Annotated in this window: 209 protein-coding genes, 1 other RNA gene and 1 pseudogene (1 of these 211 cut by a window edge); 131 read left to right on the top strand and 80 right to left on the bottom strand. The window is 71.5% G+C overall.

Annotated features, from left to right (window positions below):
* The 5 genes in view from AB0I15_RS19630 to AB0I15_RS19610 are tightly spaced (at most 16 nt apart) and all read right to left on the bottom strand, a layout consistent with a single transcriptional unit that may run on beyond the window.
* Positions 1–837 carry the 5' portion of a DUF58 domain-containing protein gene (locus AB0I15_RS19630; RefSeq protein ID WP_358097011.1) on the bottom strand. It extends 537 nt beyond the left edge of the window, so the window shows 837 of its 1,374 coding nt (coding positions 1–837); it begins with the start codon at positions 835–837; its stop codon lies beyond the left edge, outside the window.
* A 16-nt stretch (positions 838–853) separates the two neighbouring features.
* Positions 854–1,810 (bottom strand): MoxR family ATPase, encoded by a 957-nt coding sequence (locus tag AB0I15_RS19625; RefSeq protein ID WP_358097008.1) that lies wholly within the window; start codon positions 1,808–1,810, stop codon positions 854–856.
* A gap of 13 nt (positions 1,811–1,823) precedes the next feature.
* Positions 1,824–2,999 (bottom strand): DUF4350 domain-containing protein, encoded by a 1,176-nt coding sequence (locus AB0I15_RS19620; protein ID WP_358097005.1) that lies wholly within the window; start codon positions 2,997–2,999, stop codon positions 1,824–1,826.
* Positions 2,996–3,646, bottom strand: a complete 651-nt coding sequence (locus AB0I15_RS19615) for a DUF4129 domain-containing protein (RefSeq protein ID WP_358097002.1) — start codon at positions 3,644–3,646, stop codon at positions 2,996–2,998. Before AB0I15_RS19615 ends, AB0I15_RS19620 begins: the two co-directional genes overlap by 4 nt.
* Positions 3,643–4,920 (bottom strand): glycerophosphoryl diester phosphodiesterase membrane domain-containing protein, encoded by a 1,278-nt coding sequence (locus AB0I15_RS19610; RefSeq protein ID WP_358096999.1) that lies wholly within the window; start codon positions 4,918–4,920, stop codon positions 3,643–3,645. Before AB0I15_RS19610 ends, AB0I15_RS19615 begins: the two co-directional genes overlap by 4 nt.
* Positions 4,921–5,187: 267 nt before the next feature.
* Between AB0I15_RS19610 and mtrA the strand changes: the two genes are divergently transcribed.
* From mtrA to AB0I15_RS19580, 6 genes are all read left to right on the top strand, one after another.
* Positions 5,188–5,865, top strand: a complete 678-nt coding sequence (mtrA, locus tag AB0I15_RS19605) for an MtrAB system response regulator MtrA (protein ID WP_043620615.1) — start codon at positions 5,188–5,190, stop codon at positions 5,863–5,865.
* 75 nt (positions 5,866–5,940) lie between these two features.
* Complete coding sequence (gene mtrB, locus AB0I15_RS19600; RefSeq protein ID WP_358096996.1) at positions 5,941–7,629, top strand: MtrAB system histidine kinase MtrB; 1,689 nt, start codon at positions 5,941–5,943, stop codon at positions 7,627–7,629.
* Positions 7,616–9,346 carry an LpqB family beta-propeller domain-containing protein gene (locus tag AB0I15_RS19595; protein WP_358096993.1) on the top strand — a complete coding sequence of 577 codons (1,731 nt, stop codon included), beginning with the start codon at positions 7,616–7,618 and terminating at the stop codon, positions 9,344–9,346. The genes mtrB and AB0I15_RS19595 overlap by 14 nt, the downstream gene beginning before the upstream one ends.
* A 321-nt stretch (positions 9,347–9,667) precedes the next feature.
* A complete protein-coding gene (locus AB0I15_RS19590) occupies positions 9,668–10,408 on the top strand; it encodes a ComF family protein (RefSeq protein ID WP_358096990.1) in 741 nt (246 codons plus the stop codon).
* 626 nt (positions 10,409–11,034) lie between these two features.
* Positions 11,035–11,703: a ribosome-associated translation inhibitor RaiA gene (raiA, locus tag AB0I15_RS19585; RefSeq protein ID WP_358096987.1), complete on the top strand. Its 669-nt coding sequence runs from the start codon at positions 11,035–11,037 to the stop codon at positions 11,701–11,703.
* Positions 11,704–11,925: 222 nt separating this feature from the next.
* Positions 11,926–12,573 (top strand): response regulator transcription factor, encoded by a 648-nt coding sequence (locus AB0I15_RS19580; RefSeq protein WP_358097070.1) that lies wholly within the window; start codon positions 11,926–11,928, stop codon positions 12,571–12,573.
* A 552-nt stretch (positions 12,574–13,125) separates the two neighbouring features.
* On the opposite strand, the gene AB0I15_RS19575 is transcribed toward AB0I15_RS19580, so the two are convergent.
* Together AB0I15_RS19575 and AB0I15_RS19570 are read right to left on the bottom strand one after the other, a co-directional pair.
* Positions 13,126–14,322: a crosslink repair DNA glycosylase YcaQ family protein gene (locus AB0I15_RS19575; protein WP_358096984.1), complete on the bottom strand. Its 1,197-nt coding sequence runs from the start codon at positions 14,320–14,322 to the stop codon at positions 13,126–13,128.
* A 749-nt stretch (positions 14,323–15,071) separates the two neighbouring features.
* Positions 15,072–15,332 carry an HGxxPAAW family protein gene (locus AB0I15_RS19570; RefSeq protein WP_358096981.1) on the bottom strand — a complete coding sequence of 87 codons (261 nt, stop codon included), beginning with the start codon at positions 15,330–15,332 and terminating at the stop codon, positions 15,072–15,074.
* Between the two features lie 222 nt (positions 15,333–15,554).
* Between AB0I15_RS19570 and secA the strand changes: the two genes are divergently transcribed.
* On the top strand, positions 15,555–18,344 hold the full coding sequence (secA, locus tag AB0I15_RS19565; RefSeq protein WP_358096978.1) for a preprotein translocase subunit SecA: 2,790 nt from the start codon (positions 15,555–15,557) through the stop codon (positions 18,342–18,344).
* Between the two features lie 69 nt (positions 18,345–18,413).
* Here secA and AB0I15_RS19560 read toward each other — a convergent pair whose 3' ends face one another.
* The 4 genes from AB0I15_RS19560 to AB0I15_RS19545 form a co-directional block, all read right to left on the bottom strand.
* Complete coding sequence (locus AB0I15_RS19560; protein WP_358096975.1) at positions 18,414–18,854, bottom strand: Rv3235 family protein; 441 nt, start codon at positions 18,852–18,854, stop codon at positions 18,414–18,416.
* A gap of 195 nt (positions 18,855–19,049) precedes the next feature.
* On the bottom strand, positions 19,050–20,360 hold the full coding sequence (locus AB0I15_RS19555) for a PTS transporter subunit EIIC (RefSeq protein ID WP_358096972.1): 1,311 nt from the start codon (positions 20,358–20,360) through the stop codon (positions 19,050–19,052).
* A 59-nt stretch (positions 20,361–20,419) separates the two neighbouring features.
* Positions 20,420–21,781, bottom strand: coding sequence for a PTS transporter subunit EIIC (locus tag AB0I15_RS19550; protein WP_358096969.1), 1,362 nt, complete (start codon positions 21,779–21,781; stop codon positions 20,420–20,422).
* 75 nt (positions 21,782–21,856) lie between these two features.
* Positions 21,857–22,597 (bottom strand): GntR family transcriptional regulator, encoded by a 741-nt coding sequence (locus AB0I15_RS19545; protein ID WP_358096966.1) that lies wholly within the window; start codon positions 22,595–22,597, stop codon positions 21,857–21,859.
* 126 nt (positions 22,598–22,723) lie between these two features.
* Between AB0I15_RS19545 and AB0I15_RS19540 the strand changes: the two genes are divergently transcribed.
* From AB0I15_RS19540 to nagZ, 6 genes are all read left to right on the top strand, one after another.
* On the top strand, positions 22,724–23,758 hold the full coding sequence (locus AB0I15_RS19540; protein ID WP_358096963.1) for an SIS domain-containing protein: 1,035 nt from the start codon (positions 22,724–22,726) through the stop codon (positions 23,756–23,758).
* Positions 23,759–23,796: 38 nt separating this feature from the next.
* Positions 23,797–24,033: a PTS glucose/sucrose transporter subunit IIB gene (locus AB0I15_RS19535; protein ID WP_352349299.1), complete on the top strand. Its 237-nt coding sequence runs from the start codon at positions 23,797–23,799 to the stop codon at positions 24,031–24,033.
* Between the two features lie 11 nt (positions 24,034–24,044).
* Entirely contained in the window at positions 24,045–24,491 is a 447-nt protein-coding gene (locus AB0I15_RS19530; RefSeq protein WP_358096960.1) for a PTS glucose transporter subunit IIA, read from the top strand.
* Positions 24,492–24,627: 136 nt separating this feature from the next.
* Entirely contained in the window at positions 24,628–24,888 is a 261-nt protein-coding gene (locus AB0I15_RS19525) for an HPr family phosphocarrier protein (protein WP_358096957.1), read from the top strand.
* Entirely contained in the window at positions 24,885–26,552 is a 1,668-nt protein-coding gene (gene ptsP / locus AB0I15_RS19520; protein ID WP_358096954.1) for a phosphoenolpyruvate--protein phosphotransferase, read from the top strand. The genes AB0I15_RS19525 and ptsP overlap by 4 nt, the downstream gene beginning before the upstream one ends.
* Positions 26,553–26,601: 49 nt before the next feature.
* Positions 26,602–27,885 carry a beta-N-acetylhexosaminidase gene (gene nagZ / locus AB0I15_RS19515; RefSeq protein WP_358096950.1) on the top strand — a complete coding sequence of 428 codons (1,284 nt, stop codon included), beginning with the start codon at positions 26,602–26,604 and terminating at the stop codon, positions 27,883–27,885.
* Here the strand turns inward: nagZ and atpB are convergent.
* A complete protein-coding gene (gene atpB, locus AB0I15_RS19510; protein ID WP_358096947.1) occupies positions 27,882–28,676 on the bottom strand; it encodes a F0F1 ATP synthase subunit A in 795 nt (264 codons plus the stop codon). The two genes, nagZ and atpB, sit on opposite strands and share 4 nt — an antisense overlap.
* A 139-nt stretch (positions 28,677–28,815) precedes the next feature.
* On the opposite strand from atpB, the gene AB0I15_RS19505 reads away from it, so the two are divergent.
* The 5 genes from AB0I15_RS19505 to AB0I15_RS19485 all read left to right on the top strand — a co-directional run bounded on the left by AB0I15_RS19505 (position 28,816) and on the right by AB0I15_RS19485 (position 32,103).
* Positions 28,816–29,463, top strand: coding sequence for an HAD family phosphatase (locus AB0I15_RS19505; protein ID WP_358096944.1), 648 nt, complete (start codon positions 28,816–28,818; stop codon positions 29,461–29,463).
* A 65-nt stretch (positions 29,464–29,528) separates the two neighbouring features.
* Positions 29,529–30,038 carry a hypothetical protein gene (locus AB0I15_RS19500; protein WP_358096941.1) on the top strand — a complete coding sequence of 170 codons (510 nt, stop codon included), beginning with the start codon at positions 29,529–29,531 and terminating at the stop codon, positions 30,036–30,038.
* A gap of 99 nt (positions 30,039–30,137) precedes the next feature.
* Positions 30,138–30,584, top strand: coding sequence for a DUF2690 domain-containing protein (locus AB0I15_RS19495; RefSeq protein ID WP_358096938.1), 447 nt, complete (start codon positions 30,138–30,140; stop codon positions 30,582–30,584).
* Positions 30,585–30,669: 85 nt separating this feature from the next.
* Positions 30,670–31,296 (top strand): HAD family hydrolase, encoded by a 627-nt coding sequence (locus AB0I15_RS19490; protein WP_358096935.1) that lies wholly within the window; start codon positions 30,670–30,672, stop codon positions 31,294–31,296.
* Positions 31,297–31,395: 99 nt separating this feature from the next.
* Entirely contained in the window at positions 31,396–32,103 is a 708-nt protein-coding gene (locus AB0I15_RS19485; protein WP_358096933.1) for a haloacid dehalogenase-like hydrolase, read from the top strand.
* A gap of 14 nt (positions 32,104–32,117) precedes the next feature.
* Here the strand turns inward: AB0I15_RS19485 and AB0I15_RS19480 are convergent, their stop codons facing one another.
* Complete coding sequence (locus AB0I15_RS19480) at positions 32,118–33,734, bottom strand: penicillin-binding transpeptidase domain-containing protein (RefSeq protein WP_358096930.1); 1,617 nt, start codon at positions 33,732–33,734, stop codon at positions 32,118–32,120.
* An 87-nt stretch (positions 33,735–33,821) separates the two neighbouring features.
* Between AB0I15_RS19480 and AB0I15_RS19475 the strand changes: the two genes are divergently transcribed.
* The 3 genes from AB0I15_RS19475 to AB0I15_RS19465 are packed head-to-tail and all read left to right on the top strand — an operon-like array spanning position 33,822 to position 37,610.
* On the top strand, positions 33,822–34,739 hold the full coding sequence (locus AB0I15_RS19475) for a LysR substrate-binding domain-containing protein (protein ID WP_358096927.1): 918 nt from the start codon (positions 33,822–33,824) through the stop codon (positions 34,737–34,739).
* The gene (locus AB0I15_RS19470; protein WP_358096924.1) at positions 34,736–35,593 is read left to right on the top strand and encodes a serine hydrolase; all 858 of its coding nucleotides are present in this window, start codon (positions 34,736–34,738) and stop codon (positions 35,591–35,593) included. Before AB0I15_RS19475 ends, AB0I15_RS19470 begins: the two co-directional genes overlap by 4 nt.
* A gap of 58 nt (positions 35,594–35,651) precedes the next feature.
* Positions 35,652–37,610 (top strand): acetoacetate--CoA ligase, encoded by a 1,959-nt coding sequence (locus tag AB0I15_RS19465; RefSeq protein ID WP_358096921.1) that lies wholly within the window; start codon positions 35,652–35,654, stop codon positions 37,608–37,610.
* Between the two features lie 5 nt (positions 37,611–37,615).
* Here the strand turns inward: AB0I15_RS19465 and AB0I15_RS19460 are convergent, their stop codons facing one another.
* A complete protein-coding gene (locus tag AB0I15_RS19460; RefSeq protein WP_358096918.1) occupies positions 37,616–38,488 on the bottom strand; it encodes an NADP-dependent oxidoreductase in 873 nt (290 codons plus the stop codon).
* 99 nt (positions 38,489–38,587) lie between these two features.
* Between AB0I15_RS19460 and AB0I15_RS19455 the strand changes: the two genes are divergently transcribed.
* The 5 genes from AB0I15_RS19455 to rhaS all read left to right on the top strand — a co-directional run bounded on the left by AB0I15_RS19455 (position 38,588) and on the right by rhaS (position 44,448).
* Positions 38,588–39,559, top strand: a complete 972-nt coding sequence (locus tag AB0I15_RS19455; RefSeq protein ID WP_358096915.1) for an AraC family transcriptional regulator — start codon at positions 38,588–38,590, stop codon at positions 39,557–39,559.
* A gap of 129 nt (positions 39,560–39,688) precedes the next feature.
* On the top strand, positions 39,689–41,185 hold the full coding sequence (locus AB0I15_RS19450) for a sugar ABC transporter ATP-binding protein (protein ID WP_358096912.1): 1,497 nt from the start codon (positions 39,689–39,691) through the stop codon (positions 41,183–41,185).
* Positions 41,186–41,291: 106 nt separating this feature from the next.
* Positions 41,292–42,335 (top strand): ABC transporter permease, encoded by a 1,044-nt coding sequence (locus AB0I15_RS19445; RefSeq protein WP_358096909.1) that lies wholly within the window; start codon positions 41,292–41,294, stop codon positions 42,333–42,335.
* Between the two features lie 62 nt (positions 42,336–42,397).
* Complete coding sequence (locus tag AB0I15_RS19440) at positions 42,398–43,372, top strand: ABC transporter permease (protein ID WP_358096906.1); 975 nt, start codon at positions 42,398–42,400, stop codon at positions 43,370–43,372.
* Positions 43,369–44,448 (top strand): rhamnose ABC transporter substrate-binding protein, encoded by a 1,080-nt coding sequence (gene rhaS / locus AB0I15_RS19435; protein WP_358096903.1) that lies wholly within the window; start codon positions 43,369–43,371, stop codon positions 44,446–44,448. Before AB0I15_RS19440 ends, rhaS begins: the two co-directional genes overlap by 4 nt.
* A gap of 18 nt (positions 44,449–44,466) precedes the next feature.
* On the opposite strand, the gene AB0I15_RS19430 is transcribed toward rhaS, so the two are convergent.
* Together AB0I15_RS19430 and AB0I15_RS19425 are read right to left on the bottom strand one after the other, a co-directional pair.
* A complete protein-coding gene (locus AB0I15_RS19430; RefSeq protein ID WP_358096901.1) occupies positions 44,467–45,132 on the bottom strand; it encodes a response regulator transcription factor in 666 nt (221 codons plus the stop codon).
* Positions 45,132–46,433, bottom strand: a complete 1,302-nt coding sequence (locus tag AB0I15_RS19425; RefSeq protein ID WP_358096899.1) for a sensor histidine kinase — start codon at positions 46,431–46,433, stop codon at positions 45,132–45,134. The genes AB0I15_RS19430 and AB0I15_RS19425 overlap by 1 nt, the downstream gene beginning before the upstream one ends.
* A gap of 112 nt (positions 46,434–46,545) precedes the next feature.
* On the opposite strand from AB0I15_RS19425, the gene AB0I15_RS19420 reads away from it, so the two are divergent.
* The 4 genes from AB0I15_RS19420 (at position 46,546) to AB0I15_RS19405 (ending at position 50,505) form a co-directional block, all read left to right on the top strand.
* Complete coding sequence (locus AB0I15_RS19420) at positions 46,546–47,463, top strand: ATP-binding cassette domain-containing protein (protein ID WP_358096895.1); 918 nt, start codon at positions 46,546–46,548, stop codon at positions 47,461–47,463.
* Entirely contained in the window at positions 47,460–48,971 is a 1,512-nt protein-coding gene (locus tag AB0I15_RS19415; protein ID WP_358096892.1) for a hypothetical protein, read from the top strand. The genes AB0I15_RS19420 and AB0I15_RS19415 overlap by 4 nt, the downstream gene beginning before the upstream one ends.
* The gene (locus tag AB0I15_RS19410) at positions 48,968–49,690 is read left to right on the top strand and encodes an ABC transporter permease (RefSeq protein ID WP_358096889.1); all 723 of its coding nucleotides are present in this window, start codon (positions 48,968–48,970) and stop codon (positions 49,688–49,690) included. The genes AB0I15_RS19415 and AB0I15_RS19410 overlap by 4 nt, the downstream gene beginning before the upstream one ends.
* Positions 49,691–49,815: 125 nt before the next feature.
* On the top strand, positions 49,816–50,505 hold the full coding sequence (locus AB0I15_RS19405; RefSeq protein ID WP_358096886.1) for a L,D-transpeptidase family protein: 690 nt from the start codon (positions 49,816–49,818) through the stop codon (positions 50,503–50,505).
* On the opposite strand, the gene AB0I15_RS19400 is transcribed toward AB0I15_RS19405, so the two are convergent.
* The 5 genes from AB0I15_RS19400 to AB0I15_RS19380 all read right to left on the bottom strand — a co-directional run bounded on the left by AB0I15_RS19400 (position 50,502) and on the right by AB0I15_RS19380 (position 56,629).
* Positions 50,502–51,893, bottom strand: a complete 1,392-nt coding sequence (locus AB0I15_RS19400; protein WP_358096884.1) for an FAD-binding oxidoreductase — start codon at positions 51,891–51,893, stop codon at positions 50,502–50,504. The genes AB0I15_RS19405 and AB0I15_RS19400 overlap by 4 nt on opposite strands.
* 84 nt (positions 51,894–51,977) lie before the next feature.
* Positions 51,978–53,606, bottom strand: a complete 1,629-nt coding sequence (locus AB0I15_RS19395) for an NADH-ubiquinone oxidoreductase-F iron-sulfur binding region domain-containing protein (RefSeq protein ID WP_358096881.1) — start codon at positions 53,604–53,606, stop codon at positions 51,978–51,980.
* A 28-nt stretch (positions 53,607–53,634) separates the two neighbouring features.
* Positions 53,635–54,462, bottom strand: coding sequence for a ferric reductase-like transmembrane domain-containing protein (locus AB0I15_RS19390; protein WP_358096879.1), 828 nt, complete (start codon positions 54,460–54,462; stop codon positions 53,635–53,637).
* Between the two features lie 65 nt (positions 54,463–54,527).
* Entirely contained in the window at positions 54,528–55,988 is a 1,461-nt protein-coding gene (locus AB0I15_RS19385; protein ID WP_358096877.1) for a DUF1996 domain-containing protein, read from the bottom strand.
* Entirely contained in the window at positions 55,985–56,629 is a 645-nt protein-coding gene (locus AB0I15_RS19380) for a DUF4142 domain-containing protein (RefSeq protein WP_358096875.1), read from the bottom strand. Before AB0I15_RS19380 ends, AB0I15_RS19385 begins: the two co-directional genes overlap by 4 nt.
* A gap of 118 nt (positions 56,630–56,747) precedes the next feature.
* Between AB0I15_RS19380 and AB0I15_RS19375 the strand changes: the two genes are divergently transcribed.
* From AB0I15_RS19375 to AB0I15_RS19360, 4 genes are all read left to right on the top strand, one after another.
* A complete protein-coding gene (locus AB0I15_RS19375) occupies positions 56,748–57,293 on the top strand; it encodes a sigma-70 family RNA polymerase sigma factor (RefSeq protein ID WP_358096872.1) in 546 nt (181 codons plus the stop codon).
* Positions 57,293–57,490: a zf-HC2 domain-containing protein gene (locus AB0I15_RS19370; RefSeq protein ID WP_358096869.1), complete on the top strand. Its 198-nt coding sequence runs from the start codon at positions 57,293–57,295 to the stop codon at positions 57,488–57,490. The genes AB0I15_RS19375 and AB0I15_RS19370 overlap by 1 nt, the downstream gene beginning before the upstream one ends.
* 84 nt (positions 57,491–57,574) lie before the next feature.
* Entirely contained in the window at positions 57,575–58,384 is an 810-nt protein-coding gene (locus AB0I15_RS19365) for a tryptophan 2,3-dioxygenase family protein (protein WP_358096866.1), read from the top strand.
* A 38-nt stretch (positions 58,385–58,422) separates the two neighbouring features.
* Entirely contained in the window at positions 58,423–63,297 is a 4,875-nt protein-coding gene (locus AB0I15_RS19360) for an NAD-glutamate dehydrogenase (protein WP_358096863.1), read from the top strand.
* A 20-nt stretch (positions 63,298–63,317) separates the two neighbouring features.
* On the opposite strand, the gene AB0I15_RS19355 is transcribed toward AB0I15_RS19360, so the two are convergent.
* Genes AB0I15_RS19355 through AB0I15_RS19345 form a run of 3 tightly spaced genes read right to left on the bottom strand, consistent with a single transcriptional unit; the run spans position 63,318 to position 65,092 of the window.
* Positions 63,318–63,800, bottom strand: coding sequence for a Clp protease N-terminal domain-containing protein (locus AB0I15_RS19355; protein ID WP_358096860.1), 483 nt, complete (start codon positions 63,798–63,800; stop codon positions 63,318–63,320).
* Entirely contained in the window at positions 63,797–64,030 is a 234-nt protein-coding gene (locus AB0I15_RS19350) for a hypothetical protein (protein WP_358096857.1), read from the bottom strand. Before AB0I15_RS19350 ends, AB0I15_RS19355 begins: the two co-directional genes overlap by 4 nt.
* A gap of 45 nt (positions 64,031–64,075) precedes the next feature.
* Complete coding sequence (locus tag AB0I15_RS19345) at positions 64,076–65,092, bottom strand: hypothetical protein (protein WP_358096855.1); 1,017 nt, start codon at positions 65,090–65,092, stop codon at positions 64,076–64,078.
* Between the two features lie 47 nt (positions 65,093–65,139).
* On the opposite strand from AB0I15_RS19345, the gene prfB reads away from it, so the two are divergent.
* Complete coding sequence (gene prfB, locus AB0I15_RS19340; protein ID WP_358096852.1) at positions 65,140–66,255, top strand: peptide chain release factor 2; 1,116 nt, start codon at positions 65,140–65,142, stop codon at positions 66,253–66,255.
* Here the strand turns inward: prfB and AB0I15_RS19335 are convergent.
* Complete coding sequence (locus AB0I15_RS19335; protein ID WP_358096850.1) at positions 66,241–66,432, bottom strand: hypothetical protein; 192 nt, start codon at positions 66,430–66,432, stop codon at positions 66,241–66,243. The genes prfB and AB0I15_RS19335 overlap by 15 nt on opposite strands.
* Positions 66,433–66,634: 202 nt before the next feature.
* On the opposite strand from AB0I15_RS19335, the gene ftsE reads away from it, so the two are divergent.
* The 7 genes from ftsE to AB0I15_RS19300 all read left to right on the top strand — a co-directional run bounded on the left by ftsE (position 66,635) and on the right by AB0I15_RS19300 (position 72,342).
* On the top strand, positions 66,635–67,324 hold the full coding sequence (ftsE, locus tag AB0I15_RS19330; protein WP_358096847.1) for a cell division ATP-binding protein FtsE: 690 nt from the start codon (positions 66,635–66,637) through the stop codon (positions 67,322–67,324).
* Between the two features lie 20 nt (positions 67,325–67,344).
* On the top strand, positions 67,345–68,256 hold the full coding sequence (ftsX, locus tag AB0I15_RS19325) for a permease-like cell division protein FtsX (RefSeq protein WP_358096845.1): 912 nt from the start codon (positions 67,345–67,347) through the stop codon (positions 68,254–68,256).
* Between the two features lie 23 nt (positions 68,257–68,279).
* Entirely contained in the window at positions 68,280–68,747 is a 468-nt protein-coding gene (gene smpB, locus AB0I15_RS19320) for an SsrA-binding protein SmpB (RefSeq protein ID WP_358096842.1), read from the top strand.
* A 20-nt stretch (positions 68,748–68,767) separates the two neighbouring features.
* Entirely contained in the window at positions 68,768–70,621 is a 1,854-nt protein-coding gene (locus AB0I15_RS19315; protein ID WP_358096839.1) for a penicillin-binding transpeptidase domain-containing protein, read from the top strand.
* 321 nt (positions 70,622–70,942) lie between these two features.
* Positions 70,943–71,326: a transfer-messenger RNA gene (ssrA, locus tag AB0I15_RS19310) on the top strand.
* Between the two features lie 339 nt (positions 71,327–71,665).
* Positions 71,666–71,917, top strand: coding sequence for a hypothetical protein (locus tag AB0I15_RS19305; protein WP_358096836.1), 252 nt, complete (start codon positions 71,666–71,668; stop codon positions 71,915–71,917).
* Positions 71,914–72,342 (top strand): type II toxin-antitoxin system VapC family toxin, encoded by a 429-nt coding sequence (locus AB0I15_RS19300; protein WP_358096833.1) that lies wholly within the window; start codon positions 71,914–71,916, stop codon positions 72,340–72,342. Before AB0I15_RS19305 ends, AB0I15_RS19300 begins: the two co-directional genes overlap by 4 nt.
* 333 nt (positions 72,343–72,675) lie before the next feature.
* On the opposite strand, the gene AB0I15_RS19295 is transcribed toward AB0I15_RS19300, so the two are convergent.
* The gene (locus tag AB0I15_RS19295; protein ID WP_358096831.1) at positions 72,676–72,993 is read right to left on the bottom strand and encodes a nucleoside triphosphate pyrophosphohydrolase; all 318 of its coding nucleotides are present in this window, start codon (positions 72,991–72,993) and stop codon (positions 72,676–72,678) included.
* Between the two features lie 211 nt (positions 72,994–73,204).
* Here AB0I15_RS19295 and AB0I15_RS19290 point away from each other — a divergent pair, with 211 nt between their 5' ends.
* The 5 genes from AB0I15_RS19290 (at position 73,205) to AB0I15_RS19270 (ending at position 78,272) form a co-directional block, all read left to right on the top strand.
* Positions 73,205–74,068: a hypothetical protein gene (locus tag AB0I15_RS19290; protein ID WP_358096828.1), complete on the top strand. Its 864-nt coding sequence runs from the start codon at positions 73,205–73,207 to the stop codon at positions 74,066–74,068.
* A complete protein-coding gene (locus AB0I15_RS19285) occupies positions 74,065–74,664 on the top strand; it encodes a hypothetical protein (RefSeq protein WP_358096825.1) in 600 nt (199 codons plus the stop codon). Before AB0I15_RS19290 ends, AB0I15_RS19285 begins: the two co-directional genes overlap by 4 nt.
* A 75-nt stretch (positions 74,665–74,739) precedes the next feature.
* Positions 74,740–75,576 carry a phosphatidylinositol-specific phospholipase C/glycerophosphodiester phosphodiesterase family protein gene (locus AB0I15_RS19280; protein ID WP_358096821.1) on the top strand — a complete coding sequence of 279 codons (837 nt, stop codon included), beginning with the start codon at positions 74,740–74,742 and terminating at the stop codon, positions 75,574–75,576.
* 150 nt (positions 75,577–75,726) lie between these two features.
* On the top strand, positions 75,727–77,112 hold the full coding sequence (locus AB0I15_RS19275; protein ID WP_358096818.1) for a hypothetical protein: 1,386 nt from the start codon (positions 75,727–75,729) through the stop codon (positions 77,110–77,112).
* Entirely contained in the window at positions 77,109–78,272 is a 1,164-nt protein-coding gene (locus tag AB0I15_RS19270) for a hypothetical protein (RefSeq protein WP_358096815.1), read from the top strand. The genes AB0I15_RS19275 and AB0I15_RS19270 overlap by 4 nt, the downstream gene beginning before the upstream one ends.
* Here the strand turns inward: AB0I15_RS19270 and AB0I15_RS19265 are convergent.
* Positions 78,217–78,621, bottom strand: a complete 405-nt coding sequence (locus tag AB0I15_RS19265) for a hypothetical protein (protein WP_358096812.1) — start codon at positions 78,619–78,621, stop codon at positions 78,217–78,219. The two genes, AB0I15_RS19270 and AB0I15_RS19265, sit on opposite strands and share 56 nt — an antisense overlap.
* 101 nt (positions 78,622–78,722) lie before the next feature.
* Between AB0I15_RS19265 and AB0I15_RS19260 the strand changes: the two genes are divergently transcribed.
* The 5 genes from AB0I15_RS19260 (at position 78,723) to AB0I15_RS19240 (ending at position 85,529) form a co-directional block, all read left to right on the top strand.
* Positions 78,723–79,703 (top strand): GlxA family transcriptional regulator, encoded by a 981-nt coding sequence (locus AB0I15_RS19260; RefSeq protein WP_358096809.1) that lies wholly within the window; start codon positions 78,723–78,725, stop codon positions 79,701–79,703.
* A 10-nt stretch (positions 79,704–79,713) separates the two neighbouring features.
* Positions 79,714–81,321, top strand: coding sequence for a protein kinase (locus tag AB0I15_RS19255; protein ID WP_358096806.1), 1,608 nt, complete (start codon positions 79,714–79,716; stop codon positions 81,319–81,321).
* A gap of 10 nt (positions 81,322–81,331) precedes the next feature.
* Positions 81,332–84,319, top strand: a complete 2,988-nt coding sequence (locus AB0I15_RS19250) for a BTAD domain-containing putative transcriptional regulator (RefSeq protein WP_358096803.1) — start codon at positions 81,332–81,334, stop codon at positions 84,317–84,319.
* A 72-nt stretch (positions 84,320–84,391) separates the two neighbouring features.
* Positions 84,392–85,003: a hypothetical protein gene (locus AB0I15_RS19245; protein WP_358096800.1), complete on the top strand. Its 612-nt coding sequence runs from the start codon at positions 84,392–84,394 to the stop codon at positions 85,001–85,003.
* Complete coding sequence (locus AB0I15_RS19240; RefSeq protein ID WP_358096797.1) at positions 84,987–85,529, top strand: OmpA family protein; 543 nt, start codon at positions 84,987–84,989, stop codon at positions 85,527–85,529. Before AB0I15_RS19245 ends, AB0I15_RS19240 begins: the two co-directional genes overlap by 17 nt.
* Position 85,530: 1 nt before the next feature.
* Here AB0I15_RS19240 and AB0I15_RS19235 read toward each other — a convergent pair whose 3' ends face one another.
* Entirely contained in the window at positions 85,531–86,601 is a 1,071-nt protein-coding gene (locus tag AB0I15_RS19235) for a trypsin-like peptidase domain-containing protein (protein ID WP_358096794.1), read from the bottom strand.
* An 18-nt stretch (positions 86,602–86,619) separates the two neighbouring features.
* Positions 86,620–88,050 (bottom strand): AMP-binding protein, encoded by a 1,431-nt coding sequence (locus tag AB0I15_RS19230; RefSeq protein ID WP_358096791.1) that lies wholly within the window; start codon positions 88,048–88,050, stop codon positions 86,620–86,622.
* 107 nt (positions 88,051–88,157) lie between these two features.
* Here AB0I15_RS19230 and AB0I15_RS19225 point away from each other — a divergent pair, with 107 nt between their 5' ends.
* Positions 88,158–89,513: a hypothetical protein gene (locus tag AB0I15_RS19225; protein ID WP_358096788.1), complete on the top strand. Its 1,356-nt coding sequence runs from the start codon at positions 88,158–88,160 to the stop codon at positions 89,511–89,513.
* Positions 89,514–89,577: 64 nt separating this feature from the next.
* Positions 89,578–91,755 carry an acyl-CoA dehydrogenase gene (locus tag AB0I15_RS19220; RefSeq protein ID WP_358096785.1) on the top strand — a complete coding sequence of 726 codons (2,178 nt, stop codon included), beginning with the start codon at positions 89,578–89,580 and terminating at the stop codon, positions 91,753–91,755.
* A 12-nt stretch (positions 91,756–91,767) separates the two neighbouring features.
* On the opposite strand, the gene AB0I15_RS19215 is transcribed toward AB0I15_RS19220, so the two are convergent.
* Positions 91,768–93,609 carry a hypothetical protein gene (locus AB0I15_RS19215; protein ID WP_358096784.1) on the bottom strand — a complete coding sequence of 614 codons (1,842 nt, stop codon included), beginning with the start codon at positions 93,607–93,609 and terminating at the stop codon, positions 91,768–91,770.
* An 81-nt stretch (positions 93,610–93,690) separates the two neighbouring features.
* On the opposite strand from AB0I15_RS19215, the gene AB0I15_RS19210 reads away from it, so the two are divergent.
* The 5 genes from AB0I15_RS19210 to AB0I15_RS19190 all read left to right on the top strand — a co-directional run bounded on the left by AB0I15_RS19210 (position 93,691) and on the right by AB0I15_RS19190 (position 101,545).
* Entirely contained in the window at positions 93,691–95,271 is a 1,581-nt protein-coding gene (locus tag AB0I15_RS19210) for a hypothetical protein (protein WP_358096781.1), read from the top strand.
* An 88-nt stretch (positions 95,272–95,359) separates the two neighbouring features.
* On the top strand, positions 95,360–95,494 hold the full coding sequence (locus AB0I15_RS19205) for a hypothetical protein (protein WP_358096779.1): 135 nt from the start codon (positions 95,360–95,362) through the stop codon (positions 95,492–95,494).
* An 11-nt stretch (positions 95,495–95,505) separates the two neighbouring features.
* Positions 95,506–96,309 carry a glycosyltransferase gene (locus tag AB0I15_RS19200; protein ID WP_358096776.1) on the top strand — a complete coding sequence of 268 codons (804 nt, stop codon included), beginning with the start codon at positions 95,506–95,508 and terminating at the stop codon, positions 96,307–96,309.
* The gene (locus AB0I15_RS19195; RefSeq protein ID WP_358096773.1) at positions 96,306–97,400 is read left to right on the top strand and encodes a glycosyltransferase family 4 protein; all 1,095 of its coding nucleotides are present in this window, start codon (positions 96,306–96,308) and stop codon (positions 97,398–97,400) included. The genes AB0I15_RS19200 and AB0I15_RS19195 overlap by 4 nt, the downstream gene beginning before the upstream one ends.
* On the top strand, positions 97,397–101,545 hold the full coding sequence (locus tag AB0I15_RS19190; RefSeq protein ID WP_358096770.1) for an alpha-(1->3)-arabinofuranosyltransferase family protein: 4,149 nt from the start codon (positions 97,397–97,399) through the stop codon (positions 101,543–101,545). The genes AB0I15_RS19195 and AB0I15_RS19190 overlap by 4 nt, the downstream gene beginning before the upstream one ends.
* Here the strand turns inward: AB0I15_RS19190 and AB0I15_RS19185 are convergent.
* Positions 101,472–102,617, bottom strand: coding sequence for an acyltransferase (locus AB0I15_RS19185; protein WP_358096767.1), 1,146 nt, complete (start codon positions 102,615–102,617; stop codon positions 101,472–101,474). The genes AB0I15_RS19190 and AB0I15_RS19185 overlap by 74 nt on opposite strands.
* A gap of 158 nt (positions 102,618–102,775) precedes the next feature.
* On the opposite strand from AB0I15_RS19185, the gene AB0I15_RS19180 reads away from it, so the two are divergent.
* Together AB0I15_RS19180 and AB0I15_RS19175 are read left to right on the top strand one after the other, a co-directional pair.
* Positions 102,776–103,699 (top strand): DUF3068 domain-containing protein, encoded by a 924-nt coding sequence (locus tag AB0I15_RS19180; RefSeq protein WP_358096764.1) that lies wholly within the window; start codon positions 102,776–102,778, stop codon positions 103,697–103,699.
* Between the two features lie 162 nt (positions 103,700–103,861).
* The gene (locus AB0I15_RS19175; RefSeq protein WP_358096761.1) at positions 103,862–104,968 is read left to right on the top strand and encodes a nitronate monooxygenase family protein; all 1,107 of its coding nucleotides are present in this window, start codon (positions 103,862–103,864) and stop codon (positions 104,966–104,968) included.
* Here AB0I15_RS19175 and AB0I15_RS19170 read toward each other — a convergent pair.
* A complete protein-coding gene (locus AB0I15_RS19170; protein WP_358096759.1) occupies positions 104,955–105,875 on the bottom strand; it encodes a LysR family transcriptional regulator in 921 nt (306 codons plus the stop codon). The genes AB0I15_RS19175 and AB0I15_RS19170 overlap by 14 nt on opposite strands.
* Before the next feature lie 101 nt (positions 105,876–105,976).
* Here AB0I15_RS19170 and AB0I15_RS19165 point away from each other — a divergent pair, with 101 nt between their 5' ends.
* Positions 105,977–106,336 carry a cupin domain-containing protein gene (locus tag AB0I15_RS19165; RefSeq protein ID WP_358096756.1) on the top strand — a complete coding sequence of 120 codons (360 nt, stop codon included), beginning with the start codon at positions 105,977–105,979 and terminating at the stop codon, positions 106,334–106,336.
* On the opposite strand, the gene AB0I15_RS19160 is transcribed toward AB0I15_RS19165, so the two are convergent.
* On the bottom strand, positions 106,333–107,142 hold the full coding sequence (locus tag AB0I15_RS19160; protein WP_358096753.1) for a crotonase/enoyl-CoA hydratase family protein: 810 nt from the start codon (positions 107,140–107,142) through the stop codon (positions 106,333–106,335). The genes AB0I15_RS19165 and AB0I15_RS19160 overlap by 4 nt on opposite strands.
* A 210-nt stretch (positions 107,143–107,352) precedes the next feature.
* Here AB0I15_RS19160 and AB0I15_RS19155 point away from each other — a divergent pair, with 210 nt between their 5' ends.
* Genes AB0I15_RS19155 through AB0I15_RS19135 form a run of 5 tightly spaced genes read left to right on the top strand, consistent with a single transcriptional unit; the run spans position 107,353 to position 113,554 of the window.
* A complete protein-coding gene (locus AB0I15_RS19155; RefSeq protein ID WP_358096750.1) occupies positions 107,353–108,906 on the top strand; it encodes an acyl-CoA synthetase in 1,554 nt (517 codons plus the stop codon).
* Positions 108,896–109,795, top strand: a complete 900-nt coding sequence (locus AB0I15_RS19150) for an OB-fold domain-containing protein (protein ID WP_358096747.1) — start codon at positions 108,896–108,898, stop codon at positions 109,793–109,795. Before AB0I15_RS19155 ends, AB0I15_RS19150 begins: the two co-directional genes overlap by 11 nt.
* Positions 109,792–110,811 carry a thiolase domain-containing protein gene (locus tag AB0I15_RS19145; RefSeq protein ID WP_358096744.1) on the top strand — a complete coding sequence of 340 codons (1,020 nt, stop codon included), beginning with the start codon at positions 109,792–109,794 and terminating at the stop codon, positions 110,809–110,811. The genes AB0I15_RS19150 and AB0I15_RS19145 overlap by 4 nt, the downstream gene beginning before the upstream one ends.
* A gap of 2 nt (positions 110,812–110,813) precedes the next feature.
* Positions 110,814–111,962, top strand: coding sequence for a thiolase domain-containing protein (locus AB0I15_RS19140; RefSeq protein WP_358097067.1), 1,149 nt, complete (start codon positions 110,814–110,816; stop codon positions 111,960–111,962).
* A complete protein-coding gene (locus AB0I15_RS19135) occupies positions 111,962–113,554 on the top strand; it encodes an acyl-CoA synthetase (protein ID WP_358096741.1) in 1,593 nt (530 codons plus the stop codon). Before AB0I15_RS19140 ends, AB0I15_RS19135 begins: the two co-directional genes overlap by 1 nt.
* Here the strand turns inward: AB0I15_RS19135 and AB0I15_RS19130 are convergent.
* The 3 genes from AB0I15_RS19130 to AB0I15_RS19120 form a co-directional block, all read right to left on the bottom strand.
* A complete protein-coding gene (locus AB0I15_RS19130; protein ID WP_358096738.1) occupies positions 113,551–119,799 on the bottom strand; it encodes a hypothetical protein in 6,249 nt (2,082 codons plus the stop codon). The genes AB0I15_RS19135 and AB0I15_RS19130 overlap by 4 nt on opposite strands.
* 91 nt (positions 119,800–119,890) lie before the next feature.
* Positions 119,891–120,517 carry a LysE family translocator gene (locus AB0I15_RS19125; RefSeq protein ID WP_358096735.1) on the bottom strand — a complete coding sequence of 209 codons (627 nt, stop codon included), beginning with the start codon at positions 120,515–120,517 and terminating at the stop codon, positions 119,891–119,893.
* Between the two features lie 21 nt (positions 120,518–120,538).
* Positions 120,539–121,399 carry a LysR family transcriptional regulator gene (locus tag AB0I15_RS19120; RefSeq protein ID WP_358096732.1) on the bottom strand — a complete coding sequence of 287 codons (861 nt, stop codon included), beginning with the start codon at positions 121,397–121,399 and terminating at the stop codon, positions 120,539–120,541.
* A 110-nt stretch (positions 121,400–121,509) separates the two neighbouring features.
* On the opposite strand from AB0I15_RS19120, the gene AB0I15_RS19115 reads away from it, so the two are divergent.
* Positions 121,510–122,040, top strand: a complete 531-nt coding sequence (locus tag AB0I15_RS19115) for a cysteine dioxygenase family protein (RefSeq protein ID WP_358096729.1) — start codon at positions 121,510–121,512, stop codon at positions 122,038–122,040.
* Here AB0I15_RS19115 and AB0I15_RS19110 read toward each other — a convergent pair.
* On the bottom strand, positions 122,019–122,666 hold the full coding sequence (locus tag AB0I15_RS19110; RefSeq protein ID WP_358096726.1) for an alpha/beta hydrolase: 648 nt from the start codon (positions 122,664–122,666) through the stop codon (positions 122,019–122,021). The genes AB0I15_RS19115 and AB0I15_RS19110 overlap by 22 nt on opposite strands.
* A 108-nt stretch (positions 122,667–122,774) precedes the next feature.
* Here AB0I15_RS19110 and AB0I15_RS19105 point away from each other — a divergent pair, with 108 nt between their 5' ends.
* Positions 122,775–123,275, top strand: a complete 501-nt coding sequence (locus tag AB0I15_RS19105; protein ID WP_358096723.1) for a pyridoxamine 5'-phosphate oxidase family protein — start codon at positions 122,775–122,777, stop codon at positions 123,273–123,275.
* A 68-nt stretch (positions 123,276–123,343) separates the two neighbouring features.
* Here the strand turns inward: AB0I15_RS19105 and AB0I15_RS19100 are convergent, their stop codons facing one another.
* Entirely contained in the window at positions 123,344–123,757 is a 414-nt protein-coding gene (locus AB0I15_RS19100) for an ester cyclase (protein WP_358096721.1), read from the bottom strand.
* A gap of 91 nt (positions 123,758–123,848) precedes the next feature.
* On the opposite strand from AB0I15_RS19100, the gene AB0I15_RS19095 reads away from it, so the two are divergent.
* Positions 123,849–124,376 (top strand): helix-turn-helix domain-containing protein, encoded by a 528-nt coding sequence (locus AB0I15_RS19095; protein WP_358096718.1) that lies wholly within the window; start codon positions 123,849–123,851, stop codon positions 124,374–124,376.
* A gap of 28 nt (positions 124,377–124,404) precedes the next feature.
* Here the strand turns inward: AB0I15_RS19095 and AB0I15_RS19090 are convergent, their stop codons facing one another.
* Together AB0I15_RS19090 and AB0I15_RS19085 are read right to left on the bottom strand one after the other, a co-directional pair.
* Positions 124,405–125,394: a CU044_5270 family protein gene (locus AB0I15_RS19090; protein WP_358096715.1), complete on the bottom strand. Its 990-nt coding sequence runs from the start codon at positions 125,392–125,394 to the stop codon at positions 124,405–124,407.
* Between the two features lie 23 nt (positions 125,395–125,417).
* Positions 125,418–126,032 carry an RNA polymerase sigma factor gene (locus AB0I15_RS19085; RefSeq protein WP_358096712.1) on the bottom strand — a complete coding sequence of 205 codons (615 nt, stop codon included), beginning with the start codon at positions 126,030–126,032 and terminating at the stop codon, positions 125,418–125,420.
* A gap of 121 nt (positions 126,033–126,153) precedes the next feature.
* On the opposite strand from AB0I15_RS19085, the gene AB0I15_RS19080 reads away from it, so the two are divergent.
* Positions 126,154–126,513: a hypothetical protein gene (locus AB0I15_RS19080; RefSeq protein WP_358096709.1), complete on the top strand. Its 360-nt coding sequence runs from the start codon at positions 126,154–126,156 to the stop codon at positions 126,511–126,513.
* Positions 126,514–126,621: 108 nt separating this feature from the next.
* Positions 126,622–127,455 carry an ISAs1 family transposase gene (locus tag AB0I15_RS19075; RefSeq protein WP_358096706.1) on the top strand — a complete coding sequence of 278 codons (834 nt, stop codon included), beginning with the start codon at positions 126,622–126,624 and terminating at the stop codon, positions 127,453–127,455.
* Here AB0I15_RS19075 and AB0I15_RS19070 read toward each other — a convergent pair.
* The 6 genes from AB0I15_RS19070 to AB0I15_RS19045 form a co-directional block, all read right to left on the bottom strand.
* On the bottom strand, positions 127,357–127,839 hold the full coding sequence (locus AB0I15_RS19070) for an RICIN domain-containing protein (protein WP_358096703.1): 483 nt from the start codon (positions 127,837–127,839) through the stop codon (positions 127,357–127,359). The two genes, AB0I15_RS19075 and AB0I15_RS19070, sit on opposite strands and share 99 nt — an antisense overlap.
* A 284-nt stretch (positions 127,840–128,123) precedes the next feature.
* Positions 128,124–128,633: a hypothetical protein gene (locus AB0I15_RS19065; RefSeq protein ID WP_358096700.1), complete on the bottom strand. Its 510-nt coding sequence runs from the start codon at positions 128,631–128,633 to the stop codon at positions 128,124–128,126.
* Positions 128,634–128,638: 5 nt separating this feature from the next.
* Complete coding sequence (locus tag AB0I15_RS19060) at positions 128,639–129,271, bottom strand: DoxX family protein (protein WP_358096697.1); 633 nt, start codon at positions 129,269–129,271, stop codon at positions 128,639–128,641.
* 202 nt (positions 129,272–129,473) lie between these two features.
* A complete protein-coding gene (locus tag AB0I15_RS19055) occupies positions 129,474–131,048 on the bottom strand; it encodes a multicopper oxidase family protein (RefSeq protein ID WP_358096694.1) in 1,575 nt (524 codons plus the stop codon).
* Positions 131,045–131,404 carry a hypothetical protein gene (locus AB0I15_RS19050; protein WP_358097065.1) on the bottom strand — a complete coding sequence of 120 codons (360 nt, stop codon included), beginning with the start codon at positions 131,402–131,404 and terminating at the stop codon, positions 131,045–131,047. Before AB0I15_RS19050 ends, AB0I15_RS19055 begins: the two co-directional genes overlap by 4 nt.
* A gap of 138 nt (positions 131,405–131,542) precedes the next feature.
* Positions 131,543–132,706 (bottom strand): FAD-dependent oxidoreductase, encoded by a 1,164-nt coding sequence (locus AB0I15_RS19045; protein WP_358096692.1) that lies wholly within the window; start codon positions 132,704–132,706, stop codon positions 131,543–131,545.
* A gap of 261 nt (positions 132,707–132,967) precedes the next feature.
* Here AB0I15_RS19045 and sigJ point away from each other — a divergent pair, with 261 nt between their 5' ends.
* The 4 genes and pseudogenes from sigJ (at position 132,968) to AB0I15_RS19025 (ending at position 135,867) form a co-directional block, all read left to right on the top strand.
* The gene (sigJ, locus tag AB0I15_RS19040) at positions 132,968–133,912 is read left to right on the top strand and encodes an RNA polymerase sigma factor SigJ (RefSeq protein ID WP_358096689.1); all 945 of its coding nucleotides are present in this window, start codon (positions 132,968–132,970) and stop codon (positions 133,910–133,912) included.
* 225 nt (positions 133,913–134,137) lie between these two features.
* On the top strand, positions 134,138–135,346 hold the full coding sequence (locus AB0I15_RS19035) for a cytochrome P450 (RefSeq protein WP_358096686.1): 1,209 nt from the start codon (positions 134,138–134,140) through the stop codon (positions 135,344–135,346).
* A 219-nt stretch (positions 135,347–135,565) separates the two neighbouring features.
* A pseudogene (locus AB0I15_RS19030) lies at positions 135,566–135,697 on the top strand (hypothetical protein); the annotation flags it as partial.
* The gene (locus AB0I15_RS19025; RefSeq protein ID WP_358097075.1) at positions 135,697–135,867 is read left to right on the top strand and encodes a hypothetical protein; all 171 of its coding nucleotides are present in this window, start codon (positions 135,697–135,699) and stop codon (positions 135,865–135,867) included. The pseudogene AB0I15_RS19030 and the gene AB0I15_RS19025, both read left to right, overlap by 1 nt.
* Positions 135,868–136,053: 186 nt before the next feature.
* Here the strand turns inward: AB0I15_RS19025 and AB0I15_RS19020 are convergent, their stop codons facing one another.
* Together AB0I15_RS19020 and AB0I15_RS19015 are read right to left on the bottom strand one after the other, a co-directional pair.
* Complete coding sequence (locus tag AB0I15_RS19020; protein ID WP_358096683.1) at positions 136,054–136,554, bottom strand: hypothetical protein; 501 nt, start codon at positions 136,552–136,554, stop codon at positions 136,054–136,056.
* Positions 136,555–136,737: 183 nt separating this feature from the next.
* Positions 136,738–138,093 carry a dipeptidase gene (locus AB0I15_RS19015; protein WP_358096680.1) on the bottom strand — a complete coding sequence of 452 codons (1,356 nt, stop codon included), beginning with the start codon at positions 138,091–138,093 and terminating at the stop codon, positions 136,738–136,740.
* A 269-nt stretch (positions 138,094–138,362) separates the two neighbouring features.
* Between AB0I15_RS19015 and AB0I15_RS19010 the strand changes: the two genes are divergently transcribed.
* The 3 genes from AB0I15_RS19010 (at position 138,363) to AB0I15_RS19000 (ending at position 141,464) form a co-directional block, all read left to right on the top strand.
* Positions 138,363–139,745, top strand: a complete 1,383-nt coding sequence (locus tag AB0I15_RS19010) for an aspartate aminotransferase family protein (protein ID WP_358096677.1) — start codon at positions 138,363–138,365, stop codon at positions 139,743–139,745.
* Positions 139,746–139,878: 133 nt separating this feature from the next.
* Positions 139,879–140,988, top strand: a complete 1,110-nt coding sequence (ald, locus tag AB0I15_RS19005; protein WP_358096675.1) for an alanine dehydrogenase — start codon at positions 139,879–139,881, stop codon at positions 140,986–140,988.
* Between the two features lie 107 nt (positions 140,989–141,095).
* Entirely contained in the window at positions 141,096–141,464 is a 369-nt protein-coding gene (locus AB0I15_RS19000; RefSeq protein ID WP_358096672.1) for a VOC family protein, read from the top strand.
* Between the two features lie 13 nt (positions 141,465–141,477).
* Here AB0I15_RS19000 and AB0I15_RS18995 read toward each other — a convergent pair whose 3' ends face one another.
* The 8 genes from AB0I15_RS18995 to AB0I15_RS18960 all read right to left on the bottom strand — a co-directional run bounded on the left by AB0I15_RS18995 (position 141,478) and on the right by AB0I15_RS18960 (position 146,329).
* Positions 141,478–142,863 carry a tetratricopeptide repeat protein gene (locus AB0I15_RS18995; protein ID WP_358096669.1) on the bottom strand — a complete coding sequence of 462 codons (1,386 nt, stop codon included), beginning with the start codon at positions 142,861–142,863 and terminating at the stop codon, positions 141,478–141,480.
* A gap of 55 nt (positions 142,864–142,918) precedes the next feature.
* Positions 142,919–143,788: a sulfite exporter TauE/SafE family protein gene (locus AB0I15_RS18990; protein ID WP_358097062.1), complete on the bottom strand. Its 870-nt coding sequence runs from the start codon at positions 143,786–143,788 to the stop codon at positions 142,919–142,921.
* Positions 143,789–143,805: 17 nt separating this feature from the next.
* Positions 143,806–144,006, bottom strand: a complete 201-nt coding sequence (locus tag AB0I15_RS18985) for a hypothetical protein (RefSeq protein ID WP_358096667.1) — start codon at positions 144,004–144,006, stop codon at positions 143,806–143,808.
* Between the two features lie 93 nt (positions 144,007–144,099).
* Positions 144,100–144,408, bottom strand: a complete 309-nt coding sequence (locus AB0I15_RS18980) for an SHOCT domain-containing protein (RefSeq protein WP_358096664.1) — start codon at positions 144,406–144,408, stop codon at positions 144,100–144,102.
* A 132-nt stretch (positions 144,409–144,540) separates the two neighbouring features.
* Entirely contained in the window at positions 144,541–144,912 is a 372-nt protein-coding gene (locus AB0I15_RS18975; RefSeq protein ID WP_358096661.1) for a VOC family protein, read from the bottom strand.
* The gene (locus AB0I15_RS18970) at positions 144,896–145,660 is read right to left on the bottom strand and encodes a class I SAM-dependent methyltransferase (protein ID WP_358096658.1); all 765 of its coding nucleotides are present in this window, start codon (positions 145,658–145,660) and stop codon (positions 144,896–144,898) included. Before AB0I15_RS18970 ends, AB0I15_RS18975 begins: the two co-directional genes overlap by 17 nt.
* 47 nt (positions 145,661–145,707) lie before the next feature.
* Positions 145,708–146,163: a Clp protease N-terminal domain-containing protein gene (locus tag AB0I15_RS18965; protein ID WP_358096656.1), complete on the bottom strand. Its 456-nt coding sequence runs from the start codon at positions 146,161–146,163 to the stop codon at positions 145,708–145,710.
* Between the two features lie 10 nt (positions 146,164–146,173).
* Complete coding sequence (locus AB0I15_RS18960; protein ID WP_206058409.1) at positions 146,174–146,329, bottom strand: helix-turn-helix domain-containing protein; 156 nt, start codon at positions 146,327–146,329, stop codon at positions 146,174–146,176.
* Between the two features lie 99 nt (positions 146,330–146,428).
* Between AB0I15_RS18960 and AB0I15_RS18955 the strand changes: the two genes are divergently transcribed.
* Positions 146,429–147,940: an FAD-dependent monooxygenase gene (locus AB0I15_RS18955; RefSeq protein WP_358096653.1), complete on the top strand. Its 1,512-nt coding sequence runs from the start codon at positions 146,429–146,431 to the stop codon at positions 147,938–147,940.
* Here the strand turns inward: AB0I15_RS18955 and AB0I15_RS18950 are convergent.
* Together AB0I15_RS18950 and AB0I15_RS18945 are read right to left on the bottom strand one after the other, a co-directional pair.
* Entirely contained in the window at positions 147,921–148,568 is a 648-nt protein-coding gene (locus tag AB0I15_RS18950) for a response regulator transcription factor (protein WP_358096650.1), read from the bottom strand. The two genes, AB0I15_RS18955 and AB0I15_RS18950, sit on opposite strands and share 20 nt — an antisense overlap.
* Positions 148,565–149,671 carry a histidine kinase gene (locus AB0I15_RS18945; RefSeq protein ID WP_358096647.1) on the bottom strand — a complete coding sequence of 369 codons (1,107 nt, stop codon included), beginning with the start codon at positions 149,669–149,671 and terminating at the stop codon, positions 148,565–148,567. Before AB0I15_RS18945 ends, AB0I15_RS18950 begins: the two co-directional genes overlap by 4 nt.
* A gap of 95 nt (positions 149,672–149,766) precedes the next feature.
* Between AB0I15_RS18945 and ggt the strand changes: the two genes are divergently transcribed.
* Positions 149,767–151,494 (top strand): gamma-glutamyltransferase, encoded by a 1,728-nt coding sequence (gene ggt / locus AB0I15_RS18940; RefSeq protein ID WP_358096644.1) that lies wholly within the window; start codon positions 149,767–149,769, stop codon positions 151,492–151,494.
* Here the strand turns inward: ggt and AB0I15_RS18935 are convergent.
* Together AB0I15_RS18935 and AB0I15_RS18930 are read right to left on the bottom strand one after the other, a co-directional pair.
* The gene (locus AB0I15_RS18935) at positions 151,484–152,938 is read right to left on the bottom strand and encodes an NAD(P)/FAD-dependent oxidoreductase (protein WP_358096642.1); all 1,455 of its coding nucleotides are present in this window, start codon (positions 152,936–152,938) and stop codon (positions 151,484–151,486) included. The genes ggt and AB0I15_RS18935 overlap by 11 nt on opposite strands.
* A gap of 96 nt (positions 152,939–153,034) precedes the next feature.
* Positions 153,035–153,208, bottom strand: coding sequence for a hypothetical protein (locus tag AB0I15_RS18930; RefSeq protein ID WP_358096639.1), 174 nt, complete (start codon positions 153,206–153,208; stop codon positions 153,035–153,037).
* A 105-nt stretch (positions 153,209–153,313) separates the two neighbouring features.
* Between AB0I15_RS18930 and AB0I15_RS18925 the strand changes: the two genes are divergently transcribed.
* Both AB0I15_RS18925 and AB0I15_RS18920 read left to right on the top strand, forming a co-directional pair.
* Positions 153,314–154,099, top strand: coding sequence for an SURF1 family protein (locus AB0I15_RS18925; protein WP_358096636.1), 786 nt, complete (start codon positions 153,314–153,316; stop codon positions 154,097–154,099).
* 2 nt (positions 154,100–154,101) lie between these two features.
* Positions 154,102–154,413 (top strand): DUF3817 domain-containing protein, encoded by a 312-nt coding sequence (locus tag AB0I15_RS18920; protein ID WP_358096633.1) that lies wholly within the window; start codon positions 154,102–154,104, stop codon positions 154,411–154,413.
* A gap of 20 nt (positions 154,414–154,433) precedes the next feature.
* Here AB0I15_RS18920 and AB0I15_RS18915 read toward each other — a convergent pair whose 3' ends face one another.
* The 3 genes from AB0I15_RS18915 to AB0I15_RS18905 all read right to left on the bottom strand — a co-directional run bounded on the left by AB0I15_RS18915 (position 154,434) and on the right by AB0I15_RS18905 (position 156,678).
* The gene (locus AB0I15_RS18915) at positions 154,434–154,625 is read right to left on the bottom strand and encodes a hypothetical protein (RefSeq protein ID WP_358096630.1); all 192 of its coding nucleotides are present in this window, start codon (positions 154,623–154,625) and stop codon (positions 154,434–154,436) included.
* Between the two features lie 123 nt (positions 154,626–154,748).
* The gene (locus AB0I15_RS18910; RefSeq protein WP_358096627.1) at positions 154,749–155,807 is read right to left on the bottom strand and encodes a protein kinase; all 1,059 of its coding nucleotides are present in this window, start codon (positions 155,805–155,807) and stop codon (positions 154,749–154,751) included.
* A 16-nt stretch (positions 155,808–155,823) separates the two neighbouring features.
* Entirely contained in the window at positions 155,824–156,678 is an 855-nt protein-coding gene (locus tag AB0I15_RS18905; RefSeq protein ID WP_358096624.1) for an arylamine N-acetyltransferase, read from the bottom strand.
* Positions 156,679–156,774: 96 nt separating this feature from the next.
* On the opposite strand from AB0I15_RS18905, the gene AB0I15_RS18900 reads away from it, so the two are divergent.
* Genes AB0I15_RS18900 through AB0I15_RS18875 form a run of 6 tightly spaced genes read left to right on the top strand, consistent with a single transcriptional unit; the run spans position 156,775 to position 165,021 of the window.
* On the top strand, positions 156,775–157,434 hold the full coding sequence (locus tag AB0I15_RS18900) for a response regulator transcription factor (RefSeq protein WP_358097059.1): 660 nt from the start codon (positions 156,775–156,777) through the stop codon (positions 157,432–157,434).
* Positions 157,431–160,721, top strand: coding sequence for a DUF4153 domain-containing protein (locus AB0I15_RS18895; RefSeq protein WP_358096621.1), 3,291 nt, complete (start codon positions 157,431–157,433; stop codon positions 160,719–160,721). Before AB0I15_RS18900 ends, AB0I15_RS18895 begins: the two co-directional genes overlap by 4 nt.
* 8 nt (positions 160,722–160,729) lie before the next feature.
* The gene (locus AB0I15_RS18890) at positions 160,730–162,301 is read left to right on the top strand and encodes an amidohydrolase family protein (protein ID WP_358096618.1); all 1,572 of its coding nucleotides are present in this window, start codon (positions 160,730–160,732) and stop codon (positions 162,299–162,301) included.
* Between the two features lie 47 nt (positions 162,302–162,348).
* Positions 162,349–163,425 (top strand): alanine racemase, encoded by a 1,077-nt coding sequence (locus AB0I15_RS18885; protein WP_358096615.1) that lies wholly within the window; start codon positions 162,349–162,351, stop codon positions 163,423–163,425.
* Between the two features lie 9 nt (positions 163,426–163,434).
* A complete protein-coding gene (locus AB0I15_RS18880) occupies positions 163,435–163,815 on the top strand; it encodes a Rid family detoxifying hydrolase (RefSeq protein ID WP_358096613.1) in 381 nt (126 codons plus the stop codon).
* Positions 163,816–163,824: 9 nt separating this feature from the next.
* The gene (locus AB0I15_RS18875) at positions 163,825–165,021 is read left to right on the top strand and encodes a hypothetical protein (RefSeq protein ID WP_358096610.1); all 1,197 of its coding nucleotides are present in this window, start codon (positions 163,825–163,827) and stop codon (positions 165,019–165,021) included.
* Positions 165,022–165,043: 22 nt separating this feature from the next.
* Here the strand turns inward: AB0I15_RS18875 and AB0I15_RS18870 are convergent, their stop codons facing one another.
* From AB0I15_RS18870 to AB0I15_RS18860, 3 genes are all read right to left on the bottom strand, one after another.
* Entirely contained in the window at positions 165,044–165,766 is a 723-nt protein-coding gene (locus tag AB0I15_RS18870; RefSeq protein ID WP_358096607.1) for a polysaccharide deacetylase family protein, read from the bottom strand.
* Between the two features lie 225 nt (positions 165,767–165,991).
* Entirely contained in the window at positions 165,992–166,531 is a 540-nt protein-coding gene (locus AB0I15_RS18865; RefSeq protein WP_358096604.1) for a TetR/AcrR family transcriptional regulator, read from the bottom strand.
* Between the two features lie 5 nt (positions 166,532–166,536).
* Complete coding sequence (locus AB0I15_RS18860; protein ID WP_358096601.1) at positions 166,537–167,151, bottom strand: LysE family translocator; 615 nt, start codon at positions 167,149–167,151, stop codon at positions 166,537–166,539.
* 102 nt (positions 167,152–167,253) lie between these two features.
* Between AB0I15_RS18860 and AB0I15_RS18855 the strand changes: the two genes are divergently transcribed.
* Positions 167,254–170,031, top strand: coding sequence for an AAA family ATPase (locus AB0I15_RS18855; protein ID WP_358096599.1), 2,778 nt, complete (start codon positions 167,254–167,256; stop codon positions 170,029–170,031).
* A gap of 31 nt (positions 170,032–170,062) precedes the next feature.
* Here AB0I15_RS18855 and AB0I15_RS18850 read toward each other — a convergent pair whose 3' ends face one another.
* Positions 170,063–170,785, bottom strand: coding sequence for a hypothetical protein (locus AB0I15_RS18850; protein ID WP_358096596.1), 723 nt, complete (start codon positions 170,783–170,785; stop codon positions 170,063–170,065).
* Positions 170,786–171,390: 605 nt separating this feature from the next.
* Entirely contained in the window at positions 171,391–172,014 is a 624-nt protein-coding gene (locus AB0I15_RS18845) for a hypothetical protein (RefSeq protein ID WP_358096593.1), read from the bottom strand.
* Positions 172,015–172,409: 395 nt separating this feature from the next.
* Between AB0I15_RS18845 and AB0I15_RS18840 the strand changes: the two genes are divergently transcribed.
* The 3 genes from AB0I15_RS18840 (at position 172,410) to AB0I15_RS18830 (ending at position 176,236) form a co-directional block, all read left to right on the top strand.
* Positions 172,410–173,552 (top strand): DUF418 domain-containing protein, encoded by a 1,143-nt coding sequence (locus AB0I15_RS18840; protein ID WP_358096590.1) that lies wholly within the window; start codon positions 172,410–172,412, stop codon positions 173,550–173,552.
* Positions 173,553–173,705: 153 nt separating this feature from the next.
* On the top strand, positions 173,706–175,856 hold the full coding sequence (locus AB0I15_RS18835; RefSeq protein WP_358096587.1) for a hypothetical protein: 2,151 nt from the start codon (positions 173,706–173,708) through the stop codon (positions 175,854–175,856).
* A gap of 38 nt (positions 175,857–175,894) precedes the next feature.
* Positions 175,895–176,236 (top strand): hypothetical protein, encoded by a 342-nt coding sequence (locus AB0I15_RS18830; protein WP_358096584.1) that lies wholly within the window; start codon positions 175,895–175,897, stop codon positions 176,234–176,236.
* A gap of 15 nt (positions 176,237–176,251) precedes the next feature.
* Here AB0I15_RS18830 and AB0I15_RS18825 read toward each other — a convergent pair whose 3' ends face one another.
* Positions 176,252–177,088: an SAM-dependent methyltransferase gene (locus tag AB0I15_RS18825; RefSeq protein ID WP_358096581.1), complete on the bottom strand. Its 837-nt coding sequence runs from the start codon at positions 177,086–177,088 to the stop codon at positions 176,252–176,254.
* A gap of 82 nt (positions 177,089–177,170) precedes the next feature.
* Here AB0I15_RS18825 and AB0I15_RS18820 point away from each other — a divergent pair, with 82 nt between their 5' ends.
* The 15 genes from AB0I15_RS18820 to AB0I15_RS18750 all read left to right on the top strand — a co-directional run bounded on the left by AB0I15_RS18820 (position 177,171) and on the right by AB0I15_RS18750 (position 194,664).
* Positions 177,171–177,857, top strand: coding sequence for a PAS domain-containing protein (locus AB0I15_RS18820; RefSeq protein WP_358096578.1), 687 nt, complete (start codon positions 177,171–177,173; stop codon positions 177,855–177,857).
* Positions 177,854–178,819, top strand: a complete 966-nt coding sequence (locus tag AB0I15_RS18815) for a threo-3-hydroxy-L-aspartate ammonia-lyase (RefSeq protein ID WP_358096575.1) — start codon at positions 177,854–177,856, stop codon at positions 178,817–178,819. Before AB0I15_RS18820 ends, AB0I15_RS18815 begins: the two co-directional genes overlap by 4 nt.
* Positions 178,820–178,915: 96 nt before the next feature.
* Positions 178,916–179,263 (top strand): hypothetical protein, encoded by a 348-nt coding sequence (locus AB0I15_RS18810; RefSeq protein WP_358096572.1) that lies wholly within the window; start codon positions 178,916–178,918, stop codon positions 179,261–179,263.
* Positions 179,264–179,380: 117 nt separating this feature from the next.
* Positions 179,381–183,142, top strand: a complete 3,762-nt coding sequence (locus tag AB0I15_RS18805) for a S8 family serine peptidase (protein WP_358096570.1) — start codon at positions 179,381–179,383, stop codon at positions 183,140–183,142.
* A 202-nt stretch (positions 183,143–183,344) separates the two neighbouring features.
* Positions 183,345–183,842 carry a hypothetical protein gene (locus AB0I15_RS18800; RefSeq protein ID WP_358096568.1) on the top strand — a complete coding sequence of 166 codons (498 nt, stop codon included), beginning with the start codon at positions 183,345–183,347 and terminating at the stop codon, positions 183,840–183,842.
* A gap of 176 nt (positions 183,843–184,018) precedes the next feature.
* The gene (locus AB0I15_RS18795; RefSeq protein WP_358096565.1) at positions 184,019–184,609 is read left to right on the top strand and encodes an RNA polymerase sigma factor; all 591 of its coding nucleotides are present in this window, start codon (positions 184,019–184,021) and stop codon (positions 184,607–184,609) included.
* Positions 184,602–185,576 carry a CU044_5270 family protein gene (locus AB0I15_RS18790; protein WP_358096563.1) on the top strand — a complete coding sequence of 325 codons (975 nt, stop codon included), beginning with the start codon at positions 184,602–184,604 and terminating at the stop codon, positions 185,574–185,576. The genes AB0I15_RS18795 and AB0I15_RS18790 overlap by 8 nt, the downstream gene beginning before the upstream one ends.
* A gap of 277 nt (positions 185,577–185,853) precedes the next feature.
* On the top strand, positions 185,854–186,618 hold the full coding sequence (locus tag AB0I15_RS18785) for a GntR family transcriptional regulator (RefSeq protein WP_358096560.1): 765 nt from the start codon (positions 185,854–185,856) through the stop codon (positions 186,616–186,618).
* Positions 186,609–186,836 (top strand): 4Fe-4S dicluster domain-containing protein, encoded by a 228-nt coding sequence (locus tag AB0I15_RS18780; RefSeq protein ID WP_185071124.1) that lies wholly within the window; start codon positions 186,609–186,611, stop codon positions 186,834–186,836. Before AB0I15_RS18785 ends, AB0I15_RS18780 begins: the two co-directional genes overlap by 10 nt.
* A gap of 11 nt (positions 186,837–186,847) precedes the next feature.
* The gene (locus tag AB0I15_RS18775; RefSeq protein WP_358096557.1) at positions 186,848–188,248 is read left to right on the top strand and encodes an ABC transporter substrate-binding protein; all 1,401 of its coding nucleotides are present in this window, start codon (positions 186,848–186,850) and stop codon (positions 188,246–188,248) included.
* A complete protein-coding gene (locus tag AB0I15_RS18770; protein WP_358096554.1) occupies positions 188,245–189,099 on the top strand; it encodes an ABC transporter permease in 855 nt (284 codons plus the stop codon). The genes AB0I15_RS18775 and AB0I15_RS18770 overlap by 4 nt, the downstream gene beginning before the upstream one ends.
* Entirely contained in the window at positions 189,096–189,809 is a 714-nt protein-coding gene (locus AB0I15_RS18765; protein WP_358096552.1) for an ABC transporter ATP-binding protein, read from the top strand. Before AB0I15_RS18770 ends, AB0I15_RS18765 begins: the two co-directional genes overlap by 4 nt.
* The gene (locus AB0I15_RS18760; protein ID WP_358096549.1) at positions 189,810–192,473 is read left to right on the top strand and encodes a fumarate reductase/succinate dehydrogenase flavoprotein subunit; all 2,664 of its coding nucleotides are present in this window, start codon (positions 189,810–189,812) and stop codon (positions 192,471–192,473) included. It abuts the gene before it with no gap.
* Between the two features lie 82 nt (positions 192,474–192,555).
* Positions 192,556–193,164 carry a PadR family transcriptional regulator gene (locus AB0I15_RS18755; RefSeq protein ID WP_358096546.1) on the top strand — a complete coding sequence of 203 codons (609 nt, stop codon included), beginning with the start codon at positions 192,556–192,558 and terminating at the stop codon, positions 193,162–193,164.
* Positions 193,165–194,664, top strand: coding sequence for an FAD-dependent monooxygenase (locus AB0I15_RS18750; protein ID WP_358096544.1), 1,500 nt, complete (start codon positions 193,165–193,167; stop codon positions 194,662–194,664). It abuts the gene before it with no gap.
* 33 nt (positions 194,665–194,697) lie between these two features.
* Here the strand turns inward: AB0I15_RS18750 and AB0I15_RS18745 are convergent, their stop codons facing one another.
* Positions 194,698–197,001: a LuxR C-terminal-related transcriptional regulator gene (locus tag AB0I15_RS18745; protein ID WP_358096541.1), complete on the bottom strand. Its 2,304-nt coding sequence runs from the start codon at positions 196,999–197,001 to the stop codon at positions 194,698–194,700.
* 101 nt (positions 197,002–197,102) lie between these two features.
* Here AB0I15_RS18745 and AB0I15_RS18740 point away from each other — a divergent pair, with 101 nt between their 5' ends.
* Entirely contained in the window at positions 197,103–198,107 is a 1,005-nt protein-coding gene (locus tag AB0I15_RS18740; protein WP_358096539.1) for an NAD(P)-dependent alcohol dehydrogenase, read from the top strand.
* A gap of 41 nt (positions 198,108–198,148) precedes the next feature.
* Here AB0I15_RS18740 and AB0I15_RS18735 read toward each other — a convergent pair whose 3' ends face one another.
* Entirely contained in the window at positions 198,149–199,063 is a 915-nt protein-coding gene (locus AB0I15_RS18735; RefSeq protein ID WP_358096537.1) for a LysR family transcriptional regulator, read from the bottom strand.
* 61 nt (positions 199,064–199,124) lie between these two features.
* On the opposite strand from AB0I15_RS18735, the gene AB0I15_RS18730 reads away from it, so the two are divergent.
* Entirely contained in the window at positions 199,125–199,484 is a 360-nt protein-coding gene (locus AB0I15_RS18730; RefSeq protein WP_358096534.1) for a DoxX family protein, read from the top strand.
* Here the strand turns inward: AB0I15_RS18730 and AB0I15_RS18725 are convergent.
* Positions 199,471–200,442 (bottom strand): helix-turn-helix domain-containing protein, encoded by a 972-nt coding sequence (locus tag AB0I15_RS18725; RefSeq protein WP_358096531.1) that lies wholly within the window; start codon positions 200,440–200,442, stop codon positions 199,471–199,473. The genes AB0I15_RS18730 and AB0I15_RS18725 overlap by 14 nt on opposite strands.
* A 71-nt stretch (positions 200,443–200,513) precedes the next feature.
* On the opposite strand from AB0I15_RS18725, the gene AB0I15_RS18720 reads away from it, so the two are divergent.
* From AB0I15_RS18720 to AB0I15_RS18700, 5 genes are all read left to right on the top strand, one after another.
* A complete protein-coding gene (locus AB0I15_RS18720; protein ID WP_358096529.1) occupies positions 200,514–200,822 on the top strand; it encodes a cupin domain-containing protein in 309 nt (102 codons plus the stop codon).
* Between the two features lie 24 nt (positions 200,823–200,846).
* Entirely contained in the window at positions 200,847–201,014 is a 168-nt protein-coding gene (locus AB0I15_RS18715) for a hypothetical protein (protein ID WP_358096526.1), read from the top strand.
* Positions 200,966–201,811, top strand: coding sequence for a hypothetical protein (locus AB0I15_RS18710; RefSeq protein ID WP_358096523.1), 846 nt, complete (start codon positions 200,966–200,968; stop codon positions 201,809–201,811). Before AB0I15_RS18715 ends, AB0I15_RS18710 begins: the two co-directional genes overlap by 49 nt.
* 51 nt (positions 201,812–201,862) lie before the next feature.
* The gene (locus AB0I15_RS18705; protein WP_358096520.1) at positions 201,863–202,381 is read left to right on the top strand and encodes a hypothetical protein; all 519 of its coding nucleotides are present in this window, start codon (positions 201,863–201,865) and stop codon (positions 202,379–202,381) included.
* Positions 202,382–202,563: 182 nt separating this feature from the next.
* The gene (locus AB0I15_RS18700; RefSeq protein WP_358096517.1) at positions 202,564–203,076 is read left to right on the top strand and encodes an N-acetyltransferase; all 513 of its coding nucleotides are present in this window, start codon (positions 202,564–202,566) and stop codon (positions 203,074–203,076) included.
* 49 nt (positions 203,077–203,125) lie between these two features.
* On the opposite strand, the gene AB0I15_RS18695 is transcribed toward AB0I15_RS18700, so the two are convergent.
* Complete coding sequence (locus tag AB0I15_RS18695; protein ID WP_358096514.1) at positions 203,126–204,073, bottom strand: hypothetical protein; 948 nt, start codon at positions 204,071–204,073, stop codon at positions 203,126–203,128.
* Between the two features lie 324 nt (positions 204,074–204,397).
* Between AB0I15_RS18695 and AB0I15_RS18690 the strand changes: the two genes are divergently transcribed.
* Entirely contained in the window at positions 204,398–205,003 is a 606-nt protein-coding gene (locus tag AB0I15_RS18690) for a TetR family transcriptional regulator (RefSeq protein WP_358096511.1), read from the top strand.
* 64 nt (positions 205,004–205,067) lie between these two features.
* Here the strand turns inward: AB0I15_RS18690 and AB0I15_RS18685 are convergent, their stop codons facing one another.
* From AB0I15_RS18685 to AB0I15_RS18675, 3 genes are all read right to left on the bottom strand, one after another.
* Positions 205,068–205,901 (bottom strand): hypothetical protein, encoded by an 834-nt coding sequence (locus AB0I15_RS18685; protein WP_358096509.1) that lies wholly within the window; start codon positions 205,899–205,901, stop codon positions 205,068–205,070.
* 160 nt (positions 205,902–206,061) lie between these two features.
* Entirely contained in the window at positions 206,062–207,264 is a 1,203-nt protein-coding gene (locus AB0I15_RS18680; RefSeq protein ID WP_358096506.1) for a serine hydrolase domain-containing protein, read from the bottom strand.
* A 60-nt stretch (positions 207,265–207,324) separates the two neighbouring features.
* Positions 207,325–207,702 (bottom strand): hypothetical protein, encoded by a 378-nt coding sequence (locus AB0I15_RS18675; protein ID WP_358096503.1) that lies wholly within the window; start codon positions 207,700–207,702, stop codon positions 207,325–207,327.
* Positions 207,703–207,958: 256 nt separating this feature from the next.
* Between AB0I15_RS18675 and AB0I15_RS18670 the strand changes: the two genes are divergently transcribed.
* The 5 genes from AB0I15_RS18670 (at position 207,959) to AB0I15_RS18650 (ending at position 213,114) form a co-directional block, all read left to right on the top strand.
* Positions 207,959–209,542 (top strand): FAD-dependent oxidoreductase, encoded by a 1,584-nt coding sequence (locus AB0I15_RS18670; protein ID WP_358096500.1) that lies wholly within the window; start codon positions 207,959–207,961, stop codon positions 209,540–209,542.
* Between the two features lie 14 nt (positions 209,543–209,556).
* Complete coding sequence (locus tag AB0I15_RS18665; RefSeq protein ID WP_358096497.1) at positions 209,557–210,777, top strand: cytochrome P450; 1,221 nt, start codon at positions 209,557–209,559, stop codon at positions 210,775–210,777.
* A 109-nt stretch (positions 210,778–210,886) separates the two neighbouring features.
* Entirely contained in the window at positions 210,887–211,285 is a 399-nt protein-coding gene (locus AB0I15_RS18660; protein WP_358096495.1) for a hypothetical protein, read from the top strand.
* A gap of 30 nt (positions 211,286–211,315) precedes the next feature.
* A complete protein-coding gene (locus AB0I15_RS18655) occupies positions 211,316–212,452 on the top strand; it encodes a sensor histidine kinase (protein ID WP_358096492.1) in 1,137 nt (378 codons plus the stop codon).
* Complete coding sequence (locus AB0I15_RS18650) at positions 212,449–213,114, top strand: response regulator transcription factor (RefSeq protein ID WP_358096489.1); 666 nt, start codon at positions 212,449–212,451, stop codon at positions 213,112–213,114. Before AB0I15_RS18655 ends, AB0I15_RS18650 begins: the two co-directional genes overlap by 4 nt.
* Positions 213,115–213,130: 16 nt before the next feature.
* Here the strand turns inward: AB0I15_RS18650 and AB0I15_RS18645 are convergent, their stop codons facing one another.
* The 4 genes from AB0I15_RS18645 to AB0I15_RS18630 form a co-directional block, all read right to left on the bottom strand.
* Positions 213,131–213,523 carry a TraR/DksA C4-type zinc finger protein gene (locus AB0I15_RS18645; protein ID WP_358096486.1) on the bottom strand — a complete coding sequence of 131 codons (393 nt, stop codon included), beginning with the start codon at positions 213,521–213,523 and terminating at the stop codon, positions 213,131–213,133.
* 5 nt (positions 213,524–213,528) lie between these two features.
* Positions 213,529–215,970, bottom strand: a complete 2,442-nt coding sequence (locus tag AB0I15_RS18640) for a tetratricopeptide repeat protein (protein ID WP_358096484.1) — start codon at positions 215,968–215,970, stop codon at positions 213,529–213,531.
* A gap of 110 nt (positions 215,971–216,080) precedes the next feature.
* Complete coding sequence (locus AB0I15_RS18635) at positions 216,081–218,633, bottom strand: LuxR C-terminal-related transcriptional regulator (protein WP_358096481.1); 2,553 nt, start codon at positions 218,631–218,633, stop codon at positions 216,081–216,083.
* A 188-nt stretch (positions 218,634–218,821) separates the two neighbouring features.
* Positions 218,822–219,184, bottom strand: a complete 363-nt coding sequence (locus AB0I15_RS18630; protein ID WP_358096478.1) for a hypothetical protein — start codon at positions 219,182–219,184, stop codon at positions 218,822–218,824.
* Positions 219,185–219,437: 253 nt separating this feature from the next.
* On the opposite strand from AB0I15_RS18630, the gene AB0I15_RS18625 reads away from it, so the two are divergent.
* The 10 genes from AB0I15_RS18625 to AB0I15_RS18580 all read left to right on the top strand — a co-directional run bounded on the left by AB0I15_RS18625 (position 219,438) and on the right by AB0I15_RS18580 (position 227,694).
* Positions 219,438–220,637: a hypothetical protein gene (locus AB0I15_RS18625; RefSeq protein ID WP_358096475.1), complete on the top strand. Its 1,200-nt coding sequence runs from the start codon at positions 219,438–219,440 to the stop codon at positions 220,635–220,637.
* A gap of 63 nt (positions 220,638–220,700) precedes the next feature.
* On the top strand, positions 220,701–221,279 hold the full coding sequence (locus AB0I15_RS18620) for a TetR family transcriptional regulator (protein WP_358096472.1): 579 nt from the start codon (positions 220,701–220,703) through the stop codon (positions 221,277–221,279).
* Positions 221,280–221,936: 657 nt separating this feature from the next.
* Positions 221,937–222,308, top strand: coding sequence for a group 1 truncated hemoglobin (locus AB0I15_RS18615; protein ID WP_358096469.1), 372 nt, complete (start codon positions 221,937–221,939; stop codon positions 222,306–222,308).
* Positions 222,309–223,430 carry a globin domain-containing protein gene (locus AB0I15_RS18610; protein WP_358096466.1) on the top strand — a complete coding sequence of 374 codons (1,122 nt, stop codon included), beginning with the start codon at positions 222,309–222,311 and terminating at the stop codon, positions 223,428–223,430.
* On the top strand, positions 223,427–224,086 hold the full coding sequence (locus AB0I15_RS18605; protein WP_358096463.1) for a DivIVA domain-containing protein: 660 nt from the start codon (positions 223,427–223,429) through the stop codon (positions 224,084–224,086). Before AB0I15_RS18610 ends, AB0I15_RS18605 begins: the two co-directional genes overlap by 4 nt.
* A 113-nt stretch (positions 224,087–224,199) precedes the next feature.
* On the top strand, positions 224,200–224,577 hold the full coding sequence (locus AB0I15_RS18600) for a hypothetical protein (protein ID WP_358096460.1): 378 nt from the start codon (positions 224,200–224,202) through the stop codon (positions 224,575–224,577).
* A 114-nt stretch (positions 224,578–224,691) separates the two neighbouring features.
* Positions 224,692–224,823 (top strand): hypothetical protein, encoded by a 132-nt coding sequence (locus AB0I15_RS18595; RefSeq protein ID WP_358096457.1) that lies wholly within the window; start codon positions 224,692–224,694, stop codon positions 224,821–224,823.
* Positions 224,820–226,265 carry an MFS transporter gene (locus AB0I15_RS18590; RefSeq protein ID WP_358096455.1) on the top strand — a complete coding sequence of 482 codons (1,446 nt, stop codon included), beginning with the start codon at positions 224,820–224,822 and terminating at the stop codon, positions 226,263–226,265. The genes AB0I15_RS18595 and AB0I15_RS18590 overlap by 4 nt, the downstream gene beginning before the upstream one ends.
* A complete protein-coding gene (locus AB0I15_RS18585; protein WP_358096452.1) occupies positions 226,262–227,479 on the top strand; it encodes a cytochrome P450 in 1,218 nt (405 codons plus the stop codon). The genes AB0I15_RS18590 and AB0I15_RS18585 overlap by 4 nt, the downstream gene beginning before the upstream one ends.
* A gap of 20 nt (positions 227,480–227,499) precedes the next feature.
* Positions 227,500–227,694, top strand: coding sequence for a ferredoxin (locus AB0I15_RS18580; RefSeq protein WP_358096449.1), 195 nt, complete (start codon positions 227,500–227,502; stop codon positions 227,692–227,694).
* The last annotated feature ends 94 nt before the right edge of the window (positions 227,695–227,788 follow it).

Below are 227,788 nucleotides of genomic sequence, written 5' to 3'. Positions count from 1 at the left end.
CATCGACCAGTCGAGCCGGGGCCAGCCGGGCGCGGGACGGGAGTCGGGCCGTACGAGCAGGCCGCCGCCGTTCGCCGCGGCCCCCGCCATGGGGATCGGCGCGTCGCCCACCCGGCCCGCCGACGTGCGGCCGGTGTCGAGCACGATCAGCACACGGCGGTCGCGCTCAGGGCGCCACGTGCGGACGACCACGTCGTGGCGGCGCGCCGTGGCCCGCCAGTCGATGGAGCGCACGTCGTCGCCCACCACGTATTCGCGCAGGGAGTCGAACTCGGTGCCCTGACCGCGCACGAGCGCCGGATGCCGGCCGTCGAGCTCGCGCAGCCTGGCCAGCCTGGAGGGCAGGTGCTTGCGCGACAGGAACGGCGGCAGCACGCGTACGGTCCACGGGGCCTGGTGGCTGCCCTGGCGGGCGGCCAGGCCGAGCGGGCCGACCGAGCGCACCGTGACCGCCACCGACGAGCGGTCGCCGCGCCTGGTCGGGGTGAGCGTCACGGCGATCCGGCGGCGCTCGCCCTTGGGCACGTCGAGGTCGGCGACCCGCGGGGCGGCCCCCGCGGAGGGCGGCCAGGCGTCCCGCAGCAGGCCGCGTACGCGTCTGCCGCCCGGGTTCTCGACCACCAGCTCGACCGTGGCCCGCTGGCCGAGGCGGATCAGCGTGTCACCGGAGCGGTGGAACCTGAGCGGGCGTACGGCGCCGGCGAACACCAGGTCCACCACGATCGCGGCGGCCAGCAGCAGGCAGACCCCGGCCAGCGCGGGCCCGGGCTGCGGCGCGAACAGCACCACCACGATCCCGAGCGCCGCGACGAGCCCGGCGCGTCCCGTCAGAGCCATGAGCGCGTCTCCGTCGTCAACGCGGGACCGGGACCGAGGCCAGGATGCCGTCGAGCAGGCCGTCGGCGGTCGCCCCCTCCAGCTCGGCCTCGGGCCTGAGCTGGATCCGGTGCCGCAGGGCCGGCCTGGCCAGCGCCTTGACGTCGTCGGGCGTGACGTAGGGGCGCCCGGACAGCCACGCCCACGCCCGCGCGGCGGCCAGCAGCGCCGTGGCGCCGCGCGGCGAGACGCCGAGCTGCAGCGACGGGGAGTTCCGGGTGGCGCGGGCCACGTCCACGATGTAGCCGAGCACCTCGGGCGCGACGTGCACCAGCGCGACCGCCGCCCGGCCGGCCGCCAGGTCGTCGGCCGAGGCGACGGCCTTGACCTCCGACAGGTCACGCGGGTCGAAGCCCCGCGCGTGCCGCTCCAGCACCGAGATCTCCTGGTCGCGCGGCGGCAGCGGCACGGTCAGCTTGACCAGGAACCGGTCGAGCTGGGCCTCGGGCAACTGGTAGGTGCCCTCGTACTCGACGGGGTTCTGTGTCGCGCACACCACGAACGGGTCGGGCAGCGGCCGGGCCGAGCCCTCCACGCTGACCTGCCGCTCCTCCATCGCCTCCAGCAGCGCCGCCTGCGTCTTCGGCGGCGTGCGGTTGATCTCGTCGGCGAGCAGCAGGTTCGTGAAGACGGGCCCCTCGCGGAACTCGAACTCCGCGGTCTTCGTGTCGTAGATCAGCGACCCTGTCACGTCACCGGGCATCAGGTCAGGGGTGAACTGCACCCGCTTGAAGTCGACGGACAGCGCGGCCGCCAGCGTGCGCACCATCAGCGTCTTGGCCACGCCCGGCACACCCTCCAGCAGCACGTGCCCCCTGCACAGCAGCGCGATGACCAGCCCCGTCACCACCGCGTCCTGCCCCACGACGGCCTTGGACACCTCGGCCCGCAGCGCGCCCAGCGCCTCTCTGGCCGAGTCGCCCGAGCCCGTCACGCGGAAAGTATCCTCAGAGTTCACTGACCTGCCTTTCGATGGTGTCCAAGTATCCGGCCAGCCCGACGAGCCCGGCGTCGTCGGCCGGCGGCGGCCCGTAGAGCGCGGCCCCTACCTGGTGCGGATCCTGCCCCGTACGCGCGGCGAGCGCCGCGACGATCTCGTGCCGCCCGGCGCCCGAGCCGAGCCCCAGCCGGGGCGTGAGCCGGTCGATCGTGCCGGCGCGCAGCGAGTCGGCCGCCCGCTCCCTCGCGCGTCTGGCCCGGTAGAGCCGGCCGCGGCCCTCCACCGTCTCGGCCGCCCGCACGATGACGGGCAGCCTCTCCGTCACCACGGGCCCGAGGCGCCGGCCCCGCCAGAACGCGGTGATCCCGATCGCGATGATCGCCATGTAGAGGGCCCAGCGGATGCTGCCGGGCATGAGGTCGTACATGGATCGCTCCTCGTCGCCGGGCAGCTCCAGGAGGGGCGGGTTCTCCGGGCGGACGACCCAGGTGACGGCCTTGCCGGTGCCGATCAGGTTGAGGGCCAGCGCCGCGTTGCCGTCTTCGGCCAGGCGCCGGTTGGTCATGAAGTCGCCGTCGCCGACCACCGTGGTCACGCCGCCGGAGTGGGCGTAGCTGACCAGGGCGTGCCCGTCGCCGGCCGGATAGCAGCCGGTCGAGCCGGCCGTGCCGCGCAGGACGGCGCCCCCCATGTACGCGCTGCCGGCCGCCACGGCGGCGGGCAGGCGGCACGCGGGCTCACGGGAGCGCAGACGCGCCTGCTCCGGCTCGGTGCTCACGCCCGGCGCCAGGACGCCCAGGGACAGGTCGCCGACGATCAGGCGGTCGCCGGGGATCTCCGACAGGCTGATGTCGTCGATGAACGTGGTGTCCGTGATCAGGAGCAGCCTGTCGCCCGCGGCGGACTTGGCGGCGGCCGCCTCGGCGGAGTCGACCCGGTCGACGGTGACGCCCCGGTCGCGCAGCAGCTCGGCCAGCGCCTTGGAGCCCGCGAAAGAGGTGTCGTCGGGGTCGAGCGGGCGGGACGGGCCCGGCTGGGGGCCGAGAACGACACCGAGCACGCCGGCCAGGACGACGAGGGCGCCGAGCAGCACGATGACGCGGCTGGACCGCCAGGCGGAGCGGGCGGTGGGGGAGGTGGAGTAGGACTCGCCCTGACCGGCCGGGCGCGTGACGACGCTCATCCCACCCCTCCGGCCCGAGGCGGCCCTGCCAGGGCGGGGGTGGCGAGCGGGGCCGGGCGGGCCTGGCGGAGGCGGTCGTCCAGCGTGCTCATCGTCTCGTAGGCATCCCGGGTGCCCGGCACGTCACCGTAGGTCACGTCGTCGAACGAGCGGGCCGCCGCGGCGAGCTCCTCGGCGAAGGCGGGCAGTGACACCGCCGCCTCCGTCGCCAGCTCGTGGGCCGTGCGGCCGGGCATGCCGTCGACCAGGGCCCGCTCCTCCAGGTCGCGGGCGATGGCCCGGAGCCGTTCCTGGACGGCCTCCGTCCAGCGGCCCTGCGCCGCCAGCCCTTCGGCCGCCTGCCGGTGCTCGGCGGCGGTCCGCGACCGTTCCCCGAACAGCCCGCCCACCGCGAGCGCCTTCTTGCGGGCCGTCCTGCGGAGCTGCCAGGCGATCAGCGAGATCATCCCGAGCAGGATCAGCACGATCACCACGGACGCGATCACCCCGCCGGCCGTGCCGCCGCCGGTTGCCGCGTCGATGAGGTCGCCGAGGAACTGCATGATCCGCCGGTAGATCTGGTCGACCAGCGACTCCTTGGCGTATTCCGGCTTGAGGAGCTCGCCCGCGGCCTTGCGCGCGGCCTCCTCCCTGTCGATCGGGGTCACGGCCTGGCCGAGTTGGACGGGTGCCAGAGCTCGTCGGCCGAGGCGTGCACCCAGCCCTGGCGCTGCTGCTCGATGGCCGCCGTCTGGAGCACGAGGTCGAACGCCTCGCTGCGCATGCGGCGGTCGGCGTACAGGAGGCCGGCGACCCCGGCCTCGAACGGATAGGTGAACATCGCCCCGATCGTGGCGCCGATCGCGATCAGCACGGCCGAGACGATGGCCGTGGCCATCGAGCCCGCGCCGAACAGGCTGAACATCGTGCCCGCCAGCGTGAACGGCACCGTCACCACGCCGGCCACCAGCCCGACGAGCAGGGAGGTGAGCAGCAGGATGCCGAACACCCGCCAGAAGTCGCCGCTCACCAGGTGCCACGAGCGGCGCATGGCGTCCAGCGGGCCGCGGCCCTCCAGCACGACGGCGGCCGAGGCGAAGGCGAAGCGGGTGCGGAAGAACAGGGCGTAGGCGATGTAGAAGACGATGAACAGGATGAACAGCAGGGCCAGCCAGCCGAGGTCGCCCGCTGAGGAGGAGGCGCTCATGGAGAAGGCCACCACGAGCAGCCCGAAGACGAGCATCGGCACCAGCATGATGACGGCCATCAGCCCCACCACGCCGAACAGCGCCGGGATCCGGCCCTTGACCAGTTGCCAGGCCTCGCCCGCGCTGAGGTTGCCGCCGAACACGGCGCGGCCGAGTATGCGGGTGATCACCCCGGTCAGCAGCGTGACCACGACGAACTGCACCGCGTACGAGAGCAGCATGCCGCCGTATTGGGCCGCCACCCCGTAGATGCTGGTGAGCTCGGCCTCGGCGTTGCCGAGGCTGTCGGGGTCGGAGAGCGCGCCGCCCATGGTGTTGAGCACGAACGCCTGCCCGACGGCCAGCGGCACGGCGGCGAGCAGGGCGGCCACCGCCGAGAGCCCGAGCACGGCCTTGGGGTTGGACCTGATCAGCTTGATCGTGCCGTCGAGGATGTCGCCGAGCCCGAGCGGGCGCAGCGGGATGATGCCCGGCCTGATCACCGGCGCGGGCGGCGTGAAGCCGTAGCCGGGCGGCTGTTGCGGATATGCGGGATAAGGTGTTTGGGGCCCGGGTGCGTAAGGCGCCTGCTGTTGCGGCGGCGCGTACGGCTGTCCGGGCGGCTGCCCGGTGGGCACCTGCTCGTGCCCGCCAGGCGCGGTCCACGGGGAGGCCGGCGGGGCGCTGTAGGGCGGGGGCTGTTCGGCCGACCAGCCTGATGGCGTCTCGGGCGTGGGACCGTGACCGTCTGACATATCCCAATCCTGGCACGCTGGGCGAGGCATTGGTGTCGCGGAGCGGATTCACCACCTCATCTAGCCCGTATTCTCGGGCGAATCGGGGCAAGGTTCGCGTCCGGGGATGGCCGAAAGTCGCTCTGTTACCGCAGACTGAGATTGGCGGTCGCGGCGGACCTAAAATTCGCCTTTTGTAGGGCTCGAGTCCCACTCATGGGCCCACCAAGGGTAACCTTCAGCGATCGTGCGGGTATGTCCCACAATGCGTAGAACGAATGAGGGGCCATGAAAGGTCGCGTGCTGGTCGTCGACGACGACGCCGCTCTCGCCGAGATGCTGGGGATCGTGTTGCGAGGGGAGGGCTTCGAGCCTTCATTTGTCTCCGACGGCGACAAGGCCCTCGACGCGTTCCGGGATACACGCCCGGATCTGGTGCTGCTCGACCTGATGCTGCCGGGGGCCGACGGCATCGACGTCGCACGCAGGATCAGGGCCGAGTCGGGGGTCCCGATCGTCATGCTCACCGCCAAGAGCGACACGATCGACGTCGTGCTGGGGCTCGAGTCAGGCGCCGACGACTACATCGTCAAGCCGTTCAAGCCGAAGGAGCTGGTCGCCAGGGTGCGGGCGCGGCTGCGCCGCACCGATGAGCCGACCCCCGAGATCCTGCAGATCGGCGACATCACCATCGACGTGGCCGGCCACTCGGTCAAGCGCGGCGAGGAGACCATCAACCTCACTCCGCTGGAGTTCGACCTGCTGGTGGCGCTGGCGCGCAAGCCGCGCCAGGTCTTCACCCGTGAGGTCCTGCTCGAGCAGGTGTGGGGCTACCGGCACGCGGCCGACACGCGGCTGGTCAACGTCCATGTGCAGCGGCTCCGCGCCAAGATCGAGAAGGACCCCGAGCACCCCGAGATCGTGGTGACGGTCCGTGGCGTGGGCTACAAAGCCGGCCCCGCCTAATCCTGACCCCACCCCGCCATGCCCCCGACGAAGAAGAGATCCCGCCGACGGACGCTCCGCCAGATTCTCGGCGGCGTGCGCCGGCGGGTGCGTCGTGCGGCAGGCAGGACCCGCAGCGTCTGGCGGCGCTCGCTCCAGCTCCAGGTGGTCACCAGCACGCTGGTGATCTCGGTGATCGTGGTCGTGGTGCTCGGCACGTTCCTGTTCGGCCAGATCAACAAGTCGGTCGTCGACAGCAGCCAGCTCTCCTCCAGCAGCGAGGCGTTCGCCGACCGCCTGCAGATCGCCGACGCGCTGACTCCCGTGGCCGACGACGAGGCCAAGGCCACCGAGAGCGGCAAGAAGGGCTCGGCCAACCCGCTCGACGACGTCATGGACACCATCACCGGCTCGGGTGAGGGCGGCTCCGAGAAGCGTTACGACGTGCTGGTGCTCAACCTGACGACCCCCGGCGAGTCGCGGGCATCGGGCAGCGTGGTGCCCTCCGACGTGCCGATGGGGCTGCGGCTGGGCGTGCTGCGCAACATCAGGGAATACAAGTACGACAAGGTCATCGGCTTCACGCAGGAGATCAGGTTCGCGGGCGAGAGCCAGCCCCGGCTCACGTACGTGGTCGGCGGCATCGTCAACGTGCCCGTCAACGGCCAGAACTACGAGGTCTACCACTTCTTCCCGTTCACCGAGGAAGAGGAACTGCTGGTCAACGTCCGGCTCGCCATCGTCGTGGTGGGCCTCGGGCTCGTGCTGCTGCTGGCCGCCATCGCGTACCTGGTCACCCGCCAGGTCGTCACCCCCGTACGCCTGGCGCGGCAGGCCGCCGAGCGCCTGGCCGCCGGCAAACTGGACGAACGCCTCAAGGCGCGCGGCGAGGACGACCTGGCCAGGCTGGCGAACTCGTTCAACGAGATGGCCGCCAACCTGGCGCTGAAGATCCACCAGCTCGAGGAGCTCTCGCAGGTCCAGCGGCAGTTCGTCTCGGACGTCTCCCACGAGCTGCGCACCCCCCTGACGACCGTGCGCATGGCCGCCGACCTGCTGTACGACGCCCGCGAAGACTTCGACCCCATGGCCGCCCGCTCGGCCGAGCTCATGCAGGCCCAGCTAGAGCGGTTCGAGTCGATGCTGGCCGACCTGCTGGAGATCAGCCGCTACGACGCCGGCGCCGCCACGCTCGACCTCGAGCCGGTGGACGTGCGCGACGTGGTGCTGCGGGCGATCGGCGACTCCGAGGCGCTGGCCGAGCGGCACGCCACCCGTTTCGAGCTCAGGCTGCCCAACGAGCCGTGCATGGCCGAGATCGACAACCGCAGGGTCGAGCGGATCCTGCGCAACCTGCTGTTCAACGCGATCGAGCACGGCGAGGGCCGGGACATCGTGGTCACCGTCGGCGCCGACAGGGACGCGGTGGCCGTGGCCGTCCGCGACCACGGGATCGGGCTGCGGTCCGGGGAGGACACGATGGTGTTCGACCGGTTCTGGCGGGCCGACCCGTCGCGGGCCAGGACCATCGGCGGGACGGGGCTCGGGCTGGCCATCTCGCGCGAGGACGCCGTGCTGCACGGCGGCTGGCTGCAGGCGTGGGGGCAGCCGGGCGAGGGCTCGCAGTTCAGGCTGACGCTGCCCAGGACGGCCGGGATCGGCCTGAAGGGCTCGCCGCTGTCGCTCGTGCCGCCCGAGATCGAGATGCGCCGTACGTGGCGTACGTCCATGACGCCCGTGCTGCTGCCCGCGTCGGGAGACGGGGCCGGCCATGACGAGGACTAGACGATTCGCCGCCGTGGCGGCGCTCGTGGCGGCGGTGGTCTGGACCGGCTCCGGCTGCACCGTGATCCCCGTGAGCGGCCCGTTCACCGTCGACGAGGCCGGGGCGGGCGACCCGCTCAGCAAGCCGTTCCAGCGCATGATCGCCATCGAGCCCCAGCCGAACTGGACCCCCGAGGAGACGATCAGGGGCCTGCAGGCCGCCATGGCCGCCTACCCCGACGACCCGTCCACGCTGCCGAAATACCTGACCCCCGAAGCGCAGTCCAAGTGGAACGCCTCGGGCCCGGTGACGGTGATCGAGGACCTGTACGACGTGGTGCAGGTTCCGCCGCGCGACGGCCTGGAGACGGTGACCAAGGTCATGGTCAGAGGGCGCTGGGTGGCGGGCATCCACGAGGACGGCTCGTACCTGCCCACCGGCGGGCCGTGGGACAAGTCGTACGAGCTGCTCAAGGATCCGAGGGGCGGCTACCGGGTCAACTCCCTGCCGCCCGGGCTGCTGCTCACCGCCGCCGACGTGGCGCGGGCGTACCGGGCGACGAACCTCTACTACCCCAGCCGCAACAGCCAGGACAGGCTCGTCGTCGACCGCGTACGCCTGCGGCTGAAGCCCACCCAGCGCTACGCGCAGACCATCCTCGAGCGCCTGATCCAGCCGCCGAGCGAGGCCCTGCAGGGCGCCGTGCTGTCCAGCTTCCCGCCCGGCACCAAGATCGAGTCGGTCACCTCGGGCGAGGAGCGCGTGGTGATCAACCTCTCCGGCCCCCTCGACACCCTCGACCTGGGCGTCGAGCAGGCCCTCACGGCCCAGATCAGGACCAGCCTCAACCGGAACGACGTCGCCAAGGGGCGCACGATCGAGATCCAGGTGGACGGCGAGCCGTACGCCGTCGACCGGCCCAACTCCGAGCTGAACTGGCTGGCCAACGACGCCGAGCGCCCTTTCTACATCAACCGGGGCGCGCTCCACTCCCTGGGCAAGGACGGCCCGGCGGGCCCCGTGCCCGGCGCGGCGGGGGAGCAGCACGAGGAGTTCAGGGACTTCGCGCTGTCCAACGAGAGCACCGCCCTCATCGCGGCCAGGGCGGACAGCGGCGTCTGGGTGGCCGGGCTCACCGCGCAGGGGCGCTGGCAGGAGGTCATCCAGGGCACGGACCTGACGCCGCCCACGTGGCACCGCGACGGATCCCTGTGGACCTACGACCGCAAGAACGCGGTCCTGCTGCGGTACGACCCCACCAGCGGGCGGGGGGCCGAACGCGTCGCGGCACCGAAGCTGGTCGGGCTGGACGTCACGAAGCTGCGGATCGCCCGGGACGGGGTGCGGGTGGTGGTGACCACCGGCAAGAACACCGTGCAGATCGGCGCGCTCACCGGTGAGGGGGCGGGCATGATGCTGGGGAACCTGCGGCTGCTGACCACCACCGAGCAGAGCGACGAGATCATCGACATCGCCTGGGAGGGCGACGAGCACCTGCTCGTGCTCGTCAAGAGCAAGGCGGGGCCCATACTCAACGAGATCAACGTGGCGGACGGCGAGACGGTCGGGGTGCCGCTGAAGGACCGGCTGAAGTCGGTGGCGGCGCTGGAGGACCGGGTCCTGGTGGAGGCGACGACCGACAAGGGCACCAAGATCCTTGAGCTCAGCCCGGACCGCCAGACCTGGACCCCCAAGGTGGAGACCAACGGGGGCACCCCACTGTTCCCCCTGGGCTGACCGGCGTTCTGGGCTGATTGGTCTCCTGGGACGGCCCGTGCCGTGCAGGGTGGGCCTCCCGGGAGGTGGCTCGCGCTTCTTGGGCTGACCGGTTTCCGGGGGGCCTTGGGTGGTGGGCTTCCGGGAGTGGTCGGCGCCTTGGGCAGTCGGGTCTCTGGGAGATGGCTCGTGTCTGGAGTGGTGGTCTCCACGAGATGGTTCGCGCCTGGAGCGGTGGGCCGCCAGAGGTGGTCGGCGGTCTTGAGATGGACGATCGGGTGTGGGTGATCGGCCGGTCCGGGGTCGGTTGTGGGGTTTGGGTCGCGGGGCTTGGTGGGGCGGATGGTCCGGTGGGCTTGGTGGTCGCTGGAATTGTCGGTGGCGGCGGGCATCGTTGGGCGCGTGCTGAGCGCCGTACTGGATCTCGTTCTTCCGCCCTCGTGCGCGGGCTGTGGCGCCAAGGGGGCGATGTGCTGTCCGGGGTGCCGGGCCGCGCTGCTGGGCCCACCGGCCAGACGCCTGCCCGCGCCCGCGCCTTCCGGCCTGCCCGATTGCTGGTCGGCGGCGCTTTACGAAGGCGTCGTGCGCAGGATGATCGTGGCGTACAAGGAACGGGGCGCCGTGGCTCTCGCGGGGGTGCTGGCGGAGGCGGTGGCGCGCGCCGCGGCGGCGGCCCTCGGGCGTGCGGGCGGGTGGGCGGCGGAGGGGTTCGCGGTGGTGCCGGTGCCGAGCGCCCGCAGGAGTGTGCGCGACCGGGGCCACGATCCGGTGGGGCGGTTGGCGGTGCTGACGGCCCGGCGGCTGCGGGAGTCCGGGTGGCGGGCCGAGGCGTGGCCGGCGCTGGGGCAGATTCGGCGAGTGGCCGACCAGGCGGGCCTGAGCTGCGCTGAGAGGAGCTCCAACCTGGTGGGGTCACTCCAGGTCACAACAGCCGCCAACGGGCCTCCAGCGGCCTTTGCGCTGCTCCTGGACGACATTCTGACGACCGGCGCCACCCTCGCGGAGGCCGCCAGAGCGGTGCGTTCGGCAGGGCTGAGGGTGCCGCTGGCGGTGACCGTGGGCGCGACACGCCGAAGATCTTGAAAATGGTCCGGTGACGTTGAGTAAAGAAAGATCCAAATAGTCAACCTGGCCGGGGCGTCACATCTCAGTAGCCCTGGGTGGGCGGTGTGGCAGCTCAGCGGACGGGAGGCCCGTACTCATAAGGGCTGCCGACCGGTTAAAAGGGGCACCGGAATGCGCTTTCCGAGCGGGACAAAATCACTGATAGTGATCCAATGGCCGAGGCTCCGGCTGACATTCGTGCTGGATGCGGATAGCGTTCTGACATGGCACCCGTTCGGGTCCGTGGTTGCGCAGGGTCGGGGTTCCCGGCTCTGCTAGCCGATGCCAGCCGCAGGCAAAACGGTCCACGTAAGGCGACTCTTTGTCGACCGATCACGGTGCGGCTTAGGGGTAAGTCCTGCCTTCCCGGGGGTCCAGATGTCCCCCGTCCGAGGAGAAGGGCAGTAGTGGCAACAGTGCTGCGAGACCCTCAGCAGGCGAATGTGGGGTCGAAGACCAGGTCGGCCGGGCGGGTGCCGCCCGAGTTCCCGGTGATCTCGAGTCGGAAGAGGGTAACGGTGACAGAAAGGCAGACAGAAGACCCCGCCCGGCATGCACGTCGTCGGGCGCTCTTGCTCAGTCGTTAGACGAAGGGGGGCTGTTGCATGGACATCATCGTCAAGGGCCGGCACACAGGAGTGAGTGAACGGTTCCGAGACCACGTGACGACCAAGCTGGCCAGGATCGAACGTCTGGACAACAAACTCATCCGAGTCGATGTGGAGGTGTCGAAGGAACGTAATCCGCGCCTCGCCGATCAGCGAGAGCGCGTCGAACTCACCATTCACTCGCGAGGACCGGCCATCCGCGCCGAAGCCTCGGCCGACGACCGATTCGCAGCCTTCGACGTAGCCCTCGACAAGCTGGAAGGACGCCTCAGAAGGCTGTCCGACCGGCGCAAGGTTCACCACGGCAACCACTGCCCACCCTCGGTGGCGGAGCTCACCGCCACTGTTCCCGATGTCGCAGACCTGGCCCCGCGGTCCGCGCCGGCCGTCCCCGAACAGGCCGAGCCCGACGAGGACGAAATGCGGCAGAAGAGCGACCAGCTCTACGACGACATCGTGCCGATCGAGATGGACGGCGACGGGCCACTCGTCGTCCGGGAGAAGTTCCATCGAGCGGAACCCATGACCATCGACCAGGCCCTGCTCGAGATGGAGCTGGTCGGACACGACTTCTACCTGTTCCGTGACAAGGAGAGCGGCCAGCCGTGTGTCGTCTACAACAGACGCGGTTATAACTATGGCGTATTGCGGCTCGTAGAGCCCTGATCGCGCGCTAAAAGATCTTCTCGACCACCCGGAACCGCGGTTCACGTGCCATCATGGCGGTTCAACGGCTCTGGCCCCCCGACGAGGAGGAGACGTGAGCGAGCTCAGTCAGGTTCAGTTGAGCGAGCGCTGTGAGGGTAAGACTGTCGCGAGGCGGATCAGGGAGGCCTCGTGACCGAGTCTGGCGAGACCCGTGCGCCGGTGAGCGAGCCGATCCGCGTCATGATCGTGGACGATCATGAGCTGATCAGGCGGAGCCTGGCGTTGGCGCTGGCAGCTGAGCCCGACATCGAGGTGGTCGGTGAGGCGAGCGACGGGCAAGAGGCGGTCGAAATGGCCGATCGCCTCATGCCTGACGTCGCCCTCATGGACGTCCGCATGCCGCGGCAGGACGGGATCGAGGCGGCGAAGGGTATCAAGGCCTCCGTCCCGAGCACCCGCATCATCATGCTGACGGTGAGCGACGAGGAAGAGGATCTCTTCGAGGCCATCAAGGCCGGAGCCACCGGCTACCTGCTGAAGGATGTCCAGATCAACGACGTTCCCGCCGCGGTGCGGGGCGTGCACGAAGGCCAGTCGTTAATCAACCCGGCGATGGCGGCCAAGCTCATCAGCGAGTTCCAGAACATGAGCCGCAAGGAGTCCGAGCGGCCGCCCCAACTCCCCGTCCCCCGGCTGACCGAGCGGGAGATGGAGGTGCTGAGGCTGGTGGCCAAGGGCATGAACAACCGCGAGATCGCCAAGCAGTTGTTCATCTCCGAGAACACCGTGAAGAACCACGTACGCAACATCCTCGACAAACTGCAGTTGCATTCGAGGATGGAGGCCGTGGTCTACGCGGTGCGGGAGCGCATGCTCGAGATCACCTGAGTGAGTGGACGGGCGCACGAGTGCGGCCGATCCAGGACCTGGATCGGCCCTCTGCCCCGTCACTGCGGACCGTTGCCCCGTTGCTCGTGCCGACCCCATCTCCTGCTCCCTCGCAGGTGCCGCCGCGGTGCGGCCCGTGCCGATGCTTCGCCGCTCCCTTGCGGGTGCCGATTCGTCAGCCTTCCACGCTGCACGCCCGTTCCCTTCGGGCGCCGACATGCTCCGGGCAAGGTGCCTCTGCGTCCGTTGCGGCGGGTCGATGCACTCCGGTGCGCCTTTCAACGGTTGCCGAGACAGGCGGATGCCCCGAGTCGCCCATCAACGGCCGTTGGGCGGGTCGACACCAACGGCCGTTGGGTCAGCCGATGCACTTTGAGGTAGGCGGATGCTTCCCAAGTCGCCCTTCTGCTCCGTCAGGGCCTGGTGGCGGGCGTCAGTGACGTACCCCCGCTTCTTGGAAGGTCCATGTGTGCGCGGGCTTCCGTCAGGACGTGGTGGCCGGCTTCGGCGAGCTGCCGCCCACGTTCCTTGAAGGGGGCCCATGCGGGACGCTCAATGTTGTGCCGGCGTGTTGAGCATGGGGACGAGCTCCTGGGGGTCGGCGCGTTCGACGCGTACGGAGTCACAGCCCACCCACTCGGCCGCCGACCACAGGGCCTCGCGCAGTGACTCGCCCCATCGGGCGGGCGACAGGCCGGGCTCCAGATGGACCTGCCTGGCCACCAGCGTGCGGCCCTCGCGGGCCGGGTCGACGCGGCCGATGAGGCGGCCTCCGGCCAGCACCGGCATCGTGAAGTAGCCGTGCACCCGCTTGGGCTTGGGCACGTAGAGCTCCAGCGTGTACGCGAAGCCGAACACCCGCTCCGTGCGGCCCCGATGCCAGATGAGCGAGTCGAACGGCGACACCAGCGTCGTACGGTGCCGCCCGCGCGGCTCCGAGGCGAGGGCCACGGGGTCGGCCCAGGCGTTGCCCATGCCCTTCTTGCCCGGCCAGCCGGGGACGGTCACCGGCACCAGCCCGGCCGCGCCACTGAGCAGCACCTCGTCGAGGATCGCCGCGTAGTGGCCCTTGAGGCGCAGGAAGTCGATGAGGTCGGTCCGGTTGGCGATCCCCAGCGAGCGGCCCGCGATGGCGGCCAGGCGGGTGACGCACTCCTCGTCGGACGGCTCCTCGGCCAGCAGGTCGGCGGGCACCACCCGCTCGGCCAGGTCGTAGACGCGGCGCCAGCCGACGCGGCGGCTGCAGACCAGCTCGCCGATGTCGAGCAGCCACTCCAAGCCGATCTTGGAGTCGGACCAGTCCCACCACGGGCCGCCGTTCTTGGCGCCGCCCACGTCGGAGGTCGTCAGCGGGCCGGACTCCCGCACCTGGTCGAGCAGCTTCTCCACACCGTCGGGGACCTCGTGCCAGCGGTAGCGCCTGTTGCGGAACGCGCGGCGCCGGAACGAATAGAGCGGCCAGTGCTCGATGGGCAGGATGCAGGCGGCGTGACACCAGTATTCGAAGCTCTGGGCCGGGTCGTGCCAGTAGGCCCGCTCGATCTTGGGCCGGCCGACCGCGCCCAGGCGGGCGTAGGCGACCAGTTCGTGGGAGCGGGCCAGGACCGAGATGGTGTCGAGTTGCACGGCGCCGAGCCTGCGCAACATGGCGTGCACCCCGCCCTTGCGCGCGTCGGCGCCGATGAAGCCCTGCGAGCGCAGGATGATCCGGCGTGCCTCGTCGGCGGTCAGGTCGGTCGCGACGGTCATGTCTGCGATCCGGGATGGCGATGCATGCGAGCAATCTAGCGGCGGCCACCGACAAAACCGACAAGCCCGTTCACGGACCACCTCCCCATGGAGCCGGGGCCCTGCTGGCGATGGGAAGGACCGGGCCCGCTCAACGGCCCAGGGCGGGCACGCTTCCCGGCGGTGATGAGGCCGAGGGGCTCACGAACCGGCAGGGGCGGGCCCACGGGATCGGAGGAACCGGAACGATCGGGACCGATGCGGGCGAACCACGGAAAGGGAGAAGCCGGAGCGCTCACCGGGCTGGCCTGGCCGGGCTCACACCTTCGGCTCATGCGGGTCGGGCTCATGTGGGTCGGGCTGGGCGGGCTCGGCGGGTTGGGCTCACCTGGGTTGGCCGGGTCGGACTCACCTGGGTTGGGCTGGTCGGGCTCATTGGGGTGGAGAGGCTGGAGCGTCCACACGCCGGTGTGGGCGAATTCGGGGGCCGGAGCGCTCGTGGAGCCGGTCTGGCTGGGTGCACGGAAAGGGTGGTCGCTGATCATGAGCCGGTGTGGCTGGACTCACGGGAAAGGGGAGTCGAGGTGTTCAGCGACATGGGTCGACGCGGGGGGACTCGCCGAAAGGGGATGGTGATGGGGGGCTTGGTGGGTGGGGTTAAACGTACATATGGTTTGAACTGGGAGTGTCTGGGAGGCTGCGCAGAGTATGGGGGTTCGTGAAACGGCGGGCGGCCCGGGTTGGTCGGGCGCCCGCCGGCGAAGCCTGCCTCAGCGGTGATCTTCGGCGTGCATGCCCACCCGGGGCGCGTCGATCACGACATCGGTGAAGATGTCGAAGACGAGGGCGAGGACGCCGCCGACGACGAACACCCCGGCGCCGATCCAGACCAGCGTCCAGTTGGCCGCCGTGAGCCCGAAGCCGGCGACGATGGTTCCCACCAGCATCACCGTCACCGCGAGCCACGAAGACGCGCGTCCGCCGTGGCTGCCGAGATTCTCCGTCTGCTCCGACTTCTTCCCCTCAACCATGGTTAATCCTTCCTTTGCCGGATATCCGCATATTGGCGCGACCGGCTCCTGACCGGCATACCCTCTGCCTTGCCCCCATTCTCCCAGACAAGTCCCGCGCCCTCGTCGTCACGGTGGCTGTGTCTGGTTGCGGAACCGCCTACGATGGCAACGGGGAAGTTTGTCTCGGCCTCTCCACCTGGCGGCGCCGCCGGGGTAGACCTGCGAGGAGCTTTACATAAAGTGGCAGCCATTCTCGACAAGATCCTACGTGCCGGCGAAGGCAAGATTCTGCGCAAGCTCAAGCGGATCGCAGACCAGGTCAACTCCATTGAGGACGACTTCAAGAGCCTGTCCGACGCGGAGTTGCGAGCGCTGACGGACGAATTCAGGCAGCGCTATAGCGACGGCGAAAGCCTCGATGATCTGCTTCCCGAAGCTTTCGCCACCGTGCGCGAGGCGTCACGCCGCGTGCTCGGCCAGCGTCCCTATGACGTGCAGATCATGGGCGGCGCGAACCTCCACATGGGCAACATCTCGGAGATGCGCACCGGTGAGGGCAAGACGCTGACCTGTACGCTGCCGGCGTACCTCAACGCCATCTCCGGCAAGGGCGTGCACGTCATCACGGTCAACGACTATCTGGCCAAGCGTGACGCCGAGACCATGGGTCGCATCCACCGCTTCCTCGGCCTCGAGGTCGGCTGCATCATCTCCGGCCAGCAGCCCGACGAGCGCCGAAAGCAGTACGAAGCCGACATCACGTACGGCACGAACAACGAGTTCGGCTTCGACTACCTGCGCGACAACATGGCCTGGTCGCTCGAGGAGTGCGTGCAGCGGGGACACAACTACGCCATCGTCGACGAGGTCGACTCGATCCTGATCGACGAGGCCCGCACGCCGCTGATCATCTCCGGCCCCGGCGAGCAGTCGGGCAAGTGGTACACCGAGTTCGCCAAGATCGTGCCCCGCCTGCGCAGGGGCGTCGAGGCGAAGAACCCGGGCGAGGAGAGCACCGGCGACTACATCGTCGACGAGAAGAAGCGCACGGTCGGCATCCTGGAGGCCGGCGTCGAGAAGGTCGAAGACTGGCTCGGCATCGACAACCTCTACAAGCCGGAGCACACCCACCTCGTCGGCTTCCTGAACAACGCGCTCAAGGCCAAAGAGCTGTTCAAGAAGGACAAGGACTACATCGTCGCCGACGGCGAGGTCCTGATCGTCGACGAGTTCACCGGCCGCATCCTGCACGGCCGGCGCTACAACGAGGGCATGCACCAGGCCATCGAGGCCAAGGAGAGCGTGAAGATCAAGGACGAGAACCAGACTCTCGCCACGGTCACCCTGCAGAACTACTTCCGCCTCTACGGCAAGCTCGCCGGCATGACCGGCACGGCCGCCACCGAGGCCAACGAGTTCCACCAGACCTACAAGCTGGGCGTCGTCCCGATCCCGACCAACCGGCCCATGATCCGCAAGGACCAGGCCGACGTGGTCTACAAGACCGAGGACGCCAAGTTCAACGCGGTGGTCGAGGACATCAAGGAGCGCTACGAGGCCGGCCAGCCGGTGCTCGTCGGCACCACCTCGGTGGCGAAGTCGGAGCGGTTGTCCAAGGCGCTCAAGCGGCGCGGCGTACAGCACGAGGTGCTCAACGCGAAGAACCACGCGCGTGAGGCGTCGATCATCGCCGAGGCCGGCCGCAAGGGCGCCGTCACCGTCGCCACCAACATGGCCGGTCGAGGCACCGACATCATGCTCGGCGGCAACTCCGAGTTCCGCGCCGACCTCGAGCTGCGCCAGCGCGGGCTCGACCCGGTCGAGACGCCCGAGGAATACGAGAAGGCCTACCCCGAGGCGTTGGAGAAGGCCAGGGCGGCGGTCCAGGCCGAGCACGACGAGGTCACCTCGCTCGGCGGCCTCTACGTCCTGGGCACCGAGCGGCACGAGTCGCGCCGCATCGACAACCAGCTCCGCGGTCGTTCCGGCCGTCAGGGCGACCCCGGCGAGTCGCGGTTCTACCTGTCGCTCGGCGACGACCTCATGCGCCTGTTCAACTCGGCCAGGGTCGAGATGATCATGACGAGGCTCAACATCCCCGACGACCAGCCGATCGAGTCCGGCATCGTCTCCAAGGCCATCGCCTCCGCCCAGCACCAGGTCGAGCAGCAGAACTTCGAGATCCGCAAGGACGTTCTGAAGTACGACGAGGTCATGGACCGCCAGCGCAAGGTCATCTACGCCGAGCGCCACCGCGTGCTGGAGGGCGCCGACCTGCACGAGCAGGTGCGCGGCTTCGTCGGCGAGGTGATCGAGGGCTATGTCCAGGGCGCCACCTCCGAGGGCTTCGCCGAGGAGTGGGACCTCGACAAGCTGTGGAAGGCGTTCGCGGAGCTCTACCCGACCTCGGTCCGCATCGAGGACCTCGCCGAGGAGGCCGGCGGCCGCGAGGAGCTGTCCGCCGAGCTCATCAGCGAGAAGGTCAAGGCCGACGCTCTGGCCGCCTACGACAGGCGCGAGGAGGAGTTCGGCCCCGAGGCCATGCGCGACCTGGAGCGCCGGGTGATCCTGTCCGTGCTCGACCGCAAGTGGCGTGAGCACCTCTACGAGATGGACTACCTGCGCGAGGGCATCGGCATGCGGGCCTACGCGCAGAAGGACCCGAAGATCGAATACGCCCGCGAGGGCTTCGAGATGTTCGCCGCGATGCTCGAGGGCATCAAGGAGGACTCGGTCGGCTTCCTGTTCAACCTCGAGGTGGAGGTTCAGGAGAACCCCATCGTCGAGGAGGAGGACGCGGTCATCGCGGAGACCCGCTCGATCATCGCGCGCGGGCTGCGCGGGCCTCAGCGGCCGGCGGAGCTGGAGTACACCGCGCCCGGTGAGCAGGGCGAGGTCGAGCACACCAAGGTCCGCACGACGCAGGCCGAGCGGGCGGCGTACGGGAACGTGGAGCGCAACGCGCCTTGCCCCTGTGGGTCGGGCAAGAAGTACAAGCGCTGCCACGGCGACCCGAAGCACGCGGTCTGACCTGGTTTTTCCCGGCCCCCACTTTCCCGCTGAATCGCGGGAGAGTGGGGGCTTTTCCTTACCCGTTCGTCATGCGGTCTCAAAGTCGGTGCACAACCATTGGACGCCGCGCCGTTCCAGGCGTACGGCCAGGACGTGATTGCGGTCGCCGCAGTGGACGAGGACGCACATTTCGATGGCGCCGTCCCTGGGCTCTTTCATGTGGACCGCTCCGGCGAACGGCGGTCGGTCGGCCTTGATCATCCGGCCCGCTCGCACCAGGTCCCGGTAGGCGCGGTCGGTGAGCCTGTCGGCGACGGTCTCCGGCGGGCGGCGGCCGGTGAGCACCTCGGCCAGAGCCTGCCCCAGGTGGCGGAGCCGGCGCTCGTCGGGTGTGGCGCCGGGCGGGCCCCAGACCATGGGGTTGAGCGCGAGGGCGCCGTCGGTCCGCGGGGTTCGGGGTGGAGGCCGGTCGTCATCGTAGGACGGCTCGGGGGTGGGGGTGATGCTGATGCGGGGGGCTGCTGACATGCCGGTCCTCCAATTCCTGAGCGGGAGAAAGAATCGATATAAGGAGTTTTCGGTTCGGCTCAGGAATACGAAAGTCACCAACTTCCATGATCGCCGCCCGGGTATGTCGGCTTTTGCGGCGCGAGAATGGCGGAAGCTGGATCCCCTCGGCGGTGGGCGCCGGCGGGTTTCGGGCGCCAGGCGCAGGCCGGTGGGCTACCCCAAAGTGTTCTGGTCAGGCGGTTGCTGGTTTTGGCGCGTGTCCTTTTCCAGGGGTTCGCGGCCGGGGGTGGGCAGGTCGAGGGCGCGGATCAGGAGGGTGAAGACGGCGTAGTAGAGCAGCAGGTAGGCCAGGCCGAAGGCGAGGATGAGGCCGAGGCCGTGGGTGTTGGACTTGCCGGCGTTCAGGAGCAGGTCGATGGCGCCGCCGGAGAAGGTGAAGCCGAGACGCGCGCCCAACTCGGCCATGAGGGCCATCGACAGGCCCGTCAGGAGGGCGTGGACGGCGAAGAGGGCGGGCGCCACGAAGATGAAGGCGAACTCCAGGGGCTCCGTGATGCCGGTGATGAAGGAGGTCAGGCCGGCCGACAGGAGGATGCCGCCCACCGGACGGCGGCGGGAGGGCGGGGCGGCTCGCCACATCGCGATGGCGGCGCCCAGGAGGCCGAACATCATGACGGGGAAGAAGCCGGTCATGAAGATGCCCGCGCCCTGCTCGCCGGCGAAATAGCAGTTCAGGTCGCCGGAGGCGTCCCTGGTCGCGCCGTGCACGCCAGCCCGGCACTCCGGGAGGGTGAACCAGACGATGGTGTTGAGGAAGTGGTGCAGGCCGACGGGGATGAGCAGGCGGTTGGCGACGCCGTAGATGCCCGTGCCCAGCGTGCCATGGGCCGAGAGCCAGTCGCCCACCTCCACCAGCCAGTCGGCGATCGGGTGCCACACCAGGCCGAAGACGACGCCCAGGGCGAGGGCGGCGACGGCGGTGAGGATGGGGACCGAGCGGCGACCGCCGAAGAAGGCCAGCCAGGCGGGGGGCTTGAGACGGTGGAAACGCTGCCAGAGCAGGGCCGCCGTGATGCCGACGAGGATGCCCCCGAGCACGCCCGTGGGGTTCTGGGCGCCGGTGTTCAGGGCCGGGGTGCCGTTCTCCAGGGTCAGGGCCACCTTGGCGTAGACCGCGCCCTCGCCGGCCGCGAAGAACAGGGTCTTGGTGACCAGGTCGAAGACCAGGTAGCCGACCAGGGCGGCCAGGGCGGTGCTGCCGTCGGACTTGCGGGCGAAGCCGATGGCCACGCCGACGGCGAACAGGAGTGGCAGGTTGTCGAAGAGGGCGCCGCCCGCCGCCGCCATCACCTTGGCCACCGGCAGGAGCCAGGGCAGGGTGCCGCCCAGTCCGTCCTGGCCGAGCAGGTCGTCCTGGCCGAAGCGGAACAGCAGGCCGGCGGCCGGGAGGACGGCGATGGGCAGCATGAGTGAGCGGCCGATGCGCTGCAGGACGGCGAAGACGGACGACCAGGTCGGGAGCATGGCCTGCCGGTCACCCCTCCCCGCACGAGCGTCCGTTCGCGTCGCGGGGGAATGGTGGGTTACTTCCCCTTGGGGGTCGTCGAGGAAACGCCGCCCGGGGGCGGGGCGGATTCGCCCGAGTCGACGTCCGGTTCGGGTTCGCGGCCGGGGGTGAGGATGTTGAGCCTGCGGATCAGGAACGTGAAGACGGCGTAGTAGACCACGCCGTAGATCACGCCCAGGATGAGGATCCCGGGTAAGTTCTCGGTGTTCGACTTGCTGGCGTTCAGGAGCATGTCGAGCAGGCCGGCCGAGAAGCCGAAGCCGAGCTGGCCGCCGATCAGCATGGTCAGCGCCATCGCCAGGCCCGTCAGGATCGCGTGGACCACCAGCAGCAGGGGCGCCACGAAGATGAAGGCGAACTCGATCGGCTCCGTGATCCCCGTGACGAACGACGCCAGCGCCGCCGACAGCATGATGCCGCCCACCGTGGCCCGCCGGTGTACGGGGGCCGCGCGCCACATGGCCAGGGCGGCGGCCGGCAGGGCGAACATCATGATGGGGAAGAAGCCGGCCATGAACTGGCCCGCGTGCGGGGCGCCGCCGAAGTAGCAGTTCCAGTCGCCGCCGAGCACCCGGCCGCCGACGTCGCACTGCGGGACGACGTACCAGACCACCGAGTTGACGAAGTGGTGCAGGCCGAGGGGGATGAGCAGGCGGTTGATCAGGCCGTAGATGCCGGTGCCGATCGGGCCGATGGCGGCCAGGGCCTCGCCGGCGTGGCGGATCCACTCGCCGATCACCGGCCAGAGCCAGCCGAAGACCACGCCGATGAGCAGCGCCACGATCGAGGTGATGATCGGCACGAACCGGCGCCCGCCGAAGAACGCCAGCCACGACGGCAGCTTGATGCGGTGGAACCGCTGCCACAGCATCGCCGCGACCAGGCCGATGACGATGCCGCCGAGGACCTTGGTGGGGTTCTGGAGGCCGTAGTTGATGCTCTCCTTGACGCCCTGCTCCTGGACCTCCTTGATGAGGACCAGGTCCCTGATGTCCGAGCCGAAGAACATCACCTTCGTCACCCGGTCGAAGACGAGGTAGCCGACCACGGCGGCCAGCGCGGTGCTGCCGTCGGACTTGCGGGCGAAGCCGATGGCCACGCCCACCGCGAACAGCAGCGGCAGGTTCTCGAACAGCGCCGCCCCGGCGGCCTCCAGCACCTCGGCCACCTGGTTCATCCAGGCGAACCCCGCCACGTCGGCCAGCCCGCCCGGCTCCGCGCCGTTGGAGCCGAGCATGTCGGGCTGGCCGAAGCGCTGCAGCAGGGCGGAGGCGGGCAGGGCGGCGATGGGCAGCATGAGGGAGCGGCCCAGCCGCTGGAGCACGGTCATCACGCGGGCGAACGGCGAAGGCCGGGCCGCGGCGGTGGTCTCGTTCACCGGACGTTCCTCCGAGGCGTGTGGGAGCCGGGCCTCTTCAGGGTGAAAACGGGGGAGCCGGGGCCGGGTGAGCCCTCAGCCCCGCCTGAGGGGCATTTCGAGCATCGTACGGAGCTGGTAGCGATCGGCGCGGTAGGTGGACACGCCCAGCTCCGCGCAGACGCCGCCGGAGAACGAGCGGCGCTGCAGCAGCAGCACCGCGCCGCCGCGCGGCAGCTTCAGCAGGTCGGCGTCGCTCGGGTCGGCGATGCCGCCGTCGATGGTGAGCTCGCCGGCGTCCATGACGAGGCCGTAGCGGCTCTCCAGCAGCTCGTACAGCGATCTGTCGGACAAGTCGTGGTCGGCCAGGCCGGGGGCGAGCTTGACCGGGATGTGCGCCCGTTCGATGGACAGCGGCTCCCCGTCGGCCGTCCGCAGGCGCTCGATGAAGTGCACTTCCTCACCCGGCTGGATCCCCAGCTCCTTGGCCAGGTGGGCGCTGGCGCGCACGATCCGGCGGTCGAGGTCGCGCGAGCCGGGGATCAGGCCGCGCGCCCGCATGTCGTCGGTGAACGACGTGAGCTGCAGGGCCAGCTCGATCTTGGGCCGGGCGACGAACGTCCCCTTGCCCGGTACGCGGTGCAGCCGGCCCTCGGACACCAGGTGGTCCACGGCCTGCCGCACGGTCATCCTGGACAGCCCGAAGCGCTGGCAGAGCTCACGCTCGGACGGGATCGCGGCCCCGATGCTCAGCTCGTCGCTGTCGATGAGGTCCAGCAGGATCTCGCGAAGCTGGAAGTACTTGGGCACCGGGCTGTCCGGATCGATGTGCGCCACGGATCCTCCCCTCGATCGTGACCTGGGCAATGAGCTATGGTTCGTACTGGTCTAGTCCGGACTAGACCACATGACGCGAAAGACGGTCAAGTCCGCTCCCCGAGAAGCCTGAGGTAGTAACCCGAGATGACCACGAAGATGCGCAGCGAGATCGCCGAGCAGCCGGTCGCGCTGCGGGCCACGCTGGACGCCCTGCTGCCCAAAGTCAGTGAGATAGAAGCCATGGGCGAGCGGGCTCGCCAACTCCTGTTCATCGCGCGTGGCACCTCCGACAACGCAGCAGTGTACGGGCGTTACCTGGTCGAATCGCACGCAGGCCGCCTGTCGGCGCTGGCGGCGCCCTCGATCGCGACGACGTACAAGCGCAGGCTCGACCTGGACGGGGTGCTGGCGGTCGCCATCTCCCAGTCGGGGCGGACCGAGGAGATCGTCGAGACCCTGGCCTGGGCGAAGGACTGCGGGGCCAGCACGGTCGGGATCACCAACGGGGGCGAGGACAGCCCGCTGGCCCAGGCCGCCGACGTGGCCCTGTGCACGGTGGCCGGGGAGGAGAAGGCCGTCCCGGCGACGAAGACGTACACGACGCAGCTCGCGGCGCTGGCGGTGCTGGCGCTGGGGCTCGGCGCGGACGTGGACGCGGACGACCTGCGGCGGGTGCCCGACGCGGTGGAGAAGCTCATCGCGGAGCCCGGCGACCTGGAGGCCGTCGTCGAGGGCCTGCTGGACAAGCCCGGCGTGGTCGTGTCCGGGCGCGGGCTGGCGTTCTCGACCGCGCTGGAGACGGCGCTGAAGCTCAAGGAGGCCTGCTACCTGCACGCCATGGGCCTGTCGTACGCCGACCTGCTGCACGGCCCGATCGCCGTGGTCGACGCCGACACCCCGGCCCTGCTGGTGGCCGCCGAGAACAGCCCCACCCTCCAGGGGACGGTCGCGCTGGCCGAGCGGGTGGTGGCGGCGGGCGCGGCGGCGTACACGATCGGCGGGGGCACCGCGCTCGCGCAGGCGGGCACGGCCGCGCTGAACGGGCCCGACCTGCCCGAATGGGTGGCTCCGATGGGGCTGATCGTGCCCGGCCAACTGCTCACCGAGGCGCTGGCCCGCCGGCTCGGAATCGACCCCGACGCGCCGCGTGGCTTGAACAAGGTCACCCAGACCGACTGATCTAGCCTGGTCGAAGTGCTAGTCCTAGGGAGGACCTGATGGCGGCGGATGTCAACGCGATCATCGCCGGGCTGGGCGGCGCCGACAACATCATCGAGATCGAGCCCTGCATCACCCGGCTGCGCACGGAGGTGCACGACGCGTCCAAGGTCGATCAGGCCGCACTGAAGGCGGCCGGCGCGCACGGCGTGATGGCGGCGGGCAACGTCGTCCAGGTCGTCGTCGGGCCGGAGGCGGACACGATCGCCAGCGACATCGAGGACATCATCGGCTAAAGGGCGAGACCATGACGACTGTTCTCGCCCCGGTAGAGGGGGCGGCTGTGGGGCTGGCGGCCGTGCCCGATCCGGTGTTCTCCGCGGGCATGGTCGGGCCGGGGACGGCGATCGATCCGCTGAGGGGGCCTGGCAAGGCCGTGGCCCCCATCGCAGGAAAAATAATGAAACTGCACCCGCATGCGTACGTCATCGTGGGGGACGACGGCAAGGGCGTACTGGTGCACCTGGGCATCGACACGGTCCAGCTCAAGGGGAGGGGATTCCGGCTACTGGCGGCGGAGGGCGACAGGGTGAGCGCCGGCCAGCCGGTGGTGGCCTGGGACCCGGCGGCCATCGAGGCGGGCGGCCGTTCGCCGGTCTGCCCGGTCGTCGCGCTCGACGCCCTCGCCGAGTCCGTCACGGCGGTCGCGGAGGGGGCGGTGCACGTGGGGGACGCGCTCTTCCGATGGGAATAGCGGCCGGCCCCGGCGGGCTTGAGCGCGCGAATGAGCCGTCAGAATAGGCAAGCCGCCCGGATATGCCCGTTATGGGCGGGCGCCACTGTACGAGGGTCCGGCTGGTCTGGACCGGCACATGAGGAGGAGCAGCAAGATGGGTGAGCGCAAGGTCACCGTGGCCGCGGCGGTAGGGCTGCACGCCCGGCCCGCGGCGACGTTCGTTCAGCGGGCCAAGCAGGCCCCGATGGACATCACGGTGGCGAAGTCCCACGGTGAGGGCCCGGTCAACGGCAAGAGCATTCTCGCGATCATGGCACTCGACGTCCGTCAGGGCGAGACCGTCGTGATCAGCGCGGACGGCGAGGGCTCGGAGGAGATCCTCGACGAACTGGCCGAGATCGCCAGTAAGCCATGAACCTGAGGGGGGTGGGGGTCAGCCCGGGGATCGGGCACGGGCCCTCGTACGTCATGTCCGCCTCTGTGCCCGAACCCCCCGAGGGCGCCACGTACACCGGTGAGGCGGAACAGGAGAAGGAGCGCGCGATGGCCGCGCTCACCCGGGTCGCGGGCGAGCTGGAGGCCCGCGGCAACCAGGCGGGCGGCGAGGCCGCGGAGATACTCAAGGCCCAGGCGCTGATGGCCGAGGATCCCGGCCTGGTCGTGAAGGTGAGATCGCTGATCGACCGCGGCCTGGCCGCGCCCCGGGCGGTCTTCGAGGCTTTCACGAGATATCGGGAGATGCTCGCCGGGTCCGGCGGATTCCTGGGCGAGCGGGCCGCGGACGTGGCCGACATCAGGGACCGCGTGGTCGCGCTGCTCTACGGGCACTCGATGCCGGTGGTGCCGGCCGCGCCGGCGGAGCCGTACGTGCTGGTGGCCAGGGATCTCGCCCCCGCCGACACCGCGCTGCTGTCCAGGGAGCAGGTGGCCGCGTTCGTCACCGAGGAGGGCGGCCCCACCAGTCACACCGCGATCATCGCCAGGGCCATGGGGGTGCCCGCCGTCGTGGCCTGCCCGGGCGCGACCGGCATCCCGCCCGGCGTGCGGGTGATGGTGGACGGGAGCACCGGTGAGGTACGCCTGGAGCCCGCCGACGCCGACGTGGCCGACGCGGCGGCCGCCGCCACGGCCAGGCAGGCCGCGCTGGCCTCGTGGCAGGGCCCCGGCGCGACCGCCGACGGGCACGAGGTGCCGCTGCTGGCCAACGTGGGCGGGCCGGGCGAGCTGGCCGACGCGGTCGGCGCGGGGGCCGAGGGCATCGGGCTCTACCGCACCGAGTTCCTCTTTCTCGGCCGGTCCGAGGCGCCGGCGGAGGAGGAGCAGCGCGAGGCGTACCGGGCGGCGCTGGAGGCGTTCCCCGGCGGCACGGTGGTCGTGCGGACCCTCGACGTGGGCGCGGACAAGCCGCTGGCGTTCCTGCCCGTGCCCGCCGAGCCGAACCCGGCGCTGGGAGAGCGCGGGCTGCGCAGGTCCAGGAAGTTCCCCGAGGTGATGGAGGCGCAGCTCGGCGCGCTGGCGGCGGTGGCCTCCGAGCGGCTCCAGGTCATGGCGCCGATGGTGGCCACGGCGGAGGAGGCCGCGTGGTTCGCCCGGACGTGCCGGGCCAAGGGCCTGGGGGAGGCCGGGGTGATGATCGAGATCCCGTCCGCCGCGCTGCGGGCCGCCGACCTGCTCGCCGCCGTGGACTTCGTCTCGATCGGGACCAACGACCTGAGCCAGTACGCCTTCGCCGCCGACCGCGGGCTCAGCGCCATGAGCGCGCTGCACGATCCGTGGCAGCCGGCGCTGCTCGGCCTGGTCGCCATGGCGACGGGTGCCGCGCGGCAGGCCGGCAAGCCGTGCGGGATCTGCGGCGAGGCGGCCGCCGATCCGGCGCTGGCCTGCGTCTTCGTGGGGCTCGGGGCGAGCACGCTGTCGATGGCGCCGTCCGCGCTGGCCGCCGTACGGGCCGGGCTGGGCGCGCACACGCTGGAGCAGTGCCGGCAGGCGGCGCGCGCGGCGCGGGAGCAGGACACGGCGGCCGACGCGCGCGCGGCGGCTCGCGAGCACCTGCCCGAGTTGGACAGGCTGGGCCTGTAATCGCGGCGGGGGATCCGAGGGGGGTCGTCGGGTGGATACCTTTGGAGTCATGCTTCGACGGATCGGTACGGTAGGGCTCCTGGTGATCGCGATCACCGCGTGCGGCGGTGGCGGCGGCTCGGCGCAGACGGCGCCCACCGGGGGCAAGGCCGCCCCGCCCGCCCACACCCCTCCCCAGAGCCCGCCTCAGGCCCAGGTGAGCCCGGTCGCGCGGGCGCTGTCGAAGATGAGCGTCGAGGAGAAGGTCGGCCAGCTCTTCATGCCCGTCCTGTACGGCACCGCCGCCGACACGGTCTCGGGCGAGAACCAGGCCAGATACGCCGCCCAGACCCCGGCCAAGGTGGTCGCCAAATACCACCTGGGCGGCGTGATCCTCTTCCCGCACAACGTCAAGGGCGTCGGCCAGGTCGTCGGCCTCACCAACGGCCTGCAGCGCTCCTCCAGGAAGATCCCGCTGCTCATCGGCACCGACCAGGAGAACGGCCTGGTGTCGCGGATGTCCGCGCTCATGACCGACTTCCCCGGGGCCGCCGAGATCGGCGCGACCAAGGACCTCGACCTGTCGCGGGCCGTGGCCAAGGCGACCGGCGACGAGTTGCGCGCGCTCGGCGTCAACCTCGACTTCGCCCCGGTCGCCGACGTCAACGTCAACCCGCGCAACCCCGTCATCGGGCGGCGGGCGTTCGGCGACGACCCGAAGCGGGTGGCCAAGATGGTCGGCGCGGCGGTCAAGGGGTTCGGCGACGCGAAGATCGCCGCCACCGCCAAGCACTTCCCCGGGCACGGTGACACCTCGGTCGACAGCCACACCGGGCTGCCGGTGATCAAGCACACGAAGGCGGAGTGGGAGCGGATCGACGCGCCGCCGTTCAGGGCCGCGATCGAGGCCGGGGTCGACGCGGTGATGAGCGCCCACATCGTCTTCCCCAAGCTCGACCCGTCGGGCGACCCGGCCACGCTGTCCAAGGCCATCCTGACCGGGCTGCTCAGGGAGAAGCTCGGCTTCAAGGGCGTGATCTCCACCGACGCGCTCAACATGGAGGGGGTGCGCAAGAAGTACGACGACGGGGAGATCGCGGTGCGCGCGGTGCTGGCCGGGGCCGACCTGCTGCTCATGCCCAACGACCTGCCGAAGGCTTACCGGGCGGTGCTGGCGGCGGTGAAGTCGGGCCGGATCTCCAAGGAGCGCCTCGACCAGTCGGTCACCAGGCTGCTCACGCTCAAGCAGACCAGGGGAGTGCTGACCGAGGCCCCCGTCGTCTCCGCGCAGGAGGCGGCCGGCGTGCTGCGCTCCCCCGAGCACCGCAAGCTGGCCGCCCGCGTCCCGTCCTAGTGCGCGCCGCGCAGCCCGCTGGCGATGAACATCCCGGCCAGCATGGCGAACAGGAACGCCTGCAAGAACTGGATGAACATCTCGAACGCCGTCATCACGATCGTCATCAGCACGCCCAGCACGCCGAGGCCGGCGCCGAGCGGGGTGAGCCGCTCGAACAGGAACCAGAAGCCGACCGAGCTGAAGAAGGCGACGATGATGTGGCCCGCGAACATGTTCGCGAACAGGCGGATGACGTGGGTGAACAGCGAGGTGAGGAACACCTCGGCGAGGATCATCGGGGCGTAGAGCCCGTACGCCCAGCCGGGCAGGCCGGGCAGGTGCACGATGCCGTGCAGGTAGCCGCGTACGCCGTGGTGCCTGACGCCCAGGTAGAGCTTGATGCCGTACACGCTGAGCGCCAGCACCGCCGGGAAGGCGATGTGGGCGGCGACCGGGAACTGGACGAACGGGATGATGCCCATCAGGTTCCAGATGAGCACGGTCAGGAAGATCGTGAGGAGCAGGCCCATCCAGCGGTCGGCGTCCTTGCCGAGGTTGGGCTTGGCGATCTGGTCGCGTACGAAGACGTAGGCGTACTCGCCGATGCTCTGCCAGCCCCGGGGGATGATCTTGGGCTTGGCGAACGCGGCCCAGCACAGGGCGATGGCGATGACCGAGCTCAGCAGGGCGATCAGAACGGGTTTGGTAAACCATCCGGGGCCGCCGGGGATGATGGGGGCGAACTGGAAGAGTTCGAGGCCCGGGGCGGTCCATTGGTCAGGGGAGGTGATCAGGATCGTCGTCCGCACGGCGGTCCCTTCAAGATAGCGGTTTACGCTGGGAAGACACCCTAACCGGATATTTCGGACGACCTTTTATGGGGTTATATCCATATATAAAAGTGTGGGCCGCGGTAAAGCTATTTCCGTGACGCTCTACTCTAGAACGATGGTTACGGGTGTGCTCATCGACTGGGGCGGTGTGCTGACGAGCAGCCTCACCGACTCCATCGCGCGGTGGATCATGGCTGACCGCATCGACGGCGACCACTACCGCGAGGTCATGCGCCGGATGATCGACCACGCCTACGGGAACGGCGACGGCGAGAGCATCGTGCACGCGCTCGAGCGCGGCGAGCTCGACGGCCCCTCCTTCGAACGCGACCTCGCCGCCCGGCTGCTGACCGTGGACGGGGAGCCGCCGGTGGCCGAAGGGCTGCTGGACCGCATGTTCGCGGGGTTCGAGCGGGTCGAGGCGATGTACGACATGCTCCGCGACGTACGGGCCAACGGCGTCAGGACCTGCCTGCTGTCCAACTCCTGGTCCAACACCTACCCCCGGGACGACTGGGACGAGATCTTCGACGCGGTCGTGATCTCCGGCGAGGTCGGCATGCGCAAGCCCGAGGAGCGCATCTTCCGCCACGCGCTCGTCCAGATCGGGCTCGCCGGCGAGGAGTGCGTGTTCATCGACGACATCGAGGCCAACATCGTCGCGGCCCGGGCGCTCGGCATCGCCGGGATCCACCACCGCGACGCGCCCACGACCATCGTGGAGCTCGAGTCCGTGCTGCGGCTCACGCTGCGCCGGGCCTGAAACCGGCCTGCCTGACCAGGCGCTACGAGTAGGGTGTGGCAGGTTCTCCCTTGGAAAGGTACGTCATGCGCGTCTATCTGCCGTGCACTCTTCCGGCCCTGGCCTCGGCGGTCGAGGCGGGCGGGCTGGGCCCGGCTCCGTTGACCGGCTACGCGGTGACCCCCGCGCTGACCGAGTGGTACGCCTCGGGCGACACCGAGGAGCTCGAATACGTCGCGCTCACCGAGGCGGCCCGCGCCTCGCTGCGCCTGCTGGCCGCCGACCGAGCCGACGGCGGCGCGGCCGCGCCCCGGCGGGTGGTGATCGCCGCCGAGGTGCCTGACGGAGTGGTCATCGTCGGCGCCGACCTCGAGCAGCGCGCGCATGTACACCTGTCCGAGCCGATCCCGCTGACCAAGGTGGCCGCGGTGCACATCGACGACCACGGGGCGGTCGCCGACATCGAGGCCGCGATCGACGCGCTGCCCGCCTCCGACCAGGGCGACGACGACGCCCGGTTCGCGGTGGACGGGGCCGAGGCCCACGAGCTCATGTGGTACGCAACCCAGGAGATACCCGACGTGCTCAGGTCATAACGGAGACGTTACATCGGTCACAGTTCCTTGACCGCGTAGCGGTTGATCTCGCTAGGGTCCCGACGCAGCACCATTCTCTGACTGAAGGAGTCGGTTCACGTGAAGCGTCGAGTTGTAGCGGTCGTCCTCGGGGCGGCGACCCTCCTCGCAGGCTCTCCCGCGAACGCCCAGGCCGCGCTCAAGCCGTACGACCACAAGGACCCGTACAAGTCGGGCTGTGGCAACTCCGCCCGCACCGTGCGGACGGCCACGATCAACAGCAAGGCCAACGGCCAGGTCGGCACGATCAAGCTGATGTGGTCCGGCAAGTGCAAGACGAACTGGATCGAGGTCAGCACCGCCACCTCCGCGCGCGGCACCATCAGCGTGTACGCCGCGGACGGCCGGTACGACCGGTTCAGCTTCAAGCCGGGCAACAAGGGCCGGCACTGGGGCAACATGATCTGGGCCAACAACATGTGCGCCTGGGGCGGTGTCTCGGTGCAGTGGAACGGCGGCAAGGGCGGCCAGAACGGCGCCGGCACCACCAGCAAGGCCTGCAAGTAGCCTGCGCGAAGGGGTCGTGGCCGGATGGGCCGCGGCCCCGAGTCGTTCACCGCGATGTCACACCTACCGATTAGGCTGGTATGACATGACTAAGCACATTATCTGGGATTGGAACGGCACCCTCTTCCACGACGTCGATGCCGTGGTCGGAGCCACCAACGAGGTCTTCAGGCCGTACGCGCTGCCCGAGCTGACCGCCGACGGACTCCGCGCGGTCTACACCCGCCCCATCTGGCTCGCCTACGAGCGCCTGCTGGGGCGCCCGCTGAACGAGGGCGAGTGGCAACTGCTCGACGACGGCTTCCACGAGCACTACTTCCGGCTGAGCGACGCCTGCGGGCTCGCCGCCGACGCGCTGCTCACGCTCACGAGCTGGACCGGCACGCAGTCGCTCTGCTCGATGGCGCCGCACTCGCACCTGGTGCCCAAGGTCGACTCGTTCGGCATCACGACGCACTTCACCCGGATCGACGGGCTGATCGGGTTGACCGGCGGGGAGAAGGCGGCGCACATGGCCGCGCACATCGAGGCCGTGGGCGTCGACGCCGGTGAGGTCCTGGTGATCGGCGACAGCGTGGACGACGGGCTCGCCGCCAAGCACGTGGGGGCCAGGGCCGTGCTCTACACCGGCGGGATGACGTCGCGGGCCGAGCTGGAGGCGACCGGGCTGCCGGTGGTCGACACGCTGGCCCAGGCGCTCGACCACGCCTGAAACGACCACGCCTGAAATTCGTCGAGGCGGGAGCCGCGGGCCCGGTGGCGGCCGTACTCTTGCAGGGATCCCCCTCAGGAGGCTGCCATCAACCGCCTTGTGCTGTGGAACGTCGACCTGACTCTGGTCGACGTCGCCATCGTGAGCAGAGACGCCTACGCCGAGGCGTTCCGCGTCGTGACCGGGCGCCCGCTGGTCAAGCTCGTGCCCCCGCTGGGCCGCCCCGACTCGGAGATCGTCTTCGAGACGCTGGCCGTCAACGGCATCGTGGCCGAGGACGACCACCTGCCCCGCTTCCTGTCGGCGCTCGCCATGGCCTTCGCCGACCGGCGCGGGCGGCTGGCCAAGGAGGGGCGCATGATGGCCGGGGCCAAGGACGCGCTGAAGTCGGTGTCCCGGCTCGACGGCGTGGTCCAGACGGTGCTGACCGGCACGATCAAGAGCAACGCCGTGCACAAGCTGAAGGCGTTCGGGCTGGACAGGCACATCGACTTCGAGCTCGGGGGATACGGCGAGGAGGTCTATCCCAAGGCGACGCTGCTGCAGGTCGCGCAGTCGCGGGCCAAGCAGCGCCTGGGCACGCCGTTCACCGCGGCCAACACGGTGGTGATCGGAGACTCCACGCGCGACGTGCAGGCGGCCAGGATCGGCGGGGCGGCGATGATCGGGGTCGCCTCCGGGCGGTCGATGGCGGGCGAGCTGCGCGAGGCCGGGGCCGACATCGTGCTGCCCGACCTGTCCAACGCCTCCGAGGTGGTGGCCGCGGTCGCGGGACTGACCTCCCCGATGGACCGGAAGGCCGGGTAGCGCGCTCCCAGAGGTCAGGGGGCGTTCTGGAGGAAGCGGGCGGCGATCGGGGCCGCCACGGCCGAGCCGGCGCCGCCGCCCTCGACGATCACCGCGAACGCCAGGTCGCCCTTGTAGCCGATGAACCACGAGTGCGCGGGCGGCTCCTCGCCCGAGCCGTACTCGGCCGTCCCGGTCTTGCCCGCCGTGCCGGGCGGGAAGCGTACGGCGTGGGCGGTGCCGTCGGTGACGACGGCGGGCATGAGCTTGCGCAGGGCCTTGACCACGCCCTCCTCCAGCGGCCGTGGGTTGTCCGGTTGCGCGTCCGGGATGTGCTCCTCCTTGACGAGCCTGGGCGGGATCCACGCGCCCGAGGCGATGGCGGCGGCGACCGAGGCCATGTTGAGCGGGCTGGCCAGCACCCGGCCCTGTCCGATCGCGGCGGAGGCCAGGTCGGTGTCGTCCTTGGGGTCGGGGTACTCGGCGCGTACGGCGGGGACGCCCGGCGTGATCGGGGTGCCGAAGCCGAAGCTCTTGGCGACCTCGCCGAGCCGCCCGGCGTTCAGCTTCGCCACGCTCATCTCCCCGAACGTGGTGTTGCACGAGTGCGCGAACGCGTCACGGAACGGCAGCGTGCCGAAGTCCTCGAAGCCGGCGTTGTGGAACGGGAAGCCGCCGATGTTCTTCTCGGCCGGGCACGTGACCTGCTGCGCGGGCTCGACCCCGTCAGCGACCAGCGCCGAGGCCGTCACGACCTTGAACGTCGAACCGGGCGGGTACTTGCCCATCAGCGCCCGGTTGAACCCGCCGGGCGCGTTGACCACCGCCAGGATCTCCCCGGTCGAGGCCCGCAGCGCCACCAGGGAGACCGGCTTGTCCACGTCCTTGAGCGCCGCGGCCCCCGCCCGGTGCACCTTCAGGTCGATCGTGGTCTGGATCGGCCGGGTCGTCCCCGCCTTCACCACGGTCTGGACGGCCCGGTCGCCCTCGAAGAGGACGATGCCGGAGTCGGCCGACGCCTTGAACCGGTCGGGCAAGGCCTGCTTCATGCCCTCGACGAGCTGCTGGACGGAGCCGGGCGCCGCCGGGGTGTTGAGCTGGGTGCCGTCGGCGGCCACGACCCGTACGGCGTCGCCGGGCCGCGTGATCACCCGCAGCGAGCGGCCGTCCTTGAGCAGGGGGTGCAGGGAGGCGGGCGTCCAGGCCACCTTCCACGTACGGTCACGCTCGACCAGTTTGAGCCGGCCGCCGTAGTCCCAGGTGCGCTGCCCCAGCACCCTGGCCTGGAAGCCGATGAAGCCGTCGCGGTCCGGGCCGGTGTCGGCGAAGACCCCGCTCGGGAGGGGCCGGTGGAAGGTGGCCTCGGTGGCCTTCAGGTCGGTGAGGAAGCGGCGGTGCCGGCTCTCGAAGTCGGCGGGCGGGTCGGCCGCCAGCGCCCGCATCGCCGCGTAGTCCTTCCTGGACCAGGCGCTGAGGTACTGGTCGACCGTCTGCTCCGGCGCGCCCTCCGTGCGCAGCGCCCAGATGACGCCCCCTGCCGCGACGGCCGGGACCAGCAGTCCGGCCAGGATCCACGGCCATCTCCTGCGGCGGCGGCGCGGCGGCCGGTCCGGCTGCAGGTAAGCGTAACTTGTCCCCGTTTGTGGTGCCATGACGGAGAGGACACCAGAGGCGTGGCGGGGGTGTCCAATATTGATATGACGGCCGTCAGGATATAAATCTGGATATATTTGCTGGTCATGGACCTGGTCCGGCATCTCCGCTACTTCGTCGTGGTGGCCGAGGAACTCCACTTCGGCAACGCGGCGATCCGGCTCGGCATGGCCCAGCCGCCGCTCAGCCAGCGCATCAAACGCCTGGAGGAGGAGCTCGGCGTCCGGCTCTTCGACCGCTCCGCCCGGCAGGTCCGGCTCACCGAGGAGGGCCGGCTGCTCCTGGGCGAGGCCCGCGACATCGTGGCCCGGGTGGACCGGCTGCACGAGCTGGCCCGGCAGGGCCAGGGCACGGTGCTCAAGGTGGGCGTGCCACCCGACCTGGCCGCGACCGTGCTCGCCGCCCTGGTCGCCGGCTTTCGCGAGAGCCACCCCGAGGTACGCCTCGCGCCCGCCGAGATCTGGACCGCCGACCAGGTGACGGCCCTGGCCGAGGGCTCGATCGACGTGGGCCTCGTCCGGCATCCGGTCACCGCCCCCGGCCTCGAGTACGGCCGGATCCTGCTGCAGCCGCAGGGCGTGCTGCTGGCCGCCGGAGACCCGCTCACGGGCGTCGGCGAGGTGCACCTGGCCGACCTGGCGGGACGCGAGCTGCTCATGCCGCCCAAGGAGGGCGAGCCCGGCTGGCACGCGGAGACGCTGTCGGAGTGCCGCCGCCACGGCTTCGTCCCCGTACAGGTGCACCAGGGCGCCGGGATGGGGCTGGTGATGGCGGGGGCGGCGGTGGCGTTCGGGCCCAGGGCGGAGGTGCCGGGGCTGGCCTGGCGGCCACTGCTAGGCTCGCCGATCACGAGCCGGGTCTCCACCGCCTGGCGCGTGGCCACGACACCGGTCAATGACTTCGCGGACGTGGCCGTACGGACGTTGAAGGAGAGCGGCGGGATGACGGACGAAGGCGCCGTGCCCGCGCGGCGGATCAGCCGCAGGCCGGGGATGCTGGCATGAGCGCGCCCGACTTCGAGAGCCTGTTCCGGATGGCCGGCGTCACCGGCCGGCTGCACGCCGTCGACATCGACACCGGGCACGAGGTGGGCCTCGCCGCCGACGAGCCGCTGGTCACGGCGTCGATGTTCAAGGTGCCGCTGCTGGTGGCGCTCTGCCGGCAGGCCGACGCCGGGCTGGTCGACCTGTCCGCCCGGGTCACCGTGACGGCCGCCGACCGGGTGACCGGGCCGACGGGGCTGTCCGCGATGCTCGACGACGTGACGATCTCGCTGCGCGACCTGGCGTACTCGATGATCGCGGTGAGCGACAACACCTCCGCCGACAAACTGCTGGCCGGGGTCGGGTACGACGCGATCAACACCATGCTGGACTCGTTCGGGCTGCGCGAGACGCGCGTCGTGCAGAGCGCGCGGGAGATGCTCCACAGCATGCGTGTGGACACCGGGCACGGGTGGCCGTTCGTGGATCCCGACGACATAGCGCGGCTGAGCGCGCTGGATCCCGCGCGGGCCAACCGCAGCACCTCACGCGAGATGACCACGCTGTTCGGGCTGATCTGGCGCGACGAGGCGGCCTCCGGCGAGTCGTGCGCCTGGATGCGGGCCGTGCTCAACGGGCAGGTGTGGCCACACCGGCTGGCCTCCGGTTTCCCGTACGACGACGTCGCCGTCAGCGGCAAGACCGGCACGCTGCCGACCCTGCGCTGCGAGTCAGGCGTCGTCGAATACCCCGACGGCGCCCGCTACGCCGTGTCCGTCTCCACCCGTTCCTTCAGCACCGCGCTCAACCAGCCGCGCGCCGACGCCGTGATCGGCACCGCCGCGCGTATGGCGGTGGACCACCTACGGAGGTAGCAAGTTATGGGGAAAGGCGGGTATGACTTTCCGCCGGACGGGCGACAGGATGGGGCACATGGTTGCTGAGGGCGAGCTTCTCTGGGAGCCGGGCGACGAGGTCGTGGAGTCGGCGCGGTTGACCCGCTACCTGCGATGGCTGGGCCGGCCCGGCGGCTACGACGACGCGTGGCGCTGGTCCGTTGACCGGCCCACGGAGTTCTGGACGTCGATCTGGGACTATTTCGAGGTCATCGGGGACCGGGGCGACGGGCCCGTGCTCTCCGGGACGATGCCCGGCGTCACCTGGTTCGCCGGCAGTTCGCTCAACTACGCCGAGAACGCCCTGCGGCGCACCGAGGGCACCGCCCTGGTGTTCGTCTCCGAGGACGGCGGCCGGCAGGAGCTGACCTGGGCCGAGCTGCGCGACGAGGTCGCCCGCGTGCGCACGGGGCTGGTCCGGCTCGGCGTGGGGCGCGGCGACCGGGTGGCCGCCTACCTGCCGAACATCCCGCAGGCGGTGATCGCCTGCCTGGCCACCGCCTCGCTGGGGGCGATCTGGTCGGCCGGCTCGCCCGACTTCGGGGTGGCGAGCATCGTCGACCGGTTCAAGCAGATCGAGCCCAAGGTGCTCATCGCCGTCGACGGCTACCTCTACAACGGCAAGAGCTTCGACCGTTCGGCCGCGGTCAACGAGATCGCCGCCGAGCTGCCCTCGCTCCGCGCGACCGTGTGGATCCCCTACCTGGCGGCGGCCGCGGAGGGCCGCGCGCCGCAGCAGGCCGAGCCGGCCCCCGGGCACGCGCGGGAGCTGCCGCACGGCGAGGTGATCGGCTGGGAGGGCCTGCGGGCCGAGGAGGGGCCGCTGGAGTTCGAGCGGGTGCCGTTCGACCACCCGCTGTGGATCCTCTACTCCAGCGGCACGACCGGGCTGCCCAAGCCGATCGTGCACGGCCACGGCGGCGTGGTGCTCGAACACCTGAAGTCGCTCGCCTTCCACCAGGACCTGGGGGAGGGCGAGGTGTTCTTCTGGTACACCACCACGGGCTGGATGATGTGGAACTACCTCATCGGCTCCCTCCTGGTGGGGGCCACGCCCGTGCTGTACGACGGCTCGGCCACCTATCCTTCGGCCGCCGCGCTGTGGCGGATCGCGGCCTCGGAAGGGGTGACCTACTTCGGGGTCGGGGCGCCGTACATCATGGCCTCGCTCAAGGCCGGCATCCACCCCGAGGGCCTCGACCGGCTGCGCGGGGTGGGCTCGACCGGGTCGCCGCTGCCGCCCGAGGGGTTCGCCTGGGTGGCGTCCGAGCTGCCCGGGATCCCGATCGGGTCCTTCTCCGGCGGCACCGACGTGTGCACGGGGTTCGTCGGGGCCACCATGGTGCACCCGATCAGGGCCGGGGTCATCCCGTGCCGGTCGCTGGGGGCGAGGGTGGAGTCGTACGACCCGGCCGGCAAGTCCGTCGTCGGCGAGGTGGGGGAGCTGGTGCTGACCCAGCCGATGCCCTCGATGCCGGTGATGTTCTGGAACGACCCCGGGGGCGAGCGCTACACCGAGAGCTACTTCGACGTCTATCCCGGCGTGTGGCGGCACGGCGACTGGATCAAGATCAACGACGACGGGAGCTGCGTCATCTACGGACGCTCCGACTCGACCCTCAACCGGGGCGGCGTGCGGATGGGCACCAGCGAGTTCTACCGGGTCGTCGAGCGGTTCGAGGAGATCGCCGACAGCCTCGTGATCGACACGGGGCAGCTCGGGCAGGAAGGGCGGCTGCTCCTGTACGTCACCCTCGCCGAGGGCGCCGAGCTGGGCGAGCCGCTGCGGCGCGCGCTCTGCGACGCCCTGCGCAAGGAGCTGTCCCCCCGGCACGTGCCCAACGAGATCCGCGCCGTGCCCGGCATCCCGCGCACGCTGTCAGGCAAGAAGCTCGAGGTGCCCGTGCGCAAGATCCTGCTCGGCACCCCCGTCGACCAGGCCGCCAACCCGGACGCCATGGCCAACCCCGAGGTCCTGCGCCACTTCACCCCCTAGCCGCCTCACACGGTGAGGAGGATCTTGCCGCGCGTGCCGCCGGCCTCGGCCCGGCGGTGCAGCCCCGCCAGCTCCGACAGCGGGTAGGTCTCGGCTTCGACGATCAGCTCGCCCTTGTCGATCAGGGCGGCGATCGCGGCGAGCTGTTCCGGGTCGTTGCGGGTGATGAAGTGGGTGCCGCCCTCGATCGGCGTGGCGACGGTGATCACGGTGCGCGCGAGCCCGGCCAGGGCCGCCGCGTCCGCCTCGGCGACCGCGGCCAGGTTGAGCAGCACGTCCATGCCGCCCGGCAGCGGGGCGGAGGTGTAGTCGACCACCTCGTCCGCGCCCAGCCGGGCCACGGCCGCCGCGCTGCGCGGGCTCGCCGTGGCCGTCACGGTGGCGCCCGCGAGCTTGGCGAGCTGCACGGCGAACAGGCCGATGCCGCCGCCCGCGCCGTTGATCAGCACCCGCTGCCCGGGGGTGATCCGGGCGTGCTCGTGGACCGCCTGCCAGGCGGTGAGCCCGGCGACCGGGATGGCGGCCGCGTGGGCCAGGGGGATGCTCTCGGGCGCCCGGCACAGGGTGTCGGCTGGGGCCGTCACGTACTCGGCGGCGGCGCCGTTCACCTGGCCGAACACGCGGTCGCCCGTGCCGAGGGCGGTGACGCCCGCGCCGGTGCCGAGCACGGTGCCCGCGACGTCCCAGCCGAGGGTGTGCGGCAGGGTCACGTCGAGCACTCCGCGCAGGAGGCCGGCGCGCAGGCCGACCTCCGACGGGTTGAAGGACGTGGCCGCCACCTCGATCAGGACCTCTCCGGGGGCGGGGCTCGGGACCGGGATCCGGTCGTGCCTGATCACCGAGGCGTCGCCGTACCCGTGGATTCTGGCTGCTCTCATGGTCTGCATGGGAAAACCCTAGGAGCGAAAGGCTGAGACGGCCAATACGTGAGGGTCGCGTCTTTCATGCTTCAGCGTCTTGGGGTCTAGACTGCCGCCATGGACGTGCTCAGCGACGTGATCGCGATCATGCGTACCGGCCGGCCCCGCTCCGCCCGCGTCGAGTGGCATGCGCCCTGGGGGCAGCGCTTCCCCTCGGCGCCCGGGTCGGCCGGGTTCCAGGTCGTGCTGCGGGGGTCGGGCTGGCTGCTCCCGCCCGGCGGTGAGCCGGTCGCGCTGTCGGCCGGTGACGTGCTGTTCTTCCCGCACGGGCACGGCTACGCGATCGCCGACTCCCCGTTCACGCCGGTGGCCGAGCCGGCCTGCGATCCGCTGGAGGAGACAGACCTGTTCGCCTCCGCCTTCATCGAGGGCCCCGGCGCGGCCACGGTCCTGCTGTGCGGCGGCTACCGCATCGACGCGAGCCGCGCCCATCCGATCCTGCGCGACCTGCCCGACCTGATCCACCTGCCGGCCGAGCTGGGCCGGCACACCGAGCTGCGCGTCGCGGTCGACCTGCTGGGCGCGGAGGTGCACCGGCCCCGCCTGGGCGCCGACACGGTCGTGTCGTCCCTGCTCGACCTGCTGCTGCTCTACATCCTGCGGGCCTGGTTCGACTCCGAGCCCGGCCACTGCGAGGTCACCGGCTGGGCCGCGGCCCTGGCCGACCCGCAGATCAGCGCCGTGCTCGACGCCGTGCACCGCGACCCCGCCCGGCCGTGGACGGTCAAGGAGATGGGCGAGCGAGCGGGGCTGTCGCGGGCCGCGTTCGCCCGGCGGTTCACGGCGCTGGTGGGGCAGCCGCCGCTCGGCTACCTGACGTGGTGGCGGCTGGCCACCGCCGCCCGCCTGCTGCGGGAGTCGGAAGACGGGCTGGGCGCGATCGCCGCCCGGGTGGGATACACCTCGGAGTTCTCCTTCGCCAACGCCTTCAAGCGCGAGCACGGCCTGGCGCCCGGCCGATACCGCCGCGAGGTCTGCCCGCCCGTGGCCCGCTCTTCCTTTCCCGGGAGTGAGGCGCTTAAAACGTAACAATTCTGACAGAGGCAGAGGCTTCAGCAGCACTACGGAAATCTCGCTGTGACCGACCATTGACGCGGCACCGCTGGCTGATCTACGGTCCTCCCACCGCTTAAAACGATTTTGCCGGGAGTGCGGCACATGGATCAGACTCCCGTTCTATCCCTCTCACAGGTCAGCAAGGCGTTCGGCGCGGTCCGCGCCGTGCGCGAGGTCTCCCTTGATCTCTTCCCCGGCGAGGTGCACGCGCTCGCCGGAGAGAACGGCGCCGGAAAGTCGACGCTCGTGAAGATCCTTTCGGGTGTGCACCGGCCGGACTCCGGCCGGATCCTGCTGGACGGCGAGCCGGTCGAGTTCGCCGGGCCGGCCGACGCGCAGCGGGCCGGGGTCGCGGTGATCTACCAGGAGCCGACCCTGTTCCCCGACCTGTCGGTCATGGAGAACATCTTCATGGGCCGCCAGCCCCGCTCCCGCTTCGGCATCGACCGGCGCGCCATGCGCGCGAGCGCCGCCGAGCTGTTCACCCGGCTCGGCGTGCGGCTCGACCCCGACCAGCCCGCGCGCGGCCTGTCGATCGCCGACCAGCAGCTCGTGGAGATCGCCAAGGCGCTCTCGCGGCAGGCGCGGGTGCTCGTCATGGACGAGCCCACCGCCGCGCTGTCCGGCAAGGAGGTCGCCCGGCTGTTCGGCGTGGCCAGGGCGCTGCGCGAGCAGGGGTGCGCGCTGCTGTTCATCTCCCACCGGCTGGAGGAGATGTTCGAGCTGTGCCGGCGGGTGACCACCCTGCGCGACGGCGCCTTCGTGGCCACCGACCTGATCTCCGGCATCACCCCCGACGACCTCGTACGCCGGATGGTCGGCAGGGAGCTGGAGGCCCTGTTCCCCAAGCAGGAGACCGACACCGGCGAGGTGGCGCTGCGGGTGAGCCGGCTCACCCGCGAAGGTGTCTTCACCGACGTCTCCTTCGAGGTCCGCCGGGGCGAGATCGTCGCGCTGGCCGGGCTGGTCGGGGCCGGGCGCAGCGAGGTCGCGAGGGCCGTGTTCGGCATCGACCGATGGGACGCCGGCGGCGTCGAGGTGGACGGCGAACGGCTGCGGCCCGCCAGCCCCACGGCGGCCATGGCGGCCGGGCTGGCCCTGGTCCCCGAGGACCGGCGGCAACAGGGGCTGGTCATGGACCTGTCCATCGAGCGCAACATCGGGCTCGCCGGGCTGGCCGAGGTCCGCAGGGGGCCGCTGATCTCCCGGCCGGCCGAGCGGGAGCGGGCCAGGGACTGGGCGGTGCGGCTGCGGCTGAAGTTCGCCCGCCTGACAGACCCGGTCAACGTGCTGTCCGGCGGCAACCAGCAGAAGGTCGTGCTGGCCAAGTGGCTGGCCCGCAGACCGTCGGTGCTCATCGTGGACGAGCCGACCCGGGGGATCGATGTCGGGACCAAGGCCGAGGTGCACCGGCTGCTGTCGGAGCTGGCCGGGAACGGGGTGGCGGTGCTGATGATCTCCTCCGAGCTGCCCGAGGTGCTCGGCATGGCCGACCGGGTGCTGGTCATGCACGAAGGACGGCTGGTCGCCGAGCTCGGCCGTGCGGAGGCGACCGAGGAGAACGTGATGGCCGCCGCCACCGGAAGGAGCGCGGCATGAGCGCGCCTCCTGTGACAGGCGGCACGAGCGCGTACGCCGGAGCGGTCACCATGGCAAGCGGCTTGAGCGCGTACGCCGGGGCGGTCACCGTGACGAGGGGGTCCGCGTGACGGCCACCGCGGCCCGGCCCGAGGAGGGCGTGCGGCGCAACGGCGGGCGGCGGCTGGTGGACCGGGTCGCCCGGGTGCGCGAGCTCGGCATCGTGGTCGCGCTCGGCGTCCTGTTCGGCGTCACGGGCGCGGTCAACCCGAGCTTCCTCAGCTACGGCAGCCTGCGCGACATCCTGCTCAACTCCGCCATCGTGGCCCTGCTCGCCGTCGGCCAGACGCTCGTCGTCATCACCAGGAACGTGGACCTGTCGGTCAGCTCCGTGGTGGGCCTGTCGGCGTTCGGGGGCGCGCTCATCCTGGCCGATCATCCGGGCGTGCCCATCCCCGTCGTGATCGCCGGCTGCGTGCTCCTGGGCGCCGTCTGCGGGGCGGTGAACGGCCTGCTCGTCGGCGCGGCCAAGGTGCCCGCGCTGGTCGCCACCCTCGGCACCCTGTACGCCTTCCGCGGCATCGACTACGCCTGGGCCGGCGGCCGGCAGGTCAACGCGGCCGACATGCCCGAGGGCTTCCTGTCCCTGGGCACCCGCTCGGTCCTCGGCGTGCCCCTGCTCGCGCTCGTCGCCCTGGCCGTGCTGCTGGTCGTCGGCTGGATGCTGCGCAACCTGCGCTCCGGCCGCGAGCTGTACGCCATCGGCTCCAATCCCGAGGCCGCCGTCCTGGCCGGGATCGACGTCCGGCGCCGGATCGTCGCGGCCTTCGTCGCGAGCGGCGCGCTGGCCGGGCTGGCCGGCGTGATGTGGGCGGCCAGGTTCGGCACCGTGGACGCGACCGTGGCGACGGGCAAGGAGCTCGACGTGATCGCCGCCGTCGTGGTCGGCGGCGTGGCCATCTTCGGCGGCAGCGGCACCGTCTACGGGGCGGCGCTCGGGGCGCTGCTGCTGGCCGGCATCACCAGCGCGCTGGCCGTGCTGCGGGTGGACGCGCTCGCCCAGACCGCGATCAACGGCGCCCTGCTGATCGCCGCCATCGTTCTCGACCGCGTGCTCGCGCTGCGGGTGGCCGCGGCCCTGCGCCGCAGGAGGTTCCACGATGCGCACTGACCCGCCCCGCGCGGGAGGTCTCCTGGCCCGCACCGACCCGGCCCGTCGCAGGAGGTTCCCCGATGCGCGTTGACCTGGTCCGCCGGTGGGAGGGGCTGATCCTCGTCCTGCTGGTCGCCGTCACCCTGTGGGCCTCGCTCGGCGTGGACGGCTTCGCCAACGGCTCCAACGTCTCCTTCCTGCTCCTCGACACCACCGAGATCGCCCTGATGGCCCTGACCATGACGCTGGTCGTCGTGGCGGCCGAGATCGACCTGTCCGTGGCCTCCACGCTGGGCCTGTCCTGCGCGGTGCTCGGCTGGTTGTGGAACGCCGGGCTGGCCATCGAGCTGATCATGCCGATCTGCCTGCTCGTCGGGGCGGCGTGCGGCGCCCTGAACGGCCTGCTCGTCACCCGGCTCGGCCTGCCCTCGCTGGCGGTCACGATCGGCACGTTCGCGCTGTTCCGCGGCCTGGCGTACGTGATGCTCGGCGACCAGGCGGTGGCCGACCTGCCGCCCGCCTACACCGGCCTGGCCACGGCCTCGATCGGCCCCCTGCCCCTGGCCACCGTGCTGGTCGCGGTGCTGGCGGCCATCGCCGCCGTGGTGCTGCACGCGACCGGGCTCGGCCGGGCGATCTTCGCGCTCGGCTCCAACGAGGAGGCCGCCTACTTCTCGGGCGTGCGGGTCAAGCGGATCAAGTTCTGGCTGTTCGTGGCCTCCGGGGTGATGGCCTCGCTGGCCTCCCTCGTGTACACGTTCCGCTACGCCAGCGCCCGCGCGGACAACGGCATGGGGCTGGAGCTGGCCGTGGTGGCCGCCGTCCTGCTCGGCGGCGTGTCGATCTTCGGCGGGCGCGGCACGCTGCCCGGGGTCCTGATGGCGGTGCTGCTGCTCGGCGTCGTACGCAACGCGCTGATCCTCGCCGACGTGGCCAACGAGGTCCTGAACTTCGTGACGGGCCTGCTGCTCGTCGCATCCGTGCTGGCGCCGAACCTGGGGGCGGTCTGGCGGCGGCGCACATCACCACAAGTGGAAGGGAAGTCCGCTTCATGAAAACGCGTACCCCTTGGCGGCGAACGGCGCTGCTCGCCGGCCTCGTCCTTCTGACGGCCGCCTGCGGCGGCACCACGAAGAGCGACGTCGCCCAGCAGTCCTCAGCCCCGGCCACCGCGGCGTCGTCGGCCGCGGCCGACCCCAACGCGCCACTCAAACAGGGACTCAAGATCGCGTTCCTGCCCAAGCAGGTCAACAACCCGTACTTCACGATCGCCGACGGCGGCGGCATCACGGCCGCCAAGGAGTTCGGCGGCGAGGGCAAGGAGGTCGGGCCGTCCGACGCGAGCGCGTCCTCGCAGGTGTCCTACATCAACACGCTGATGCAGCAGAAGCAGGACGCCATCGTCATCTCGGCCAACGACCCCAACGCCGTGGTGCCCGCGCTCAAGCAGGCCATGGCCGCCGGGATCAAGGTCGTCAGCTACGACTCCGACACCGCCGCCGACGGCCGCCACATCTTCGTCAACCAGGCCGGCGCCGAGGACCTGGGCCGTACGGAGGTGCAGCTCCTGGCCGAGCAGATCGGCCACAAGGGCAAGATCGCGGTCCTGTCCGCCACCCCGAACGCCACCAACCAGAACACCTGGATCGAGTTCATGAAGGACGAGCTCGAAAAGCCCGAGTACAAGGACATGGAGCTGGTCAAGGTCGCCTACGGCAACGACGACGACCAGAAGTCCTTCACCGAGACCCAGGGCCTGCTGCGCTCCTATCCGGACCTGGCCGGCATCATCTCGCCCACCACCGTCGGCATCGCCGCCGCGGCCCGCTACCTGTCGGACTCGCCGTCCAAGGGCAAGGTCAAGCTGACCGGCCTGGGCACCCCCAACCAGCTCAGGAAGTTCGTCAAGGACGGCACCATCGAGGCGTTCGAGCTGTGGAACCCGGCCGACCTGGGCTACCTGGCCTCCTACGCCGCCGCCGCGCTGGCCTCGGGGCAGATCACCGGCGCCGAAGGGGAGAAGTTCAAGGCCGGCAAGCTCGGCGAGTACACCGTCGGCGCCAAGGGCGAGGTGCTGCTCGGCAAGCCCACCGTGTTCAACAAGGACAACATCGACGACTTCGACTTCTGACGACGGCGAGCGGCCTGGTCACGCCCGTTCACCGGGCACGACCAGGCCCGTCTCGTAGGCGGTCACGACGGCCTGGGTCCTGTCGCGCAGGCCCAGCTTGTTCAGCACCCGGCTCACGTGGGTCTTGACCGTCTCCTCGGTGACCACCAGCCGGGTCGCGATCTCCGGGTTGGACAGGCCCTCGGCGACGAGCCGCAGGACCTGGGTCTCGCGCGGGGTGAGCCGGGCCAGCGACGCGGCGGCCGGGCCCTTCCTGGGACCGATCCTGGCGAACTCGCCGATGAGGCGGCGGGTGACGGCCGGGGCCAGCAGCGCCTCCCCGGCGGCGATCACGCGTACGGCGTCGAAGAGGCGCTCGGCGGTGACGTCCTTGAGCAGGAAGCCGCTGGCCCCGGCGCGCAGGGCGTCGTAGACGTACTCGTCGAGGTCGAACGTGGTCAGGATGAGCACCCTCGGCCCCTCGGGACCGGCCAGCAGCCGGGTGGCCTCGATGCCGCTCATGCCCGGCATGCGCACGTCCATGAGCACGACGTCAGGGGAGAGCTCCCGGCAGCTCCGCACGGCCTCGGCCCCGTCGGCGGCGGTGCCGGCCACCTCGAAGTCCGGCTGCGTGTCGAGCAGTTCGGCGAACCCCGTGCGCACCACCAGATGGTCGTCGGCGATGACCACGCGGATCCGGCTCATCAGCCGTCCTCGCCGCCGCCCGGCAGCCGGGCCTCCACCAGGAAGCCGCCGCCGGGCGCGGGCCCGGTGCTCAGCTCACCGCCGACCGCCGCCGCCCGCTCCCGCATGCCGGTCAGCCCGTGCCCGCCGTCCTCCTGCCCGCCGTCCGCCTCCTCGCGCTCGCCGGCCGGCCCCGGGCCGTTGTCACGGACGAGCAGGCGCAGGTCGCCGCCGGTGTAGTCGAGCTCCACGTCCACGGCGGCGCCCGGCGCGTGCCGCCGCGCGTTGGTGAGCGCCTCCTGGACGATCCGGTACGCCGCCAGCCCCACCCCCGGATCCAGCTCGACCGGCGTGCCCCGCAGGATCAGCCGCGTGCCGCTGCCCGACGCCTCCCGCGACTCGTCGAGCAGCTCGTTGAGCTCGTCGAGGCTCAGGCTGGGCTGGGGCCGCCAGGTCGCCTCCTGTTCGGCGTCCTCGCGCAGCACGCCGAGCAGCCGCCGCATCTCGGTCAGCGCCGACCTGGCGGTGTCACCGATCGCCGACAGCCGCTCGGCCCCGGCCTCCGGCATGCCCGGGACGGCCAGCCGGGCCGCCTCCGCCTGCACGGCCACCATCGAGATGTGGTGGGCGACGATGTCGTGCAGCTCACGGGCGATGCGGGCGCGCTCGCCGCGCGCGGTGTGCTCCAGCAGGTTGCCGGCGATGACCTCCCGGGCGGCCGTGTCGGCCCGCGCCTGGCCGCGGGCACGGCGGGCGACCCCGGCCAGCGCCGCAGCGGGGAGCAGGCAGGCCAGCAGCAGGGAGAACAGCCGCAGCGGGCCGTCGGGCCCGCCGCCCGCCGCGAGCACCACGGCCAGCAGCGGGAACGGCACGGTGGCGAGCACCGCCGGCGCCGGATCCCCGTGGCGCCCGTGCCGGTAGCCCGCGAGGAGCTGCGCGATCAGCCCGGCGACGGTCAGCGTGTGGAAGGCCGTGATCGACAGCAGGCTCGCCCCGGAGATCAGGAGCGCGGCCATGGCCACCCGGTTCCACAGCAGGGCGAGCGGCAGCGTGGTGGCCAGCGCCAGCAGGGGAAAGATGATCACATAGCGCGGCGCCTCCGCGGCCAGCCCGGTCGCCGGGGCGTTCGTCGCGCCGTTCACCGCGCCGTTCGCCGCGTCGTTCATCGGGGCCGGCGACGTGTCGCCGAACAGCACCGGGACGATCCCGGCCTGGGCGAGCGACTCGGCCAGCCCCAGTAAGGCCAGCAGGGCGACGATCGCGATCGGCAGCCATGGCTTCACACCCGTCCACAGGCTCCGTCGGCCGTCCACACGCTCCACGACGAGCATTGTTCCGTGCCGCCCGGCCTTCCGCATCCCTCACGTGAGGGACGGCGGAGATCGCTCGCCCGCGTGACGATCGCGCGGCCGCCGCTGCCTAGGCTCGCTGGGCATGGATGCGACCATTGAAGTCAGCGGGCTGCGCAAGCGGTTCGGGCGGACGCTCGCGCTGGACGGGATGACGTTCAGGGTGCTGCCCGGGAGGGTGACCGGCTTCGTCGGGCCGAACGGGGCGGGCAAGTCCACGACGATGCGGGTGGTGCTCGGGCTGGACGCTCCCGACGAGGGCCGCGCGCTGGTGGGCGGGCGGCCGTACCGGAGCCTGCGCGACCCGCTGCGGCACGTCGGCGCGCTGCTCGACGCCGGAGCGCTGCAGCCGAGCCGCAGCGGGCGCGACCACCTGCTGTGGCTGGCCCACTCCCAGGGGCTGGGCGCCGGGCGGGTGGACGAGGTGCTCGGCCTGGTCGGGCTGGCCCCGGCGGCGCGGCGGCGGGCGGGCGGCTACTCCCTGGGCATGCGCCAGCGGCTCGGGATCGCCGCGGCGCTGCTCGGCGACCCGCCCGTGCTCATGCTCGACGAGCCGTTCAACGGGCTCGACCCGGAGGGCATCGTGTGGATCCGCGGCTTCCTGCGGGAGCTGGCCGCCGAAGGCCGGGCCGTGCTGGTCTCCAGCCATCTGATGAGCGAGCTCGAAGACGGCGCCGGCCATCTCGTGGTGGTGGGCCGCGGCCGGGTCGTCATGGACGTCGGGGTGGCCGAGCTGATCGCCGGGGCCTCACATGACCGGGTGACGGTGCGTACCTCGGCGCGGTCGCAGGCCATGGCGGCGCTCGCCGGCGCCGGGGCCACGGTGGCCGCCGGCGACCGGGAGGCGCTCGTCGTCTCCGGGCTGCCCGCCGACCGGATCGTGGCGGTGCTCGGTGCGCGGGCGGTGCCGTTCTCCGAGGTGAGCGCGCATCGGGCGACGCTGGAGGAGGCGTACCTGGATCTCACCAGGGACGCCGCCGAATTCCGCGGGGCGGCGCGATGACCCGGCTGCTGCGGGCGGAGTGGACCAAGCTCAGGACAGTACGCGGCTGGATGGCGGGCCTGGTGCTGGCCGCGTTGCTCATCGTGGGGTTCGGCGCCCTCTTCGCGGCCGCCGGCCACTCCTCGTGCAGCCGGGGCCCGGTCGAGGTGCCCTGCCCCGTACCGCCCCTCGGCCCCGACGGCCTGGCGGTGGAGGACCGCTTCTATTTCGTCCACCAGCCCCTGGACGGCGACGGGACGATCACCGCGCGGGTGGCCTCCATGAGCGGCCAGATCCGCCTGCCCGACGCCACCCCGGGCGTCAGGAACGTGGTCTCCGGCCTCGTGCCGTGGGCCAAGGCCGGTGTGATGATCAAGGAGAGCACCGAGCCGGGCAGCCCGTACGCGGCCGTGCTGCTCACCGGCGCCCACGGCGTACGGATGCAGTACGACTACACCGAGGACCTGGCGGGCGCCGGCCCCTCAGGCGCGCCCCGCTGGCTGCGGCTGACCCGCGCCGGTGAGACGATCACCGGCGAGGAGTCGCCCGACGGCGCGCGCTGGACCAGGGTCGGCACGGCCCGCCTGCCCGGCCTCCCGGCCCGGGTGCGCGTCGGCCTGTTCGCCGCCTCCCCGGGCGACATCCGGGTGACCCCGAACACCCTCGGCGGCTCCGCCGCGTCGTCCCGCTTCGCCGAGGCCACCGCGCTCATGGACGGGGTGAGCGTGCGGGGCGCGGCGACCGGCGGCGCCTGGAGCCGCGACGACGTCGGCGCGGAGGTGAACCCCGACGGCAGCGTGCACCATCCGGGCGGGCTCGTCCGCAACGGTGAGGAGTTCGCCGTCACCGGAACGGGCGACATCGCCCCGAACACGACGCAGAGCACCATCGAGCGCTCACTGATCGGCTCGCTGGTCGCGCTCATCGTGGTCATCGTGGTCGCGGTGCTGTTCGTGAGCACCGAGTACCGGCGGGGGCTGATCCACACGACGCTGCTGGCCGGCCCGCGGCGCGGCCGGGTGCCGGTGGCCAAGGCGGCGGTGGTGGGCGGGGTCACGTTCGTCCTCGGGCTGGCCGCCACCGCCGTCACGCCCGCGCTCGCGCGCCGGATCGGGCGTGGCAACGGCGTCTACACGCTGCCGGTGAGCACGTTCACGGAGCTGCGGGTGGTCGTGGGCGTCGCGGCGCTGCTCGCCGTGGCCGCCGTCTTCGCCCTGGCTCTGGGGACGCTCTTCCGGCGCGGCTCGATGGCGGTCGTCACGGCGATCGTCACGCTCGTCGTCCCGTACGCCCTGGCGATCGCGTCCATCGTGCCCGACGAGGCCGCGCGGTGGCTGCTGCGGCTCACCCCGGCCGCCGGTTTCGCGATCCAGCAGAGCCTCCCGGAGTACGCGCACGTCACCGGCCTTTACGCGCCGGCCGCCGGGTACTTCCCGCTGCCGCCGTGGGCCGGCTTCGCCGTGCTGTGCGCCTACGCGGCGCTGGCGCTGGGGCTGGCCGCGTACCGGATCGAGCGGAGGGACGCGTGAGACGGGAGCTCCGTGCCGAGTGGACGAAGCTGCGCACCGCGCCGGCCGCCTGGTGGCTGCTGCCCGGCGTCGTGGCGCTGACCGTGGCCGGGAGCGCCGCCGCCGTGGGGTTCACGACGTGCGCGCCGGCGGGATGCGGCCACGACCCGGCCCGGGTCGGCCTCTTCGGGGTCCAGCTCGGGCAGGGGCTGGTCGCGCTGCTGGCCGTGGTGGCGGTCTGCGGCGAGTACGGCACGGGGATGATCCGGACCACCCTGACCGCGATGCCCCGCCGGGCCGTCACGCTGGCCGCCAAGGCGGGGGTTCTCACGGGGGTGACGCTGGTCGCGGGGACCCTGGGCGTGCTCGGGTCGGCGGTGGCGGGGTTCCTGTCCGGTGGGTCCGCCCTTCCGCCGCGCGCCGTTGTCGGGTCCGTGCTCTATCTCGCGCTGATCGCCCTGCTCGGCCTGGGCGTGGCGACGGTCGTACGGGACTCGGCGGCGGCCACCGGGGTCGTGCTCGGCTTGCTCTACCTCTTCCCGATCGCCATCCTCATGATCAGGGACGAGGACCTGCGGCTCCTGCTGTGGAAGATCTCGCCGGTGAACGCCGGGCTGGCCGTCCAGGCCACCACGGACGTCCTGCCCCTCGGCCCGTGGGCCGGGCTCGGCGTCCTGGCGGCGTGGGCCGCGGGGGCGCTGCTGTGCGGCGGGCTGCTGCTGCGCCTGCGCGACGCCTGACGAACTCGGTCCGGTCACTGCCTATTTTTCGGCATTTTGAGTGATTTGCTAATGGGGCTGCGGCTTTGCTTGACAAAAACTCTTTATGAGATGGAATTCACGGCGTTCTGGGTACGCGTTGATTCATGAGGAGAATGCTTTCCGGAATTGCCGCCTGCGCGATCGGGCTGCCGTTTCTGTTCACGTCGTCGGCCGCCGGGGCGGACGCTTTGGTGCTGCGGCCCGGCGACCGCGGCGAGGACGTCAAGACGCTGCAGCGGCGGCTGCACGCCGGCCACTACTACTTCGGCAGGATCCACGGGGTCTACGACGAGCAGACCAAGTTCGCGGTCTGGGCCTTCCAGAAGAACCGGCGGCTGATGCCGCAGGGCGAGGTCGGGCCCAGGATGTGGGCGGCCCTGGAACGGCCGGCGCGCAAGCGGCCACTGGTGCCGGGCGGCGGCTCGAGCCGGGTCGAGATCAACCTGCGCGACCAGCTCCTCACCGTCTTCCGCCACGGCCGACCCGTGCTGATCTCGCACATCTCGTCCGGCGCCGAGGTCAGCTACTGCGAGAACGGCCACTGCGGCAACGCCATCACGCCGGTGGGGGACTTCCGCGTCACCACGCGCTCGCCCGGCTGGACGACCGGGCGGCTGGGCTCGATGTTCAACTCGCTCTACTTCGTGGGCGGCATCGCCATGCACGGCTCCACGAAGGTGCCCCTGCGTCCGGCCTCCCACGGCTGCGTACGTGTCCCGCTGACGACGTCGCAGCGCCTGTACGAGCTGGTGAAGGTCGGCGAGCCCGTGTACGTCCGGGGCAAGGTCGTCTAGAAGCCCTGCGGCAGCCGGAACAGCCGGTCGGGGTCGTAGGTCGCCTTCACCTCGGCCAGCCGTGCCGCGTTGGCGCCGTAGTAGGCGTTGCGCCAATTCCGTAAATCTTGATCAATGTAATTCACATAGGCGTGATCGCCGAAATATCGGGACATGTCGGAATGGATTCCGCGCAACCATCCCCGGCCCATGCCCTCGTTGTAATACTGCACGCTATAAAGCGCCGCCCGATGCGCGAACGCCGTGGCCGTCGGCGCGATCCGGCCGATCGCGCCTCCCATGGCGTCCAGCAACACCGAATGCCGCCCGCCGCGCTCCATCCCGTCCACCAGAGCCCGCACCCCGTCCGCCGGCAGCGCCCGGTAGGCCAGGTGCGACTTGGCCGAGAACGCCGTCCGCGGGATCCGCCGGCACTCGGCCACCGACATCGACGAGCAGCCGCCCATGATCTTCATGGCCTCCAGGTGCGACACCGTGCGCACCGAACGGGACGACGGCCGGCCCACCTCGGCGACGAGCGGGGCCAGCAGCCGGCCCAGCGCCGCCTTGCGGCCCGCGTAGGCCCCGACGATCTCCACGCCCAGCCCGCCCGCCGAGCGGGTCAGGTGCAGCGACGACCACAGCTCGTCCGGCGCCGACGGCCCCCACGACTGCCACGCCCGCACCGCCGCCCGTGCCTTGGACCACGGCCAGCGCAGGAAGAAGACGGTGAGGTCGCGGGCCTCGTGGGTCCGGAAGGTGAAGGACACCGCCACGCCGAAGTTGCCGCCGCCACCGCCCCTGCAGGCCCAGTAGAGCCCGGCGTGGTGCCGGGCGTCGCAGGTCAGCAGGCGGCCGTCGGCGGTGACGACGCGTACGGACTCCAGGACGTCGCAGGTGAGGCCGTGCCGCCTGGACACCACGCCGAGCCCGCCGCCCAGCGTGAGGCCCGCGATGCCGACGGTGGGACAGGTGCCGGCGGGAACGCTCACGCCGTGGCGCGAGAGCCGGTCGTAGACGTCGATCAGCTTGGCGCCCGCGCCGACCGTGGCCCGGCCGCGGGCGTAGGAGATCGCGTTCATCCTGGACACGTCGATCACCAGCCCGGTGCCGGTGGACCAGCCCGCGTAGGAATGGCCTCCTGAACGGGAGGTCACCGGCACGCCGTTGGAGCGCGCGAACGCCAGGGACGCCGAGACGTCCGCCGCACTCGCGCAGTAGGCGACCGCGGCGGGCCTGATCCGGTCGTAGGCCGGGTTGTACAGGCGGCGGGCGGCGCCGTATCCGGCGTCGCCCGGCAACACGAGTGTGCCCGCGAGCCGTCCCCGCAGCCTGGCCCAGACGGGCGGAGGCGCGGAGAGTGCCAGCGGGGCGAGTGCGGCGGCGTGCAGAAAATCACGGCGGTCCAAAGCGCCTCCCCGAAGATCGTGGACAACCATCGATGAGACGCGTGGGAGATCCGCCGGGTTGGTCACATCTCCATCACTTCCGGATCACCCGGCCGTCCCTCCGACTTTCGAGATCCGGGGGACGCCCAGGCGCGCGAGGCGCGGCGTGCTCTCCCCGGACTTCTTGAGCGTCCCGTCCTTGACCAGCCGCAGCGGCGAGGCCGCCGGCTTCGGGCCCGGCCCGTGGCCGTCCCCGGTGGTCTGGGCCAGCCTCAGGGCCAGCGCCGGGCACATGTCGACGGCCCGCCGCGCCTCCTTGGCCATGAAGGCCGGGATCTTCCTGAACGAGGGGAACCCGTAGTCGTCCAGGTCCACGAACTCCGGCAGCAGGTGCGCGCACAGCCCGTGGCCCACGCAGCGGGACCAGTCGACCTCCAGCCGGTATTCGGCCTCGGCCTCGTGCTCGGGCATCGGCAGCACGCCGCGTACCGGGCGGCCGCAGGAGCCGTGCTCCAGGTGGGTCGCGATCTCGGTCTCGAACGCGTCCATCGCCGACAGCACGAACTTGGCCGTGCCGTCGGGGTGGAAGCAGGCGCCGCGGCGCTCGACGACGCGTACGGAGCGGCGTACCGCGTCCACCGAACCCGTGCCCTCGACCAGGGCGTTGACGGCCCTGGCCATGTCCGGCAGGCCCAGCCGGCACGGGCCGCACTGGCCCGCCGACTCGGCCGCCAGATAGGACGCGACCCGGGCGGCCTCGCCCAGCGGGCACGTGGTCTCGCCGAGCGGGACGATGATGCCGGCCCCCAGCGTGGCCCCGGCCGCCTTCATGCCCTCGCGGGAGATGACGGCCGTCTGGGCGGCCTCGGCGGACAGCCACGCGCCGTGGTAACCGCCGATGAGCACCCCCTCGCCGACATCCGCCTCGCACAGGGCGAGGACGTCGGCGAGCAGGGCGCCCGTGGGTGTCTCGATGACGGCGCCGTGGGCCGCGCCGCCGCTGACGGTGAGCAGGATCGTGCCCGGCTCCTTGCTGGTGCCCACCTCGGCGTACTTCTCGGGGCCGTACTCGGCCAGCAGTGCGAACTGCGCGTACGTCTCGGTGTTGGACAGCAGGGTCGGCAGCCCGTCCACGCCGCTCGTCGCGGCGCGCTTCTTCCTGCCGGGAGGAATGCCCTCCTCCCCGTTCACGGCCTTGACGAGCGCGCCGCCCTCGCCGGAGATGAACCGCTCCTTGATCCCGACCACCCTGATCGGGATGCGGCTCTCCGCACCGCCCGCGATGTTGGCGGCGCGGCGCTCGGCCACGGCGGCGTTGACGGACGCCTCGGCGACCTCGCCACCGGCGGTGGCGAGGACGACCTCGCGGGCGCCGAGCGCCTCGGCGGCCAGCACCGCGCCGTCGAGCACCAGGTGGGGGTTCCGGGTGAGCATCATGGCGTCCTTGGAACTGGCCGGCTCACCCTCCGCCCCGTTGATGAGGACGACGCAGTCGCCGCCCTTCGCCGCGTCGGCGACGGCCCGCAGCTTGCGCGCGAACGGGAACGCCGCGCCGCCGCGGCCGCGCATGTCGACCTCGTTGGCGTAGGCCATCAGCTCGCCCAGTTCCCGCGGCTCAAGGACGCCGTGGAGGGTGCGGTGGGCGGGCAGGTCGAGGCGCCGGCAATGGTCCAGCCCGGCGGTCAGCCGGGCTGGACCCATGCGCAGCACCCGTGGCACTCGAGCCGGAATCACGGTCGCTCCTGGGTAGCTGCGATCAGGCTCATCCGGCCTCCCGATATCTGCGCCGAGCCTCCGCGAGGCTCACGGGTGCGTTGCCTTGGGCCGCCGCCACCCCGGCGGGAACCGGAGCCTTCTGCGGCCGTTCCACTGGTACGCCCGCGGCGGCGGCGGAGGTCACCGCGGGTCCTACGACCACTTCGGGTACGACGGGCGGCCGGCGCAGCGAGGCCAGCACGCGGACGATCAGCGCGCCGCCGACCGCCGCCATGCTGGCCACGTACGACCAGGCCACCCAACCGGCCGGCGGACGGCCGGCCGTCAATCCGTGCATGATGCCGACGGGCCAGGCCAGGTAGGCGGCGGAGTGGAGCACCCGCCAGATCCATGGCCTGTTCCGTACGGCGAACCGCCCCCGGAGCATTCCTGTCACCACGGCCACGATCATCAGATCGAAGGCCAGCGTGCCGAGCGCCACATAGAGCCCGGCCACCGGCACGACGGCCGCCCCCAGCGGCACGTGCCCCAAGCTGATCATCAGGGTGATGTGCGTGATCAGGTAGCCCAGCCCGATGAGCGCGGTGGCTCGGTGGGCGAGCTGGGCCCTGACCCGGTTGGCCGGTGACAGGAAGACGCGTTCGGTGGTGATCAGGCCGAGCGCGACGGTCGCGGTCAGCAGCACCAGGGCGAACACGCCCGCGTAGAACTCGAGGAAGCCGACCCCTTGGCCGAGCATCGCGATGCCACGCTCCGTCCTGGTCAGCGCGAACGCCGACAACAGAATGGCCATGATCGCGGCGCTCGCCCCCAGCCGGAAACTGCGGGAATCCAGCTTGGTGGGGGCGTGCCGGGGGTGTCGTCTGTGGAGCATCAATTCCCTCCAAGGTCGGGTGAGGGTGCGACTCGGAAGGCTGGGCGCCTGTGAGGGCGTTCAGGTCAGCAACGGCGGCCCCGGTTGATGCAGGAGACGACGGTCTGCATCAGCCGGTCTGGCATGACGTTGGCGAAGTCGGCATGGTCGGTCACAGGGTTGTGCTTCTGCTCCGGGAAGGCGTCCAGGGCGAATGAGGGTCCCTGCGGCACGGTGTACGACAGGGTCATGCGGAGTTGCGGAACTGCCCTGGTGCCCTGGGGGCAGGCACCGTTCTGATCAGGGAAGACGATGTGGGTCCGGTGGTTCGCGCTATCGGTGTTCTGACCGTCCCAGCAGCTGGGGAAGTCCAGAATACGGAGGACTTGGCTGCCGCGCGGGCAAAGCGGGTATTTGTCCGGAGTTACACGGTTCTGGAAGCCCGAGCAGCTCCAGGCGGCGCGGGCGTTGGCGGTGCCGTTCGTGGCCGCCTTGGCGTCACCGGTGATCACCCTGAGGAACCTCGGCATGGCGACGACCCTGGAGGAGGCGTTGCCGCGGAACTGGAGCGTCACGTTGCGGGCGCGCAGCACCTGGCCGACGTTGCCGTCGGGGTCGGCGGAGTTGGCGTCCGACTTGCGGTCTCTGAGCACCGGCCAGAAGTACGTGGACTTGTCGCCCTGCCGGCAGGTCGTCCCCGCGGCGTCCAGGCTCTCGTCGGTGGAGAACGCGTCCGTCGACAGGTTGCCCACGTAGTCGTGCAGGTGGTGGGCCCCGTTGCTCACGCCGGGGGCGACGATGAAGTTGTCCGGGTTGTTGTGACCGTTACGGTTCGTGCCGCACTGGGAGACGAACGAGCCGCGCGAGCCGTTCCTGCCGAAGCGCGGGTTCAGCAGACCGCCGTTGCCCTGCACCTGGCGGATGTCGACGAAGTCCTCGGGGAACGGGCCCAGGTCGGCGCACTCTTCCTCGGCGCCGCCGGTCGCGGTCGGGGAGGGCGAGGGGCTCGGGCTCTGCGTCGGGCTCTGGCTCGGCCGGGGGCGGTTGTTCCCGCGCCGCGAGAACGTCGAGGCGCTCTCCTCCGGCTGGGCGGCGTCGGCGTCAGGGTCCTGGCCCTGGCCTTGGTCCTGGCCCTGGTTCTGCCCTTGGTCCTGGTTCTGACCCTGGTCCTGCTGCTGTCCCTGGTCCTGGTCCTGCTGCTGCCCCTGCTGGTCCTGGTTCTGGTCCTGCTGTCCCTGCTGGTCCTGTTGCTGACCCTGGTCCTGGTTCTGGCCCTGGTCCTGGTCCTGGTCCTGCTGCTGGCCTTGGTCCTGCTGCTGTCCCTGGTCCTGGTTCTGGCCCTGGTCGTCCTGGCCTTGCCCCTGGTCCTGGTCCTGCTGGCCCTGCCGGTTGTTCTGCTGTGCCTGAGGTGACTGCGTGGCCTCCGCCGGGTCGCAGTGGTCGGCGATGGCCGGGGTTGCGACTCCGATGACGGCCGCGGACACCAGTCCGCCTGCCGCTATGGCCAAAGCGGACATGGCCGCGGCCATGCGTCTGGATCTCCTCATGTGTGTCTCCTAGTATCGACCGCCATTGCGACGGGTGGAGCGGGTGCTGGCGTCGGGGGTTCGGGCAGATCGTTGTGGTTCACCAGACCGGTGGACTCCAGGTACGACATGTGGCGCATGACGTAGTTGATGCCTTCGGAGGCGAACTTCCTGATCTCTGAGTTGCGCGTCCCGGACCGGACGCCCGCCACGACGGTGAAGACCTTTCCGTGCGCGGCACGCAACAGGTTCGCGAAGTCCTTGTCGAAGGCCGGCCCGCTCTCCGCGGCCAGCTGCGCCATCCAGCGTTGCTGGTCGGCGTTGGGTTCGTCGGGCAGGGCGACGCCGAGCTTCTTGGCGACCTGACGGGTGATCAGGTCGAGCTCCATGTGCTCCTTGTTGATGAGCCTGCCGACTTCCTTGACTCGCTGGGACTCTGCGCGCGTCTGGGCGTACTCGCCGACGGGCATCTCCCAGAGGCCCGCCTGACGTACCTTGACGAGCAGGTCACGGTCGGCGGCCGTGAGAGGCCCCGATGACGTCTGCGTCCATTGGGCCGCCGCGGGATCGATGGACGGCGGCATGACCAGCGCGATCGTCGCTGCCGCGGCGACGACGAAGCCGCCGAGCATGAACATCTCGCCGCGCAAAAGCCTGTGCATGGTCGGAGGTACGTGGGTACCCCCGGCAAGGTTCAGGCTATGGCCGGAGATAGTTAGAAATGACTGGAGTTATCGGAGTGGCTACCGCTTGGATAACGAAGGTGTAAAGATGTGCCCCGTGCTAGGTCACCTCGACGGCAGGTTCGAGAGTGCGGATGCCGAGGCGGAGCATCGCATTGCGGTGCTTTACCAGGAGTTCGGCGGCCCTCTGCTGCGACACGTCCGCAAATCCACAGGTAACGACCTTCAGTGGGCCGAAGACGTGGTGCAGGAGACGCTCGTCCGGGCCTGGCGGAACTCGGCAAGACTGCAATGGGAACCGAGCCTCATATGGGCGTGGCTGCTTACAGTGGCCCGTCGCATAGTCATTGACGGACGTCGGCGGAAGAGTGTCCGACCTCAGGAGGTCGAGCCACCCGAAGTCGACATGATGGCGGTGCCGGACGGCTCGGAGCGGGCGTTATCGGCGATGGTCGTCGCTGACGCCCTCCGAAGCCTGTCCGAAGAACACCGCGAAGTGATTGAGCAGACTTACCTCCGAGACCGTACGATAAGTGAGGCGGCGGCGATTCTGGGGATCCCGCCGGGCACGGTGAAGTCCCGGCTCTACTACGGGATCCGGGCTCTCCGCGAACTGCTGCGGGACAAGGGGGTAGCCGGCTGATGCATGACGGGGTGGCCGCCTATGTCCTCGGTGTCCTCGACGAAGAGGAGCACGAGGCGTTCGAACGCCACCTCGATACGTGCGAGCAATGCCAGGCGGAGCTCATCGAGCTTGCCGAGCTGCCGGATCAGCTCGACGAGCTCAAGAACGCCCCCTCCACCTCAGGCGACGATCCCCCGATGTCGATGTCACGTTGACGTCTATGCCCTTTTCGGGTGGTATCGGTACGGCGAGGCGTTGCGCCCGGTCCCGCGTGACCGGGCGGTCAGGGGGAGGTGTTCATGGGCGGCATCGACGGTGATGCGCCCGGGCCCCCGCGTCGGCGGTTCGGCGAGGAAGGTGGCCGGCTGTCGTACGGCGGCTACCTTCGCCTGCCCGAGCTCCTCGCTCAGCAGCAGCCGCAGTCGCAGGCTCCCGACGAGCTGCTCTTCATCACCATTCACCAGGTCTACGAGCTGTGGTTCAAACTGCTGCTCCACGAGCTGGAGGCGGCCCGTGACGCCATGTTCGCGGGTGAGCTGTGGCTGGCCAGGCACCTGTTCAAGCGGGTGCACGCGGTCGAGCGGGTGCTGGTCGAGCAGATCGAGGTCCTGGAGACGATGACGCCCCAGGACTTCCTGGAGTTCCGCGCCAAGCTGGCGCCCGCCAGCGGCTTCCAGTCGGTGCAGTTCCGCGAGCTGGAGTTCCTGTCGGGCCGCAAGGACCCGGCCTATCTCGGCAAGTTCCGGAACATCAGCGAGGAGGAGCTCGCCAGGCTGCGCCGCAGGCTGGCGGAGCCCACCCTGTGGGATGCTTATCTCGCCGCCCTCTCCCGGCGTGACCTCGCGGTCTCCGACGACGAAGAGACCATGGACTCGCTGCTGGCCGTGGCAAGGGATCGCGGGTCTCACGACGACCTGTGGCAACTCGCCGAGGACCTGCTGACGCACGACGAACTCGCCGCGCTGTGGCGTATGCGCCATGTCCAGATGGTCGAACGCCAGATCGGCACCAAGTCGGGCACAGGAGGCTCGACGGGCGCCCCTTACCTGCACAGCAGGACGGGCATGCATTACTTCCCGCTGCTGTGGGATCTAAGAGCCAGGCTATGAACGGTCCTGGCGAACCCTCACAAAGGAGTGAGAGCGAAATGCCGCTCGACGAGGCCAAGGATGAGCTGCTCCAGCGAGCCGCCGAGAGTTGCGCGGTGAGCAGCGAACATGTGAGCACCGAGGAGGCTCTGTCCTTTCTTCGGTTCTACTACCGGCATGTCGCACCGGAGGACCTGCTCGCCCGCAACCCCGTTGACGTGTACGGCCCCGCGATGTCCCAGAGACGGCTCGCGGAACTCCGCCCCCAGGGCAGGGCGGTGGTCCGGGCCTACACCCCCACGCTCGACGAGAACGGCTGGGACCCGGGGCACTCGGTCGTCGAGGTGGTCACCGACGACATGCCCTTCCTGGTCGACTCGGTCACGATGGAGCTCGACAGGCACGACCTGGGCATCCACCTGGTGGTCCACCCCCAGATGCGGGTCCGCCGCGACATGACGGGCCGGATGCTCGGCCGGGGCCAGGAAGACGTCACCGGCCAGATGCTGCTCGAGTCCTGGATGCACATCGAGGTCGACCGGCAGGGCGACCCCGAGGCGCTCAAGGAGCTCGAGGCCGACCTGGAGCGGGTGCTCAACGACGTGCGCCACGCGGTCGAGGACTTCAGGAAGATGCGGGCGCTGGCCGTACAGACCGCGGAAGACCTGAGCATGAACCCGCCGCCGCTGGAGCCCGCGGAGGTCGAGGACAGCATCGACCTCATGCGCTGGCTCGCCGACGGGCACTTCACCTTCCTCGGCTACCGCGAATACCGGCTCGAGGAGAGCGACGAGGGCGAGACGCTGCGCGCGCTGCCCGGGGCGGCGCTGGGCATCCTGCGCGACGACAAGGTCGGCTCCGAGAGCTTCGCGGCGCTGCCCGCCGAGGTGCGGGCCAAGGCGCGCGAGAAGCATCTCATGATCATCACGAAGGCCAACTCCAGGGCCACCGTGCACCGGGCCACCTACCTCGACTACATCGGGGTCAAGCTGTTCTCGCCCGAGGGCGAGGTGGTCGGGGAGCGGCGCTTCCTCGGCCTGTTCACGCACGTGGCCTACAACGAGTCGATCTCCAGGATCCCCGTGCTGCGGCGCAAGCTGGGCGGCGTGCTCGACCAGGCCGGCCTGGCGCCCGACAGCCACGACGGCAAGGACCTGATCGAGATCCTCGAGACGTTCCCGCGTGACGAGCTGTTCCAGACCTCGGTCGAGCAGCTCCTGCCGATCGCGCTGGGCGTGCTGCGGCTGCGCGAGCGCAAGCAGGTCAAGCTCTTCCTGCGGCGCGACGACTACGGCCGTTACATCTCCTGCCTGATCTACCTGCCGCGCGACCGCTACACCACCAAGGTGCGGCTGAAGATGCAGGAGGTGCTGATCAAGGCCCTGGGCGGCGCGTCGCTCGACTACAGCGCCATGATCGGCGAGTCGGTCCTGGCGCGGCTGCACGTGGTCGTGCGGGGTGCGCGGGGCAAGCAGCTCCCGCCGCCGAGCGTGGACGTGGAGGAGCTGGAGGCCCGCCTGGCGGCCATCACCCGCTCCTGGGAGGACGACCTGGCCGCCGCGCTGGGGGAGATGACCTCCGAGGTCGAGGCGCCCGCGCTCATCCGCCGGTACGCCTCCGCGTTCCCGGAAGGTTACAAAGCGGACTTCCCGCCCAAGGTGGCCGTGGTCGACCTGCGTCGGCTGGAGCGGCTCGTCGAGGACGGCGACGGCGAGCGGGTCGAGATCAACCTCTACGAGCCGTACGACGCGACCGAGGGGGAGCGGCGGCTCAAGATCTACAAGGTGGGTTCGCCCATCTCGCTCTCCCACGCGCTGCCGCTCATCCAGCGGCTCGGCGTGGAGGTCGTGGACGAGCGGCCCTACGAGATCGACCGCGACAACGACCCCGCCACCAAGAACGCCTGGATCTACGACTTCGGGCTGCGCTACACGCCGTCGGAAGAGGTCGACAGGAACGACTTCAAGCGGCTCTTCCAGGAGGGGCTCACCGCCCTGTGGAAGGGCCGGGTGCAGGCCGACGACTTCAACGCGCTCATCCTGACCGGCGGGCTGACCTGGGAGCAGGTCGAGATCCTGCGGGCGTACGCCAAATACCTGCGCCAGGCCGGCAGCACGTTCTCGCAGCTCTACATGGAGCGGGTGCTCAGGGGCAACGTGCGCCTGGCGCGCCTGCTCGTCCGCCTGTTCGAGGCCAAGCTGGATCCGCGGCGGGGCGAGGACGTGCGGGTGGACCTGGTGGAGGCGCTCAACGAGGAGATCCTCGGGGCGCTGGACGAGGTGGCCTCGCTGGACGAGGACCGCATTCTGCGGGCGTACCTGGAGATGATTCAGGCGACATTGCGCACCAACTACTTCCAAACGGTGGATGGAGAGCGCAAACCGTACATTTCGCTCAAATTCGATCCGCAGGCCATCAGTGTGCTGCCGTTGCCGCGGCCGAAGTTCGAGATATTCGTGTACTCGCCCCGGGTCGAAGGTGTGCATCTGAGGTTCGGGAAAGTCGCGCGGGGTGGTTTGCGGTGGTCTGACCGAATGGAAGACTTCCGTACGGAGATTCTTGGTCTGGTTAAGGCACAGATGGTGAAAAATACCGTTATTGTGCCGACCGGGTCTAAGGGCGGATTTGTCGTGAAGCATCCGCCAAAGTCCGGTACGCGGGAAGACATGCTCGCCGAGGGCGTGGCCTGCTACCGGATGTTCATCTCCGGCCTGCTCGACGTCACCGACAACCTCGTGGACGGCAAGGTCGTGCCCCCGCCCGACGTGGTCCGTCACGACGGCGACGACACCTACCTCGTGGTCGCCGCCGACAAGGGCACCGCCACCTTCTCCGACATCGCCAACAGCGTGGCCAAGGAGTACGGCTTCTGGCTCGGCGACGCCTTCGCCTCCGGCGGCTCGATCGGCTACGACCACAAGGCCATGGGCATCACCGCCCGCGGCGCCTGGGAGTCGGTGAAATACCACTTCCGGACCACGGGCCTCGACGTCCAGAGCACCGACTTCACCGTGGCCGGGATCGGCGACATGTCGGGCGACGTGTTCGGCAACGGCATGCTGCTGTCGCAGCACATCCGGCTGGTGGCCGCGTTCGACCACCGCCACATCTTCGTGGACCCCTCACCCGACCCGGCCCGCTCGTTCGCCGAGCGGCAGCGGCTGTTCGAGCTGCCGCGCAGCTCGTGGGAGGACTACGACACCTCGCTGATCTCGCCCGGCGGCGGCGTCTTCCCGCGCACGGCCAAGTCCATCCAGATCCCCCCGCAGGTGCGCGAGGCCCTGGGCATCGCCCAGGGCGTCACCTCCATGGCGCCCAACGACCTGATCAGCGCCATCCTGCGGGCCCCGGTGGACCTGCTCTGGAACGGCGGCATCGGCACCTACGTCAAGGCCGCCACCGAGTCGCACATCGACGTGGGCGACAAGGCCAACGACGGGCTCCGGGTCAACGCCTCCGAGCTGCGCTGCAAGGTCATCGGCGAGGGCGGCAATCTGGGCTTCACGCAGCTCGCCCGCATCGAGTTCGCGCTCAACGGCGGGCTGGTCAACACCGACTTCATCGACAACTCGGCCGGGGTGGACACCTCCGACCACGAGGTGAACATCAAGATCCTGCTCGACCAGGTGGTGCGCGACGGCGAGCTGACCGACAAGCAGCGCAACCAGGTCTTCACCTCGATGACCGACGAGGTCGCCGACCTCGTGCTGCGCGACAACTACGCCCAGAACGTGGTCCTGGCCGCCGCCCGCGCCCAGGCGGTCGAGATGCTCCACATCCACGCCCGCTACCTGCGCAAGCTCGAACGCGAGGGGCTGGTCAACCGGGAGCTGGAGGCTCTGCCGTCCGACAAGACGCTGGCCGAGCGCCGCCAGGCCAGGCTGGGGCTGACCGCGCCGGAGTTCTCGGTGCTGCTGGCCTACACCAAGCTGGTGGTCGACGCCGAGATCCTCGGGTCCGACCTGCCCGACGACCCCTACCTGGCGTCGTGGCTGGTGTCGTACTTCCCGTCGGCCCTGCGGGAGCGGTTCCGCACGTACATGGACGAGCACCCGCTGCGACGGGAGATCATCACCACCTGCGTGGTGAACGAGCTGGTCAACTCGGCGGGCACCACGTTCATGTACCGCTTCGGGGAGGAGACCGGGGCCTCGACGCCCGACATCGTGCGGGCGTACCTGGTGGCGCGTGAGGTGTTCGACCTGCCCAGCTTCTACCGGGCCGTGGAGGCCCTGGACAACAAGGTGGACACGGCGACCCAGATCGCGATGCTGCTGGAGGCCAGGAAGCTGGCCGAGCGCGGCGCCCGGTGGCTGCTGGTCAACCGGCGTCCGCCGCTCGACCTGGCCGGGTCCGTGAACTTCTTCATGAAGGGGGTCAACGGGCTGGTCGGCCACGCCCACAAGCTGCTGACCGGGCCCGACCTGACCGCGTACGAGGAGCGCCGGGACGCCTTCGAGGCCAGAGGAGTGCCGCTGGAGCTGGCCGAGCGGGCCGCGGCCATGGTGCCCGCCTACTCCACGCTGGACCTGGTGGAGGTCGCCTCGCTGACGGAGCGGCCGGTCAACGAGGTGGCGGAGGTCTACTTCGACCTGGCCGACCGGCTGCAGCTCGCCCGGCTGCGGGAGCGCATCATCGCGCTGCCCAGGGACAACCGGTGGAACTCGATGGCCCGCTCGGCCCTGCGCGACGACCTCTACGCCGCCCACGCCTCGCTGACCCGCGACGTGCTGGCCCACAGCACGCCGGGGCTGTCACCGGAGGAGCGGCTGGCCAGGTGGTCGAAGGCCAACTCGGCGGCCGTGTCGCGGGCCAGGCAGACGCTGTCGGAGATCTGGGAGAGCGACAACTTCGACCTGGCCACCCTGTCGGTGGCGCTGCGCGCCATCCGTACCCTGGTGGCCGCCAGCAACCTTCCGCACACGGAGGCCTGACCGCACACCGAGGCGCGCCGTCACCAGCTTTCGGTGACGGCCGCCTGCCGTGCCTGCCGCATCAGCTCCTCGCGCTCCACCCCGGCCAGGGTGAGGGCGCGGGGGACGGTGCCCACCTCCGCCTCCAGGACGCCGAGCAGCAGGTGGGCGGGGCGCAGGTCCTTCTTGCGCTCCGCGTTCGCCAGGCCGCGTTCCAGGGCCAGCCGGGAGGATGCCCCGACGCCCGGGTGGCGGCCGGGGTCGGCGCTCGGCCGCGGGAGGTCGAAGGCCGACAGCGACACCCCGGCCGCGCTCAGGCTGTGCTCGAACTCCCGGTCCAGCGCCTCGCGGATCGCCCGGCGGTCGAGGCCGGACGCGGTCAGGACGGTGTGGGCGGCGGTGCCGGCCTGGGCCGCGATCGCCAGCAGCAGATGGCAGGCCTCGACGGCCGCGGAGCCGTCCGCCCGCGCCTCGGCCTCGCCCTGCTCCATGACGGCCTGGAGGTAGTGATCGATCGCGCTCAATGCCGTCTCCTCAGCGTGACACCGGCCGCGATGAGCCGCTTGGCGTGCTTCTTGTGGACGGCCTGCCGCGTGACCCCGAGGGCCTCGGCGACCTGAGGCCAGCTCCAGCCGGCCCGCATCGCCTGCTCGACCGCGGAGTCCTCCAGCCGGTCGGCCAGGCGGCGCAGCGCGGCCACGGCCGCCAGCGCGTCGGCGGGCTCCTGCGGGGCGGGGATGTCTTCAGCCGGCATGACGGCACCGTACGTGACCGGTTCCACGCCAGTCAACTTAGGTTGCTAATCGCCGATCGCTCGCGTGAGTGCGCTGTCGTGGGCGATCACCGCGGCGGGCGCGGGGGCGCTGAGCGGGGGGACGGCGGTGGCGTACTGGTGGATCTCCGTGAGCTTGAGGCTGCGCGGCACCGAGGCGTCGGTGAGCGCCCAGGACGCCTCCTTGGGCACGGGAATGATGTACGACTCGTCTGTCATGTTCTTCGTCGTGGTGTTGCGTGACAGCGAGTATTGGATCAGTGCCCCGCCGTCGGCCGTGCGCAGCCCGTAGACCGGGTAGTTGTCGGCGCTGAAGATCGAGTCGTAGCTGAGCCCGTCGACCTTCGACTGCGCCCGCAGGGTGGCGATCTGCTCGGCCACCTCCGTCGTGTAGGGCCCGTCGGCGACCAGCCCCGCCGTCACCCCGGCCGTGCCCGTCTCGGCCACGCTGGCGTGCACGGGCCCCATGTACTGCGGGCTGATCGTGACGGTCTTGTCGTCGGGCGGCACCGGCGCGGCGTAGCCGTCGGCGTCGAGCTTGATCTCCGGCAGCCGCTGCCCCGGCAGGAGCTCGGCCGCCGAGCTGAGCCGCCAGGCGTCGGACTTGGCGAACGTCAGCAGCGTCGGCCGCCCGTCACGCGTCGCCAGCGCGCTGAACCAGGGGGCCTTCTCGCTCTGCGGGAACCTGGGGACATAGAGCGTGGGCGCCCCCCACCGGTAGCGGTGCGGCGCGAAGCCGGTGGACAGATAGGCCGCCACGGTGAGCTGCGCCTGCCCGCCCGTCATGAGGTCGGACGCCAGCACCAGGCGGCCGTCCAGCTCGTTTTCCACCCGCAGCCTGTTGTCGGTGAGGGTGATCCGCGTGAACGCCTCGGCCGCCTCGGCCCGCGTGACGGCGAGCTCGGCGGGCGGGGGCGACGGGGTCGCCGTGGGCGCGGCGGCGGACCTGGTGGACGCCGGCTGGACGTCGCCGGTGCAGGCGGTCACCGCGGCCAGCAGGCCGGCGGCGAGCGCCAGCACCTTCCGCCGACCGTAAGCACGCACCTCGCCATGTTATTCGGGCCCGCGACGGTCGCGTACCCTTGGGAGACGTGGCAGGCATCGATCCGGCAGAAGAGATCAACGAGCTCGCGGGCACGCTCCGCAGCATCCAGGACGTGCTCGACCTCGACGCGATGCGCAAGCAGATCGCTGAGCTGGAGCAGCAGGTTGCCGCGCCCGATCTATGGGACGACCCCGAGCAGGCTCAGAAGGTCACCAGCAAGCTCTCCCATCTCCAGGGCGAGCTCAACCGCGTCGAGGGCGTCGCGCGTCGCCTCGACGACCTGACCGTCCTCTACGAGCTGGCGGCCGAGGAGGGCGACGACGACACGCGCGCCGAGGCCGACAAGGAGCTCGAGACGCTCAAGACCGACATCGGCGCCCTTGAGGTCCGCACCCTGCTCTCGGGCGAATACGACGCCCGCGAGGCGCTCGTCACCATCAACTCCCAGGCCGGCGGCGTCGACGCGGCCGACTGGGCGGAGATGCTGCTGCGGATGTATCTGCGATGGGCCGAGCGCAAGGGCTACGGGACCGAGGTCTACGACACCTCCTACGCGGAGGAGGCCGGCATCAAGTCGGCCACGTTCACGATCAAGGCCCCCTACGCCTACGGCACGCTCAGGGGCGAGCACGGCACCCACCGGCTGGTCCGCATCAGCCCCTTCGACAACCAGGGGCGCAGGCAGACCTCGTTCGCCGGGGTCGACATCGTGCCGGTCGTCGAGCAGACCGACCACATCGACATCGTCGAAGACGACCTGCGCATCGACGTCTACCGCTCGTCGGGCCCCGGCGGCCAGGGCGTCAACACCACCGACTCGGCGGTGCGCATCACGCACCTCCCGACCGGCATCGTGGTGTCCTGCCAGAACGAGCGCTCCCAGCTCCAGAACCGCGCCTCGGCGATGAACGTGCTGCAGGCCAAGCTGCTCGAGCGTAAGCGGCAGGAGGAGGCGGAGAAGATGTCGGAGCTGCGCGGAGCCACGACCACGTCGTGGGGCACGCAGATCCGCAACTACGTGCTGCACCCCTACCAGATCGTGAAGGACCTGCGCACGGGCACGGAGGCGGGCAACCCCTCAGCGGTGCTCGACGGCGACCTCGACGAGTTCATCGAGTCGGAGATCCGCTGGATGCGGCGGCAGGAGTCAGAGACCGCTTAGGTGCTCGACCGCCAGGGTCAGCACCAGCAGGGCGACGAGGAGCAGGGCGAGGAGAGCGGGTGACAACCCGGCGAAGCCGTGGTTGTGCATCCGCTCTCTGTTGGCGCGGCACAGGGGGCAGCGTCCCTCGATCACGGGGTGGGCGCACTGCGCGCATACGAGGTGTTCACAACTCATGACAGCCCCAAGTCTAGCCGCACAATCGTTTTGTTTCCGTTATGGACGTTCCATGCCAGTCTTCCCCCTAGACTGTCGTCTGGCCAATCGGAACGTCGATCATCAGTAAAGCCGACGCCCCCGATCGGTCGGCGGCGGGAAGTGGGCATGTGCCACCCTCGCTTCCGTCCTGACCCCTAGACTGGCATGCCGTGATGCTCTCGTGATCCATTTCGATAATGTCACCAAGGTCTACGTGAACCAGAACCGGCCCGCCCTCGACCACGTATCTGTAGACGTGGACAAGGGCGAGTTCGTGTTCCTCGTCGGTCCTTCGGGATCAGGCAAGTCGACGTTTCTGCGTCTGGTCCTCAAGGAGGAGCGGCCCAACTCCGGTGCGATCCATGTCGCCGGCAAGGATTTGGCCCGCCTCTCCAACTTCAAGGTGCCGCACCTGCGCCGCCGCATCGGCTGCGTGTTCCAGGACTTCAGGCTGCTCCCGAACAAGAACGTCTACGAGAACGTGGCGTTCGCGCTCGAGGTCATCGGTAAGCCCCGGCGGTTCATCCGCAAGGTGGTGCCCGAGGTCATCGAGCTGGTCGGCCTGGAAGGCAAGGCCCACCGCATGCCCGACGAGCTGTCCGGCGGCGAGCAGCAGCGCGTCGCCATGGCCCGCGCGTTCGTCAACCGGCCCATGATCCTGCTGGCCGACGAGCCCACGGGCAACATCGACCCCGCGACGAGCATCGGCATCATGAAGGTGCTCGACCGCATCAACAGGACTGGCACCACGGTCGTCATGGCCACGCATGACGCGGCCATCGTGGACTCCATGCGCAAACGCGTCGTGGAGCTGGAGGACGGCAAGATCGTCCGTGACCAGTCGCGTGGCGTGTACGGCCAGGCGTACTGACAGGGAGCTGCAAACACACCATGCGGGCGAATTTCATCTTCTCCGAGGTCTGGATCGGCCTCCGTCGCAACCTGACCATGACGATCGCGGTCATCATCACCGTGGCGGTCGGCATGGCGATGCTGGGCGTCGGCTTGATGATCAACGCCCAGGTCGGCATGATGAAGGGCTACTGGGACGACAAGATCGAGGTCTCGGTATTCCTGTGCAGCAAGGGAACGGCCATGCCGGCGTGCAATGGCAAGGCCATCACGCCCGTGCAGAGAAAGGCTCTCGAAGACCACATCCGGGGCACCCAGGGTGTGAAGGAAGTGTTCTTCGAGGACCAGGCGACGGCGTACGCGAACTTCAAGGAGGCGTACTCCGCCAACAAGGCTCTCGTCGACGTCGCCAAGGTCGAGGACATGCCGCCGTCGTTCCGGGTCAAGCTGGTCGACCCGAACAACTATCAGCCCGTCATCCAGGCGGTGAGCGGCCAGCCCGGCGTGGCCCAGGTCATGGACCACAAGCAGCTCATCGGCAAGTTCTTCGGCATGCTCGACAAGCTGTCCTTCGCGGCCCTGGCGGTCGCGATCACCCTGGTGCTGGCGGCGGCCCTGCTGATCGGCAACACGGTCCGGCTCTCGGCGTTCAACCGGCGCCGAGAAACCGGCATCATGCGGCTGGTCGGCGCGTCCAACCTCTACATCCAGCTCCCCTTCGTCATGGAGGGCACCATCGCGGGCCTGATCGGCGGCGTTTTCGCCGCGGTCATCCTGATCGTGACGAAGGTGTTCCTGTTCGAGGAGCTCGTGGCCTACTTCGCCGGAAACGGAACCGCCCAGCTCGGGTGGAACGACGTGGCCCAGACCATCACGATCACCATGGGCATCGGCGTGGTCATCTGTGTGCTGGCGTCGTTCCTGACGCTCCGCCGTTACCTCAGGGTGTAATGGATCGCCGGTAAAGTCGAAGCATGCCACGTGAGACCGGGCGGAAGGTCATCGCCCAGAACAAACGTGCTCGGCACGATTACCACGTCGAGGACACCTTCGAGGCGGGTCTCGTGCTGCAGGGCACAGAGGTGAAGTCGCTACGCGAGGGCCGCGCCTCGCTCGTCGACGGCTATGCCAGCATCGACGGCAACGAAGCGTGGCTGCTCAACGTCCACATCCCCGAATACTCCCAGGGGACCTGGACGAACCACGCCGCGCGGCGCAAGCGCAAGCTGCTGCTGCACCGTAAGGAGATCGAGAAGCTCGCCGCCAAGACGAAGGAGGGCGGGCTCACGATCGTGCCGCTGTCGCTCTACTTCAAGGACGGCAGGGCCAAGGTCGAGATCGGCATCGCCCGAGGCAAGAAAGACTGGGACAAGCGGCAGGCGCTGGCGGAGCAGCAGGCCAAACGGGAGATGGCCCGGGCCATGCGAACCCGCAACCGATGAGAGCGACGGCACCGTAACCGATGAGACGCGCCCGCCGCACTCTTGCCGCGACCGTCACCCTGGCGGTCGCGAGCATGACCCTGACCGGCTGCTTCGAGGAGTCGTCACCGCATGACGCGGTGCGCGACTTCCTCGTGGGCTGGCAGACCGAGGACTACGAGCTGGCCGCCGAGCGGACCGACGGCGACGTGGCGACGGTGCGCAAGGCGCTGGCCGACACGAAGCTGGAGCTCGACGCGGCCTCGTTCCGCTTCAAGATCACGAGCGTGAACGTGGGCGACGAGGAGTCCAAGGCAGGCTTCCACGCCGAGGTGGACCTCGGGGAGAACAACCCCCTGTGGGAGTACGAAGGGGCGCTGCCCCTGCATCTGGTGAACGGGATGTGGAAGGTGCGCTGGTCGCCCTCCGTGCTCCATCCCCAGCTCAAGGAGGGCCAGCGGTTCGCGGTCGAGACCGACCCCAAGCCGCGCCAGCCCGTGGTCGACAGGAGCGGCGACTCGCTGCAGAGCAACACCGTCCTCTACGTCGCCGGCGTCGTCCCCGCCAAGGTGGGCGACCGGGCGGAGGCGGTCGTCGCCAAGCTCTCCGAGGTCACCGGCTATGCCCAGGACCGCCTGCTGAGCCGGGTCAGGTCGTCTCCGCCCGACAACTTCGTACCGCTGGTGACGTTCGGGCGCTCGCGCTACCAGTCGATGCTCCCCAAGCTTGAGGCCATCGACGGCATCGACATCGAGCAGCAGAACCAGCCGGTGAACCCCGACGCGCCCCGGCAGATCGTGGGCAGCGTCAGCGCGCTCACGCCCGAGACCGAGCAGGAGCTCGGCGGCCCGCAGCGGGCCGGTGACTCGGTCGGCAAGAGCGGCCTGCAGCGGGCCTACCAGAACTACCTCACCGGCACCACGCACACCGCGGTCATCACCCTCGACCTGAAGACGGGCGAGCAGGTGGCCAAGCTCAAGGAATGGCCCGGCCGGCAGAACGTCTCGGTGAAGACCACGATCGACCGGGCCGCCCAGACGTCGGCCGAGCAGGCGGTGGCCGACACCTCGACCAGCGCCCTGGTGGCCGTGCAACGCGACACCGGCGAGATCCTCGCGGTCAGCACCAAGGGCGACCTGCACCAGGAGCGCGACGCGCTGGCCGGCAAGTTCCCGGCCGGGACGGCGTTCTCGATCGTGGCCGCCGACGCGCTGCTCAAGGCGGGGGTGAGCCCCAAACAGCGGCTGGCCTGCCCGCAGGAGCGCACGGTGGGCGGGGCCAAGTTCGTGCACGCCGGCCAGACCACGGGCATCACGACGTCGGCGACCTTCCAGGAGAACTTCGCCAAGGGCTGCGTGACCGCGCTGGCCTCGCTGGCCCGCCGGGTCACGGCCGCCGACCTCGGCGGCAGCGCCAAGGCGTTCGGTGTGGGGCAGCCGTGGCGGCTGCCGCTGAAGTCGTTCAGCGGGGCGCTGCCGCAGCTCTCCAGCGACGCCGAGAAGGCCAAGGCCATCGCGGGCCAGAACGTCCAGATGAGCCCGCTCGGCATGGCCCTGGTCGCGGCCGCGGTCGCGTCCGGCACCTGGCGCCCGCCCGTGCTGGTGACCGAGCCCAAGTCGCCCGACCCGGCGGCCGAGCCCGTACCGTCCGTCCAGCCGGCCCCGGTGCCCGTCGACCCGAAGGTCCGTACGGCGCTGACGGCCATGATGCGGGCCGGCGCGGCGGGAACCCCTGCCCAGGGCGGCAGGGGCAAGGTCTACGGCGTCACGGCCACGGCCGGCGACCAGCAGACCTGGTTCGTCGGCTGGCAGGGCGACGTGGCCATCGCGGTGCTGGCCAAGAACTACGACGCCGGAGCGGTGGCGGGCAGCTTCTTCGCGGGCCTCGGAAACTGACGCGAGAACCGCCTCGGAAACCGACTGTGAAAAGTTTGTCGCGCTGAGCAACCATTGCGGTGCCCGATTGCGTCTTACAGAGTGATTGGGCCCGCTCGGGGGGTTGCGGTCCCAATCGCCGTGATGAGACAGGACTTCATCTCGGGGGAAGTCCTGCCGTCCGGACCGGCTCGACCCTGCCGGTCGGCCCCCGGGAGCGCGAGCCTTATGCGCCACGCTCCCGGGGGTTTCGGCGTGAGGGAATCAAGTTGGCGTTGAGGGTGTTATCCCATGTACATTCAGGTTGTGCACCGCCTCCTGGAGGCGGTTGACAACTGCACAGGGGGTGACTGGCTTCGACTTTGGCCTTGCAAGCCAGGTGAAGCGGGCCGAGGACTGCGGACATAACCTCGTTAATCCTGTGACCGCAAACAACAAGTGCCAATTCCAAGAGCACTGTGGCGGCCAGGGACTCCCTGGCCCTCGCTGCCTAAGCAGCGAAACCACTGTCAGCCCGGGAGTGCCTTCGGCCCGGGGTCTGGCATCGCTAGAAGGCTCAACCGTTCGACCCGGCCACGGGGAAGATCGGGAAACTAAACAGTGGCTGAGCCCGTCGGCGACTTGCCTGCGTGATCGCCGGGGCTGAGAAAAACACAGCAGGCTGCGCCCGGAGAAGCCCTGACTTGGGGTTGAAGGACGCGGGTTCGATTCCCGCCACCTCCACTGTTCGTTGTGATGCGGCGGCACCCGTTACGGGTGCCGCCGTTTTCGCTTCAAAGGACTTCATAGGGACGCTTCGCGCTCGGGGGCTCAGGCGTTGCTTCCAGTCGAGCCGAGGGCTCGACCCCTGGAGGGCCTCCGCTTCGCTCCGGGCGCTTGTCTTTGGGGCCCGGGCTTCGCCCGCGCGTTCCCTGTTGACCGCTTGAACCAATGAATTCGTCGACCGGGGCATTGATCACTCTGACATCTCGCTGAAGATCATTATGATCACCCCGTGGTACATCGTGGTACAGGGGGTACGATCAAGCCATGGATGCTCAGAGGTCTCGGCCGACTGAGGTGAGCGTGCGCCAGTTCGTCAACGACTCCGGTAGTGTCACGCGCGGCTTGCGCGAGGGGAAGCGCTACATCTTGACGCTCAATGGTGAGCCGCTTGCCGAGGTCAAGCCGATCAAGCGTCGTCGGTTCGTTCCTACGACGGAGGCGCAGGCTGTCTTCGCCACTGCCCCGGCTGTCGACTGGGACGAGGTACGTGTTGATCTGGACACGGTAATTGATGATGACCTGCGTGATCCGTTCGAGGGGACCGGTCTGTGAGCCGGCACGAGCGAGGCGTCCTGGACACGAACATCGTGGCCGCCTTCAAGCTCTTCGATTCCGCTGAGCTGCCCGTGGAGTCGGCGATCACCGCCGTTACGTTGGGTGAACTGTCGCGTGGGCCGTACGCGACCGATGATCCGATCAAGCGGGCGGGGAGGGTCGCGGTCCTCCAGCATGCCGAGGCGGCGTTCGGCGATCCGTTGCCGTACGACGCCGAGGCGGCCCGGATGTTCGGGCAGCTTTGTGCCGTCGTGTACGCGCAAGGCCGACAGCCCCGGAGCCGGACCGCCGACTTGATGATCGCCGCGACAGCCGCCAGCAACGAATTGCCGTTGTTCACGGCGAACCCCAAGGATTTCGACGGCTTGGAACGGCTGGTGGATGTGGTCGCGGTGATGCGACCTCACGGCGCGACAGGCTAGCGCAAGAGAAGTCAGTGTTGCCCGGGAGGACGATGGCGAGTGGCTGTTCGACAGTTTCGCGAGAAGCCGTTCTTCGGGCCCGATTCGGTCAAGATGGGGTGCCGCCGTTTTCGCTTTCTGCGAGGGCCGGCGGCGGACCAGCGCGCTGTCGGCGATCCGCACCTGGTGGTGGCCCTCGTAGCGGCCTCTCTTCGCTCCAAGGCTCAGAGATCGGTGACCAGCTTGACGGGTCGCCGCGTCAGGTGTGCTGTCCGGTCTCGGTGAGTAGCTGCTGCACCTCGGCTGCACGCGTTGACGGTGTCCTTCTTCGTCTTGGTGCCGGCAGCCGCCCGGTCAGCGGTTTCCCTTCCAGACGATGCGGCAGGCGAAGCCGCCGCGCTCCGCGGCCTTGGCCTCGCGGATCTTCTCCAGTTCGTCGGCGTCGACGCCCAAGTCCGCGGCCAGGGCGCGCACCACCTCGAGCACGTCGGCGAGTTCGCCCGGCCCGTTCGCCTCATCCGCCGCGAGGAACTCGGCGACCTCCTCGCCCAGCTTGTCCCGCAGCCTGATGCGGTATTCCGCCGCCTCTGCGATGTGGATCACCGGCTCCGCCCCGCCGGCTCGAATGATCGCCGGAATCAGGTCTCGCACCAGCTTGCCGTTGCTGTCCACTGCCTTCTCCCAGGCCGGTGATGCCGGGCGGCCCCTCGTCCCGCCCCTTCTCCGTGACGCAATAGCTTACGAGAAGGCCGGCTGTGATGGCGTCGGCTGGGCGCCCGTACGGGCGCGGGTTCGTCACAATTGGCGACTCTGTCACCACTCATTGCTGTACGTGTGCTTAGGTATTGCTTTGACTAAATGTGTGCCGGAGTGGGGTTGAAGGGTGTCAAGGTACGACTGGCGTCACTCGGTGTTCGCGCCCGTGGTGGCCCTGATGGTGGCCGCCGTGCTGATGGTGGCAGGGGCGGTCGAAGCGTTGCTGGTGGCCGTGGGGGCGACCACGGCGCCGGTGGCCGCGGAGTTGGTGGTCACGCTCATCATCGCGGTGTTCCTGACCACCGTTCTCAGGATCGTCAGGGCCGTACCGGACATCAGGCGGGAGAGCGCCGCGACGGCGCGGGCCGTGACGAACATCGGGGCGGTGAAGCCTGGTGAGGAGACGCTGGTAGGGCGGCGGCTCAAGCTGTTCAAGGAGGCCGCCGAGGCCGGGAACGACTGTGAGGCGGTGCTGAGCGCCCGCTCCGCGCTGGACGAGAGCGAGATGGCCAACAAGCACCATCTCGACCACGCGCTGATCTGGGCCCTGCCGGTCTTCGGGTTCATCGGCACCGCGCTGACCATGGGCGCGATGGTGAACTCGTTCTCGAACGCCCTGGACCGCCAGGGCGACCCCGGCGTGCTGATCGCCGCCCTCAAGCAGTACGTGCTGCCCGAGCTCGCCTCCGCGTTCGGCGTCACCCTGGTCGCGCTGTTCCTGAGCGTGCTGGCGTTCGGCGCGATGGCGCTGGTCGAGCGGGCCGAGCGGGCCGCCGTGGTCGAGGCGGACGAGGTGTTCCTCGTCTACGTCGCGCGCCTGCCCGCCAAGCAGGCGGCTCCGGCCATGAGCGGGCTCACGCAGGAGCTGGCCGCGTCCAGGGGCAGGACCGAGGAGCTGACCAAGGGCCTCGACGCGCTGCGCACCGCCGTCGAGCGGCTGAGCGCCGCCGAGAGCCGGCCGCAGAAGTACACGCTGGTGAGGGAGCCGTGAGGAGGCGGGCCGTCAGGTCGTTCGCCCCGCCGCTCGACCTGCGCTTCATCGATCTGTTCATGGCCATCGTGCTGGCGCTGTCGTTCGTGGCGATCATGCTGACCGTCGTGGCCCGCATGCTGCCGACGGAGACCGCCACGCCGCCTCCGCGGCAGGAGAAGAGCGTGGCCCAGCTCAAGAAGCAGCTCGACGCCGCCGTGGCGGCACAGCGGAAGGCCGAGACCGAGCTGCGTACGACGCAGGCGCAGATCGCCGAGCAGAACGCCTTCGCCCTGCCCTGGTGGCTGATCGGGTTCTGCGCGCTGCTCGGCGTGCTGGCGGTGTTCATGAACTGGCGGATCCGGCTGTGGCAGAAGGGGAACCTGCCGCGCCTGCGGAGCTGGCTGCTGGTGACCGTGGTGGTGGCCGTGGTCACGGTGGTGATCAGGTCGCTGAGCGACAGCCAGGGCTATCTGCTGCTCGCCGAGATCCCGTGGTGGGCCGCCGACGTGCTGTGCCTGGGGTTGATGCTGGTCGCGTACGTGCTGATCTCCGACCTCCGGGCCGGTCAGACCACGCTCGGCCAGATCAAGGCACGGACGCTCCCCGGTCGTTAGGCGGAATTTCACTTCTGTCACACTTTTCCCACTTAACGTGGCACGCATCCCTGACACCCCTCGTAAGGAGATGCGATGCTGCTGAGAGCCCTGGGCGCGCTGGTCGCCGCCGGAGCCGTGCTTCTGACGGCACTTCCCGCGTCGGCCACCGCCGCCCCGCCGCTGAGGCGTGCGCACGCGCACAACGACTACGAACACGAGCGGCCGCTCCTGGACGCCCTCGACCACGGGTTCACCAGCGTCGAGGCCGACATCTACCTGGTGGAGGGCGAGCTGCGGGTCGGCCATGACCCCGAGGACCTGCGGCCGGGCCGTACGCTGCAGTCGCTCTACCTCGATCCGCTGGCCCAGCGCGTACGGCGGCAGGGCGGCGTCTTCCGCGGCAGCCGTCAGCAGCTCCAGTTGCTCGTGGACATCAAGAACAACGGCGCTGCCACCTACACCGAGCTGGACAAGGTGCTGCGGAACTACCGCAAGCTGCTCACCACCTACCACAAGGGCAAGGTCAGGCCCGGCGCCGTGACCGTGGTCGTCAGCGGCGACCGGCCGCGCGAGCTCATGGCCGCCCAGCAGCGGCGCTACGCCTTCTACGACGGGCGGATGAGCGACCTGGGGCAGGGGAACGCCTCGTTCGTGCCGCTGATCAGCGACAACTGGACCAGCCACTTCACCTGGATGGGCGAGGGCGAGATGCCGGCCGCCGAACGGGACAAGCTGCGCCAGATCGTGGCCACCGCCCACCGCGACGGGCAGCGCGTACGCTTCTGGGCCACCCCCGACACGGCCGGCCCCGCCAGGGAGGCGCTCTGGCGTGAGCTGGTCGCGGCGGACGTCGACCACCTCAACACCGACGACCTGGCCGGGCTGGAGAGCTTCCTGCGGGCCGCCGACGACGGCCGGGCCGCGGCGTAAATCGCATCGCATCCGTGGGAAAGCCCCGGTAAGGTCCGAGATCAGACTGGCCGCGGGACTTCGGTGCGACTTCCGGAAACCGCTTGTAACGCGACACTTCGCAGCTCGTGCCCTCATTCCCCGGCCAGTCGACAGACTCCGGGGGAGCCGATGGACACCTATGCCGACCTGATCGAATGCGAAGACGTGCTGCTCTTCGCGAACGCGGCGATCACCTCGACCGGCCAGCGCGAGTTCCACAGCGCGGCCGGCGAGCAGCGGCTCTCCCTCGACTTCCTGCACCGCTACATCCAAGGCAACTATCCCGACCTGTACGCCGCCACGCTGGCCCTCGACATCAACGACCACAACGCCGCCCTGATCATCGCCAACCTGCTCGGGCAGCGCGGCGGCGCGGGCGACGGGCGGCTGATCGCCTGGCGGCTGGGCCGGATGAGCCCGCCCCGGGTCTACCGGCTCTTCCAGGGGCTGCGCCGCGACGGCGTCAACAACCGGCGCACCAGGGCGCTCATCCGCGACTGGCTCGCCGGCCGCCCCGACCTGGCCTTCGACGCGGTGAAGTACCGCTCGGCGGTCAAGTCGGCGGTGCGGCACGCGCACCTGCGGCCCGCGGGCGAGCTGGGCGACTTCCTGTTCGCGCCGTTCAGCCGCCCCCGGTACGACACGCCGGTCCTGGAGGCGTGGCGGCGGGCGCACTACGACAAGAAGGCCCTGTACGAGCTGCCCTACACGGTCGCCGAGGGCTTCGCCGCCCGCCACGGCATCAACCGGGCGACCTTCCTCGAGCGCATCGCGCCCCGCCTGACCCGGCTGGAGCGGCTGCGGCTGACGGAGTCGGCGGCGGGGGACGGCGTGGACACCCAGGCGGACCTGGCCGCGATGCCGCTGGTCAGGCTGGCCTCCTACGTGCTCTCCCTGGCCGCCGACGTGCGCGAGCGGCGGCGGGAGGAGCTGGTGGGCGCGCTGCGGGCCTCGGCGGCGCGCGCGGCCGGGGCGCGGGCGGGCACCTGGGGGAGCGTGGCGGCGGTGCTCGACGACAGTTTCTCCTCGTTCGGCTCGCCGGTGAAGCGCCGCCGGCCGCTCGCGGTCGCGCTGGCCTGCCACTACCTGCTGGAGGCGCTGGCGGGGTCGTACCGGGGGCTGTGGCTGTCGCGGGTGGGCGATCCGCTGCGGGTGCGGCCGACCGGGCCGACGCCGCTGGGGCGGCGCGTCATCGACGCGCTCGAGCGGCGGCCCGGTCTGCTCGTCATCGTCTCCGACGGCTGGGACAACGCGCCGCCCGGGCTGGCGGCCGAGGTGCTGCGCGTCTGGCGGCGCAAGCTCGATCCGGAAGGGGAGGTCGGCATCGTGCACGTGAACCCCGTCTTCGACGCCGGGCAGATCGAGGTCAGGCGGCTGTCCACGCTGGTGCCGACCGCGGGCATCCGGGACGCCGAGGACCTGCCCGCGCTGGTGGAGCTGGCCCGGTTCGCGGAAGGGCGTACGGGGCTGGGGGAGTTGCGGGCGTACCTGGCGGAGCGGGCGGCGGGGCGATGATCGACCTCACCGGGCTGGAGACGCGGCCCGCGCAGACCTGGGGCGCGCTGCGGCTGGTCCCGCTCGTACGCCGTGAGCCCATCGTGGACCTACGCCTGCACGCCAAGGTGTACGGCGACGAGCTGTCCGTCGTCTCCCTGCCGGACAGGACGAGCTACACCGCCTACGTGCCCCACGCCTTCGTCGCGACCTGGAGCGACGACGACACCCCCGCCGCCGCGTACGGGACCCAGCTCGACCGGCCGCTGCGCAGCATGCCCGTCAGGACCCGGCGCAAGATGGCCCGGCGGGTGGACAGGAAGCGGCTCAGGTTCCTGCCGCTGCACCTGGCCGTGGAGGGCTTCCTCGCGCTGCACTTCGGCGGCCCCGAGATCGCGTGGGAGGAGTGGTCGCGCGAGGCGATCTCGCACGGCCTGTCCCCGCGCGTCGAGGACGCCTACATCGGCGCCGAGGTGCGCGGGCTGGACGACGCGCTCAAGGTGTTCGAGATCTATCCGGGGCAGTGCGGGCTGCTGCTGTACGCCGCCGACTCACTGGCCTGCGCCTTCGTGGTGCCGCACCCGGAGGACTACCGGACGCTGCACCCGACGCTCGTCCGCGACATGTACGGCGAGCTGATCTACGACTACGCCCTGTTCCACCCGGCCGCCGACTTCCCCGCCGTGATCGACGACAGCCAGGTCTCCTCGCCGGCCGATCTGCGGGCCCAGGCGGAACGCCACGAGCGGGAGTGGGCGGAGTTCCACGACTCGGTGATGGCCGGCCGGCTCCTCCGCGCCCCCGCGCGGGTGGAGGAGGTCTACCGGATGGGCCGCTACACGCTGAGCCGCTTCCTGCCCGGATTCGAGCGGAAGGTGGAGAACCACATCGGCGAGACGATCACCGACGAGGAGGGACGGCTGGCCTACCTGAAGACGTTCCGGCTGTCGGAGGCGCAGATCCGGCGCGGGCACCTGCTGAGCACGCTGGCCGAGCACGGCTGGAGCATGCGCGACACCGCCGCGAGCCTGCGGATCAGTGAGGCGTCGCTGGGGATGCGGCTGCGCCAGGCCGGGTTCGGGCACCTGCTGCGGCAGGACGTCCTCGACGGCTATCGCAAGCAGGTCAATGAGCGCACCCGGCGTACTCGTCGAGACGGCGCAGCATCGCCACCAGCATGAGCGGGAACATCGCCACGTGCGCCACCATCATCAGGCCGTGCGCGTCGATGACCCCCAGCCACAACATCGGGTAGAGCGGCACGGCCGGCACGAACATCACCGCGCACATCTCCAGCGTGGCGGCCCAGCCGTGCCCGCGGATCCGCATCCACACGGCCATGCCGACGGACATGTTGAACGCCATCAGCAGGTATGCCGGCTCCGGCTGCGCGCCGTGGGAGAACTCCAGGCCGAGGGCGGACTGCAGCATGCCGAGCCCGAACATGCCCACGAACATGGCGATGATCATCTCGACGTAGTGGAGGGCGAACCGGCCCCAGCGGCGGCCGGGCTTCGTGGTCGTCGTCATGCTCAGACTGTGGCGGCAGCCGTGGCCCGGTGCCAAGAGCAGGGGCGGGGGGAGGTCCGAAAACTTGGGTTCTTGGTCCTTCGGACCCTACAGTCGGTGCCATGGAGCCGAGGCGGGTCGTGGTGGTGGCGTACGAGGCGGCGGAACTGCTCGACATCGCCTGCGTCACCTCGACGCTGGAGGGCGCGAACTGGCACGGGGCGGCACCTTACTACGAGTATCGGGTGGCCACGCCCGGCGGCCACGCCATCACCACCGGGACCGCCCTCGTTCTGCAGGCCCAGCTCGCCCTGGAACGGGTGACGGGGCCGCTCGACACGCTGCTGGTCTCCGGCGGGATCGGCAACGAGGACGCCGCCGCCAACCCGCTGATCGTCGGCCACGTCCGCCGGCTGGCCCGGGAGAGCCGGCGGGTGGCGTCCGTGTGCACGGGGGCGTACATCCTGGCCGCGGCCGGCCTGCTCGACGGGCGGCGCGCCACCACGCACTGGAAGCAGGCGCAGGTGCTGGCCGGCCGCTTCCCCGACGTCACCGTGGACCCCGACCCGATCTTCATCCGCGACGGCAACGTCACCACCTCCGCCGGCGTCACGGCCGCGCTCGACCTCACGCTGGCCTTCGTCGAGGAGGACAACGGCACCGAGCTGGCCAGGACCGTGGCCAGGAACCTCGTCACCTACCTGCAGCGGCCCGGCAACCAGGCGCAGATGAGCATGTTCGTGGACGCGCCCTCGCCGGCCAACAGCCTGGTCCGGCGGACCATCGAGCACATCGCCGCCCACCTGCGCGAAGACCTGACCACGGCCACGCTGGCGGCCGAGGCGGGCGTCAGCGAGCGCCACCTCACCCGGCTGTTCCTCAAGCACCTGGGCCAGACGCCCGGCCGTTACGTCCGGCAGGCCCGCACCGAGGCCGCCGCCCACCTGCTGGCCTCCACGTCGCTGCCGATGGCGACGGTGGCGGTGCGGTGCGGGTTCGGGACGGCGGAGACGCTGCGGCAGGCCTTCCTCGACCGTTACGGCATCCCGCCGTCGCGCTACCGGCTCACCCAGGGGCCGGTTCGCATGTCCGTTACTGGCTAATGTGTCTGCGATGAACGGTGACCGGGTCATAGGCGGGTACGCGCTGCGGCGCCTGCTCGGCCGGGGCGGCATGGGCGAGGTGCACCTCGCCGCGACGCCCACCGGCGGCCTGGCGGCGGTCAAGCTCATCCACCCGGCCCTGGCCCGCGACCCGGCGTTCCGGCGGCGGTTCGAGCGGGAGGTGGCCGCGGCCCGGCGGGTGGCCCGGTTCTGTACGGCTCCCGTGCTCGACGCCGGGATCGACGGCGACGTCGCCTACCTGGTCACCGAATACGTCAAGGGGCCCGACCTGGCCCAGGCCGTGCACGAGCAGGGGCCGCTGTCGGGCGGGAACCTGGAGGCGCTGGCCGTGGGCATCGCGACCGCGCTGAGCGCCATCCACGGGGCCGGGGTGATCCACCGGGACCTGAAGCCCTCCAACGTGCTGCTCTCGCCGCTCGGGCCCCGGGTGATCGACTTCGGCATCGCGCAACTCGTGGGCAACGACGGCCTGGCCAGCCAGGCGATCCTCGGGACGCCCGCGTTCATGGCGCCGGAACAGGTGCTCGGTGAGCCGCTCACGCCCGCGGTGGACGTGTTCGCCTGGGGCGCGGTGATCGCGTTCGCGGGCACGGGGCGGCTGCCGTTCGGGGACAGGGAGGCGCTCTACCGGATCGCGCACGAGGAGCCCCGGCTGGACGGGCTGGACGAGGAGATCAGGGCGGTGGTGGCGCGGGCGCTGGCCAAGGACGCCCGCCTGCGCCCGACGGCCCAGCGGCTGCTGGCCGACCTGGTGGGCGGCACCCGCCTGGCCGCGGCCACCGAGGTCGTCGAACGCACCTGGACAGGAACCGTCCCCTCCGAGCCCCGTCCCACCGCCGCCCCGTCGCCGCTCGGTGGCGCAGGTCCCCGGCCGGTGCCGCCGGGCAGGGCGGTCACGGTGGCCGAGCCTGGGCGGCCCGCGGCGGAGCCCGGGTGGCCCGTGGCCGGGCCGCGGGTGCGGCGGCGGTGGTGGCCGTGGGTGGCGGGGGGCGCCGTGGTGGTGCTCGCGGTGGCCGCCGCTGCCGCCGTGCCGCTGCTCTGGCGGCAGACCTGGCCGTACGAGGCCGGGTTCGGGTCCTGGGCCGTCGGGACGTCCGAGGGCGGGAGCGCGCGGCTGGCGGGGCCCGGCTACGAGCTGGCCGTGCGGCCGGGCTGGCGGTTGTGGAAGTCGGCCCCCTTACGAGAGCCCGACGGCGGCGTGATCGTCAGTGCGAAGGCCACCCTGGAGGAGGGCGACGGGCAGTACGGTGTGTGGTGCCACGGCTCGGCGAGCTCCGGAGACCGCTACGAGTTCGGGGTGAGCGGCACGGGCGAGGTCACGATCGTCAAGCGCCGCACGGGCACCGAGGGCAGGACCCTGTACGGCCCGGCGAACGCCGGAAGCACGGCCCCCGACCGCATCGTGGCGGAGTGCGGCCAGAGCGGAAGCAAGGTGACGCTACGCATGTGGCTGAACGAACGCCTGGTCGCCGAGGTGTCCGACGCCGACGCGCCCTACGGGCCCAGCGAGGCCGGCGTGCACGCGGCCTCCGGCGACACCGCTCCCGCACGCGTCCGCTTCGACTCCTTCGCCGCCAGACCGGCGACCGGCGGATGATGGGGAACGGGTGAACGTCCGGTTCGGCGTGCTCGGGCCGCTGCGGATCGACGGCGGCCAGGCCCCGGGACCGGCCAAGCACCGCGCGCTGCTGGCGGCGCTGCTGCTGTCGGCCCGCGAGCAGGTGCCGGTCGAGCGGCTGATGTCCGTGGTCTGGGACGACCGGCCGCCCGCGTCGGCGGAGTCGGTGCTCAGGGTGTACGTCAGCGCGTTGCGCAAGCTGGTCGGCGGCATCGTCACCGTGCCCGGCGGCTACCGGCTCGAGGTCGAGCGGGACGACGTCGACTGCCACCGGTTCGAGCGGCTGGTCGCCGAGGCCAGGCGGTCACGGGCGGCGGGCGAGGCGGCGCGGGCGGCAGGCGAGGTGGCCCGGGAGGCGGGCGAGGTCGCTCGGGCGGGTGGTGAGTTGGCGCGGGCGGCGGATGAGATCGCGCGGGCGGCCGGTCTGTTCGCGGAGGCGCTGGGTCTGTGGCGGGGGCAGGCGCTGGCCGACGTCGAGTCGTCGGTGCTCCGCCGGGCGCACGGCGTACCGCTGGAGGAGTTGCGGCTGACCGCGCTGGAGGAGCGCGTGGAGCTGGACCTGCGGCTGGGCAGGGGCGCCGAGGTGGTGGGGGAGCTGCGGGCGCTGGTCGGCGCGCATCCGCTGCGCGAACGCGCCTGGGTGCGCCTCATCGAGGCCCTGCACCAGGCGGGACGCAGGTCGGAGGCGCTGGGGGCGTACCAGGACGCGCGGCGCACGCTGGTCGACGAGCTGGGGCTGGAGCCGGGCGCCGAGCTGACCGCCGCCCACCAGCGGGTCCTGACGGGCGACGACCCACGAACGCACGGCCCCGGCCACGACCACGAGCGGGACGACGCCTGGCGGGACGATGGTGTGCGGTGGGGTGACGGCCGCGCGGGGGGTTTGGCCGCCGAGGTTGGGCGGCTTGTGACGGTTGATGAGTTGCCGCCTGACATTTCAGACTTTGCCGGGCGTCGGCAGGCGCTCGACTGGATCGCGCGGACGGTCGCGGAGAACCCCTCGGCCCCCGTCCACCTGATCCTGCACGGCCCGCCCGGATGCGGGAAGTCGGCCGTGGCCGTGCACGCCGCCACCGGTCTGGAGCGCCCCGACGGCCGCCTCTACGCCTCACTCGGCGCCCGCCCGCCGGGAGCCGTGCTCGAAGACCTGTTGCGCTCGCTCGGCTGCCCCGACGGCGCCGTGCCGCCCGCGCTCGACGAGCGGGTCCGCCTCTACCGCAGCATGACGGCCCGCGAGCGGCTGCTCGTCGTGCTGGACGACGCCGCCGACGAGGCCCAGGTACGCCCCCTCCTCCCCACCGGCCCGGGCAGTGTCACCCTGGTCACGAGCCGGTCGCCGCTGGCCGGGCTGGAGGCGGCGCGGGCGTACGAGCTGGGGGTGCTCGACCAGGACGAGGCCCTGGCCATGCTCGGCGGCGTGGCGGGGCACGAGCGGATCCACGCCGAGCCCGAGGCCGCCCTGCGCATCGTCCGGCTCTGCGGCCACCTGCCGCTCGCCCTGCGCATCGCCGGATCCCGCCTGGCCAGGAAGCCGGGCTGGACGCTCGAGCACCTGGCGGGCCGGCTGGGCGACGAGCGGCGCAGGCTCGACGAGCTCAGCGCGGGAGACCTGGCCGTACGCGGCAGCCTCGCGCTCGGCTACCGCGGCCTGCCCGACCCCGAGCGGCGGCTGCTGCGCGAGCTGGGCGCCCTGTCCGCGCCCGACTTCGCCCCCTGGGCGCTCGGCGCGGACCTGGAGCCGCTGGCCGAGGCCGGGCTGCTGCAGTCGCGTGGCCTCGACGAGGCGGGCCAGGAACGCTACGGCTGGCACGACCTGACCAGGCTCTACGCCGCCGAACGCCTGGCGGAGGAGGACGGCGGCCCGGCCGGCGTGCTGGCGGCCAGGGCCGGGCTGATCCTGGAGCGCACCAGGCAGGCCAGGGAGTCCCTGCTCCCCGCCGAGCCCGGCTCCGGCCGCACCGAGGTCCACCTGCCCGGACACCCCGGGGCGAGCCTGGAGACCGGCTGGCTGCGGCAGGAGGCCAGGTGGCTGAGCGCCGAACGCCGGTTCCTGGTGACCTGCGTCGAGGACTTCTCCCGGACCGGCCTGTACGAGCCCGCGTGGCGGCTGGCCTTCTACCTGGTCCCGCTGTTCGAGCTGGGCGCACACCACGACGACTGGCACACGACCACGGCGACCGGACTCGACGCGGCCAGGACGGCGGGTCACCGGCACGGCGAGGCGCTCCTGCTGCGCGGCCTGGCCGACCTGCACCGGGCGGAGGGCCGCACGGAGGCGGCGGCCGCGGCGCTGAGGGCCGCCCAGCCCTTGGTGGAAGGGCTGGAGCTGGCCCGGATCACCCTCAGACTGGGCCTGCTCCAGGCGGACGCGAACACCGCCTCCGCGCGGGCGCGTGAGGCCGAGCGGGCGTTCGTCCGGGCCTTGCGGGTGTTCGACGAGGCCGGCGACCGGCGTGGGCGGGCGGACGCCTTACGGGCGTTGGGCGCGCTGCGCGGGGATGAGGGGGCGCTGAAGGAGGGCCTGGCCGCGTACCAGGAGCTGGGTGATCTGAGGGGTGAGGCGGAGGCGCTGCTCGACCTGGCCAGGCTGCATCTCGCCGCGCGCCGCCACCCCCAGGCCCGCGACTGCGCGGAACGGCGGCTGCGCGTCAACCGCCGTCTCGGCGACCGGCTGCCCGAGGCGGTGGCGCTGCTCGTCCTGGCCGAGATCGCCCAGGCGGAAGGGACCCCGGCCGCCGCGGCGCAGGCCGCGCGACAGGCGCTGGAGACGTTCACCTCGTACGGCGACCGCAGGTACGCCGCCCGGGCCCTGCTGGCGCTCGCCCGGGCGGCGCTGGCGCTGGACGACCTCGATGGTGCGGTTGAGACCCTTATGCGAGCTATGGGAGAGTTTGACGGCCTCGGTGATGAACAGGGCAAGGCCGAGGCCGTACGGCTTGAGCGGGAGGCCCGCGGGCGGCGTGGTCGGCGGATATAGCCGACTATGCGGATCCTGAAGGTCGTTCTCCTACGGTGAGGGCCACATTCCCGACGACGAAGGTGACACATCATGCGAAAGACGATCGCGCTGGCTGTCGCGGCCGTCGCGCTGGCAGGTTGCGGCGTGCTCCCCGGCCGGCAGGGCGGCGGCGGCGAGGAGAAGCAGGCCCCGGCCGCCTCCGCCGGGCAGGAGCCGTCCGCCACTGTCACGGCCACCTCCACGGAGATGGCCACCGACACGGCCACGGAGCCGCCGCCCGCCAAGCCGGAGCAGGTGATCGCCCAGCGTGAGGTCAAGGTCGGCGACGGCGACATGCACGGCAAGGCCAGGGCGGAGATCACCGCGCTCAAGCGCCAGGGCAAGCTCCTCAGCCTCGCCTGGACGATCACCGCGACCGACGGCAAGGTCAACATGCACAACGGCATGGGCTCGGCGACGCTCGACTACACCGTCTCCGCCGTCTCCCTGATCGACCCGGTCAACGCCAAGCGCTACCGGGTGGCCCGCAACGGCACGGGGGAGGACGCGCAGTGCGTGTGCTCCGACACCCAGGGGCAGTTCCTGGAGAAGGGGGAGGCGTCCACGCTGTACGCCGTGTTCGCGGCCCCGCCCGTCGACGTCACGAAGGTCAACGTCGAGATGCCCATGATCGGCGTGATCACCGATGTTCCGATCTCTTAGCGCGGCACTGGCCCTCGTCCTGTCCCCGACGCCGACGCCCAGTGCGCCGGCGGACGCCGTCGGCGCGGTCGAGACCCTGGTGCTCCCCGTCGAGGACATCATCGGCGAGGTCGAGTCGATGGACGGCACGGAGAGCGAGTCCAAGCAGGGGCGGCAGGTGACGGTCGCGGTGACCAGCGACGTGCTGTTCGCGCTGGACAAATGGCAGCTCGGCGCCAAGGCGAGGCAGCGGCTCGGGCAGGTGGCCGAGAAGGTGGAGGCCGAGGGCGCGGGCGGGGTCGTCAAGATCGAGGGGCACACCGACGACCAGGGGCAGGACGCGTACAACGTGACGTTGTCGCGGCGGCGGGCGCAGGCCGTGGAGTCCGTCATGCGCGGGCTGCTGTCCGGCGCGGGTGTCACCCTCCAGGCTCAGGGGTACGGCGAGAGCCGCCCCAAGCTGCCCAACATGATCGACGGCAGGCCCGTGGAGAAGAACCGGGCCAAGAACCGCCGCGTCGAGATCGTCTTCACCGCCAAGCAGTGACTCACTCGCCGGGCAACTGGCCCAGGGGCACGTTGAGGGTCTGCGTCGTGCCGCTGGCGCGGATCACGCCCACCTTGACCCGATCGCCGGGCCGCAGAGCCGAGAGCGTCTCGGAGAGGTCCGCCATCGTGGGCGTCTCCTTGCCGTCGATCGAGGTGATCATGTCCCCGGCGCGGATGCCGGCCTTCTGAGCGGCCCCGCCCGGCTCGACGCCGGCCACGCCCACCCCGGCGGGCCGGCCGTCGGAGCCGACGACCGTGCTGCCCCGGATGCCGAGCGCGGCCCGGTGGGTGTTGGTGACCTTGCCGTTCTCGACGATCTGGGCCGCGATGTCGGTCGCGGTGTTGCTCGGGATCGCGAAGCCGATGCCCGGCGCGGCGCCGCCGCCCAGGTCCGGGTCCGTGGCCGCGAGCGTCGGGATGCCGATCACCTGGCCCGACAGGTCGACGAGGGCGCCGCCGCTGTTGCCCGGGTTGATCGCGGCCGAGGTCTGGATCGCCCCGGCGATGGTGGCCCCCGGCGAGCCGGGGTTCTCCGGCTCGGTGACCGTGCGGCCGAGCGCCGAGACGATGCCGTTCGTGACGCTGCCCGACAGGCCCAGCGGGTTGCCCATGGCGAGCACGATCTGTCCCACCCGCAGCTTGGACGAGTCGCCGAACTTGGCCGGCCGGAGCCCGTCGGGCTTGTCCACCTTGATCACCGCCAGGTCGCCGGCGGCGAACGACTTGATCAGCCTGGCCGACCGCGGGGCGCCGCCCGTGGCGATCGTGACGTTCATCTCCTTGGACTGGCCGACCACGTGGGCGTTGGTGACGATGTGGCCCTTGGAGTCGTACACGATGCCGGAGCCGAGGCCGACCTTGGTGTTGATCTGCACGATGGATGGCAGCACGTTCGTGATGACCCGCTCGTACGCCGCCTCCAGCGTGTGCACCGAGGTCGTGGGCGAGACCGACGGGGTGGCCGGTGCGCGCGTCGCGGTTGGCGTGGCCGTGCCCCTGCTCGCGGGGGGAGGGCCGCAGCCGGTGAGCAGTACGACAGCGGCGGCCAGTCCTGCGGCGAGCTCCCTCATGGGGGGCATCTGCCCATATCAACCCGAAAGATACGTTTCCCGGACGTTCCGCCTGCTCAGCTTGCCGGTCGGCGTCCGGGGCAGCGACTCCCGGTACTCGATCAGGCGCGGGTGCTTGAGCCGGGCCAGCCGGGGCGCACAGTGCCGCAGCAGCTCGGCCGTGAGCTCCTCCCCGCCGGAGACCCCGGCCGTCGGCTGGACGAGGGCCACGACCTTGTGCCCCCACTCGGCATCGGGCACCCCGATCACCGCCACGTCCGCCACGGACGGGTGCTCGAGCAGCGCCGCCTCGATCTCGGCCGGGTAGATGTTGACCCCGCCGGAGATGATCAGGTCGGTCCGCCGGTCCAGCAGGAACAGGTAGCCGTCCGCGTCGAGGTAGCCGATGTCGCCGGGCGTGTAGTCGCGTCCGCGCATGGCCGCCGCCGTCTTGTCCGGGTCGCGGTGGTACTCGAAGCGGTTGATGCCGCCGATGTAGACCAGGCCGGGCTCGCCGGGGCCGACCTCCCGGCCGTCCTCATCGACGATCGTGAACGCCATCCCGTCGAGGGCCCTGCCGACCGTGCCCGGCCGGGCCAGCCACTCCCGCGACGAGACCATGGTCGCCACCGCCGCCTCCGTGGAGCCGTAGTACTCCCACAGCACGGGACCCAGCCAGTCGATCATGGCCTGCTTGGTGGCCGGCGGGCACGGGGCGGCCCCGTGGTAGAGGTGGGTGAGGGACGACAGGTCGTACGAGTCCCGGTCCGGCACCGCCAGCAGCCGGTGGAACATCGTGGGCACCATGAACGCGTTCGTCACCCGATGCCGCTGGATCAGCTCCAGCGCGGCGGCGGCCTCGAACCGTTCGGGCGCCACGATCGCGTGCCCGAGCTGCAGCGCCATCATGGCCTGCCCGTACGGCGCCGAGTGGTAGAGCTGCGAGCACACCAGGTGCACGCCGCCCACCGGCAGCCCGAAGTGCCGCCAGCTCTTGCGCATGAGGATCGGGTACAGCTCCTCCGGCGTCAGGTCCAGCAGCCGCCTGCGCACCCCTTTGGGCCGCCCGGTGGTGCCGGAGGTGTAGAGCATCATCGACCCGGCGCGGCGATGGGCGGGCGCGGTGTCCGGCTGCCCGGCCACGAGCTCGTCCACGGTGAGGGTCTGCGGCGAGACCATCACCTTGGCCCCGCAGTCGGCCACGATGTAGTCGATCTCTTCGGCGGTGAAGTGCCAGTTGACGGGAACGAGGTACACCCCGATCTGGTACGTCGCCAGCATCATGGTGAGCGCGTCGAGCCCGTTCTTCAGCACGGTCACCACGCGGTCGCCCGGAGCGGCTCCGCGCGAGGTCAGGCCGTTGGAGGCGCGGTTGGCGCGGGCGAGCAGCGCTCCGTAGGTCGTGCCCACGTCACCGAGGAGGGCGGGGCGTTCAGGGTCGTCGGCGGCGATCTCGTAGAAACCCCTCATGTCCGCAGACCTTACAGAATTAGATTCTGCAGGGGGAATAGAGGAATTATCCCGCTCCGTGGTGACGTAACCTCAAGGCCATGGCGGACGACGGCGACCAGGGACCTATGTATGACTCACCGACCACTCCGTTCCGCAAGATCGTCCTGCCCGCGGAGGAGACGATCCGGATCTCCCGGCCGCCCACACCGGGACCGTCCAGCCCGGTGAAGCCGCCCGCCAAGGCCGCCGCCCAGCAGCCGGCCCAGGCCCCCGCCCAGCCGCCCGCCCAGTCGCCTGCCAAGGCGCCCACCAAGGCGACCGCCAAGCCGCCCACCCAGAAGCCCGACCAGAAGCCCGACCAGAAGCCCGCGCAGGCACCCGGCCAGAAGCCCGCTCAGGGCGCGAGCCCGGCACCGGCGCAGACGCCCGCCCAGGCTCCGGGCCAGACGCCCGCCCAGCCGCAGGGCCGGCAGCCGGGCCAGGCGCAGGGCCAGGCTCAGGGCCAAACGCCGGGCCAAACGCAGGGCCAGGCTCAAGGGCAAACGCCGGGCCAAACCCAGGGCCAGACGCCGGGGCAGGCGCCGGGACGGGCTCCGGTGCCGCCGCCGTATCGGCCGGTGTGGCCTCCGGGCCCGCCGCCCCAGGGCGGAGGGCCGAACGCCGGCCAGCAGTCGTTCGGGCAGCCGTCGCAGCCCCTGATGCCGCTGCCGTCCAAGCCTCCGGCGCGCGGCCTCGGCGACATCCCGATCAAGGTCGTCTACCTGCTCGGCGCCATCCTCGCGACCGTCCTGGCCGTCGTGCTGATCTTCGTGGTGTTCTCCGGCGACGTCCCCTCCCGCCAGGCGGCGAACGAGGACGTGGTCCGGGTCGCCCCCGTGCCCACCACCGCCGCCCCCACCCCGTCGGTCACCCCGACCGCCACTGAGAGCGCGATCGTGCTGCCCCCGGTGCCGTCGAGCAAGGCGTACGCCAGGCTGTCCGGCACGGCGTCCGTCGTCACCGGCATCATCAGCGACAGGACCGTCGGCATCAGCTACCCGAGGCTGGCCGCGCCGTGGAAGGCCAGATCGTTCTCGCCGTTCTCGATCGCGCAGCGCATCGGCAAGGTGGCCGTCCCGAACACCGTGATCGCCTCGGCCATGTACCCCGGCGAGTCGCCCGAGAAGAAGCCGTCCTCGAACGCCGACTACCGCGACCTCGCCACGCAGGCCGCCCGCTGGGCGATCCGCACCCAGTACCCCGCCGGCGCCAAGCTCGACGCGTGGACCGCCTCCAAGAAGATCCCAGTAGGCAAGGGCTGGACGCTCGGCTACAAGGTCACCTACACCGTCGCCGGCAAGGAGATCGAGGCCCAGGCCATGGTGACGGTCGTCGAGGTGGGCAAGACGAAGCCGGCGATGCTCCTGGCCTCGATCCCCGAGGGGAACAAGCAGCGCTGGCGTGACCTGAACACCCTTGCCGAACAGGTTCGTCCGCTCTAGGCCAGAAGCATGCTCTAGAATATGATTCTGGGCATGGACGTGGACCTGGCTGGAGGATGAGCACATGGCTATCGGGTTGAGCGAGGAGCACGAGGCGCTCCGCGAATCGGTGAGCGGCTGGGCCGAGCGGAACATCCCCTCGGAGCTGCTGCGCGCCGGGTCGGACGGGCGTCCCCCGTTCTGGCCGGGCCTGGCCGAGCAGGGGCTGCTCGGGCTGCACGTGCCCGAGGAGCACGGCGGGTCCGGCTACGGGTTGCTCGAGGCCGCCGTGGCCGTCGAGGCGCTGGCCGAGCGCATGGCGCCGGGGCCGTTTGTGCCGACCGTGCTGGCCAGCGCCGTGATCAACGCCTCCAAGCGCCCCGAGCACCTGGAGTCGTTCGCGGACGGGACGCTCACCGGCGCGGTCGCGTTGACCGGGACGCTGAGCGGCACCCGCACCGAGGACGGCTCACTGATCGTCTCCGGAACGGCCGAACCCGTGCTCGGCGGCTCGCTGGCCGACGCGCTGGTGCTGCCGGTGACCACGCCCGACGGTGAGGAATGGGTGATCGTCGACGCGTCCGCCGCCACCGTCACCGAGCTGAAGTCGCTCGACCTCACCAGGCCGGTGGCCAAGGTGGAGCTGTCCGAGGTGACCGTGCCCGCCGAGGGCATCCTGGGCGGCGTCGAGAGCTCCGACGTCCACGACCTGGCCGCGATCCTGCTCGGCGCCGAGGCGGCGGGCCTGGCCTCGTGGTGCGTCACGGCCGCCGCCGGCTATGCCAAGGTACGCGTCCAGTTCGGCCGCCCGATCGGCCAGTTCCAGGGCATCAAGCACAAGCTCTCCCGGATGCTGGTCGCGCTGGAGCAGGCCCGCGCCACGGTGTGGGACGCCACCCGCGCGGAGGGCCAGGAGCTGCGCTTCGCCGCCGCGGTCGCCGGGGTGATGGCCCCCGACGCCGCCGTCCAGTGCGCCAAGGACGCCATCCAGACCTTCGGCGGCATCGGCTACACCTTCGAGCACGACGTGCACCTCTACTACCGCCGCGCGCTCACCCTGCGCGCCCTGCTCGGCTCGTCGGCCGAGTGGGCCGCCACCGTGACCTCGCTCTCGCTGCAGGGCGTGGCCCGCGAGATGGAGATCGACCTGCCCGCGGACGCCGAGGAGCTGCGCGAGTCGATCCGGGCCGAGGTCGCGGAGATAGCCCGGCTGGAGGGCAAGGAGCAGAAGCGGGCGCTGGCCGGTCGCGGCTTCGTCATGCCGCACCTGCGCGGGCCGTGGGGTCGCGACGCCAAGCCCCTGGAGCAGGTGCTCATCGCCCAGGAGCTCAAGGCCGCCAAGGTACGCCTGCCCGCGATGATCATCGGTGCCTGGGTGGTGCCGTCCATCGCCGCGTACGGCACCCAGGAGCAGCAGGAACGCTTCCTGCCCAAGACGCTCAGCGGCGAGATGATCTGGTGCCAGCTCTTCTCCGAGCCGGGCGCCGGGTCCGACCTGGCCTCGCTGCAGATGAAGGCCGAGCAGGTCGAGGGCGGCTGGAAGCTCAACGGCCAGAAGATCTGGACCTCGGTCGCCCACGTGGCCGAGTGGGGCATCTGCATCGCCCGCAACTCCAGCGAGGGCTCCAAGCACGAGGGCATCACGTACTTCCTGATCGACATGAAGGCCCCCGGCGTCACTGTCAGGCCGCTGACCGAGATGACCGGCGAGAACCTGTTCAACGAGGTCTTCCTCGACGACGTGTTCGTGCCGGACGACCTGGTCGTGGGTGAGGTCGGCGAGGGCTGGAAGGTCGCCCGCAACACCCTGTCCAACGAGCGCGTCTCGCTGTCGTCCGGCTCGGGCGGCACCGGCGCGTCCGTGCCCGACCTGCTGGGCCTGATCGGCCGGCTGGGGCGGGAGCTGACGCCGGCCGAGGAGCAGCGGGTGGCCGAGGTGGTCTGCGAGGGGCACTCGATCAACGCGCTGTCGCTGCGGGTGACGCTCAAGCAGCTCGCCGGGTCGGAGCCGGGCGCGGACGCCTCCGTACGCAAGCTGCTGTCCACCTCCCACGCCCAGCACGTGTCCGAGTCCGCGGTGGAGCTGCTCGGCACGGCCGCCGTGGTGGCCGCCGACATGAAGCTCGGCGACGCCGGTTACTGGAACCGGGCCGTGCTGGCCACCAGGGCGATGACCATCTACGGCGGCACCACCGAGGTGCAGCTCAACATCATCGCCGAGCGCATGCTCGGCCTGCCCAGGGACCCCGAGCCCGGCAAGTGAGGTGAGCCCGGCCTATCCCCCCACGGCCTGCGGGGGGATGGGCGCGGCGTTCCCGGCGGGCGTGGGAAGCCCGATCTGGATCTCCCCGACGCAGGCGCCCGAGCCGGTCGGCGCGCTGATGGCCAGCTCGGGACCCTCGCCCTGGATCCGGGCGAACGTCCTGCCGAGGCCCTTGCCCGCGACCGCCTGCGTGCGGCCGAGCCCGAGGCGTACCGACAGGGTGGTCTCTTTCGCGTTCAGGTAGGAGATCTGGACCGTCCAGTCGCCGCCGCGCATCGGCCGCGGCAGGGGGAAGCGGACCTCCTGCGTGCCGACGGGCACGCACGTGGCGCCCTGCGGGACGAGCACGCCGTCGATGGCCACCGGCAGCAGCCGGCCCCGCTCGTCGAACATGAGCGGGTTCGCCACCGGGCCGGTGAGCTGCTTCAGCCACGTCACCGGCTGCCGGTCGGGCACGCCGAGCAGCTTGGAGTGGCGGGCGTAGTCGTGGAAGAAGGCCGCGGCGGCGACCGTGGACGGCACGTGCGTGTCCAGCACGACCGCGCCCTGGGGCACGCGCGAGAGCGCCAGCCTGGCCGTCTCCACGTAGCTCCTGGCGGTCCTGCCGAGCGGCCGGTCGGCGTACGCCGTGACCGACCAGATCGAGCCCGCCGTGACCACGGCGGCCAGCGGCACCCACGCCCACCTCAGCCGTGACGGCGGGCGCAGCCACGGCCGCTCCTCGCCCTCCAGCGGGATGCAGGCCAGCCCGATCACGAGGGTGGCGACCACGGCCGTGGCGGCCAGGTAACGCAGCTCGAAGCCGAGCACCCCGGGCCCCAGGATCTCGATCCGCCCCAGCAGCACGGGGATCACGTCGGCGAGCAGGTAGTAGCCGAGCAGCACCAGCCAGGCGAGCCAGGCCCGCCGCCGGTATCGCACGGAGATCGTCACCGCCACGGCCGCGACGGCGAGCGCGACCCAGGCCAGCGGCTCGGGGGTGGCGGCCATGGCGTAGTCGTCGCCGATCGGCCGCCACGTCCACGGCCCGCCCAGCATGGTCGGCACCAGGCCGCGGAAGCCCAGGATCCAGGCGAACTCGACGCCCACCCCGATGTCCGGGAGGTCGGGTGTCTGCGTCGAGTTGTTGATCTGCACGGAGCTGTAGAGCCCGGTGAAGAAGACCACCGAGTACGCCGCCAGGATCGCCGCGTACGGCAGCCAGGCCCGCCACAGCCTCCTCCAGGAGACCCCCAGCCAGCCGACGGTGACGACGAACAGCAGCACCGGGATGAACGCCGCCTTGACGAAGAACAGCAGCCCGAACACCGTCCACGCGCACGCCGCCACCACGTGACGAGTGCGCCCGTCCCGCACGTACAGCACGTGGGCCGACAGCGCCATCGGCAGCGCCAGTTGCAGCGGCAGCGTCTCCAGCACGGCCGCCCACCAGGACAGGGACGGGACCGTCATGGGTGTGAGCAGGTAGAACCCGAGCGGTAGCAGGATCGCCGGCCGCGCCCCGAACAGCAGCCGCAGCAGCCGCAGCACCGCCAGGCTCGCCGCGGCCTGCAGCGCGATCGTCATCGTGTGGGCGAGCACCTCGTTGTAGCCGCCGAGGCGGGCCATCGCCCAGGAGATGCCGAAGCCCCCGGGCAGCAGGTGGCCCACGTCGACCCACATGAGGTAGTCCCACGTGAAGCCGCTCTCCTGGCCCCTGATGATGTAGTGGAAGTCGTCCTGCCGGAAATAGGTCTGCCTGACCAGCTCGAACTTCCACACCAGGTGCACCGCGACCATCACCAGGCCCGCGGCCAGCACCGCGTCGCCGCCGCGTGACCGGTGACGTACCCCCGTGACCGTCATCGTCGCCATCGCCCCGTGCCTCCCGGCGAAGCTAACCATGTGACGGTCATCGGTGGAATGCCCGTATCCCGGTTGTGATGTCATAGCGGGATGCCGCACACGGCCCGAGCCGGGCTCGCCGCCGCCCTCCTCGGGCTCGTGCTCGGCTGCCTGGCTCTCGGGCCCGCGCTGGGGCTGGGGTTCACGCTCCTGCACGACATGGTGTTCGTGCCGGAGCCCGCGTTCACCCGGTTCACCTTCGGGCTGGCGGGCGGGGCGGCGCGGGTGGTGCCGAGCGACGCCGTGGTGACCGCGTTGTCGCAGGTGCTGCCGGCCGAGCTGGTGCAGAAGCTGATCCTGCTGGGGATCTTCGTGCTGGGGTGCTCGGGGGCCGCGCTGCTGCTGCCGTCGGAGTCGCTGGGGCCGCGGCTGGTGGCGGGGGCGTTCTACGTGTGGAACCCGTACGTGGCCGAGCGGCTGCTGATCGGGCAGTGGGCGCTGCTGCTCGGGTACGCCGGGCTGCCCTGGGTGGTGCGGGCGGTGTGGTCGGGCCGCCGGGTGGTCCTGGCGATGCTGCCCGCCGCGGTGGGCGGGTTCGCGGCGATGACGGTGACGGCGATCACCGCGCTGCCGGTGGCGGCGATGACGCCGACGCCGGCGGGGCCCCGCTGGAAGGCGGTGGCGCGGGTCGTCGCGGTGCTGGCCGCCCTCAGTCTGCCGTGGCTGATCCCGACCGCGCTGCGGCCCCAGGGGCTCGACGGCGACCCGGTGGGCGTGGCGGCGTTCGCGGCCAGGGCCGACACGCCGTTCGGGGCCGTGGGGAGCCTGCTGTCGCTGGGCGGCATCTGGAACGCCAACGCGGTGCCCCCCGGCTACGAGACCACGGCCGGGGCGGTGGCCAGGCTGGCGCTCACGCTGGCCGGGATCATCGCGTTCCTGCGGGGGGCGGTGCCGTACAAGAGGGGGCTGGCGGTGGCGGCGGCCGCGGGGCTGGGCGTGGCGTGCGCCGGGGTGAGCGGGCCGGGGCGGGTGGCGTTCGGGTGGGTCGTCGAGGTGTGGGGCGGGTTCGCCGTGTTCAGGGACGCCCAGCAGTTCGTCGCGCCGCTGGCGCTGGTCGCGGCCCTGGGGCTGGGGCTGCTGTGCGAGTCGGTGGCGCGCGACCGGGCGTGGGCGGGCGCGATGGCGCTGGTGCCCGTGGCCGTGCTCCCGACCATGGCCTGGGGCGCGCTCGGCACGCTCGCGGCGGTGCCGTACCCGCAGGGCTGGACGGCGGCCCGCCAGATCATCGAGCGCGACCGCGAGGCGGGGGACGTGCTCGTGCTGCCCTTCGAGGCCTACCGGCGCTTCCCGTGGAACGGCATGCGGCCGGTGCTGGATCCGGCGCAGCGCTTCTTCGCCGTGCCGGGGCGCAGGGTGGTCTCCAACGACGCCGTACGGGTCGGGGACATGGTCGTCAAGAGCGAGGACCCGAGGGCCCAGGCGGTAGAACGCGTACTAGAAGGGCCCTCGCCGGACCTGGCCGGAGCGGGGTTTCGCTACGTGATAGTCGACGCGGGGACAGATGCGGAACGGCAGCGGTTCGGCATGTGGCTACGGAGCGCGAGGACCCTGGTCGATACCGGTGACCTGCGGTTGTACCGTTTCGACCGGCCGGTCATTCCGGACACCCGCTCTGATCAGCGGATTTATTAAGATTTCGTAGAGCTACTTCCGAGTAGCAAGAATTGGTTCTAGGTTTGGGGACGCCCGCACCAATTGCCCGCTCGAGGAGGAACCCCCAGTGATCAAGATCCTCTTAGCAGCGATCATCGGCGTCGCCGTGGCCGCCCTCGTGGCGACGGTCACGACGGTCTCCCTCACCGGCGCGACCGCGACCCCGGTCAACCAGCCGCTCTACAACTACGGCGAGCGGTAGCCCGAGCCGTCATGCCGCCCTCTCCGCAAGGGGACGAGAGGACGAGCCGACCACCACTGCTTGAGATCGTCATTCCCGCTTACAACGAGGAAGGGCGACTTCCCGGGGGGCTCCTGCAGCTGTGCGCGAAGCTTGCCCGCATGCCGTTCCCGACCGCCGTCATCGTCGTCGACAACAACAGCACGGACCGCACGGCCGACATCGTCAGGAACTGGTCGCCGGGGCCCGTGCCCGTACGCCTGATCCAGTGCGCGACCCCAGGGAAGGGAGCCGCCGTCCGCGCCGGTCTGCTCGGCACGAGCGCCCCCTTCGTCGGCTTCTGCGATGCCGACATGGCGACCGACCTCGACGCCATCGACGTGGCCTTCGGGCTGCTGCTGTCCGGTGAGCGCGTGGTGATCGGCTCCAGGGCGCACCAGGGTTCCCTCGTGGAGAACCGGCACAGCCGGGTCCGCGAGCTGGGCGCCTTCGGGTTCCGCGCGCTGGCCGGAGTGCTCGTGCACGGGGTGAGCGACACCCAGTGCGGCTTCAAGTTCTTCGACGGCGTGCTGGCCCGCCAGACCGCCGCGCAACTGCGTACGCCCGGGTTCGCCTTCGACGTGGAGTTCCTCGCGCGCTGCGTGGAGCAGGGGTCGGAGGTGCAGGAGATCCCCGTGCGCTGGCACGACATGCCGGGCTCGCGGTTCTCCCCGGCCCGGCACACGTTCGGCATCGTGCTGGAGCTCGGCCGGATCTGGCTGCGGCTGCGCGCCCAGCCGCGGCCTGCCGCGCGCACGGCGTGGGAGCCGCCGCTCGACCCCGTCGGATATCCGTGAAGATCGCTGTCGTCAACTGGCGTGACCCCTGGCATCCCCAGGCGGGCGGCGCGGAGACCTTCGCCTGGGAGATGGCCCGGCGCTTCGCGCGGGAGGGGCACCACGTGTGCTTCGTCACCGCGCGGGCGCCCGGTCAGAGCCGGGAGGATCGCGCCGAAGGGGTGCGCGTCGTCCGCATGGGCGGCGTGTTCACCGTCTATCCGCTGGTGCTGGGCTGGCTGCTGCTGCGCCGGGGCCGGTTCGACGCGGTGCTGGACTGCCAGAACGGGATCCCGTTCTTCACCCCGTGGGTGGTGCGGCGGCGTACCCGGGTGCTCTGTGTCGTGCACCACGTGCACGACCGGCAGTTCGGGGTGCACATGCCGGGGTGGCTGGCGGCGTTCGGGCGGTTCCTGGAGGGGCCGGTGTCCCGGTGGAGCTACCGGAGGTGCGAGAGCGTGGCCGTCTCGCCGTCCACGGTGCGGGCCATGCGGGAGCGGCTCGGGTGGCAGGGGCCGGTGCACATCGTGCCGAACGGCGTGAGCATCGCTCGGCCCGAAAATATCGTGAAAAGTCGTGAGCCGCGGCTGCTCTGCCTGGGACGCCTCGTCGCGCACAAGCGGGTCGGCCTGCTCCTCGACGCGGTCGCCGACCTGCGCGAGCGTTGGCCCGGCCTAACCGTGGACATCGTCGGCAGAGGCCCGGAGGAGGCGGCGCTGCGGGAGCGGCTGCCCGAGGGCGTGACCATGCACGGCTACCTGACGGAGGACGACAAGGCCCGGCTGGTCGCCCAGGCGTGGCTGCACGTGAGCGCCTCCCAGGGCGAGGGCTGGGGCCTGAGCGTGCTGGAGGCGGCGGCGCTCGGCGTGCCGACCGTGGCGTTCGACGTGGACGGGCTGCGGGACGCCGTACGGCCCGGCGAGACGGGCTGGCTCCTGCCCGAGGGGACGGACCTGGCCAAGGGCATAGCCGCCGCACTCGACGAGTTGGACCACACTTATACCGTGAAATGTCGGGAATGGGCGGACCGCTTCTCCTGGGACCGCAGCGCCGAACGCCTCACCGCGCTGATGCTCGGCCGCGACCCCGGCCCCGGCTGGGAGGAGCGGTGACCGAACGGGCGACCGGGCGGGGGGCCGCTGGGCGGGCGGTCAAGTCCCTGCTGCCGACCGACAAGCTGGTCGCGGGGCGGCGCACAGGCGCGGGACGGCCCGTCGGCGACCTCGCCAGGCGCCGGTTCTGGCTGCTGATCTGCTGCGTCGGCTTCGGCCTGATGGCGTTCACCACCAAGCCGGGCCACCTCATCTCCGACACCAAGATGGACCTCGCGCTCAACCCGGTCGGCTGGCTGGAGCGCGCCTCCCACCTGTGGGACCTGCAGCACTTCGGCCAGCTCCAGAACCAGGTCGCCGGCTACGTCTTCCCGATGGGGCCGTTCTTCGCGCTGGGCGAGCTGGGCGGCGTGGAGCCGTGGGTGACGCAGCGGCTCTGGCTGACGCTGCTGATGAGCGTGGCGTTCCTCGGCGTGGAGCGGCTGGGCAGGCAGCTCGGCATCGGCACGACGGGCACCAGGATCGCGGGGGCGCTGGCGTACGCTCTGGCGCCGCGCACGCTGTCGATCCTCGGTGAGATCTCCATCGAGTGGCTGCCCGCCGCGATGCTGCCGTGGATCCTCATCCCGCTGCTCACCGCCTCGGAGACCGGCCAGCGGGCGCGCGGGGCCGTCAGGTCGGCGCTGGCGGTGGCGCTGTGCGGCGGCGTGAACGCGGTCGCGGTGCTGGCCGTGCTCGTCGCGCCCGTCCTGTACATCCTCACCCGGCCGTATCCGGTGCCGCGCTGGCGGCTGCTCGCCTGGTGGTCGGGCGCCGTCGCGGTGGCGACCCTGTTCTGGACGCTGCCGCTGCTGCTCGTGGGCCGCTACGCGTTCTCTTTCCTGCCGTACACCGAGACCGCGAGCACCACCACGTCCGTCACCTCGCTCACGAACGTGCTGCGCGGCGCCTCCGACTGGGTGCGCTACCTGCCGCTCAACGGCGTCTTCGAGCAGCCGCCCGGGTTCGCGATCGCCACCTCGGCCACGATGGTCGTGGTCACCGGCGTGATCGCCGCGCTCGGGCTGGCCGGGCTGGCCCGGAGCGACCTGCCCGCCAAGGGCTTCGTGGTGGCGCTGTTCCTGGTGGGCGTGACGGCGCTGGTCGCGGGGCACGCCAGCGCGCTGGAGCCGATCGTGGCCGAGCCGGTGCGCTGGCTGCTCGACGGCCCGCTCGCGCCGCTGCGCAACCTGCGCAAGTTCGACCCCCTCGTACGCCTCGCGCTCGCCTTCGGCCTGGCCCACCTGCTCGTCCGGGCCCGGTTGCCGCTGCGCACCACGGCGGTGGTGGCCTTCTCCGCGCTGGTGCTGCCCGTCTTCAACCAGGGACTGGCCGCGCCCGGCGACTTCAAGGAGGTCCCCGCCCACTGGCACGAGGCGGCGGATTGGCTCGACCAGAACGCCGGCGACGACGGCGTGCTCATCGTGCCCGGCGCCAAGTTCGGCGAGTACGTCTGGGGCCGCCCCATGGACGAGCCCATGCAGGCCATGTCCGGCGCGCGCTGGACCACCCGGCAGATCACGCCCCCCGGCTCCGTCGGCCTGACCAGGCTGCTCGACGCCATCGACCAGCGGCTGGCCGCCGGTCACGGGTCGGCGGGCGTGACGGCCGTGCTGCGCAGGATGGGCGTGCGCTACCTGCTCGTCAGGAACGACCTCATCCGGCAGAACCTCCAGGGCGCCTGGCCGGCCCGGGTCTTCGAGGCGCTGCGCGAGTCGCCCGGCATCAGGAAGGTGCGCTCGTTCGGCGACCTGATCGGCGACCGGGAGACCGACGACGCGGTCAACCAGATCGACGCGCCGTTCCCCGCGCTCGACCTCTACGAGGTGTCCGGCAGCTCTGACCTGGTGTCCGTGCAGCCCGTGAGCGACGCGCTGGCCGTGCGCGGCGGGCCCGACTCGCTGCTCGCGATGGGCGACCTCGGCCTGCTCGGCGACGGCCCGGTCCTGGTCAACGGCGATGCCGGCAAGCGCGAGGCGCCGACCGTGGTCAGCGACGCGCTGCGGCTGCGCGAGCGCTCGTTCGGCGAGATCAGGTCGAACTGGTCGCCCACGCTGACAGCCGACAAGAAGGCGGACTTCTCCGGGGTCAGAGAGCTGGACCTGCTGGAGGACGGCTGGCTGGGGGAGACCTCGGTGGCCGAGTACCACGGCATCTCCGGCATCAGCGCCTCCTCCTCGGTCGCGGACCCGTACGCGATCGCGGGCATCAGCACCACCGGCCGCAGCCCATGGGCCGCCATGGACGGCAACGTGGGCACCGGCTGGGAGAGCGACGGCTCCAAGCCTCCCCAGGGCGAGTGGCTGCGGGTGGACCTGCCGGGGCGGGTGACGATCCCGTACGTGGACGTCATGTTCGCCCCCGACCTGCTGCTCGGCCAGGTGATCAAGCGGGTGGCCGTGGAGACCGAGTCGGGCCGCCTGGTCCAGGAGCTGCGGCGGACCACCGATCCGCAGCGGTTGCGGCTGCCCGCCGGGCCCACGAGCTGGGTGCGGATCAAGGTGGCCGCGACGGCCTCCGACGAGTGGAGCTACGGCCAGCGGGTCGGGATCACCGAGCTGGCCGTCCCCGGTGTCACGGCGGGGCGCACGATCAGGCTGCCCGGCTCGGGCGGCGACGTGTTCGTCATGGATCGCGGGCTCGACGAGCGGCCCGGCTGCATGCGCAACCAGTTCCGGTGGGTCTGCAACGATGTGGTGCTGGCCAAGCAGGGCGAGGAGACCGGGTTCGACCGGACCTTCAGCACGGAGTCCGCCATGAGCGCGAACGTGCGGGGAACGGCCGTGCTGAGGGATCCGGAGCTGATCGACCGCTTCACCCGGGTCCGTGCGGACCTGACCACCGTGACCGGCTCGTCCCGGCTCAGCGACGACGCCGTGGTGGCGCCCCGGTCGGCGTTCGACGCGGACGGGAGCACCACGTGGATCCCCGCCGCCGAGGACACCGAGCCCACGCTCAGCATCGCCTGGAAGGGCAGGCGGACGATCTCCCGCCTCCAGATCGGCCGCCCCGGCAGCGACAGGCAGCCGCTCGACGTGATCGTCACCGGCGACGGCGGCGCCGTACGCGCGGGGCGCGTGGACGAGCGCGGCGAGCTCAGGTTCAGGGCCATGTCCACCTCCCGGCTCAAGCTCCGCTTCACCCCGTTCTCCAAGCGGCTCCAGGTGACCGAGCTGGTGATCCCCGGCGTCGACCCGGTGGGCCGGCCGGCGGACATCCCGCTCCGGCTGGCCTGCGGGCTCGGCCCCAGGATCGAGGTGAACGGCCGCGCGATCCCCACCAAGGTCGCCGGCACCCACGCCGACCTGCTCGAACAACGGCCCGTGCAGATCCTCGGCTGCTCCCGGGCGCAGCTCGCCGAGGGCGACAACCGCGTACGGGTGGCGGGCTGGGACCCGTTCGCCGTCGACGACCTGGTGATCGGCACGCTCCCGGCCAAGCGGCGCGGTGTGGAGGGCGCCGCCGTGCAGAGCGCCTGGACCCCCTCGGTACGCGAGCTGAAGGTGAGCGCCCCCAAGGACTCCTTCCTCGTCGTCAACGAGAACTACAACACCGGCTGGCGGGCCCAGATCGGCGGCAAGACGCTCAAACCCGTCCGCGTCGACGGCTGGAAGCAGGGCTGGGAGCTACCGGCGGGCACGTCGGGCACCGCGCGGCTGGAGTACGTGCCCGACCAGGCGTACTGGCTGGCGCTCGTGCTCGGCCTGGCCGGGATCGCGCTGCTGGCGCTGGCCGCGCTGTTCCTGCGGGGGCCGCGTCCCGAGCACGTGCGCGAGACCGCCGCCGCCCCGGCCGCGCGGCTGTCCAGCCTGCGGGCGCCGTACGCGGTCGTGCTCGGCCTGGCGTTCGGCGGCTGGGCGGCGAACTGGCAGGGCATGGTCGCGGTGCTCTGCGCCGTGCTCCTGACCCTCCTGCTGCGCGCCCGCCGGCTGCCCGCCCACTGGCTCGCGGCCGGGGTCTTCGGCGCGGCCACGCTGTCCCTGGCGGCCGCCATGGTGCTGCGCGACCACGGGGTGGACCTCGGCTGGCTGATGGATCAGGTGCCGCAACTGGCCGCCTGCGCGGCCGTGGGCGTGCTGTTCGGCCAGCTCGTCACGGAGCCGGCGCGACCGGCAGCGGAGCCCGAGCCCTCGGCGGCCGAGAAGGTGCTGACCGGTGTCGGCTGAGCCGGAGCGCGGGCGCTTCGATCAGGTGGTAGCTGCCGACGCTCAGCAGCATCGTCACCACGAACGAGACCACCGCCACGCTGACGAAGTCGCCGGCGAACGGCTGCGCGCCGGTGAGCTTGAGCTGCAACGTGATCACCGGCGCGTGCCACAGGAAGAAGCTGTAGGAGATGCGCCCCATGTACGCGGTGACGGGGTTGCCGAGCACCCGGTGGCGCAGCGAGTCCGGCCGGGAGGCCAGCGCGAACGGCGCCACGACCAGCACGGCCACCGCCGCCTCCAGGGTGACCCGCCACAGCGACTGCGAGAGCGTGGGCAGCGTGAGCGTGCGCGGCCCGGCCAGCCCCGTGCTGAGCGCCGCGTACAGCAGCGCCGCCAGCACCAGCAGTTGCGGCGCGAGCGAGTCGACCACCCGGCTGTGCCCGATCCACACCGACAGCACCGCCAGCGCCATGCCGCAGGCGAAGTAGATCAGGTGGTACGGCAGCAGCAGCGCGATCTGGGGCTGCTCGAGCAGCCGCGTGGCCACCACGGCGGCCACCGAGATCAGCGGCAGCACCCCGATGCCCACCAGCAGCCTGACCGGCCGGTTCCCCCGCCGCGCGAACAGGTGCAGCAGCCAGGCGAGCACCGGCAGCACGACGTAGAAGGACATCTCGATGGGCAGTGTCCACATCTGGTAGAGCCCGTCGGGCACCGGGTCGCCCTGGAAGAAGTTCTGCAGCAGCAGCATCCACTTGAGCCAGCCGGTCCAGTCGAACGAGGTCCACGCCCACAGCGCCAGCCCGGTCACGAGCCAGTAGACCGGCATGACCCGCAGCACCCTGCGCCACAGGTAGCGCAGCGGCTTCGGCCGTGGCGTATCCTCGATCACCGCGCGCGCCCACGGGCGATAGAGCAGCAGGCCCGACAGGAGGAAGAAGATGGGTACGGCGATGCCGAGGCGGCTCATCATCCAGGCGAACATGCCCTCGCGGTACATGACGCCCGTGTTGCTCCCGACGTGCAGCAGCCAGACGCCGAGCGCCGCGAACGCGCGGATGCCGTCGAGGGCGGCGTCCCTGCTCCTCATCGCTGCTCCCACTTTCTCGGTCGAACCACGATAGAACATGTTTCTATCGATTTGGTTGCGGTGGTAAGCCCGCCGGTGACGGACATCACCCACTGTCATACTTTGTTGCTCGACGATCGCGCTAGACGACAACACGTTCTACAATTGCGGAGGATTCGATGGGTCGTATCTCCACGCTCGTCCTCATCGGGTTCGGAGCTTTCTTCATCGCGCTGGCGCCGCTGCTGAAATTCTGGGCGGCGAGCCAGATCATCTCCGCGCCGGCGGACCAGTTCGGCATCACCCGGCTGGAGGCGAAGGGCGCCCAGTACTTCTCCCTCCAGGACCTGAAGGTGCTCACCGGCGACCTCGACATCATCGTCACCACGCGCGGCGACGTGAAGGAGGCCAACTCCCAGCGGGTGGTCTGGGACGAGGCCACGGTCGTCAACGACGTGACCAACAGCCGGCCGCAGATCGACATCTCCGAGCGGCGCAGCGCCTTCGACCGCTACACGGGGCTGGGCGTCAACTGCTGCGGCACCAGCATCGAGAAGGCTCCGGTCACGCTCGAGGGGCAGATCTACAAGTTCCCGTTCGACGTGGAGAAGAAGACGTACAAGGTGTTCAACTCCACGGCGCAGAAGGCGTTCGACGCCAAGTTCGTCCGTGAGGAGAGCGTCAACGGCCTGCCCGCCTACGTCTTCGAGCAGGACGTGCCGCCGACCAAGACCGAAACCCGCACGGCGCCGGCCAACGTGCTCGGCATGACGGGGACCACGGGCGACGTCCAGGTGGACCGCTGGTACGACGGCAAGACGACGTACTGGGTCGAGCCGGTCACGGGCGCCCCGGTCAAGCAGGAGTTGCAGCGCCACGAGGTGCTGAAGACCCAGGACGGCGTGGAGCGCACGGCCGCCTTCGTGGCCACCGCGAAGATGACCGAGCAGACCATCGGCGACCTGGTGAAGAGCGCCCAGGAGGGCAAGAGCCAGATCAACCTGCTGCGCAACATCATCCCGCTGGTCCTGCTCATCGTCGGCGGCGTCCTCGTCCTGGCCGGGGTCCTGCTGGGCCGCCGCCGCCCCGACGCCACCGAGTAATCCCCGGCGTATTTCAGGGCCCGTGAAAACGGGCCCTTTTTCTTTGCGCCGGAATCTCTTACTAGAACTCGTTATAGTCCAAGGTTACTCACCGGTACCAGACGAAAGGTTCTAGTCTAGAACACGTTGCAGTTCGCTGCTCTCCGGACGTATTGTCGGGCCATGCGGACCCGTGTCACGGACATGTTCGGAATCGAGCTCCCGATCTTCGCGTTCAGCCATTGCAGGGACGTGGTCGCCGCCGTCAGCCGCGCGGGCGGCATGGGGGTGCTCGGAGCGCTCTACTTCACCCCTGAAGAGCTCGAGACGGAGCTCAAATGGATCGACGACCACGTGGACGGCAGGCCGTACGGCGTGGACGTGGTCATGCCGGCCTCCTACGAGGGCGTCGACTTCGCGCCCGAGGAGCTCGTCGGCCGCCTGCAGTCGATGATCCCCGACGGGCACCGGGCGTTCGTCGAGGACCTCCTGGCCAAGCACGGCGTGCCACCGCTGTCGTCGGAGACGGACGCCGGGAAGGTGCTGCTCGGCTGGACGGACGCCACCGCCCGCCCCCAGGTGGAGGTCGCCCTGCGCCACCCCATCGCGCTCCTCGCCAACGCGCTCGGCCCGCCACCCGCCGACGTGGTGGACCTCGCCCACTCCCACGGCGTGAAGGTCGCCGCCCTCGCCTCGACCCCGCGCCACGCGCTCAAGCAGGTCGAGGTCGGCGTGGACGTGGTGGTCGCCCAGGGCACGGAGGCCGGCGGGCACACCGGTGAGATCTCCACCATGGTGCTGATCCCGCAGGTGGTGGACGCCGTGGACGTGCCCGTGCTGGCCGCGGGCGGTATCGGCAACGGTCGCCAGATGGCCGCCGGGATGGCGCTGGGCGCCGAGGGCGTCTGGACCGGCTCGCTGTGGCTCACGGTCGAGGAGGCGGACACGCCGGAGATGGCCAAGCGCCGCATCCTGGAGGCCACCTCCCGCGACACCGTGCGCTCGCGGAGCTGGACCGGCAAGCCGGCGCGGCTGCTCAAGAACGAGTGGACCGAGGCATGGGAGTCGGAGGAGTCTCCGGGGACGCTGCCGATGCCGCTGCAGTTCATGCTGGTGTCGAACGCGCTGCGGCGCATCGGCCGCTCGGACGCCTCGGAGCTGGCCACGTTCCCCGCCGGGCAGATCATCGGCATCATGAACCAGGTCCGCTCGGCCAAGGACGTGATGTTCGGGCTGGTGGAGGAGTACGGCGAGGCCCTGGAACGGCTGGAGCGCATCACGGAGGACTGACCTCGCCGAGGCTCGCGGCGACCGCCCGCAGGTGCTCGATCATGGCGGCCGCGGCGGGCAGGCGGTAGCGGCCGGCGGGCGTGGCCGTCATGACGGTCCTGGTCGGCGCGGGCTCGCTGAGCCGGCGTACGACGAGGTCGGGCGCGGTCGCGGGCAGCGTCAGGAACGGCACCAGCGCGACCCCGAGCCCGGCCGCCACCAGCCCCCGCACCGTCATCTGGTCGTCGGTCCTGAAGGCGATCCTGGGCTCGAACCCCGCCGCCCGGCACGCCTCGGGCAGCACGTCGATCGTGGAGCCCCGGTGGACGCCCTGGATCCAGCGCTCGCCGGCCAGGTCCGCGAGCCTGATCCGCTCACGCCCGGCCAGCCGGTGGTCCGGCGGGAGCGCGATGTGGAGCGGGTCGGCCAGCAGGTGGCGGGCCTCGACGGTGGCGGGCACGCGCAGGGGCGCGGCCGGGAACTCGTACACCAGGGCCAGGTCCAGCTCGTGCGCCGCCACGGCCGCCATGGCCTCGTCGCGGTCGGCCTCGACCAGCTCCACCTCGACCGCCGGCCGCTCACGCAGGAAGGCGCGCACGGCCAGCGGCATCAGCGTGGCGTTGGCCGTGGTGAAGGAGCCGAACCGGAGCCGGCCGCCCTCGGCCGCGGAGATGGCGGCCAGCGTGCTCTCGGCGGCGCGCAGCTCGGTGAGGACGCGCTCGGTGTGCCGGACGAGCGCCCGGCCGGCCTCCGTCAGCCGCACCCCGCGGGCGTGCCGCTCCAGCAGCAGCGCGCCCGCCTCGCGTTCGAGCACCGCGATCTGCTGCGACAGGGCCGACGGTGTGTACGAGAGCGCGGCGGCGGCGCGGGTGAGCGACCCATGACGGGCCACCTCGCGCAGCACCCGGAGCCTGGCCACGTCGAGCATGTGGGAACGCTAAACCCTGCGTTAAGGAGCTGTCGATTGTCCTTAACGCGGAGGGCGGCCTAGATTCGTGCCGACTCGCACCCCGCGTACGGAGGCGACCGATGCTCACCGAACTCCACGCCATCCCGCCCACCCGTATCTGGAACGACGTCCTGGCCAGGGTCGTCCAGGGCGACCACCTCACCCTGGCCGTGGTCGAGCTGCCCCCGGGCGGCCTCGTGCCGGAGCACCGGCACGCCAACGAACAGCTCGGCGTGTGCGTCCAGGGCACGCTCAGGTTCCGGGCCGGGGCGGAGACCCGCGACCTCGGCCCCGGAGGGACGTGGTGCGTCCGCGCCGGCGTCCCGCACGAGGTCACGGCGGGCCCGGACGGCGCGGTGGTGGTGGAGGCGTTCTCGCCCGTCCGCGACGACTGGGCCGGCCTGGAGACCGTCCCGGACCAGGAGCCGCGCTGGCCCTAGTGGGCCAGGTACGTCGGGGGGCGCTTCTCGCGGAAGGCGCGGGTGCCCTCCTTGGCGTCCTCCGAGCCGATCACCGGCCAGCCCAGGTCGTCCGACACCTTCAGGGCCTCCGGCTCCGCCAGGCCCAGCGTGTCGCGGTAGGTGCGCAGGATCGCCTGCACCGCCAGCGGCCCAGAGGCGGCGACGTCGTCGGCGAGTTCGCGGGCCACCGCCAGCGCCTGGCCGTCCGGGACCACGCGGTTGACCAGACCCATCGACAGGGCCTCCGCCGCCGTGATCGCGCGGCCGGTGAGCAGCAGGTCCATGGCGTGGCAGTACGGGATCTGCCGCGGCAGCCGTACGGCGCTGCCGCCCATCGGGAACAGGGCGCGCTTGGCCTCGAACAGCCCCAGCGTGGCCGACTCCGCCACCACCCGCAGGTCCGTGCCCACCAGCAGCTCGGTGCCGCCGGCCACCGCGTAGCCCTCCACCGCGCAGATGATCGGCTTGGTGGGCAGGTCCTCGCGCAGCAGGCCCTTCCAGTGGAAGTTGGGGATCTGCGCGGCCCGTGCCTGGACCTCGGGGTCCGTGGACGGCTGGCCCATGGCCTTGAGGTCGGCGCCCGAGCAGAACGTGCCCTGGGCGCCCGTGAGGATCGCCACCCGGATGCCCTGCTCGGCCGAGGCGTACGCCCACGCCGAGGCCAGGCCGATCAGCATGTCCGAGGAGAGCGCGTTGCGGGCCTCCGGCCGGTTCATGGTGACGGTCAGGACGTGGCCGTCGCGTTCGATCCGGCAGTGCGGGGTGCTGATCGGCAGGAGCTCCACGGATGCCTCCGAAAGTCGCTGAATCAAGCGCTTGTTAGGCTGCGATCATACCCCCGCCCCACGCGCGTCGTCAGCGGCCCCGACGGGCCGGCGAAGCCGGGCGTCAGTCGTAAGATCAAGCGCTTGCTCAGGACTTCACCCGCGGGATACGCTCCCACCAGCAAACGAGAACAGGTTCCTGTTTTGCTCGCCCTGAGCTGAGGAGATCAGATGGGCACGCTCGGTTTCTGGAGGCTCGCGCAGGCGGATCCCGAGTGGATCGCGGCAGTGGATCCCGACGGTACGGAGCACCGCGCCGGAGAGTTGCTGGCCCGGGCCAACCGCCTGGTGCACGGCCTGCGAGCACTCGGCCTCCAGCCCGGCGACGGCATCTGCGGCCTGGCGCCCAACGGCGCCGACGGCCTGGTGCTCTACCTGGCCGCGTTACAGGCCGGCTGGTACTACACGCCGGTCAACTGGCACCTGACCGGCCCGGAGATCGCGTACATCGTGTCCGACAGCGAGGCCAAGGCCTTCTTCGTGCACCCCCGCTTCGCGGAGGAGGGCGCCCGCGGCGCCGAGGCCGTCAAGCCGGAGCGCCGCTTCCTGCTGAGCGAGAGCGACCAGGGGCTCGGCTTCCGCCCGGTGAGCGAGCTGACCGACGGGCAGCCCGACACCGCCCCCGCCGACCGCACCGCCGGCGCCACCATGCACTACACCTCGGGCACCACCGGCAAGCCCAAGGGCGTCCGCCGGCCGCTCAACGGCCTGGACCCGGACGACTCCGCCGAACTCATGACGTTCCTGCTCGGACTGTTCGGCATGACCCAGGGCCGCCCGAACGCCCACCTGGTCACCTCCCCGAGCTACCACACCGCGGTCACCCAGTTCGGCGGCACCGCCCTGCACATGGGCCACACGCTCGTCTACATGGACCGGTGGGACGCCGAGGAGCTGCTGCGGCTGTGCGAGCGGCACGGCGTCACCAACTCGCACCTGGTCCCGACCCACTTCAAGCGGCTGCTGGCGCTGCCGCAGGAGACCCGCGAGCGCTACGACCTGTCCTCGCTGAAGTGGATGATCCACGCCGCCGCCCCCTGCCCCGTCCCGGTCAAGCAGGCGATGCTCGAGTGGTGGGGCGACTGCGTGTACGAGTACTACGCGGCCACCGAGGGCGGCGGCACCCTGGCCACCCCGCAGGACTGGAAGGCGCACCCGGGCACGGTCGGCAAGGCCTGGCCGATCAGCGAGCTGCTCATCGTGGACGACAACGGCGAACCGGTCCCGACCGGCACCCCGGGCACGATCTACATGAAGATGATGGGCGCCTCGTTCGAGTACAAGGGCGACCCCGACAAGACCGCCGCGAACCGGCTCAAGGACCACTTCACCGTCGGCGACATCGGCTACCTGACCGAGGACGGCTTCCTGTTCCTGTGCGACCGCAAGGCCGACATGATCATCTCGGGCGGCGCCAACATCTATCCCGCCGAGATCGAGAACGAGCTCATGGTCCACCCGAAGGTGGCCGACGTGGCCGTGTTCGGCATCCCGGACGAGGAGTGGGGCGAGCAGATCAAGGCGGTGGTCGAGCCGGCCCCGGGCCATGAGCCGGGCCCCGAGCTGGCCGCCGAGCTGCTGGCCTCGCTGGAGGGCCGGCTGTCCAGGATGAAGTGGCCCAAGAGCGTCGACTTCATCGCCGAGATGCCCCGCGAGCCCAACGGCAAGCTGCTCAAACGCAAACTCCGCGCCCCGTACTGGGAGGGACACGACCGTGCCATCTGATCCGCTGGTCGCTCAGCACGTCCTGGAGTTCCCCGGCGGCTACACCCGCACCACGGGCCCGGTGATCGGGCGCTTCCTCACCGAGTTACGCGCCCGCCGCATCGTCGGGGCGCGCACCGCGGAGGGCCGCGTCCTGGTCCCGCCCCTCGAGTACGACCCCGCCACGGGCGAGCCGGTCACCGGCGAGTACGTCGAGGTCGGCCCCGCCGGCACGGTCACCACGTGGGCGTGGGTGGACGAGCCGATCGAGGCCCACCCCCTCGACCGCCCGTTCGCCTGGGCGCTGATCGAGCTCGACGGCGCGGACACCGCGCTGCTGCACGCCGTGGACGCGGGCAACGCGAAGGCGATCGAGGCGGGCACCCGCGTCTGGCCGGTCTGGCGCGACCAGCCCACCGGCCACATCACCGACATCGCGTATTTCGCCCCTGAGGTCACGAAGATCGTGTCCAACGTGCGCGCCGAATACCGCCTCCAGGCGGGCGGCGCCCTGCGCGTCTTCCTCGGGGGCATCGAGCGCGGCGTCTTCCTCGGCGGCCGGTGCGCGGAATGCGACAAGGTCTATGTGCCCTATCGGCTGTCGTGCCCCCAATGCGGCGGCGGCATCGGGGAGACCGTCGAACTGCCCGACACGGGCACGATCACCACGTTCGCCATCAACAACCTGCCGGACCCGCGGGCTCCGCAGGTGCCGTTCGTGTCGGCGTACATCCTGCTCGACAACGCCGACGTCCCCATGATCGCCCTGATCGGCGACATTCCCGCGCACGAGGTGCGCCAGGGCATGCGGGTCCGGGCGGTCTGGATCCCCGAGAACGAGCGCACGGCGTCCATGGCGAACATCCGCTGGTTCGCCCCCACCGGCGAGCCCGACGTGGAGCTGTCATGAGAGATGTGGCCATCGTCGCGTTCGCGCAGACCGAGCACACCGACCGGGACGCCGGGCAGACCGAGCCCGAGCTGATCCTGCCCGTGATCAACGAGGTCAAGGAGCGCACCGGGCTCAAGCGGTTCGGCTTCACCTGCTCGGGGAGCTGCGACTACCTCGCCGGAGCCCCGTTCTCGTTCGTGTCCGCGCTCGACGCGCTGGGGGCCTGGCCGCCGATCTCGGAGAGCCACGTCGAGATGGACGGCGCCTGGGCCCTGTACGAAGCCTGGGTGCGCCTCCAGCACGGCGACATCGACTCCGCCCTGGTCTACGGCTTCGGCAAGTCCTCGCTCGGCGACCTGCGCACGATCATGACGCTCCAGCTCGACCCGTACTACCTGGCGCCGCTCGGCCTCGACCAGCTCTCCTACGCCGCGCTCCAGGCGAACGCGGTCGGGGCGGACCGGGCCGAACTCGACGAGATCGTGCGGCGGAGCCGCGCGGACGGGAGAAGCAACCCGTACGCGCTCGACCTGCCCGACCCGGACGGCGAGGACTTCGCGCTGCAACCCCTGCGGAAGACGGACGTGCCGCCCATCACGGACGGCGCCGCCGCCATCGTGCTCGCGACCGGCGATCTGGCCGGGCAGTTGTGTGCCAATCCCGCCTATATCAGGGGGATTGCCCACCGCATAGAGCCGCACTACCTGGGTATGCGCAACCTGGCCTTGTCGGCCTCCGCGGCCGATGCCGCACGTGCCGCGGGGGTCGGCAAGGGTCCCGTCGAGGTGGCCGAGCTGCACGCCCAGTTCCCCCACGAGGAGATCGTCCTGCGCCAGGCCCTCGAACTGGGCGGCGACACACTGATCAACCCCTCGGGCGGCCCGCTGGCCGCCAACCCCGTCATGGCCACGGGCCTCATCCGCATCGGCGAGGCCGCGCGGCGCATCCACGACGGCGAGGCGAGGCGCACCGTCGGCCATGCCGCGAGCGGCCCCTGCCTGCAGCAGAACCTCGTCACCGTACTGGAGGCATGAGCATGGGCAACCGGTGCGCGGTCATCGGCGTCGGGCAGACGCACTACACGACCAAACGGCGCGACGTCTCCATCGCCGGGCTCGTCCGCGAGGCGGCGCTGCGCGCCCTGGAGGACGCCGGGCTGTCGTTCAAGGACATCGACGCCGTCGTCATCGGCAAGGCGCCCGACCTGTTCGAGGGCGTGATGATGCCGGAGGCGTACCTGGCGGACGCGCTCGGCGCGGCGGGCAAGCCGATGATGCGCGTGCACACGGCCGGCAGCGTCGGCGGCTCCACCGCCCTGGTCGGCGCCTCGCTGATCCAGGGCGGGGTGCACGACCGGGTGCTGGTGGTGGCCTTCGAGAAGCAGTCGGAGTCCAACGCCACCTGGGCGCTGTCCACCCACCTGCCGTTCAACGCGTCGCTGGTGGTGGGCGCGGGCGGCTACTTCGCGCCGCACATCCGCGAGTACATGCGCAGGTCCGGCGCCCCCGGCCACATCGGCACGCTGGTCGCGGTCAAGGACCGGCTCAACGCGCTGAAGAACCCGTACGCGCACCTCAAGATCCCCGGCATCGACCAGAAGATGGTCGAGGCCACGCCGATGCTCTGGGAACCCATCCGCTACCTGGAGACCTGCCCGTCCAGCGACGGCGCCTGCGCGATGGTCCTGTCGTCGGAGTCGGCGGTCACCGGCACCCCCGCCTGGGTGCACGGGACGGCCATGCGCTCCGAGCCGATCTTCCGCGCGGACCGCGACACCGTCAGCCCCCAGGCGGGCAAGGACTGCGCGGCCGACGTCTACCGGCAGGCCGGCATCGCCGACCCGCGCCGGCAGATCGACGTGGCCGAGACCTACGTGCCGTTCTCCTGGTACGAGCCGATGTGGCTGGAGAACCTGGGGTTCGCGGCCGACGGGGAGGGATGGAAGCTCACCGAGTCGGGCGCCACGGCGCTCGACGGAGACATCCCGTGGAACGCCTCCGGCGGGGTGCTGTCGAGCAACCCGATCGGGGCCTCGGGACTGATCAGGTTCGCCGAGGCCGCGCTGCAGGTGCGCGGCATGGCCGGCGAGCACCAGGTGGACGGCGCCCGTACGGCGCTCGGCCACGCCTATGGCGGGGGAGCCCAGTTCTTCGCGATGTGGATCGTCGGACGGGAGAGACCCTGATGGAGTTCAACCACGCAGATCTGTTCGAAGGGCTCGCGGACGCGATCGGGGACCGGACGGCCGTCGTCTGCGACCAGGAACGGCGCACGTACGCCGAACTGGACGCCGAGTCGAACCGGCTCGCCCACTACCTCATGGACCTGGGCGTCCAGCCGGGCCAGCACGTCGGCCTGCACCTGTGCAACGGCATCGAGTACATCGCCGGCGTCCTCGCGGCCCTCAAGATCAGGGCCGTGCCCATCAACGTGAACTACCGCTACGTCGAGGCCGAACTGCTCTACCTGTACCGGGACGCCGACCTCCGGGCGCTGGTCTACGACGTCGAGTTCGAGGCCAGGGTGGCCGCCGTGGTGGACGACGCGCCGCTGCTCGAACACCTGATCTCGGTGGGCGGGCCGCCGGCGATCGGCTCGGCGGTGCCGTACGAGACCGCCCTAGAACGCGGCAAGCCCGAACGGGGCTTCCCGCCACGCTCGGGCCAGGACGTGTACATCATCTACACCGGCGGCACGACGGGCATGCCCAAGGGCGCGATGTGGCACGTCGAGGACCTGTTCATGGGCTTCGGCGGCGGCAACCCCTACGGCGAGCCGCGCACCACCCCGCAGGAGGTCATCGACGAGGCGGTCAAGGCCAACCCCATGGTCATGATGGCCGCGCCGCCGCTCATGCACGGGGCCGCGCAGATGGCCACGTTCATCGCCTGGTGGATGGGCTCGACCATCGTGTACGTGCGCAAGTTCGACGCCGCGGACGTGTGGCGCGCGGTCGAACGCGAGCGCGTCTTCACCATGAACATCACCGGCGACGCCATGGCCAGGCCGCTGGCCGAGGCGCTGGAGGGCGGCGGCCACGACGTCTCCTCGCTGTTCGTGATCAGCTCCACCGGCGCCATCCTGTCCGGCGCGGTCCGCGACCGCCTCCAGGAGCTGTTACCGAACGTCATGATCCTCGACAACTTCGGCTCCACCGAGTCCGGCTACACCGCCTCGGGCGTGGCCGGGTCCTCACCGGAGAAGGGCCTGCGCTACCAGCCGAACTCCGTGGTCAACCTCGCCGTGCTCGACGAGGCCAACCGGCCCGTCCAGCCCGGCTCCGGGCAGCTCGGCACGGTGGCCAGGTCGGGGCGGGTGGCGTTCGGCTACTACAACGACCCCGACAAGACCGCCCGCACGTTCGTCACCGACGAGGAGGGCACCCGCTGGCTGCTGACCGGTGACCTGGCCACGGTGGACCCCGACGGCACGGTCAACGTGTTCGGCCGGGGCTCGCAGTGCATCAACACCGGCGGCGAGAAGGTCTTCCCCGAGGAGGTCGAGGCGGTGCTGAAGGGGCATCCCTCGGTGTTCGACGCGGTGGTGACCGGCGTGCCGGACGACCGGTGGGGCAACAGGGTGGCCGCCGTCATCGAGCCGCGCCCGGGCGTCGAGGTCACGGCCGCCGAACTCGACGAGCACTGCAGGAAGCTGCTGTCGGGCTACAAGGTGCCCCGGACGTACGCGTTCGTGGCCGAGATGGTGCGCTCGCCGGCGGGCAAGGCCGACTACCGGTGGGCCCGGGAGACGGTGGAGGCCGGAGACGCTGGAGGCTAGCGACCGCTGAGGCGGCGCAGCTCGTCCTGCACCGCCCGCGCGTCGTCGTCCCTGCCGGCCTGCTCCAGCACCTTCACCCGGCCACGCAGCACGTCGAGGAGCAGGCCGGTCAGCTCCGCGTCCGGTTCGGCGCCGGGTTCAGCGTCTGGGCCTGGTCCTGGGCCCGGCTTCGGGCCTGATGCTGGGCCCGGCCCCGTGCCCGGTTCGGCCTTCCGCCGGTCGGCGAGCAGGCCGCGCAGCAGGCCGGCGGAGGCCCGCAGGGCGGCGTCGGCGGCGTCGTTCCTGCCGAGCTCCCGCTGGCAGAAGCCGAGCCGGGCGTGGGCCACGGCCCTGGACAGCTCGTCGCGCGTCACCTGCGTGCCCCGGTGGAAGACGAGCCCGGCCTCCAGCGCCCGGCCCGCCTCCATGAGCGCGTCGCCCAGCATGAGCATGGCCCGCGACAGCAGCCCGGCCTGCATCGGGTTGCCGGGGGAGAAGCGCTCGAGCGCCGCGACCGCCTCCCGCAGCGGCTGGATCGCCTCGGCCGCCAGCTCCCGCATCCTGAGCGCCGAGGCCAGCGTCAGGCAGGCGCCGGCCCGGCTGGTGTGCAGGGCCTGCGCGTCCATGCCCGTGGTCAGCAGCTCGTCGTAGATGGCGATGGCCTCACGCGCCCTCGCCTCCGCCTGCGTCCCGCCGTCCAGCCGCAGCAGGGGCAGCAGCTCGGAGCTCTGCGCCAGGGAGTCGGCCAGGATCGCCCGGTACGTCAGATCGTCCGGCGACCGCCTGGCGCGCGGGATCAGGTCGTCGACGAGCGCGTTGGCCTCGGCTAGCTCGCCGCGCATCATGTGGCACCTGACGAGGCGCTGCGTGGCCAGGGCGTGCTTGACGGTGCCGGGTTCGTGGCCGGTCATGGCGATGGCGGCGTACTCGGCGGCCTCCTGCGGCCGTCCCGCGGCCAGGAGGTCGTCGGCGATCATGGCGGCGGTCTCGGCGGCGGCGGGCGGGTCCGGCAGCCGGGTGAACAGGCGCAGCGCCTCGACGAGGTGGGCCAGCGCCTCCTGGTCCCGGCCGAAGGCCCGCAACACCCGCCCCCGCACCTGAACCGCCTGGGCCCGCACCCGCGCCGACTTCTCACTCCTGTCCCGCCTGCCGCGGTCCTGGTCGCTCTGTTCCTGCCCGCTGCGGTCCTGCTGGTCGCGGTCCTGTCCGCTTCGGCCCTGTCCCTCGCGGTCCTGTACCTCGCGGTCCTGTACCTCGCGGTCCTGTACCTCGCGGTCCTGGTCGCCGCGGTCCAGTTCGGCCAGGGACCAGGTGATCGCCTCCAGGGCGGCCTGCGGGCGGTCGAGGGCCGCCAGGGTGGAGCCGAGCTGGGCGTAGATGGCGGCGGCGACGGCCGGGTCGTCCAGCTCGTCGCAGAGGTCGGCGGCCCGCTCGCACTGGGCCAGGGCCTCGACGGGACGGCCGCGTTCGAGCAGCTCGGCGGCGTACAGGTGCAGGATCTCGGCGAGCGCCGGGTCCTGCTGCCCCCCGAGCAGGTCGATGGCCTGCTCCAGCAAGGCCGGGTCGTCGGGCCGCAGGCGGGCCAGCGCGGCGAGCGCCGACCCGAGCGGTCCCCGGTAGGTGCTGGAGACGGCGGCCAGGCCCCGGTAGACCCGCGCGGCCAGCTCGGCGCCCGCGACGGCGCCGTCCGTGTCACCCGCCCGCGCGGCGGTGGCGCCGAACCGGGCCAGGCAGCGGCCGTACCGGTCGTGGAGCCGCGGGGCGCCGCTCAGCGGCACCTCCCGTTCCAGCGCCTCCGTGAACGCCGTCAGCGAGGGCACCAGCTCGGCCGCCGCCACCGTGTCCACGTGCTCCGACAGCTCCTCCACCACCGTTTCGAGCACCTCTGTCCCAGGAAGCGGCCGCATGCCGAGAATCTGGGCGCACAAGGCGACCCGCTCGCCTCCCGTCCGCAGCCTGGCCAGCCGGACCAGGGCCAGCAGGTGCACGGGGACGAGGTCGTACGGGACGGCCCCGATCCGCGCCATCATCGCGGTGCCGGCGGCCAGCTTCTCCCCGGCCGCGTCGTCGTCGCCCAGCTCGGCCAGGCACAGGCCGGCGAGTTCCAGGCAGGTGGCGGCGAGCAGGCGGGTGTGCTCCTCGTGCTCGGGCTCCGGCGGCAGCAGGTCCAGCGCGCGGGTGACCGACTGCCGCGCTCCTTGCGGGTTCCGCCGGGTGAAGCGGATCCCGGCCTGCAGGCGCAGCGCCCCGGCCAGCGCCAAGGGGGCTTCGAGCCGCTCCGAGACGAGCCTCGCGTACAGCTCGACCAGGCGGTCCGCGGCGGCCTCCGCGTCGGCCGGGCAGGCCGCGTCGGCCAGCGAGACGGTCTCCAGGATCAGCAGCTCGGCCAGCTCCGTACGGAACACCAGGCTCGTCCCGGAGTGCGGCTCGTACGACTCGATGGCCGTGAGCAGGTGCGGGATGGCCTCCTTGTGGCGGCCGAGCCCCACGAGCGACCGTCCGAGCGCCGCGGCGACCATGCCCACGGCGAGCGCGTGCGGCCCGGCGGGCGTGGCGTGCCGCTGGAGCAGCTCGGCGGCCTGCATCGCCAGCCCGAAGCCCTTCCCCGCCTGCCCCGCGTCCGCCAGGGCGCCGGCGAGCATGGCCTGCGCCGACAGGTAGGCGTCGACCTGCTCCCTGCCCAGCCCGCCCTCGCCGCTCCGGACGTTTTTCCTGCACTCGGCGAGCTGCGCCTCCGCCCGGGTGACGGCCTCGTCCGGCCGGACGACGACCATCGTCAGCAGCCAGGGCCGCCCGTCCGCCGGTCCGGCGGCGGCCTCCCAGCGCCGCAGCCGGGCGCGTACCTCGGAGCGGGCGTCGTCCTCGGCGCGCAGCACGTCGTACAGCTCCGCCGCCAGTTCGAGCTGGGTCCGGCCGTCCGCGGCCCGGCCGAGCTCGGCCAGGCACAGACCGAGCAGCCGCCGGCCCCTGGCCTGCGCCGCCGTGTGCCCCTCCGCCGCCACGGCCATCGCCTCCTGCAGCGGGTCCAGCGCGGCGTCCGGCCGGTCGTCGATCAGCAGCAGCTCCCCGAGGTCGAGCAGTTGCCCCGCCAGGGCGGCGCGGTGCTCGTCGGGCTCCAGCGTGACGAGGGCCCGGAGGTTGCGTACGGCCTCGGCGGCGGACCTCTGCGCGGCGTCCAGGTCGTCGAGCCGGGCGTGCAGCCTGGCCGGCAGCGCGGCGGCGGAGGCCAGCATGGCCCGCAGCCCCGGCTCCTCACCGGCCAGCGCCCGCAGCCGCGTCACGGCCTCGGCCGCCGGGACGAGGGCGTCGGCCGGCCTGCCGTTCGCCTCCAGCCAGGTGGCCAGCCGGTGCAGGCGATGGGCGACGTCCCTGCTCGTGGGGGCCGCGTACTTGACCGCGGCGGTGGCCGCGACGGCGAGACAGCCGGCCAGCTCGGGCAGCGCGCCGTCATCGGCCTCCTCGTACGAGACCAGCGGGCCCGGCGCCGGCACGGCGGGCGACTCCGGCACCGGCGCCGCGAGAGGCATCCGAAGCGGCCTACCAGGCGCATGGCTGCCGGGCACCTGACTGCCGAATGCCCGGCTTCCGGGCATTCGGCTTCCGGGAACCTGGCTTTCGGGGGCATGGCTGCCGGATGCCTGGATGCCGGGCGCCCGGCTTTCGGACGCCTGGATGCCGGGTGCGGGGCTGAAGGCCGTCGCGGCCGGCTCTGGGCGCTGGATGGCGAACGGCGGTCGCGGCTTACGGGCCGCAGGAGCTGCGGGCCTCTGGCGTGAGCCGGGTCTCGGCAGTACGGACAGGATCCCGGCGAGGTCCGCGGCGAAGCCGGCGTCGCCGCCCGCCGCCTCGAACGCCGCCACGGCCTCGCCCGACCGGCCGACCTCCAGCAACGCGCAGGCCACGTTGTGGTGCGCCCGCGCGGCCTCCGCCGCGTACCGGGGATCCTCCTCGGCGAGGATCCGGAACCTGGCCGCCGCCTCCTGCGCCGGCTTGAGCGCGCTGCCGGCCTCGCCCGCCAGCAGCAGGCACGCCCCCAGGCCGAACAGCGCCCGAGCCCGCCCGGCGGCCTCCTCGTACGGGGGCGCGGCGGCGTACACCTCCACCGACTCGGCCGCCGCGACGACCGCCTCGCCCACCCGGCCGACCGCCGCGAGGGCGTCCGACAGCCGGCTCAGCGCCCCGGCCAGCGGGGTCCGCGCTTCGCCCGCCCGCCGATGCCGTACGGCCAGCTCGCCCAGCGTCACGTTCAACGCCCGCAACCCCAGCGCGGCGTTCCCGTGCGGCTCCCACGCGGCCCCATGGGTGGACACGGCCACGGGGACGGCTTCGGAGACGGCCTCGGCGATTCGCCGGTCGGTGGTGAACAACCCGAGCGCGGCGTCGAGCACGTCCCCGAGCCGGCTGCCCGGATTCGCCATGGCCTGCGTGACCAGTTTCCCGATCCGGCTCGCCAGCAGCGACCACAGCGCCGACCTGACCCGCTCGTCCCCGGCCGACAGGCGCAGGACGTCGAGCATGCGCACGAGGTGCCCGGCCGTACGGCTCTCGTGATCGTGCAGGGCCAGCACGAGCGCGTCGAGGTCCTCGGTGCCGGCCAGGAAGCGCTCGGCCACGAGATCCGGCCCGAGCGGCGTCAGCCGCCCTTCACCAGGGAAGATCCGTCCCAGCCAGCCCGCCACGTCCATGGCGTCCACGGCACGCCCCCGGATCGCGGGCACGGCCGTCAGCAGCCCCGGCAGCTCGGCGGGGGTGGGCGCGGTGAGCGTGAGCACGGCCACCGCCTGCCGCGCCGCCACCGCGCCGAGCCGCTCCCGGTCGCCCGGCCACACCCGTACCCACTGGTCGCACTCACGCGAGACGAACCGCTCCAGCAGCCCGCCGCCCGGCTCCGCACCGCCGTCACGCAGCCGCAGCAGGGCGGCCGTGTGCACATGGAGCGGCAGGCCGTAGTCAGGGTCGTCGAGGCGCGGCGGGGCGGGGAGCGCGGCCCGGCTCGGGGCGAACGCCGTCATGGCGGTGATCGCGTGCTCGGCGCGTTCGGACAGCGTCAGGGGGGCCGTGTTGAGCTGCACGGTCGTGGTGTTGAGCCGCCGCAGCCAGCCGCCCGCCGCGGTGTCCAGCCGCCGCCACCACTCCGGCTCACCCGGCTCCCTGACCAGCAGCAGGAGTCGTACCCGGGGGTTGCGCCCGTGTTTGGCCAGCCGCCGGATCAGCTCGCCCAGCAGCGGCGAGGACGGCTCGGGACGGTCGGCGACGAGCAGGGTGGGCCGCAGCGCGTCCAAGCTCACACCCCGGGCGGACAGAGGAGCGCCGATCGACTCCGGCGGCAGGAAGCCCGTGTCCCATCCCGCCTCGGCCAGCTCCGCGCACAATTCGCCCGCCAGCCGGGTCTTGCCCGTGCCGCCGCGGCCGGTCACGATCGCGATCGAGAGCGCGGCCGGGTCGGCGGCCCAGGAGCGCAGCTCCGCCAGTTCCCCGGTCCGCCCCAGGAACGGCACCACGGCATGGCGCGCCATCAGCAGTGCCCAGTCGGCGCAGTCCTGCGGCAGGTCCTCGCGGGCGAAGGTCAGCAGGTCGGGCAGGCTCGTCGAGGGGTCGCCCTCCGCCACGGCTTCGAGCGGGCCGGGAGCCACGCCCGCCAGTTCGCGAAAGCGCTGGTCGCCGAGGAGCGCGGTCACGGGGATGGCGTCGAGGCGGCGCTGGGCGTACCCGTCGGGGCTGGCGGCGACCACGCCGATGATCTGCCCGGCGGGCTCGGCGAGCAGCACGGCCCCCGGCAGGCCCTGCCAGAGCGAGGTGGGCGTCGCGGCCAGGTCGGGGCGCAGCACGCCGACCGTCAGGGCCTTCGACACCGCGCCCGCGGGGATGTCCACCAGCCCGGACACCGTCTCGGCGTCCCTGAACCCGGCCCGCTGCGCCGCCCGGGGAAAGCCCCTGGCCACGCAGTGCAACGGCCGGCGGCCTGTCACCCGGGCCCAGCGGTTGTGCTCGACGCCGGGCAGGGCCGCCCAGGGAGCCTGCGGCACCCGCAGCAGCACGGCGTCCGCGCCGCCGCCTCCCCGCCACACCTGCTCGGCGTCCGTCCACCGGGCCGACCAGGGGGCGCGCACCTGGCACGGCGTACCGGGATCGACCACGGCTCCTGAGGTCAGCACCAGGTCGGGCCCGAGGACGTAGCCGGATCCGGTCACGCCGACGAGCGCGTCGTGACCCGAATAGACCTCGACGGCCCGTTCGAGCCCGAGGCGATGCGGTGGCGCGTCCATGAGGTCCCGCCCATCAGCTACGTCCCGACGTGCCGCCCCCGACCAGCCTTGATCTCACTATCGCACTACGGGCCGGAAATTTCCCGGCTTGTCAGGCCTTCTCAGTTGTGAGCCACGCGGCCAGCCCCAGGTACACGATCCCGCTGCCCACGTCCAGCCGCCTGCGGGTGCGGGCCGACCCGCGTACCCGGTCGGCCAGGGCCGAGGAGAGCATCGCGTACGTGCCGTCCGACACCATCCCGAGCACGAGCCACAGCACGCCCAGCACCAGGATCTGCTGACCGATCGGCCCGAACTCCGGGCGCGTGAACTGCGGCAGGAACGCCAGGAAGAAGATGGCCGTCTTCGGGTTGAGCACGTTGACCACGAACCCCTCCCAGAACAGCCGCCGCTTCGACTGCACGCGCAGCTCGATCGGCTCCTCGCTGTCGCCCCGGTGCATCAGCTTGCGTACGCCGAGCCAGAGCAGGTAGGCCACACCCACGTATTTGACCACCGTGAACGCGGTGGCCGAGGCCGACAGCAGCGCGCTGATGCCCAGCGCCGCCGCGCCGATGTGCACCAGCGAGCCCACGTGCACGCCGGCCACTGAGATCAGGCCGGCGGCGCGGCCCTGCGAGACGCTCCTGGTGACGATGTAGAGGACCGCCGGTCCGGGCACGAGCAGCAGCCCGAGAGTGGTCACGCAGAAGATGGTGAGGGTTGAGATGTCCGGCATGTGGCCATCGTAGGGGTGGCGTCAAAGGCTTTCCCGGAGAGCCGCCAGCAGCGCCTCGGTCGCGGGCGGGTGGGGCGGATCGCCGTAGACGGCGGCGTAGACGTGCCGGGTCGAGCCGGGCACCTCGGCCACCTCCACGTCGGGGTGCCGGTGGGCGCGGAGCGCGAGCCCCGGCAGCATGGTCAGCCCCAGCCCGGCCGCCACCAGCGCCTGCACGGCCACGATGTCGTCGCTGGTGAACGCGATGCGCGGCTCGAAGCCCGCCTTCTCGCAGATGTCCAGCAGGTGGCTGCGGCACCGGTCGCACCCGGCGATCCAGGACGAGTCGGCGTGTTCGGCCAGCTCGCCCGACGCCGTGCTCGACACCAGGTAGCTGGGGTCGTCGAGCAGGTGGGTCAGGTGCAGGCCGCCGTCCTCGGGGGCGGTGTCGTCGTAGCGGAACATCACCGCCACGTCCACGCGCCCGGCGCGCAGCAGCCGCAGCGCCTCCGGCGGCTCGGTCTCCGTGAGCTGCAGGCGCAGCCCCGGATGCGCGCCGGCCAGTAGCCCGGCCGCCTTCGGGATGAACGTGCCCAGCGCCGACGGGAAGGCGGCCAGCCGCACGCGGCCCGAACGCAGCCCGACGTGCGCGGCCAGCTCGTCGGCCGTGGCGTCGAGGCGGCCGATGATCTCCGCCGCTCGCTCGGCCAGCAGCCGGCCCGCCTCGGTGAGCCGGATCCCGCGCCCGGCGCGCTGGATGAGCTTGGCGCCGGTCTCCGCCTCCAGCCTGGCCAGATGGTGGCTGACCGAGGGCTGGGAGTAGTGCAGCTCCTTGGCCGCCGCGGTCAAGGAGCCCTTGCGGGCCACGGCGACGAGGACGCGCAGCCGGACGACATCAAGCACTCATCAATCATATCTATTGATGGGCCAGAAGACTTCTGTTGGACCTATTGGTCGAGATGCGCGACCGTAGAAGGGGAAGGCAGATTGTTGATTTTCCCTAGGGGAATACCATGAATGTGGTCGTCACCGCAGCCACCAGACCCGGACTCGACCCGCTGGTGTCCGGCGTGTCCCGGATCGCCGCCGGGAGGCTCGGGCTTCGCGACTCCGCGTTCGCCGTCGCGAACCTGCTCCGTGAGCGCCTGCCCGGCCTCGACCTCCTGACGCCGGCGGAGCGCGCGGGCTCGCCCGACACCTACGTCTCGCACGTGCTCCACGCCGAGGAGGATTTCTCGATCGTGGCCGTGGTGTGGCGGCCCGGCCAGTACACCGTCATCCACGACCACGTGTCGTGGTGCACGTTCGGCATTCTCAGCGGCATCGAGCACGAGACGCTCTACCGCGACATGGGCGACCACCTGGTGGAGATCGGCCGGGCCGACAACCGGCCGGGCGAAGTGAGCGGGTTCGCGCCGCCCGGGGACATCCACATGGTGCGCAACACCAGCGCGGAGGTCGGGGTGTCGCTGCACATCTACGGCGCCGACGTGAGCCGGCTCGGCAGCAGCGTACGCCGCGTCTACGACCTGCCCGTCAGATAGCCCTCCAGCCGGTCGGCCAGCTCCTTCGGCCGGGCCAGCATGGGCGCGTGACCGCCGTCGATCTCGTCGGGCGTGATCCCGAGCCGGTCGCGTACGACCCGGCGCATGAAGTCGGCGGTGAAGAACCGGTCGTCGCGGCACAGCAGGAACCGCGTCGGCACGTCGGGCCACGCGCCCAGCGGCCACGGCTCGTTCGCGGCCTTGTCGGTCTGCCGACGCTCCTTGGTCAGCAACTCCTTCGCCACCTCCTTGGGCACGTCGTGCAGGAACAACTCGACCGTGTCGAGCTCCACCTTCTCGAAACCGGTGTTCGCCCACCACTCGGACGGCGGCTCACCCGGGACCGGGATCATGGCCGTGACCAGCACCAGCAGGTCGGCGGGGGTACGCGCGCAGACGAGCGGCCCCACGAACCCGCCCCACGAATGGGCCACCACGACCAGCTCACGCCGGTCGCCGACGGCCTCCACCACGGTGTCGGCGTAGTCGAGCAGGCCGGCGTTCTCGTCCTCCACCGGCAGGTCCACCGCCACCACGTCGTGCCCGCGACGGCGCAGCTCGGGCTCCAGCAGATGCCAGTCCCAGGCGGAGCCGCCGCCGCCATGGATCAGTGCGAACGTGGCCATGTGCGTACCTCCTGATCGGCGATACCGCCCATCTTGCACCCGCCGCGATGAGTTCCGGGCCCGGGGCAGGTCAGTCCCAAGGAGACCCTGGCATCTGAAGGAGCGATCATGGAGACGACGCTAGACGCGCGGTTCAGTGCCGCCGACGCGGCCCCGACACCCTGGGCGCAGGCCCGCGACCAGCTCGAACGCGCGGAGACGTACTGGCTGAGCACCGTACGCGCCGACGGCCGCCCCCACGTCACGACGCTGCTGGCCGTCTGGCAGGACGACGCCCTCTACTTCTGCACCGGCGCGCAGGAGCAGAAGAGCCGGAACCTGGAGTCCAACCGCCACTGCGCGCTCACCACCGGCGCCAGCGCGCTGCACGAAGGGCTGGACCTCGTGGTCGAGGGTGTGGCCGAGCGGGTCACGGACGCCGGCGAACTCAAGCGGCTGGCCGGTGCCTGGGAGGCGAAATACGGGGAGGAGTGGCACTTCGAGGTCGGTGACGGCGTCTTCGTGAACTCCGTCGGCGGTCCGGCCCTGGTCTTCGAGGTGTCGCCGGAGAAGATCCTGGGCTTCCGCAAGGGCGACTACGCGCAGACCCGCTGGCGCTTCCGGGGATAGGTCCGCAGGGCCGCGCAGGTGGACGAGGCTCGCGTCCCTGAGGGTCGGCGAACTGCGCGGCCCCTCGCCTATGAGTCGAGTTGGTCGAGCCTGAGTTGGTGACGCATGGCGACCGCGTCCCTGATGGCCCAGTGCTCGACGATCCTGTCGTCCCATACCCGGATCATGTCCATGCCGCGCACCTCGTACCGCCGGCCTGAGGTCGTGTGGGTGCCGCGGCTGAGGTAGACGTTGGCCGACAGATCGCCGTTGGAGACGTTCTGCTCCACTGTGACCGACACGTCGTGAAAGCCCGTCTCCCCGGAGACCATCCGCTCCCATTTCTCCCGCCACGCCCGAATCCCGTGGTGGTCACCGTCCGCCCCGCCCCGATGATCGATCACGTCCGGATGGATGAGCGCCAACGCCTCATCCATCCGCCCGGTCGCGAGCACCGCGGGATAGAGCTCGAGTATCCGCCGATGGACGTCACCCGCCGTCATCGCATTCTCCTCCGCCATCTAAGTGGGGAACTCCCCATTTACTGTGCCCCGCTACACTAACCGGGGAGTTCCCCACTTATCAAGGAGACCGATGGGATCGCGTCCACTGCGGGCCGACGCGCAGCGCAACCGGGACCTGCTGCTGGCCGCCGCCGCGCGGGTGTTCGCCGAGCGCGGCACCGAAGCCCCGCTGGACGACGTCGCCCGCCGCGCCGGAGTCGGAAACGCCACCATGTACCGACATTTCCCAACCCGCTCCGACCTACTGGCCGCCGTCTACGCCGACGAGGTCGCCCAACTCTGCGCCCGCGCCGACTCCCTGCGCTCCACCGAACCTCCGGCCGAGGCACTCCACGACTGGCTGCGGCTCTTCATGGACCACATCACCTCGAAACGCGACCTGGCCCTGGCCGTCACCGACGACTCGACCCTGCACGCCGACTGGCATCGCTCGATGCTCGACACGGCCTCAGGGTTGCTGGACGAGGCCAAGCGCGCGGGCGCCGTCCGCGCCGACCTGGACGTACGCGACCTGCTGACCCTCATCAAGGGCATCTCCCTGGCCGCCACCGACCGCCCCCAGGCCGAACGCCTGCTCTCCCTGGTGAACTGGACCTGACCAGGGACCCACGCGAGCACACCCGGGATCAGTCCCGCACCGCGTCCCGCTCTGCGGGCACCTGCCCCGGCTCGTCAACCACCCCGGACCCGAGCACCGACATCCCCCTCGCCGAGCCGTCCTCCCGCACCACCTTCGTCCCCATGTAGTGGTAGTCGCCCGGATCAAGGATGTAGTACCCCTTGACGCCGTCCCCGGCGTCGAACACCACGCCGATGCCCTGGCGGCCGTCCATGTCCGCCACGTTCTCCTCGACGGAGACGTTCGGGAGCTTCGCCAGCGCCCGGTACATCCCCGCGACCGTGTCCGGCGGGATCATGGGCGCGAACTTCATGTACCACCCGATCGCCCCGAACACCTTGACGTCATCCGCGATCTCCGGGGCACAGCGGGGCTGGCAGATCGAGAGCGGAGTGCGCTCCTGCTCAAGGCCGCGGAAGTGCAGCAGCAGCGCGTCAGGATCCGAGGGCAGCGCCTTCACCTCCGCCTGCGTACGCCCGACGTGCGTCGGACCCTTCTCCGCGGGTCCCACCTTCAGCGCGCGCCCCTCCTCCTTGAGCGCCATCCTGCGGCCGTCCATCCGCCCCCAGCTCTCGAACGTCGGCAGGTCGCCGCCCATGTGCTGCGATTCCTTGAGGTAGAACCACTGATCGGGCCGGATGTCCGGGGCGGCCGTCCGACGCACCCCGAGCGCCGCCCGCTCCAGCACCACCGCCACCCCACCCGCCTGCCCCGCCTCACCCGGCTGCCCCGTCCCGCCGGGCCGCGCCGCCAGGGTGGCCGGCGTGACCGGCCTCACGTCACCGCTCGACGTCCGCACGACAGTGGCGACCACCGTGGCGGTCACGGCCACCGCACAGCCACCCGCCACGGCCAGCCCGATCCGGTACGCGCGCTTCGACCTCCGCACGGGCCTCCTGCTCCTCATCTCGGCCAGCCTGCGTTCCGCCCCCGAGACGTCCAGCCGCTCCGGGACCTCGCTCCGCATCTTCCTGAGCTGTTCGATCTCGTTCACCATCACCGGCTCCTCATCCGTATCCCTCATCCCTCGTCCACGATGTTCGGGTCGATCCCGGCGAGTGCCCGGCGCAGCTTGCTCCGAGCCCGGTTCACCCGTGACCGCACGGTCCCCACAGGCACACCGAGTGCCACGGCCGCCTCCTCGTACGTCAGCTCCGTCCACGTCACCAGCAAGATCGTGTCCCGGTGCTTCTGGGACAGCCCCGCCAGCGCCTTGGCCAGCCGCCTGCGCACCCCGCTCGCCGCCACCCGCCGATCGACCTCATCGGTGAACGGCTCGGTCACCGAGTCGGCCCCTGTGCGGCTCAGTGCCTTGTAAAGGCCGATCTCGCGGCGCCGGTGGCGCCCGATGAGGTTGGTGGCGATGCCGTACAACCAGGCCCGCTCGTCACCGAGCCCTTCGTCGTACGTCTCCAGCCGCTGCAGCGCCACGGCGAACGTCTCGGCCACGATGTCGTCGGCCGGCTCCATCCCCAGGCGCCGCACGACGTACCGCTTGAGCTCGGGAGCGTGACGAACGAACAGGCTGGCGAACCGCTCGGACTCCTGCCGTGGCACCGCACCCTCACCGGCACCACCGCCCGCCCCCGCACCGCCGGGCCGGGGCGAGACGTCCGCCCGGCTCTCGTGTCGCATCTCTTGCCTCTCGGGTGTCTCTGGTCGATTGACACGGGTAATTGCCACGAACGGCACCGGCGGTTCCATGATTTTCCGGCGGACGCCATGATGTCGCTGAACCCAACCGGAGGGATGCGGCATGCAGGCAACCCGGAACCGCTACTGCAAGATCTTCACCACGGCACCGGAAGACGACGTGAAGGCGCTGCTCGTGAGCCTGCTGGGCGGCCGATTCAACCGCCACGGCCTGCTCTCACCCGACCTGGACTTCGACGTGGAGGTAGAGGTCCGCAGAAACCCGGACAGAGGATTGGGCTTCCTGGGCTGGCCGCACGTGATCGAACTGGAGGAGGACGGCCCGGCCGGGTCCGCCATCGTGGAGGTGACGACAGCCACCATCCAGGCACTGTGGGACGCCGATCACGAGGCGGTGGCCGCCTGCGACTTCGAGGACCGCCTGCCCTTCGACGGAGGCATCAAGCGCTTGCGCCAAACGTGAGGCTCTGTCAGGGCCCCGGCAAGGTACCCGAGTGTCCGTTTTGCGGCGTGACGGTTCCGGGGTTGTGTGAGGGGTCTGAGGCGAAGAATAGGCGCGACCTTCGAGATCATGAGGTTCTCGACGCCTAATGATCATCAGAGAAGACCGTGCCTGTCCTGTCGTCATCGCCGATCAGTGCTGCCCTTGGCCAACTGGCTGAGCACGGACCGGTGGCCGCCTCCGCTGAGCCGAGCATGGCAGCCGCCGGACGAGTCCACCCTGGCCGGCGACTCCACCGACGGTCGTGCTCATGCGCGCCGTCAGGCTGCGGCCGCCTTCGACCACGGCAGCGGCCTGGTGCTCGCGCAGACCGACGTGGACGGCAAGCCCAACGAGATCACCCGCCTCCAGCCCTTGCTGGAGCGTCTCGGCCTGCATGATCGTGTGGTCACCGCCGATGCTCTGCACACCCAGCGCGAGCACGCCACCTTCCTCATCGAGCAGAAACGGGCGCACTACGTGCTGATCGTCAAGAAGAACCAGCCCAGCCTGTACGCGCAGGTCCAACGACTGTCATGGAAACAGATCCCCATCCAGCACCGCGAACGTGACCGCGGACACGGGCGCGAGGAACGCCGCACTCTCAAGGTCGTCACCGTCAAGAACGGACTGCTGTTCCCAGGCGATGCAGCTCAAACGCCAGGTCAGAGACGGCAGCGCGGGCAGATGACGGACTGTGACCGTCTACGCGATCACCGATTCGCACGCCTGGCAGGCCCATCCCGCCGACCTGGCCGCCCTGCGCAACCTCGGGAAATAGGGCAAAACTCCACTACGCCGGTGCCCTACGTACGGAGCGCATTTCTAGGGTGCTCTGTAGTCCCAGAATTGATCAGCGTAGTCCGAGCACGTGAATTGGACCACGACAGTGCCGTCGCCGCGGCCTGTGAGACATTTTCCTGAGTTGCGGTTGCTGAATTTGTACCCTATTCGGTCCCAGTAGATGGTCCAATGCTGGTCGATCCAGGATCCACAGGTGTACAGCACGCCCTCGGCGTTGTTGGCGCCGCCTCGGACGACCAGGCAGAAGTTCGTTCCCTCGCGTCTGATTCGGTGGTAGACGATCTCGCCGACCTGGCCGACGCGCTCGAGGATCCAGTACGGGCCGACGTCCAAGCATGTGCCGGTACGGACGTTGGCATTCGCGTACGCGGGATACGCGGTATTGAGGCACTCGAAAGTCCATTGGTTGCGTATTTGCACGGAGGCGGCGGCCTGTGCCGGCGTCGGCAATGAGGCGAGGCTGGTTAACACGACCATCGCTGTGGCGATTCTTCTGCTGCGCACGAAATCTGCTCCTCTCGGTCGTTTGACAGGCGCGACATTCCAACGGCGGCGCAGGAAGCGCCTGCTGATCACCTTCGATCCCGCCCCTGGTGATATCTCCGCCGTGCCCCATCCGTATCGCAGCGAAAGTTGTTCAGCAACGTTTTACTCTGCTGAACAATTCACACAGCGCCGGTACGTGACCATCTGGAAGGCCCCTTCAGGCCGGTGCTCGGCATCCGCAGCCCCGCGACTGCAACCGCCCTTGGCCGCGTTTTCGCCTCCGCCAAGAAGACTCCCGTCACTTATTGTGGTGGCGCCGGTCCAGCAGTCGCGCCCTTGTGCCGGCCTACCCGACGCTGCGCCGGCTGGATGCCGTCCTGCCCGGCCTCGGCCAGACGGTCGCCGACGCCGGCGGCCTGCAGGACGGCGGCAGCCACGAAACGTTCTACGAGGGCGAGCCGGTCTTCCGGATGCGCATGCCGGCGATCTTGCCGTGTGCTCAAATGTGGCCGCGCGGTGTTCATGCCAAGCGGCGAGCTCCGTTCATCGAGCGCCACCCGCCGCGGGCGCGTCGTTGATGTCGTCGCCGACCAGGGCGATCGATCCGTTGCGGGCGCGCAGTTCGGTGACGGCGGAGGACTTGTGCTCGGGCAGCAGGTCGCGGCGCGGTAGTCGTCGATGCTGACGGCGGCGGCGATGTCGGCCGCGACTTGGGGTTTGTCGGCGGACAGGAGCATGACGGTCTTGCCCTGAGCCTGCAGCCGGATCGGTTGTCGCGGAACCATGTGTCGGCGAGACGTCGAGACCTTCAAGGCCGCTACTCGTCGATCCAGCCGTTCTCAACTGCCCACCCGTGCGTCATGGCTTCGGCCGCGGGCAGCGTGAGGATCGAAACGGCATACAGAACAACGAGGAGCCCGATCGGAACGGCCCACGCGCGAGGACGGGTTTCCGGCGGACCGGCCCCATCTTGTCCAGCGTCGGCAGGGCGGTCCCGACGTAGCCGCGTCGCCGGGAGCCGACGGTCGGCAGGCCTCAGCACCCACGACGCGATGGCGCACACCCCGAACATCAGCGGCACCCCCCACGCCTGAAGACCGTCGCCGAGTATCAGATGCGACGCCACGGCACTCGACCACAGGAAAAAGGCGCCCACGTAGGCCCATTCCTTGATCAGCCGGAGCCCGGGCGCGATGATCGCGACGGCCGCCCCGACCTGCCACACACCGAGAATGTAGACGAAGTAGCGCGGGTATCCCAGGTGGCGCATCTGGACTTCCATCCATTCGATCGGTACAAGATTCCACACCGATCCAGCAGCCAACTCGAAGACGATGACAAACGTGGTGGCCCAAAAGGCGATGGGGCGGATCCGGCTCAAGTTCCAGCCGCTTCGTGCGACGGTGGCCGCCTTATCATTGGTGCGCTGGAATGTTTCTGGCATGTTCATGAATCTCCTTACAGGGGTTGTGCACAACTTCGGTTCGAAGGCGCGGCCTCGCTGTGGTTCCGGGGAAGTTTCCAACGGATTCGCCTCACCGGCACGGCGCGAGCATGGCGCCCGGGCGACTCGTGGAAGCACCGCGCCGACACGCTGATGCCGCGGGCGTGGGCCAGTTCGCCGGCGCTGGATTCGGTGCTTTCATGGCCGGTCAGATCGTCTCGAAGTTGGCCATCATGCCCATGTCCTCGTGCTCGAGGTTGTGGCAGTGGAACATGTAGCGCCCGCGGTAGCCGTCGAACCGGGTGATCACCTCCACCGCCTCGCCGGGGCGCAGATCGACGGTGTCCTTGCGGCCGGCGTCGTATGGGCCGGGCTCGCGGCCACCGCGGGAGAGCACACGGAAGTTCACCAGGTGCAGGTGGATCGGATGGTGCAGGTCCACCACGAAGCGCCAGATCTCCACGTCGCCGAGCCGGGGCCGGGCGTCGATTCGGGACGGCGCGTACGGCCGGCCGCCGATCGTCCAGCCGTGCCGGTCACCGAGGCGCCCGCCGCGGAAGGAGAAGTCCCGGGTCACGGTCGCTTGCGCGCGGTCGAGTGGTTCGATTTCGCTGAGCCGGTCCGGGATGTGGCTGTCCTCTTTGTCGCGCCGGGCGACGCGGAACCGCATCACTTGGGCAGTCGATCCGGTGCCGAGCCGGTTGACCAGGGTGACCTCGGAGCCGACCGGGTAGCGGCCGAAGTCGACGACCAGGTCATAGCGTTCGGCCGGGGCTATCGGGAGGTGGTCGTGCACGCGCGGCGTGTCGAGCAGGCCCTGGTCCGAGCCGATCTGTGTGAAGGCGTGGCCACCGGGTGGCGGTGGGTCGAGCGCGAGGTCGTAGCGGCGGGCGTTGGACGCGTTGAGCACCCGCAGTCGGTGTCTGGTCGCCGACACTTCGGCCACCGGCCAGGGTGCGCCGTTCACCAGGATCACATCACCGAGCACCCCCTCGATGTAGGAGTCCTCGACGCCGGGCACGGTGGTCAGTGACCGGTCGACGGACGGGTAGTGCATCGAGCCGTCCTCGGTGAACGCTCGGTCGGTGATCATCAGCGGCAGTTCGCGCTCGCTGTGCGGCAGCGGCAACGCGTCCTCTTCGGCGTCCCGTACGAGGTGGAATCCGGCCAGGCCGCGGTAGACGGCGGGCCCGGTGAAGTCCATCCGGTGATCGTGGTACCAGAGCGTCGACGCATGCTGCTGCAACGGGTACACGTAATCGCGCATGCCCTGGGTGACCTTCGCGTGCGGATCCTGCATGCCCGTGTGCCCGCCGTGCGAGTGCGTCGTGTGCGTGCCGCCGGCGGGCAGCACCAGGTCGGTGGTGTAGCCGTCGGACTCCGGCGGGGTGCGGCCGCCGTGCAGGTGGACGACGGTCGGTACCGGGAGTTCGTTGCGGTGCCGGACGATCGCCGTCCGGCCGCTGCGGGATTCGATGGTCGGCCCGGGGAACGTGCCTTGGTAGCCCCAGATCGGCGTGCGCAGTCCGGGCAGGATCTCCACCGTGGTCTGCCGCTGGACGATCTCGTACCGGTCGGCTTCCGCGTCCCGCGCGATCGGGGCCAGCACAGCCGGAATGGGCAGCGGGACCTGGAACGGCGCGGGTAGCGGCACTTTGCTGGTGAGCAGTTCCCCGGAAGTCGCAGCGGATCCGAACAGCCGTGGCCCGGCGAGCCCGGCGGCGAACAGCGCGCCCGCCCCGCCGGTCAGGCCGAAGAACCGGCGCCGGGACAGCCCGCTCATCGCTGCCCCCTGGGCTGCTCTGCGGCTGTCCGCCAGATCCCGACCAGCATGATCGACGCGTACATGGCGAGCGCGACGCCCAGCGGGAAATGCAGGTCCAGCTCACCGGCCACTCCCGCGAAGTACTGTCCGGACTCGCCCAGGAACAGCAGCAGGCTCGCCCAGAAGGGCCAGCGCGTCCCGGCTCGCCGCCAGAGCACCGCCGACAGCACGACCTGCGCCAGCCCGAAATAGGTGACCAGGTCCGCGCCGAGCGTGTGCAGCGCCAGCATGTCGTAGTCGCCGATCATGTAGCGGCCGGCGAACACCGGCTGGGCGAAGATCGCGACGGTGTGCGCCGTGACGATCCAACGCATCACGCCCAGCACCGCCCGTCCACGCGGCCGCGGCGGAGCCTTCTGAGTCTCGATTGTCGTCGCCGTCGTGGGCGTGGACATGGTGAGGTCTTCCTTCTCAATCTGTTGCCTACAACGGGGGTTCACTGCTCGCACGAGTCAGGGGAGGGTCGGACGCGGGCCGCCCTTGAGCCAGACGAGGGAACCCGGCTTGCGGGCTTCGCGACGGATTCTCGACACCGCGAAATTGGTGGTCACTTCCTTGATCGCCGCGCCCATGCGGCCGCCGACGTAGACGTTCACCGCGGTATCGTCCTTACCGGCGAGTTGTCGGATGGCCGCGCGCCGGCCGAGGCTGGCACACGCTCCCGAGAAGGCCAGTCTGATCGTCGCCGGTTCGGTCCCCGCGATACGGCTCAGCACGGTGTTCGCGGCCTGCGCCCCGAGCGGCCCGGCGGCGTAGCAGCTCATCCGCAGCGGCTGGCCCGACGGTGCGGCGGAGTCGCCGGCCGCGACGACGCGGTCGTCGTCGACGCTGGTCAACGTCTCGTCGGTGAGCAACCGGCCGAGCTCGTCGGTCTGCAGCCCGCTCGCGGCCGCCAGCTGCGGCACGCCGAAACCGGCCGCCCAGATGGTCAATGCGCTCGCGCGCACCGCACCGTCGGCGAAGACGACCGCGTCCGGCCGGACCTCGGTCACCGCGACGTCCTCGAGCACCGCGGCGCCGTGCCGGGACAGCCACTTGGCCACGGCTCGGCGACCCGGTGCGCTGAAGGACGGCGCCAGGGTCCGGCCACACACCAGCGTGACCGTGCGTCCTTGTTCGGCCAGTTCAGCGGCCGTCTCGATACCGGTCAACCCACCGCCGACCACGGTGACCGGAGCATCGAGGGGCAACTCCTCCAGCCTGGCGCGCAACCGTTGCGCGGTCTCGAATTCAGCGATGTCGAACGCGAATGCGGCCGCGCCGGGCACCGATGACGGTGCCGCCCCGGTGCTGCCGACCGCGTAGATGACGTAGTCGTAGTTCAGCGCGCGGCCCGATGCCAGTTGCACTGTGCGGGCGGCGGTGTCGATGCGCGTGGCGCTGTCGACGACCAAGCCGATCCCCTCGCCCAGTAGCGTGCCGTAGTCCACCGTGGCCTCGCCGGTGCCGGCCACGAACTGGTGCAGCCGGACTCGTTCGACGAACTCCGGGCGGGGATTGACCAGAGTGATGTCGATGTCGGCGCGCATCCGCAAATGGTTGGCCGCCAGTGTTCCGGCGTAGCCGCCGCCGATGACGACGACCTTGTGGGGTGCGTGGTGTTCAGACGTGGGCATGGCGAGGTCTTCCCTTCTCGATCGCAACGAGGAAGTGCGGCTTGTGACCCGATGGGATTGGTCCTTCATCACGAAGTGGCCGACCCCAGGGGACGATCACGCATGCCGACGAGGTCGGCTTTTCCTGCGTGCTGGATGGTGTCTCACCAGTTCGACAACCCAACACCTCGAAATGTGAGGCGATACGCCAACCTCACAGTTCACTGCGCTGTCTTGTCGAACTGGTAAAGGCAGATGCGACCAAGGGAGCCGACGACACTCATGACCACCCCATCCGAGCCGGGAGGCGACCAGCTCGATCCCGGCCTGAGCGCGATCATGAGCGAACGGCGCCACCTGATCAATCTCGCCTACCGGCTCCTGGGCTCCCTGGACGACACCGAAGACGTCGTCCAGGAGACCTACACCCGCTGGTACGCCCTGTCCCGGCGGCAGCAGGACGCCATCGCATCCCCCGGCGCCTGGCTGACGACGGTGGCCAGCCGCATCTGCCTCAACCTGCTCTCCTCGGCACGTGCCCGGCGAGAGACCTACGTGGGCGAATGGATCCCCGAGCCGTTACCCGAACCCACCGAGTGGATCACCGGGCGGGCGGACGGCATCACCGTCGACCCTGCCGACCGGGTCACCCTGGACGAGTCGGTCAACATGGCCTTCCTCGTCGTGCTCGAATCGATGACCCCGGCCGAGCGCGTCGCGTTCATCCTGCACGACGTCTTCCGCTACTCCTTCGCCGAAGTGGCCGACATCGTCGGCCGTACCCCGGCGGCCTGCCGCCAGCTCGCCTCCTCGGCCCGCCGTCGCATCCGCGCGCCGCAGACTCCCGCGCCTGTGGCAGCCGGGCAGGCCCGCATCGTCAAAGACTTCAAGCAAGCCTGGGAGGCCAAGGACATCAATGCCCTCATCGGCCTCCTCGACCCCGACGCCACGGCGATCGCCGACGGCGGCGGCATCGTCGGCGCCTTGCTCCACCCGATCGAAGGCGCCGAGCAGATCGCGCGCTCCCTGGTCAATCTCGAGGGCAGGCTACACAAGCTGACGATCCTGGAGCGTACGGTCAACGGCCAGCCCGGCCTGGTCGCCCAGCAAGACGGCATCACCGTATCGGTGTACGCGTTCGACATCGCAGGCGGCCGGATCAGGCGCATCTGGGCGGTACGCAACCCCGACAAGCTCAGGCCGTGGACGATGGGGCCGCCGCGCTAGGAGAGTCAGGAACAGCAAGTGGTGCCCGAACGATAGAAGATGATCTTAGCGAGTACGGGACACGCTGGGTTTCGCGTGCGCCTTACCCGAGGTCAAAGGGTTCCGCGAGCGCCCCCAGCCGCGATGGACGGGCATCACCGCAGACCGGTGAAACCACACAAGACACTCGATCTCAGTCGCCTTTCCTTCACCTGCCAACGCATGGAAATTTCACACGATCACAGGATGGATGGACAGAAGATGACGTACGCACAGGAGTTGCCGCTGCAGATGCGGCGGAACGGGTTCGACCCGGTCGAAGAACTGGCCAAGGCACGAGATGGCGAGGGCGTCGTGCGGATGGAGACGCCGTTCGGCCTGCCCGCCTACCTGGTCTGCCGCCACGATGATGTTCGCCAGGTGCTGTCGGATCCGGCCCGGTTCAGCAGCGCCCTGAGACCGTTCCGGGGGTTCGATGAGGTGGACACGGACGAGCTGGCCACGATGCGGGCCGGGAATCTGATCGGATTCGACCCGCCCGAGCACACGCGGTTGCGCCGGATGCTCACCCCGGAGTTCACGATGCGCCGGATGCGCAGGCTCGAGCCGCGCATCACCGAGATCGTCCAGGCGGCTCTGGACGACCTCGAGCGGGCCGGCACACCGGCCGACCTGGTGGCGCACTTCGCGCTGCCGGTGCCCTCGCTGGTGATCTGCGAGCTGCTGGGCGTGCCGTACGCCGACCGCGCCGCCTTCCAGGAGCGTTCCGTGCGCATGCTCGACACCTCGTTGCCGATGGAGCAGCGCGTCGCGGCGCAGCGGGAGGACCGCGCCTACATGGCCGGCCTGGTCTCCCGCGCCCAGGCCGACCCGGGCCAGGACATGCTCGGCATGCTGATACGCGAGCACGGCGACGACCTCAGCACCGACGAGCTGATCGGCATCGCGGGACTGCTGCTACTGGCCGGGCACGAGACCACCTCGAACATGCTCGCCCTGGGCACCCTGGCCCTGCTGCGGCACCCAGACCAGCTCGCCACGATCCGCAAAGACCCGGCGCAGATCGAGCCCGCCATAGAGGAGCTGCTGCGCTGGCTGTCCATCGTCCAGTCGCTACCGCCGCGCACGACCACGACGGAGGTGGAGATCGCCGGCCACACCATCCCCGCGGGTTCGCTCGTGATGCTGTCGCTTCCTGCCGCCAACCGCGACCCTGCCTTCATCGACGATCCCGACATCCTCGACATCACCCGGGGAGCCGCCGGTCACGTCGCCTTCGGCCATGGGGTGCACCACTGTCTCGGGGCCCCGCTGGCGCGGATGGAGATGCGCATCGCCTTCCCCGCTCTGCTCCAGCGCTTCCCCGGCCTCGCCCTGGCCGACCCGGACGAGCCGGCCGACTTCCGGATCTTCAGCCTCGTGTACGGCCTGAACTCACTGCCGGTGACCTGGTGAACGGACGGCCAATGAGAGCCGACGTCCTCTAATCCGAGCGTGATCGTCGGCGCCGCGATCCTGGCGTCCGAGGAGATCGCCGCGCGCACGCATGACCTGACTCACTCGGCACGACTCGCCCAGGCCTGCTCACTGCGCGCGCCGGCCTGGGCGTGTATACGGCCAGCCCTTGAGGTTGCTCACGCGGGCCGAGGTTAGGTACAGGTCCACCGTCGAGGTATGGCACAAGACATCGCCATGAACCGCTCTGAGGCGCGCCCCGTGCCCGACTTGCGCGAGAGCCTGCTGCCGGTGGCGGCCGTCTTCGGCCCGAACGCCTCCGGAAAGTCGAACGTAATCGCCGCCATGACGTGGCTGCGCACCGCCGTACGCGACTCCCTGCGCTCTGGGACGACGAGATCCCCATCGAGCCGTTCGCCTTCGCCAATGATCTGGAGCAGGCATATCTGCATGGCCGCTTCGGTGCGCTGCCGGAAGTCGATCGTCCGGAGCTTCTGCGCGTCCTCGGGCTGATCGGCTGATCGGGCTGTCGGTGGCAACGATGCAGAGGGGTGGCGACGGATTGGCCGGCGGTGCGCTCAAGGGCCGCGCGCGAGCCGTCGAGAGGGCTTGGGCGCGGGAGCCGAGGTCCGCGCCTGTGATCCAGGCCCCCACAACCGCAAGGGCCGTTGCCTTGTACGGGACGGCCGTCTCTGCAGTCAGCGCAGTTAGGCGGGAAGGTTCCAGGTGGGGCCGTCGGGGTCGCCGAGCCACACCCATGGGCTCTCAGGTGTGACCGTCAGCCCGAAGCCGGACTGATGAGGTTGGCCGGCTTCCTGCCACGTCTCAATGGCTTTCTCGATCTCGTCCCACATCCTGGTCGGACCGTGTTGAAGCACCGTCCATCCGCCTGCGGGATCTGGCCGAGCTTCGACTCGTGACCCCGTGCTCGCGTCGATCAGAAACGTGACGTTCTCGCCCCAGGCGACCTGTGTTTGCGGAGCGGCGAGCTGGGCGACCCAAAGGGCCGTACCACATTGGAGGATCGCGGGATCGATTCTGGATTCGCGCGCATTTCCGATGCCTTTCCTCAGCGGAGGACGCGGAGGAGGCAGATGTGAGCGCGCGGTCATGAAGTAAAGACTGTCTTCGAGGAAACGGCCGCTCGCGGTGCCGTCGTCGGCCACGGTGAGGTGAGCGAACACGGTTTCGCACATCCATCCGGACATCGGAGTGGTGATGGTCCCTGGCGTATTGGCCGGTAACCAGGTACGGGTGGCGATGGCGCCGGAGGCGCCTGGGTGTGGGGGTCTGAGTTTTGTGCGCGTACCGCCTCTTGCGAAGGCCTTTTCAGGTGGGGTCCCGCCGGCCCACCCGGTAATCGGGTAACGGGTGGGTGGCTTTTGGGGGACCTACACGCCCAGTGCCGAGGGCAGGCTTAGTTCCTGGAGGAACAGGGCCTCCGTGGTGACCACTCGGCGTAGTTCTTCCAGGTCCACGCGCTCGTTCGGCGCATGGATGGCGGCGTCCTCGTCCTCCGCCCCGAACAAGAGGATCTCCGCCGCCGGGAACTGCTTGAGGAGCGTGTTCACCAGCGGGATCGAGCCCCCCGCGCCCACGTCCCTGGGCGGGCGGCCGAAGGCGCGTTCCATGGCGCGGTTCAGGGCCGCCCTGGCCTTGCCGCCCGAGTCCGCCTGGAAGCCCGACCCGACCGTGAAGTCGCCGAACGACACCTGTACGCCCCACGGCGCCACCTGCCGCAGAAACTCCACGACCGCGTTCACCGTCGTCTTCGGGTCGCCGGCCGGAGGGATGCGTACGGTCACCCTGGCCCGCGCCACCGGCTGGACCGCGTTGACCGCGCCCGACACCGTCGGCACGTCGAGGCCCGTCACCGTGATGGCGTACGACGACCACAGCCGGTCCGCCAGCGAGCCCGAGCCGACCAGCGACACCCCGTCGAGCACCCCGGCCGTCTTCCTGAACTCCTCCTCCGACGGCCCCTGCCCCAGGAACGACCCCCTGGGCAGCCCGGGTACGCGGATGTCGCCGTTGTCGTCGTGGAGCGAGGTCAGCATGCGCATGAGCGCCGCCAGCGCGTCGGGGGCGGCGCCGCCGAACGAGCCGCTGTGTACGGCCTCCCGCAGCGTACGCACCTCGATGGTGAAGGCCGCCATGCCGCGCAGCGAGGTCGTGACCGCCGGGTCGCCCACGCGCGGGTTGCCCGTGTCGGCCACCACGATGGCGTCGGCCCGCAGCAGTTCGGGGTTGCGCTCGACGAACGCCTCGAGGCGCTCGCCCGCGTATTCCTCCTGGCCCTCGATGATGACCTTGATGCCCACGGGGAAGCGGCCCTGGAAGGCGCGCAGGGCGGCGACGTGGGAGATGACGCCGGACTTGTCGTCCGCGCAGCCGCGCCCGTACAGGCGGCCGTCGATCAGGGTGGGTTCGAACGGCGAGGTCCGCCACGAGGCGGGGTCGCCGGCGGGCTGCACGTCGTAGTGCGCGTACAGCAGCACGGTCGGCATGCCGGGCGGCGCGGGCGCCTCGCCGTAGACGGCCGGGAAGCTGCCTTCGACCGGCACCTGCTGCACGCGCGGCAGGCCGGCGGAGCGCAGCAGCTCCTCCGTCAGGGCGGCGGCGGCGTAGACGGGCTCTTCCGGATGCCCGGGGAAGGCCACGGAAGGGATGGCGGCCAGCCGCTTGAGGTCGTCGATGGCCTGTGGCATCGCGGCGCGGACAGCGCTCTCAATCTGGTCAGGAGTCACAGGTCGTCCCCCGGGGTCGTTCTCATCGGTGTCAACAGGTGGGCAGTTCTCAGAGGTTCGGTCTCATTGGATCACAACCGGCTCCACGCTGCGGAAACCAGGCGGAACCGGACCTGAGTCCCGGCCCAATCTACCTTCGGATTTCGTTGCTGTTACATATGGGTTCTGCGGAAACCGATTTTCTTGCATAGTGCTGCGACCGATTCGCTTGGCAAATCGGCAGGAGAACCTGCAGACTGTGGGGAGTTGAGACACGAGGGAAGATAGCCATGACGCAGCCGGAAACCGACCTACTCAAGGCCGCGCAGGACAACCTGTGGTTGCACTTCACCAGGCACAGCGCCTACCAGCAGGCCGAGATCCCCACCATCGTGCGAGGTGAGGGCTCCTACATCTACGACCTCCACGGCAAGCGCTACCTCGACGGGCTGGCGGGGCTGTTCGTGGTCCAGGTGGGCCACGGCCGGCAGGAGCTGGCCGAGGCCGCCGCCAAGCAGGCCCAGGAGCTCGCGTTCTTTCCACTGTGGTCCTACGCCCACCCCAAGGCGGCCGAGCTGGCCCAGCGCCTGGCCGCGCACACGCCGGGCGAGCTGAACCGCGTCTTCTTCACCACCGGCGGCGGTGAGGCGGTCGAGTCCGCCTGGAAGCTGGCCAAGCAGTACTACAAGCTGGTCGGCAAGCCGCTCAAGCACAAGGTCATCAGCCGCCAGATCGCCTACCACGGCACCCCGCAGGGCGCGCTGTCGATCACCGGCATCCCGGCGTTCAAGCAGATGTTCGAGCCGCTGGTGCCGGGGTCCGTACGTGTCCCGAACACCAACCACTACCGCGCCGACGAGATCACCGGCGTCAAGGGCATGACGCCCGAGCAGTACGGCATCTGGGCGGCCGACCGGGTGGCCCGCGCCATCGAGATGGAGGGCCCCGACACGGTGGCCGCCGTCTTCGCCGAGCCCGTCCAGAACGCCGGCGGCTGCTTCCCGCCGCCCCCCGGCTACTTCCAGCGCCTGCGCGAGATCTGCGACGAGTACGACGTGCTGCTCGTCTCCGACGAGGTCATCTGTGCCTTCGGCCGGCTGGGCACCATGTTCGGCGGCCAGAAGTTCGACTACGTGCCGGACATCATCACCTGTGCCAAGGGCATGACCAGCGGCTACTCGCCCATCGGCGCCATGATCGCGCACGAGCGGCTGTTCGAGCCGTTCAAGGACGGCGACACCATGTTCGCCCACGGCTACACGTTCGGCGGCCACCCGGTGTCGGCGGCGGTGGCGCTGGCCAACCTCGACATCTTCGAGCGCGAAGACCTGCTCGGCCACGTCACCAAGAACGAGCCGCTGTTCCAGCAGACCCTCGACGACCTGCGCGACCTGCCGATCGTCGGCGACGTGCGCGGCTCCGGCTACTTCTGGGGCATCGAGCTGGTCAAGGACAAGACCACCAAGGAGACGTTCGACGCCGACGAGTCCGAGCGGTTGCTGCGCGGGTTCCTGTCGAAGGCGCTGTTCGACGCGGGCCTCTACTGCCGGGCCGACGACCGCGGCGATCCCGTGATCCAGCTCGCGCCCCCGCTGATCGCGGGACAGAAGGAGTTCGACGAGATCGGGCAGATCCTCCGCGGCGTGCTCACCGAAGCCTGGGCCCGGCTGTAAGAGGCATGGCCGTGAGAAGCCCGGTTGTGAGAGGCCCGGCCGCAAGACCTGTGGTGGATCGCCGAACGCGGGCCACCATGACACCCCTCAGTCCGGCACAACGATGTGCCGGTTCCCGAAAGGATCCACCGCAATGAAGATCGGCGTCCCGGCCGAGGTCAAAAACCACGAATACCGCGTCGCCGCCACTCCGGCGGGCGTTCACGAGCTGGTGCGCAACGGCCACGACGTTCTCGTCCAGCGCGGAGCGGGCCTCGGCTCGCAGATCACGGACGAGGAGTACCTCGCGGCGGGCGCGAAGATCCTGGACGGCGCCGACGCCGTCTGGGGCGAAGCGGACATGGTGCTCAAGGTGAAGGAGCCGATCGCCGAGGAGTACCACCGGCTGCGCGAGGGCCTGGTGCTGTTCACGTACCTGCACCTGGCGGCCTCCCGGTCCTGCACGAACGCGCTGCTCGAGGCGAGGACCACGGGCATCGCGTACGAGACCGTGCAGGTGGGCCACTCGCTGCCGCTGCTGGCCCCGATGTCCGAGGTCGCGGGCCGGCTGGCGCCGCAGGTGGGCGCGTACAACCTGATGCGTTTCAACGGCGGCAGGGGCGTCCTGCCGGGCGGCGTGCCCGGCGTGGCCCCGGCGAAGGTGGTCGTGATCGGCGGCGGCGTGTCCGGGCTGAACGCCGCGCAGATCGCGGTCGGCATGGGCGCCGACGTCACCGTGCTCGACACCAACATCGACCGCCTGCGCCACATCGACGCCATCTACCAGGGCCGGCTCAAGACGCTGGTCTCCACCCGGTACGCGATCGAGCAGGAGGTCCTTCAGGCCGACCTGGTCATCGGCGCGGTGCTGATCCCCGGGGCCAAGGCTCCGACGCTGGTCTCCAACGACCTGGTCTCCCGCATGAAGCCGGGCTCGGTGCTCGTCGACATCGCCATCGACCAGGGCGGCTGCTTCGAGGACTCACGTCCGACCACGCACGCAGAGCCGACGTACAAGGTGCACGAGTCGGTCTTCTACTGCGTGGCCAACATGCCGGGCTCCGTGGCCAACACCTCCACGTACGCCCTGACCAACGCCACGCTCCCGTACGCGGTCAAGCTGGCCAACCTGGGCTGGCGCGAGGCGCTCAAGGTCGACGCCGGCCTGGCGGGCGGGCTCAACACCCACGCCGGCCTGCTCACCAACGAGCCGGTCGCCGAGGCGCTCGGCCTGCCTTACACGCCGGTCGCGGAGCTCGTCTGACCACCGGGAGGGTACGGCCGCGCCGCCGTGCCCTCCACATCTCCACCTCGGCCCCGCGTCGGGATCCTCGACCAGGCCCAGACCGGACACAACCGACAGGAGGAGCGATGGCGCTCGGCATCAGTCAGGTCACCATCTACGTCGAGGACCAGCAGCGGGCGGTCGACTTCTGGACCGGCAAGATGGGCTTCAAGCTCACCAGGGACATGCCGTACGGCGAGGACCGCTGGATCGAGGTCGAGCCCCCGTCCGGCGGCTCCCGGCTGGTCGTCCACAAGGCCGACCCCTCCTGGCCCGCCCTGGGCAAGGAGCTGCCCAACTACGTCATGTTCCAGGCCGACGACATCGTCGAGACGCACAAGGAGCTGGTGGCGCGCGGCGTGGAGTTCGCCCAGGAGCCGGTCCGGCAGCCCTGGGGCTGGTCGGCCGTGTTCAGGGACGACGACGGCCACCTGTTCCACCTCGGCCAGCGCTGAGCCGGCAGGCACGTCAGCGTACGCCGAGGCGGCGGCGCAGGTCGCGGGCCGTCGCCAGGACGTGCTCCAGCTCGCCGGGGCTGGGCCAGGGCGAGCTGCCGGGACGCAGCAGCGTGCCGCGTACGGACGCCAGGTGCTCCACGGCGCTCTCGTGCACACCGCTGCGCTCCACCAGCCACCCCAGCACGTCGGAATGGTCGTGCAGCGGCCTGGTCACCAGATCCCACGTGCCCAGCACCTCGGCGAGATCCGCCACGGCCAGCGGGACACCGCCCCTGCGGCCGGTGGCGGCCGAGGCCAGCTCCGCCCGCGCGGTCAGCTCCGGCTCGGCGGGACGGCCCCAGGCGGGCGGCGGCGGGTCGGACAGCCACTCCTGCGCCTCCCCGTGCGCGCCCGCCACCGACAGCAGGCCGCCCAGCTCGACGGCGGCCCCGTGGTGCCCGGCCTGCGCGGCCTGCCGGAACCAGTGCTGCCCGCCCGCTATGTCGCCGAACTCGGCGATGAGCAGCAGGCCGTAATTGAAGGCCGACTCGGGGTCTCCGCCGGCCGCCGCCCGGCCGAACCAGTGGCTGGCCGCCGCGGTGTCGCCCAGCTCCACGCAGACGAACCCGGTCATCCGCTGGTCCTCCACCCGGCCGGCGCCGGCGGCCTGCTCGAACCAGGCCCGCGCGGTACGCAGATCGCCCCTCGACAGCGCGACCCCGCCGAGCCGCGAGGCGGCCCCGGGATGCTCGCTCTTGGCGGCCAGCCGGTAGTAGGCCTCCGCGCCCTCGGGGTCGCGCCCGGCGTGCAGGTAGAGGCCCAGGCAGTACGCCGACTCGGCGTGGCCGCCCCTGGCCCCGCACTCCCACCAGCGCACGGTCTCCTGGCTCTCGCCCGCCGTGTACGCCAGGAAGCCCAGGTCGTGGGCGGAGGCCACGTCACCGTCGGCGGCCGCCTGGCGGTGCCACTCGCGCGCCGGGGCCAGCTCGCCCGCGTCCTCGCACATCAGCGCCAGCCTGCGGGCGGCGGTCCTGGACCCGGCCGTGGCCGCGCTCTCGAACCAGACCCTGGCCGCCTCGGCGTCGCCGCGCTGCTCCAGCAGGAGCGTGGCCAGGTTCGTCGCGGCCTCGGCGTCGCCGGTGCTCGCGGCCGCTTCGTACCAGGTGACGGCCTCTTCCAGGCTGCCGTGCTTCTCGTGCCAGATGCCCAGGTTGTAGGCGCTGTCGATGTTGCCGCCCGCCGCGGCCCGCTCCCACCAGCGCCTGGCGGCCACGCGGTCGCCGTGCTGGGCGTAGAGCTTGCCGAGCCGGTGCGCGGCCTGCTCGTCGCCGGCCTCCGCGGCGGCCAGCAGCTCGGGCTCGTCTCCCACACGCGGTGCCGGTACGGACGGCGCCGTCACCTCTCCTTGCCAGGCCATGGCGACAGATTGGCACGTGATCACGCGATCGCGAACCGTAATCGCCGACAAGCCCCTACGAGAAGTTGATGAAGCCGGCGTACATGCCCATCCCGCAGACATAGCGCATCGAGCCGGGCCGCTGCGGCGGCAGGCGTACGGTGGCCGGCAGGGCGACGTCGCGCCCGTCGATCGCGACGGTGCCCGCGCAGCCCCGGTCCGCCAGCTTGAAGACCACCTCGACCGGTACGCCCGCGCGTGCCGTCACCATGGCCGGGCGGTACCCCTCGCGGGTCGCCCACACCGTGACCGTCTGCGCCCCGGGACCGGACGCGGGCGCCGGGGCGGCGGTGAGCCAGCCGCCCAGGTTGACCCCGGCCCCGGCCGTCCAGAGCCCGGCGCCGACGGCCACGACCCCGGCCAGCCGCGCCAGCCGCGTCCGGGAGACGCGCCGCAGCGCGTATCCGAGCAGCGCGAACGCGGGAGTGGTGCCGGCGACGAACCCCGCCATGGCCGCCGCGCCCGCCAGTGGCGAGCCGCTGGAGACGGCGACCAGCTCCATGCCGAGCGTCATGCCGCAGGGCACGAGGATGGTGGCCGCGCCCAGGAGCGGCGCCTTGAACCGGGACGCGGCTCCGGGTTCGGCGGGCGCGCAGCCGGCGCGCCCGTGTCTCATCAGCCTGGCCGCGAAGGCGACGACCGTGAGACCGGCCACGACCAGCAGCACCGCCCGCGCCTGAGGCGGCAGGCTGACGGCCGAGCCGAGCAGCCCGAGCAGCGCTCCCGCCGCGGTGTGCGAGACCAGCCGCCCCGCCAGGAACCAGCCGACCGGCGCGGGATCGCGCCCGTGGCGTCCGTCGGCGAGCCCCATGAGCAGCCCGCCCTGGGCGGCGGTGCACGTGACGGTTCCCGCGACGAGCCCGGCGGCGACCCCGCCGGCGAGCAGCGTGGCGGCCTGCGCGCTCAGTGGACGAGCGCCAGGCTGTCCAGGGCCCCGCTCTTGGCCGCCGCCACGACCGAGGCGAACTGGTCGAGACTCATCTCCACCCGTTGCCCGAAGTCGTCGGTGATGACGACCTGCCGCTCTTCCGGCGCCTTGTGGTCGACGAACAGCTCGGGGCAACCGCAGCTGCACTGGCCGCAGAATTTGGCGATGGACCGCATTGCCGTCCCCACTCTCTATGAAGCTCTGTACGGAACGTAACGCGACCTCATGGATGCGGCCAGTGACAGTTGTTGCACCCTTAGTGCCGTTTATCAGGAAGCGCCCCTGAGGACGGACATCTTCTCGAAGTACTCGTCGTCGCTCAGCTCGCCGCGGGCGTACCGCTCGGCGAGGATCTGCTCGGCGGAGGCGGTCGGGGAGGCGGTCGGGGAAGCGGGCGGAGCGGCGGGCGCCGTCGGCGAGGCGGCGGCGGGCGCTTGGCGCGGCCCCCACCAGCCCTTGCGCCGGGCCGTGATGACCAGCGCGACGACCGCGATCCAGAACAGGCCCCAGAAGGCGGGGAAGATGGGCGAGAAGCCGCCGGGGCCGAAGTGCGGCGCCCATTGGGCGATCAGGTTCATTGTCTCCTCCTTGACGTGTACCTCCAGGGTCCGCCGAAGGAGGGCGCGGCGAATCGGACCATGGGCGCGGTCCGGTCTGCGCCGTCAGGAGTGCTCGGGCGGGCCGGACGTACGTCGTTCGCGGTAGGCGCGTCAGGACACGCAGAACTCGTTGTCCTCGGGGTCGGCCAGCACCACCCAGTCGTCGTGGGTCTCCAGCAGCTTGGCCCCGAGGGTCACCAGCCGGTCGATCTCGGAGTCGAGGTCGTCGGCGCGCAGGTCGAGGTGGAGCCGGTTCTTGACGATCTTGCGTTCGGGCACCCGCTGGAACCACAGCCGCGGCGGCCCGCCCTCGACCAGCACCGTCGGATCGTCCTCGGGGTCGAGGACGCCTTTCGCGCGCAGCCGCGCCAGCTCGGCCTCGTCGTAGGGGGCCACGGCGTAGCCGTCGAGCGCCGCCGCCCAGAACCGGGCCAGCGAGGCCGGATGCCGGCAGTCGACCACCACGTCATGCAGTCTGGCCATCGGGCCTCCTCGCCTCGATGAGGAACCGGGAGGAGTGGGCCACGAACGGGCCTTCGGCCTCGATCCGGTCGTGCAGCTCGCGCAGCCTGGCGCCGTAGCGCTCGACCGAGAAGCCGGGCACGATCCAGATCACCTTGCGCAGGAAGTAGATCACCGCGCCGATGTCGCGGAACTCCATGCGCAGCCGCTCGAAGCGCAGGTCGACGACCTCGAGCCCGGCCGCCTCGGCCGCCGCCTTGGCCCTGTCGGGCTCGCGGCCCGAACCGTCGTGGGAGCCGAGGAAGTGGTCGGTGAGCTCGGCGACGCTCCACGGGCCGACCTGCTGGGAGAAGTAGCTCCCGCCGGGCCGCAGCACGCGGGCGATCTCCTCCCACCACGTCGCCACCGGATGGCGGCTGGTCACCAGGTCGAAGACCCCGCTGCCGAACGGCAGGCGCGGCTCGTCGTCGTCGGCCACCACCCAGGCGCCGCGCGGGCGCAGCCGGGCGGCGGCCAGGGCGAGGTTGGGCGGCCACGACTCGGTGGCCACGGTCACGGGTGGCAGGGTGGGCAGGCCGGCCAGGATCTCGCCGCCGCCGGTCTGGACGTCGAGCGCGGCCTCGGCCCTGGCCATGCGCTCGCCCAGCAGCCTGGCGTATCCCCAGGAGGGTCGCTCTTCGCTCGCCCGGCCGTCCAGCCACGAGAAGTCCCAGCCGGTCACGGAGACGGTGTTGGCCTCGTGGACGAGGTCGTCGTACGTGCGCCGCATCCTTCGACCATCTCAGCGGCCCGGCCGGGCGATCAACCGAATTTCGGTCAAGCCATGCGGGCGCGGACCGCCGCGCGGTCGATGCTGAGCTGGTCGACGAGCTGCGCGACGGGGTCGGGCCGCTCCTGCGCCAGCAGGCCGAGGGTCAGGTGCCGGGGCGCCTCGGCGTCTCTGGTCTTCATCGTCGTGGCCTTGATGGCCTGGTTGAGCACGGCGCGCGCGCTCGAGGTGAGCGCGGTGTCGGGAACCTTGGGGTGCTTGCGGGGGGTCTTGGGCACGTCGCCGACCTCGAGGCCGAGTATGCGCAGCGCCGCGCGGTCGAGCTCGTCGAGCGCCGTGCGGGCGGCGGCCACGTCGACGCCCAGCGCGCGGGCGGACGCGTCGTGGTGCAGGAGGCCGAGCAGCAGGTGCTCGGTGCCCATCCTCCGGTCGCCCCGCAGCCTGGCCTCCTCGAACGCGGCCTTGATGATCACCCAGACCGGGCTCTTCTCCCTGCCGAACATGGTCAGCCCCTTACTTTCCGTATTTGGCGTGCACCGACTGCCGCGACATGCCGAGCGCGTCGCCGATCTGCTCCCAGGTCCAGCCCTGCTCTCTGGCCAGCGCCACCGACATCGCCTCGACCTGCTCGGCCAGGCGGTGCAGCGCCCCGACCGCCCGCAGGCCCATGGCCGGGTCGTTGGCCCTGATGCGCTCGGACAGCTCTGTAACGTCCACGGTGTCAGGCTAGCTTGACAGCCGCGATTCTGTCAATCTAGCCTGACAGGCATGGAAGACATCGTGATCGTGGGGGCGGGACCCGTGGGGCTGATGCTCGCGTGCGAGCTGGGCCTGGCCGGAGTCCGCCCGATCGTGCTGGAGAAGAGGGCCGAGCCGAGCGAGCTGCCCAAGGCCAACGGCCTGGGCGGGCAGATCGTCGAGTTACTCGACCACCGGGGGCTGCTGGAGCCCTTCAGCGCGGGCAGTCCGTTCACCGGCCGGCCGCCGGGGTTCCCGTTCGGCGGGGCCGATCTGCGGTTCGACGGGATCGACGACATCCCGCTGCGGCTGCTGCTGATCCAGCAGCCGCGCCTGGAGCGGCTGCTCACCGAGCGGGCGCTGGAGCTCGGGGCGGACATCAGGCGGGGGCGCGAGGTCCGCTCGCTCTCCCAGAACGAGGAAGGGGTGACGCTGGAGCTCGACGAGGGGCGGATGAGAGCCCGGTACGTGGCCGGCTGCGACGGTGCGGGAAGCCTCGTACGCCGGTGGGCGGGCATCGAGTTCGCCGGCACCACCGACGACGAAGGGCTGATGGTCGGCCACTTCAAGACCGACCTGGCCGTGTTCGACTCCCTGGAGTCCGACGGCCTGCGACCGGGGTGGAACCGCACGCCACGGGGCCGCGTGCTGCTCACCTCGCTGCACGAGGGGGTGCTCATCGCGGGCGTACGGGAGCCGGGCGCGTCTCAGAGCGACTCCGTGACCCTGGCGGACTTCCAGGCGGCCCTGCGCCGCGTGCTCGGCAGGGAGCTGCCCCTGGGCGAGCCGATCTGGCTGTCGAGCACGGTCGCGCAGGCGCGGCTGGCCGAGCGGTACCGGGCCGGGCGGGTGTTCCTGGCGGGGGACGCGGCCCACCTGTTCCCGGCGGGCGGCTCGGCGCTCAACGTCGGCATGACGGACGCGGTCAACCTCGGCTGGAAGCTGGCCGCCAGGCTGCGGAGGCGGGTGCCGGAGGCGCTGCTGGACACGTACGAGGGCGAGCGCAGGCCGGTCGGCGCGCGCACGCTCACGCAGACCCGCGCGCAGGCGGCGATCGACCGGGCCGACGGCGCGGACGGCGAGGCGTTGCGCGAGGTGCTCTCCGAGGTGTTCGCCTTCGAGCAGCCCGCCCGCCACCTGGCCACGCTCCTGCACGACTCCGGCATCCGCTACGGGCACCCCGGAGAGCAGGCCGCGGGGCCGGTCACAGGGCCGGACGCAGGGCCGGAAGCGGGGCCGGACGCGACGTCCGGCGCGGGGCCGGGCGGGCATCCGCTGGCCGGGCGGTTCGTGCCCGACCTGCGGCTGGAGGGCGGGCGGCGGGTGGCCGAGCTGATGCGCGAGGGCCGGCCCGTGCTGCTCGACCTGGGCGGCGGCGCCACGCTCGACGACGACTGGATCGAGACCGTCAGCGCCCGCTGCGACGACCCGCCCGCCGGCGCGCTGCTGATCCGTCCCGACGGCTACGTGGCCTGGGCGGGCGGCGACGGGCTGGCCGAGGCGGCGGAGCAGTGGTTCGGGCTCACAGCCAGCCGGGTCTGACCAGGCCCGACTCGTAGGCGATGACGACGAGCTGGGCGCGGTCGCGGGCGTGCAGCTTCATCATGGCCCGGCTCACGTGCGTCTTGGCCGTGGCGGGCGACATGAACAGCTTGGCCGCGATCTCGTCGTTGGTCATGCCGGTGCCGACCAGGGAGAGCACCTCCCGCTCCCGCTCGGTGAGCTGGTCGAGGCCGTCGGCGACGACCGGTTCCTTGGCGCGAGTGGCGTATTCGGCGATCAGCCGGCGGGTCACGCTGGGCGACAGCAGCGCCTCGCCGGCCGCCACCACCCGCACCGCCTGGATCAGCTCGGCCGGTTCGGTGTCCTTGACCAGGAAGCCGCTGGCGCCGCCGCGCAGCGCCTCGAAGACGTACTCGTCCAGCTCGAACGTCGTCAGGATGATGATGTGCGGCCCCGGCGGCATCAGCCGGGTGGCGGTCAGGCCGTCGGTGCCGGGCATGCGGATGTCCATCAGCACCACGTCCGGCTGGTGCTCGCCCGCCAGCCGGACCGCCTCCGCGCCGTCGGACGCCTCGGCCACCACGGTCATGTCGGGCTGGGCGTCGAGCAGCGCCTTGAAGCCCGCCCGGACCAGCGCCTGGTCGTCCGCCAGCAGCACGTTGATCATGAAGTCTCCTCGGGTAGTGGCAGCCGGGCCTCGACCTGGAAGCCGCCGTCCGACGGACCGGCGACCAGGGTGCCGCCAAGCGCGGAGGCCCGCTCGCGCATGCCGGGGATGCCGTTGCCGCTGCCCGACTCGGACAGCACCGCGGGCTTGGTCGCGCCCGAGTCGCTCACGAGGACGGCCAGCTCCCTCTCGCCGTACTCCAGGCGCACGCTCACCTCGGCGCCGGGCGCGTGCCGGGCGGCATTGGTGAGCGACTCCTGCACGATCCGGTACGCGGCCCGCTCCACCTGCGACGGCAGCGGCCGCGAGCCGACCCGTTTGAGCTTCACCGGCAGCCCCGACCGCTCGATCAGGTCGTCGAGGCGGTCGAGCCCGGCCGTGGGGGAGCGCGGGGCGCCCTCACGCAGGACGTTCAGCACCGAGCGCATCTCGCCGAGCACCTCCTTGGAGGCCGTCTTGATGGTGGCCAGCGCGGACCTGGCCTGCTCGGGATTGGCGTCGATGAGGTGCAGCGCGGTGGAGGCCTGCACGTGGATGAGCGAGATGTTGTGCGCGAGCACGTCGTGCAGCTCCTGCGCCATGGTCAGGCGCTCCTCGCTGGCCTGCCGCCTGGCCTCCTCCTCCGCCACCCGCTCCCGCTCGGCCCGGCGCTCCTTGACGATCCTGATCAGCTCGGCCACGACCATCAGCAGCAGGATGACGGTGAGGATCCACACGTTGTGGAAGACGTCGCGGTTGCCGACCCACCAGGCGTAGCAGAGGAACGACAGCAGCGTCATCGCGGCCATGAACCAGGCCGTCAGCCGCCTGCCGCGCACGACCAGCAGGAACAGCAGGACGCCCGGGCTGATGAAGCTGGGGCCGTAGGCGTAGCCGCCGATCAGGTAGAGGTCGCACGCGGCCAGCGCGACGGCGGTGGACAGCAGCGGGAAGCGGCGGTGCGCGAGGATGGCGAGCGGCCCGATCAGCAGCAGCGCGTAGGCGTAGGGGTCGAGCGGCTCTCTGACGAACCGCTGTCCCCAGGACGCCCCCTTGGCGATCACCATCTGGGCGACGGCCACGATCAGGGCCAGGTAAGGGTCGAATCCATACTTCCGGCGCACGTCACTCACGCTAGGTCACCCCTCTGACCAGCGCATCATCCCTGCGTGTGAGGGGGCCCTACCGCGACGGGCGTAGCTGGGCCATCGTGGAGACCATGCGTCGTGTGATCGTTCCCGCAGCAGCAGTATTCGTCTCCCTCGTGTCGGCGCCACCCGCGCTGGCGGAGCCGCAGCCGAAAGTCCCCGTCGCCGAAGGGTACGGTGGCGCCGTCGCCACCGTCGACCTCGACGCCAGCAAGGCCGCCATCGGTGTGCTGAAGAAGGGCGGCAACGCCATGGACGCCGCCGTCGCCGCCGGCGCGGTGCTCGGCGTCACGGAGCCGTACTCGTCGGGCCTGGCCGGCGGCGGCTTCATGGTCTACTACGACGCCAGGCAGCGCAAGGTCTACACCATCGACGGCCGGGAGACCGCGCCCCAGGCCATGACCTCGACCTCGCTCGAAGGCATCCCGTTCGAGGAGGGCGTCACCAGCGGCCTGTCGGCGGGCGTGCCGGGCACGGTCGCGAACTGGGACCTGGCCCTGCGCAGGTTCGGCACGATCTCGCTCAAGCAGGCCCTGCGGCCCGCGATCGAGGTCGCCTCCCAGGGCTTCGTCGTGGACCAGACCTTCCACGACCAGACCGCCGCCAACGCCGCCCGCTTCAAGGACATCACCTCGACCGCCAAGCTCTACCTGCCGAACGGCGCCCCGCCGCCCGTCGGCTCGACCTTCCGCAACCCCGAGCTCGCCGACACCTACCGCGAGCTGGGCGAACGCGGCCCGAGTTGGCTGTACGACGGGCAACTCGGCAAGGAGATCGTGGCCACCGTCAAACAGCCCCCGGTCACCCCCGGCAGCACCCGCAACGTCCGGCCCGGCCTGATGGAGCTGTCCGACCTGCGCGCCTACCGCGCCCTGATGCGCGAACCCACCAAGGTCTCCTACAACGGCCTCGACGTGTACGGCATGGCCCCGCCCTCCTCCGGCGGCTCCACGGTCGGGGAGGCGCTCAACATCCTCGAGGCCCGGCCCCGGGTGGGCCTGCACGAATACCTGGAGGCGTCCCGGCTGTCCTTCGCCGACCGCGGCAAGTACGTCGGCGACATCCCGGGCGTGCCGCTCAAGGAGCTGCTGTCCGACGGCTTCGCCAAGGAGCGCTCCTGCCTGATCGGCGACACGGCCATCGCCCACCCGGCCGCGCCCGGCGAGCCCGACGGCTCGTACCGGGGCTGCGGGCGGCCGTCGGGCACCGCCACCCCGATCGCGGACGAGGGCCCCGAGACCACCCACCTGGTCGTCGCCGACCGGTGGGGCAACGTCATCGCCTACAACCTGACCATCGAGTCCACCGGCGGCAACGGCATCGTGGTGCCCGGCCGCGGCGTGCTGCTCAACAACGAGCTGACCGACTTCACGTTCGGCCCGGCACCCGGCGACCCGAACCTGCCCGCCCCCGGCAAGCGGCCGCGCTCGTCGATGGCGCCGACGCTGGTGTTCGACGACGGCCGCCCGGTGCTGGCGGCCGGCTCGCCCGGCGGCTCGACGATCATCACGACCGTCCTGCAGATCCTGGTCAACCGGTACGAGTTCGGCATGGACCTGCCGGACGCGCTCGCCGCGCCGCGCGCCACCCAGCGCAACACCGCGCAGACGCAGTCCGAGCAGGCGTTCCTGGACCGCTATCGGGCCGAGCTGGAGGCCAAGGGGCACAGCTTCGCGCTCAACCCGGAGATCGGGGCCGCCACGGCGCTGGAGTTCCTCGGCAGGGGCATCATCCAGGCCGTGGCCGAGCCGACCCGCCGCGGGGGCGGCAGCGCGATGGTGGTCTCCACTAGTAGATGAGTTCGTACGCGTCGGGCTTCACCCTTCGGGTACGCGCCCAGTACTCGAAGGTGAAGCCCGGCCAGATCGTCCGGTTCACGCCGTGCTCGTCCAGATACCAGGACGAGCAGCCGCCCTCGTTCCACACCAGCGGGTCGAGGCGGGCGTGCAGCCGCTCGTTGAAGGCACGCTGCGCGCCGGGCTTCACGTCCACCGCCCTGGCCTGCGTTCTGGAGAGCAGGCGCAGGCATTCGACGACGTAGCGGACCTGCGACTCGATCATGAAGACGACCGAGTTGTGCCCGAGGCCGGTGTTCGGCCCGAGGAGGAAGAACAGGTTGGGGAAGCCCGAGGTGGTGATGCCGTAGTAGGCCTCGATGCCGTCCTGCCAGGCGTCCTGGATCTTCAGGCCGTCCCTGCCGACGATGTGCTGGCCGGTCAGCGCGTCGACCACCTTGAACCCGGTGCCGTAGACGATCGCGTCGGCCTCGTGCTCGACCCCGGCGGCGTCCACGAGCGAGCGCTCCCGGATCTCGGTGATCCCGTCGGTGACCAGTGAGACGTTCTGCCTGGTGAGGGCCGGATAGTAGTCGCTGGAGATGAGGATGCGCTTGCAGCCGATGCGGTAGTCGGGGGTGAGGGCGCGGCGCAGGCCCGGGTCGGGGACCTGGGCGCGCAGGTGCCTGAGCGCGAGCCGCTCGTGGCCCTTCATCAGCCGCGGGTCCACGGCGAAGCCGAGCGCCCGGCTCTCCAGGGCCCAGTAGATGCCGCCGCGCAGGGCCCTGGCCGCGCCGGGCAGGCGCAGGAGCCGGCGGGCGCCGGGGGAGAAGGCGAAGTCCGGCTTGGGGTGGAGCCAGGGGGCCGACCGCTGGAAGACGGTCAGGTGGCGGGCGGTGGGGGCGAGCCGGGGAACGAACTGGACGGCGGAGGCGCCGGTGCCGACGACGGCGACGCGTTTGCCGGTCAGGTCGGCCGCGTGGTCCCAGGCGGCGGAGTGGAAGGCGGGGCCGGCGAAGGATTCACGCCCCGGGATTTCCGGAAATTTCGGGATGTGGAGGGCGCCGATCGCCGAGACCACCGCTTTCGCGCGCAGCGTCTCGCCGTCGTCCGTGGTGATCGACCAGTCGCGCCGGTCGTCGTCGTACTCGAGGGAGGTGACGTGCTTGCCGTAGCGGATGTGGGGGGTGATGCCGTATTTGGCGGCGCAGGCGCGCAGGTAGTCCTGGATCTCCTCCTGTGGGGAGAACATTCGCGACCAGCCGGGGTTCAGCTCGTACGAGTAGGAGTACATGTGCGAGGGCACGTCGCACGTACAGCCGGGATAGGTGTTGTCGCGCCAGGTGCCGCCCAGTTCGGCGGCCTTCTCCAGGATGACGAAGTCGTGGTAACCGGCTTCCTTGAGCTTGACGGCCATGCAGATCCCGGCGAAGCCGGACCCGACGATCACTATTCCTGGCTCGGTCACAGCGCCTCCTATTGGACGTGCAATCCAATATAGGACAGACTGCGGGAACGACAAAGACCCGCCACGGCCTCCGCGGCGGGTGCTGCTGTCGGTCGGTTACTGGAGCAGCAGGAAGGCGGCGATGCCGATGATCACGATCGCGGCGACGACCGCGATGATGGGCACGATGGGAGACTTCTTGGGCGTGGCCTTGGCCTCCTGCTCGCGCGCGTTGGCGAACGCGCGGAAGGCCTGGGTGTTGCCCGCCGGGTCTATGTGCTGGTCAGACATGGCCAGCAGCCTAGCGTGATCGCCTGTAACGTTTGCTCCTTTTGGCGGGATCTGTAGGGATGGGCTGATTAGGGGACCGGCCCCTGCGGCGGATAACTTTGAAGCATGCTGAGGACCCTGCTCTCTCCCCGCGTCATGGGGTTGCACCTGCTCACGATCGGGGTCCTCGTCGCGTTCATCCTGCTCGGCCGCTGGCAGCTCGGCGTTTTCCAAGATTCGGGAAAGCCGCACGCCTCCTCCGATCCCGAGCCCGTGGCGGTCGGCACGCTCGCCCCGATGGGCGCCCAGCTCACCGGCGAGGTCGTGGGCCGCAGGGTCACGGCGGAGGGCTTCTACGAGTCCGGCCGCCAGCTCCTGGTGGCCGACCGGCGCGCCGACGTCGACGCCCCCGGCGGCAACGTCTCGCGCGACCACGGCTACTGGGTGCTCACCCCGCTCAAGCTCGACGACGGCACGCTGATGCCCGTGGTGCGCGGCTGGGTGGCCAAGGCCGACGACCCGGCCGTGGCGGCCGTGCCCGAGAGCAGGGTCTCGGTGGCCGGGCGGCTGCGGCCGCAGCAGGGCACCGACAGCGTGCAGCGGCGCGCGGAAGGGCTGCCCGCCGGGCAGGTGCAGACCGTGTCCACGGGCGAACTGGTCAACCTGTGGGCCGGGCAGAAGGTGCGCACCGGCTATGTCGTGGCGCAGCCCCCGTCAGGCTCGCTGACACAGGTCAAGGCCGATCCGCCGGTGGTGGGTGGCACGCTGACCTGGCGTAATCTGGCTTATGCCGCCAACTGGTGGATCTTCGCTGGATTCGCCGTCTTCATGTGGTTCCACTTCGTACGCGATGCCGTGCGAGCGGATCGGGACCGCGGCAAGTCGTCCCCTGAGATGGTTCTGGAAGGTTAACGGTGGAATCGGCTCTCAAGCCCTTCCGGGTGCTCGCGTACGTGGTCGGCGTCATGCTGCTCATCCTCTGCGTGGCCATGGTGCTGCGTTACGGCTTCGGCGAGGCGTCGCTGTCGAAGATCATCGCGCCCATCCACGGCGGGCTCTACATGATCTATCTGATCGCGGTGATGAATCTGGGCATGAAGGCGCGCTGGGCGTGGCCGTACATGCTCGGTGTCATGCTCGGCGGGACGGTGCCGTTCCTGTCGTTCTACGTCGAGCGACGGGTGACCCAGCGCGTGCAGTCGGCGCCGGCCGCGGCGGAGGCCTGAGGGCCCCCGCCGCCGCGGGCTCAGTGGCCGATGCCGCGCCTGCGGGCCCTCTTGAGCCGCTCGCGCTGCGACGGGTCGAGCATCAGGTATCCGACCACCGGAGCGGCGACCAGGCCGAGGACGACCAGCAACGTGACCCATCCGGGCAAGAAGAACAGCGAGAACAGTACGGCGATGCCTGCGCCGATGGCGTACTTCTGGACTGGCGACATCCTCAACTTCCTCCGACCGCGGAGCGCGCGCCCCGCCTCTCCCACATTCTGCGTCCCCCGTCCAACGTATGAACCTACCGTTCTGGTTCCATACGCGATGTATCGCAATTGTTGTGCGGCCGATCAGGCCCGCGCGATGGCCAGCAGGTCCCGGCGGAGCTCGTCCACGGTGGGGCGTTGCGTCGGGTTGCCCGACAGCAGCCGGAACAGGACGGGCGCCAGCACCCCCGCCCGCGTCAGCGGCGCGCCCGGGGCGGGCGGCGAGCCCTCGACGGCGGTGAACAGGGTGGCGCCGAGCGACCACAGATCGGCGGCCTGGGTGGCGGCGCCCTCGGGGGCCGTGTAGGCCGGGAGCGTTCCCGACCTCAGGAGCGGCGTCAGCCGGGCCCGGCCGGCCATGTCGATCAGGACGTTGCCCGGCTGCACCCCGCCGTGGAACTCGCCCCAGGCGACGAGCCGCTCCAGCACGGCCAGCCCGATCGCCGCCACCTTGGCGGGCGGCAGCGGCCCCGACGACGCGACCAGCGTGTCCAGCGGCAGGTCCACGGCCAGCCGGTCGAGCGTCTCGCGCACCACCGCGATCGGCGGCTGCCACGACGGGTGCAGCATCGCCCGCACCAGCGACCTGAACGGGTCGGCGCCCTCGGCGGGCACCTGGCCCGGCGGGCGGCCCTCCACCGCGAAGTGCAGCGTGGCCGCCAGCGACCACAGGTCGGCGGAGGGCAGCATGCTGAGGCTGGGATAGCCGAACCCGGTGAGCACCGCCCGCCCGGTCGCGGTGAGCAGCACGTTGCCGGGATCGACGCGCCCGTGCACGATGCCCGCCTCGTGCGCGACGGTCAGGGCCGACAGGAGGCACACGCCGACCCTGGCGGCCTGCGCGATGGGCAGCGGGCGGCGCGAACGTACGGCCTGCTCCAGCGAGGTCCCCGAGACGAACTCCATGACCAGCCACGGCGTCCCGTCCTCGACCAGCACGTCGAGCACCCGCACGATGGAGGCGTGCCGCAGCCCCGCGGCCAGGCGGGCCTCGTGCAGCGCGGCGTCACGCAGCTCCGCGGGCACGCGCACCTGCCTGACGGTGACGTCACGATGCGCCACCTCGTCGAAGGCCAGGCGCACGGAGGCGCCCAGGGGGTTCAGCAACCGGTAGCGATCGTTCAGCTTCCTGATCTCACCCATCTCGAGGCCCACTTCATCATGCCGGACCACCGGCCAGCCAGCTTTCGTGGGCGTCATGAACCCGGCGCCAGAGCTTGTCCTTCTCACCGGCGCTGACGTCGTCGAGCGGCAGCAGGAAGATGTCCGCCAGCGCCGCGTAGAAGTCGCGGGCCGAGCCCAGGGTGACCGACCGCCTGTCCTTCCCCAACCGGCTCAGCACGAGCCCGCGCAGGCTGTCCACCCCGTAGGCGTCGCGCCGCTGGACCGTGACCACGCGGACGAAGCCGGACGCCGGCGACGTCGTCAGGTGCTGGTGCATGTCGGCGAAGGCCGACATGCCGGTGGGGGCCAGGCCGAAGTCCATGCCGACGAACGAGCCGCTCGGATCGTGGTCGAACCGCCAGCCGCCGGGGGCGACCTCGGACGGGCGCAGGACGTACTGGAAGGGGCCCTGCCGGTACGTGCCCGCGACCAGCGGGAGCGGCTCGTGCAGCGCGTCGCCCAGCCCCAGGTCCACCAGCCACTCGCCGCCCGGATTGTCCGGCGACGGCAGGCCGCGCACCGTGAGCACCAGGTGGTTGGCGGTGATGCCGGGCGCCAGCCCTCGGTTCTGCACGCCGCCGACGTGCCTGGTCACGTCGTAGCCGAGAGCCGCGACGAGCTCCGAGAAGGCGCCGTTGAGGTGGTAGCAGTATCCGCCGCGGCCCCCGATGATGCGCTCGGCCGACTCGACGGGATCGACGGTGGTGGGGCGGCCCAGCCAGATCTCCAGTGCCTCGTAGGCGACCCTCTCGACGTGCGCGACGTGCAGGGCTCGCAGGTTCTCCGCGCTCGTGGGGGCGTTGAGCAGCGTGGGCAGACCGAGGCGGCGGAGGTATCCGGCTGTGTTCACCAGCCAAGTCTGCACTGTATGTGCACAAATTTAGGAGTGTCGTCTGCACGGCGCGCTTCTAGTCTTTCGTACGTGGCAGAGCAGCGACGCATCCTCGTGGTCGAGGACGATGTGACGATCGCGCTGGCCGTACGGAACCGGCTCGCCGCCGAGGGCTTCGATGTCCGGGTGGCGGGCGATGGGCAGGACGCCCTGGTCCAGTACGGCAAAGCGGATCCGGACCTGGTGATCCTCGATCGGCTGTTGCCCGGTCTGGACGGACTGGAGGTGTGCCGCCGGATGCAGGCGGCCAGGCCCGTGCCCGTCCTCATGCTGACGGCGCTCGGCGAGGAGACCGACGTGCTGGTCGGTCTCGGCGTCGGGGCCGACGACTATCTGGCCAAGCCGTTCAGCATGCGCGAGCTGGTCGCCAGGATTCACGCGCTGCTGCGGCGCGTGGAGCGGGCGGCCCAGCTCGCGGCTGAGGACACCGTGATCAGGGTGGGCGAGGTCGAGATCGACACCGCCGCCCGCCGGGTGTTCGTCGGCGGGGTGGAGGCGCAGCTCACCAGGACCGAGTTCGACCTGCTGCGCCGGCTGGCCGAGCGGCCCGGGCAGGTCTTCGAGCGCGACCGGCTGCTGTCCGACGTGTGGGGCTTCTCGGAGGCGGCGGCCACCAGGACGGTGGACAGCCACGTCCGCGCGCTGCGCCGCAAGCTGGGCTCCGACGTGGTGCGCACGGTGCACGGCGTCGGCTACGCCTTGGTACGGCGATGAGACCCCTCGACTTCCTGGGCCGGATCAAGGTCAAGCTCGGCATCGTGATCGTGCTGGCCGTGGGCACCGCGTTCGTCGTGAACGAGGTCGGCATCGCCTCCGGCTTCTCCCGCGAGGTGCGGATCGCCGTCGCGGTGATCCTGGCGCTGATCATGGTCCAGGTGCTGGCCATGGGCATGACCAAGCCGCTGCGCCAGATGGCCAGCGCCGCCCAGACGATCGCCAAGGGCCGTTACACGCTCCGGGTCAGCGCCACCTCCCGAGACGAGGTGGGGGAGCTGGCCAGGGCCTTCAACGCGATGGCGGCCGACCTGGGCGAGGTGGACCGGCAGCGGCGCGAGCTGGTCGCGAACGTCAGCCACGAGCTGCGTACCCCGATCACCGGGCTGCGGGCCGTGCTGGAGAACGTCGTGGACGGCGTCTCCGCGCCCGACCCCGTCACCATGCGGACCGCGCTCGCCCAGACCGAGCGGCTGGGCCGGCTCGTCGCCCAGCTCCTCGACCTGTCGCGGCTGGACTCCGGCGCGCGGCTGATCGAGGCCGAGGCCCTCGGGCTGGCGCCGCTGGTCGAGCAGGCGGTCAGGGAGGCGTCGCTGGCGCGCGAGGACGTCGAGATCCGCCCGTCGGTCCCGGCCGGCCTGGTGGTGCGCGCCGACCCCGACCTGCTGGCCCAGGTCCTGGCCAACCTCCTCGACAACGCGGTACGGCACAGCCCGCCGGACGGCGTGGTGACCGTGAGCGCGGCGGCCGAGGGGGACGGGGTGCGGATCGCCGTCGCGGACCTCGGGCCGGGGATCCCATCGTCGGCCAGGGGACGGGTCTTCGAGCGCTTCTCCCGGCTGGACGCCGGGCGCGCGGCGGACTCCGGGGGCGCCGGGCTGGGCCTGGCCATCGTGAAGGAGATCGTCGAGCTGCACGGGGGTTCCATTCGCATCGACGACTGCGCGGGATGCCGCATGGTGGTCGATTTACCAGGGAGGACGACGATGGCGGACGTACCGCTCGAGGCCGAGCCGGGTTCGGGGGAAGTCGTGCGGCGGCCGGAACAGGTGATCGACAGGCAGGTGGAGGCGGACCTCACTCCCGAGGGAAGCCGCGACGCCGGAGCGGTTCCTGTCGGGGCCGCGTCTGGTGAGGGGGCGGCAGGAGAGCCGGCGTCCGACGTGATGGCCGCGCCCCGGCTGGGCGCGGCGGGCGCGCCGAGCGCCGCGGGCGTGGTGACGGCTGAGGGCGGCCGGGACGGCGAAGGGGCTACGGCCCCCGCCACGGCTGGCGCCAACTCCGCCACCGCCACCGCCGCCACGGGAGCTGCCGCTTCGGCGAGCGCGGCGACCATGGCGGCGATGGCGGCGCTGAGCGGAAGCGCGCCGGGCGGCGCGGGCACGACTGCCGGCGCCGGCGCGAGCGTGGGTGTGGGTGCGGGTCGGATGGGGCCGGGCGGGGTCGGTTCGGGTCCGGTGGGTGCCGGGGCTGGGCGGGTGGGGCCGGGGATTGGTGCGGGCTTCGGGGGTGGGGTCGGCGGGCCGCCCGCGGGGATGGGGTTCGTGATGCCTCAGCCGTCCCCGGGTGGCGGGCTGGCCAGGATGGTCGGCGGCGGGGTCATCGGGTTGCTGGTCGGGTTCCTGGTGGGGATGTTCGCCGCCGTGCTCGTCAGCGTGACCGTGGGCGACGGCCTGGCCCTGGTCACGCTCGTCATGTGCACCGCCGTCCTGGGTGGTGTCGGAGCCGCTCTGGGGGCGGGGTCGGAGCGCAGGGCGGCGGCCGCGGCGTACCAGGCGGCGGCGCCGTACCGGAATCAGGCGGGGCCGGTGGCGCCCTACGTGCCGCCGCCGCTCTTCCCCCGGCCCGTGCTGCCCGAGCCGCCCCGATGGCTGCTCCCGGCGGCGGCGGGGGCCGGGGTGTTCGCGGCGGTGGCGCTGCCCGATGCGCAGGTCGGGCTGGGGATCGTCCTGGTCGCGATGGTGCTCGGCGCGGCGGCGCTGCCCGCGGTGCTGCGGCGGATGACGCCGTGGACGGTGGCGTTCGGGGTGACGGCGTACTGGCTGATCTCCATGGCGGCGGTGCGCGACGCCGACTGGCTGGTGGCGATCCTGCTCGTGGCGGGGGCCGGACTGGGTGCGCTGGCCGTCTCCGGCGCGGGCGCCGGATGGCTCGGCGTGATCAGGGGTGGCGCGTCCGTCCTGCTCGCGCTCGGACCCGTGCCGTACTTCCTGGCCAAGCCGCTGAAAGGGCTGACGGCGCGACGGCGGATCCTGCCGATGCTGGCTGGGCTGGGCATCACGGCGGTGCTGCTGGTGGTGTTCGGGCTGCTGTTCGCCTCGGCGGACCCCGTCTTCTCCTCCTATCTGGAGCGGGTCACCACCGCGCCGGACTGGGCGGAGTCGGTGCCCGCGCGGATCTTCCTGTTCGGGCTGTTCGGGCTGCTGCTGGCGGCCACGGTGCTGGTCGCGCTGCGGCCCGTGGTGGACCCCGTGGGGCCCGAGACCAAGTTCAGCGTGAGCAGGACCATCTGGTTCCTGCCGCTCACGGCGGTGAACCTGCTGTTCGCCGCGTTCGTGGCGGTGCAGATCACGGCGCTGTTCGGCGGCAACACCTGGGTGCTGAAGACGGCCGGGCTGACCTACGCCGAGTACGCCAGGCAGGGGTTCTTCCAGCTCGTGGTGGTCAGCTTGTTCGTGCTGGGCATCGTGGCGGTGGCCGCCGGGCTGCTCAAGGTCGAGCGGCGCGAGCGCTGGCTGCTGGCCGCGCTGCTCGGCGTCCTGTGCGGGCTGACCATGGTGGTGCTGGTCTCGGCCCTGCATCGGATGAACCTCTACACCGACGCCTACGGGCTCTCGCGGTTGCGGCTGTCCGTGCAGGCCACCGTGTGGTGGCTCGGCACGCTCTTCGCCCTCGTGCTGCTGGCCGGCGCGGCCCGGCTGGCGGGGCGCGGGTCCGGCTGGCTGCCCCGGACGATCGTGCTGGTCACCGGGCTGGGGCTGGGCGCGTTCGCGATCGTGAACCCCGATCTGCAGGTCGCGTATACGCAGGTCGAGGTGCGCGGCCCCAGCAAGATGGACTCCGACTACCTGGGCGATCTCGGCGCGGAGGCGGTGCCGGCGCTGGACCGGCTGCCGGAGCCGCAGCGCAGTTGCGTGCTCGCCGGCGTGGTCGCGGCCAACGGGCTGGACCGGCCGGATCCGTGGAACGGGTGGAACCTCGCCCGATCCCAGGCCCGCGAGTTGCTGGCCGATCGGCCGGTGGGCAAGGACCTCCGGTGCCCCCCGATGGGTTCCCGCTCTGATTGAATCTTGGGGTGGGGTTCGACGTTCTCATCAGCGGTGGCCAGGTGCTCGACGGGACGGGCGCCCCGCCCTGCCGGGCCGATGTGGGGATCACGGGCGACACGGTCGCGGCGGTCGGCAGGCTGGACGGCGCGCCGGCGAAGCGGGTGATCGACGCGACCGGTCGTTTCGTCGCGCCCGGGTTCGTGGACTGCCACGTCCACGGTGACGCGGCCGTGTTCGATCCGGTCGTGCAGCAGGCGGCGCTGCGGCAGGGGGTGACCACCTTCGTGCTCGGGCAGGACGGGCTCTCCTACGCGCCCGGCTCGGCCGCGACCGTCGCCTACGCCTCCCGCTACTTCGCCGCCGTCAACGGCCCGCTGTCCGGCGGCCCGCCGTCCGGCGGCGGGCCTGGTGGCCGGGCGCCTGTCGAGGGGCCGCTGACCGTCGCGGAGCTGCTCGGCGGCTATGACCGGGCCGTGGCGGTGAACACCGCCTACCTGCTGCCGCACGGCACCATCCGCTACGACGTCATGGGGCCGTCGGCCGGCGCCGCCTCGCGTGACGAGCTGGCCGCCATGGTGCGGCACGTCGAGCGGGGCCTGTCGGAGGGCGCGGCCGGGCTGTCGAGCGGGCTGGAATACCTGCCGGGGCGCTACGCCTCCGCCGAGGAGCTGGCCGCGCTGTGCGCCCCGCTCGGCGGGCTCCCGTACGTCACCCACATGCGGGCCTACGGCACCCAGGCCGGGGTGGGCATGGCGGAGGTCATGGACATCGCCGGTCGCTCGGGCGCCGCCGTGCACGTTTCGCACCTGCACGGGCCCGCCGACGTGCTGCACCCGCTGGTCGAGGAGGCGCTCGGCAAGGGCGTCGACCTCACCTTCGACACCTACCCCTACCTGCGCGGCAACACGATCCTGGCCATGGTGGTGCTGCCTCCGTCCGTGCCCGGCGCCGAGACCGACCTGGCCCTGGAGATGATCGCCTCCGACGGGCTCGACGAGTGGTGGCCGGCGCTGGCCGGCACCTGGCCGCGGCTGACGGTCTCGCACGCGCCGGGGCTGGAGTGGGCCGAAGGGCTCACCATCGTCGCGGCGGCCGAGCGGGCGCGGATGGACCCGGCCGCGTTCTGCCGCCGTCTGCTGACCGAGACACGGCTGGAGGCGGGTGTCGTGTCCGCCCGGCCCGACGAGGGACCGGAGGGCGAGGAGTCCGTACGCCGGATGTTGCGCCACCCCTCCCAGACCGGCGGCTCCGACGGCATCTACGTGGGCGGTCATCCGCATCCGCGCGGGTTCGGGGCGTTCGCCCGGTTCCTCGGCCGGCACGTCAGGGAGCTGGGCGACTGGACGTGGGAGCAGGCCGTGGTGCACCTGGCCTCCCATCCGGCCCGGCGGTTCGGGCTGATGGACCGGGGGCTGATCAGGCGCGGGTTCGCGGCCGACGTGGTGGTGTTCGACCCGGCCGTGGTGGCCGACCTGGCCACGTACGAGGCGCCGCGCACGCTCGCCGCCGGGGTCGACGACGTGCTCGTGTCCGGGGTGCCCGTGTTGTCCGCCGGTGAGCTCACCGGGGCCACGTCCGGGCGCGCGCTCCGGCCATGACCCCAGGAGCGGTTGGGATAAGGTCGGACGCGGACAAAGGGGGTGTTGTGCCGGCGATTCTCGGTCAGTCGATCTTCGACGGCGGGCTCGGCTTTCCCGCGATGGTGGTGCACCGGGACGCGCTGGAGCACAACGTCGCGACGATGGCGGCCTTCGTCCGCGATCACGGGATGGAGCTGGCCCCCCACGCCAAGACCCACATGTCCCCGGAGATCTCCGCGCTGCAGCTCGGCGCGGGCGCCTGGGGGCTCACGGTCGCGACGACGCGCCAGGCCCAGGTGGTCAGGGGGTTCGGGGTCGGCCGGATCCTGGTGGCCAACCAGATCGTCGATCCGGCGGGGCTGGCGTGGGCCGCGGGCGAGCTGGCCGGCGACCCCGGGTTCGAGTTCCTGAGCTTCGCCGACTCCGCCGCCGGGGTCGACCTCCTCGCCCGGCACGCCGGGGCCAGGCCGTTCCGGGTGCTGGTGGAGCTGGGGCACGAGGGCGGGCGGGCCGGCTGCCGGACGCTGTCCGGGCTGCTGGAGGTGGTCGCGCACGTGCAGCGGACGCCCGGCGTCGAGCTGGCCGGGATCGCCGGGTACGAGGGCGGGCTCAAGTCCAGCGAAGAAGTCCGGAAATATCTGCATCTGTTGCAGGAGGCCGTCGAACACGTCCGCGTCAAGAACCCGATCCTGTCCGTGGGCGGCAGTCAGTGGTTCGACGTGATCGGGCGTGAGCTCGTCGCCACCCAGGCCAGGATCCTGCTGCGCAGCGGCGCCTACGTCACCCACGACGACGGCTACTACCGGGAGCGCACGCCGTTCAACCGCATCGAGGGCGAGCTGCGCCCGGCGCTGGAGGTGTGGGCGCACGTGCTGTCCACGCCCGAGCCGGGGCTGGCGATCGTCGGCATGGGCAAGCGCGACGCGCCCTATGACGAGGGGCTGCCCATCCCGCGCCGCGGCGGGGTCACGATCATGAAGATGCAGGACCAGCACACCGTCGTGCGCGCCGACGGGCTCAAGCCGGGTGACCTGCTGGCTTTCGGGATCTCCCATCCCTGCACCGCGTTCGACAAGTGGCGGGTGCTGCCCCTGGTCGACCGCGACTACCGTGTCGTTGACACGATAAGCACCAATTTTTAGGGAGATCGCGTGAAAAAGGAGCTCAGGACCTCGGAGGGCGCCGCCCCGATCGGCGCCTACTCCCAGGGGCTCGTGGTGGGCGACTTCGTCTTCACCTCCGGCGCCGGGCCGCTCGACCCGGAGACCGGCGAGGTGGTCGGCGACGACGTGGCCGCCCAGACGCACCAGACCATGCGCAACCTCGGCGCCATCCTGGCCGCGCACGGTCTCGGCTTCGACGACGTGGTCAAGGCCACCGTCCACCTGCAGCACCTCAAGCGGGACTTCGCCGCGTACAACGAGGTGTACAAGTCGTACTTCAGCCAGCCCTACCCGGTGCGGACGACCGTGGGGTCCGACCTGATGAACATCCTGGTGGAGATCGACTTCGTCGCGCACAAGAGCGCTTAAGGTTCGGTTGTGGACAGTTCGGTGTACGTCTTCGTCGAGGACCTGCGCGGCGAGGGCGTCGAGCGGGTGCTCGACAGGATCAGTGGTTACGGCGTGTCGGGCATCACCGTCGGCGCCGTGCACCACGCCTCCCGCGACGTCACCCCCCACGGACTGTCCAGGCTGACCCTGCGCCACGACGGGGCGCACTTCGTCCCGCCGGCCGAGCTGTTCGACGGGCTCCGGCTGGCTCCTGTGCCGGGCTTTCTGAGCGCTTTCGACGGGCTCCGCGAAGAGTGCGCGAAGCGGTCCATGAAGCTCCACGGATGGACGGTCTTCCTGCGTAACGCCACGCTGGGCATGGAACATCCGGATGTGACCGTTCGTGACTGCTTCGGCGACCGCGGTTCGCTCACCGACCTGTGCCCCGCCCACCCCGATGTGCGCGACTACGCCGTCGCGCTGGCCCGGGCCGTCGCCCGGCTCGGGGTGGACAGCGTCGTGGCCGAGTCGCTGCACTTCCGGCCGCTCAAGCCGCAGCGCTCGTTCGTGCCGCTCGGGCCGATGGACGCCTACCTGTTCGGGCTCTGCTTCTGCGACTACTGCATGCGCCGGGCGACCGACCTCGGGGTGAACGCCGAGGTGGCGCGCGACGAGTGCGCCCGGATCGTGGGCGGGGTGTTCGACGGCGACCCGCCCGCGCAGGGTGAGGTGACCAGGGCGGCGCTGACCGCGTACGCGGGGCCCGACGTGGTGGCCTACGCGCGGGCGCGCTCCGAGACGGTCACCACGCTGGTGTCCGAGGTGGCCTCGGCGGTGGCCGAGGACGGGTCGAAGCTGGTGTTCATCGACTCGACCGGGGCGGTCAAGGGCTACACCGACGGGCTGCCGACCCCGGGGCTGGCCGCGCACGACGCCTGGCAGCTCGGGGTCGACCTGGTGGCGCTCGGGGACCTGGTGCCGGCGTTCGGGGTGCTGGCGTACGCGCGGGACGCGGCGCGGGTGGCCGACGACGTGGGGGCCTACCTGCGGTCGGTGGGCAAGGACCGGGAGGTGCGGGCGGTGCTGCGGCCCGGCTACCCCGACAGCGACTCGACGGACCGGCTGGTCGCCAAGGCGCGGGGGGCCAAGGCGGCCGGGGCGCTGGCGGTGGACTTCTACGCCTACGGGCTGGTGCCGCATCCCGTGCTCGACCGCATCCCGGCCGCCCTCTCAGAGGCCCTGTAGGCGGCCCTCCAGGCGGCCCCGGTCACCCGCGGGACAGCAGCTCGGCCACGGTGACGAATCGGTAGCCGTCGGCGCGCAGGGTCGCCGTGAGGTCCCTGATGGCGTCACGCGTGTTCTGGCCGCCGGCGTACCAGGGGTGCAGCAGGATGATCGAGCCGGGCCTGACCTCCTCGCGCACCTGCGTGACGATCTCCGCCGAGGTCGGGGTGGCGCCGGAGTCGGGCTCCAGGTCCCACATCACCGTGTGCCTGTTGTGCTCGGACAGGTAGAGCGGCAGGGTGATCAGCTTCTTGCCGGTCGGCGGCCGGAAGAAGATCTCCCCTTGCTCCCCGGCGGACCTGATCAGCCCGTCGGTGCGCTCGATCTCGTCGGCGACCGTCTCCTCCGACACGAAGATCATTCTGCGGTGGGTGTAGGTGTGGTTGGCGAGCTGGTGGCCGGCCTTGACCAGCGACTCGGCCATCCCGGGGTTGGCCGCCATATGGGACCCGACGAGGAAGAACGTGGCCGGCACGCGCTCCGCCGCCAGGGCGTCGATGATCTCCGGTGTGTGCTGGTCGGGCCCGTCGTCGAACGTCAGCGCCACCAGCTTCTCGCTCGTCTCCACGCGGTTGGTGAGCTTTCCGGCGACCTGGAACGTACGCGCGTTCGCCACCTGATAGAGCCCGGCCGCTCCCAGCAGCATCGTGATCACCACGGCGAACGCGATCACCGGCCACCGGCGCTGTCTATTCTTTTGGGACACCCGGGGATCTTATGATCATCGACCCACCGCCCACCGGCTTTCACGACAGGTTCTTCCGCATCGCCTGCCACCGGCCGGAGCACGGCCCGCGGCTCGGCCCACGAACATCGCCTCGGCGGCGGCGTCGCCCTTGAGCCGCCACTTGAGCCAGGCCGCCCGACGCGCCCTGACCCGCCGCCGTTGCCCCAGGCCGCGATGGGCAGCCGTAGGGGCCGGAGCCGCCGGCTAGACGCCGTCGAGGACGGCCGAGACCGCCTCACCGGGGAAGGTCTCCGTCACCGGCAGGCCCCTGAACACCGCGCGCATCCACACGGCCCCGGCCAGCAGGTCGACGATCAGCATCGGGTCGACCGACGCCTTCAGTTCGCCCCTGCGCACCGCCCGTTCGAAGATCTCCCGCTCCCTGGCGAAGCGGTCGGCGAAGAAGCGCCGGACGTCGAGCTCCGGATGGCGGACGGCGGCGCCGAGCGCGGCGACGGCGATCTCGCTGCCGGGCGGCTCGGTCAGCAGGCGCACGACGTGCTCGACCAGCACGACCAGGTCACCCCGCAGGCTGCCGGTGTCGGGCGGCTCGAAGCCCAGGACGTCGGACTCCACCAGGGCCGCGCCCAGCAGGGCGGCCTTGGACGGCCACCATCGGTAGATCGTCGTCTTGTTGACGCCCGAATGGTCGGCCACGCCCTCGACGGTCAGGCCGTCGTAGCCTCTCTCCGCGACCAGCCGCAACGTCGCATCGAAGATCTGCTGCTGCTTCCTCGGCGCCATAGGGCTCATTTTCTCCCGGCGAACGCCGTGATCACTCCCAGGCTCAGGTAGATGATGCCGCTGACGTACCGGAGGGGCTTGGCGGCGCCGTGCAGGCGGGTGCTGAGGGCGCCGGCGGTGAGGGCGTACACCATGTCGGAGATCAGCCCCAGGAGCAGCAGCGTCAGGCCGAACAGCACCACCTGCAGGGCCGGCGAGCCCGCGCTCGGGTTCACGAACTGGGGCAGGAACGCCAGGAAGAACAGCGCCACCTTCGGGTTCAGCACGTTGACCAGCACGCCTTCAAGGTAGACCTTGCGCAGCGGCTGCGGTTCCGGCCTCCCGGCCTCCTCCTGCTTGCTGGTGAACGCGCGGATGCCCAGGTAGACGAGGTAGGCCACACCCGCCCACTTCACGATCGCGAACAGCGTCGCGGACTGCGAGATCACGTACGACAGGCCGGCCGCGGCGGCGGCGATGTGCAGGAGGGTGCCGGTCTCCACGCCGAACGCGCTGGCCAGGCCCGCCGACCGGCCCTGGGCCAGCCCTCTGGCGGTGATGTACAGGTGGTTGGGGCCCGGGATGATCACCAGGGTGAGGGAGACAGTCACGAAGAGGGCGAACGTTGTCGGAGGGATCACGAAATAGCAGCGTAAGCGGGTTTTGGTATGGAGAAGAAGGCCAATTATCGGCTGGTTTCCTGGACCAATCGAATGTCGGTGGAGCATGGCATAGTTTCTGACGTGAACGGTCTTCTCGTCGGGCGCTCTGCTGAGCTGGCCGGACTCGTGCGGGTGCTCCAGTCCGCCGCCGACGGCACGGCAGGGGTGGCGCTGGTCGGCGGGGACGCCGGGATCGGCAAGACCCGGCTGACCACCGAGCTGGTCGCCGCGGCCCGCGAGCGCGGTTTCCACGTGCTGGTCGGCCAGTGCGCCGAGCTCGGCGACGCGCTGCCTTACCTGCCGCTGGCCGACGCGCTGCGCGGCGCGGAGCCGGCCGTGCGTGACGCCGCCGCCGCCCATCCCATGCTGGGCCAGCTCCTGCCGGGCATGGAGAGCGCGCCGTCGACCGGGCTGACCCAGCAGCGGCTGTTCGGCTCGCTGCTCGGGCTGCTCGCCGACGTCCAGCCGGTGCTGTTCGTCATCGAGGACCTGCACTGGGCCGACCGCTCCACCCGCGACCTGCTGGTCTTCCTCAGCCGCATGGTGCAGAGCGAGCGGGTCTGCGTCGTCGGCACCTACCGCACCGACGACCTGCACCGCCGCCATCCGCTCCGGTCCGTGCTGGCCGAGCTGAAGCGGCTGCCCACCGTGATGAGCGTGGAGCTGGGGCCGCTGGCTTCCGGCGAGATGTCCGACTACATCGCCACGCTGGGCGAGGTCGACGCTCAGGGCCTCGGCCTCATCGTGTCCCGCGCCGAAGGCAACCCGTTCTACGCGGAGGAGCTGTTCGCGGCCATGGCCGAGGGCGACAGCCTGCCCGACGGGCTGGCCAGCCTGCTGATGTCCAGGGTCGAGGTGCTGTCCGAGGCCGGGCAGCGGGTGCTGCGCGCCGCCGCCGTGGCCGGGCGCCGGGTGGAGGACGAGCTGCTGCGGGAGGTGTCCGGGCTGCCGCCGGCCGAGTTCGAGGAGGTGGTCAGGGAGATCGTCTCGCGCGGGCTGCTCAGGGTCGACGGCTACGGCTACGCCTTCCGCCACGCGCTCCTACAGGAGGCCGTCTACACCGATCTGCTGCCCGGCGAGCGCACCCGGCTGCACGCCGCCTTCGCCCGCCTGCTCACCGCACCGGCCGAGCTGGCCCACCACCACCTCGCCGGTCACGACCTGGCCGGGGCGCTGGCGGCCTCCGTGGAGGCCGGCCGGCTGGCCGAGCGGCTCGGCGCGCCCGCCGAGGCCCACAGCCACTACGACCAGGCGCTCGGCCTGTGGGAGCGGGTCCCCGACGCGGCCGAGCTGGCCGGGGAGGGCCGGGCGGAGCTGGCCTTCCGCAGCGCGGTCATGGCCGCCGACAGCGGTGACAACCACCGGGCGGTCACCCAGTTGCGCGCGCTGCCGCCGACGTCCGAGGTGAGCGAGCGACTGGCCTACTACCTCTACGAGACAGACGAGGACGAAAGCGCGATCGGGGCGGCCGAGCGGGCGGTCGAGAGCGCCGACGACCCGGCCGCGCTCGCCCGGGCCCTGGCCACCTACGCCCGCACGCTGCTCTGGAGCCCGCGGCACCACGAGGTGGAGGCCATGTCCAGCCGCGCGCTGGAGACCGCCCGCGCCTCCGGGGCCCGCGACGCCGAGGTGGGCGCCCTGCTCACCCTGGCCACCTACGTCGAGCACCGGGGCGACGTGACCAGGGCCCACGAGCTGGTCGACACCGCCTCCGCCGAGAGCACCGGCGACCTGGCCATGGACCTGCGCGCCCGCTTCCACCACGCCCGCATCCACTACGAGCAGGGCCTGCTGGCCCACGCCGCCGAGGTGGCCGACGACGGCATCCGCATGGCGTCCGAGACCGGGCTCAAGTGGAGCACCTACGGCACCGACCTGCGCTTCCTGCGTTTCCTCATCCACTACGTGGCGGGGGAGTGGGATCAGGCGGAGTCGGTGGCGGCCGGGTTCGGCGCGCGGGTGGGCACGCTGCCGGAGGCGATCCTGTCGTCGTTCGCGCTCTTCATCGAGGTGGCGCGCGACCTGCCCGCGGTCGAGGGGCGGCTGAGCTGGCTGCGGCCGTTCTGGTCCGACGAGCTGGCCTCCTACATGTCCAGGGGGCTGGCCGCCGAGCACGCGCTGTGGCACGGCGACCCCGCGGCGGCGCTCGGCCACGTGCGCGCGGTGCTGGCGCCGATGGTCGAGGGCGACGCGGGCGCGCTGCGGATGGCCGCCATCGGGCTGTGGGCGCTGGCCGAGCTGGGCACCACCGAAGGCGCCGACGACCTGCGCGCCCGCGCCCGCGTCTCGGTCGAGACCGGGCCCACCGGCGAACGCGGGCACCTGGGCCCCGAAGGGCTGGCCTGGGCGGCGCGGGTGGAGGCCGAGTGGCATCGTGTGCACGGGCGGCTCGACGTCGACCTGTGGCGCGAGGTGGTGTCGGCGTTCGACTTCGGGTTCGTCTACGAGGTGGCGCGGGCGCGGTGGCGGCTGGCCGAGGCGCTGCTGGCGGCCGGTGACCGCGACGCGGCGCAGACGGAGTGGGACCTCGCCAGGGAGACGGCGGGCAAGCTGCGGGCGGTGCCGCTGGAGAACGCGCTGCTGGAGTTCGGGCGACGGGCTCGGTTCGGCGGGCCGGGGGGCGGCGGGCAGCGGCACGGGCAGCGGCACGGCGCGCCGGGGGACGGTGGGCTGACGGCTCGGGAGCTCGAGGTGGTGCGGCTGGTCGCGGAGGGGCTGACGAACCGGGAGATCGCGGAGCGGCTGTTCATCGCGCAGAAGACGGTGAGCGTGCACGTGTCGAACATCCTGGGCAAACTGGAGGTCGCCACCCGCACACAGGCCGCCGCAGCAGCCCGGCAACGAGGGTTGCTGGAGTGACGTCCCTCGTCGGTCGGAGCCGGGTGAGGGGTCAGCTTGTGATGGTCAGGTCGCGTAGGAGGAAGTAGCTCGCGTGGTCGCTCTGCAGGTAGGCGTGGAAGTTCGTGGCCTTGGAGCGGGCTGACTGGTCGGCGGTGACGATCGTGACGACGACGTACTTCTTGGACGCGCTGGAGCGGATCTTGCCGTAGACGTACGAGGTGTGCACCTTGCTCTTGCGCCACTTCACCGCGTCCGAGTCCAGCTTGGCCAGCCGGTCGGCCGCGGTCTTGGCGGCCTTGTCGGTGGGGAAGGACATCATGACCTGGACGGCCTTGAGGTGGCCCCCGTACGCGGAATAGGCGAGCTCGACGGCGCTCATGCACTGGCTCTTGGCCAGCGCGCCCCGGGCGTCCACCGGGTCGCAGGAGTCGTAGGTCCAGCCGCCCACCTTGTCGGCGTTGTACTTGACGCTGCCCAGGGCGAAGTTCCAGTCGCGGAACTCGTCGTGGGTGAGCGGCGATCCGGGCTGGGCGCGCTTCGAGGTCTCGGTGGGGTCCGTGGCGGGCTCGTCCGGCTCGGTGGTCTCGGACGGCTCCGGCGTCGTCTCAGCAGGTGCCGTCTCCGAGGGGGTGCTCGACGGGGGGTCTGATGATGAGGGATCCGACGACGGCTCGGGCGACGAGGTGAGGGTGGGCATGGCGATGGTCGGGATGGGGCCAGGGGAGCTCAGGTAGGCGTACGCGCCGTACACGCCGCCGCCCAGGAGGAGCACCGCGATGCCGACGGCCAGGCCGATGATCAGAGCGGTGTTGCCGCCCTTGGCCGGGGGCTGCCGGACGTATCCCTGAGGCGGGAACTGGCCTGGCTGGGTCGGGTGCCCATAGGGCGACCCCTGCCCATAGGGCGACCCCTGCCCATAGGGCGACCCCTGCCCATGGGGTGGCGCCTGTCCGTAAGGCGGTGCTTGTCCTTGAGGTGGCGTCTGTCCGTAGGGCGGTGCTTGTCCGTAGGGCGGTGCTTGCCCAGGGGGTGGAGCCTGCCCGTAGGGAGGTGCCTGACCTTGAGGTGGTGCCTGGCCGTGGGGTGGCTGTCCGTGAGGTGCCTGGCCGTGGGGTGGTTGGCCGTAGCCCTGCTGGGGTGGGGGGCCCTGACCGTAGGGCGGTTGCTGGGGGCCCTGGTTCGGGGGTGGGCCGTACCCTTGCGGCGCTCCCTGGCCCTGTGCGTCCCACGGTTCTTGCGGGTGCGGGTCTGGTTGCGGAGGCTGTGGAGGGTATGCCATCCCCCCATTGTGGTGCAGCCCATCATCATGCGCCCCAAGTACCCCATCAAAACTCATATCGGCGGGCCCCGGCGGCCCAGAGCCCGCCGATCGGCAGGTCAGCGGGTCAGCAGCGACAGGCCGTCCAGCAGTCGCAGGCCGGGCGCCGCCGCCTCCTCGACGAGGTAGCCGCCGACGATCAGCCCGCGGTCGGTCAGGTCGCCGGGCGCGGTGACCGTCGCGCCGGGGAAGTCGATCGGGGTGACCGGCCCCTTGGGGCCCTGGGCCAGCAGGAACCCGTGCACCTCGGACCCGTCGTCGTTGATGGTGTAGCCCACGATGTCGCCGTCGTCGTTGAGCCCGAACGGCAGCGTGAGCGCGGCCCTGGGCAGGTCGATGACCACGACCTCGCCCTTGTCGAGCAGGAAGCCGTGGGTCCTGCCGTCGGTGTCCAGGAACAGGCCGACGACCGCGCCCTTGTCGTTGATGTCGATCGGGTTGGTGCCCGCCACCCCTGGGAGGTCGACCGGGGTGAAGCGGCCCGCTCGCCAGAGGAAGCCATGGGCGTCCCCGTTCTGGTCCAGCGAGGCGCCCACCACCTGGCCCAGGTTGTTGAGCCCGGTGGCCAGCGTGAACCGGGCGCCGGGCACGTCGATCCTGACGTACGTCGAGCCGTCCCGCAGGAAGCCCCGCGGCCTGGCCGAGTCGTTGACGAAGCCGGTGTCGTCGCTGTAGCGGCCCACGATCTGGTCGCGGTCGTTGATCCGGACCGCCTCCGTCCCCTTGGCTCCGGGGACGTCGAAGCTGGTGATCCGGCCGCGCTCGTCCCGCAGCAGGCCGGACTCGCGGTCGGCCCGCAGGAACTCGCCCGTGATACCCGGGCGCGGTCACGGCCACGGGAATGGCTGCGGTCGTGGCGGCCACCAGGGTGACCACCGCGGCGGTGGCCGCCACCTTGACGAGGATGGGGCCGGCCAGGTTCGCGCGTACCTTCGAAAGCATCTGCTCATCTTCTTTGAGCACTCGCTTTTTCCGGTGCTTCGCGCCGCGTCCGGCGCGGGATCGTCATGCTTTGGTACCCCGGGGTGAGACCAAGGTTCGATGCCGGGATCCCCGCGCCGTCCGTAGCTTCGGGGCCATGACGGAACTGCGCACCCCGCCCGCCGCCCGAGTCCACGAGATCGACGTGGTACGCGGGTTCGCCCTGGCGGGCATCCTGGTGGCGAACATCGGCTTCTTCTCCGACCCCGGCTACGCCATGGGCGGCAGCATGCCGATCGCGGACGGGCCGGTGGCCACGGCGATCACCGCGTTCGTGCTGACGAAGTTCTACATCATCTTCTCGTTCCTGTTCGGCTACTCGTTCACGCTGCAGATGCGCTCGGCGGAGCGGGCGGGCGCCAGCGTCAGGGCCAGGACGCTGCGCAGGTGCCTGGGGCTGTTCGTGATCGGCCTGCTGCACGGGATCCTGCTGTGGATCGGCGACATCCTCACCCTGTACGCCCTGCTCGGCCTGATCCTGCTGGCCATGCGCAACGTCAGGCCGAAGACGGCCGTCGTCACCGGCTCCGTCATCGTCGGCGTGCTGACCCTGCTGATGGCGGCGCTGGCGCTGCTGTCGATCCTGTTCCCGGAGGGCGAGCCGGCGGCGGCCGATCCCGCGGCGGCCACGAGGGCGCTGGCGCTGGCCACCGGCGGGCCGCTCGACGTCCTGACCCTGCAACTCGAGCTCTATCCGCCCATCGTGGCGATGGTCTGGCTCTTCCAGGGCCCGATGGCGCTGGCGATGTTCCTGTTCGGGCTGGCGGCGGGCAAGGTCAGGCTGTTCGAGGAGCCCGAGCGGTGGTCGCGGCTGCTGCCGCGCGTCCAATGGGCAGGTTTCGGCGTCGGTGTCCCGGGCGGGATCCTGCTCGCCCTGACGGCCGGCGACGCCGAGACGGAGACGGCCGCCGTGGCGATCAACCACGTCACCTCGATCCTGCTGGCCGCCGCGTACGTCGCGACCCTGCTCCGAGTCGTCAGGCGCTTCCCCGCCGCCGGCCGCGCCCTGGCGCCCGCGGGACGGGTGGCGGCCTCCAACTACGTCGGGCAGTCCGTGCTCGCCTGTCTCGTCTTCACCGGGTACGGCCTGGCCCTCGCGGGCAAGCTGTCACCGATCGCGGTGATGGGCGTGGCCCTGGTGATCTACACGGTGCTGCTCTGGCTCAGCGCCCTCTGGTTGCGCCACCACCGCTACGGCCCCGTGGAGTACGTTTTGCGGCGTCTCACCAACTGGCGCTGAACGGCGAATCAGTTTTTTGGGTATTTATCCCTGTACGCGAGCCCTCTACAAGAGCACCATCCCTACAGACCTACAGCGCCAGACCTACACAGAGTCAGACCTACAGAGAGCCAGACCTACAGAGCGGAACCGCATCGGCAGGAGGGAGCAGCCGTGTCGGTGGCCTGGGGAGCCGTGCGAGGGCGGGTCGTCTTCGACAGCTCCCGACACCACATGTTCATGGAGCGGCAGTCGTCCGGGTTCTCCTGGACCGGCACCCGCTCCCTGCTGCTGACCGACCAGCCCGCCGTGTACGTGCACGACACCGGCGGGCTGGGCAACCCGGTCGTCACCTCGCTGGACCCGGCGGCCGACCCCGAGGCCACGATCGAGCTGGTCGAGGCGAGCACCAGGCTCGTCGCCGACCTCCGGCTGCCGCACAACCGGACGATCCAGCTCACCTCGGGCGAGCTGGACCCGGCCGCGCTCACCGCCCTGACCGGGCTGCGCGGCAGGCTGATGCCCGGCGCCGCCGCCACTGACTTCATCAGCCCCTGTGCGATCTCCATCACCCCGGCGTACGAATCCGAGCCCGACCGGTCCGCGGAGGACGATGACTCCGCCCCGGAGGAGCTGGCCGCGTACGTCGTCGTCGCGGGAGGGCGGCTGCAGTTGCGCAGCCGCGGCGACATCCCGCTTGAGTGGCCCGTGAACCGGGTCACCGTGACTCCCGTCGGGCCGAGCGCGGTCTTGCTGCGGGGCGGCGCCCTGCTCGGCGGGCATTTTCTCACCGGCGCGACCCTGCACCTGGTGACCCCACAGGTACGGCAGGCGTTCCTGACCGTCATGGGGTCGGCGGCCGGGCCGGGGCCGCGCACGGTGGGCACGTCGGCGCCCGTGACGCTGCGCGGGCTGGGCGGCGCCGGCAAGGTGCGGGCGGACTGCGTGCTGACCACGCACGAGCTGGAGTTCCAGTCGCCGGACTCCCAGCAGGTGCTCGCGCACTTCGACCTCGGCGACCCGCACCTGCGGATCGCGGGGACGGTCGAGCGGTTCGTCGTGTTCAGCCCGGCGCACGGGCCGGTGACGGTCGAGTGCGCCTCCGAGGTGTTCGGGCGGCGGCTGTACCAGAACGCGGAGCTGCGGGCCGCCGCCGAGCGCACGCTCACCTCGGGCGTGCTGCCCGCCGAGCTGGCCGACGGGCGGCCGGTCGCGTGCGCGTTCGCGCCTGACGGCATGCGGGTCAAGGGAGCGGGGGTCAACCTGCGGATCCCGTACCAGGCGATCAAGAGCGTCGAGGGGAGGCCGGGGTTGCCGCGGGCGGCGATGCGGCTGACGACCGAGCGGACCGAGCTGGAGGTCGTCGCCCAGCCGGAGCTGGTCCAGGCTCTCCACATCGAGCTCCGGGCGTGGAGCAACGCGCTGGCCAAGCCCTCCCAGGTGCCCGGCATGCTGCGGGCCGCCGTCGGGCTGGAGGAGGACTACCTGCTCTACACCGTGCTCGGCCCGTTCTACGAGCTGCACGCGGCGCTGCTCGGCGACGTCGGCGCTGACGGGCTGGCCAGGCCCGTCACGCTGCCCGAGGACAGCGACGAGCGCTCGCGCGTGGCCGCCGTCCTGCAGGTGGGGCTGGGTGAGCTGCAGGCACACCTCGACCAGGTCGCCTCCGTGCTGCCGGCCTTCCTACGGCATCGCGACGCGCGGCTGCTGGCGGCGGTCACGAACGGCGCCGAGCCGGACTGGCTGAAGGCGCAGGAGGCGAGGCTGCGGGCCGCGCTCGCCCCGGTGCAGCGGGCGTCCGCCGAGACCGGGCAGCTCGCCATGCAGCTCTCCCGGGTGATGGACCTCGACCCCGACGCGCTGCCGAAGGTCAGCTACGCGGGGGCGGCGCTGTCGCTGGGCGCGGCGGCGCTGCTGAACCCGGTGTTCGCGGTGTCGGGGATCTCGCAGGCGTACTCGTCGCACGCCCAGGGCGAGCAGCGTAAGGCCCAGGTGACCGCCCAGGCCGAGCGCGGCTGGGCCATCGTGCTGGACCGCTGGAACGCGCTGGTCGCCACCACGCTGCCGGTGCTCGGGTACGTCCTGACCGAGAACGTCTTCGGCCTGCGCTGGGAGACCGCCCGCCGCCTCGGCGAGGAGCTGGCCGCCGCGCCCGAGGCCGCGAGGGGGCAGGTGCTGCGCGCGGTCGCCCGGCGGGTGGCCGTCCTCGACGTGATGCGCCGCTATCCGGGCGGGACCGGGGTACGCCTGCGGCGCGGCGAGATCGCCGACCATCTGCGGGCCGCCCGGGAGACCGTACGGACGCCGCGGTTCCTCGACTTCTGAGAGTTCTCACGACCGCCGATGATCGCGACGGAGGGGCCATGTCGCTCTTCACCAGCCAGTTCGACCGGGCGCGGGAGTCGTCGCGCGAGTACGCCGGGGAGGCGTCGGAGACCGGGTTCTGGACTCCGGCGGCCGTCGCCGTGGCGGGCGCGGCCGGCGTCGCGGCCCTGGCCGGGGCCGAGGCCACGGCGGTGGAGGAGCCCTGGGGCGCCGGCTGGGACCAGGGCTGGGACGCGGGAGCGGCCGCCCCCGGGGTGGAGCCGGTCGCCGACGACGGTGGCGCGTGGTCGCATCACGGGGACTACACGGACGCGTCGGTCGGCGGGGACGGCGACTTCTTCTACTTCATCGACGGCGACAGCAGCCTGACCATCGGGTGAGCGGGGTTCGCCGGCTCAGAGCCGCCGGCCGACCCCGGCCACCACGTTGTGGCGGGTCAGGTCCTGGCGGATGAGGTCGTCGGGTGCGGAGCGCCAGTCGGCCAGCGGGACCAGGCCGGGCTTGATGAGCTCCAGGTCGCCGAAGTAGGAGAGGATCTCCGTCCGGGTGCGCCAGCGGCCGGTGCCCAGGTTCTGGTTGAAGTTCCGCTCCGCCTCGACGGCGATCCGGGCGGCCTCCGGGTGCTCGTCGCCGGGGTTGTGGAAGTGCACGATGGCCAAATGGCTGCCGGGGGCCAGGACCGAGCGGAAGCGGGCCATGGCGCCGTCGGGGTCCTCGTCGTCGTTGACGTGGTGCAGGACGGAGACGAACAGCATCCCCAGCGGCCGGCTGAAGTCGAGGAACTCCGCGACCTCGGGGTTCTCCAGGATCTCGGCGGGGTTGCGCACGTCGCCCGGCACGACCTTGGTGACGTCGTTGGTCTCCAGCAGCGCCCGGCCGTGGGCCAGGACGACGGGGTCGTTGTCGACGTAGACGATGCGGGCGTCGGGGGCCACGGCCTGGGCGATCTCGTGGACGTTGCCCTGGGTGGGCAACCCGGAGCCGAGATCGAGGAACTGGCGGATGCCCGCCTCGGCGGCCATGTGGCGCACGGCCCGGCGCAGGAACGCCCGGTTGGCCCGGCCCGCCTCCCGGGCGTCGGGCGCGATCTTCAGCGCCTCCTCGGCGACCTTGCGATCGGCCTCGAAATTGTCCTTGCCGCCCAGGAAGTAGTCGTAGACGCGGGCGATGCTGGGAGTGGTGGGGTCGATCCCGGGTGGGACGCGTCGGGATTCGTCCGGCCTGTTGCCCATGTGGGTGATCGTAGCGGCGTCGGACCGGAAATGTGCATGGCGAGATCTTGGACGAATTGTCCAGGCGATATACAATTCGTCCATGCCACGCAGGGGATCGTCGGAGGACGAGCGGGACGCCATCATCGCCGCGCTCACCCCGGTCATCGACGGGATCGTCGCGACGCTGGGGACGTTCTGCGAGGTCGTCGTGCACGACTTCCGCCGCCCCGACCGCTCGGTGGTCGCCATCGCGGGCTCGGTCACCGGGCGCGGCGTCGGCGGGTCGATGAGCGAGATCGGCATGGGCATCCTGTCGCAGGGCGACGAGGCCGCCGACGAGCTCAACTACGTGACCCGCACACAGGACGGGAAGCTCATCAAGTCCTCCACGATGGTCCTGCGCGACAGCGGTGGCGCCGTGTTCGGCGCGCTGTGCGTCAACCTCGACATCACCGCGATCACGCAGGCCCACACCATGATCGGGCAGCTCGCCGGGCTCGCCGGCGGACAGGCGGCGGTGCCGACCACCACCTTCGGCGACGACATCGACGCGGTCGTGGCCTCGGTCGTGGACGCGTACCAGCTCGGGCAGGGCAAGCCGTGGGGCGAGCTCAGCCGGGGCGAGCGCCTGGAGCTGTTCAGGAGTCTCGACGAGCGCGGCGTGTTCGCCGTGCGCCGGGCCATGCCGCAGGTGGCGGCCCGGCTCGGCATCTCGCGCGCCTCCGCCTACACCTACCTGTCCCAGGCACGTACCGGATCCGACCTCTCGGAGGAGCAGCAAGCATGACGAACGCACTGCCGATCACCCTCGACGACGTGCACGACGCGGCGACCCGGATCAAGGGCGTCGCCCACCGTACGCCCGTCCTGCGCTCGCGCACCCTGGACGCCCTGGTCGGGGCGGAGGTCTTCCTCAAGTGCGAGAACTTCCAGCGGATCGGGGCGTTCAAGTTCCGCGGGGCGTACAACGCCGTCTCCCGGCTGTCGCCGGCCCAGCTCGCGAAGGGCATCGTCACCTACTCCTCCGGCAACCACGCCCAGGCCGTCGCCCTGTCCGCGCGTGAGCTGGGCAGCAGCGCGGTGATCGTCATGCCCGAGGACACTCCCGCCCTGAAGATGGCGGCCACCGCCGGATACGGCGCGGAGATCGTCACCTACGACCGCTACACCGGTGACCGGGTGGCCATCGGCGAGGCGCTCGCGGCCGAGCGGGGCCTGACGCTGATCCCGCCGTACGAGCACCCGCACGTCATGGCCGGTCAGGGCACCGCGGCGCTGGAGCTCATCGAGGAGGTCGGCGACCTCGACGCGCTGGTGGTGCCGATCGGCGGCGGCGGCCTCATCGCGGGCAGCGCCACGGCGGCCAAGGGCCTGCTGCCCGGCATCCGGGTGATCGGCGTGGAGCCGGAGGCGGGCGACGACACCAAGCGCTCGCTGGCCGCGGGGGAGCGGGTGTCCATCCCCGTGCCGCGCACGATCGCCGACGGGCAGGCCGCCGAGACCCCGGGCGAGCTGACGTTCTCCGTCAACAGGCGGCTGGTGGACGAGGTGGTCCTGGTGAGCGATGACGACATCCGGGCGGCGATGCGCTTCGCGTTCGAACGGCTCAAGGTCGTCATGGAGCCCAGCGGCGCCAGCGCGCCGGCCGCACTCCTGGCGGGGCGGCTCGAGAGCGTTCCGTCCCGGATCGGCGTGATCGTCTCGGGCGGCAACATCGACAGCCGCCGCTTCGCCCAGCTCTGCGGGTGACCGGCGCTCCGGAGCAGCGGGATTTCCGGCGGTTCTGGGCGGCTTCGCCGGGGCTCGGCTGGGGGCCGGTTGGGGTCGTTACGGGCGCTGTGGTGGGTGAGCCTGTTGCGGGGGCCGTGGTATTTCCTGATTCCGGCGGCCGTGCCCGGCACGGTCGGGATGGTGATGTGCGGGGTCGGGTTCGGGATGGTGCTGCTGTTCGCCGGGGCGGCCAACTCGACCATGACGAGTTACCGGCAGCGGCGCACGCCTGACGGGCTGATGGCGCGGGTGGCGACGTTGTGGTCGTTCGCGACGACGCTCACGCAGCCGCTGTTCATCCTCGCCGGCGGGCTCGTGGCCACGTGGGCGGGGACGCGGATGGCGATCTTCGTGGCGGCCGGGGTGATGTGCGCCGCGGCTCTGCTGCTGCCGCGACCTGCGGCGTCGGGGGCGGAGAGGTAGCCGGATTTGTGGCGGATTTACGACATGTCTGGACTTCGCCAGCGGAAAAGCCGTCACTGACGGGCGGCTGATGCCACGCTGGGCGGGCTGATTTGTCGTAAGTGTGGAGGCAGACCGATGAGGCGCCCTGATCGACGATGGGTGGCGGTTGCCGCCGCGCTGACGGTGAGCGTGACACCGATGACGGGAGCGCGGGCCGACGACGTACCGGGGCTCGTGCCGGCGCAGGAGCAACGGAGCTATGACGTCACCCTCGTCACCGGTGACAAGGTCCACGTCACGGTCGGCCGGAACGGCCGGCAGCAGGCGAGCGTGACGCCGCGCGGCGGCGATCCGGCGCGCTCGGGGTTCCGGGTGGTCGAGCACGGCGGGCAGCTCTCCGTGCTGCCCGCCGACGTGGCCGCGCTCGTGCCGGAGCGGCTCGACCCCGAGCTGTTCAACGTGACCTCGCTGGCCGCGCAGGGCTACACCGACCAGCAGACCGACTCCCTCCCGCTGATCGTCAAGTACGGCGCCGCCGCCCCCGTCCCCCTCGCCGGGACCACGGCCGTCAACCGGCTGGCGAGCATCGGCGCGGCCGGGGTCAAGCTGGCCAAGAAGGACGCCGCCGCCTTCGCGGCCGGGCTCCTCACCCCCGCCGGCCTGACCGCGGGCGTGACCAAGGTCTGGCTGGATCGCAAGGTCACGGCCCGGCGGGACACGGCGGAGGTCAAGAGCGCCGTCGCGGCGGGGACGGCCACGAGCGCGTACGACGGCGCGGGGACGACCGTCGCCGTCCTCGACAGCGGCATCGACGCCACCCACCCCGACCTGACCGGCAAGGTCACCGCCGCCCACGACTTCACCTGGGAGGCCGACCCCGCCGACCACTTCGGCAGCGGTACGGCCATGGCCGGCGTCATCGCGGGCACCGGCGCGGCCTCCGGAGGCGCGTACAAGGGCGTCGCCCCCGGCGCCAAGCTGCTCAATGGCAAGATCCTGGACTCCGGCGGCGCCGGGCTGGCCTCGTGGGCCATCCAGGGCATGGAGTGGGCCTCCCAGCAGGCCGACGTCGTGACGATGGCGGTGAGCGTGCCCGGCCAGGGTGGCCCGCTCACCGAGGCCGTGAACGAGCTGACCGCCAGGAACGGCACCCTGTTCGTGATCACCTCCGGCGACCGCGGCTGCCAGGTGTGCGTCGAGAGCCCCGCCGACGCCCCGGCCGCGCTCACCGTCGGTGCCGTGGACGCCGCGGGCGCCCTCGCCGACTTCTCCGTGTCCGGGCCCGTGGGCTTCAACCGCGCGGTCAAGCCCGAACTGACCGCGCTCGGCGTCGGCGTCGTGGCGGGCCGTGCCCGTGACACCCAGGTCGCCGAGCCCGTCGGCGACCACTACGGACGCTATTCGGGCACCGCCCTGGCGGCCTCGCAGGCGGCGGGCGCGGCGGCCCTGCTCCGCCAGGCCAGCCCCGGCATCAGCGCCCCCGAGCTCAAGTCCGCGCTCGCGGGCAGTTCGGAGGCGCTGCCCGGCGTGCCCGTCGACAAGGGCGGCGCGGGCCGGCTGGACATCGCCGGCGCGCTCGCCCGTACGGTGCTGGCCGACGCCGGCCCGCTGGACTTCGGGCTCTCGACCGTCGGCACCGGCGACCCGGTGACGCGTACGGTCACCTACCGCAACCCCGGCAAGACCCCGATCACGCTCGCCCTCGACACGCGCCCCCCGTTCATGCTCTCCGCGAGCGAGCTCACCTTGCCCGCGGGCGGGAAGGGCCAGGTGAGCGTCACGCTCGACCCCGCCAAGGCGGCGGCGGGCTGGGTCCGCGCCGAGCTGGTCGCCACCCCGGCCGGGGGCGCCCGGCTCCGTACGCTGCTGACCGGCAACGTCGAGGTCCAGCGCGTCAAGCTGCGGGTGAGCGCCGTGGCGCGGGACGGCCGGCCCTCCCGCTCGCTGCCCAGCGTGATCAACCTGGACAACGGCGGCCTGTTCGGCAAGGAGCTGCCGGCCGACGCCGACAGGAAGTGCGAGACCGGCTCCGGCTACTGCTGGCTCGTCCCGCCGGGCACGTACTCGGTTCTCGGCCTCATCAACACCATGCGGCCCGGGTACGACCCCGCCGACTACCTCGGCCGCGGCGACGTGCTCAACCAGAGCTTCGTCGGTAACCCGCAGCTCGAGGTGGCCCGCGACACCGACGTCGTCCTCGACGCCCGCAAGGCCGTGCCGGTGCGCATCGACACCCCTGACCACGACACGAAGCGGAACAGGGGCGCGGCCACCAAGCTCATCTACACCAGGGCGCCCGCCGACGGCCCCCGCTACACCGAGAGCTTCCTGGAGGACGGCCGCCTGGAGGAGAGCTTCTACCTGCAGCCGACCGCCAAGGTCACCAAGGGCGAGTTCAGCGTGGCCACCCGGTGGCGGCTGGAGGCGCCGGCGATCACCATGCGCGCGCCCGGCGTCGACCTCGATCCCGAATACCCCGACGCCGTGTTCTTCAGCAACCGGTCCACGCAGTTCCCGCGCCTCGACGGCGCCGCGAACCTACAGGTCGTGGATGCCGGCGACGGGAGCGCCGCCGCGCTCGCGGGCCGTGACGTGCGGGGCAAGCTGGCGCTCGTCCGCCGCACCCCGGGCGTCCCGGTCTCCGCGCAGGCCAACCCGGCGGCCGCCGCGGGTGCCCGGATGGTCGCCGTTCACGGGGATCCGCGCCTGGAGTGGAACGAGACCAAGTTGAACGCCCCGACCGTGATGCTCACGGAGCGGGAGGGCGCCGAGCTGGCCGGGCTGCTGCGCTCCGGGCCCGTCACCGTCGTGACCAGGGGCGTGACGGCGAGCCCGTACGTCTACGACCTGTACCTGAGCGAGGACGGCCGGATCAGGGACGACCCGTCGTACACGGTCACGACACGCTCGCTCGCCCGCGTGGACATGGCCTTCCACGGCCAGGGCGGCGAGGACGCGCTGTCGGGCGCGCTGTCGGAGGCCAAGTACGGCTGGATGCCCTGGGAGAGCACGTCGTGGGACGTGGTCAGGCCGGTGCCCGGCGGGCCCCGCGTCCGTGCCGACTACCTCAGCCCCGCCCCCGGGGTGCGGTGGAGCGTCTCGGCCGACATGCCCGAGCGGCCCTACAACCTGCTGCTGCCCGAGGAGGAGCAGGGCGTGGTCTCGGTCGCCGACGACGCGCGCGGCTACCCGGCGGGTGCGCGGACCGGGCGCACCTGGTTCAAGCAGCCGGTGGCGGCGGGGTTCCCGGCCGACTCGCCGACGACGCGGCAGGGCGACGTGCTCACGGTGGACATGCGCGCGTTCGTCGACGGGGGCGGGAACGTGGGCAGCGCGCCCAGCGACCCGTTCGAGCACGGCGTGAAGTCGGACTGGCGCATCTACAAGGGCGCCGAGCTGCTGGCCAGGACCGAGGTGGGCGGCTCAGGGCGGGTGTGGCTGCCGCAGGAGCGGGCCTCCTACCGGGTCGAGTACGCGGTGGAGAACCGTTCGACGTGGGCGCGGCTGTCCACCAGGACCAGGACGGTGTGGACGTTCGACTCCGAGCGGGTCGAAGGCGACCCGGTGGCGCTGCCGCTGCTGGCCGTCTCGTACGACGCGCCCGTGGACGTGGCCAACCAGGCCGCCTCCACCCGGCTCGGCCTCACCGTCGCCCACCAGCCGGGGGCGAAGGGGAGCGCGATCGGGAACGTGTCCCTGGAGACGTCCGCCGACGACGGCAGGACCTGGCGGCCGGCGCTCAGGGTGCGCGCCATGGGCGGCGGCCTGTACGACGCGCTCATCGAGCGGCCCGCCTCCGGCGTGGTGTCGCTGCGCGTCAAGGCGTCCGACGCCGCCGGGTCCACGGTGACGCAGGAGGTGATCAGGGCGTACGGGACGTCGGTCGGCGGGCGCTGACCAGCGCGTACGCCCTGCGTCCACGGACGCAAGCATGCGCGGCACATGTGGGGTGGGCATTTCTGCGCGGCCCCCGGGGACGCTTGAGAGCTACGTTCCCGGGGTGCACGCGAGCCGGTGGACGCCGCCCACGGCCGGTGACAGGCGTGCGCTCCCCGTGCGATCCCGCGCGGGGCAACGCATTCCACATCAGGAGAATCGTATGACCATGCCGTCGACCGTCCCGGCCCGCCGTCGCCTGAGCCTGCGCCTGTCCGCGCTGGCCGCGGCCACCGTGGTGGGCGCGGGCGCGCTGCTGGCGGGTAACGTCACCTCGGCCGAGGCGGTGCCCCCGGAGGTGATCAGCCGGTGGAACAACCAGTTGATCCACTCCAACTCGCTCAGCCCCGGCTTCAGCGCGTTCCTGTCCACCGGCGCGTACACGATCACTGCGAAGCTCACCGCCCACAACACCGGCGCCACGGCGATCAACTACACGTGTCTCATCAGCGCGGCCGGCGGTGCCGACACCGACAACGCCGAGGTCACCCTGCCGCCGAACGGCAAGCAGGGCGTGTTCCTCAACGTCGTCCACAACTTCACCAGCACGGGCCAGCTCAGCTTCGCCTGCACCAAGCCCGCGGGCACGGCGCAGGTGCGGATGTTGCAGGTGAAGATCACCGCCATCAAGGTCAACACGCTGGACAACCAGCAGTTCTGACCCGACGCCACACGGCGGTCTCTCCGTGGGGGAGGCCGCCGTTCGGCGATCCCGGAGGCCGGCTTCCCGCCGTCGAGGCCCCGGGGCAAGGTGAGACGTACATCACACTGCGGAACGCGAACTCTTGCGGGCCCTGCGGGCGAAAGGCAGCAGACCCCGTAAGGACGGAGCAACATGTGATCGCCGAAGTACCCGGCAGCACCGCGGACGCCGAGCTGATCCGGCGCTCCGCGCAGGTCCCGGAGGTCTTCGCCGAGCTCTTCGACCGCCACGCCGCCGCTCTGAGACGTTACGTCGCGAGGCGACTGGGCGAGTCACTGGCCGACGACATCGTTTCCGACGCCTTCCTGGCCGCTTTCCGGCGCCGCCGCCACTACGACACGTCCCATCCGGACGCCCGCCCCTGGCTGTACGGCATCGCCGCCAGACTGATCAAGCGGCACCACCGGGTGGAGGTCCGGTTCTACCGGGCGCTCGCGCGTACCGGAGTGGACGAGATCACCGAGCCCTACGCCGACCGCATCGACGACCGCGTCGCCGCCGAGCAGTCCGGCCTGGCCGCGGCGCTGGCGGAGCTGCCGGCCGGCGACCGGGAGGTGCTTTTACTCGTGGCCTGGGCGGACATGTCGTACGAGGACGTGGCCCGGGCGCTGGACATCCCGACAGGCACCGTCCGGTCCCGCCTGCACCGGGCGAGGGCCAGGACGCGGCAGGCACTCGGCGGATCCGATCCCACGTCGGCCCGAGAGGAGTCGTTCGATGGATGACCTGAGGTCGCTGCGCGAACTGCGCGCCGTGGTCCCGGAACCGGGACAGGAATGGCTGGTCCCGGAGCGCCGCCGGCTGCTGCGGCGGATGCGCGGGCGCAGGCGCGGACTGGGCCGGGCCCTGCTTCTCGCCGGCGTGCTGGGCACCGCCACGGCCGTCGCCGTGGTCGTGGCCCGGCCCCAGCCACCGATCACCACCCCGGTGGGCCCGTCGCAGGCCGTACGCCTCGATCCGAGCGTGGTCCTGGCGCGCGCCGCCGACACCGTGGGCAGGCGCGAGGGGGCCGGCGAGGTGCCGCGCCCGACGCAATGGCAGTACACCAAGACCCTCGACAAGCAGCCGAACAGAGACGAGACCCAGACCTTCGAACGGTGGATGCGTTACGACGGCAAGCAGACGGCCGGCTTCGACGAGGCGGGGAAGCCGGTCGTCCGGGACGTGCCCCCCGATCCGGGCGACGACGACCTGTCGCCGCAGCAGTACGACCAGAAGCTGCGCGCCCTCCCGACCGACCCGAAACGGCTGCTGGCCAAGGTCACGGGCGACCGCCACTGGATCGACTGGCCGGTGGAGGAGGGCGTCCCCAAGGTCGTGGAGCCGGACGCGAGCCGCGCCTACCGCGTGATCACGCTCTACCTCAGCAGGTACGGCGTGATGCCGCCGAAGCTGGAGGCCGCCATGTTCCGCGCGCTGGCCCTGATCCCCGGCATCCGGATCGAACAGGGCATCCCCGACGCGGCCGGCCGTCGCGGTCTGGGCGTCTGGCTCGACAACGGCATTGATTCCCCCTTCCGCGACTACGACATCCTCGACCCGGAGACCTACCGCTACCTGGGCCGGCACACGGTCTGGTTGCGCGACGAGTATTCGCAGTCGGGCGGAGACCTGATGGCCGCCAAGGGCTCGGTGTGGACCACGGCCCTGCTCACCTCGACGATCGTGGACCGGCCGGGCGAGCGGGGGTGACGGTGATGTCGGCCGGGACGGCGGACGCCACACGCGCCCGCTCCCGGTCGCGGTGTTCCCCGGCGACCTCGGTAGCGAGGCCGACCGGCTCGGCCCTCCCCATGGTGGGCATGCCGGCGGGCCGTTGGGTGGGTCGGTGCGGCGTGCGGGGTGAGGGGTGGCAGATCTTGGTGGGGTGGCGGTTGCCTGCCAGGTCAGCGCCGGGATGGGCGTCTTCGCAGGTGGCGCAACCTCTCCGTTATTCCATTATTCCTACCTATTAAGTAGGTTGATGGCCATGGAACGGGTGGCGCTCGACGATCGGCGGCGCCGGGCGGATCGTGCCCGGCAGGTCGCCGACCTGCTGAGAAGACAGATCATCCAGGGCGGCGGCTTCCCGCGCGGGCAGCTCCCGCTCGAGGCGGCGCTGGCCCGCGAGTTCGACACCTCGCGCAACGTCGTACGCGAGGCGCTCGACCTGCTGCGCGAGGAGGGGCTGGTCGAGCGCTGCCCCGGCGTGGGCACGACGGTGGCGGCCGAGAAGTACCCCCATGGCCTGCACCGCCTGCTCGGCCTGGCCGAGACCCTGCACGAGCACGGGCAGGTCACCAACCAGGTCCGCACCATGACACTGATGGAGCCGCCCGCCCCGGTCAGCGCGCGGCTCGGGCTCGAACCGGGCGAGCAGGTCGTCTACCTCGAGCGGCTGCGCAGCCTGAACGGCCTGCCGCTCTCGCTCGACCTCACCTACCTGGTCCGCGACGTCGGTGAGCCGCTGTTCGACGAGGACCTGACGAGCAACGACATCTTCGTCCTGCTCGAGGGCATCGCCGGACGTCCGCTCGGCATGGCCGAGCTCACGCTCGAGGCGGTCAACGCCGATCCGCACACCGCCGCCGCGCTCGGCACGCCGCGCGGGGCCGCGCTGCTGATGGTCGAGCGGCTCACATACCTGGCCGACGGCAGGCCGGTCGACCTGGAGTTCATCCGCTTCAGGGGCGACCGGCTGACCATGCGCGGCCACCTGAGACGAACCCCGGAGGAGGAGCCCGCATGGCCCTGATCAACCAGCGCGTCGAGGTCCCCGTGACGATCGACGAGGCCCTGTGCATCGACGGCTGCACGCTGTGCGTCGAGGCGTGCCCGCTCGACTCCCTGGCGATCAGTGACGAGACCGGGAAGGCGTACATGCACGTGGACGAGTGCTGGTACTGCGGCCCCTGCGCGGCCCGCTGCCCGGTCGACGCGGTCACCATCAACATCCCGTACCTGCTGCGATGAAGGAACGCGCCATGCGCAAGGCTCTGACGGCCGCGATCATCCTCGTGGCCACCGCCGCCTGCTCGGTCTCCGGCCCGTCAGGCGACACCGGGAAGACCAGGCTCGTCGTCGGCTACCAGTCCAAGACCATCAACACGGTCACGGCGGGCACCCTGCTGCGCTCGCTCGGTTATCTCGAGAAGCGGCTCGGCGACAAGTACCAGGTCGAGTGGCAGGACTACGAGACCGGCGCGCCCATCACCGCCAAGATGGTGGCCGGGAAGATCGACATCGGGTCGATGGGCGACTACCCGCTGCTGATCAACGCCTCCCGCACCCAGGCCGTCCCGGCCGCCCGCACCGAGCTGATCTCCACCACCGGCTACAACCTGCGCGGCGGGCTCAACATGGTGCTCGTGCCGACCACGTCCAAGGCGAAGACGCTGGCCGACCTGGCCGGTACGAAGATCTCCGCCAGCGTGGGCTCGGCCGGGCACGGCACGCTGGTCCAGGCCCTGGAGAAGGCCGGGGTCACGGACGTGGAGACGGTCAACCACCAGCCCGCCGTCGGGGCGGCGCAGCTCGAGTCGGGCGGGGTCCAGGGGTACGCGCAGTTCGTGGCCTGGCCGGGGCTGCTGGCCTTCCAGGACAAGGGCCGGCTCGTGTACGACGGCTCGGCCCTGGACGTGCCGACCTTCCACGGGGTGGTGGTGCGGCAGGCGTACGCCAAGGAGCACCCGGAGATCGTGGACGCCTTCCTCAAGGCCCAGATCGAGGCCACCCGCTACCTGCACGAGCACCCGCTGGAGGCCGCCGAGTCGGTGGCCGAGGCCACGGGGCTGCCGCCCGAGGTCGTCTACCTCTACAACGGCCGCGGCGGCATCGCCACCTTCGACGTCACGCTGAAGGAGCCGCTGCGGCAGGCGCACCAGCACGACGTGGCCTACCTCAAGCGCATCAGCCAGGACTTCTCCGGCGTGGACGTCGCCTCCTTCGTCAACGACTCCTACCTGCGCAAGGCGTACGGGCCCACGTACGACGCGGACCGGGCGGGCACCGCGAACGCCGCCGCGATCACCGGCGCCGACGCCGTCTGCGGCGTGCCGGTGGACAAGCCGCAGACCGCGTCCGAGCTCTGGCTCGAAGGCGAGAGCACGACCAGGCCCGCCGCCACCCCCACGTGCCTGCTGCGTGCGGTCGCCGCCGCGGACCGGCGGGTGCGCGCGGCCTACGTGCCCGACACGGTGACCGGCACCCGGTGGTTCGCCGACCGGTCCGTCTGGCTCAAGGCCCCCGCCAAGGATTCCGCGGGAAGGGCCGCGGAGTTCCTGCCCTTCACCACGCAGGACGGCGCCGACGCCTACCGCGAGCAGCACCCGGAGGCCGAGCCCGTCACCTACGCGGAGGCGCTGAAGGGGGCTGATCCCCGATGACCGTGGAGACGCGCACCGCCGCCCCGCCCCGGCAGGCGCCGGCGGTGCCACAGGAGCGCGCCGCGAACGGCGGGAGAACGCGGCGGCGGCTCACCCGGGTGGCGTCCGTGCTGGTGGCGGCCGGGTTGTGGCAAGTGCTCACGGTCACCGACGCCCGCCTGTGGCTGAGGTTCGACCGGCTGCCCACGCTCGGGGAGATCGCCGCCCACGCCGCGAACCGGCTCACCACCCAGGTCTACTACCTCGACCTGCTGCAGAGCCTGATCAGGATCCTGACCGGGTTCGGGCTGGCGGCGGTGGCGGGCATCGCCGTCGGCGTGCTGGTCGCCAGGTCCACGAAGGCGGGCGACGTGCTGCTGCCGCTGCTGGAGGCCGTCCGGCCCATTCCGGCGATCGCGCTCGTGCCGGTGGCCATCCTGCTCTTCCCCGCCGACGAGCAGGGCATCGTGTTCATCACGTGCGCGGCCGCGTTCTTCCCGATCATGGTGAGCACCCGCCACGCCGTACGCGCCCTGCCCACGCTCTGGGAGGACGCCGTCAGGACGCTCGGCGGCGACCGCCGCCACGTGCTCTGGTACGTCGTGCTCCCCGGCATCCTGCCCGGCGTGTTCGGTGGCCTGTCGGTCGGCATGGGCGTGGCCTGGATCTGCGTCATCTCGGCGGAGATGATCTCCGGCGAGTTCGGGGTCGGTTACCGGACCTGGATGTCGTACACGATCGTCGACTACCCCGCCGTCCTCGTCGGCATGATCACCATCGGCCTGCTCGGCTGGCTCACCTCGGCCGCCGTCGAGCTGGTCGGGCGGCGCGTGACGCGGTGGCTGCCGCGGGCCGAGGGGAGCGGGTCGTGAGCATCGGGATCACGCTGGAGTCGCTGTCGCTCGGCTACGCCCGCGACCCCGTCCTGCGCGACGTGGACCTGACAGTGCGTCCCGGCGAGGTGCTGGTGGTCGTCGGCACGTCGGGGTCGGGCAAGTCCACGCTGCTGCGCGCGCTGGCCGGGCTGCTGCGCCCGTACGGTGGCCGGATCGTGGCCGGCGGCGAGGAGGTCGCGGCCACCTCGCGGGACCGCGCGATGATCTTCCAGGACGACGCCCTGCTGCCCTGGCGCAGTGTCCGGCGCAACGTCGAGCTGCCGCTGCGCGTGCGCGGCCTGCCCAAGCGCGAGCGCAGGACGGCCGCCCAGGAGTGGATCGCCCGGGTCGGCCTGGCCGGGCACGAGGACCGGCTGCCCCGCGAGCTGTCAGGCGGCATGCGCCAGCGCGTGCAACTCGCCCGCGCCCTGGCCGGGGCGCCCCGTGCGGTGCTGATGGATGAGCCGTTCGGCGCGCTCGACGCCCAGACCCGCGCCGAGATGCAGTCGCTCCTGCTCGACGTGCTGGCGGACACCAGGGCGACGGTCGTCTTCGTCACCCACGACGTGGACGAGGCGCTGCTGCTCGCCGACCGGGTGGTGGTGCTCGGCCGTGGCGGCGTACGCGCCCTGATCGAGGTGCCGGGCCCGCGCGACCCGGCCGCCGACCGCGCCGCGTTGCGCGCCCAGATCCTCAAGGAGTTGTGAATGGACATCCCCTCGATCGAGGACCGCCTGCACCTGGAGTGCGACGTGCTGGTCGTCGGCGGCGGCACCGCGGGCACGATGGCCGCGATCACCGCCGCCGAGCGGGGCGCGCGGGTGCTGCTGCTGGAGAAGGCCCACGTACGGCACAGCGGTGCGCTCGCCATGGGCATGGACGGCGTCAACAACGCGGTCATCCCCGGCAAGGCCACCCCCGAGGACTACGTCGCCGAGATCACCAGGGCCAACGACGGCATCGTCAACCAGAAGACGATCTACCAGACCGCCACCAGGGGCTACGACATGGTGCGCCGCCTGGAACGGTACGGGGTCAAGTTCGAGAAGGACGAGCACGGCGAGTACGCGGTGCGCCGCGTGCACCGCTCGGGCAGCTACGTCCTGCCCATGCCGGAGGGCAAGGACGTCAAGAAGGTCCTCTACCGGGTGCTGCGCCAGCGCCACATCAGGGAGAAGGTGCGCATCGAGAACCGGGTCATGCCGGTGAGGGTGCTCACCTCGCAGGGCCGGGCGGCCGGCGTGGCCGGGTTCGACACCCGGTCGGGCCGCTTCGTCACGGTCAGCGCCGGAGCCGTGATCCTGGCGACCGGCGCCTGCGGCCGGCTCGGCCTGCCCGCCAGCGGCTACCTGTACGGCACCTATGAGAACCCCACCAACGCCGGCGACGGCTACGCCATGGCCTACCACGCGGGGGCCGAGCTCAGCGGCATCGAATGCTTCCAGATCAACCCGCTGATCAAGGACTACAACGGCCCGGCCTGCGCGTACGTGGCCAACCCGTTCGGCGGCTACCAGGTCAACAACCAGGGGGAGCGGTTCGTCGACTCCGACTACTGGTCCGGCCAGATGATGTCGGAGGTGTCCGCCGAGATCGCCTCCGCCCGGGGGCCGATCTACCTCAAGCTCTCCCACCTGCCCGACGAGACCGTCACCGCCATCGAGAACATCCTGCACTCGACCGAGCGGCCCACCCGTGGCACGTTCCATTCGGGACGCGGCCACGACTACCGCACCCATGACGTGGAGATGCACATCTCGGAGATCGGGCTGTGCGGAGGGCACTCGGCGTCCGGGGTGTGGGTGGACGAGAACGGCGCGACGACCGTCCCGGGGCTGTACGCGGCGGGCGATCTGGCCTGTGTGCCGCACAACTACATGATCGGTGCCTTCGTCTTCGGCGACCTCGCCGGCTCCCACGCCGCCGCGCACCACCAGGCCGGGGCGCCACTGCCGGACGACCAGATCGCCGCCGCCCACGACCTGGCCTACCGGCCCCTGCGCCACCCGGACGGGCCGCCGCAGCAGCAGGTCGAGTACAAGCTGCGCCGCTTCGTCAACGACTATGTGGCCCCGCCGAAGACGGGGGCCAAGCTGGAGATCGCGCTGGAGTCGTTCGAGCGCATGCGGGACGAGATCGCCGCCATGGGGGCGACGACGCCGCACGAGTTGATGCGCTGCGCCGAGGTCGACTTCATCCGCGACTGTGCCGAGATGGCGGCGCGCTCCTCGCTGGCCCGTACCGAGAGCCGGTGGGGGCTCTACCACGAGCGCGCCGACCTGCCGCGGCGCGACGACGGGGAGTGGCTGTTCCATCTCAACCTGCGCAAGCGCGGCGACGGGGCCATGGAGTTCGTCAAGCGGCCGGTGGAGCCGTACGTGGTGCCGGTGGCGGAGTTCGCGCCCGTCGCCGCCGAGCCGGTGGTGCTGGGCGCGCAGGCGGCCACGGTCGTGCGGCGCGCGGCGAAGGAGCGCGTCGAGCGGGCCGCGGTCGGGCGCTCGCCGCGCATCCTGGAGCTGCACCGTCTCGCCGAGGAGCAGCCGGGCGTGGCCGACCTCGCCCCCTACCTCGCCGACCCCGATCCGAAGGTACGCCGGGCGGCCATCGCCACGCTCACCGAGACCGTGCCGGAGGGAACGGGCGCGGCGCTGGCCACGGCGCTCACCGACGCCCACGGGACCGTGCGCCGGGCCGCCGCGACCGGCCTCATCGAACTGGTCGAGGTCCTGCCCGCCACCGCCGAGCTGGGCCGGTCCCTGGCGGAGTGCCTGTCCGGTGGCGACGCCATCGTCCGGGCCGCCGTCCTGGACGCGCTGCGCGCGCTGCGGCTGGGCCGGACCGAGACCTTCCGGGCCGGGCTGGCCGACGCCGACCACCGGGTGCGGATCGCCGCGATCCGCGGGCTGGTCTCGCTCGACGAGGCCGGCCTGGTGGCCACCGCCGCCGCCGACCCGTCCAGGGAGGTACGGGTCCAGGCGGCCAAGGGCCTCGGCCTCGTCGGCAAGCCGGTGGCGGCCCTGGCGGTGCTCGCGGCCGACGCCGACCCCCTGGTCAGGGCCGCCGCCCTGGAGTCCTCGGGGGCGGTGGGCACACCTTTGGAGGCGGAGGCCGTACGAGGGCTGGGGGAGGCGGACTGGCAGGTCCGGGTCGGGGCGGCCCGCTGCCTCGCCGCCGCGGAGCCGGCCACCGCGGCGCCCCCGCTGGTGGCGGCGCTGTCGGACGCCAACCTCGACGTACGCAAGGCGGCCGTGCTCGCGCTCACCCCGTGGACGGCGTCGCCGGAGGTGGCGGACGCCCTGCGGGCCGCGCTGGCCGACACGGACGCCGACGTCCGCGCCTACGCCCGCAAGGCCCTGGCCGACATGCGGTGAGCTCCCGCCGGAGAAGCGGGCTCGACGTACTGGCGTGCGCCATGGTTATACTCGGATCCGAGTAATCGGAAGCGAGGAATTGGTGACGAGTTCACGACGTAAGGTGTCCAACCTCCTGGGCCTGGCGGTGCTGGGCCTGCTGCAGGAGAGCCCCATGCACCCGCACGCCATGGCCGCGACCCTGCGGGAGCGCGGCCTCGACCGCAGCTTCAAGCTCACGACCGGCTCGCTCTACGACGTGGTCCGCGCCCTGGAGCGGGCCGGCTGGATCGCGGCCCAGGAGACCGCCCGGGTCGGCGGACGGCCGGAGCGGACGGTCTACGCGCACACCCCGCTCGGCAAGGAGGAGTTCGTGCGCTGGCTGGACGAGCTGCTGCGGGTGCCCGCCGACGAATACCCCAAGTTCCTGTCGGCCGTCACCTACCTGGGCGCGCTGGGCCCCGAAGGCGCCGCCGCGGCGTTGCGGGAGCGGGCCGGGCGGCTGCGGGAGCTGATCGACGGGATCCGGCGGGAGCACGAGGCGGCGCTGGCCGAGGTGCCCCGGCTGTTCGTCCTTGAGGCCGAATACGCGCTGCGGGTGATGGAGACCGAGCTGGCCTGGGCGGAGCAGACGGTCGGCGAGATCGAGGCGGGGACGCTGGAATGGCCGGACGGCTGGGTCGTGGACACGTCGTCGACGAAGGAGGCGTGAATGGACGGCGAAGCCGATGTGATCGTGGTGGGCGCCGGGCCCGCCGGGCTGATGGTGGCGGGCGAGCTGGCCCTGGCCGGAGTGCGCGCGATGGTGGTCGAGCGGCACGCGCGGCGGCCCGACCAGTGCCGCGGGTTCAATCTCAACGCGCGCAGCCTGGAGCTGCTGGACCGGCGCGGGATCGCGGAGCGGTTCCTGGCCGAGGGGCCGACGGTGACGTACGCGATGTTCGGGGACCCGCGCCGGACGCTCGACCTGGGCCTGATGGGCACCGACCACCCCTACGTGCTCGGGATCGCCCAGACACGGGTCGAGGAGCTGCTCGAACAGTGGGCCGAGGAGCTCAGGGTGCCGATCCACCGGGGGTGCGAGGTCGTCGGCCTGGACCAGGACGACGACCGGGTCACCGTCTCCGTGCGGACGCCGGAGGGGGAGCGGCGGGTCCGGGCCGCCTACGTGGTGGGCTGCGACGGCGCGCGGAGCACGGTCAGGAAGCTGGCCGGCATCGGCTTCCCCGGGACGGCGGCGACCTCCTACTCGCTGCTCGGCGACGTGGAGCTGAGCCGGGCCGACGATCTCCCCTTCGGGGTCACCGCGGGCGAGCACGGGGCGGTGTTCGTGATCCCGCGTCCCGGCTACGTGCGGATCGTCACCGCGGACCCCGGCCCGCCCGCCGAGCGCGACGCGCCGGTGACGCTCGACTACTTCCAGGGCGTCCTGGACCACACGCTGGGGCGGAACGTGCCGATCGAGGCGCCCCGCTGGCTGACCCGGTTCGGCAACGCGGCGCGGCAGGCAGACCGGTACGTCGCCGGGCGGGTCGTCCTGGCCGGGGACGCGGCCCACATCCACCCGCCCGCGGGGGCGGTGGGTGTGAACGTGGCGCTCGCGGACGCGGTCAACCTCGGGTGGAAGCTGGCCGCCGTCGTCCAGGGGTGGGGGGCTCCGGGGTTGCTGCGGTCGTACCATGACGAGCGGCACGCCGCGGGGGAGCTGGTGCTCCGCCACACGCGGGTGCAGGAGCTGCTCGGGGGAGACGACCCGCGGCTGGACCCGCTGCGTGAGCTGTTCACCGACCTGGCCGCGATTGAGCCGGTCAACCGCTATCTCGGCGAGCTGACGACCGGCGTGTCCACCCGTTACGACGTGTCCACCCGTTACGACGTGGCCCCCGGGCAGGGGCATCCGTGGCTCGGGCGGCTGGCCCCCAACCTGGCGCTCACCGTGGACGGCGAGGCCACCAGCGTCGCCCGGCTGCTGCGGGCGGGCCGCGGCGTGCTGCTCGACTTCACCGAGGGCGTCTCCGCCGACGGGTGGGCCGGGCGGGTCGACGCCCACCTCGCCCGCTGCGAGCAGCACCCCGACCTCGCGGCCCTGCTGATCCGCCCGGACGGGCACACCGCCTGGCTCGCCACCCGCACCGGCGACCGGCCGCAGACCCCGCTCACCGACGCGCTCACCACGTGGTTCGGCCCCGAGGCGGTGCCGGCTCCCCGTTGAAGCTCCGTCGTTGAAGCAGGCTTGGGAGCGGGACTACGGCCGGCCCTGGCCCGCTCGGGAGGCCATCCAGGCGGCGATCTGCGCGCGGGAGTTGACGCCGAGCTTGTTCATGATGCCGCGTACGTGGCTGTCCACGGTGTGCTCGGAGATGAACAGCCGCGCGCCGATCTGCTTGTTGCTGAGGCCGTCCGCGACCAGCCGGGCGACCTCGGCCTCCCGCTTGCCCAGCGGGTCCAGGCCGGGCGGGGCCGGCGGGGGCTGGGCCGGTTCGCCGAGCGCCAGCGCGATCGCGGCCTCCCGGCTCAGGCGGCGGCCCGTGGCGAACTCGGCCGCGTACCCGGTGGCCCCGAGCGCCGCCGTGGCCGACTCCTCGGCCCTGGCCAGCAGCGGCGCGAGATAGGGCAGGACGCTCGCCCCGGCCCCCGTTCGCACGGTCTCCGCCGCCCCGAGCAGGCGGGCCGCGAGCCGCGCCCGGCCGGAGCCCGCGGCGTGGCAGCCCAGGGCGTCGAGCACGACGTACTGTCCGACCCGGTCGTCGATCTCGACGGCGACCCGCAGCGCCTCCGTGAACAGCGGCAGCGCCTCGTCGAGGTCACCGGCGATCAGCCGGACCGAGCCCAGGTTCACCAGCATCATGTCGAGGCTGTAGAGGTCGCCGGTCTCCCTGCCGAGCCGTACGCCCTCCGTCGCCACCGTACGCACCACGTCGAAGTCGCCGTGGAAGAGCCCGACGAGCGCCCGCGACTGCAGGAACATGAGCCGGGTCTGGTGGTCGTCGAGCCCCGCGGTGACGGCCTGCGCCTCGCCGGCCAGGCGGGCGGACGACGGGCGGTCGCCCGCCATGCTGGCCGCGATCGAGGCCAGCGCGAGCGACTGCGCCAGCAAGGTCGGCAGCCCCGCCTCGCGCGCCAGCGCCACCGCCCGCGCCAGCATCGGGACGGCGGTCGCCGGGTCGGACTGCAGCACGGCCAGGAACCCGCGCATGTAGCGGCCCAGCGCCTGATCCTGCACCCGGCCGTACCCGGGTTCGAGCAGCTCGTCGAGCCAGCGGGCGCCCTCGCCGAGCGCGCGGGTGATCCAGTAGTAGCCGAGCGAGTACGCCAGGCCGAGCCCGCGCCGCGCGTCCCCCTCGGTCACGAGGCCGCGCAGGACCGACCGGACGTTGTCGATCTCCAGGTCCATCCAGCCGAGCCATTCGACGAGCCGATGCGTGGCCTCCGCCGACGACCGGCGGCACCGGGTGACGTAGTAGCCGGTGTAGCGGCGGCGGAGCTCCTCCTCCTCGCCCGCCGCGCGCAGCTTGAGCCCGGCGTACTCGCGCATGGTCTCGTGCAGGCGGTAGCAGGCCAGGCCCCTGACGTCCTCCTTCATCACCAGGGACTTGTCCACCAGCGACGACAGCAGGTCGAGCGCCCGCGCCACGGGCACGTCCCCGTACGCGCAGACCGCCTCGAGATCGTCGATCGTGAACCGGCCCGCGAACACGCACAGTCGCCGCAGCAGCGTCTGCTCGGCCGCCGCCAGCAGGTCGTGGCTCCAGTCGATGGTCGTGCGCAGCGTCTGGTGGCGGGGCAGCGTGGCCCGGCCGCCGCCGGTGAGCAGCTCGAACCGGTCGGACAGGCGCTCCAGGATCTGCTCCGCCGTCAGGACCCGCGTCCTGACGGCCGCCAGCTCGATCGCCAGCGGCAGGCCGTCGAGCCGGCGGCACAGATCCGCCACGGCGGCCTGGTTGGCCGCGGTCAGCTCGAACGTGCCCGACCCGGCCGCCGCCCGCTCCGCGAACAACCTGACCGCCTCGTTCTGCCGCAGCGCCGCGAGGGCCCCGCCGGCGTGCGCCGGGGGCAGGTCGAGCGGCGGCACGGGGACCACGTGCTCACCCGGCGCCGAGAGCGGCTCGCGGCTGGTGGCGATCACGCGCACGCCCGGCGCGGCCCGCAGGACGTCCGCGACGAGCCGGGCGGCGGCCGCCAGCAGGTGCTCGCAGTTGTCCACCACCAGCAGCAGCCGCTTGTCCCGCAGGTACGACAGCACCAGCGCCGACGGCTCGGTCACAGCCTGGTCGCGCAGGTCCAGGGCGGCCATGACGGCGTCGCCGACGAGGGTCGCGTCCCGCAGCTCGGCGAGCTCGACCAGCCACGCGCCGTCGGGGAAGCCGCGCCCGAGGTCGCCCGCCGTCCGGATCGCCAGCCGCGACTTGCCGACCCCGCCCGGCCCGACGAGGCTGACCAGCCGGGATTCGGCGAGCTTCCTCCTGACGTCCGCGAGCTCGCGGCGGCGGCCGACGAAGCTGGTCGGCTCGGCCGGGAGGTTGCCCAGGCGGCGCGGGGGTCTGGCCATGGTGGCTTGGACCCTACTACCGCCCCGATCGCCGTGATCCACCCGCGGATCACGAATTCTCGTGATTTCGCCGGACGGGTACGCGACCCGAAGCTTGAGGCATGGCTGACGCCACCATGAAGGCAATCCGATTCCGCGCCTACGGCCCGCCCGACGTCCTCCAGCTCGAGGACGTCGCCATGCCCGCCGTCGGCGACGACGAGATACTGATCCGCGTGCGGGCCGCCTCGGTCAACCCGCTCGACTGGCACGGCATGCGCGGCACGCCGTACGTCGCCCGCCTGCAGTCGGGCCTGTCCCGTCCCAAGGACCACACGATGGGCGGCGACCTGGCCGGCCACGTCGAGGCCGTGGGCCGCAACGTGACCAAGTTCAAGCCCGGCGACGACGTGTTCGGCGGACGCGGGATCGCCTCCATCGAGCGCAGTGCGGGCTTCGCCGAATACGCCAGCATGCACCAGGACTCGATGGTGGCCAGGAAACCCGGCCGCCTGACGTTCGAGGAGGCGGCCTCCGTGCCGGTGGCGGCGGTGAGCTCGCTGCAGGCCCTGCGCGACAAGGGCCGGATCACGACGGGGCACAGGCTGCTGATCAACGGCGCGGCGGGCGGCATGGGCACGTTCGCGGTGCAGCTCGCCAAGGCGTACGGCGCCGAGGTGACCGGAGTGTGCAGCACGCCGAACCTGGAGATGGTCCGCTCGATCGGCGCCGACCACGTCATCGACTACACCAAGGAGGATTTCACCCGTACCGGGCGGCGCTACGACCTGATCCTCGACCTGGTGGCCAACCGCTCACTCACCGACCTGCGGCGGATCCTCACGCGGACGGGCGCGCTGGTGAACTGCGCACCCGCCCCCGGCCTGTGGGCGGGGCCGCTGATCGGCGTGGCCAAGCAGGTCGTGTACTCGAGGGTCGTGCGCAAGCGGATGCCCTTCTTCCTGTCCACGGGGAGCCAGGACGACCTGCTGGTCCTGCACGGGCTGATCGAGGACGGGAAGATCACGCCGGTCATCGACCGGACCTACGCGCTCGGGGAGGTCCGCGAGGCGGTCGGATACCTCGAGCGGGGTCACGCCAAAGGCAAGGTCGTGATCAGCGTGTAGGGAGGCGAGGCCGTGATCGGCAACGGTCCTCCGGGGTGCTCCTAGGGTTGTCCCTGGCCTTGAGTCGCCGGTCTGCTCTCCAGGCAGCAGCGGACGAAGTCCTGGACGACGGGGTTGGCGTCGTCGGCGGGGGCCCAGGCGACGCCGACCTGGCTGGGGGCGACGCCGCTGACGGGGCGGTAGGTGACGCCGGGGCGCGCGTAGTAGCGGGCGGAGGACTCGGGGGCCAGGGCGACGCCGTACCCGTTGGCGATCGCGCTCAGCCAGTCGTCGGGCTGGTCGGTGACCGCGCCGACGCGGACCGGGTGGCCCTCGCGGTCGTCCACGGCCAGCCAGTAGTCCCGCCAGCGGCCCGTCTCCGGCGGCGCCGCGACGAACGGCTCGTCCCAGAGGTCACGGAAGGGGATCACGTCGCGGGTGGCGTACGGGTGCGCCGAGGAGAGCGCGATCCAGCGGGGCTCGGTGAGCAGCACCTCCACCCGGAGGGCGTCCTGCCCGGGGAAGGGCAGGCGCAGCAGGGCCACGTCCACCTCGCCGTCGGTGAGGCCGGCGGCCGGGTTCGACCATGCGGCCTGCCGCATGTCGGCCCGCCACCCCGGGCGCAGGCGGGCGAACGCCGCGACGATGTGCTGGGTGGCCTCGTTGGCGGCGCTGGCGATGAAGCCCACGCGCAGCACGCGCGCCTCCCGGTCGGCCACGTGCCTGGTCTCCCGTACGGAGCGGTCCCACGCGGCCAGCACGCCCGGCGCCCGCTCCGCCAGCGCCTGGCCCGGCGGGGTGAGGGCCATGCCCGCCCGGGACCGCGTGAACAGCCGCAGCCCGAGCCGGGCCTCGAGCTGTTTGATCTGCTTGGTCAGCGCCGGCTGCGACACGAACAGCCGCTGGGCGGCGCGGGTGAGGCTGCCCTCCTCGGCGACGGCGACGAAATAGCGCAGCAGCCGCGTGTCCACATCCATGCCGTCAGGTTATAGACGCAGGTATTGGACGCCAAGGTGCCCGCTCGGCCACGCTCGAAGGGTGTTCCCCTCCTACGTCGCCGTCACCGTCGTCACGATCGTGATCAATGCCTGGGCCGCCCTGGCCGACTTCCTCGGGGCCCGCTTCGTCCTGGCCAACTCGGCCGAGCTGGGCATCGCGCCCTCCTGGATTCCGCTCCTGGCCGCCTTGAAGGCCGCCGGCGCCGCCGGGCTCCTGCTCGGGCTCCTGGGCGTCGGGCCGCTGGGGATCGCCGCCGCGGGCGGGCTCGTGCTGTTCTTCACCGGGGCGCTCGTGGTGCACGTCCGGGCCCGGGTGTTCCACAACATCGCCTACCCCGCGGCCTTCTTCGTCCTGGCGGTGGCCTCCTTCGCCCTCGCCTTGGCGGTCAGCCGGGTTTGAGAGGGCCTGCGCCGGTGCCGAAGGAGCGCCGGTAGGCGCCCGGGGTGGTGCTCAGGGCGTGCTGGAAGTGCCTGCGCAGGTTGGTGGCCGAGGAGAGGCCCACCTTGCGGGCGATCGTCTCGACGGGCAGATCGCTCTCCTCCAGCAGCGCACGCGCCGCGGTGATGCGCCGTTCGAGCAGCCACTTCCCCGGGCTGACCCCCAGTTGGCCGGCGAACCTGCGGGCGAGCGTGCGGGTGGAGACGCCGAGCCGGGCGGCGAGGTCGTCGCCCGTCAGGGGTTCGTGCAGCCGCGTGGCGGCCCAGTCGAGCAGCGGGGCCAGGGAGTCGGGCGGGCGGTCCCCGTGGTCCGGGGGCGCGTACTGGAGCTGGCCGCCCTCGCGGTGCGGGGGCATGACCATGTGACGGGCGACCTGGGCGGCGTAGGCGGCGCCGTGGTCGGTGCGTACGAGGTGCAGGCACAGGTCGACGCCGGCGGCGGTGCCCGCGCTGGTGGCCAGGTCACCGAGGTCGACGTACAGGGTGTCGGGCTCGACCTCGACCCGCGGGAAGCGGGCGGCCAGCTCGGCGGTCATGCGCCAGTGCGTGGTGGCCCTGCGGCCGTCGAGCAGGCCGGTCTGGGCCAGCAGGAAGGCGCCGGAGCAGATCGCCACGAGCCGCGCGCCGCGCCGGTGCGCCCGCCGCAGCGCGCCGATCACCGCCGGCGTGGCCGGCTCGGCGCGCCGCTGCCAGCCGGGGATCACGACCGTGTCCGCCGCGTCGAGCGCGGCCAGCCCCTGGCTCACCTGGATGTCGTAGCCCACGGGCGTCGCCATGGGGCCGGTCCGCTCGGCGCACACCCCGAACGCGTACGGGGACGGCAGCCCCGGGCGGGACATCCCGAAGACCTCGGCGGCGCACGCCAGCTCGAACGGGGACTGCGGCGGCCCGGCCAGCGCCACCACGCGATGCACGGTCATGGCAGGAATGTACCTAATGATGACAATCCAGACGCTTTCCGGGCTCTCCCGTCGCGCCCGACGATGGAGCCGTGGAAGACGACATGCAGATTCTGCGCATCGACGACATCGACGGCACCGAGGTCGCTCCCGGCATCGTCCGCCGGGGGCTGCCGGTGACCGCCTCGGCCCGTGGATGGGCGTACGACTTCGCGCCCGGCGCCGAATGGCCCGAGGTGGACGAGCACGAGACGGAAGAGCGCTACTACGTGGTGTCGGGGGAGTTCATCGACCGTGGGCACCGGCTCGGGCCCGGCAGCTACGTGGTCTTCGCCCCCGGCAGCAGCCACCGCCCCCGTACGGAGACCGGAGCCCGGATGATCGGCATCTCCCTCACCTGACCTGGCCGGGCGAGAATGGGCCGGATGACCGTCCGACTGATACCGGTGATCGACGCGCTCGGCGGCGCCCTCCACGACCTGACGGAGGGCTACCCGGAGCCCCCGGCCGACCGGGCCCTCCACGACGACTACTGGCAGGCCGGGTGGCCGCCGCCGGCCTGCCCGCCCCCATCGCGGACGACCCGGTGCTGATCCGGCTGTCGAGCTTCACGACCGGCCCCGCGCTGACGTCGTTGCTCCGCGCGGTGCCGGACGAGCCGCCCACGACCAGGGACGACGTGATCGAGTACGTCGGCCCGCTCCCCGGCGGCCACCTGCTCAAGGCCGATGACCGGGTCCTGACGGCCCCCGGCTGCTGCGGCGACCTCGGCGACCTGGCCGGGTGGCGCGCTGCGGCCGAGCACACCGGCACGTCGCCGTACTCGGTGTGGACCGGCCACCCCGGCGTCTGGGTGGCGGCCGACGGCGATGAGCTGCGCCTCGGCGGCGAGGACGACGGCGTCCCGGGCCCGGAGATCGCCCGCCTCCCCCGGACGGCCCTGGCCGGAGCCGTGCGCACGGCCGCCGCCGAAGTCCGATATTTCGCCCGGCCCCTCCGGGACGCCTGCGCCCGTCTGGCCGGTGACGCGCTGGCGATGCGGACGATCATCCACTCGAGCGTCCTCGACGACCCGCGCAAGACGGCCCGGCTCAGAGAGCTGCACGCCGCCGGCGACCTGCACCGGGTCGTCGACGAGCCGATCCAGCAGTTGCTCGTCTTCGACCGCGCGGTGGCGTTCGTCCGGATCACCCCCGTCCCCTACTCGCCGGGCGCCCTGGTGATCAGGCAGCAGAGCCTGATCACCACGCTCATCGACCTGTTCGAGCAGACCTGGGTCAGGGCCAGGGAGATCGCCGAGCCGGCGCAGCGGCTGAGCCCGCGCGAGCTCGAGGTGCTGGTCTGCGCGGTTCGGCGAGGTAGGGCCAGGGCTACCCGGTCCTCGTCCTAGCCCCCATGCGGGCAGGGGCCGGCGCGGGCTTTCATAGAGGTCATGCAGCGTATGACTGGATTACTGATCGGAGCGGTCTTCGGCGCGGTGTTCGTCGTCGTCAACGCCCAGAGCCCGCTGAACGCCGTGGCCGTGAACGTCCTGCGGGTGGCCGCCTGCCTGGCCGCGGTGGGGGTGCTCGCCCTGTGGTTCGCCGCCGTACGAAAGGAGCGTCCGGCGGGTGAGACCGGCCGGAACATGTTCAGCCCCGGTTACCTGGCGGTCGTGGCCGCCGAGGTGGTCCTGCTCTTCGGCGGCCTGCGGCTGCTGGCCGCCTGGGGCGGGCCCGAGCAGTTGAACGTGGCGTGGGTGTCGCTGGTGGTGGGCGTGCACTTCGTCGCGCTGGCGCCGATCTGGAAGGACTGGGGCATCGCCGTACCCGGTGTGGTGCTGAGCGTGCTCGGCGGGGCCGGTCTGGCCCTGGCCTTCACGGCGGCCGTGGCGTGGGTGCCGATCGTCAGCGGCGTGCTGTCGGGCGCGGTGCTGCTGGCGGGCTCCCTGACGTTCGGCTGGCGCACGGTTCAGGGGTAGCCGCCGGGAGTGTTAGGCTACCGGGCGTCTGGTGTCGGATCTCAGGGATGAGAGGGGGGTGAGGTTGATGACCGCGGTGACGGCTGCCCTGCGCAGCGCCCGGACCATCCTCACGTCCCGGGCCCCGCTCTGACCCACCGCGTGGGTTCGCCGGGGTCCTCCCCGTAGAAACGGACTTCACCATGACCACTTCGTGGATCACCCGCACCGAGACCACCGCCGACCTCGCCCAGATCCGTGAGGTCAACCTCGCCGCTTTTCCCACCCCGATGGAAGCCGACCTGGTCGAGGCCCTGCGCGCCGATCCCGAGGCGTGGATCCCGGGCCTGTCCTGGGTCGCCGAGGCGCCCGGCGGCGACATCGCCGGATACGCGCTGCTCACCCGGTGCCACGTCGGCGACGCTCCGGCGCTCGCCCTGGGCCCGTGTGCCGTCAGGCCCGAGCACCAGCGGCGGGGCGCCGGCTCCGCCGCCGTCCGGGCCGGTCTGCAGGCCGCTCGTGAGCTGGGCGAGAACCTCGTCCTCGTGCTCGGCCACGCCGAGTACTACCCGCGTTTCGGCTTCACCCCGGCCTCCGGCCACTCCATCCGGCCGCCCTTCGAGGTCGAGGACAAGTACATGATGGCCCTCGTCTTCGACCCCGAAAGGCCCGTGCCCGCCGGCACCATCCGGTACGCGGCGGCGTTCGGCGTCTGATCCGTCCCCGCTGAGGGCCGCCGCCCCGGGGCGGCGGCCCTCAGCCTGTTCAGGCGGCCACGGCGGCCTGGAAGGTCTTGAGCGCCTCGGGGCCGAAGTAGGCGCCGTAGCTGGTCGTGGTGTTGCGCAGGGCGTGGGCGGAGATCTGGTAGCCGGTGCCGGTGGTCTTGTTGAAGTCCTGGAACCACGGCCCGCCGCTGGAGCCGCCGCCCATGTCGCAGATCATCGCGTACTTCATGCCGTACGCCGGGTTGACCGACGCACCGCTGCAGTACTGCAGGGTCTTGCCGCCGTTGCCGTTGCTCGGGTAACCGAGCAGCAGGTTGGACGGCCTGGCGGCGGTGGAGTTGAACCTGATGCCCTGCCCGCCCACGGTCTTCACGACCGTCTTGCCCTTCACGGGCTTGACGACCAGCATGCCGAAGTCGAACGGCGGCACGTGAGCGCCGTCCTTGTAGTAGCCGGACCACATGAACATGGTCCGCGCCGGGAACTTCCCGTACGGCGCCGCCCCGTTCTTGTACGCCGGCACGAACACCAGGTTCTTGCTCCAGCGCCCCTCGCCGTCCATCAACGCGTGCGCGACGGTGACGACGACGTCCCCGTCCGCGCTGTTCACCACGTTGCCCGAGGCCACGAAGTCCTTGCCGTTGCCCCCGGTGCCGAACACCTTGCCCGCCGTCTTGGCGACCAGCCCGCCGGACTTCCACGTCTGCTGCTTGGCCGCCGTCGTGGCGTACGGCGGGAACAGGCGCTTGGTGGTGGCCGTGGGGGTGGGGGCGATGTCCACCTGCTCCCCGGCGGCGAACGGCGTGCTGGGCGCGGCGCCCGCCGTACGGGCGGGGGCGGCGAGCGGCGGGGCCGCCCGCATCCGCTCCGGGGTCCAGTAGTCGTCCCCTGAGCGGAGCGTCGCCGGCACCTCGTGCTCGACCGGTCCGTCCTCGGCCGGTTCGGCGACGGCGGTATGGGCGCCCAGCCCGAGGAGCAAAGCCGTCAAGCCGGCGACAGCAAAGGTACGCATGTAAACCTCCGTGACAAAAAGTGCTTACGGAGATTTACCACACTTGTCGCTTATGGCGGTCAAGGTTCCACCAACCAAGATGATGGCGGGAGGTCCCCCTCCAGAGACCTCCCGCCAGGCCGGGAGGCTCGGCCGTGGGCACGGTCCGCCGCCAGGTCGTAAAGCCCGGGTTCCCGATTGATCATGGAACGTTCCAGATGGTACCAGTGAGCATGGACATACCGCTTGGTACGCCGGGAACTTCGTGACGATATCAGAGAAAGTGTCAGTCATGACGTGTTTGCGTGGCATGATGCGGACATGGTCACAGCGGGGCGGCGCGAGCTGCACAAGAAGGCGACGCGGCAGGCCCTGCAGGAGGCCGCGACACGCATGTTCGAGGAGCGGGGCTACGCGGAGACGACCGTACGTGACATCGCCGAGGCCGTCGGCGTCACCGAGCGGACCTTCTTCCGCTATTTCCACTCCAAGGAGGACCTGATCCTGGGGGAGGTGCTCGACCTCTTCCCCGAGGTCGCGCGGCTGGTGCGGGCCCGGCCGGCGCAGGAGGAGCCGTACACGGCGGTGCGCAACGCGCTGCTCGACCTCGCCGCCACCCGCAGCACCGGCGTGGCCCTGCTGTTCAGCGGCCTGCCGAGCCGGGTGTTCTCCGACCCGGCCAGGTCGGCGCAGCCGGTGCTGCTGGAGTTGGAGGACGGGCTGATGGACGCGCTGCGCGACCGGCTCACCGAGGCGGGCCACGAGGACGGGCCGGCGCTCGCCCTGCGCGCCTCCGTCCTCGCCCGCGCCAGCGTGGCCGCGCTGCGCGCCACCGTCCTGACCTTTCACGCGCTTCCCGAGGAGGGGCGGACGCTGGAGGCGGCGCGCGGCCTGGCCGGTCAGGCGTTCGACATCCTGCGGGAGTGAGCCGCCGGCGGCCCCGCGGGGCGGCCGTGCGACGTCCAGGAGGCGGACCTCCGACCGCTCCCGGCTAGTTCCAGATCCCCGGAACCTGCTTCGGCACGTCGGCCTCGACCTCCTTCTGGTCGATCACGTCCCCCTCCATCGGCAGGAGCACAGTGGCCTCGCGGCCCCAGTCGGAGAACCGGGTGTCCGACTCGACGCGGATGGTGCTCACGTACAGGGGCAGGACGGCCTTCGCGGACACCCGCTCGATCAGGCCGTCCGGGCTGAACCAGAGGGTGTAGGCGATGCTGCCGTCGCGGCCGGCCCTGGGCGGCGTGCTGAACAGGGCGGCGAACGCGGGGGACACCTTCGCGAGCCTGCTCGCCTTCACCGACCCCTTGACCACTCCGCCGCCGGCGGAGGTGCGGGCGGCCAGCAGCGTCTTCAGCGTGGCGGGCTCCAGGACCTCGAGCAGCAGGTTGCTCGGCGGCAGCTCCGACCTGTACCGCACCCAGCTCGTGTCCGGCGGCAGGGCCGCGTCGACCACCGGGCCGGCGACGTAGCTCGCCTCCTCCGAGGAGATCATCCTGATCGGCCCCTGCTGCAGGGCCTCGGTCTCCTTGGGGCGGGTCTTCGTCAGGGTGCGTAGCAGGGCCTTGCTGTACCGCACGGTCTGGGCCACGTCCGACGCGACCGCGCGGCCCGGCCCGAACCCGATCGTGCCCTCCAGGGTGGAGGTGGCGACCAGGCTGCTCGTGTACGCCACCTTCGCCGTGGACCGCACGTTGACGGCCTTGCCGCGGGCTAACTGGGTCTGGAGCACCTTGACGGGGTCGATCTTCGATGCGGCCTGCGCGGGTGTGCCGGTGAGCTGCACCACGCCCGCGACCAGGGCGACACCGACGATGGTTCGCTTCATGGGTTTCCTTGGGAACGGTCCGAAAAGTCGCGATCAATCTGGTGCATGAAAGATCGTCCGTCAAACTGCGGGCGCGGTGGAGAACCACCCTCGCATCGCGCGCCGAAGGCCCGTGGCTTCGCCCGCCCCGCCATGTCCCCGGCGACGGAGCCGCGTTCGCTCACCCGATGGCCTGCCGTACGGCGTCGAGCAGGCTCGGCCCGCGCACGTCCGGAACCCCCTCCCAGAGCCGGTTCATGACGTAACCGAACGCGAGCCCGCTCGCCGGGTCCGCGAAGCCGATCGAGCCGCCCAGGCCGGGGAAGCCGAAGGCGGTGGGGGAGTACCAGTACGCGTCGGGGGTCGGCAGGCCGAACCCGGTGCCGATGCGGACGGGTATGCGCAGGACGCGGTCCACGCCGGCCACCTGCTCCGCGGTCGCGGCGGCCAGCGTGGCGGGGGTCAGGACGCGGTGGCCGCCGACCTCGCCGATGAGCGCGGCGTAGAAGCCGGCCAGGGCGCGGGCCGTGCAGATGCCGTTGGTGGCGGGCATCTCGGCGGCCTGCTCGTCGGGGTCGTTGTGGTCCAGCGCGGGCGTGACGACGGTCAGCGCGCGCATGGTCAGCGAGGCCGGGTCGGCGTAGGCCGCCATCGCGTCCCGCATGGACTCGGGGACGGCGTCCAACTCGATCGCGGTGCCGGTCCCGGTTCCGGTGTCGGTGTCGGTCAGGGTGTCGAAGCCGGGCAGGGCCGCGACGATGCGGCTGACCCGGTGCTGCTCGGTCTTGGGCAGCCCGATCCACAGGTCGAGGCCGAGCGGGGCGGCGATCTCCTCGGCCAGGAAGGCGCCGATGGTGCGGCCGCTCACCCGGCGGACGACCTCGCCGACGAGCCACCCGTACGTCAGCGCGTGGTAGCCGTGGGCCGTCCCCGGCTCCCAGTACGGCCGCTGGGCCGCCAGCGCGCCGACCATCGGCTCCCAGGCGATCGCCTCCGCCGGGGTGATCGGCCGGTCGATCGCGGGCAGCCCGGCCTGGTGGGTGAGCAGCCACCGGACCGGTATGCGCTCCTTTCCGTTGGCCGCGAACTCGGGCCAGTAGCGGGCCACGGGGGCGTCGAGGTCGAGTTCGCCCCGCTGGGCCAGCAGGTGGGCGCAGGCCGCGGTGACGGCCTTGGTGGTGGAGTAGACGACCTGCAGCGTGTCGCGCTCCCAGGGGCGGCCGGTCCCGGGGTCGGCGATCCCGCCCCACAGGTCGACGACCTTCCGGCCGTGCAGGTAAACGCTGACCGCGGCGCCGATGTCCCGGCCACTGGTCAGGTTGGCGGCGAACGCCTCGCGTACCGCCTCGAACCCCGGTGCGGTCTCCCCGCCGATTTCGGGCATGCGTCATCGCCTTCCGTCGTGATGTGTGGTGCGAAAGTGTGAAAAAAGCGGAAAAGAGCGTCAGCCTCGGAATTTCCCGACCAGCCAGGCGCACAGCTCCGGCTCCGTCATCTCGGGAAACTCCACGGCGAACGTGGCCAGCGCGCGCATGGCCTCGTCGCGATCGAGACCGCGGGCCATCGCGGCCTTGAGGTATTCCTGGCGCGCGAGAGAGGGCCGCCCCCCGCCCGCGCCCCGGCCCGGCAGGCTCTCCCGCCACCGGACGATCTCGTCCAGCCGATCGGCCCGCCAGCCGGGAGCCCCGTCGACCTCGACGTCCGGCTCGGGAAAGGGCTGCTCGGAGCCGCCGGGGTAGCGGGTGCGCCACTTGTGCACCGCGTGCCGGCTCACGCCCAGGGCCTCGGCGACGCCGATGACCCCGAGATAGCGCTCGGTCATGGGTGCACCCTTGTCTGTCCGGCCTCCTTCGCGGATCTCCAGTAGTACCACGTCCGGCCCCGCGCTCCGCGAGGGCCGAAATCATTGTCTCTATAAGAGACGATGTTTGCAAGTGTCATTTGAGCTGCAAGGACGGGGAAACCATTGCCATCGGCGAGCTACGGGCCGGGGCGGACGGGGTAGGTCCTCGCGGGCCGGGCCCGCCGCCGCCGACGTCGAGCGGGCGCGCGTGCTCGCTCGACGGGGGAGTGGCCCAGTGAAAGTCGTCGTCGATCTGACGCGCTGCCAGGGATACGGGCAGTGCGCCTTCCTCGCGCCGGACGTCTTCACCGTCCGGGAGGAGTCGCTCCTGTACGACCTGGACCCCGCCGACGAGCAGGGCGAGCGCGTGCTGCGGGCGGCCGCCGCCTGCCCGGTCCAGGCCATCCACCTCGACTGGACGGTCACGCGATCCCCCGTGCCGCAGTCCGAGCGGAAGATCGACGGGCGCATCGTCATCGTCGGGGCCTCGCTGGCCGGGGCGCGCGCCGCCGGGGTGCTCAGGAGGGACGGGTTCGCCGGGTCGCTGACGGTGATCGGGAACGAGCGCCACGAGCCGTACGACCGGCCGCCCCTCTCCAAGCAGGTCCTCACCGGGCAGGTGGCCCCCGACCACGTCATGCTGCCCCGCCTGCGCGAGGTCGAGGCCGAGTGGCTGTGGGGCACTCCGGCGACGGGCCTCGACCTGGCCGGCAAACAGGTCCGTCTGGCCGACGGCCGGGAGATCGGCTTCGACCGGGTCCTGCTGGCCACGGGCACCCGCGCCCGGCCCTGGCCGCACGAGGCCGAGGCCGCGCTGGAGGGCGTTCACACGCTGCGCACCCTGGAGGACGCCTCCCGGCTGCGGCAAGCGCTGGACGCCCGCCCGAGCCGGGTGCTGATCCTCGGCGCCGGCTTCACCGGCAGCGAGATCGCCTCGGTCTGCCGTGAGCTGGACCTGCCGGTGACGGTCGTCGAACGCGGCCCCGCCCCGCTGGTCGGCGCCCTGGGCGGCGTGATCGGCGACGTGGCGGCGCAGATGCACCGCGACCACGGCGTGGACCTGCGCTGCGACACCACGGTCACGGCCCTGGAGGGCGACGCGGACGGGCGTCTGCGCGGCGCCCGCCTGTCGGACGGCAGCATGGTGGAGGCCGAGGTGGCCGTCGTCGCGCTCGGCTCGATCCGCAACGTCGAGTGGCTGCACGACTCCGGGCTGGCCGCCGGCGTGTGGGGCGTGGCCTGCGACGCGGGCTGCCGCGCCGTGGACACCAACGGCCTGGTGACGGACGACGTCTTCGTCGCCGGCGACATCGCGCGTTTCCCGCACCCGCTGTACCAGTACCAGTTCATGACGCTGGAGCACTGGGGCAACGCGGTCGCCCAGGCCGAGATCGCCGCCCACAACATGGTCAGTGACCAGGCGCACCGCTGGCCGCACCTGTCGGTGCCGGTGTTCTGGTCGAGTCAGTTCGGCGTCAACATCAAGTCGGTCGGGGTGCCCACCTTCGCCGACGAGGTCGTCATCACCCAGGGCTCGACGGCCGAGCGCCGCTTCGTGGCCGTCTACGGCTACCAGGGGCGCGTCACCGCGGCGATCACCTTCGACCAGGGGCTGTGGCTCGACTTCTACCAAGGGCTGATCGAGCGGGCCGCGCCGTTCCCGCCCGACTTCCGGCACGTGGACCGGCGGACGGCGGAGCGGCCCGTGCCCGCGCGGGTGCCCGAGCGGCTGACCGCCACGGCGGGGGCGACCGTCGTGGTGACCGGGCACGACCCGGCGGAACGGCGCGCGACGCTGGTGCACGCGCCGCAGAGGTGACGGACAGGAGTGCCATGACATCGCACAACGTCTTCGAGCAGATCCTCGACCCGTCGGGGCGAGCCGACCCGTACCCGCTCTTCGGAGAGCTCCGGGCGACGCCGGTGGCGCGGCAGGAGGACGGCACGTACGTCGTCAGCACGTACCGCGAGATCGTCGCGCTGCTGCACGACCCGCGCGTCAGCTCCGACCGCCGCAACCTCAGCTCGGACGCCGAGCCGCCGGACCTCTCGCCGGCGTTCATCGGGCTCGACCCGCCCGAGCACGACCGGCTGCGCCACCTGGCCATGCGCCACTTCGGGCCGCCGCACTCGCCCGGCACGGTCGACGGGCTGCGCCCGGCGATGCTGGCCATCACCACCGAGCTGATCGACGGGATCGCCGGCAAACAGCGGGCCGACCTCGTCGACGAGGTCGCCTACCCGCTGCCGGTCGCGGTGATCTGCCGGCTGCTCGGCGTGCCGCAGGAGGACGAGCCGCAGTTCCACGCGTGGGCCGACCAGATCATCGAGACGCTCGGCCCCGGCGAGGAGGACCGCGCCGAACGGGAGCGCGAACGCAAGACCATCGCGCTGGAGCTGGAGCGCTATCTCGCCGGGCTCGCCGAGGCCCGGAGGCGGCAGCCGGGGGAGGACCTGCTGTCCGGGTTCGTCACCTACCGGGGCCCCGAGGGCGGCATGACGCCGCAGGAGGTCGTCTCCACCGCCGTGCTGCTGCTCATCGCCGGCCACGAGACCACGATCAACCTCATCGCCAACGGCATGCTCACCCTGCTGCGCCACCCCGACCTGCTGGCCCGCGTACGCGACGACCCCGGCCTCATCGTCCCCACCGTCGAGGAGCTGCTGCGCTACGAGCCGCCCGTGCAGCTCGTGTCGTCCCGGGTCGCCCTCGACGACATCACCATCGCCGGCGTCACCATCCCGGCCGGCTCGCCCATCGTCCTCGCGCTGGCCGCGGGCAGCCGCGATCCCGCCCACGTGACCGATCCCGACCGGTTCGACCCCTGCCGCGCCCGCAACGAGCATCTGGGCTTCGGCGGCGGCGTCCACTACTGCTTCGGCGCGCCGCTGGCCAGGCTGGAGGCGCAGATCGTGCTGGCCGAGCTGGTGCGCAGGCTACGCGGGCCGCGGTTGGTCGCCGACCCGCCTCCCTACCGGCCGAGCCCCATCCTGCGCGGGCCGCGGCACCTGCTGGTCGACTACGACGGGGTCGAACCGGCGTACACCATGTGAGGTAGGACGTAACGCGTCCGGCGCAGGGCGAAGTGACGAGCCACGGACGACGCGGAGGCGGCGCGGCCCGGCCTACCGTCACGGTGCATCTCCTCCGAAAGGGATCCACGTGACGAAGATCATCATCACCGTGTTCACCGGCCTGACCCTGACCGCCGGCCTGCTCGCCCTCGGCGCCACCGGCGCGTCCGCCGGCGACTCCGGTACGACGGCCGCGCCGAAGCCCCCGAAGGGCGCCAGGGCGGTCGTCCAGGTCAGCCCCAACCCCACCACCAAGCGGGGCGAAGAGATCACGATCACCGGCCACTGCACCGACGGCAAGCGGCTCAGGGCCGTGGTCGGCGGGGTACGCAAGGAGATCCTGCGCAACGTCCGCATCATCGACGACAACCCGAAGGGGTTCGTGGCGAAGGCCACTCTCGACCCCAAGCTGGGCAACGGGGTCGGGCCCATCATGGTGGACTGTGACGGGGAGGCCGGCGTGACGCTCCTGGTCACCCACGTCTGATCCCCTCCTCGAGAAAGCGAAAGCCCCCTCATGGCACCGCCGTTCCCGCGACGCGCGCCCGCAGCGGTGCGTCACTCCGCCCGGCTCCTCGACCTGGCGTTCGCCCTCATCACCGTCGTGGGCGTGGTCACCGGGGTCATGGCGGCCGAGGTTCGCGAGAGCCCGTGGGCGGGTCTCATCCCGCTCGCGCTGTTCCTCGGCGCGCTCCTGCTGTTCCGGCGCCGGTGGCCGCTGATCGTGCTGCTGCTGTCGATCGGCGCGATCTTCCTCTACCGCTTCAACAGCCATTTCCAGGGTGGCTGGATCTGGCCGGCGTCGATCGCGTACTTCAGCGCCGCGTGCACCCCACGCGTCCGATGGGTGGCGCTCATCGGCGCCGCCCAGCTCGTCTACGCCGCCGTCGACTTCTGGCCGGTCCTCTCCGAGAACGCGAACCGTTTCCTCGTCCACATCGCCGGTGAGGGGCTGCTGCTGGCGAGCCTCATCGGCGCGGGCCTCTGCCACGCCACCGCACTGCGATGGCGTGAGCGGCTGCGCGAGACCGACGGCCGCGCCCGCGCCGCCGAGGAACGGCTCCGCGCGGCCCGTGAGGTGCACGACATCGTCGCGCACACCCTGGCGGTCGTCGGCGTCCAGCTCAACGTCGCCGCCGACACCCTCGAAGAGGCCCCGGACGAGGCTGCGGCGGCCCTGCGCGTGGCCAAGGACGTCAGGAACCGCGCGATGGCCGACCTCACCTCCCTCATCGGCGTCCTGCGCGACACCTCCGACGGCACCGCCCCCCAGCCCGACCTCGCCGCCCTGGACACGCTCATCGCGGACGCCCGCGCCGCGGGGCTGCGCGTCGTCCTCGACCAGCGCGGCGACCCCGCGTCCCTGCCCGCCGCACCGGCGGTGGCCGTCTACCGCATCGTCCAGGAGGCGCTCACCAACACCCTCAAACACGCGGGGGCCACCACGGCCGAGGTGACGATCGAGCGGGCACCGTCCGCCGTGACCGTCGAGGTCAAGGACGACGGGCGCGGCTGCGAGGAGATCGTGGAGAGCCACGGCCTGGCCGGGATGCGGGAACGGGCGAGCGCGCTCGGGGGCACGCTCGCCGTGGGTTCCGCGCCAGGAGGCTTCTCGGTACGGGCGCGGATCCCTGTGGCAGGCTCACCCGTATGACGACCAAGGTGCTCCTCGCCGACGACCAGGCCCTGGTGCGCGCCGGTTTCCGCGGGCTGCTGGCGCGTACCAGGGAGGTCGTCATCGTGGGGGAGGCGGCCACCGGCGACGAGGCCGTGCGGCTGGCCACGGCCACGCTCCCCGACGTGATCCTCATGGACATCCGGATGCCGGGCATGGACGGCATCACCGCCACCCGCCGCATCGTCTCCGACCCCGCCGTCCCCGGCTGCCGCGTGATCATCCTGACCACGTTCGACACCGACGAGCACCTCTTCGACGCCCTGCGCGCCGGCGCCAGCGGCTTCCTCACCAAGGAGATCGAGCCGGGCGACCTGCGCCGGGCGGTCGCCACCGTCGCGGCCGGCGAAGCGCTGCTCTCCCCGAGCGCCACCCGCCGGGTGGTGGAACGCTTCGCCCACGTGCGGGGGCCCGCCCTCGTCGCCCGGCAGTGGCTGGAGGTCCTCACCGGCAGGGAACGGGAGGTGGTCCGCCTGGTCGCGCTCGGCCTGTCCAACGACGAGATCGCCGAACGCCTCACCATCAGCCCGCTCACCGCCAAGACCCACATCACCAGGGCCATCGCCAAGCTGGCGGTACGCGACCGCGTCCAGCTCGTCATCCTGGCCTACGAGAGCGGCCTGGTTCAGCCGGGCGGCTGAGCACCGCCGCAGCCGGTCAGCGGCGGCCTGGCGCGCATCCGACGCAGGTCCTGGCGGCCGGGAGGATCATGAGGCGCTCGGCCGGGATGCGCCGCCCGCATGTCGCGCAGACCCCGTAACCGCCCGCCCGCAGCCGCTCGCGGGCCAGCTCCAGGTCGGCCAGGTGCGCGATGGCCTGGTCGAGGAGGGCCTGGACGTGGGCGCGTTCGAAGGCGGTGGATGTTCCCTCGGGGTCGTGCTCGTCGTCGGAGGCCGTCAGTGCCGACGACCGCACGATCTCGTCGCGATCGCTGCTCAGCATGGCGATGCGGGCCGACGTCCGCTGGTGGTCGGCGTCGAGCAGCTCTCGTACGGCCGTCTCCTCCGCCGGGGTGAGAGGGGCGTCCGCAGGGCCTGCGTTCGGTTCCATCCAGGTCATGTGCCCAGGTGGGCGCGGATATTCTCGACGTCCACCCCGCGTTCGTCGGTGTGGTCGGTGCCGAGCGAGGCCAGGATGGTCAGGGCCTGGGTCCAGTGGTGGCGGGCCCGCTCGTGCCGGCCGAGCGCGGCGTGGGCGTGGGCGAGGCCGTCGTGGGCGCGAGTCTGGTCGCCCGGCTGGCCCAGCTCGGAGGCCAGGGTCAGGGCCTCGTGGTGGCTGTCGAGCGCCTGCTCGTAGTCGCCGGAGTCGTGCCACAGGCGGCCCATCCCGTGGATGGCCTCGAACTGCCAGTTGCGGTTGCCGATCTCTCGCGCCAGGTCGAGGACCTGCTGGTAGCAGTCGCGGGCCTGCTCGTAGCGTCCGTGGAGGCGGTGCAGGGAGCCGAGCGCGTGCAGGCTGTCGAGCTCGCCGAGCCGGTGCCCGGCGGCCTGGGCCAGGCTCAGGGCCTGGGTGAAGCGGGCGGTGGCGGGCTCGTGCTCGTCGCGGCCGAGACGGAGGTGGCCGAGGCCGAGGAGCGCGCGTACTTCGCCGGTGCGGTGCCCGATCGTCCGGGCCAGCTCGAGACCCCGCGCCAGGTTCTCGTCGGCCCGTTCGTACTGGCCCATCACCCGGTGGATGTTGCCGGAGCTGATCAGGGCGTCCAGCTCACCGCTGCGGTGACCGATCGCGCGGGCGATGTCGAGCGTCCGCGCCAGATATTCGGCGGCCCGCGCGAACTCGCCCTGGACCGAGCAGATCATGCCGAGCCCGTTGAGCGCGCGCAGCTCGCCGGAGCGGTGCCCGACGGCGCGGGCGAGGTCGAGGGCGGTCAGGGTGTCCTCCATCGCCTCCTTGTAGCGGCTCTGCACGTAGCGGATCCAGCCGAGCCCGATGTAGGCCTCCATCTCGCCCGTGCGGTCCGCGGCGGCGGACAGGGCCCGCACGTGGAGGCTCTCGGCCTCGGCGTACCGGCCACGGGTGAACAGGCACCGGTGCAGCGTGGCCGACAGGTGCTGGACGTGCGCGGGGAAGCCGTGCTCGGCGGCGTATTGGGCGAGGGCGAGCAGATTGGCCAGCTCCGCCTCCAGCCACCCGGCGGCATCCGTCATCGCGGGCGCCGGTGCCCCGCCCAACGACGGCCGCAGGTCCGCCTCGTAGGGATAGAGCTCGTCCATCGCCGCCGACGCGGCCCGGCAGTAGTGGTCGAGCAGGCGGGTCAGCGCGGCGCGGCGGTCGGCCTCGGGCTCCTCGCCGGCGGCGGTGGCGGCGGCGTGGGCACGGATCAGGTCGTGGAGCCGGAACCGGCCGGGCGCCGGCTCCTGCAGCAGGTGCGCCTCCATCAGCTGATCCAGCAGGGCCGAGGCCCGCGCGGCGGTGATGTCGAGGAGCGCGGCGGCCGCGTCGGGCGCGATGTCCGCCCCGGCGTGCAACCCCAGCAGCCGGTACGCGCGCCGCTCCGCCTCACCCAGCTCCCGGTACGACAGGTCGAGCGCGGCGGTGACGCTGCGCTGCCCGGCCTGCAGTTCGCCCAGCCGCCGCCGGTGCTCCTCCAGCCGCTCCAGCAGGTGCCCCACGCTCCACGCCGGATGGTCTTTCAGCCGGGCCGCGGCCAGCCGGATCGCCAGCGGTAGCAGCCCGCACCGCCGTACCACCTCGGCCGGCTCGTCGCGCGCCGCCCCGGCCACCCGCTCCGCCCCGGCGGTCTGGGTGAACAAGGCGATCGCGTCGGCCAGGGGCAGGACGTCGACCGACACCGTACGGGCGTCGTCGAGGCCGATCAGCCGCCGCCTGCTGGTGACCAGCACCAGGCAACCGCTCGTGCCCGGCAGCAGCGGGCGCACCTGCGCCTCGTCGGCGGCGTTGTCCAGGACGATCAGCATCCGGCGACCGGCCAGCACGCTGCGGTAGAGGGCGGCCCGGTCGTCGGCGTGCTGCGGGATCGACTCGCCGGGCACGCCCAGCAGACCCAGCACCCGGGCGAGCGTGTCGCTCGGGTCGGACGGCGCCATGCCCTGCGTGTAGCCGTGCAGGTCCACGAAGAGGTCGCCGTCGGGGAAACGGGGGGCCAGCCGGTGCGCGGCGTGCACGGCCAGCGCGGTCTTGCCGACCCCGGCCATGCCGTCGAACGCGGTGATCACCACGGTCGCCGCGTCGCCGAGCAGGGCCAGCTCCCGCGCGCGGCCGACGAACGCCGCCACGTCGGCGGGCAACTGCCGGGGCACCGGACGCGCCGGGCGGGCGCCGGGAGGGGGCGCGCTGCCGGCACGGGTCAGGAGAGACAGCTCCGCGTCGTCCAGCTCCAGCGCCTGGGCCAGCAGCCGGATCGACGTGCCACGAGGGCGCCGCAGCTCGCCCGACTCCAGCCGGCGGACGGTGCGTACGTTGAGCCCCGCCCGCTCCGCCAGCTCCTCCTGGGTCAGCAGCGCTCGCTCGCGCCACGATCGCAACAGCGCGCTCAACGGGCCGGCGACGGCATCACCACGTGCTCCTGACGGCATGAACACATCTCCCGCGGTCAGCAGTCTGGATCAAGAAAAGCCTATGCCATTCCGCGTGGGGCCGCTTGTGGTTATCGGGCGAGCAGATCGGCGAGCGCCGCCCGGCCGGAGACGCCGAGCTTGGTGTAGGCGCGGGAGAGGTAGTTGTCCACCGTGCGGACGGACAGCGCGAGGCGGGCGGCGATCTCCCTGCTGCGGTGACCGGCCGCGGCCAGCAGGACGACCTCCCGCTCCCGCCGGGTCAGGACGTCCACGGGGGAGGCGGCGTCCAGCAGCGGGGTCAGGGCGCCGGGGCAACGGGCGCGGAGCAGGGCGGCCTTCTCGTGCGAACGGTTGGCGTGGGCGTGCCGTCCCGTGTGCCGGTGCGACCTGGCGGCGGCTGACTGGGCTTCGGCGGCGTGCAACCACAGGCCCAGCCGCGCGAACGCCGCCGCGGCCCGCTCCAGTGCTCCGGGGTCGCACCTGGCCAGGCCGTTGGCCGCCTCGGTCATGGCCGACGTGGCCGGGGTGCGTAGTTCGGCGGCCAGGACGGACAGGCGGGCCCGTACGGCGCGGGCTTGGCCCAGGCGGGCGGCGTCGTACAGGGCCGTCGCCTCGACGGCGGGCTGCCCGGCGTGGCGGGCCAGGTCCGCGGCCCGCCTGGCGCGTTCGGCGGCGCCACGGGTGTCGCCTCCGGCGGCCACGCACCACGCGCGGCCGAGCTCCACCCACGGCCGGAAGAGCGGCCTGACAGAACCCCCGACAACCTGGACACCACCACCCGCCACCACACAACCGGCCACACCGCCCGCCGCCGCCACACCACCCGCCGCCGTTGCGCCGGCTGGTGACAGTGCTGTCGGGGTTGTCGTGGCCGTCAGGGTCGCGGTGCCGGTCAGTGCCGTCGTGGCCGTGAGTTCGGCCTGGCAGAGCGGGCTCAGGTGGCCGGGGTCGTGGCCGTCCAGGAGGGCCACGGCCTCACGTAGCGCCCGGATCGCCGTCTCCGGCTCCCCCTGGGCCCTGGCGACCGCGCCACGACAGGCCGTCCACAGCCCGACCACGGCCGGCGGGCCCTCGTCCCCCTGGCCGATCAGCGGGCGCGCGTCGCACGGCTGCCCGTTCACCAGCAGCGCCAGGCAGTACGCGAACCGGGCGGGCGTGCCGTGGAAGGACGCGTAGGTCTGCGCCGCCTCGCCGAGCCGCCCGCGCAGCCCGGCCGCCGCGATCACACAGGCCGCCGCCCAGACCAGGCAGGCACGCGGACAGCCGGGCCCGCGCAGCACGGCCTTCGCCGTCTTGTCGGCCTCCTCGACGCGGCCCTCCAGCAGCAGCATCCAGCAGCGGACCACCTCGGCCTCCTCGGCCCGCCCGGTCGCCTCCGCGAGCGCGCGGTCGGCCGCCGCGACGTCGGAGCGCCCCCAGTACGACACCACCGCCCAGACGATCGCCCGCCGCGCCGACCCGGGGCAGCGCGCGAGCACGTCCGCCGCGTCCTCGTAACGGCCCTGCCGGGTGAGGATCTCGGCGAGCAGGAGATCGGCCGCCGCACCCCGCGCCCGCGCGAACCGCTCGGCCGTGCCGAGGTCGTGGCGGGCCAGCGCCGTACGGGCGGCCCGTAGCAGGCGGTCCGGCTCGATGGGCACCTCGGCGTCCAGCGGCCACGTCCTGCCGGGTTCGCCCGGTTCGATGACGCCGGACAGCCGCGTCCACAACGTCCGCGCCCGTGCGGCCGAGAGCGTCACCCTGATCACCTCGCCGTGCAGCGGGTGGGCGATCCGCGCCACCCGCCTGCCGCCGGCGGACGTCTCCACGGTCACGAGGCCGCGCTGCTCGGCGGCGGCCGGCGCGTCCGCGTCATCGACGACGCGGTCCAGCACCGCGACGGGCACCGGCTCGGCGCAGGCGACCGTCTCCAGCACCGCGCGAACGCGCTCCCCGGCATCGGGGAACTGCTCGTCCAGCGTCTCGGAGAGCCGCCGCGTCACCGTCAGGACGCCGTCCCACCGCCAGACGCCGCCCACCCGCCGCAGCGTGCCGGACTCCTGGAGCGCGTGCAGCAGCTCCCGCAGCATCAGGGGGTGGCCGCCACTGAGCCGGGCGAGCTCGCGCCGGCTGACGGCGTCGAGCCAGTGGCCGAAGTGCACGTCCAGCAGTTCGGTCACGACGGCGGGTCCGAGCGGCGCGAGGTCGATCCGGGCGAGGAGGCATTCCTTCGTCAGCGCGGCGATCGCGTCGCACACCGGCTCGCCCGTCCGGCGGGTGACGACCAGGAAGGCCAGCTCACGGGTGGCGACATGGTGGACGAACGCGGCGGAGGCCGGGTCCAGCAGATGCGCGTCGTCCACGACGAGGACGGCTCCGGGCATCTCCTGGAAGCGGCGGGCGAGCCGCCGCATGACCTCCAGCCGGTCGGGCCCGGCGTCGTCGGGAAGCAGATGGACGAACGCCCCGAACTCGATGGCCGCCCCCGCCCGGGTCGCCGCCACCCAGCACTCGCGCGCCGGGCCGAGCCGGCCCAGCGCCTCGCGCGCCAGCCTGCTCCTGCCCACCCCGCCCGCCCCGGCCAGGACCACGCCGCCGCCACGATCGTCGCGCGCCGCGAGAATCGCCCGCAGCTCCGGCTCCCGGCCCAGAAAAGGCCACACATTCCCTGAGTACGTCGTCATCTCCCGCCGGATCACGGGAACATTGATCCACACCCGGCGGGTGCCGGCCAGATGAACGCGACTGCCCTGAGTTAAAGGCTCGACCGGTCGGACTGATCCAAGGCTCCGCTGCTCCCATGCGAAGAACCCCGCCCCGGGACCGGGGCGGGGATGGCGTCACGTTCGGGTCAGAAGTAACGCTGAATGGTCCACATATTGCTGACGATCGACGTGGGGTGCCCGCAACGCGTCGGGTCCCAGCGGGTATTGGTCACCGCCCATCCGACGGGCTGCCAGCCGGCGCAGACCGTCATGTTCCAGCCGATGGGCTTGTCGTAATAGGACTCGATGGTCCACACGTTGTAGACGATGGAGGTCGGGTTTCCGCAGCGCGTCGGGTCCCAGGTGTCGTCGGTCTTGACCCAGCCGGCCGGGACGTTCCAGGCGCAGACCGTACGCACGATCGCCGCGTCGGCCGGTACGCCGGGCAGCGCCACGAGCGCGGCCCCCGTGGCCAGCGCCATGACGGCGCCTTTGAGACGTCTCACCATTTCCTTACCTCCTTTGACGTAGCCTGCCTTTCGCTTTCGCCTCGCAGGCTATGAAGGCCGCCCGGAGGCGGGTAGAGCAGTCGGTCCTCCTTGATTTCCGCGCCCTTTTCATGTGGTCCCTGGAATTCGCGCCGCCCGGCTGAGTATTCGGCCGCGATCCGGCGGCTCCCGGTGAGTAACGCCCTTACTCTGGACGGTCGATCTTTCCTGCTGGACGCTGTGCGCACGCGAATTCGAAAGGGGCTGAAAGAAAATGGCTGTCACCAGGCGCGCATTTCTCGCGGCCGCGGCGCTGACGCCCGTGCTGGTCTCCACGCCGGCCTTCGCGGTGCGCGATCCCTATGCTTTCCCGGTCCGTCCAGGGACGAAGGAATGGGCGGCCATGAAAACCCACGCGGAAAGGATCCGGGCCCTCCAGTTCCCCGACGGCATGGCCGCCTCCATGTCCACCGACGACCTCGTCTCGACCGTGCTGGATTATCCGCTGCTGCACGAGGCCCTGTGGTTCAGCAGCGTCCAGCAGGGGGTCGAGGCGGTGGCGGCCCGGTTCAACGGGCTCGCCGAACTGCTGCGCCGCCCCGATGCCGGTCCCGCGCTGCTGTCCAGGTACGCGGCGCTGGACGCCCGCCCGCCGAAGGACGGCGACGCCCTGGCCAAGGGCTCCCATGTGCTGGCGGCGTGGGCGGTGGAGACCCTGCTGGCCCAGCCCCAGGCGCTCGCCACGCTCTCGGCCGACGAGACGGAGTCGGCGCTGCGGACCGCGCACCGGACGTACGTGACCAAGAGCACCGAGCCCGCCTACGGCCCGGCCGGGCTGGAGCCCACCGCGACGCTGCTGGGCCGCGCGCTGGCCACCCGCGAGGGCTGGACCTGGGACCATCTGCGGCTCCTGCGCGAGGCCACCGCGTCCACCACGGCGGAGGCGGAAGCCGTCGTACGGGCGGTCGAGCGCCATTTCGCCGAACCCGGCAGGACCCACCGGGTGCGGACCCCCGCCACGACCCTCGACCACCTGGGCACCGTCTACACCCCCAAGGGCACGCCGGTCACCGTCGAGGTCAGGGACATCGAGCTGAGCCCGGGCACGATCCTGCACTACAACGCCCTGGTCGCCGCCGCCCACCCGGGCGCGACGCGGGAGACCGACTCGACCCGCAAGTACAACTGCCACGCGTACGCCTGGTACTCCACCTCGCCGTTCGGCAACGTGTGGATGAACCGGCCGAACCACCACGCGTACTGGCTGGACGGCAGCTTCCTGGAGTGGACCTTCGGGGTGGGCCTGCGCCCGAACATGCGATGGCGGTGGGTCAACGACGACCACTCCGGCATCGAGGTGGAGTCCACCACCATGATCGTGTCGAAGTGGGGTCAGGGGCCACGCATGCGGCACTGGTGGGACGACACCCCGTACAACGACTCGCTGATCTACCGGTACTACCGGAACTGGTGAGTCTTCAGTGGCCGTCGATCGCTTGGCGGCGCCACCGCTAATGACCACCTGTACGCTTGGCGCGTGAGCAGCGAACCCACGACCAAGAGGCGCAGGCGCGATCCCGAGGCGAGCCGCGCCGCCATCCTCGACGCGGCCCGCGCCGCGTTCGCCGAGCGCGGCTACGCCCGCGCCACCATCCGCGAGATCGCGCAGCGGGCCGGCGTCACCCACGGCCTGGTCATGCGGCACTTCTCGTCGAAGGAGCAGCTGTTCATCGCCGCGATGCCGGAGGGCCGCGACCTGCGGGACCTGATGCCCGGCAGCCCGGAGACGCTGCCCGAGCGGATCGCGCAGACGTTCGTCGACCGCATGGAGCACGCCGACGGCAACGACCCGTTCATCGCGCTCATCCGCGGCGCCGCCTCCGACGAACACGCCGCCACCAACCTCTACCTCGCGATGCGGCAGCGCAGCATCGAGTCCTACCGCGCCCTCATCACCGGACCCGACGCCGAAGAGCGCATCGACCTGCTGGGCGCGCACCTCATCGGGGTCACCTTCAGCCGCTACGTCATCAAGTCCGGGCCACTGTCGGAGATGACCTCCGAGGTCCTCGTCCACCACCTGACCCGAACCCTGCGCAACATCCTCCTCGGCTGAGGAGCACGGGTGGTCAGGGGCGTCCCGGCCTCAGCCCCGGAGCGTGGTCAGGGCGACGGTCTCCGCCGCCCGGCGTGGGCGGCCTTCGCCGGTCGATGACGGTCTGCCCCGGGGGCGAAGACGTGGCCTACGAGTTGTCCTCCCAGTTCAGCGCCGAATCCATGATCTTACCCGGCAAAGCGCCGGTCTGGTGGAGATATCGGTTGTTCCGCGTGGAATGGCCACTAAAGGCGGGAATGGCCGCCCGAAAAACGCGGCATTGTCGGTCTGGTATGGGTTGCGGGCGATGTGATCACCCCCTAGTGTTCCTGAGACATGTTCGCGTGCTCGGAAAGCCTGATGGGTTAAGGGCCAGTACAGGTATATGGCCTGCACAGGATCCGCTCTATGGGGGCATGAATGGCGCTCAGATCGCGCGCAGCGTCGGCTGTGGTGGCGGAAATCGGTAACGGCGCAGGTAGATGAGATGTCCGTGCGCAGCCTGGTCGATGAGCCGCATGGCGAAGACCTATCTCGAGGGCGTGACCTTCCCTGTGGAGAGCGCCTGGGCGACCGGCTGATGACCCGTCCAGCAGGAAAGGCGTCGCAACAGCGCGAACAGGCGCATTTACTCCCTGTAAACACCCATGTCCTGATTTAGGAGGTTTTGTAGTCCCAATGGCTTCGTACTATGAGAAAGTCGGCGCCCCAACCGTCCGCGAAGTGGTCGACCAGTTCTACGTGGTCGCGCTGGACGATCCCGACCTCAAGCCGTATTTCGACGGTGTCGACCTGGCGAGGCTCAAGCGGCACATGGTCATGCTGCTGTGCTCCGTCCTGGGTGGCCCGGAGGTGTACGAAGGCCGCGACCTGGCCGACGCGCACAGGGGCATGGGCATCACCGGGGAGCACTACGAGAAGGTCGGCGGCGCGCTCGTCGCGGTGCTCCGGGAGCACGGCGCCGACGAGGACGTCGTCGAGCACGTCGTCACGGTCCTGGGCCAGGTGCGCGACGCCATCGTCGAACAGCCCGCAGAGGCAGCCGGGTAAGTGGACACGCAAGCTCTGAAGAGCAGTTGGCACCTGGTGGCCCAGTCGGGCGACCAGGTGCCGCTGTTCTTCTACTCCGCCTTATTCCTGATGTACCCGGAGACGCGCGGCATGTTCCCGGTCTCCATGGCCACCCAGCGAGACCGGCTCGTCAACGCGCTGGGGCACGTCGTCAGCAACGTCGACCGGGTGGAGGACGTGGTCCCGTTCCTCCAGCAACTCGGCCGCGACCACCGCAAGTTCTCCGTGGTCGCCCAGCACTATCCCGCCGTCGGGCAGGCGCTGCTCGCCACCCTGGAGCACTTCCTCGGCGATCGCTGGACACCCGCCCTGGCGCGCGACTGGACGGCGGCGTACGGCCTGGTCGCCAAGGTGATGACCGAGGCGGCAGAAGAGGCGTCGGCCACGTCGCCGCCCTGGTGGGAGGGCGAGATCATCCTCCACGAGGTACGCGCTCCCGGCATCGCGGTCATCCGCGCCCGCCTGAACTACCCCTACCCCTTCCGCGCGGGACAGTCCGCGTCGGTCTCGGTCCCGCTGCGGCCGAGGATGTGGCGTTTCTACTCCTTCGCCAACGCGCCGCGCCGCGACAACACCGTCGACTTCCACGTACGCGTGGTCGACGGCGGCACGGTCAGCACGGCCCTGGTGCACGGTACGCAGCGTGGCGACATCCTGAAGATCGGCGCACCGGTGGGCGACAAACTGACGCTCGACACGAGCCGGCCCAGGGAACTCCTCCTGGTCGCCGGCGGCACGGGCCTGGCTCCGCTCAAGGCGATCGTGGAGCAGGTGGCCTACGAGGGGCCGCGCTGCAACGTCCGCCTCTTCGTGGGCGCCCGGACCTCCCGGGAGCTGTACGAGATCGAGACCCTGTCCAAGATGGACGCCGAGAACCCGTGGCTGAACGTGGTCCCCGTCGTGTCCCACGACAACTTCTACAGCGGGGAGCACGGCTACGCGGTGGACGTCGCGCTGAAGGCGTGGCACGGGCAGGACGTCTTCGTGTGCGGCTCCGAAGAGATGGTCCAGAGCTCGGTCTCCCGGCTCCTGGACGCCGGCGTGCCGCCCGGCCAAATCCGCTTCGACGAGTTCACCAGTGCTGGAGGTAGGGAGCAATGACGGAGACGCCGTGGGCTCATCGCCCATCGAACGACCGCCAGCGACTTACACCGGATCGGATACGGAACAAGGACTTCTCACGTACCAAGCTCGGGCACCGCGGCTTCAGCGAGGACGAGGTGCGCACCTTCCTGTACCGCCTGGCCGAGGACATGGCGGCCGGTGACATGGAGAAGGCCGACCTGCGCGCGGAGGTCGAGCGGCTCAAGAACTGGTACAAGGACCACGGCACCGACGTCGCGAGCCCGGGCGCGCAGCGGGCCAGGCTCAACGTCGACGCGGTCAACCTCCTGTCCCGCGCCCAGCAGACCGCGGACGCCCAGATCGCCGAGGCCGAGGACTACGCCCGCCGGCTGGTGGCCCAGGCGCGCCAGCAGTACGAGCAGCTCCTCCAGGAGGCGCAGCAGCAGGCGGAGGAGGCCGCCAGCCAGGCGGTCAGCGTCTACCGCTCGAGCGGACAGGTCCATTCGGCCGAGGCCGAGGAGCTGGAGCGCCGCATCGCCTACCTGCGTACCTTCGCGGAGGTCACCCAGGTCCAGTTGCGCGCCGTGCTCGAAGGGCTGACGAACGAGGTCAACAAGCTGGGCAGCCTGCCCGAGGCGAGCCGCCAGGTCGCCGCGTACTCCTCCTCGGCGTCGTCCGCCACCCGGGACTAGCGGGCTCGGGCTCCCCGCCGGCCCCCGCGGCGAACGCGGCCGCCGGCGGGGAGCCCTGGCGCCCCCGCCCGCACGCGCGGAATTCGCGTGCGTCCCGGGGGTAGGGGCCGGGCATGACCGTGAAACTGAACGCGCGTGCGTTCGACCACGCCAAGCGCCTGGCCAAAGACGAGCGGGTCGTCCTGGACGACCGTGACGGCTGGAGCGAGCACCAGCCGACGGCCCAGCAGGAGAACGAGTTCATCGAAGAGCACGGCATGCGCGAGTACGGCAAGTGGTACCTCGGCATCGACGACGAGCAGGACGAGGAGAACAAGGGCCACTACAAGTTCCCGTACGGGGACTTCGAGAGGGTGCACCTGTGCGGCGTCCTGTCCGCCGAGTCGCGGGCGGCGCAGCAGAAGTACGACGACATCGAGTCCGCGGTGGCCCACCTGCACGGGATGCTGGAGCTGCTGCGCGAGGGCAAAGGCTCCTCGTCGAAGAGCTGACTCCCGGCCGGCGGCCTGCTCCGCGGCTTGAGACTTCGCGCCCGCCGCCCTCTGGCAGGAGGTGCGGCAGCAGGCCGAAGTCTCCGGAACCTGTTCAAGGACAGGCTTGACGTCATGACTGTTCGTGACGACGGCCGGCTCTGTCCTGAGCCCGCCATCGAGACCTGTGACCAACGCTCGCGCCACCGGCCGGGCGGCTCCGTGAGCCGTACCCCTTCCGGCGAGTGGCCGGGGCGGGCGGCGTGAACGTCGCCTCCGTTCCTTCCGCCCCGCCCTCCTGGCGCGAACTGCTCGGACCCGAGCACGCCGGGGCGGCGATCGTGCTCGCCGTCGGGGTGTTGGTGGGCGCGGTCAACATCTATCTGGCCGCCAGCCTGCTGCCGACCGTGGTGGCCGACATCGGCGGCGCCGGCTTCTACGCGTGGAACATGACCGTCTACCTCGTCGCCATGGTCATCGCGACGATGCTCGTCAGCCGGGTCCTGGCCCGCTGGGGCGGCGTCGGCGCCTACCTCGCCGGCTTCGGCGTGTTCCTGGTGGGGTCGCTGGCCTGCGCGGTGAGCCCCGTGATGGCGATGCTGCTGGCCGGGCGCGGGCTGCAGGGTCTCGGGGCTGGGCTGCTGTCCGGGCTGGGGTTCGCCGCCGTACGGTCGGCGCTGCCGCAGCGGCTCTGGACACGCGGCAACGCGCTGATGTCGGCGATGTACGGCGTCGGCAACTTCGCCGGCCCGGCGCTGGGCGGGGTGTTCGCCCAGTTCGGCGGCTGGCGGCCGGCGTTCGTGCTGATGGCGGTGATCGCGGCCGTGTGCGCCCTGCTGGTGCCCCGGGTGCTGCCGCGCGGGGAACGCGGCGGTGTCCGGGCACCGGTGCCCGTCGTGTCGCTGCTGCTGGTCACGGCCGCCACCGCGGCGGTCAGCCTGGCGGGGGTGCTGCCCGGCCCCCTGCCCATGGCGGCGGGCGTCGTGGTGGCGCTCCTGCTGGTGGCCGCGTTCGTCGCCCACGAGCGGCGGAGCGAGGTGCGGGTCTTCCCGCGTACGACGTACCAGGCGGGGTCGCCGTTGAAGTGGGTGTACCTGACGCTGGCGCTGCTGGCCTTCGGCGTGGCGGTGGAGTCGTTCGTGCCGCTGTTCGGCCAGCGGCTGGGCGGGCTGCCGCCGGTCGCGGCCGGGTTCTTCGGGGCGGCCATCTCGCTGGGCTGGTCGGGGACCCAGCTCATCAGCTCCTCGGTGATCAAGGAGGGGACGATCCGGCGGCTGCGTGTCGCGGGGCCGCTGCTGCTGGCGGCCGGGTTCCTCGCGCAGGGGCTGCTGCAGCGCGAGGACGCGCCCGGCTGGCTGGTGCTGGTCTGGGTGCCGGTGCTGATCGTCGCCGGCGCGGGGGTCGGGCTGGCCTATCCGCACCTGGCCGTGGCCGTCATGTCCAGCACCCGGGACCCGGAGGAAGGAGGGCGGGCGGCCGCGGCCATCGCCACGGTGACGAGCCTGTCGATCGCGTTCGGCACGGCGGTCGCCGGCGTCCTGGTCAACCTGGGCGGGGCCTCGATGCTCGATTCGGCCCGGTACATGCTGTTCGGATTCGCGCTCATCTGCGCGATCGGCGCCCTCACCGCCCGCGCGGCGGACCGCGCCGACCACCCCGCCGACCACCGCGCCGACCGCACAGCCGACCACGTGAAGGAGACGTCATGACCGACGCGCTGTCACCAGAGGCGACGTTCCCGATGGCACGTGCGGCGCGATGCCCGTTCGACCCGCCGCCCGAGCTGAGCCGCCGCCGCGAGCAGGAGCCCGTCTCGCGCGTGCGGCTCTGGGACGGCGGCACCGCCTGGCTGGTCACCCGCTACGCCGACGTACGCGAGCTGCTGCGCGATCGGCGGGCCGGCGTCGACGTCACCGAGCCGGGCTTCCCGCACACCAACGCGGTCAGCAAGGCGCGCGACGCGCAGATGAAGACGCTGATGCAGATGGACGCCCCCGAGCACACCACCCACCGGCGCCGGCTGACCGCCGACTTCATGATCAAGAAGATGGAGGCGCTACGGCCCACGATCCAGGAGCTCGTCGACGGCCTCATCGACGACCTGCTCGCCGGCCCGAACCCGGCCGACCTGGTGGAGGCGTTCGCGCTCCCGGTGCCCTCGCTGGTGATCTGCGAGCTGCTGGGCGTGCCGTACGCCGACCGCGCCTTCTTCCAGCGCGTGGCCGGCGAGCTCGTCATGGACCAGGGCGACCCGGCCCAGGCCATGGCCGCCAGCCGGGAGCTGGAGGCGTACCTGGAGAGGCTGGTGGAGAAGAGGAACGCCGAGCCGGGCGACGACGTGCTCAGCAGGCTGGCCGTCGAGCACTACCGCACCGGCGAGATGACCCGGCGCGAGATCGCCACGATGGGCCAGCTCCTGCTGGTGGCCGGGCACGACACCACCGCGAACATGATCGCGCTGGGCACGGCCGCGCTGCTGGCCCACCCGGAGCAACTGAGCGCGATCCGCGACACCGGCGATCCCGCCCTCGTGGCCGGCGCCGTCGAAGAGCTCCTGCGCTACCTGTCCATCACCCACACCGAGGCCCGCCGCGTGGCGCGCGAGGACCTCGCGATCGGCGGGCGGCTCATCCGCAAGGGCGAGGGCATCATCGCGGTGAAGAGCACCGCCAACCGCGACCCCGCCGCCTTCCCCGACCCCGGCACCCTCGACGTCCGCCGCAGGGCCCGCCACCACGTCGCCTTCGGCTACGGCGCCCACCAGTGCCTGGGCCAGTCGCTGGCCCGGGTGGAGCTTCAGGTCGTCTTCGGCACCCTCTTCCGGCGCGTCCCGACGCTGGCGCCGGCCGTACCGCTGGAGGAGCTGACGTTCAAGCCCGACGCGGTCTTCTACGGCGTCCGCGACCTGCCCGTCACCTGGTAGAACCCGGAAGGAGCAAGCCCATGAAGGTCACCGTCGACCAGGACGCCTGCGCCGGCTCGGGGCAGTGCGTGCTCATCGCCCCCGAGGTGTTCGACCAGCGCGACACCGACGGCATCGCCGTGCTCCTCCGCGACAGCCCGGACCTCCGGCTGCACGAGGACGTCCGCGACGCCGCGCGGATCTGCCCAGCCCGGGCGATCACGCTCACGGGATAGGGGCGGGGCGGGGGGGGCCCGAGGGGTTGGCCGGCGGCCCCGTGCGGGGGGGGCCCGCGCCCCGCCCTTAGGGGGGCCGGGGCGGCCCGCGGGG

The sequence above is a fragment of the Nonomuraea sp. NPDC050643 genome (assembly GCF_040654715.1).
Classification (GTDB): Bacteria; Actinomycetota; Actinomycetes; order Streptosporangiales; family Streptosporangiaceae; genus Nonomuraea.
Note: the sequence above shows the minus strand (reverse complement) of the source record. Positions and strands in the feature narration are given on the sequence as shown.

Bases quoted from the DNA above. Each gene is read 5' to 3' on its own strand.
- AB0I15_RS19465 (WP_358096921.1), top strand. From the start codon at position 35,652: ATGGTTGCTGAGGGCGAGCTTCTCTGGGAGCCGGGCGACGAGGTCGTG.
- AB0I15_RS18785 (WP_358096560.1), top strand. From the start codon at position 185,854: ATGGAACGGGTGGCGCTCGACGATCGGCGGCGCCGGGCGGATCGTGCC.
- AB0I15_RS18980 (WP_358096664.1), bottom strand. From the start codon at position 144,408: ATGAACCTGATCGCCCAATGGGCGCCGCACTTCGGCCCCGGCGGCTTC.
- AB0I15_RS19165 (WP_358096756.1), top strand. From the start codon at position 105,977: ATGCTCACCGAACTCCACGCCATCCCGCCCACCCGTATCTGGAACGAC.
- AB0I15_RS18700 (WP_358096517.1), top strand. From the start codon at position 202,564: ATGACCACTTCGTGGATCACCCGCACCGAGACCACCGCCGACCTCGCC.
- AB0I15_RS18970 (WP_358096658.1), bottom strand. From the start codon at position 145,660: ATGCGGCGCACGTACGACGACCTCGTCCACGAGGCCAACACCGTCTCC.
- AB0I15_RS18780 (WP_185071124.1), top strand. From the start codon at position 186,609: ATGGCCCTGATCAACCAGCGCGTCGAGGTCCCCGTGACGATCGACGAG.
- AB0I15_RS19105 (WP_358096723.1), top strand. From the start codon at position 122,775: ATGGAGACGACGCTAGACGCGCGGTTCAGTGCCGCCGACGCGGCCCCG.
- AB0I15_RS19570 (WP_358096981.1), bottom strand. From the start codon at position 15,332: ATGGTTGAGGGGAAGAAGTCGGAGCAGACGGAGAATCTCGGCAGCCAC.
- AB0I15_RS19535 (WP_352349299.1), top strand. From the start codon at position 23,797: ATGGCGGCGGATGTCAACGCGATCATCGCCGGGCTGGGCGGCGCCGAC.
- AB0I15_RS18690 (WP_358096511.1), top strand. From the start codon at position 204,398: ATGGTCACAGCGGGGCGGCGCGAGCTGCACAAGAAGGCGACGCGGCAG.
- AB0I15_RS18595 (WP_358096457.1), top strand. From the start codon at position 224,692: ATGACTGTTCGTGACGACGGCCGGCTCTGTCCTGAGCCCGCCATCGAG.
- AB0I15_RS18925 (WP_358096636.1), top strand. From the start codon at position 153,314: ATGCTGAGGACCCTGCTCTCTCCCCGCGTCATGGGGTTGCACCTGCTC.
- AB0I15_RS18975 (WP_358096661.1), bottom strand. From the start codon at position 144,912: ATGGCCAGACTGCATGACGTGGTGGTCGACTGCCGGCATCCGGCCTCG.
- AB0I15_RS18740 (WP_358096539.1), top strand. From the start codon at position 197,103: ATGGCTGACGCCACCATGAAGGCAATCCGATTCCGCGCCTACGGCCCG.
- AB0I15_RS19200 (WP_358096776.1), top strand. From the start codon at position 95,506: ATGCCGCCCTCTCCGCAAGGGGACGAGAGGACGAGCCGACCACCACTG.
- AB0I15_RS19620 (WP_358097005.1), bottom strand. From the start codon at position 2,999: ATGAGCGTCGTCACGCGCCCGGCCGGTCAGGGCGAGTCCTACTCCACC.
- AB0I15_RS19385 (WP_358096877.1), bottom strand. From the start codon at position 55,988: ATGAGGAGATCCAGACGCATGGCCGCGGCCATGTCCGCTTTGGCCATA.
- AB0I15_RS18825 (WP_358096581.1), bottom strand. From the start codon at position 177,088: ATGGGCAACAGGCCGGACGAATCCCGACGCGTCCCACCCGGGATCGAC.
- sigJ (WP_358096689.1), top strand. From the start codon at position 132,968: ATGACCACCCCATCCGAGCCGGGAGGCGACCAGCTCGATCCCGGCCTG.
- ggt (WP_358096644.1), top strand. From the start codon at position 149,767: ATGCGTCGTGTGATCGTTCCCGCAGCAGCAGTATTCGTCTCCCTCGTG.
- AB0I15_RS19215 (WP_358096784.1), bottom strand. From the start codon at position 93,609: ATGGCGACGATGACGGTCACGGGGGTACGTCACCGGTCACGCGGCGGC.
- AB0I15_RS19610 (WP_358096999.1), bottom strand. From the start codon at position 4,920: ATGTCAGACGGTCACGGTCCCACGCCCGAGACGCCATCAGGCTGGTCG.
- AB0I15_RS18960 (WP_206058409.1), bottom strand. From the start codon at position 146,329: ATGGGCCTGCGGGCGGTCGGGGCGCTGCACCGCCTGGCCGAGCAGGTC.
- AB0I15_RS19245 (WP_358096800.1), top strand. From the start codon at position 84,392: ATGCGAAAGACGATCGCGCTGGCTGTCGCGGCCGTCGCGCTGGCAGGT.
- AB0I15_RS19225 (WP_358096788.1), top strand. From the start codon at position 88,158: ATGTATGACTCACCGACCACTCCGTTCCGCAAGATCGTCCTGCCCGCG.
- AB0I15_RS19075 (WP_358096706.1), top strand. From the start codon at position 126,622: ATGAGGTTCTCGACGCCTAATGATCATCAGAGAAGACCGTGCCTGTCC.
- AB0I15_RS18655 (WP_358096492.1), top strand. From the start codon at position 211,316: ATGGCACCGCCGTTCCCGCGACGCGCGCCCGCAGCGGTGCGTCACTCC.
- AB0I15_RS19440 (WP_358096906.1), top strand. From the start codon at position 42,398: ATGCGCGTTGACCTGGTCCGCCGGTGGGAGGGGCTGATCCTCGTCCTG.
- AB0I15_RS19360 (WP_358096863.1), top strand. From the start codon at position 58,423: ATGCCGCTCGACGAGGCCAAGGATGAGCTGCTCCAGCGAGCCGCCGAG.
- AB0I15_RS19350 (WP_358096857.1), bottom strand. From the start codon at position 64,030: ATGCCGGCTGAAGACATCCCCGCCCCGCAGGAGCCCGCCGACGCGCTG.
- raiA (WP_358096987.1), top strand. From the start codon at position 11,035: ATGGACATCATCGTCAAGGGCCGGCACACAGGAGTGAGTGAACGGTTC.
- AB0I15_RS19270 (WP_358096815.1), top strand. From the start codon at position 77,109: ATGATCGACCTCACCGGGCTGGAGACGCGGCCCGCGCAGACCTGGGGC.
- AB0I15_RS18600 (WP_358096460.1), top strand. From the start codon at position 224,200: ATGACCGTGAAACTGAACGCGCGTGCGTTCGACCACGCCAAGCGCCTG.
- AB0I15_RS18725 (WP_358096531.1), bottom strand. From the start codon at position 200,442: ATGACCGTGCATCGCGTGGTGGCGCTGGCCGGGCCGCCGCAGTCCCCG.
- AB0I15_RS18625 (WP_358096475.1), top strand. From the start codon at position 219,438: ATGGCTGTCACCAGGCGCGCATTTCTCGCGGCCGCGGCGCTGACGCCC.
- AB0I15_RS19155 (WP_358096750.1), top strand. From the start codon at position 107,353: ATGGGCACGCTCGGTTTCTGGAGGCTCGCGCAGGCGGATCCCGAGTGG.
- AB0I15_RS18680 (WP_358096506.1), bottom strand. From the start codon at position 207,264: ATGCCCGAAATCGGCGGGGAGACCGCACCGGGGTTCGAGGCGGTACGC.
- AB0I15_RS18965 (WP_358096656.1), bottom strand. From the start codon at position 146,163: ATGTTCGGCAGGGAGAAGAGCCCGGTCTGGGTGATCATCAAGGCCGCG.
- AB0I15_RS18685 (WP_358096509.1), bottom strand. From the start codon at position 205,901: ATGAAGCGAACCATCGTCGGTGTCGCCCTGGTCGCGGGCGTGGTGCAG.
- AB0I15_RS19275 (WP_358096818.1), top strand. From the start codon at position 75,727: ATGGACACCTATGCCGACCTGATCGAATGCGAAGACGTGCTGCTCTTC.
- AB0I15_RS19390 (WP_358096879.1), bottom strand. From the start codon at position 54,462: ATGCTCCACAGACGACACCCCCGGCACGCCCCCACCAAGCTGGATTCC.
- AB0I15_RS19130 (WP_358096738.1), bottom strand. From the start codon at position 119,799: ATGGACGCGCCACCGCATCGCCTCGGGCTCGAACGGGCCGTCGAGGTC.
- AB0I15_RS19240 (WP_358096797.1), top strand. From the start codon at position 84,987: ATGTTCCGATCTCTTAGCGCGGCACTGGCCCTCGTCCTGTCCCCGACG.
- AB0I15_RS19265 (WP_358096812.1), bottom strand. From the start codon at position 78,621: ATGACGACGACCACGAAGCCCGGCCGCCGCTGGGGCCGGTTCGCCCTC.
- AB0I15_RS18675 (WP_358096503.1), bottom strand. From the start codon at position 207,702: ATGACCGAGCGCTATCTCGGGGTCATCGGCGTCGCCGAGGCCCTGGGC.
- AB0I15_RS19575 (WP_358096984.1), bottom strand. From the start codon at position 14,322: ATGACCGTCGCGACCGACCTGACCGCCGACGAGGCACGCCGGATCATC.
- AB0I15_RS19525 (WP_358096957.1), top strand. From the start codon at position 24,628: ATGGGTGAGCGCAAGGTCACCGTGGCCGCGGCGGTAGGGCTGCACGCC.
- AB0I15_RS18790 (WP_358096563.1), top strand. From the start codon at position 184,602: ATGGATGACCTGAGGTCGCTGCGCGAACTGCGCGCCGTGGTCCCGGAA.
- AB0I15_RS19335 (WP_358096850.1), bottom strand. From the start codon at position 66,432: ATGAGTTGTGAACACCTCGTATGCGCGCAGTGCGCCCACCCCGTGATC.
- AB0I15_RS19080 (WP_358096709.1), top strand. From the start codon at position 126,154: ATGCAGGCAACCCGGAACCGCTACTGCAAGATCTTCACCACGGCACCG.
- AB0I15_RS19055 (WP_358096694.1), bottom strand. From the start codon at position 131,048: ATGAGCGGGCTGTCCCGGCGCCGGTTCTTCGGCCTGACCGGCGGGGCG.
- AB0I15_RS19580 (WP_358097070.1), top strand. From the start codon at position 11,926: ATGATCGTGGACGATCATGAGCTGATCAGGCGGAGCCTGGCGTTGGCG.
- AB0I15_RS19455 (WP_358096915.1), top strand. From the start codon at position 38,588: ATGGACGTGCTCAGCGACGTGATCGCGATCATGCGTACCGGCCGGCCC.
- AB0I15_RS18930 (WP_358096639.1), bottom strand. From the start codon at position 153,208: ATGTCTGACCAGCACATAGACCCGGCGGGCAACACCCAGGCCTTCCGC.
- AB0I15_RS19220 (WP_358096785.1), top strand. From the start codon at position 89,578: ATGGCTATCGGGTTGAGCGAGGAGCACGAGGCGCTCCGCGAATCGGTG.
- AB0I15_RS19115 (WP_358096729.1), top strand. From the start codon at position 121,510: ATGAATGTGGTCGTCACCGCAGCCACCAGACCCGGACTCGACCCGCTG.
- AB0I15_RS18705 (WP_358096520.1), top strand. From the start codon at position 201,863: ATGACTGGATTACTGATCGGAGCGGTCTTCGGCGCGGTGTTCGTCGTC.
- AB0I15_RS19590 (WP_358096990.1), top strand. From the start codon at position 9,668: ATGGTCCGGTGGGCTTGGTGGTCGCTGGAATTGTCGGTGGCGGCGGGC.
- AB0I15_RS19210 (WP_358096781.1), top strand. From the start codon at position 93,691: ATGCCGCACACGGCCCGAGCCGGGCTCGCCGCCGCCCTCCTCGGGCTC.
- AB0I15_RS19280 (WP_358096821.1), top strand. From the start codon at position 74,740: ATGCTGCTGAGAGCCCTGGGCGCGCTGGTCGCCGCCGGAGCCGTGCTT.
- AB0I15_RS18950 (WP_358096650.1), bottom strand. From the start codon at position 148,568: ATGATCAACGTGCTGCTGGCGGACGACCAGGCGCTGGTCCGGGCGGGC.
- AB0I15_RS19090 (WP_358096715.1), bottom strand. From the start codon at position 125,394: ATGGTGAACGAGATCGAACAGCTCAGGAAGATGCGGAGCGAGGTCCCG.
- AB0I15_RS18820 (WP_358096578.1), top strand. From the start codon at position 177,171: ATGCCACGCAGGGGATCGTCGGAGGACGAGCGGGACGCCATCATCGCC.
- AB0I15_RS19060 (WP_358096697.1), bottom strand. From the start codon at position 129,271: ATGAACATGCCAGAAACATTCCAGCGCACCAATGATAAGGCGGCCACC.
- ftsX (WP_358096845.1), top strand. From the start codon at position 67,345: ATGCGGGCGAATTTCATCTTCTCCGAGGTCTGGATCGGCCTCCGTCGC.
- AB0I15_RS19595 (WP_358096993.1), top strand. From the start codon at position 7,616: ATGACGAGGACTAGACGATTCGCCGCCGTGGCGGCGCTCGTGGCGGCG.
- AB0I15_RS18865 (WP_358096604.1), bottom strand. From the start codon at position 166,531: ATGGCGCCGAGGAAGCAGCAGCAGATCTTCGATGCGACGTTGCGGCTG.
- AB0I15_RS18585 (WP_358096452.1), top strand. From the start codon at position 226,262: ATGACCGACGCGCTGTCACCAGAGGCGACGTTCCCGATGGCACGTGCG.
- AB0I15_RS19020 (WP_358096683.1), bottom strand. From the start codon at position 136,554: ATGTCCGGATGGATGTGCGAAACCGTGTTCGCTCACCTCACCGTGGCC.
- AB0I15_RS19560 (WP_358096975.1), bottom strand. From the start codon at position 18,854: ATGTCAGCAGCCCCCCGCATCAGCATCACCCCCACCCCCGAGCCGTCC.
- AB0I15_RS18750 (WP_358096544.1), top strand. From the start codon at position 193,165: ATGGACGGCGAAGCCGATGTGATCGTGGTGGGCGCCGGGCCCGCCGGG.
- AB0I15_RS18605 (WP_358096463.1), top strand. From the start codon at position 223,427: ATGACGGAGACGCCGTGGGCTCATCGCCCATCGAACGACCGCCAGCGA.
- ald (WP_358096675.1), top strand. From the start codon at position 139,879: ATGAAGATCGGCGTCCCGGCCGAGGTCAAAAACCACGAATACCGCGTC.
- AB0I15_RS19475 (WP_358096927.1), top strand. From the start codon at position 33,822: ATGGACCTGGTCCGGCATCTCCGCTACTTCGTCGTGGTGGCCGAGGAA.
- AB0I15_RS19405 (WP_358096886.1), top strand. From the start codon at position 49,816: ATGAGGAGAATGCTTTCCGGAATTGCCGCCTGCGCGATCGGGCTGCCG.
- AB0I15_RS19170 (WP_358096759.1), bottom strand. From the start codon at position 105,875: ATGCTCGACGTGGCCAGGCTCCGGGTGCTGCGCGAGGTGGCCCGTCAT.
- AB0I15_RS19085 (WP_358096712.1), bottom strand. From the start codon at position 126,032: ATGCGACACGAGAGCCGGGCGGACGTCTCGCCCCGGCCCGGCGGTGCG.
- AB0I15_RS18745 (WP_358096541.1), bottom strand. From the start codon at position 197,001: ATGGCCAGACCCCCGCGCCGCCTGGGCAACCTCCCGGCCGAGCCGACC.
- AB0I15_RS18665 (WP_358096497.1), top strand. From the start codon at position 209,557: ATGACATCGCACAACGTCTTCGAGCAGATCCTCGACCCGTCGGGGCGA.
- AB0I15_RS18775 (WP_358096557.1), top strand. From the start codon at position 186,848: ATGCGCAAGGCTCTGACGGCCGCGATCATCCTCGTGGCCACCGCCGCC.
- nagZ (WP_358096950.1), top strand. From the start codon at position 26,602: ATGCTTCGACGGATCGGTACGGTAGGGCTCCTGGTGATCGCGATCACC.
- AB0I15_RS19045 (WP_358096692.1), bottom strand. From the start codon at position 132,706: ATGCCCACGTCTGAACACCACGCACCCCACAAGGTCGTCGTCATCGGC.
- AB0I15_RS19415 (WP_358096892.1), top strand. From the start codon at position 47,460: ATGACCCGGCTGCTGCGGGCGGAGTGGACCAAGCTCAGGACAGTACGC.
- AB0I15_RS19365 (WP_358096866.1), top strand. From the start codon at position 57,575: ATGGGCGGCATCGACGGTGATGCGCCCGGGCCCCCGCGTCGGCGGTTC.
- AB0I15_RS19380 (WP_358096875.1), bottom strand. From the start codon at position 56,629: ATGCACAGGCTTTTGCGCGGCGAGATGTTCATGCTCGGCGGCTTCGTC.
- AB0I15_RS19480 (WP_358096930.1), bottom strand. From the start codon at position 33,734: ATGGCACCACAAACGGGGACAAGTTACGCTTACCTGCAGCCGGACCGG.
- AB0I15_RS18915 (WP_358096630.1), bottom strand. From the start codon at position 154,625: ATGTCGCCAGTCCAGAAGTACGCCATCGGCGCAGGCATCGCCGTACTG.
- AB0I15_RS18800 (WP_358096568.1), top strand. From the start codon at position 183,345: ATGACCATGCCGTCGACCGTCCCGGCCCGCCGTCGCCTGAGCCTGCGC.
- smpB (WP_358096842.1), top strand. From the start codon at position 68,280: ATGCCACGTGAGACCGGGCGGAAGGTCATCGCCCAGAACAAACGTGCT.
- AB0I15_RS19145 (WP_358096744.1), top strand. From the start codon at position 109,792: ATGAGAGATGTGGCCATCGTCGCGTTCGCGCAGACCGAGCACACCGAC.
- AB0I15_RS19175 (WP_358096761.1), top strand. From the start codon at position 103,862: ATGCGGACCCGTGTCACGGACATGTTCGGAATCGAGCTCCCGATCTTC.
- AB0I15_RS19315 (WP_358096839.1), top strand. From the start codon at position 68,768: ATGAGACGCGCCCGCCGCACTCTTGCCGCGACCGTCACCCTGGCGGTC.
- AB0I15_RS18760 (WP_358096549.1), top strand. From the start codon at position 189,810: ATGGACATCCCCTCGATCGAGGACCGCCTGCACCTGGAGTGCGACGTG.
- ptsP (WP_358096954.1), top strand. From the start codon at position 24,885: ATGAACCTGAGGGGGGTGGGGGTCAGCCCGGGGATCGGGCACGGGCCC.
- AB0I15_RS19555 (WP_358096972.1), bottom strand. From the start codon at position 20,360: ATGCTCCCGACCTGGTCGTCCGTCTTCGCCGTCCTGCAGCGCATCGGC.
- AB0I15_RS19420 (WP_358096895.1), top strand. From the start codon at position 46,546: ATGGATGCGACCATTGAAGTCAGCGGGCTGCGCAAGCGGTTCGGGCGG.
- AB0I15_RS19010 (WP_358096677.1), top strand. From the start codon at position 138,363: ATGACGCAGCCGGAAACCGACCTACTCAAGGCCGCGCAGGACAACCTG.
- AB0I15_RS19530 (WP_358096960.1), top strand. From the start codon at position 24,045: ATGACGACTGTTCTCGCCCCGGTAGAGGGGGCGGCTGTGGGGCTGGCG.
- AB0I15_RS19460 (WP_358096918.1), bottom strand. From the start codon at position 38,488: ATGAGAGCAGCCAGAATCCACGGGTACGGCGACGCCTCGGTGATCAGG.
- AB0I15_RS19095 (WP_358096718.1), top strand. From the start codon at position 123,849: ATGGGATCGCGTCCACTGCGGGCCGACGCGCAGCGCAACCGGGACCTG.
- AB0I15_RS18955 (WP_358096653.1), top strand. From the start codon at position 146,429: ATGGAAGACATCGTGATCGTGGGGGCGGGACCCGTGGGGCTGATGCTC.
- AB0I15_RS18650 (WP_358096489.1), top strand. From the start codon at position 212,449: ATGACGACCAAGGTGCTCCTCGCCGACGACCAGGCCCTGGTGCGCGCC.
- AB0I15_RS19135 (WP_358096741.1), top strand. From the start codon at position 111,962: ATGGAGTTCAACCACGCAGATCTGTTCGAAGGGCTCGCGGACGCGATC.
- AB0I15_RS19505 (WP_358096944.1), top strand. From the start codon at position 28,816: ATGGTTACGGGTGTGCTCATCGACTGGGGCGGTGTGCTGACGAGCAGC.
- AB0I15_RS18830 (WP_358096584.1), top strand. From the start codon at position 175,895: ATGTCGCTCTTCACCAGCCAGTTCGACCGGGCGCGGGAGTCGTCGCGC.
- AB0I15_RS18615 (WP_358096469.1), top strand. From the start codon at position 221,937: ATGGCTTCGTACTATGAGAAAGTCGGCGCCCCAACCGTCCGCGAAGTG.
- AB0I15_RS19370 (WP_358096869.1), top strand. From the start codon at position 57,293: ATGCATGACGGGGTGGCCGCCTATGTCCTCGGTGTCCTCGACGAAGAG.
- AB0I15_RS19185 (WP_358096767.1), bottom strand. From the start codon at position 102,617: ATGAGGAGCAGGGACGCCGCCCTCGACGGCATCCGCGCGTTCGCGGCG.
- AB0I15_RS18910 (WP_358096627.1), bottom strand. From the start codon at position 155,807: ATGGGTGAGATCAGGAAGCTGAACGATCGCTACCGGTTGCTGAACCCC.
- AB0I15_RS19260 (WP_358096809.1), top strand. From the start codon at position 78,723: ATGGAGCCGAGGCGGGTCGTGGTGGTGGCGTACGAGGCGGCGGAACTG.
- AB0I15_RS18630 (WP_358096478.1), bottom strand. From the start codon at position 219,184: ATGGTGAGACGTCTCAAAGGCGCCGTCATGGCGCTGGCCACGGGGGCC.
- AB0I15_RS18580 (WP_358096449.1), top strand. From the start codon at position 227,500: ATGAAGGTCACCGTCGACCAGGACGCCTGCGCCGGCTCGGGGCAGTGC.
- AB0I15_RS19450 (WP_358096912.1), top strand. From the start codon at position 39,689: ATGGATCAGACTCCCGTTCTATCCCTCTCACAGGTCAGCAAGGCGTTC.
- AB0I15_RS19000 (WP_358096672.1), top strand. From the start codon at position 141,096: ATGGCGCTCGGCATCAGTCAGGTCACCATCTACGTCGAGGACCAGCAG.
- AB0I15_RS19255 (WP_358096806.1), top strand. From the start codon at position 79,714: ATGAACGGTGACCGGGTCATAGGCGGGTACGCGCTGCGGCGCCTGCTC.
- AB0I15_RS19490 (WP_358096935.1), top strand. From the start codon at position 30,670: ATGACTAAGCACATTATCTGGGATTGGAACGGCACCCTCTTCCACGAC.
- AB0I15_RS19230 (WP_358096791.1), bottom strand. From the start codon at position 88,050: ATGAGGGGTTTCTACGAGATCGCCGCCGACGACCCTGAACGCCCCGCC.
- AB0I15_RS19140 (WP_358097067.1), top strand. From the start codon at position 110,814: ATGGGCAACCGGTGCGCGGTCATCGGCGTCGGGCAGACGCACTACACG.
- AB0I15_RS19125 (WP_358096735.1), bottom strand. From the start codon at position 120,517: ATGCCGGACATCTCAACCCTCACCATCTTCTGCGTGACCACTCTCGGG.
- AB0I15_RS19050 (WP_358097065.1), bottom strand. From the start codon at position 131,404: ATGCGTTGGATCGTCACGGCGCACACCGTCGCGATCTTCGCCCAGCCG.
- AB0I15_RS18840 (WP_358096590.1), top strand. From the start codon at position 172,410: ATGACGGAACTGCGCACCCCGCCCGCCGCCCGAGTCCACGAGATCGAC.
- AB0I15_RS18995 (WP_358096669.1), bottom strand. From the start codon at position 142,863: ATGGCCTGGCAAGGAGAGGTGACGGCGCCGTCCGTACCGGCACCGCGT.
- AB0I15_RS19470 (WP_358096924.1), top strand. From the start codon at position 34,736: ATGAGCGCGCCCGACTTCGAGAGCCTGTTCCGGATGGCCGGCGTCACC.
- AB0I15_RS19430 (WP_358096901.1), bottom strand. From the start codon at position 45,132: ATGAGCCGGATCCGCGTGGTCATCGCCGACGACCATCTGGTGGTGCGC.
- AB0I15_RS18715 (WP_358096526.1), top strand. From the start codon at position 200,847: ATGACCGTCCGACTGATACCGGTGATCGACGCGCTCGGCGGCGCCCTC.
- AB0I15_RS19180 (WP_358096764.1), top strand. From the start codon at position 102,776: ATGGGTCGTATCTCCACGCTCGTCCTCATCGGGTTCGGAGCTTTCTTC.
- AB0I15_RS18770 (WP_358096554.1), top strand. From the start codon at position 188,245: ATGACCGTGGAGACGCGCACCGCCGCCCCGCCCCGGCAGGCGCCGGCG.
- AB0I15_RS19110 (WP_358096726.1), bottom strand. From the start codon at position 122,666: ATGGCCACGTTCGCACTGATCCATGGCGGCGGCGGCTCCGCCTGGGAC.
- AB0I15_RS18645 (WP_358096486.1), bottom strand. From the start codon at position 213,523: ATGGAACCGAACGCAGGCCCTGCGGACGCCCCTCTCACCCCGGCGGAG.
- AB0I15_RS19500 (WP_358096941.1), top strand. From the start codon at position 29,529: ATGCGCGTCTATCTGCCGTGCACTCTTCCGGCCCTGGCCTCGGCGGTC.
- AB0I15_RS19540 (WP_358096963.1), top strand. From the start codon at position 22,724: ATGACCACGAAGATGCGCAGCGAGATCGCCGAGCAGCCGGTCGCGCTG.
- AB0I15_RS19235 (WP_358096794.1), bottom strand. From the start codon at position 86,601: ATGAGGGAGCTCGCCGCAGGACTGGCCGCCGCTGTCGTACTGCTCACC.
- AB0I15_RS19035 (WP_358096686.1), top strand. From the start codon at position 134,138: ATGGATGGACAGAAGATGACGTACGCACAGGAGTTGCCGCTGCAGATG.
- AB0I15_RS19100 (WP_358096721.1), bottom strand. From the start codon at position 123,757: ATGACGGCGGGTGACGTCCATCGGCGGATACTCGAGCTCTATCCCGCG.
- AB0I15_RS18735 (WP_358096537.1), bottom strand. From the start codon at position 199,063: ATGGATGTGGACACGCGGCTGCTGCGCTATTTCGTCGCCGTCGCCGAG.
- mtrA (WP_043620615.1), top strand. From the start codon at position 5,188: ATGAAAGGTCGCGTGCTGGTCGTCGACGACGACGCCGCTCTCGCCGAG.
- AB0I15_RS18815 (WP_358096575.1), top strand. From the start codon at position 177,854: ATGACGAACGCACTGCCGATCACCCTCGACGACGTGCACGACGCGGCG.
- rhaS (WP_358096903.1), top strand. From the start codon at position 43,369: ATGAAAACGCGTACCCCTTGGCGGCGAACGGCGCTGCTCGCCGGCCTC.
- AB0I15_RS18895 (WP_358096621.1), top strand. From the start codon at position 157,431: ATGAGACCCCTCGACTTCCTGGGCCGGATCAAGGTCAAGCTCGGCATC.
- AB0I15_RS18805 (WP_358096570.1), top strand. From the start codon at position 179,381: ATGAGGCGCCCTGATCGACGATGGGTGGCGGTTGCCGCCGCGCTGACG.
- AB0I15_RS18985 (WP_358096667.1), bottom strand. From the start codon at position 144,006: ATGCGGTCCATCGCCAAATTCTGCGGCCAGTGCAGCTGCGGTTGCCCC.